202 protein-coding genes, 1 tRNA gene, 1 pseudogene and 1 riboswitch (2 of these 205 only partly in view) are annotated in these 230,686 nt (G+C 63.6%); of the genes and pseudogenes, 99 read left to right on the top strand and 105 right to left on the bottom strand.

The genetic code is table 11. The annotated features are described in order from the left end of the window. The 15 genes from lysS to hpt all read right to left on the bottom strand — a co-directional run. A protein-coding gene (gene lysS / locus H290_RS0106660; RefSeq protein WP_020106001.1) for a lysine--tRNA ligase crosses the window boundary here: on the bottom strand, nt 1-805 show its 5' portion. 731 nt of this gene lie to the left of the window's left edge; the window shows 805 of its 1,536 coding nt (coding positions 1-805); the start codon lies at nt 803-805; its stop codon lies off the left edge, out of view. A 97-nt stretch (nt 806-902) separates the two neighbouring features. Beyond that, nucleotides 903-1,343, bottom strand: coding sequence for a hypothetical protein (locus H290_RS0106665; RefSeq protein WP_020106002.1), 441 nt, complete (start codon nt 1,341-1,343; stop codon nt 903-905). Between the two features lie 177 nt (nt 1,344-1,520). After that, complete coding sequence (locus H290_RS0106670) at nt 1,521-2,336, bottom strand: type III pantothenate kinase (RefSeq protein WP_020106003.1); 816 nt, start codon at nt 2,334-2,336, stop codon at nt 1,521-1,523. Nucleotides 2,337-2,338: 2 nt separating this feature from the next. Then, nucleotides 2,339-2,782 carry an aspartate 1-decarboxylase gene (panD, locus tag H290_RS0106675; RefSeq protein ID WP_020106004.1) on the bottom strand — a complete coding sequence of 148 codons (444 nt, stop codon included), beginning with the start codon at nt 2,780-2,782 and terminating at the stop codon, nt 2,339-2,341. Beyond that, nucleotides 2,779-3,696 (bottom strand): pantoate--beta-alanine ligase, encoded by a 918-nt coding sequence (gene panC / locus H290_RS0106680; protein ID WP_020106005.1) that lies wholly within the window; start codon nt 3,694-3,696, stop codon nt 2,779-2,781. Before panC ends, panD begins: the two co-directional genes overlap by 4 nt. Continuing rightward, nucleotides 3,696-4,586 carry a Rossmann-like and DUF2520 domain-containing protein gene (locus H290_RS0106685; protein WP_028462882.1) on the bottom strand — a complete coding sequence of 297 codons (891 nt, stop codon included), beginning with the start codon at nt 4,584-4,586 and terminating at the stop codon, nt 3,696-3,698. The genes panC and H290_RS0106685 overlap by 1 nt, the downstream gene beginning before the upstream one ends. A gap of 192 nt (nt 4,587-4,778) precedes the next feature. After that, a complete protein-coding gene (locus H290_RS0106690) occupies nt 4,779-5,831 on the bottom strand; it encodes a DUF6779 domain-containing protein (protein ID WP_020106007.1) in 1,053 nt (350 codons plus the stop codon). Between the two features lie 88 nt (nt 5,832-5,919). Then, nucleotides 5,920-6,429, bottom strand: coding sequence for a DUF3180 domain-containing protein (locus H290_RS0106695; protein ID WP_020106008.1), 510 nt, complete (start codon nt 6,427-6,429; stop codon nt 5,920-5,922). Beyond that, on the bottom strand, nt 6,429-6,974 hold the full coding sequence (gene folK / locus H290_RS0106700; protein ID WP_028462883.1) for a 2-amino-4-hydroxy-6-hydroxymethyldihydropteridine diphosphokinase: 546 nt from the start codon (nt 6,972-6,974) through the stop codon (nt 6,429-6,431). The genes H290_RS0106695 and folK overlap by 1 nt, the downstream gene beginning before the upstream one ends. Nucleotides 6,975-6,987: 13 nt before the next feature. Further along, complete coding sequence (gene folB / locus H290_RS0106705) at nt 6,988-7,362, bottom strand: dihydroneopterin aldolase (protein ID WP_020106010.1); 375 nt, start codon at nt 7,360-7,362, stop codon at nt 6,988-6,990. Then, nucleotides 7,355-8,239: a dihydropteroate synthase gene (gene folP / locus H290_RS0106710; protein ID WP_020106011.1), complete on the bottom strand. Its 885-nt coding sequence runs from the start codon at nt 8,237-8,239 to the stop codon at nt 7,355-7,357. Before folP ends, folB begins: the two co-directional genes overlap by 8 nt. Before the next feature lie 20 nt (nt 8,240-8,259). Next, nucleotides 8,260-8,862 (bottom strand): GTP cyclohydrolase I FolE, encoded by a 603-nt coding sequence (folE, locus tag H290_RS0106715; RefSeq protein WP_020106012.1) that lies wholly within the window; start codon nt 8,860-8,862, stop codon nt 8,260-8,262. Next, nucleotides 8,859-11,174 carry an ATP-dependent zinc metalloprotease FtsH gene (ftsH, locus tag H290_RS0106720; RefSeq protein ID WP_020106013.1) on the bottom strand — a complete coding sequence of 772 codons (2,316 nt, stop codon included), beginning with the start codon at nt 11,172-11,174 and terminating at the stop codon, nt 8,859-8,861. The genes folE and ftsH overlap by 4 nt, the downstream gene beginning before the upstream one ends. A gap of 574 nt (nt 11,175-11,748) precedes the next feature. Further along, the gene (locus H290_RS0106730; RefSeq protein ID WP_020106015.1) at nt 11,749-13,110 is read right to left on the bottom strand and encodes an amidase; all 1,362 of its coding nucleotides are present in this window, start codon (nt 13,108-13,110) and stop codon (nt 11,749-11,751) included. Nucleotides 13,111-13,121: 11 nt separating this feature from the next. Continuing rightward, on the bottom strand, nt 13,122-13,697 hold the full coding sequence (hpt, locus tag H290_RS0106735) for a hypoxanthine phosphoribosyltransferase (RefSeq protein WP_110259489.1): 576 nt from the start codon (nt 13,695-13,697) through the stop codon (nt 13,122-13,124). Between the two features lie 292 nt (nt 13,698-13,989). Between hpt and H290_RS27985 the strand changes: the two genes are divergently transcribed. Further along, entirely contained in the window at nt 13,990-14,601 is a 612-nt protein-coding gene (locus H290_RS27985) for a hypothetical protein (protein ID WP_231373520.1), read from the top strand. Between the two features lie 11 nt (nt 14,602-14,612). Here the strand turns inward: H290_RS27985 and tilS are convergent, their stop codons facing one another. Genes tilS through dacB form a run of 3 tightly spaced genes read right to left on the bottom strand, consistent with a single transcriptional unit; the run spans nt 14,613 to nt 17,883 of the window. Then, a complete protein-coding gene (gene tilS, locus H290_RS0106745; RefSeq protein ID WP_020106018.1) occupies nt 14,613-15,563 on the bottom strand; it encodes a tRNA lysidine(34) synthetase TilS in 951 nt (316 codons plus the stop codon). Further along, nucleotides 15,560-16,588, bottom strand: a complete 1,029-nt coding sequence (locus H290_RS0106750) for a zinc-dependent metalloprotease (RefSeq protein ID WP_020106019.1) — start codon at nt 16,586-16,588, stop codon at nt 15,560-15,562. Before H290_RS0106750 ends, tilS begins: the two co-directional genes overlap by 4 nt. Beyond that, nucleotides 16,573-17,883, bottom strand: a complete 1,311-nt coding sequence (dacB, locus tag H290_RS0106755; protein ID WP_369758779.1) for a D-alanyl-D-alanine carboxypeptidase/D-alanyl-D-alanine-endopeptidase — start codon at nt 17,881-17,883, stop codon at nt 16,573-16,575. The genes H290_RS0106750 and dacB overlap by 16 nt, the downstream gene beginning before the upstream one ends. 189 nt (nt 17,884-18,072) lie before the next feature. Here dacB and H290_RS0106760 point away from each other — a divergent pair, with 189 nt between their 5' ends. Beyond that, complete coding sequence (locus tag H290_RS0106760) at nt 18,073-18,561, top strand: inorganic diphosphatase (RefSeq protein WP_020106021.1); 489 nt, start codon at nt 18,073-18,075, stop codon at nt 18,559-18,561. A gap of 99 nt (nt 18,562-18,660) precedes the next feature. Here the strand turns inward: H290_RS0106760 and H290_RS0106765 are convergent, their stop codons facing one another. Continuing rightward, the gene (locus tag H290_RS0106765; RefSeq protein WP_020106022.1) at nt 18,661-19,140 is read right to left on the bottom strand and encodes a MarR family winged helix-turn-helix transcriptional regulator; all 480 of its coding nucleotides are present in this window, start codon (nt 19,138-19,140) and stop codon (nt 18,661-18,663) included. Between the two features lie 149 nt (nt 19,141-19,289). On the opposite strand from H290_RS0106765, the gene alc reads away from it, so the two are divergent. After that, on the top strand, nt 19,290-20,315 hold the full coding sequence (alc, locus tag H290_RS0106770) for an allantoicase (protein ID WP_028462885.1): 1,026 nt from the start codon (nt 19,290-19,292) through the stop codon (nt 20,313-20,315). A gap of 45 nt (nt 20,316-20,360) precedes the next feature. Here the strand turns inward: alc and H290_RS0106775 are convergent, their stop codons facing one another. The 6 genes from H290_RS0106775 to H290_RS27990 all read right to left on the bottom strand — a co-directional run bounded on the left by H290_RS0106775 (nt 20,361) and on the right by H290_RS27990 (nt 24,725). Next, a complete protein-coding gene (locus tag H290_RS0106775) occupies nt 20,361-20,855 on the bottom strand; it encodes a hypothetical protein (RefSeq protein WP_020106024.1) in 495 nt (164 codons plus the stop codon). After that, on the bottom strand, nt 20,852-21,661 hold the full coding sequence (locus H290_RS0106780) for an aminotransferase class V-fold PLP-dependent enzyme (protein ID WP_020106025.1): 810 nt from the start codon (nt 21,659-21,661) through the stop codon (nt 20,852-20,854). The genes H290_RS0106775 and H290_RS0106780 overlap by 4 nt, the downstream gene beginning before the upstream one ends. 30 nt (nt 21,662-21,691) lie before the next feature. Then, nucleotides 21,692-21,807: riboswitch (SAM riboswitch) on the bottom strand. 67 nt (nt 21,808-21,874) lie between these two features. Beyond that, nucleotides 21,875-22,510, bottom strand: coding sequence for a DedA family protein (locus H290_RS0106785; RefSeq protein ID WP_020106026.1), 636 nt, complete (start codon nt 22,508-22,510; stop codon nt 21,875-21,877). 55 nt (nt 22,511-22,565) lie between these two features. After that, nucleotides 22,566-23,774 (bottom strand): O-succinylhomoserine sulfhydrylase, encoded by a 1,209-nt coding sequence (locus tag H290_RS0106790; protein WP_020106027.1) that lies wholly within the window; start codon nt 23,772-23,774, stop codon nt 22,566-22,568. A 37-nt stretch (nt 23,775-23,811) separates the two neighbouring features. Beyond that, complete coding sequence (locus H290_RS0106795) at nt 23,812-24,225, bottom strand: rhodanese-like domain-containing protein (RefSeq protein ID WP_020106028.1); 414 nt, start codon at nt 24,223-24,225, stop codon at nt 23,812-23,814. Beyond that, entirely contained in the window at nt 24,222-24,725 is a 504-nt protein-coding gene (locus H290_RS27990; RefSeq protein WP_155976725.1) for a DUF4878 domain-containing protein, read from the bottom strand. The genes H290_RS0106795 and H290_RS27990 overlap by 4 nt, the downstream gene beginning before the upstream one ends. 214 nt (nt 24,726-24,939) lie before the next feature. On the opposite strand from H290_RS27990, the gene H290_RS0106805 reads away from it, so the two are divergent. After that, nucleotides 24,940-26,328 (top strand): FAD-dependent oxidoreductase, encoded by a 1,389-nt coding sequence (locus H290_RS0106805; RefSeq protein ID WP_020106030.1) that lies wholly within the window; start codon nt 24,940-24,942, stop codon nt 26,326-26,328. Nucleotides 26,329-26,488: 160 nt separating this feature from the next. On the opposite strand, the gene H290_RS0106810 is transcribed toward H290_RS0106805, so the two are convergent. The 9 genes from H290_RS0106810 to H290_RS0106850 all read right to left on the bottom strand — a co-directional run bounded on the left by H290_RS0106810 (nt 26,489) and on the right by H290_RS0106850 (nt 36,453). After that, a complete protein-coding gene (locus H290_RS0106810; RefSeq protein ID WP_051121925.1) occupies nt 26,489-26,944 on the bottom strand; it encodes a hypothetical protein in 456 nt (151 codons plus the stop codon). A 140-nt stretch (nt 26,945-27,084) separates the two neighbouring features. Then, on the bottom strand, nt 27,085-27,564 hold the full coding sequence (locus H290_RS0106815; RefSeq protein ID WP_020106032.1) for a DUF456 domain-containing protein: 480 nt from the start codon (nt 27,562-27,564) through the stop codon (nt 27,085-27,087). A gap of 13 nt (nt 27,565-27,577) precedes the next feature. Further along, entirely contained in the window at nt 27,578-28,981 is a 1,404-nt protein-coding gene (purT, locus tag H290_RS0106820; protein ID WP_155976755.1) for a formate-dependent phosphoribosylglycinamide formyltransferase, read from the bottom strand. Between the two features lie 174 nt (nt 28,982-29,155). Continuing rightward, on the bottom strand, nt 29,156-29,506 hold the full coding sequence (locus H290_RS0106825; RefSeq protein ID WP_020106034.1) for a UBP-type zinc finger domain-containing protein: 351 nt from the start codon (nt 29,504-29,506) through the stop codon (nt 29,156-29,158). Then, nucleotides 29,503-31,107: an adenylate/guanylate cyclase domain-containing protein gene (locus H290_RS0106830; protein WP_020106035.1), complete on the bottom strand. Its 1,605-nt coding sequence runs from the start codon at nt 31,105-31,107 to the stop codon at nt 29,503-29,505. Before H290_RS0106830 ends, H290_RS0106825 begins: the two co-directional genes overlap by 4 nt. 69 nt (nt 31,108-31,176) lie before the next feature. Further along, a complete protein-coding gene (locus H290_RS0106835) occupies nt 31,177-31,866 on the bottom strand; it encodes a response regulator (protein WP_020106036.1) in 690 nt (229 codons plus the stop codon). Further along, a complete protein-coding gene (locus tag H290_RS0106840; RefSeq protein ID WP_020106037.1) occupies nt 31,863-33,494 on the bottom strand; it encodes a sensor histidine kinase in 1,632 nt (543 codons plus the stop codon). Before H290_RS0106840 ends, H290_RS0106835 begins: the two co-directional genes overlap by 4 nt. Before the next feature lie 23 nt (nt 33,495-33,517). Beyond that, the gene (locus H290_RS0106845; protein WP_028462886.1) at nt 33,518-34,933 is read right to left on the bottom strand and encodes an SLC13 family permease; all 1,416 of its coding nucleotides are present in this window, start codon (nt 34,931-34,933) and stop codon (nt 33,518-33,520) included. Nucleotides 34,934-35,166: 233 nt separating this feature from the next. Continuing rightward, a complete protein-coding gene (locus H290_RS0106850; protein ID WP_020106039.1) occupies nt 35,167-36,453 on the bottom strand; it encodes an adenylosuccinate synthase in 1,287 nt (428 codons plus the stop codon). A gap of 229 nt (nt 36,454-36,682) precedes the next feature. On the opposite strand from H290_RS0106850, the gene H290_RS0106855 reads away from it, so the two are divergent. Both H290_RS0106855 and H290_RS0106860 read left to right on the top strand, forming a co-directional pair. Continuing rightward, nucleotides 36,683-37,357 carry a hypothetical protein gene (locus H290_RS0106855; RefSeq protein ID WP_231373522.1) on the top strand — a complete coding sequence of 225 codons (675 nt, stop codon included), beginning with the start codon at nt 36,683-36,685 and terminating at the stop codon, nt 37,355-37,357. Next, nucleotides 37,354-38,142 carry a site-2 protease family protein gene (locus tag H290_RS0106860; RefSeq protein WP_020106041.1) on the top strand — a complete coding sequence of 263 codons (789 nt, stop codon included), beginning with the start codon at nt 37,354-37,356 and terminating at the stop codon, nt 38,140-38,142. The genes H290_RS0106855 and H290_RS0106860 overlap by 4 nt, the downstream gene beginning before the upstream one ends. 98 nt (nt 38,143-38,240) lie before the next feature. Here H290_RS0106860 and H290_RS0106865 read toward each other — a convergent pair whose 3' ends face one another. From H290_RS0106865 to H290_RS0106875, 3 genes are all read right to left on the bottom strand, one after another. Continuing rightward, nucleotides 38,241-39,161: a cation diffusion facilitator family transporter gene (locus tag H290_RS0106865; protein WP_231373523.1), complete on the bottom strand. Its 921-nt coding sequence runs from the start codon at nt 39,159-39,161 to the stop codon at nt 38,241-38,243. A gap of 85 nt (nt 39,162-39,246) precedes the next feature. Next, nucleotides 39,247-40,413, bottom strand: coding sequence for an aromatic acid exporter family protein (locus H290_RS0106870; protein WP_020106043.1), 1,167 nt, complete (start codon nt 40,411-40,413; stop codon nt 39,247-39,249). Next, nucleotides 40,376-40,792 carry a DUF3151 domain-containing protein gene (locus tag H290_RS0106875; RefSeq protein ID WP_020106044.1) on the bottom strand — a complete coding sequence of 139 codons (417 nt, stop codon included), beginning with the start codon at nt 40,790-40,792 and terminating at the stop codon, nt 40,376-40,378. The genes H290_RS0106870 and H290_RS0106875 overlap by 38 nt, the downstream gene beginning before the upstream one ends. Before the next feature lie 194 nt (nt 40,793-40,986). Between H290_RS0106875 and H290_RS0106880 the strand changes: the two genes are divergently transcribed. Continuing rightward, complete coding sequence (locus tag H290_RS0106880) at nt 40,987-42,357, top strand: DUF4878 domain-containing protein (RefSeq protein ID WP_196809510.1); 1,371 nt, start codon at nt 40,987-40,989, stop codon at nt 42,355-42,357. Nucleotides 42,358-42,409: 52 nt separating this feature from the next. Next, nucleotides 42,410-43,015: a hypothetical protein gene (locus H290_RS31055; protein ID WP_155976726.1), complete on the top strand. Its 606-nt coding sequence runs from the start codon at nt 42,410-42,412 to the stop codon at nt 43,013-43,015. Nucleotides 43,016-43,039: 24 nt separating this feature from the next. Here H290_RS31055 and fbaA read toward each other — a convergent pair whose 3' ends face one another. Further along, nucleotides 43,040-44,077, bottom strand: a complete 1,038-nt coding sequence (fbaA, locus tag H290_RS0106890) for a class II fructose-bisphosphate aldolase (protein ID WP_020106047.1) — start codon at nt 44,075-44,077, stop codon at nt 43,040-43,042. Between the two features lie 118 nt (nt 44,078-44,195). Between fbaA and H290_RS0106895 the strand changes: the two genes are divergently transcribed. Both H290_RS0106895 and H290_RS28000 read left to right on the top strand, forming a co-directional pair. Further along, nucleotides 44,196-44,915, top strand: coding sequence for a DedA family protein (locus tag H290_RS0106895; protein ID WP_020106048.1), 720 nt, complete (start codon nt 44,196-44,198; stop codon nt 44,913-44,915). Between the two features lie 444 nt (nt 44,916-45,359). Then, a complete protein-coding gene (locus tag H290_RS28000; RefSeq protein WP_020106050.1) occupies nt 45,360-45,944 on the top strand; it encodes a hypothetical protein in 585 nt (194 codons plus the stop codon). Between the two features lie 12 nt (nt 45,945-45,956). On the opposite strand, the gene H290_RS0106905 is transcribed toward H290_RS28000, so the two are convergent. From H290_RS0106905 to H290_RS0106930, 6 genes are all read right to left on the bottom strand, one after another. After that, entirely contained in the window at nt 45,957-47,828 is a 1,872-nt protein-coding gene (locus H290_RS0106905) for an alpha/beta hydrolase (protein WP_369758768.1), read from the bottom strand. 171 nt (nt 47,829-47,999) lie between these two features. Continuing rightward, nucleotides 48,000-48,659, bottom strand: a complete 660-nt coding sequence (locus H290_RS0106910) for an RNA methyltransferase (protein WP_020106052.1) — start codon at nt 48,657-48,659, stop codon at nt 48,000-48,002. Continuing rightward, on the bottom strand, nt 48,660-49,226 hold the full coding sequence (pyrE, locus tag H290_RS0106915) for an orotate phosphoribosyltransferase (RefSeq protein ID WP_020106053.1): 567 nt from the start codon (nt 49,224-49,226) through the stop codon (nt 48,660-48,662). Then, the gene (locus H290_RS28005) at nt 49,219-50,145 is read right to left on the bottom strand and encodes a hypothetical protein (RefSeq protein ID WP_020106054.1); all 927 of its coding nucleotides are present in this window, start codon (nt 50,143-50,145) and stop codon (nt 49,219-49,221) included. The genes pyrE and H290_RS28005 overlap by 8 nt, the downstream gene beginning before the upstream one ends. A 92-nt stretch (nt 50,146-50,237) precedes the next feature. Next, entirely contained in the window at nt 50,238-50,714 is a 477-nt protein-coding gene (locus H290_RS0106925) for a hypothetical protein (protein WP_020106055.1), read from the bottom strand. A gap of 65 nt (nt 50,715-50,779) precedes the next feature. After that, nucleotides 50,780-51,817, bottom strand: a complete 1,038-nt coding sequence (locus H290_RS0106930) for a D-2-hydroxyacid dehydrogenase (protein ID WP_081631523.1) — start codon at nt 51,815-51,817, stop codon at nt 50,780-50,782. An 86-nt stretch (nt 51,818-51,903) separates the two neighbouring features. On the opposite strand from H290_RS0106930, the gene H290_RS0106935 reads away from it, so the two are divergent. The 6 genes from H290_RS0106935 (at nt 51,904) to H290_RS0106960 (ending at nt 61,446) form a co-directional block, all read left to right on the top strand. Continuing rightward, a complete protein-coding gene (locus H290_RS0106935) occupies nt 51,904-53,166 on the top strand; it encodes an aspartate aminotransferase family protein (RefSeq protein ID WP_020106057.1) in 1,263 nt (420 codons plus the stop codon). A 7-nt stretch (nt 53,167-53,173) separates the two neighbouring features. Then, entirely contained in the window at nt 53,174-56,155 is a 2,982-nt protein-coding gene (locus H290_RS0106940; protein ID WP_020106058.1) for an FAD-binding and (Fe-S)-binding domain-containing protein, read from the top strand. Between the two features lie 86 nt (nt 56,156-56,241). Next, nucleotides 56,242-57,723 (top strand): NAD-dependent succinate-semialdehyde dehydrogenase, encoded by a 1,482-nt coding sequence (locus tag H290_RS0106945; protein ID WP_020106059.1) that lies wholly within the window; start codon nt 56,242-56,244, stop codon nt 57,721-57,723. Nucleotides 57,724-57,780: 57 nt separating this feature from the next. After that, complete coding sequence (locus H290_RS0106950; RefSeq protein WP_020106060.1) at nt 57,781-58,980, top strand: M24 family metallopeptidase; 1,200 nt, start codon at nt 57,781-57,783, stop codon at nt 58,978-58,980. A gap of 40 nt (nt 58,981-59,020) precedes the next feature. After that, the gene (locus H290_RS0106955; protein WP_020106061.1) at nt 59,021-60,277 is read left to right on the top strand and encodes a PLP-dependent aminotransferase family protein; all 1,257 of its coding nucleotides are present in this window, start codon (nt 59,021-59,023) and stop codon (nt 60,275-60,277) included. Then, a complete protein-coding gene (locus H290_RS0106960; protein WP_020106062.1) occupies nt 60,274-61,446 on the top strand; it encodes a M20 family metallopeptidase in 1,173 nt (390 codons plus the stop codon). The genes H290_RS0106955 and H290_RS0106960 overlap by 4 nt, the downstream gene beginning before the upstream one ends. Before the next feature lie 187 nt (nt 61,447-61,633). Here H290_RS0106960 and H290_RS0106965 read toward each other — a convergent pair whose 3' ends face one another. The 4 genes from H290_RS0106965 to H290_RS0106980 form a co-directional block, all read right to left on the bottom strand. Next, complete coding sequence (locus H290_RS0106965; protein WP_051121915.1) at nt 61,634-63,025, bottom strand: MFS transporter; 1,392 nt, start codon at nt 63,023-63,025, stop codon at nt 61,634-61,636. Nucleotides 63,026-63,178: 153 nt separating this feature from the next. After that, nucleotides 63,179-63,967 carry a GntR family transcriptional regulator gene (locus tag H290_RS0106970; RefSeq protein ID WP_020106064.1) on the bottom strand — a complete coding sequence of 263 codons (789 nt, stop codon included), beginning with the start codon at nt 63,965-63,967 and terminating at the stop codon, nt 63,179-63,181. After that, nucleotides 63,964-64,473, bottom strand: a complete 510-nt coding sequence (locus H290_RS0106975) for a DUF3830 family protein (protein ID WP_020106065.1) — start codon at nt 64,471-64,473, stop codon at nt 63,964-63,966. Before H290_RS0106975 ends, H290_RS0106970 begins: the two co-directional genes overlap by 4 nt. Further along, nucleotides 64,454-65,845 (bottom strand): amidase, encoded by a 1,392-nt coding sequence (locus H290_RS0106980; RefSeq protein WP_036518362.1) that lies wholly within the window; start codon nt 65,843-65,845, stop codon nt 64,454-64,456. The genes H290_RS0106975 and H290_RS0106980 overlap by 20 nt, the downstream gene beginning before the upstream one ends. A 151-nt stretch (nt 65,846-65,996) precedes the next feature. On the opposite strand from H290_RS0106980, the gene H290_RS0106985 reads away from it, so the two are divergent. Next, nucleotides 65,997-66,713: an aspartate/glutamate racemase family protein gene (locus H290_RS0106985; RefSeq protein ID WP_020106067.1), complete on the top strand. Its 717-nt coding sequence runs from the start codon at nt 65,997-65,999 to the stop codon at nt 66,711-66,713. 6 nt (nt 66,714-66,719) lie between these two features. Here the strand turns inward: H290_RS0106985 and H290_RS0106990 are convergent, their stop codons facing one another. Further along, the gene (locus H290_RS0106990; protein WP_020106068.1) at nt 66,720-67,106 is read right to left on the bottom strand and encodes a PPOX class F420-dependent oxidoreductase; all 387 of its coding nucleotides are present in this window, start codon (nt 67,104-67,106) and stop codon (nt 66,720-66,722) included. A 178-nt stretch (nt 67,107-67,284) separates the two neighbouring features. Between H290_RS0106990 and H290_RS0106995 the strand changes: the two genes are divergently transcribed. Beyond that, the gene (locus tag H290_RS0106995; protein WP_020106069.1) at nt 67,285-68,433 is read left to right on the top strand and encodes a multidrug effflux MFS transporter; all 1,149 of its coding nucleotides are present in this window, start codon (nt 67,285-67,287) and stop codon (nt 68,431-68,433) included. Between the two features lie 7 nt (nt 68,434-68,440). On the opposite strand, the gene H290_RS28010 is transcribed toward H290_RS0106995, so the two are convergent. Beyond that, nucleotides 68,441-69,211 carry a hypothetical protein gene (locus H290_RS28010; RefSeq protein ID WP_020106070.1) on the bottom strand — a complete coding sequence of 257 codons (771 nt, stop codon included), beginning with the start codon at nt 69,209-69,211 and terminating at the stop codon, nt 68,441-68,443. Nucleotides 69,212-69,320: 109 nt separating this feature from the next. Here H290_RS28010 and H290_RS0107005 point away from each other — a divergent pair, with 109 nt between their 5' ends. Then, nucleotides 69,321-70,526, top strand: coding sequence for a GNAT family N-acetyltransferase (locus H290_RS0107005; protein WP_020106071.1), 1,206 nt, complete (start codon nt 69,321-69,323; stop codon nt 70,524-70,526). Nucleotides 70,527-70,602: 76 nt separating this feature from the next. Here H290_RS0107005 and H290_RS0107010 read toward each other — a convergent pair whose 3' ends face one another. Continuing rightward, the gene (locus H290_RS0107010) at nt 70,603-71,250 is read right to left on the bottom strand and encodes a TetR/AcrR family transcriptional regulator (protein WP_231373526.1); all 648 of its coding nucleotides are present in this window, start codon (nt 71,248-71,250) and stop codon (nt 70,603-70,605) included. 156 nt (nt 71,251-71,406) lie between these two features. Between H290_RS0107010 and H290_RS0107015 the strand changes: the two genes are divergently transcribed. Both H290_RS0107015 and H290_RS0107020 read left to right on the top strand, forming a co-directional pair. After that, on the top strand, nt 71,407-72,966 hold the full coding sequence (locus H290_RS0107015) for an MFS transporter (RefSeq protein ID WP_231373527.1): 1,560 nt from the start codon (nt 71,407-71,409) through the stop codon (nt 72,964-72,966). 163 nt (nt 72,967-73,129) lie between these two features. Further along, complete coding sequence (locus H290_RS0107020; protein WP_028462895.1) at nt 73,130-73,945, top strand: MerR family transcriptional regulator; 816 nt, start codon at nt 73,130-73,132, stop codon at nt 73,943-73,945. A 47-nt stretch (nt 73,946-73,992) separates the two neighbouring features. Here H290_RS0107020 and H290_RS30125 read toward each other — a convergent pair whose 3' ends face one another. After that, on the bottom strand, nt 73,993-75,606 hold the full coding sequence (locus tag H290_RS30125) for an HNH endonuclease signature motif containing protein (protein ID WP_196809511.1): 1,614 nt from the start codon (nt 75,604-75,606) through the stop codon (nt 73,993-73,995). A gap of 283 nt (nt 75,607-75,889) precedes the next feature. Continuing rightward, nucleotides 75,890-78,442: an ATP-dependent chaperone ClpB gene (clpB, locus tag H290_RS0107030; protein ID WP_020106076.1), complete on the bottom strand. Its 2,553-nt coding sequence runs from the start codon at nt 78,440-78,442 to the stop codon at nt 75,890-75,892. Nucleotides 78,443-78,756: 314 nt separating this feature from the next. Between clpB and H290_RS0107035 the strand changes: the two genes are divergently transcribed. From H290_RS0107035 to H290_RS0107095, 13 genes and pseudogenes are all read left to right on the top strand, one after another. Then, nucleotides 78,757-80,727 (top strand): class I SAM-dependent DNA methyltransferase, encoded by a 1,971-nt coding sequence (locus tag H290_RS0107035; RefSeq protein WP_020106077.1) that lies wholly within the window; start codon nt 78,757-78,759, stop codon nt 80,725-80,727. Next, the gene (locus H290_RS0107040) at nt 80,724-82,076 is read left to right on the top strand and encodes a restriction endonuclease subunit S (RefSeq protein WP_020106078.1); all 1,353 of its coding nucleotides are present in this window, start codon (nt 80,724-80,726) and stop codon (nt 82,074-82,076) included. Before H290_RS0107035 ends, H290_RS0107040 begins: the two co-directional genes overlap by 4 nt. A 4-nt stretch (nt 82,077-82,080) precedes the next feature. After that, nucleotides 82,081-85,272: a type I restriction endonuclease subunit R gene (locus tag H290_RS0107045; protein WP_020106079.1), complete on the top strand. Its 3,192-nt coding sequence runs from the start codon at nt 82,081-82,083 to the stop codon at nt 85,270-85,272. A gap of 896 nt (nt 85,273-86,168) precedes the next feature. Continuing rightward, the gene (locus tag H290_RS0107050; protein ID WP_020106080.1) at nt 86,169-86,978 is read left to right on the top strand and encodes a hypothetical protein; all 810 of its coding nucleotides are present in this window, start codon (nt 86,169-86,171) and stop codon (nt 86,976-86,978) included. Between the two features lie 367 nt (nt 86,979-87,345). Next, nucleotides 87,346-88,995, top strand: a complete 1,650-nt coding sequence (locus H290_RS0107055) for a transposase (RefSeq protein ID WP_196809512.1) — start codon at nt 87,346-87,348, stop codon at nt 88,993-88,995. After that, nucleotides 88,995-90,083: an AAA family ATPase gene (locus tag H290_RS0107060; RefSeq protein WP_020106082.1), complete on the top strand. Its 1,089-nt coding sequence runs from the start codon at nt 88,995-88,997 to the stop codon at nt 90,081-90,083. The genes H290_RS0107055 and H290_RS0107060 overlap by 1 nt, the downstream gene beginning before the upstream one ends. Next, nucleotides 90,061-90,468, top strand: a pseudogene (locus H290_RS32005) (TniQ family protein); the annotation flags it as partial. The gene H290_RS0107060 and the pseudogene H290_RS32005, both read left to right, overlap by 23 nt. Before the next feature lie 75 nt (nt 90,469-90,543). Beyond that, complete coding sequence (locus tag H290_RS30575) at nt 90,544-92,220, top strand: hypothetical protein (RefSeq protein ID WP_231373528.1); 1,677 nt, start codon at nt 90,544-90,546, stop codon at nt 92,218-92,220. 216 nt (nt 92,221-92,436) lie between these two features. Continuing rightward, nucleotides 92,437-92,904 (top strand): hypothetical protein, encoded by a 468-nt coding sequence (locus tag H290_RS28020; RefSeq protein ID WP_020106085.1) that lies wholly within the window; start codon nt 92,437-92,439, stop codon nt 92,902-92,904. Between the two features lie 133 nt (nt 92,905-93,037). Then, nucleotides 93,038-93,508 carry an antitoxin Xre-like helix-turn-helix domain-containing protein gene (locus H290_RS31060; protein WP_369758770.1) on the top strand — a complete coding sequence of 157 codons (471 nt, stop codon included), beginning with the start codon at nt 93,038-93,040 and terminating at the stop codon, nt 93,506-93,508. A gap of 442 nt (nt 93,509-93,950) precedes the next feature. Then, nucleotides 93,951-96,449, top strand: coding sequence for a hypothetical protein (locus tag H290_RS0107085; protein ID WP_155976731.1), 2,499 nt, complete (start codon nt 93,951-93,953; stop codon nt 96,447-96,449). Nucleotides 96,450-96,462: 13 nt separating this feature from the next. After that, entirely contained in the window at nt 96,463-97,497 is a 1,035-nt protein-coding gene (locus H290_RS0107090) for a hypothetical protein (RefSeq protein ID WP_155976732.1), read from the top strand. Between the two features lie 440 nt (nt 97,498-97,937). Next, nucleotides 97,938-99,971: a pentapeptide repeat-containing protein gene (locus tag H290_RS0107095; RefSeq protein WP_020106089.1), complete on the top strand. Its 2,034-nt coding sequence runs from the start codon at nt 97,938-97,940 to the stop codon at nt 99,969-99,971. Between the two features lie 1,506 nt (nt 99,972-101,477). On the opposite strand, the gene H290_RS0107110 is transcribed toward H290_RS0107095, so the two are convergent. From H290_RS0107110 to H290_RS0107125, 3 genes are all read right to left on the bottom strand, one after another. Continuing rightward, nucleotides 101,478-103,730, bottom strand: coding sequence for a hypothetical protein (locus tag H290_RS0107110; protein ID WP_155976734.1), 2,253 nt, complete (start codon nt 103,728-103,730; stop codon nt 101,478-101,480). 491 nt (nt 103,731-104,221) lie between these two features. Continuing rightward, nucleotides 104,222-105,976: a hypothetical protein gene (locus tag H290_RS0107115; RefSeq protein WP_231373529.1), complete on the bottom strand. Its 1,755-nt coding sequence runs from the start codon at nt 105,974-105,976 to the stop codon at nt 104,222-104,224. Nucleotides 105,977-106,849: 873 nt separating this feature from the next. Beyond that, nucleotides 106,850-107,680, bottom strand: coding sequence for a hypothetical protein (locus H290_RS0107125; protein WP_081631511.1), 831 nt, complete (start codon nt 107,678-107,680; stop codon nt 106,850-106,852). 314 nt (nt 107,681-107,994) lie between these two features. Between H290_RS0107125 and H290_RS0107130 the strand changes: the two genes are divergently transcribed. The 5 genes from H290_RS0107130 to H290_RS0107150 all read left to right on the top strand — a co-directional run bounded on the left by H290_RS0107130 (nt 107,995) and on the right by H290_RS0107150 (nt 116,322). Beyond that, nucleotides 107,995-108,849 carry a hypothetical protein gene (locus H290_RS0107130; protein ID WP_155976735.1) on the top strand — a complete coding sequence of 285 codons (855 nt, stop codon included), beginning with the start codon at nt 107,995-107,997 and terminating at the stop codon, nt 108,847-108,849. Nucleotide 108,850: 1 nt separating this feature from the next. Further along, entirely contained in the window at nt 108,851-110,971 is a 2,121-nt protein-coding gene (locus tag H290_RS0107135) for a UvrD-helicase domain-containing protein (RefSeq protein ID WP_051121916.1), read from the top strand. A gap of 44 nt (nt 110,972-111,015) precedes the next feature. Beyond that, nucleotides 111,016-111,615, top strand: coding sequence for a hypothetical protein (locus H290_RS30130; RefSeq protein ID WP_020106098.1), 600 nt, complete (start codon nt 111,016-111,018; stop codon nt 111,613-111,615). A gap of 879 nt (nt 111,616-112,494) precedes the next feature. Beyond that, the gene (locus tag H290_RS0107145) at nt 112,495-113,115 is read left to right on the top strand and encodes a ribonuclease HI (protein ID WP_231373530.1); all 621 of its coding nucleotides are present in this window, start codon (nt 112,495-112,497) and stop codon (nt 113,113-113,115) included. Nucleotides 113,116-113,241: 126 nt separating this feature from the next. Continuing rightward, entirely contained in the window at nt 113,242-116,322 is a 3,081-nt protein-coding gene (locus H290_RS0107150) for an ATP-dependent DNA helicase (protein ID WP_231373531.1), read from the top strand. Nucleotides 116,323-116,741: 419 nt separating this feature from the next. On the opposite strand, the gene H290_RS0107165 is transcribed toward H290_RS0107150, so the two are convergent. Together H290_RS0107165 and H290_RS0107175 are read right to left on the bottom strand one after the other, a co-directional pair. After that, nucleotides 116,742-117,263, bottom strand: coding sequence for a hypothetical protein (locus H290_RS0107165; protein ID WP_028462897.1), 522 nt, complete (start codon nt 117,261-117,263; stop codon nt 116,742-116,744). A gap of 725 nt (nt 117,264-117,988) precedes the next feature. Next, nucleotides 117,989-118,456 (bottom strand): hypothetical protein, encoded by a 468-nt coding sequence (locus H290_RS0107175; RefSeq protein WP_020106105.1) that lies wholly within the window; start codon nt 118,454-118,456, stop codon nt 117,989-117,991. A 181-nt stretch (nt 118,457-118,637) separates the two neighbouring features. Here H290_RS0107175 and H290_RS0107180 point away from each other — a divergent pair, with 181 nt between their 5' ends. From H290_RS0107180 to H290_RS0107195, 4 genes are all read left to right on the top strand, one after another. Beyond that, the gene (locus H290_RS0107180) at nt 118,638-119,657 is read left to right on the top strand and encodes an LLM class flavin-dependent oxidoreductase (RefSeq protein ID WP_020106106.1); all 1,020 of its coding nucleotides are present in this window, start codon (nt 118,638-118,640) and stop codon (nt 119,655-119,657) included. Between the two features lie 55 nt (nt 119,658-119,712). Further along, nucleotides 119,713-120,213, top strand: a complete 501-nt coding sequence (locus H290_RS0107185; protein WP_020106107.1) for a hypothetical protein — start codon at nt 119,713-119,715, stop codon at nt 120,211-120,213. Nucleotides 120,214-120,292: 79 nt separating this feature from the next. Beyond that, nucleotides 120,293-120,952, top strand: a complete 660-nt coding sequence (locus H290_RS0107190) for a TetR/AcrR family transcriptional regulator (protein ID WP_020106108.1) — start codon at nt 120,293-120,295, stop codon at nt 120,950-120,952. 30 nt (nt 120,953-120,982) lie between these two features. Continuing rightward, nucleotides 120,983-122,215: a hemerythrin domain-containing protein gene (locus H290_RS0107195; protein ID WP_020106109.1), complete on the top strand. Its 1,233-nt coding sequence runs from the start codon at nt 120,983-120,985 to the stop codon at nt 122,213-122,215. Here H290_RS0107195 and H290_RS0107200 read toward each other — a convergent pair. Beyond that, nucleotides 122,157-122,768 (bottom strand): hypothetical protein, encoded by a 612-nt coding sequence (locus H290_RS0107200; protein ID WP_155976736.1) that lies wholly within the window; start codon nt 122,766-122,768, stop codon nt 122,157-122,159. The genes H290_RS0107195 and H290_RS0107200 overlap by 59 nt on opposite strands. Before the next feature lie 100 nt (nt 122,769-122,868). Here H290_RS0107200 and H290_RS0107210 point away from each other — a divergent pair, with 100 nt between their 5' ends. Continuing rightward, nucleotides 122,869-123,276, top strand: coding sequence for a YchJ family protein (locus H290_RS0107210; RefSeq protein ID WP_028462898.1), 408 nt, complete (start codon nt 122,869-122,871; stop codon nt 123,274-123,276). A gap of 99 nt (nt 123,277-123,375) precedes the next feature. On the opposite strand, the gene H290_RS0107215 is transcribed toward H290_RS0107210, so the two are convergent. Then, entirely contained in the window at nt 123,376-124,491 is a 1,116-nt protein-coding gene (locus H290_RS0107215) for an alpha/beta hydrolase (RefSeq protein ID WP_028462899.1), read from the bottom strand. Between the two features lie 101 nt (nt 124,492-124,592). On the opposite strand from H290_RS0107215, the gene H290_RS28030 reads away from it, so the two are divergent. Together H290_RS28030 and H290_RS31420 are read left to right on the top strand one after the other, a co-directional pair. Continuing rightward, nucleotides 124,593-126,005: an MFS transporter gene (locus H290_RS28030; RefSeq protein WP_020106114.1), complete on the top strand. Its 1,413-nt coding sequence runs from the start codon at nt 124,593-124,595 to the stop codon at nt 126,003-126,005. A gap of 52 nt (nt 126,006-126,057) precedes the next feature. Next, the gene (locus H290_RS31420) at nt 126,058-126,219 is read left to right on the top strand and encodes a hypothetical protein (RefSeq protein ID WP_020106115.1); all 162 of its coding nucleotides are present in this window, start codon (nt 126,058-126,060) and stop codon (nt 126,217-126,219) included. Between the two features lie 24 nt (nt 126,220-126,243). On the opposite strand, the gene H290_RS0107230 is transcribed toward H290_RS31420, so the two are convergent. After that, nucleotides 126,244-128,700: a transglycosylase domain-containing protein gene (locus tag H290_RS0107230; protein ID WP_036518312.1), complete on the bottom strand. Its 2,457-nt coding sequence runs from the start codon at nt 128,698-128,700 to the stop codon at nt 126,244-126,246. A gap of 83 nt (nt 128,701-128,783) precedes the next feature. Then, nucleotides 128,784-129,779 (bottom strand): hypothetical protein, encoded by a 996-nt coding sequence (locus H290_RS0107235; protein ID WP_020106117.1) that lies wholly within the window; start codon nt 129,777-129,779, stop codon nt 128,784-128,786. Nucleotides 129,780-129,933: 154 nt separating this feature from the next. Between H290_RS0107235 and H290_RS0107240 the strand changes: the two genes are divergently transcribed. The 14 genes from H290_RS0107240 to H290_RS0107305 all read left to right on the top strand — a co-directional run bounded on the left by H290_RS0107240 (nt 129,934) and on the right by H290_RS0107305 (nt 145,331). Further along, nucleotides 129,934-131,061: an NDMA-dependent alcohol dehydrogenase gene (locus H290_RS0107240; RefSeq protein WP_020106118.1), complete on the top strand. Its 1,128-nt coding sequence runs from the start codon at nt 129,934-129,936 to the stop codon at nt 131,059-131,061. A gap of 218 nt (nt 131,062-131,279) precedes the next feature. Then, nucleotides 131,280-132,872, top strand: a complete 1,593-nt coding sequence (locus tag H290_RS0107245; protein WP_028462901.1) for an SMP-30/gluconolactonase/LRE family protein — start codon at nt 131,280-131,282, stop codon at nt 132,870-132,872. 8 nt (nt 132,873-132,880) lie between these two features. Then, nucleotides 132,881-133,744, top strand: coding sequence for an SDR family NAD(P)-dependent oxidoreductase (locus H290_RS0107250; protein WP_028462902.1), 864 nt, complete (start codon nt 132,881-132,883; stop codon nt 133,742-133,744). Nucleotides 133,745-133,784: 40 nt separating this feature from the next. After that, entirely contained in the window at nt 133,785-135,167 is a 1,383-nt protein-coding gene (locus tag H290_RS0107255) for an aromatic ring-hydroxylating dioxygenase subunit alpha (RefSeq protein ID WP_020106121.1), read from the top strand. Between the two features lie 46 nt (nt 135,168-135,213). Continuing rightward, nucleotides 135,214-137,052 carry an NAD(P)/FAD-dependent oxidoreductase gene (locus tag H290_RS0107260; RefSeq protein ID WP_020106122.1) on the top strand — a complete coding sequence of 613 codons (1,839 nt, stop codon included), beginning with the start codon at nt 135,214-135,216 and terminating at the stop codon, nt 137,050-137,052. Beyond that, a complete protein-coding gene (locus H290_RS0107265) occupies nt 137,049-137,978 on the top strand; it encodes an SDR family NAD(P)-dependent oxidoreductase (protein WP_020106123.1) in 930 nt (309 codons plus the stop codon). The genes H290_RS0107260 and H290_RS0107265 overlap by 4 nt, the downstream gene beginning before the upstream one ends. Beyond that, the gene (locus H290_RS0107270; RefSeq protein WP_020106124.1) at nt 137,968-139,674 is read left to right on the top strand and encodes a thiamine pyrophosphate-binding protein; all 1,707 of its coding nucleotides are present in this window, start codon (nt 137,968-137,970) and stop codon (nt 139,672-139,674) included. The genes H290_RS0107265 and H290_RS0107270 overlap by 11 nt, the downstream gene beginning before the upstream one ends. Before the next feature lie 51 nt (nt 139,675-139,725). Continuing rightward, nucleotides 139,726-141,162, top strand: coding sequence for an aldehyde dehydrogenase family protein (locus H290_RS0107275; RefSeq protein WP_020106125.1), 1,437 nt, complete (start codon nt 139,726-139,728; stop codon nt 141,160-141,162). Between the two features lie 2 nt (nt 141,163-141,164). Beyond that, a complete protein-coding gene (locus H290_RS0107280) occupies nt 141,165-141,698 on the top strand; it encodes a nuclear transport factor 2 family protein (RefSeq protein ID WP_036518313.1) in 534 nt (177 codons plus the stop codon). After that, entirely contained in the window at nt 141,695-142,555 is an 861-nt protein-coding gene (locus H290_RS0107285) for an SDR family NAD(P)-dependent oxidoreductase (protein WP_020106127.1), read from the top strand. Before H290_RS0107280 ends, H290_RS0107285 begins: the two co-directional genes overlap by 4 nt. A 43-nt stretch (nt 142,556-142,598) precedes the next feature. Then, nucleotides 142,599-143,165, top strand: a complete 567-nt coding sequence (locus tag H290_RS0107290) for a nuclear transport factor 2 family protein (RefSeq protein ID WP_028462903.1) — start codon at nt 142,599-142,601, stop codon at nt 143,163-143,165. 11 nt (nt 143,166-143,176) lie between these two features. Then, the gene (locus H290_RS0107295; RefSeq protein WP_020106129.1) at nt 143,177-144,010 is read left to right on the top strand and encodes a TauD/TfdA family dioxygenase; all 834 of its coding nucleotides are present in this window, start codon (nt 143,177-143,179) and stop codon (nt 144,008-144,010) included. Next, a complete protein-coding gene (locus H290_RS0107300) occupies nt 144,007-144,750 on the top strand; it encodes an SDR family NAD(P)-dependent oxidoreductase (protein ID WP_020106130.1) in 744 nt (247 codons plus the stop codon). Before H290_RS0107295 ends, H290_RS0107300 begins: the two co-directional genes overlap by 4 nt. Next, nucleotides 144,750-145,331, top strand: a complete 582-nt coding sequence (locus H290_RS0107305) for a carboxymuconolactone decarboxylase family protein (protein WP_020106131.1) — start codon at nt 144,750-144,752, stop codon at nt 145,329-145,331. The genes H290_RS0107300 and H290_RS0107305 overlap by 1 nt, the downstream gene beginning before the upstream one ends. A gap of 356 nt (nt 145,332-145,687) precedes the next feature. Here H290_RS0107305 and H290_RS0107310 read toward each other — a convergent pair whose 3' ends face one another. Genes H290_RS0107310 through H290_RS0107320 form a run of 3 tightly spaced genes read right to left on the bottom strand, consistent with a single transcriptional unit; the run spans nt 145,688 to nt 148,871 of the window. Further along, complete coding sequence (locus H290_RS0107310; protein WP_020106132.1) at nt 145,688-146,452, bottom strand: enoyl-CoA hydratase/isomerase family protein; 765 nt, start codon at nt 146,450-146,452, stop codon at nt 145,688-145,690. Continuing rightward, a complete protein-coding gene (locus H290_RS0107315; RefSeq protein WP_036518376.1) occupies nt 146,452-147,714 on the bottom strand; it encodes an acetyl-CoA hydrolase/transferase family protein in 1,263 nt (420 codons plus the stop codon). The genes H290_RS0107310 and H290_RS0107315 overlap by 1 nt, the downstream gene beginning before the upstream one ends. After that, nucleotides 147,714-148,871 (bottom strand): CaiB/BaiF CoA-transferase family protein, encoded by a 1,158-nt coding sequence (locus H290_RS0107320; protein ID WP_081631513.1) that lies wholly within the window; start codon nt 148,869-148,871, stop codon nt 147,714-147,716. The genes H290_RS0107315 and H290_RS0107320 overlap by 1 nt, the downstream gene beginning before the upstream one ends. A gap of 75 nt (nt 148,872-148,946) precedes the next feature. On the opposite strand from H290_RS0107320, the gene H290_RS0107325 reads away from it, so the two are divergent. From H290_RS0107325 to H290_RS0107345, 5 genes are all read left to right on the top strand, one after another. Then, nucleotides 148,947-150,470 (top strand): class I adenylate-forming enzyme family protein, encoded by a 1,524-nt coding sequence (locus H290_RS0107325; RefSeq protein WP_020106135.1) that lies wholly within the window; start codon nt 148,947-148,949, stop codon nt 150,468-150,470. Between the two features lie 5 nt (nt 150,471-150,475). Beyond that, nucleotides 150,476-151,222, top strand: coding sequence for an SDR family NAD(P)-dependent oxidoreductase (locus H290_RS0107330; protein ID WP_051121927.1), 747 nt, complete (start codon nt 150,476-150,478; stop codon nt 151,220-151,222). Between the two features lie 111 nt (nt 151,223-151,333). Next, the gene (locus H290_RS0107335; protein WP_020106137.1) at nt 151,334-152,317 is read left to right on the top strand and encodes an MDR family oxidoreductase; all 984 of its coding nucleotides are present in this window, start codon (nt 151,334-151,336) and stop codon (nt 152,315-152,317) included. 15 nt (nt 152,318-152,332) lie between these two features. Continuing rightward, entirely contained in the window at nt 152,333-153,523 is a 1,191-nt protein-coding gene (locus H290_RS0107340) for a MaoC family dehydratase N-terminal domain-containing protein (protein WP_020106138.1), read from the top strand. A 55-nt stretch (nt 153,524-153,578) separates the two neighbouring features. Continuing rightward, complete coding sequence (locus H290_RS0107345) at nt 153,579-155,291, top strand: class I adenylate-forming enzyme family protein (protein ID WP_051121919.1); 1,713 nt, start codon at nt 153,579-153,581, stop codon at nt 155,289-155,291. A 68-nt stretch (nt 155,292-155,359) separates the two neighbouring features. Here the strand turns inward: H290_RS0107345 and H290_RS0107350 are convergent, their stop codons facing one another. The 5 genes from H290_RS0107350 to H290_RS0107370 are packed head-to-tail and all read right to left on the bottom strand — an operon-like array spanning nt 155,360 to nt 160,569. Next, the gene (locus tag H290_RS0107350) at nt 155,360-156,472 is read right to left on the bottom strand and encodes an acyl-CoA dehydrogenase family protein (RefSeq protein WP_020106140.1); all 1,113 of its coding nucleotides are present in this window, start codon (nt 156,470-156,472) and stop codon (nt 155,360-155,362) included. Continuing rightward, the gene (locus tag H290_RS0107355) at nt 156,472-157,656 is read right to left on the bottom strand and encodes an acyl-CoA dehydrogenase family protein (RefSeq protein ID WP_020106141.1); all 1,185 of its coding nucleotides are present in this window, start codon (nt 157,654-157,656) and stop codon (nt 156,472-156,474) included. Before H290_RS0107355 ends, H290_RS0107350 begins: the two co-directional genes overlap by 1 nt. Next, complete coding sequence (locus tag H290_RS0107360; protein ID WP_020106142.1) at nt 157,656-158,435, bottom strand: enoyl-CoA hydratase/isomerase family protein; 780 nt, start codon at nt 158,433-158,435, stop codon at nt 157,656-157,658. The genes H290_RS0107355 and H290_RS0107360 overlap by 1 nt, the downstream gene beginning before the upstream one ends. 17 nt (nt 158,436-158,452) lie before the next feature. Further along, complete coding sequence (locus H290_RS0107365; protein WP_020106143.1) at nt 158,453-159,424, bottom strand: acyl-CoA dehydrogenase family protein; 972 nt, start codon at nt 159,422-159,424, stop codon at nt 158,453-158,455. Beyond that, nucleotides 159,421-160,569: an acyl-CoA dehydrogenase family protein gene (locus H290_RS0107370; protein ID WP_020106144.1), complete on the bottom strand. Its 1,149-nt coding sequence runs from the start codon at nt 160,567-160,569 to the stop codon at nt 159,421-159,423. The genes H290_RS0107365 and H290_RS0107370 overlap by 4 nt, the downstream gene beginning before the upstream one ends. A 94-nt stretch (nt 160,570-160,663) precedes the next feature. Between H290_RS0107370 and H290_RS0107375 the strand changes: the two genes are divergently transcribed. After that, the gene (locus H290_RS0107375; RefSeq protein ID WP_028462906.1) at nt 160,664-161,467 is read left to right on the top strand and encodes a FadR/GntR family transcriptional regulator; all 804 of its coding nucleotides are present in this window, start codon (nt 160,664-160,666) and stop codon (nt 161,465-161,467) included. Between the two features lie 109 nt (nt 161,468-161,576). Here H290_RS0107375 and H290_RS0107380 read toward each other — a convergent pair whose 3' ends face one another. The 8 genes from H290_RS0107380 to H290_RS0107415 all read right to left on the bottom strand — a co-directional run bounded on the left by H290_RS0107380 (nt 161,577) and on the right by H290_RS0107415 (nt 168,214). Continuing rightward, a complete protein-coding gene (locus H290_RS0107380) occupies nt 161,577-162,527 on the bottom strand; it encodes an aldo/keto reductase (protein ID WP_020106146.1) in 951 nt (316 codons plus the stop codon). Next, the gene (locus H290_RS0107385; RefSeq protein WP_020106147.1) at nt 162,524-162,835 is read right to left on the bottom strand and encodes a GlsB/YeaQ/YmgE family stress response membrane protein; all 312 of its coding nucleotides are present in this window, start codon (nt 162,833-162,835) and stop codon (nt 162,524-162,526) included. Before H290_RS0107385 ends, H290_RS0107380 begins: the two co-directional genes overlap by 4 nt. A gap of 129 nt (nt 162,836-162,964) precedes the next feature. Continuing rightward, nucleotides 162,965-163,396 carry an SRPBCC family protein gene (locus H290_RS0107390; RefSeq protein ID WP_020106148.1) on the bottom strand — a complete coding sequence of 144 codons (432 nt, stop codon included), beginning with the start codon at nt 163,394-163,396 and terminating at the stop codon, nt 162,965-162,967. A 46-nt stretch (nt 163,397-163,442) separates the two neighbouring features. Next, the gene (locus tag H290_RS0107395; RefSeq protein ID WP_020106149.1) at nt 163,443-164,144 is read right to left on the bottom strand and encodes a CPBP family intramembrane glutamic endopeptidase; all 702 of its coding nucleotides are present in this window, start codon (nt 164,142-164,144) and stop codon (nt 163,443-163,445) included. Beyond that, nucleotides 164,141-165,232, bottom strand: coding sequence for an NAD(P)H-binding protein (locus H290_RS0107400; RefSeq protein WP_020106150.1), 1,092 nt, complete (start codon nt 165,230-165,232; stop codon nt 164,141-164,143). The genes H290_RS0107395 and H290_RS0107400 overlap by 4 nt, the downstream gene beginning before the upstream one ends. A gap of 220 nt (nt 165,233-165,452) precedes the next feature. Continuing rightward, nucleotides 165,453-165,839: an SHOCT domain-containing protein gene (locus H290_RS0107405; RefSeq protein WP_020106151.1), complete on the bottom strand. Its 387-nt coding sequence runs from the start codon at nt 165,837-165,839 to the stop codon at nt 165,453-165,455. A gap of 153 nt (nt 165,840-165,992) precedes the next feature. Then, on the bottom strand, nt 165,993-166,751 hold the full coding sequence (locus tag H290_RS0107410) for an SDR family oxidoreductase (protein ID WP_020106152.1): 759 nt from the start codon (nt 166,749-166,751) through the stop codon (nt 165,993-165,995). 41 nt (nt 166,752-166,792) lie between these two features. Further along, complete coding sequence (locus tag H290_RS0107415) at nt 166,793-168,214, bottom strand: LLM class flavin-dependent oxidoreductase (protein ID WP_020106153.1); 1,422 nt, start codon at nt 168,212-168,214, stop codon at nt 166,793-166,795. A 123-nt stretch (nt 168,215-168,337) separates the two neighbouring features. Here H290_RS0107415 and H290_RS0107420 point away from each other — a divergent pair, with 123 nt between their 5' ends. Beyond that, on the top strand, nt 168,338-170,074 hold the full coding sequence (locus H290_RS0107420) for an FAD-dependent oxidoreductase (RefSeq protein ID WP_020106154.1): 1,737 nt from the start codon (nt 168,338-168,340) through the stop codon (nt 170,072-170,074). A 1-nt stretch (nt 170,075) separates the two neighbouring features. Here H290_RS0107420 and H290_RS0107425 read toward each other — a convergent pair whose 3' ends face one another. After that, entirely contained in the window at nt 170,076-171,272 is a 1,197-nt protein-coding gene (locus H290_RS0107425) for an amidohydrolase (RefSeq protein WP_020106155.1), read from the bottom strand. A gap of 182 nt (nt 171,273-171,454) precedes the next feature. Here H290_RS0107425 and H290_RS0107430 point away from each other — a divergent pair, with 182 nt between their 5' ends. Then, the gene (locus H290_RS0107430; RefSeq protein ID WP_028462910.1) at nt 171,455-172,609 is read left to right on the top strand and encodes an FAD-binding oxidoreductase; all 1,155 of its coding nucleotides are present in this window, start codon (nt 171,455-171,457) and stop codon (nt 172,607-172,609) included. Nucleotide 172,610: 1 nt separating this feature from the next. Here H290_RS0107430 and H290_RS30135 read toward each other — a convergent pair whose 3' ends face one another. From H290_RS30135 to dnaK, 5 genes are all read right to left on the bottom strand, one after another. After that, a complete protein-coding gene (locus tag H290_RS30135; RefSeq protein WP_020106157.1) occupies nt 172,611-173,813 on the bottom strand; it encodes a hypothetical protein in 1,203 nt (400 codons plus the stop codon). A gap of 77 nt (nt 173,814-173,890) precedes the next feature. After that, nucleotides 173,891-174,307 (bottom strand): heat shock protein transcriptional repressor HspR, encoded by a 417-nt coding sequence (locus H290_RS0107440; RefSeq protein WP_020106158.1) that lies wholly within the window; start codon nt 174,305-174,307, stop codon nt 173,891-173,893. Beyond that, on the bottom strand, nt 174,304-175,494 hold the full coding sequence (dnaJ, locus tag H290_RS0107445; protein WP_020106159.1) for a molecular chaperone DnaJ: 1,191 nt from the start codon (nt 175,492-175,494) through the stop codon (nt 174,304-174,306). Before dnaJ ends, H290_RS0107440 begins: the two co-directional genes overlap by 4 nt. Nucleotides 175,495-175,614: 120 nt before the next feature. Further along, a complete protein-coding gene (gene grpE, locus H290_RS0107450) occupies nt 175,615-176,250 on the bottom strand; it encodes a nucleotide exchange factor GrpE (RefSeq protein WP_020106160.1) in 636 nt (211 codons plus the stop codon). Further along, entirely contained in the window at nt 176,247-178,079 is a 1,833-nt protein-coding gene (dnaK, locus tag H290_RS0107455) for a molecular chaperone DnaK (protein WP_020106161.1), read from the bottom strand. The genes grpE and dnaK overlap by 4 nt, the downstream gene beginning before the upstream one ends. 384 nt (nt 178,080-178,463) lie before the next feature. On the opposite strand from dnaK, the gene H290_RS0107460 reads away from it, so the two are divergent. Both H290_RS0107460 and H290_RS0107465 read left to right on the top strand, forming a co-directional pair. Beyond that, nucleotides 178,464-179,936 carry an MFS transporter gene (locus H290_RS0107460; protein WP_020106162.1) on the top strand — a complete coding sequence of 491 codons (1,473 nt, stop codon included), beginning with the start codon at nt 178,464-178,466 and terminating at the stop codon, nt 179,934-179,936. Between the two features lie 26 nt (nt 179,937-179,962). Beyond that, nucleotides 179,963-180,841, top strand: coding sequence for a universal stress protein (locus H290_RS0107465; protein WP_020106163.1), 879 nt, complete (start codon nt 179,963-179,965; stop codon nt 180,839-180,841). Nucleotides 180,842-180,854: 13 nt separating this feature from the next. Here the strand turns inward: H290_RS0107465 and map are convergent, their stop codons facing one another. Beyond that, the gene (gene map, locus H290_RS0107470; protein ID WP_020106164.1) at nt 180,855-181,640 is read right to left on the bottom strand and encodes a type I methionyl aminopeptidase; all 786 of its coding nucleotides are present in this window, start codon (nt 181,638-181,640) and stop codon (nt 180,855-180,857) included. A gap of 29 nt (nt 181,641-181,669) precedes the next feature. Between map and H290_RS31425 the strand changes: the two genes are divergently transcribed. Continuing rightward, entirely contained in the window at nt 181,670-181,810 is a 141-nt protein-coding gene (locus tag H290_RS31425; RefSeq protein ID WP_020106165.1) for a hypothetical protein, read from the top strand. Between the two features lie 92 nt (nt 181,811-181,902). Here H290_RS31425 and H290_RS0107480 read toward each other — a convergent pair whose 3' ends face one another. Both H290_RS0107480 and H290_RS0107485 read right to left on the bottom strand, forming a co-directional pair. Next, nucleotides 181,903-182,751: an SMP-30/gluconolactonase/LRE family protein gene (locus H290_RS0107480; protein WP_028462912.1), complete on the bottom strand. Its 849-nt coding sequence runs from the start codon at nt 182,749-182,751 to the stop codon at nt 181,903-181,905. A gap of 37 nt (nt 182,752-182,788) precedes the next feature. Beyond that, on the bottom strand, nt 182,789-183,562 hold the full coding sequence (locus H290_RS0107485; protein ID WP_020106167.1) for a TSUP family transporter: 774 nt from the start codon (nt 183,560-183,562) through the stop codon (nt 182,789-182,791). 102 nt (nt 183,563-183,664) lie between these two features. Here H290_RS0107485 and H290_RS0107490 point away from each other — a divergent pair, with 102 nt between their 5' ends. Then, a complete protein-coding gene (locus H290_RS0107490) occupies nt 183,665-184,873 on the top strand; it encodes an acyltransferase (RefSeq protein ID WP_196809515.1) in 1,209 nt (402 codons plus the stop codon). Here the strand turns inward: H290_RS0107490 and H290_RS0107495 are convergent. Further along, a complete protein-coding gene (locus tag H290_RS0107495) occupies nt 184,863-185,468 on the bottom strand; it encodes a vancomycin high temperature exclusion protein (protein ID WP_020106169.1) in 606 nt (201 codons plus the stop codon). The two genes, H290_RS0107490 and H290_RS0107495, sit on opposite strands and share 11 nt — an antisense overlap. 196 nt (nt 185,469-185,664) lie before the next feature. Here H290_RS0107495 and H290_RS0107500 point away from each other — a divergent pair, with 196 nt between their 5' ends. The 6 genes from H290_RS0107500 (at nt 185,665) to H290_RS0107525 (ending at nt 195,561) form a co-directional block, all read left to right on the top strand. After that, nucleotides 185,665-188,967: a (Fe-S)-binding protein gene (locus tag H290_RS0107500; RefSeq protein WP_028462915.1), complete on the top strand. Its 3,303-nt coding sequence runs from the start codon at nt 185,665-185,667 to the stop codon at nt 188,965-188,967. 114 nt (nt 188,968-189,081) lie between these two features. Beyond that, nucleotides 189,082-190,335: a pyridoxal phosphate-dependent aminotransferase gene (locus H290_RS0107505; protein ID WP_020106171.1), complete on the top strand. Its 1,254-nt coding sequence runs from the start codon at nt 189,082-189,084 to the stop codon at nt 190,333-190,335. 142 nt (nt 190,336-190,477) lie between these two features. Continuing rightward, nucleotides 190,478-192,046, top strand: a complete 1,569-nt coding sequence (locus tag H290_RS0107510; protein WP_196809516.1) for an SDR family oxidoreductase — start codon at nt 190,478-190,480, stop codon at nt 192,044-192,046. Further along, on the top strand, nt 192,043-192,921 hold the full coding sequence (locus tag H290_RS0107515; RefSeq protein ID WP_020106173.1) for a metal-dependent hydrolase: 879 nt from the start codon (nt 192,043-192,045) through the stop codon (nt 192,919-192,921). The genes H290_RS0107510 and H290_RS0107515 overlap by 4 nt, the downstream gene beginning before the upstream one ends. Beyond that, nucleotides 192,918-194,036: a PDR/VanB family oxidoreductase gene (locus H290_RS0107520; protein WP_020106174.1), complete on the top strand. Its 1,119-nt coding sequence runs from the start codon at nt 192,918-192,920 to the stop codon at nt 194,034-194,036. Before H290_RS0107515 ends, H290_RS0107520 begins: the two co-directional genes overlap by 4 nt. Before the next feature lie 31 nt (nt 194,037-194,067). Beyond that, complete coding sequence (locus H290_RS0107525; RefSeq protein WP_020106175.1) at nt 194,068-195,561, top strand: NAD(P)/FAD-dependent oxidoreductase; 1,494 nt, start codon at nt 194,068-194,070, stop codon at nt 195,559-195,561. On the opposite strand, the gene H290_RS0107530 is transcribed toward H290_RS0107525, so the two are convergent. Next, a complete protein-coding gene (locus H290_RS0107530) occupies nt 195,543-197,156 on the bottom strand; it encodes an MFS transporter (RefSeq protein WP_020106176.1) in 1,614 nt (537 codons plus the stop codon). The two genes, H290_RS0107525 and H290_RS0107530, sit on opposite strands and share 19 nt — an antisense overlap. 167 nt (nt 197,157-197,323) lie before the next feature. Here H290_RS0107530 and H290_RS0107535 point away from each other — a divergent pair, with 167 nt between their 5' ends. Beyond that, nucleotides 197,324-197,884: a WHG domain-containing protein gene (locus H290_RS0107535; RefSeq protein WP_020106177.1), complete on the top strand. Its 561-nt coding sequence runs from the start codon at nt 197,324-197,326 to the stop codon at nt 197,882-197,884. Between the two features lie 7 nt (nt 197,885-197,891). On the opposite strand, the gene H290_RS0107540 is transcribed toward H290_RS0107535, so the two are convergent. Next, nucleotides 197,892-199,127 (bottom strand): hypothetical protein, encoded by a 1,236-nt coding sequence (locus H290_RS0107540; RefSeq protein ID WP_020106178.1) that lies wholly within the window; start codon nt 199,125-199,127, stop codon nt 197,892-197,894. Between the two features lie 113 nt (nt 199,128-199,240). On the opposite strand from H290_RS0107540, the gene H290_RS0107545 reads away from it, so the two are divergent. Beyond that, nucleotides 199,241-199,963 (top strand): MerR family transcriptional regulator, encoded by a 723-nt coding sequence (locus tag H290_RS0107545; RefSeq protein WP_020106179.1) that lies wholly within the window; start codon nt 199,241-199,243, stop codon nt 199,961-199,963. On the opposite strand, the gene H290_RS0107550 is transcribed toward H290_RS0107545, so the two are convergent. From H290_RS0107550 to H290_RS0107560, 3 genes are all read right to left on the bottom strand, one after another. After that, nucleotides 199,960-201,321, bottom strand: a complete 1,362-nt coding sequence (locus H290_RS0107550) for a UDP-glucose/GDP-mannose dehydrogenase family protein (RefSeq protein WP_020106180.1) — start codon at nt 201,319-201,321, stop codon at nt 199,960-199,962. The genes H290_RS0107545 and H290_RS0107550 overlap by 4 nt on opposite strands. A gap of 66 nt (nt 201,322-201,387) precedes the next feature. Beyond that, nucleotides 201,388-201,966, bottom strand: coding sequence for a dCTP deaminase (dcd, locus tag H290_RS0107555; protein WP_020106181.1), 579 nt, complete (start codon nt 201,964-201,966; stop codon nt 201,388-201,390). Nucleotides 201,967-201,990: 24 nt separating this feature from the next. Beyond that, on the bottom strand, nt 201,991-202,452 hold the full coding sequence (locus tag H290_RS0107560) for a carboxymuconolactone decarboxylase family protein (RefSeq protein ID WP_028462917.1): 462 nt from the start codon (nt 202,450-202,452) through the stop codon (nt 201,991-201,993). Between the two features lie 95 nt (nt 202,453-202,547). Here H290_RS0107560 and H290_RS0107565 point away from each other — a divergent pair, with 95 nt between their 5' ends. Next, nucleotides 202,548-203,426, top strand: a complete 879-nt coding sequence (locus tag H290_RS0107565) for a sigma-70 family RNA polymerase sigma factor (RefSeq protein ID WP_020106183.1) — start codon at nt 202,548-202,550, stop codon at nt 203,424-203,426. Nucleotides 203,427-203,443: 17 nt separating this feature from the next. On the opposite strand, the gene H290_RS28040 is transcribed toward H290_RS0107565, so the two are convergent. Next, nucleotides 203,444-205,132 (bottom strand): HNH endonuclease signature motif containing protein, encoded by a 1,689-nt coding sequence (locus tag H290_RS28040; protein WP_020106184.1) that lies wholly within the window; start codon nt 205,130-205,132, stop codon nt 203,444-203,446. Between the two features lie 156 nt (nt 205,133-205,288). Between H290_RS28040 and H290_RS0107575 the strand changes: the two genes are divergently transcribed. Then, nucleotides 205,289-205,362, top strand: a tRNA-Gly gene (locus tag H290_RS0107575). Between the two features lie 35 nt (nt 205,363-205,397). Here the strand turns inward: H290_RS0107575 and H290_RS0107580 are convergent. Beyond that, the gene (locus tag H290_RS0107580) at nt 205,398-205,613 is read right to left on the bottom strand and encodes a hypothetical protein (RefSeq protein ID WP_020106185.1); all 216 of its coding nucleotides are present in this window, start codon (nt 205,611-205,613) and stop codon (nt 205,398-205,400) included. Nucleotides 205,614-205,726: 113 nt separating this feature from the next. Then, complete coding sequence (locus H290_RS28045; RefSeq protein ID WP_036518393.1) at nt 205,727-207,040, bottom strand: DUF2254 domain-containing protein; 1,314 nt, start codon at nt 207,038-207,040, stop codon at nt 205,727-205,729. Nucleotides 207,041-207,183: 143 nt separating this feature from the next. Here H290_RS28045 and H290_RS0107590 point away from each other — a divergent pair, with 143 nt between their 5' ends. After that, on the top strand, nt 207,184-208,401 hold the full coding sequence (locus tag H290_RS0107590; RefSeq protein WP_020106187.1) for a cation:proton antiporter: 1,218 nt from the start codon (nt 207,184-207,186) through the stop codon (nt 208,399-208,401). Here H290_RS0107590 and H290_RS31930 read toward each other — a convergent pair. Next, complete coding sequence (locus tag H290_RS31930; RefSeq protein ID WP_255327725.1) at nt 208,392-208,523, bottom strand: hypothetical protein; 132 nt, start codon at nt 208,521-208,523, stop codon at nt 208,392-208,394. The genes H290_RS0107590 and H290_RS31930 overlap by 10 nt on opposite strands. A 352-nt stretch (nt 208,524-208,875) precedes the next feature. On the opposite strand from H290_RS31930, the gene H290_RS0107600 reads away from it, so the two are divergent. The 5 genes from H290_RS0107600 (at nt 208,876) to H290_RS0107620 (ending at nt 214,073) form a co-directional block, all read left to right on the top strand. Beyond that, a complete protein-coding gene (locus H290_RS0107600) occupies nt 208,876-209,727 on the top strand; it encodes a metal-dependent hydrolase (RefSeq protein WP_051121928.1) in 852 nt (283 codons plus the stop codon). Continuing rightward, complete coding sequence (locus H290_RS0107605; protein ID WP_020106190.1) at nt 209,724-210,836, top strand: PDR/VanB family oxidoreductase; 1,113 nt, start codon at nt 209,724-209,726, stop codon at nt 210,834-210,836. Before H290_RS0107600 ends, H290_RS0107605 begins: the two co-directional genes overlap by 4 nt. Before the next feature lie 101 nt (nt 210,837-210,937). Next, entirely contained in the window at nt 210,938-212,956 is a 2,019-nt protein-coding gene (locus H290_RS0107610; RefSeq protein WP_028462918.1) for a molybdopterin-dependent oxidoreductase, read from the top strand. A gap of 30 nt (nt 212,957-212,986) precedes the next feature. Next, nucleotides 212,987-213,238, top strand: coding sequence for a hypothetical protein (locus tag H290_RS0107615; protein ID WP_020106192.1), 252 nt, complete (start codon nt 212,987-212,989; stop codon nt 213,236-213,238). 82 nt (nt 213,239-213,320) lie between these two features. Then, nucleotides 213,321-214,073: a DUF5995 family protein gene (locus tag H290_RS0107620; RefSeq protein WP_231373532.1), complete on the top strand. Its 753-nt coding sequence runs from the start codon at nt 213,321-213,323 to the stop codon at nt 214,071-214,073. 27 nt (nt 214,074-214,100) lie between these two features. On the opposite strand, the gene H290_RS0107625 is transcribed toward H290_RS0107620, so the two are convergent. Continuing rightward, nucleotides 214,101-215,756 carry a class I adenylate-forming enzyme family protein gene (locus tag H290_RS0107625; RefSeq protein ID WP_020106194.1) on the bottom strand — a complete coding sequence of 552 codons (1,656 nt, stop codon included), beginning with the start codon at nt 215,754-215,756 and terminating at the stop codon, nt 214,101-214,103. An 8-nt stretch (nt 215,757-215,764) separates the two neighbouring features. Further along, nucleotides 215,765-216,739 carry a cyclase family protein gene (locus H290_RS0107630; RefSeq protein WP_020106195.1) on the bottom strand — a complete coding sequence of 325 codons (975 nt, stop codon included), beginning with the start codon at nt 216,737-216,739 and terminating at the stop codon, nt 215,765-215,767. 152 nt (nt 216,740-216,891) lie between these two features. On the opposite strand from H290_RS0107630, the gene H290_RS0107635 reads away from it, so the two are divergent. The 3 genes from H290_RS0107635 to H290_RS0107645 all read left to right on the top strand — a co-directional run bounded on the left by H290_RS0107635 (nt 216,892) and on the right by H290_RS0107645 (nt 219,137). After that, entirely contained in the window at nt 216,892-217,809 is a 918-nt protein-coding gene (locus H290_RS0107635) for a TetR family transcriptional regulator (RefSeq protein ID WP_020106196.1), read from the top strand. Nucleotides 217,810-217,890: 81 nt separating this feature from the next. Then, nucleotides 217,891-218,355, top strand: coding sequence for a DIP1984 family protein (locus H290_RS0107640; protein WP_020106197.1), 465 nt, complete (start codon nt 217,891-217,893; stop codon nt 218,353-218,355). Nucleotides 218,356-218,630: 275 nt separating this feature from the next. Continuing rightward, nucleotides 218,631-219,137 carry a hypothetical protein gene (locus H290_RS0107645; RefSeq protein ID WP_020106198.1) on the top strand — a complete coding sequence of 169 codons (507 nt, stop codon included), beginning with the start codon at nt 218,631-218,633 and terminating at the stop codon, nt 219,135-219,137. Here the strand turns inward: H290_RS0107645 and H290_RS0107650 are convergent. Further along, nucleotides 219,134-219,781 (bottom strand): nucleoside/nucleotide kinase family protein, encoded by a 648-nt coding sequence (locus H290_RS0107650; protein WP_020106199.1) that lies wholly within the window; start codon nt 219,779-219,781, stop codon nt 219,134-219,136. The two genes, H290_RS0107645 and H290_RS0107650, sit on opposite strands and share 4 nt — an antisense overlap. 3 nt (nt 219,782-219,784) lie before the next feature. Further along, nucleotides 219,785-220,351 (bottom strand): DUF4334 domain-containing protein, encoded by a 567-nt coding sequence (locus H290_RS0107655; protein WP_020106200.1) that lies wholly within the window; start codon nt 220,349-220,351, stop codon nt 219,785-219,787. A 156-nt stretch (nt 220,352-220,507) separates the two neighbouring features. Here H290_RS0107655 and H290_RS0107660 point away from each other — a divergent pair, with 156 nt between their 5' ends. Then, on the top strand, nt 220,508-221,275 hold the full coding sequence (locus H290_RS0107660; protein ID WP_369758781.1) for a DUF1542 domain-containing protein: 768 nt from the start codon (nt 220,508-220,510) through the stop codon (nt 221,273-221,275). A gap of 7 nt (nt 221,276-221,282) precedes the next feature. Here the strand turns inward: H290_RS0107660 and H290_RS0107665 are convergent, their stop codons facing one another. Continuing rightward, nucleotides 221,283-222,203 carry a VWA domain-containing protein gene (locus H290_RS0107665; RefSeq protein WP_020106202.1) on the bottom strand — a complete coding sequence of 307 codons (921 nt, stop codon included), beginning with the start codon at nt 222,201-222,203 and terminating at the stop codon, nt 221,283-221,285. Between the two features lie 69 nt (nt 222,204-222,272). After that, entirely contained in the window at nt 222,273-223,220 is a 948-nt protein-coding gene (locus H290_RS0107670; protein WP_028462922.1) for a MoxR family ATPase, read from the bottom strand. Between the two features lie 396 nt (nt 223,221-223,616). On the opposite strand from H290_RS0107670, the gene H290_RS0107675 reads away from it, so the two are divergent. Further along, entirely contained in the window at nt 223,617-224,402 is a 786-nt protein-coding gene (locus H290_RS0107675) for a lytic transglycosylase domain-containing protein (protein ID WP_028462923.1), read from the top strand. Nucleotides 224,403-224,412: 10 nt separating this feature from the next. Here H290_RS0107675 and H290_RS0107680 read toward each other — a convergent pair whose 3' ends face one another. Beyond that, nucleotides 224,413-224,985, bottom strand: a complete 573-nt coding sequence (locus H290_RS0107680) for an HdeD family acid-resistance protein (protein ID WP_020106205.1) — start codon at nt 224,983-224,985, stop codon at nt 224,413-224,415. Nucleotides 224,986-225,152: 167 nt separating this feature from the next. On the opposite strand from H290_RS0107680, the gene H290_RS0107685 reads away from it, so the two are divergent. Both H290_RS0107685 and H290_RS0107690 read left to right on the top strand, forming a co-directional pair. Beyond that, a complete protein-coding gene (locus tag H290_RS0107685; RefSeq protein WP_020106206.1) occupies nt 225,153-226,148 on the top strand; it encodes an MBL fold metallo-hydrolase in 996 nt (331 codons plus the stop codon). Continuing rightward, a complete protein-coding gene (locus tag H290_RS0107690; protein ID WP_020106207.1) occupies nt 226,145-227,137 on the top strand; it encodes a fumarylacetoacetate hydrolase family protein in 993 nt (330 codons plus the stop codon). Before H290_RS0107685 ends, H290_RS0107690 begins: the two co-directional genes overlap by 4 nt. Before the next feature lie 17 nt (nt 227,138-227,154). Here H290_RS0107690 and H290_RS0107695 read toward each other — a convergent pair whose 3' ends face one another. Beyond that, complete coding sequence (locus H290_RS0107695) at nt 227,155-228,552, bottom strand: YibE/F family protein (protein WP_369758774.1); 1,398 nt, start codon at nt 228,550-228,552, stop codon at nt 227,155-227,157. Nucleotides 228,553-228,704: 152 nt separating this feature from the next. Between H290_RS0107695 and H290_RS0107700 the strand changes: the two genes are divergently transcribed. The 4 genes from H290_RS0107700 to H290_RS0107715 all read left to right on the top strand — a co-directional run. Continuing rightward, entirely contained in the window at nt 228,705-229,064 is a 360-nt protein-coding gene (locus H290_RS0107700) for an SH3 domain-containing protein (RefSeq protein WP_020106209.1), read from the top strand. A 72-nt stretch (nt 229,065-229,136) separates the two neighbouring features. Then, nucleotides 229,137-229,574 (top strand): hypothetical protein, encoded by a 438-nt coding sequence (locus H290_RS31075; RefSeq protein WP_020106210.1) that lies wholly within the window; start codon nt 229,137-229,139, stop codon nt 229,572-229,574. 303 nt (nt 229,575-229,877) lie between these two features. Then, complete coding sequence (locus tag H290_RS0107710; protein WP_020106211.1) at nt 229,878-230,537, top strand: GntR family transcriptional regulator; 660 nt, start codon at nt 229,878-229,880, stop codon at nt 230,535-230,537. Beyond that, nucleotides 230,534-230,686: the 5' end (the start) of an MFS transporter gene (locus H290_RS0107715; protein WP_020106212.1), read on the top strand. Its footprint extends 1,098 nt past the window's final position; 153 of the gene's 1,251 nt are visible here — the first part of the coding sequence; the start codon lies at nt 230,534-230,536; the stop codon falls past the right edge of the window. The genes H290_RS0107710 and H290_RS0107715 overlap by 4 nt, the downstream gene beginning before the upstream one ends.

Genomic DNA, 230,686 nt, shown 5'->3' on the forward strand with positions numbered 1-230,686 from the left:
TGCGGAAGTTCCGGTTGATCTCGAAGACCTTCTCGATCCCGCCGACCACCGCGCGCTTGAGGAACAGCTCCGGCGCGATGCGCAGGAATAGGTCCATGTCCAAGGCGTTGGAGTGCGTCACGAAAGGTCGGGCCGCCGCGCCACCATGCAGCGTCTGCAGCATCGGCGTCTCGACCTCGAGGAATCCGCGACGTTCGAGCGCGCCACGCAACTCACGCATGACCGCAACACGAGTCCGGGCCATCGCCCGGGCCTCCGGCCGGATGATGAGATCGAGGTAACGCTGCCGCACCCGGGCCTCTTCGCTCATGTCCTTGTGTGCCACCGGGAGCGGGCGCAGCGCCTTCGACGCCATCTGCCACGTGTCCGCGAGAACACTGAGCTCGCCGCGGCGGGAGCTGATGACCTCACCGTGAACAAAGACGAAGTCGCCGAGATCGACGTCGGCCTTCCACGCCGCGAGGGACTCCTCACCCACACCGTTCAGGCTGATCATGGCCTGCAACTGGGTGCCGTCACCCTCCTGCAACGTGGCAAAACACAGCTTGCCGGTGTTGCGGACGAAAATGACGCGGCCGGCGACACCGACCTGGTCGCCCGTCGCGGTGTCCGTCTCGAGGTCGGGATATTTTGCCCGGACCTCTGCCAGTGAATGGGTTCGCGCCACCGAAACCGGGTAGGGCTCGATCCCTGCGGAAAGCATTCGATCACGTTTTTCGCGACGAATACGCAACTGTTCCGGCGTCTGATCTTCGACGGAATCGGCATCTGTTCTGGTGCGGCCCTGGCCACGGACTTCGTTCACGCCAAGAACCCTATCGGCCGGAGCGCCGCGCGATCCATTCGCCAAGGCCAAGCGGCATCTGGCAGTCACAAACCGCCGGTCGCGCGAGTGCCCCGGATCAGTGCGCGATGTACGCGCTCACCTCGCGCCGGGTGTGCTCGCCGAGCAACCCTGGCGTGGCGTTGCGAGACAGTGCCCGCTGACCGCCCGCGACAAAACGTGTGCCGGTGATGCCCCGGGCCTGCAGATGCCAGGTCAGCATCTCGGCGTCATGACCGTCGGCCCCGACCAGGACCCAGCGCTGGGCAACCGAGGCGCTCGACAGGGACTGATCGGATCCCGGAGTCAACCGGTCGAGAACGTTCCTGGCCGGAATCGCCAACGCTCCCAAGAGGATTCCTTCGTCATCGCGGACGCGCTGGCTGCGGATGTCGACGGCGATGGCACCGGCTTGCAGAGCCGGACCGTACTGATCGGCCGAGATGGACAGGGGCGCCGCCGCCGGAGCGGACACGGGAGCAGCGGTCGAAAACAAGATGGGTGCTGTGAGCACAGACATGATGGTGGCTTTCGAGAATGATCGGCGACAGAGCGCCGGAATCGGGCGTAGGGGTCATCGAGAGGCGTTTAGCCCCGACAACACTCCTGACAGCTCCGGTTCATCACGGTCGCGATTCTGCCACATCAATCCGGCTTGCACCAGTGGCGATGATCACCGAACCGGGTCGCGGGCCGGTCAGTGATCTGTCCGCGACTTGCTCCGGCTGTCCCGCTGCCGCTCGAAGACCAGCCGCAAACCGTCCAGCGTCAGCGTCGGCTCATGGTGTTGCAACGTCTCGCATTCGTCGAACACCAGCGGAGCAAGATAGCCCGTGGCGACCACCGCGACATCGTCCTGCGGACCGAATCCCCGAATCTCCCGCCGCACCCGCGTCACCAGCCCGTCGACCTGGCCGGCGAATCCGTAGAGGATGCCCGACTGCAACGCCTCGATCGTGTTCTTGCCGACCACGCTGCGCGGTGGCAACAACTCCACCTTGCGCAACGTCACCGTCGCGGTGGCCAGGGCCTCCACGGCCAGATCGATACCGGGAGCGATGGCGCCACCGAGGAACTCGCCCTTCGCCGAGACCACATCAACCAACGTGGTGGTCCCGAAATCGACGATGATGCAGGCGCGCCCGTACGCCGTGTACGCCGCGAGCGCGTTGGCCACCCGGTCGGTGCCGACTTCCTTCGGGTTGTCCACCAATAGTGGGACACCGGTCCGCACACCGGGTTCGAGCAGAACATGCGGTCCGATGCCGTAATACTTCCCGACCATCACCCGCATCTCCCGCAGCAACGACGGCACCGTGGACAGCCCCACCACCGAGGTCACCTGATCGACGTCCGGGCCGAGGAGACCGCGGATGGTCAGTGCGAGTTCGTCCGCGGTCATCCGCGGCTCGGTCCGCATCCGCCAATCCCGGATCAGGCGGGCGTGGTCACCACGCCCCGAATAGACACCCAGGTGGATGTTGGTGTTGCCGACGTCCAGGGCGAGCAGCATGGTCAGGCCATGCTGGAAGTGAATTCAGGGCTGGAGGTCAATTCGCGCGGATCCAGGAGCCCGCTGCCTTCCGGGGCATGTGCCGGGTCGTCACCGAGCTCGAGGATCTTGTTGTCGCCGTCCACGAACACCACCCGCGGGCTGTACTCGAGCAGCTCGCGCTCATCGAGGCCACCGTAGGCGATCAGGATGACCAGATCTCCGGGATGTACGAGATGTGCTGCGGCACCGTTGATCCCGAGGACACCCGAACCTCGTTCCCCGGCAATCGTGTACGTCTCCAGACGTGCCCCGTTGGTGATGTCGACGATCGACACCTTCTCGCCTTCGAGCAAACCCGCGGCGTCGAGCAGATCCTGGTCGACGGTCACCGAACCGACGTAGTGCAGATCGGCCTGCGTCACGGTGGCGCGGTGGATCTTCGACGTCATCATCGTACGAATCATGGTGTGTTCTCTCCTCTTTCGACGAATCCCGTACCGATCGCGACACCCACGTTGTCGATCAGCCTGGTGCTGCCGATCCGGGCCGCGATCAAAAGCCTGCCGTCGCCCTTGTCCGGCGCCGGTTCCAGACCCGGACCACGCACTTCGAGGTAGTCGACCTCGATCTCCGGGTGCAGCGCCAGCACCTGCCGGGCGGTGTCGAGAATGATCTGCGCGCCGTCCGCCGCCGCGTAGGCGCCGGCCACCAGGGCCGCAGACAGTGTCGTGGCCAGCTCACGCTGTGCCGGATCCAGGTACCGGTTTCGCGAGGACATCGCCAGCCCATCGGATTCGCGCACGGTCGGCACCCCGACGATGCGGATGTCGAGGTCGAGGTCGCGCACCATCTGCCGGATCAATGTCAGCTGCTGGTAGTCCTTTTCACCGAAGTACGCCTCCATCGGTGCCGCGATGTTGAGCAGCTTGAGGACGACGGTCAGCATCCCGGCGAAGTGGGTCGGCCGCGATGCCCCTTCGAGCTCGGCGCCGAGCGGCCCCGGGTGCACCGTGGTCCGGGGCCCGTTCGGGTACATGTCAGAGACCCGCGGCGCGAAGACCAGCTCGACCCCGGCAGCGCGCAGCAGATCGCAGTCCGCATCGAATGTCCGCGGGTAGGCGTCGAGATCCTCGTCGGCCGAGAACTGCAGTGGATTCACGAAAATCGACGTGATGACGACGGCGTCACCTTTGCGCTTGGCGGCCCGGATCAGTTCCAGGTGACCGGCGTGCAGAGCACCCATCGTCGGCACCAGCACCACCCGTTTGCCGGTCGACCGCAACGCCCGGCTGATCTTGTTCAGCATCGCCGGATCGCGGTGGACGGTCAATTTCCCTGCCGTGTAGGGCTTTTCAGATGCAATGTCGACATTCGACATCAGCGGTCACCTCCGAGGAGCTCGATCAGTTCTTGAGGCGGATTGGTGTAGGCGGCAGCACGCCGGGCCATTGCGAGGTATCCGTCGGCGATCCCCGGATCAGCTTCGGTCAGCGCTGCGAGATGGCGGGCAACAGCAGCGGCGTCGCCGCGCTTGACCGGCCCCGTCAGCGCCGCCGGACCCGACTGCAGGGTGTTGTCGAGGGCGGCGGTCAACAGCGGGCCCAGAAGCCGCTGCGGCCGGACGTCTTGTCCCTCGAGCACGGTGGCGAGCGCAGCCGCGGCGTCGCACACCAGGGCGACGAGATGGTTGGCACCGTGCGCCAGAGCCGCGTGATAGAGCGTCCGGTGCTCTTCACGGATGTGGACGGGTTCCCCACCCATCTCCAGCACCAGGGATTGTCCGATCGCCAGACCGATCTCATCGGCGGCAGTGACCCCGAAGCAGCAGTTGTTCAGCCGGTCGGTGTCTTCTCGGGTACCGATGAACGTCATCGCCGGGTGAAGCGCCAGCGGAAGTGCGCCGGCGTCGGTGAGGGGGTCGAGAATGCGGACGCCCTGCGCGCCGGCGGTGTGCGCGACGATCGTGCCCGGCCGCACCGAGCCCGCCGCGGACAGCTCTGCGATGAGCAGCGGAAGTTTGTCGTCGGGAACGGCCAAGATCAGCAGTTCACACCGCGCGGCAACCTCGTGCGGGGTCAGGATCTCTGATTCCGGCAACCGTTCGGCGGCCCGGCGCCGGGACTGGGATGACGAAGCTGCGACCGCTCCGACCACGTGCTCTGCGCGTTCGAGCGCCTCACCGATGGTGGTGCCCACACGGCCCGCCGACACGATGCCCACTGTCAGGCGGGCAGGCGCGGGCCAGTTGGTAATCCCGGTCGAGGTCACCGATGTCCTCCATCATTCGTTCCAGTCCCACCAACCCTTCGACCGATGCAAGATCACAGTCGAATGAGTCGGATCCGGGTACCAGACGTCTCGCAGCGAGGATAGATCGCGCGGCGACAAAACCGCCAACCGCTGTGACCGGCCTCACTGAAATGAGAGGCGATTTGCGGAGTCCGAATCGCTGCGACCGGCTCAGCTGCGCCGGCGACGACGACCTGAGCTCGGGGCCGAAGACGCAAATCCCTGGAGTAGCTCCGACACCGAACGACCGGACGCATGTGCGCCGGGGTGATCGGGCGAACCCTCACCCTCGGCCAGCAGGGCATCGGGGATGCCGCCCTCGGGCGGTGCGATGACCTCCCACTCGTCGGTCGGCGTGTCATCCACGAATCCCTCGGCTGCCGGAGCATGCGCGGCGGGCTCGTCGGCGCGGCGACGGCCACCACCGATGTGCCGGCCGGCAGCGTGGGGCGCTTCACCGGCGGTCGGGGCAGTCTCCTCGCCCGGCTCATCGACCAGCTCGGCGACGAGCTCCTGGGCTTCGGCCGGTTCGGGTGTGGCCGGCTCGGGGTCGGCGGCCAGAGGCTCTTCGGCGGCGATCACGGGGATGACCTCGGTCATGCCCTCGGGCTCTGGCGAAGCGTCGCCGGTCGGCGGCGCGGTGGAAGCAAAATCTTGTTCGGCAACGGCACCGTCGTCGACGAGGCCGGCGGGATACTCCGCAAAACCGGAGGCGTACGCGGCGTCGGGCCGATTGAGCCAGGTCGAACGGTTCTCGAGCTCGGGCAGTTTCTCCCGAAACAGGGCGATCCGGTCTTCGGGCAGTTCTCCGAGGATCTGTTCCAGGCTCTCGCGAAGCGCCTGCAGCTCGGTTTTCAGAGCCGCGAGCTCGGATCCCGATTCGGCGCTGACCTCGCGGCGAACCTGGCTCTCCACGCCGAGTTCGTACTGGCGGCGGGCGGTGATCTCGCGCTCGAGCTGCAACTCGTAGACCAGCCGCAGATCGCGGGCCTTGGCGTCGGCGGAATCAGCTGCGCGACGGTATTTGGTGACCAGGATGGCGCCGATGACCGCGGCCCACAGCGCGGTGATGACCGCCAGCGAACCGGCGACACTCATCTCCGAGGTGAAGATCATGAACACGCTCGAACCGAGGGCGAGCAGCAACAGAACACCGAGCAGCCATTGGCCCGGACCACGGCGTGTCCTTCTGGCGTCAGCCGAGCGGCCAGTGGAGGTGGTCATTGGGCAAACATACCGGGCAGCGACGATCGATTTCGCCATCTGACCCGGCAAGTCCTGTTATAAGGGCCCAGGTGACCTTCACCACCGATCACGCGGTGAGGTCCTCGGACGGATCATCCGGCGTACGACAGCAGTATTCGAGCCACAACGCCGCGACCGCGAGCAGGATGGCACCGACCAGTCCGACAATCGCGCTCGGCAGATCGTCGCGGGCGGCCGCCAGCTCGCCTTGACGCGTCAGGAGATAGACGAGCGTCCCGGCCCACACCCCCGTTGCGAGCGCGCCCAGGATCGCCGACGCCTTCGCCAGTGCCAGGACCCGCGCGGCAGTGATCGGATGCAATTGTCCACGGTGCGCACCGATCTCGCGATCGTCGACCCTCGACCGGACCACAAATGCGATCACAACCTCAAGTGCGGCAAGGACATACAGGACCACGCCGGCGAGAAGCGGCAGCGGTGGCATCGACCCGTAGCTGACCCGGACCAACAGGAACACCACCACCGCGACCACACCCGCGATCGCGGACAGATCACGGATGCGGGTCGGCCCCATTCGGCCGTCGTCGGGCTTGTGTTGCGGAGTTCGCCGGTTCATCACCCGATATCCGTCCCGGTGCTGCGCCGCGCGACCACGAGTTGCCCGTCGGTGCGATACACCCCGGAGCGCTCGTCGTCGGGCAGTACCGCGATCAGATCGGCCACCCGGACCTGCTCACCGTCATGCCACAGTGTTGCCGCCGGATCGACGTCCAGCCAGGGAATCAGCACAAACGCGCGCTGCGACGTCCTCGGATGCGGCAACGTCAGGATCGGATCGTCGGACACGACGTCGCGGCCCGCACTGCGCACCGAGATCACGTCGACATCCAGAGTTCTTGGGCCCCAATGCTGTTCCCGAACCCGCTGCGCCTGCTGCTCGAGGTCCTGTCCGGCCGCCAGCCAATCGGCGGCCTCGCGGCTCGGATCATCCACCACGACAACGGCATTGAGGAAATCCTGCTGCTGCACGCCACCCCAGGGCGCAGTCGAGTAGACGGCCGAGATGGCCACCACCACATCCGCCAGGCCGTCACAGACCGATTGCAGATGGGCCATGCGGTCACCGATGTTGGAGCCGATCGAGAGCACCGCACGACTCACCGTGCTCCCCCATTCACTGCATCCCCTTACGGGATCGCCTGGCCACCACCGCAACATCGTCGAACGTCAGCGGGATCGGCGCAGACGGCTTGTGCAGCGTCACTTCACACGCCGCCACCTGCTCGGTTTCCAGCATCACAGTGTCGGCGATCTCGGCGGCCACCGTCTCGATGAGATTGCGCGGGGTTCCCGCGATGATGTCGTGGGCGGTTTGCGCCAACGCGCCGTAGTCGACGGTGTCGGCGAGATCGTCGGTGGCCGCGGCGATCCGCGAGTCGACCCACAGGATCACGTCGACGATGAAGTCCTGGCCATCGGCGCGCTCATGATCGAACACGCCATGATTTCCCCGAACCTTCAACCCGCGCAACTCGATTCGGTCAGCCATTGCGCCCTTTCATCTCGACTTCGTTCTTCACATCCGGAAATCCGCCGGCATGCCACGCCTTCGCGACGGCCACCGCATCGCGGCTCGATGCCACGTCGTGCACCCGGACGCCCCACGCGCCGTACGCCGCGGCCAGCGCACTGAGCGCGGCCGTGGCGACTTCCCGTCCGTCCGGCGGCCGCACCGTCCCGTCGGCGTCGGCCAGCAGGGTTCCGAGGAAGCGCTTCCGGGAGGCCCCGATGAGCACCGGGAATCCGAGCGCCACCAACTCGGGCAGCCGCTGCAGCAACGCCCAGTTGTGCTCGCCCGTCTTCGCGAAACCGAGACCGGGATCGAGGATCAGCGCGCCCGGATCAACACCTGCCTTGACGGCGGCGTCGACCTGTTCGAGGAGTTCGGTCCTGACCTCCGAGACCACATCGCCGTAACCGGCGGCCTCACCCGAATGCGCGTAGTCGGAGCCTGTCGGCCGCCAGTGCATCAGGATCCAGGGCGACCCCGACTCCGCGACCACCTTCGCCATGTCGGGGTCCGCACGGCCACCGGAGACGTCGTTGATGATGCCCACCCCGGCCGCCAGCGCGGCTTCGGCGACCTTGGCCCGCATCGTGTCGACCGACGTCACGATGCCCCGCGACGACAGCCCTTCGATGACCGGCCGGATGCGCGCGATCTCCAGATCCGAATCGATCCGCTGAGCTCCCGGCCGCGTGGATTCACCACCCACGTCGATGATGTCCGCACCGTCGGCCACCAGAGCAACACCGTGCTCGATGGCCGCGTCGACGTCGAGATAGCGACCGCCGTCGGAGAACGAATCAGCGGTCACGTTCACCACGCCCATGATGACCGTGTTCACGACTCCCGAACCCAACATGTCGGCAGCACCACGGCGCGCTAGCTCTTTCGGGAAATGAAATCCAGGGCTTCTCCGCGCGAGATCGCACTGGTCTTGAACTGCCCGCGAACCGCCGACGTGGTGGTGGTGGCGCCCGGCTTGCGGATGCCGCGCATCGCCATGCACAGGTGCTCGGCCTCGATCACGACGATGACGCCGCGGGGATCGAGCTTGCGGACGATCGCGTCGGCGATCTGCGTGGTGAGTCGTTCCTGGACCTGCGGCCGGCGGGCGTAGAGGTCGACGACGCGGGCAAGCTTCGACAGGCCGGTGACCTGTCCGCTGGCGCCCGGGATGTAGCCGACGTGCGCGACACCGTGGAACGAGACCAGGTGGTGCTCGCAGGTCGAGTACATCGGGATGTCCTTGACCAGGACCAGTTCGTCGTGACCGACGTCGAACGTGGTCGCGAGGACCTCGTCGGGATCGGTGTGCAGGCCACCGAACATCTCCTGATAGGCGCGGGCCACGCGGGCCGGCGTCTCCTTCAGCCCGTCACGATCCGGGTCCTCGCCGACGGCGAGCAGGAGTTCTCGAACAGCACGCTCGGCGCGCTCAGCATCAAATGGGGCAATCGCGGTGCGGTCTTCGCGGTACGTCATTGTCCATTCTGTCCGGTTGAGGGCGGCTGACCGTTCTGGCCTTCATCGCCCTGGCCGCCACTGTGGTGCCCGCCGCCATATCCGTCACCATTGCGATGTCCGTTGGCCGGCGGCTGTCCGTAGGGGTTCTGCGGTTGTCCATAAGGATTCCCTGGCGCCTGACCGTAGCCACCATTGGGGTACCCACCACCGGGTTGCCCGTTCGGCTGACCGCCGTTCGGGACACCGCCGCTCGGGGGCCATCCCGGTGCCGACCAGCCCGCCGGAGCACCGTAGTCGGGGCGGGTGCCTCCCGGAATCGCACCCTGATGCTGGGAGTGCTGGCCCGATGCCGACTGCGCATGGGCGCCGGCCTTGGTCAGGTCCGGCGACTGCGGAACCTCGGGCGGCCACGGCTCGCCACGCTCTTTGGCCAGCTCGCCGGGGGTCTTGACCGGGGGCTTGTCGCTCGGGGTGCGCGCACCGAAGTCGTTGAACGTGGTGATGCGAGGACGCTTGGCAACCTTGTCGAAGATCTTCTCGAGGTCCTTGCGGGTCAGCGTCTCGCGTTCGAGGAGCTGCGTCGCGAGCTCATCGAGGGTGTCGCGGTGTTCGGTGAGAATCGCCCAGGCCTCGGTGTGCGCGGCCTCGATCAGGCGGCGAACCTCGTCGTCGATCTCGCTCGCGACCTCGGGTGAGTAGTCCGAATGCGCGCCCATCGACCGGCCCAGGAACGGATCGCCCTGCTCCTGCCCATAACGAACAGCACCCAGACGAGCGCTCATGCCGTACTCGGTCACCATCGCGCGGGCGATCTTGGTCGCCTGATCGATGTCTGACGACGCTCCGGTGGTCGGCTCGTGGAACACGAGTTCCTCGGCAGCACGCCCACCCATCGCCATCACCAGACGAGCGATCATCTCCGACCTGGTCATCAGGTCTTTGTCCTGCTCCGGCACAGCCAGAGCGTGTCCGCCGGTGCGACCGCGGGCCAGGATCGTCACCTTGTAGATCGGGTCGAGGTCGGGCATCGCCCACGCGGCGAGTGTGTGGCCACCCTCGTGGTAGGCGACGATCTTCTTCTCGTGTTCGCTGATGATCCGGCTCTTGCGGCGCGGTCCACCGATAACCCGGTCCACCGACTCCTCGAGGAGTTCTGCGGTGATGGTGGTGCGGTTCTCGCGGGCCGCGAGCAGCGCGGCCTCGTTGATGACGTTCGCCAGGTCGGCGCCGGACATGCCGGGCGTGCGCTTGGCCAGACCGTCGAGGTCGGCGTCGGCGTCGATCGGCTTGCCCTGGGCGTGCACGTTCAGGATCGCCTTGCGACCGGCCATGTCGGGGTTGCCGACCGGGATCTGACGGTCGAAGCGGCCCGGACGCAGCAGCGCCGGGTCGAGGATGTCCGGGCGGTTGGTGGCGGCGATCAGGATGACCCCCGAACGCTCACCGAATCCGTCCATCTCGACCAGCAACTGGTTGAGGGTCTGCTCACGCTCGTCGTGGCCACCACCGAGGCCGGCGCCACGCTGGCGTCCGACCGCGTCGATCTCGTCGACGAAGATGATGCACGGACTGTTGTTCTTGGCCTGCTCGAACATGTCGCGCACACGAGAGGCACCGACACCGACGAACATCTCGACGAAGTCCGAACCGGAGATCGTGAAGAACGGCACGCCGGCCTCACCGGCGACTGCACGTGCGAGCAGCGTCTTACCGGTTCCGGGCGGGCCGTAGAGCAACACACCCCTGGGGATCTTGGCGCCGAGTGCCTGGTAGCGCGCCGGGTTCTGCAGGAAGTCTTTGATCTCGAAGAGCTCTTCGACGGCCTCGTCGGCGCCGGCGACATCCGCGAACGTGGTGGAGGGCATGTCCTTGTTGAGCTGCTTGGCCTTGGACTTGCCAAAGCCCATGACACCGCCCTTGCCACCACCCTGCATCCGGCTCATCACGAAGAAGAACAGACCGAACAGCAGGACCAGCGGAAGGATGAAGATCAGCATCTGCATCAGGAACGAGTCTTTGTTGACGTTCGTCTGATACGTCGCACCCGAGGCGTCGACCCGGTCGAATATCTCGTCCGTGCTCTGCGCCGGATACTTCGACGTGATCTTCTTTTCGCCGTCGACCGGGTCCTTCAACGTCATCCGCAGCGTCTGCTCGCGGTCGTCGATCTGCACCTCGGACGCGTTCTTGGTGTTGAGCTGCGTCATCGCCACCGAGGTGTCGACGGCCTTGTAGTCACGATTGTTGTCCCGTAGCAGGGTCCAACCCCAGATCGCGAGCACGATTACGGCCACGATCGCCAGGTTGCGAAAGACAGTCTTGCGGTTCATTGGGGTGTGTCAGCCGAGACCGAGAGCCACATCTGCGGCTTTCGCTGTGATTTCGGCGCGTCCTTCCAGTCGGGATATCTGAGTCCTCAGGCTACCCGTCAACGATTCACCATGATCAGGCGTTCCCTACGAGCGGAACCGCAGGCCGATTCCAACTGGTCGCAGGTCAACTGCCACGCTCGCGCGGTCGCCAGGCTGAGGGCGTGAGATCAGTGCTTCACCGCCGGAATCACGACAAGCGGCTCGATGCCGCTGCGAGTCGAATTGCCGATTGCGACGCCCCAGATCCCGGCTTCGACGCGAACATACAAGCCCACGCCGACCGCCCAGGCGACAGCAGACGTCGCCAACAACGCAATCGCCAACGTCCGTAGCAGGTGCTCTCCACATGCTGCACGTCCCGCCGCAATCCGCGCCCCAACGCGACGTTCTCCCCCATCGATCCCCGATCCCCAGTGTCCCGAAAGATTGGACGCGGCGGGTCCGCAGCCGGTTCCACGAGCTGCTCGCTTCCATTTCTCACGCTCGCCCGGTCTGCAGGCTGAGCGAGTGTGAGTTCAGTGAGCGGGAAGGATCAGTAGCCGGGTGCGACTCGCTGCCAGGGGCGGGCTGCCTCGATCTGTGCGGCCAAGGGCAGCAGGACTGCCTCGGATCCGGGACGACCGGCGATCTGCACCGCCAACGGGGTCCGGCTCACCGGGTGAACACCGAACGGGACCGACATCGCCGGCCAGCCGAGCACGTTGAACAGGCCACAGAACGGTGCGTAGTTGACGTTGACCCACATGTTCGCGGCCCAGCCCCGCGCACTCCACCGTTTCGCCGACGGGGGCGACGCCGCGAGTGCGGGGGTCAGGATCAGATCGGCTTTGTTGCGGTCGAGGTACGCGAGCACCTTGCGCTCGATCTTCTCGACCTGCTTGTCGTCGACCAGATCGAACCTGGTGACGGTCCGGCCGAGTGAGGTATGAACCTTGCTGCGGCGCTGTAGCTTGTCGAGATCTCCACCGGCCGCTGCGAGGTCATCGGCATCGGCGGCCGCGCCGGCCATCCATCGCGTCAGCAGCGGTGCGGGATTGGCGGGGTACGGCAGGTTCGCGTGGGGCACGCGGTGCCCGAGCCCCGCCAGCAGCGAACTGCAACTCCCCTGCGCCTGCGCCCAATGCTTGTCGGTCTTGCCGACGGCCAGCGGAAAGTTCTCTGCCACAACAATTCCCAGCGGTCCCGGATCTGACGAGAGACCCGCTAGCGCCAGATCAGGCGCGTCGGCCATGACCGACAGCAACAGCGCCGCGTCTGCGACCGTGGTGGCGAGTGGACCGTTCTCGCTCATACCGAACCAGCCGTTGCCACCCATCTCCGAGGGCACCACGCCGCGGCCCGGTTTGAAACCGAACAGTCCGCAGTCGGCCGCCGGGATCCGGATCGAACCCAGCCCGTCGTTGCCGTGGGCGACATCGATCTGTCCGCTCGCGACCGCAGCCGCCGCTCCGCCCGACGAACCGCCCGGGGTCCGCTTGGTATTCCACGGATTACGCGTGACGGTTTTTTGATTGTCGGTGGTTGCCCACATACCCAATTCCGGAACTGCTGTGGTCCCGACAATAATTGCCCCGGCCGCCCGCAAACGCCGAACGACGGTGTGATTACCCAATTGCGGCGCACGACTGGTGGCCTGCGATCCGATCGTCATGATTTCGCCGGCGATCGGAATATTGTCCTTGATCGCCACCGGAACACCGGCCAGCGCCAATTCCCCGAGTCGGGGGTGCGCGGTCAAAACCTCGGCTTCGGCAATCGCGCGATCAGCGCGGACCGCAACAAATGCACCCAGATCTTGGTCCCGCTGTGAGATCCGGGCCAGCGCCGCCCGGGTGACCTCGACCGGGTCGAGCCGTCCCGCGCGTACTCCGGCGGCGGTCTGGACTGCAGTCATCGATCAACCTTTTAGTCTGTGTAGACGGACGGATGCAGTCGGCCGACGTAAGGCAGGTCGCGGTACCGCTCGGCGTAGTCGAGTCCGTAGCCGACCACGAACTCGTTGGGGATGTCGAAACCGACATCGGCCACCGGCACATCAACCCGGACGGCGTCGGGTTTGCGCAGCAATGTGCAGACCTCCAACGACCGCGGATGACGGGTCCGGAGATTCTTGATCAGCCAGGACAGGGTCAGACCCGAATCGATGATGTCCTCGACGATCACCACGTCGCGATCGTTGATGTCGCGGTCCAGGTCTTTGAGGATGCGCACCACACCCGACGACGACGTCGACGAACCGTACGAACTCACCGCCATGAACTCGAGCTGCGAAGGGATCGGGAGCGCCCGGGCGAAGTCGGTCATGAACATGACCGCACCTTTGAGAACCCCGATGAGAACGAGGTCGTCGGGAGCGTCGCGGTATCGCGAGGCCACACTCTCGGCCAGTTCGATGATCCGCTTCTGGATCTGCTCCTCCGTGACCACTACCGCTTCGATGTCATTGCCGTATGGATCGCGCTGCGTCGTCACACAGAACATCATGCCTCAATCGCCGCGGCAGCCACTGCACGGGGCGACAAATCGCCAATTCAGTCCATGTCCATCAAACGAATGAACTTCAGGATCACAAGTTTTTCGGGATCACAATTTGATTTACTGATTGGGCGCGACACCGAAGCACATCAGATCCACGGGCGGATTCGAAATCACTGTAACGGGAGCGATCGGCGAGAGTCGTACACCTTTCGATTGAATCGAAATTGGGCACGTGGACGAATCATTCACCTTTCAGGGTGACTTCTGGCCACCCACCCAACCGGGGACGTACCTCATGAAACGCAGAAATGGAATCATCGCACTATTCGCAGCCGCCGTGACCACCGCTGGATTTATCACGGCAATTCCGGCAAATGCCGCGCCTGCGCCCACCGATATCAATTACCACGCCGAAATCGTGGGCGGTAACCAGGTCGTAGTGACCACCGACATCGGTTCATTGCGAACCAACAACGATCAGCTCGAGATCGTCGACGCTGCCGGCCACGTGGCCGCCACCGTTCCCCTCTTCTTCAACCTCGAAGGCCGGCAATACCCGATCGCGGCGAACGCGAACGGACGCACGGCCACACTCACGCCGGCCGTCGCGCCGGCCGCGACGCCGGTCGCCGCAGCGACCACCAGGGAAGACCGTGACCTCAAGGCTTTGGAGAAGCTCGGTACTTATGTGTCGGTGTCCGTGGCGATCGGTGGTCTGGTCGGCACCATCATCGGTGCCGTCCTGGGATGTGTGATCGGGCTGCCAGCCGCCGGAGTCGGTTGTCTCCCGGGCGCGGTCACCGGCGCCGGGATCGGCGGTGTCCTCGGCACCATCGCAGTAGGCGGACCCACCCTGATCGGCGCTGCGGTCGAGTACTTCAACACGATCAATTCACCGTTCCCGTGATCTGACGTAGCTCAACGGTTGCGGCGCTCGACCACAAGTCGGGCGCCGCGTCGCGTCACCTGGGTCCGGAACTGCGGCCTGCCGCCAATGGCCACGGCCCCCTGGCCCCGCCACCGCATGACCAGCGCATCCACCGCCTGAACAACGGGTTCGGTCGGTTCTGTGGCGCCCTTGGCGAGTAGCCAGCGACGCAGCAGCCGGAGCCGGATGGCACCGGGCAGCACCGCGAGGTCGTCACAATCCACCTGATCGGTATCGACCAGCGCGGCATGGTCGTCGACCATCCGTTCCACCACGTCCAAGTCGAGTTGCAGGTGCCGCGCGGTCCGTGCCAATGCCTCGGCGACGCCCCCGGAGAGCACCTCGTCGAGCAGCGGCATCACCTCACGTCGCAAGCGGACGCGGGTGAACCGCGGATCCCGGTTGTGCGGGTCCTCGTACGGGGTCACGTCCAGTTCGGCGCATGCCGAAACCGTCGTGGAACGTCGCACGTCCAGAAGGGGTCGCCCGAATGGCGGCGCCCACGGCCTCATCCCGGCCACCGACCTCGCGCCCGAGCCGCGCGCGAACCCCAGAAGGACGGTTTCGGCCTGGTCGTCGAGTGTGTGCCCGAGGAGGACGGGCCGATCAGCGCGGTGGCTGTCGAACGCGGCATAGCGGGCTCGCCGGGCCGCTGCTTCGGGACCACCGCCACCGGTCACGTCGACCCCGACAACCACCGGCCGCGCACCGAGTCCTTCGGCCACCGCCGCAGCCTTGCCGGCGACCTCGGCCGAACCTGGTTGCAATCGGTGGTCGACGATCAGTGCCCGCACGTCGAGCCCCGCCCGCACCGCGGCCGCGGTCAGCGCCGTCGAATCAGGACCGCCGGACAGCCCCACGCACACCTGCGGATCATCCAGATGCTCTCCGGCGAAAGCCTTTACGGCCCTGGTGATCTCGGAGATGGCGCTCGAGGTCACAACACGCGGTCGATCCACGCCCGCGGGGTCTCGATCTCGGCGGGCAGCGGCATCGTCTCCGGCCCGGTCCAGATCGCGTTGAAGCGCGTCATGCCAACCGTCCCGACCACCTCGTCGACAAACGCCTTGCCCCGGGTGTACTGGGCGATCTTCGCGTCCATGCCCATCAGCGTGCGCAGCAGTCGCTGAACGGGGTTGGTGGGCTTGGCCCGCCGCTTGTCGAATGCCGCGCGAATACGGTCGACGGTCGGCACTTTCGCCGGTCCCACCGCATCCATCACATGGTCGGCGTGCCCTTCGAGCAGCGTGCCGAGCATCATCATCCGGGTGAATGCCTCGTATTGCTCAGGGGACTGAAGGAGCTGCATCGCGCCCACGATGCCCTTCTCCCGCGGCAGGTCGCTGCGCAGCGCGGCGGTGATCCGACCGACCATCTCACCTGTGGACTCGGCGTCCTCAGACGTGAGCTCCTCGACATTCGACTGCATGTAGTCACGTAGCCACGGGTTCGCCGAGAACTGCACCCGGTGGGTCACCTCGTGCAGGCAGACCCAGAGCCGGAAGTCCGCCGGAACCACCCGCAACCCACGCTCGACCGCGATGATGTTGGGGGTGACGAGCATGAGCACTCCGTCATTGCCACTGATCGGGTCCGGTGTGAACGGGTCGTACTGACCCAGGATCGCGCCTGACAACAGTGCCAGCAGTCCACCGGCCTGCACACCCGCGATCCGGCCCATCAGCCCGTGGTCTTCGTCGGGTTCGTCGGAATCGAGCATCGCCGACAACGACAGCGCCGCGGCTTCGATCCATTCACCGCGGTCGAGGACCCGGGCCGCGGGCACCGGAAGTCCATCGGCCAGACCGGTGATCTCCCGTACCGGCGCCTCCGAGGCCATCGCCGACGCCGCGAGCTCATTGCGGGCGGCCTCTGCGGTGTACGCGGTGGTCAACGGACCCGGCCGGGCGATCTTCTTACCCACCGTCGCGGCCAGGCTCCAGTCGATGCTCATCGACAACCGCATTCCCGCAGGGCCACAGCAACGGCGTCAAGCGCGGGCCTGGCCTCCGTCGGACCTGTTCCGTTGGACATCAAGGCAAAACTCAGCACGCGACCTTCTCTCGTCTGCACAACACCGGCCAACGCGCTGGCGACCGTCAGTGTTCCGGTCTTGGCACGAATCCATCCGGCGCCGCTGGAGTTCTCGAGAACAAAACGCTCCGAGAGGGTTCCGGTGGCACCCGCCACGGGCAGCATGTCCAGGAGTGGCCGCAGTTTCGGCTGCGCCGTCCCGGCTCCTGCCACGAGCACCTTGTCGAGCAATCCGGCCGAGACCCGATTGCCCTCGGACAGACCGCTGACATCCTCGAACACCGCGCCATTCAGGTTGAACCCGTTGTCGCTCAGGGTCTTTCGGACCGCATCGATGCCTCCGGCCAGTGAGGGCCGGCCGCCGATGGCCTTGGCGATCTCGATGGACACGGTCTCGGCGAGCACGTTGTCGCTGGCGCGCATCATGTCTCCGAGTCTGGTCAGCAGCGGCGTCGATGTCACGGAGGCGATCACCGGGGCGCCGGCCGGTGCGGTTCCCGAGCTCACCGGGTTGTCGACGCCGAGTGCAGCGGCCAGGGCCGATCCGGCAGCCAACGCCGGTGTCGCGGTCCGTGGCGAATCGATCTCCAATGGCTCCACGCGCCCGGAATCGGCGATGAGTGCTTCGATCGGCGTGATGTTGCCTCCGGCGATGTCGACCGGGTCCCAGCTCGCCGCCATCGTCGGGCCGGTGAAGGCGCTGGTGTCGACTGCCACCGAGGTGACATCGATTCCCGCTTTCTTGATCTGATCGGCCAGCGCGGCGATCCGCGGAGCGTCGGTGAAGAACGTCTCCTCGCCTTCCGGCTGCACGGACAGCGTCGGGTCGCCGGCGCCCACCAGGATCACCTGCCCGCCGCTACCGGCGACCACGGTGGTGGTGATTCGCTGATCATGCGGCAGCGCAAGCAATGCGGCCGAAGCGGTGAGGATCTTGATCGTCGACGCCGGCACCATCTGCTGGTTCGGGGTCTGCGACCACAGCGTCTGCCCGGTGATCGCATCGGAGACCTCGCCCGACAGGTCTCCCAGCCCCGGGTTCGCCAGCGCCTCGGCCAGACCCACGCTGATCCCGGCCGTCGTCGGCATCGGCGCATCGGCGGCCACCGGGTTGACCCGCGGGACCAGCGAGACCGGAGACGGCTGCGCCGAGGCACCCGCGGGGACACTGTCGGCCCGCTCGTCGACACGAAATGCGATGACCAGCACGATCGCTGCCACGATGATCAGCACAACAACGGGAAGTAGCGTCCACAAAAGCCCTTTACGTCTTCGCGAACTGCCTGGCACCAAATACCTCCGGTCGAAGTTCTTGCCGCTCGCGGCGGGCCCAGGTCTCCACAGTATCGTTGAGTCGATTTGCTGACCGGCTAGCCAGCACACATTCAGTGGGCAAGAACATACGAGGAGTACAACGTGGACTTCGACGTCACGATTGAGATCCCCAAGGGACAACGCAACAAGTACGAAGTGGACCACGAGACGGGCAAGATCTATCTCGACCGGTACCTGTACACATCGATGGGTTACCCCGCCGACTACGGCTACATCGACAACACCCTCGGCGAGGACGGCGACCCCTTGGACGCCATGGTCCTGCTCCCCGAGTCGGTGTACCCCGGCGTGATCGTCCGGGCCCGCATCATCGGCATGTTCCGCATGACCGATGAGGCCGGTGGCGACGACAAGCTGCTCGCGGTGCCCGCCGGCGACGTCCGCTGGGATCACATCCAGGACATCGGCGACGTCTCCGACTTCGAACTCGGTGCGATTGCTCACTTCTTCGAGCATTACAAGGACCTCGAGCCCGGCAAAGAGGTCCAGGCCGGCGGCTGGACCGGCAAGGCCGACGCCGAGAAGGTCGCACAGGAGGCCATCGACCGCCTCGCTGCACAGCCGCACTGACGCGGACGGAATCGGGGCTGATCAGCCTCGCGAGAAAGGCCCGGCCCGCATCTGCGAGGCCGGGCCTTTTCGTTCCAGGGACTCAGCCGTTCGGAGAGCTCAGCCCTTGCCGCTGCCGGCGGGCATGGCGTTGTACTCGATCAGGCTGCGCTCCGCGGCATCGACGTATCGCCCGAGCAGCCTGGTCAACGTGTCCAAGTCGCCGTCGTCCCAGTCCGACAGCATCTTCTGCAACTCCTCCGAGCGGCGGATCTTGAGTTCGGCGACCCGCTTCGCACCGGATTCGGTCACCACGAGGATCGTCGCCCGGCCGTCATTCGGGTCGGCTTCGCGCCGGACATATCCGAGCTTGACCAGTTGCGCGACATGCCGGCTGATCGTCGAAGGGTCGCTGAACAATGCCTCGGCGAGCTCGCCGGAGCGCGCCGGAGCCTCATTCAGGCGGAACAAGCAGTGATACGCTGCCGTTTCGACGACTTTGTCGGCGGTACGCCACCGGGTGGTCGCCAACCGCTCACGGATCCGCAACTGCCTCGCAAGGACCTCCATGAAGTCCACAATCTGATCGTCTCGCGACATAATCCTTCTCAAATTCAACGAGTTTCTGTGTGCAACTAGTTGTCACGTGAAAGTATGGCCCGCGCCACAGTGCTTATGCAACATCGGTGCCGGGAAGATCGGTTCAGCCGAGTCGCACCCAGCCTGCCGGACCACTAGCCTAGGAAGTCGTGACTCCATCGCCGCCGAACTCGCGCCCCCATTTCACTTCGATGCCCGACCTTGCTCTACGCGCTCTCGGCGGAGCGGTCCTCTGGACCAACGACGACCTCTTCGCAGAGTCCCAGAACCTCATCAAGACGCCCGACGCCGAGTATCAACCGGCGACGTTCGGACACAAGGGCCAGATCTACGACGGTTGGGAAACCCGGCGTCGACGGGAAGCCGGTGTCGACCAGGCGATCATCCGCCTCGGGGTTCCCGGCGTCATCTACGGCGTGGTGGTCGACACCTCCTGGTTCGTCGGTAACTATCCGCCGTACATCTCGGTGGAAGCCGCTGCAGTCGAAGGCATTCCGACCACGGACGAGCTTCTCGAGGACACCAAGTGGCAGACGATCGTCGACCGCGTCGCGGTGAACGGTGATACCCGCAACCCGTTCCGGGTGGATTCCAAGGAACGTTTCACCCACGTACGGCTGTCGATCCATCCCGATGGTGGCGTGGCCCGGTTCCGGGTGCACGGTCGTGGCGTCCCCGATCCGAAGTTCTTGTCGTACGGCCACTTCGACCTCGCCGCGCTCGAGAACGGCGGCATGATCACCGCTTGCTCCAACATGTTCTACGGCTCGCCGAACAATCTGCTGATGCCCGGTCGGGCCCGCACGATGGGCGAAGGCTGGGAGACCTCCCGCCGCCGCGATGACGGAAATGACTGGGTCCAGGTGAAATTGGCCGGCGAGTCGACGATCGGCCTGGCCGAACTCGACACCAGCTACTTCCTCGGCAATGCGCCGGGGTCAGCGATGATTCGTGGCCGCGACGGCGACGACGGTGAATGGTTCGAGGTCTTGGGGCGCTCGCCACTGCAGCCCGACACCCGCCACCGGTTCCTGGTCGAGACCGATCGGCCGATGACCGAGGCGCGCCTCGACATCTTCCCGGACGGAGGCATGGCCCGGCTACGGCTCTACGGTTCATTGACCGAGAGCGCCCGGGCCGAGATCATCGATCGCTGGGAGAACGGCGAGAGCTGATGCGCCCACCCCTGCCACGCCCCGGATGCGGCGTGGCGGGGGGAATCAGGCTGCGGCGGCCCGTTCGAGCAGTCCGGGCAGCACCTTCTCGGCGATGAGCTGGGCCGAGCCTGCGCCCTGTCCCTGATCCAGGGGACGCAGGATGACCGCGTCTGCGACCTCTGCGGCGTAGATGTCGAGGATCAGCGTGAGCAGGCCATTGGCAGTGCCCACATAGCGAACGGTGTCACCGAACCGCGACTCCCCCAGACGCAGGAGCTCGGCGCGAGCGGTGGCCGCATCGTCGGCGATCACCACGTCGATCTCCAACGCCACCACCAGGTCGGCGGGATCGTCGCCCAGTTCCTGCCAGCCGGCACGCAGCGCAGCGCGTTCCTTGATGCCACCCCTCAGTTCCGGCTGGCGGATCCGGCGGACCACCGAACTCGGTGCCTCGGTCGGACGGGGCCCACTCCAGGCGAGCGGATGGTCGTCGCCGTCAATGGCAACCAGCAGCTCCGGACGCGTTCGGGGAGCTTGGGCGCGTCGGTTTTCGGTCATGACTTCTCCTGCTCAAAAACGTTCTCTGCGAGTGAGTTCAGTTGCCTGGCGAGCTCGTCGATGCCGGTTCCGGCATCCCAGCGGAGGACGACGGGCCGGCGATGGCCCGACACGGCCAGCGAGGCGATGCCCACTCGGTCGCGGGCATCTGTCCACAGGTGCAACCGGCGGATTCCGGGAAGCCGATCGATCTCGGCATCGAGCCAGTCGGAGCAGGCCTGCTCATGGAGCCCGACCCATTCGTAGCCGAGGTCGGAGACCAGCTGCCGGGGTGGAAGGACGATGTTGATCTCGGGCGCGGCGTCGTCACTTTCCGCGAGCCAGTCGGAACGACCGACGACAACGGCCGGTCCGGCCGCGGACGGTCCGGACAACACCAGGTAGTCGATGCCGTGGCTGGTGAGATTGACTGCGCGCCGGGAGACGATGTCACTGCCGTCGACCAGGAGGCGCGCACCGCGACGATGAGCGATCGCGGCCAACGCAGGCAGCGGCAATACCTCACCGGTGGCCGGTGCCACCGCAGGCACGATCACGAGGGCCGCCGGCCGGCGTGCGAGTTCGCTGTCCACGGCGGCCAGGGTGGTCGTCAGATCGATCTGCGCGGGCACCACGCGGCGAGAAGGGGCTGCAGTGGTGGCGAGGTCGGCAGTCAGATCGAGGGTCAGGATTTCGCCGGGCGCCGCGGCGGCGACCAGTGCGACGGCCTCGGGGTAATCGGCCGCGAAAAGAACCCGGTCGGTCGGGCGGGCCTTCACAAATCGCGCGATTTCTTCCCTGAAATCACTGGTGGAGGTGCTTGTCACCCGCCATCCCTTCGGAACAGGACTCTGGGGAGTCCGCGCTTGCCGCCGTCCGAACAGACCGCGGCCAGGTTGTCACCCGGAGCACCCCGCCGCGAAAGGAGGGTTGCCGGTCAGCAAGCCGGGGCTTGTCGCTGACACTCATCACCTACAACCACATTGCCGGGCCGCTGATTTCCATGTCAACTATCAAGCCTTTTAAACGCGGCATGAATGTTAATCCGTGCTGGCAGCGGTGTTTTGTGATCTGTTCCGGTTCCTCCACCACCGAAAGCCGAAGTAGCCGGCCAGCGAGACACCGGCGGCGAGCGCCAGATAGAACAGCAGATTCGCACCGACCGTCTCACCGAGTGCATAACCGGTCACACACACGACGATCACCCAGAAAACGCCGCCGACGACGTTTGCGAAGAGATATTGGCGGGTGGGCATCTGGCTCATCCCGGCCACGAACGGGGTGACCGTGCGGACGTATCCGATCCAGCGCGCTCCGACGACCGTGGCGACCCCACCGTCGCGGATGAGTGCCTCGGCGCGTGCCCAGCGTTCCTCCCCGACCCAGCCACCGAATCGGGACCCGGTGATGCGGCTACCGGATCGGCGCCCGAACCAGTAGCCCGTCGAGTCCCCCATGACCGCCGCAACGCAGGCACCGACGATCAGCCAGCCGATGTTGGTGTCGCCGATGGCCGCTGCCACCGAACCGGCCAGCATGACGGTCTCACCGGGCAACACCAGCCCGAGGAGCAGCGCGGCCTCCCCGTAGACCACCCCGAACACGACGAGATACACCGCCCAGGGCGGTGTCGACTGCACGATCGAGATGACCCAATCAGCGAGAGAGTGAAGCATGTGCGCTCCAATCTCTCCTGCCCGGCCAGCGTTCGGCGGGCATTTCTATGCCCGGTTAGAGGGCCTGATCCAAATCCTTCAACAGATCGTCGACACCTTCTAGTCCCACCGACAGACGCACCAGCGAATCGGACAAACCGATCGCCGCCCGGCCTTCGGGCCCCATCGCGCGATGGGTCGTCGTGGCCGGGTGGGTGATCAACGACTTCGAGTCCCCGAGATTGTTCGAGATGTCGACGATCTTCAGTCCGTCGAGCAATTCGAATGCGCGGGCCTTGCCGGATACCGGACCGTTGTCGGCGAGTTCGAACGTCACCACGGTGCCGGCGCCCGACATCTGCTTCTTTGCAAGTTCGTGCTGTGGATGTGATTCCAGGAACGAATACCTCACCGAGGCAACCCGAGAATCGGCTTCCAGGAACTCGGCGATGCGCAGAGCCGAGGCGGTCGAATGGTCCACCCGCAGCCGCATCGTCTCGAGGCCCTTGAGCAGCGTCCAGGCGTTGAACGGACTCAACGCCGGCCCGGTGTGCCGCATCAGCGTCTGCACCGGTCCGTCGATGTACTCCTTGGTACCGAGTACCGCTCCGCCCATCACACGGCCCTGTCCATCGATGTGCTTGGTGCCCGAGTACACGATCACATCGGCACCGAGTTCGAGTCCACTCTGGAGCAGCGGGGTGGCAAAGACGTTGTCCAGCACCACTTTCGCACCGGCCGCGTGTGCGAGTTCGCAGACGCGCTCCACGTCGACCAGGGTCTGCATCGGGTTGGACGGGGTCTCGAAGAACACCGCGTCGGTCGGCTTCGACAGTGCCTGTTCCCACTGCTCGAGGTCTTCGCCGTCGACGAAGACGGTCTCGACGCCCCAGCGCGGAAGGATCTCGTTGCACACCACAAAGCACGAACCGAACAGGCTGCGTGCGGCGACGAGCCGGTCACCGGCCTTGAGCAGGGCCCCGAGTGCCACGAATACCGCTGCCATACCGCTGGCCGTGGCAAAGCATGCCTCCGCGCCCTCGAGCTGACGGAGTCGCTCCTGGAACATGGCGACGGTCGGGTTGCCGTACCGGGAGTAGACGAATCGTTCATCTTCGCCGGTGAACGCGCGCTCCGCGGCGGCCGCGGACGAGTACACGTACCCCGAGGTCAGGTACATGGCTTCCGAGGTCTCCTCGAAGCCGGACCGCATGAGTCCCCCACGCACGGCGAGGGTGTCGGGCGAAAGCCCCTCGGGCAGGTTGGCGTTCAACTGATCCTCCATAGCGCGGTGTTGATCCTGATTGTGAATGTGATTGTGGTCACGATTGGCGCCATGGCAGGCCGGTTGCCTTCCATCCGACCGCACCGCGATGTCCGGCGGGGTCGATGGCACCCTCGAATCCGTCGAGAACGTTGTATGCCTTGGCGACCCCGTCTGCGGTCGCGGCCTCGGCGGCACCGATCGAGCGCTGGCCCGAGCGACACAGAAAAACCACCTGCTGATCGTCGGAGACCCCCGCTTCGCGCAGCTGCCCGACGAAGTCAGTATTGCGGGCACCGTCAGGGAAGCTGACCCACTCGATGAAGACCGTCTTCTTGGAGACTCCGGACAGGTCCGGCACGCCCACGTAGCTCCACTCGGCCTGGGTTCGACAGTCCACCAGCACCGACGTCGGATCCTCGGTCAGGATCTTCCAGGCCTCTTGCGGGGTCAGGTCGCCTGCGTAGCTCATGCGCACACCTTCCAATTGCCGTTCTCGTTGACCAGAACGATAGGGGTGATCTTGGTTTCGCTCTTGTGTTCCCGGTACCAGTGAACGTTGGCAGTGGCCCGATCGCCGTTGACGACGGTCTCCGAGATGTTGCTCACCTCGATCTTGCCGTCGGCATCACGCGCGTCGCGGTTCTCGGAGGTGAACTCCTCCTGGGTCGGGAAGTCGGCGGAATCGAGTTCGGCGGAACAGAAAACGGCGCGGTAGCTCGCGTAGTTGATCGCGTTCTGCGCCGTGTAATAGTCGTTGACGGCGTGGGTCACCCGCGCCTGGTCCGTCAGACGGTCCTCCGCCGGCCGCAATACCTGCATGAGAACGATCGCGACCAGGACAAGGACCATGATCGCGACCGCCACGAGAAACGGCCAGAGGGTGCGTCGCTCATCGTCGAAAACTTCTGCTTCTGCCTTCTTGCCCCCAGCCGACCGCTCGCGCCCGGCTCCGGAGTCACTACCTACCATGGCCGCGAGCTTATCGCCCGTATTTGCCCGACCTGCCACCAGCGTGAGACGGTGGACTCGATATTTGGGCAGGCAATCCTTACTTGACCGCCCACCAAACAGCCATTTTTGGTTCCGGCCAGGTCCAGCGCCTACCGTGGGGTGAAAGTAGCCACACCAGGTCGCGTCAGTGACGCCCGCCTGAACTATCCGCACGAGAAAGCAACTGCGACTCATGAGCGATCAGAACCGCCCGCTTCGCGTGGCCATCATCGGTGCCGGCCCCGCCGGCATCTATGCCGCCGACGCCTTGATGAAGTCGGACAAAGCCAAAGACCGTGGTGTCTCGATCGACCTGTTCGAGCGGATGCCTGCCCCATTCGGCCTGATCCGGTACGGCGTGGCCCCCGATCATCCGCGGATCAAGGGCATCATCACCGCTCTGCACAAGGTCCTCGACAAGCCCCAGATCCGGTTGATCGGCAACGTCAACTACGGCAGCGACATCGCTCTCGAGGATCTGCAGTCGATGTACGACGCCGTGATCTTCTCCACCGGCGCCACCGACGACCGGGCGATGAACCTGCCCGGCATCGAACTCGACGGCTCCTACGGTGCCGCACAGTTCGTCGCCTGGTACGACGGACATCCCGACTTCCCGCGCACCTGGCCGCTGGAAGCGGAGAAGGTCGCCGTCATCGGCGTCGGCAACGTCGCCCTCGACGTCGCACGCGTACTCGCCAAGACCGGCGACGAACTGCTGCCCACCGAGATCCCCGCCAACGTCTACGACGGCCTCAAAGCCAACAAGGCCGTCGAAGTCCACGTCTTCGGACGCCGCGGACCTGCCCAGGCCAAGTTCACCCCGCTCGAACTCAAGGAACTCGATCACTCCCCGACGATCGACGTGATCGTCAACCCCGAAGACATCGACTACGACGAGGGCTCCACCGTCGCGCGCCGGTCCTCGAAGATCACCGACCAGGTCGCCACGATCATCGAGCAGTACGCGATCCGCGACCCCAAGGGCCGCCCGCACAAGCTGTACCTGCACTTCTTCGAATCCCCCACCGAAATCCTCGGCGAAGACGGCAAGGTCGTCGGTCTGCGGACCGAGCGGACCGAACTCGACGGCACCGGCAACGTCAGGGGCACCGGCAACTTCACCGACTGGGACCTGGGCGCGGTCTACCGGGCCGTGGGTTACCTGTCCGACAACGTGCCGCAGGTCCCGTTCGACGATCAGGCCGGTGTCATCCCCAACGAGTCCGGTCGCATCTTCGACCAGGGCTCACACATGACCGGTATGTACACCACCGGCTGGATCAAGCGCGGCCCCGTCGGGCTCATCGGTCACACCAAGGGCGATGCCAACGAAACCGTCGACTGCCTGCTCGATGACATGCACGCCGGCAAACTCCTCGAACCCGCCCAGGCGGGCGAGGACGCCATCATCAAGTACCTCGACGCCAAGAACATCGCCTACACCACCTGGGACGGCTGGTACCGCCTCGACGAGCACGAACGCGCACTCGGTGCCGCCGAAGGCCGCGAGCGCGTCAAGGTCGTCGAACGCGACGAGATGCTCGCCGCCTCCGAACCCCACAAGGTAGAAAAGGGCTGAGGCCCCCACCAACCAAAATCCGCTCCACGTACTCGCGAACGCTCCTGGCGCAACAGGAGCACATGCGAGTACGTGGAGCGGATTTCGTTTTAGGGTTTGGCGATAGAACCAAAAAATCCGCTCCACCTGTGCAGGTGGAGCGGATCTTTGTGCTGACGGACTATTCAGCTGGTGCGGACGGAACGGTCAGCGGGTTGTCGCGACGCTCCACGTTGGCCCAGAAGCCGATGTTGTTCTGCAGCGGATCGATGTTGCTGGAGATGGCGTAGCCCGAGATCGAGCTCGGGAAGCAACCGAACCACTTGGACTCGATGCGAAGGGTCTTATCCTTCTTGAGAACGGGAGCGAACTGCTCAGGAGCTCCGTTGAACTCGTGCAGGGTCACGTTGGGGAAGTCAGCACCATGAGCCCTGACCTCCATCCAGCGGACCATGTACCAGGAGTTGACCCACGGGTCGCCCGGCTTGCCGAACGAGCAGTACACGCCGCCGGTCAGTTCGAGATCGACCGGTCCCGCGGGGGCAGCCTGCACCGGTGCGACGGCGACGGCACTGCCGGCGGCAATACCAACTGCCGCTGCTGCGGCGACGGCAGCGCGGATCAACTTCTGCTTCATCTTCACTCCTTTGGGTAGACCACGTACAGGTGGCTTTCGATGTTCATCGTTGGCAACCGCCTGAGCGTTAGCCAAGAACTTTCTGAGAACAACGTTATACGACTCTCGTTATCGTTTCGTTATCGGGCCACCTGAAGATGCTAGAACACGAACGCGGCACCGAGCCACAGCGACGCTGCGAGCAGAGCGCCGGCGAGTTCGATGATCATCGCCAATCCGGCCGCTTTGGTGGCCGCGACCGCGCCGTTCCAGCCGCCGCGGACATCCTTGAGTCGCCACCATTCGGCCAGGAATGCGCCCAGGACGAACCCGATGATGAGTCCGACAACCGGGATGACAAAGAAGCCGACGATGCCGAGGAGACCACCAGCGATCACCGCTGCGCCGGGCACACCGGAATCCTTCATCGACTTGTTGGCGACCAGGTACTTGACGATCGCGGCCGTACCGAGGAAGCCCGCGGCGATCGCGAACACCAGCCAGGCCCAGCCACCGACCACAAACGCCCACACCGCGATGGCACCGAGGATCAGGATCAGTCCGGGGAGTACCGGCAGCACCACACCGCAGAGCCCGATGAAGATGATCGCGGCAACGACGAGCTCACCAGCAAACGGCACCTGTGATTACCCGCTACCGGTTGTTGTCGGACGCGGATGACGGCTTGCTCAGGCCGACCTGCGCACGCTGTGGTGGAGCCGCGGGCGCTTGGGGCGGAGCCGGCTGCGCCTGGGGCGGCGGTGACTGCGGCCGGGCCGCAGCCGATGGACGCGGGGTCACACGCGTCTCGGCCGGATCATTCGGGGCCGAGGCCTCGGACGCCGGCGGCAGCTGCACCGGAGGTTTCGGTGCCGGAACCGCGGGCGCGGTACTGACCGTGCGCACCATGCGCGCAGCCGCCGTGGCCCGCTGCCGGGCGGTCGCGACATCGTCGGCGGTGGCGATCACCACGCCCATCCGGCGCCGCGCGAAACTCTCGGGCTTGCCGAACAATCGGATATCGGTTTCGGGAACGGCAAGTGCGGCAGCAACATTCTCGAAGGCGATGGCAGGTTCGTCGAGACCGCCGTAGATCACCGCGGACGCTCCGGGCGAGGCCAGCGTGACATCGACCGGCAGTCCCAGGATGGCCCGGGCATGCATCTCGAACTCCGAAAGCCGCTGTGTACCAATGGTTACCAGGCCGGTGTCGTGCGGACGCGGGCTGACCTCGGAGAAGTAGACGTCGTCGTCCTTGACGAACATCTCGACACCGAAGATGCCGCGGCCACCGAGGTGGCCGTCGCCCAGTGCCGCCGCGATCCGGGCGGCGACGGACGTGGCGCCGCCGAGCGCGGCCTCGCTCATCGGATGCGGCTGCCACGATTCGACGTAATCGCCCTGAAGCTGCCGGTGCCCGATCGGGGCGCAGAAGTAGGTGCCCAACTTGCCCGTGGCCGGATCGACGGAACGGACGGTGAGCAGGGTGATCTCGTAGTCGAAGTCGACAAAACCCTCGACGATGACCCGGCCGCCCTTCACCCGGCCGCCGGCGACGGCGTGGTCCCAGGCCCGATCGATCTCGTCGGGGCCACGAACCACGCTCTGGCCCTTGCCCGACGACGACATCACCGGCTTCACCACACACGGGAATCCGACGCGGGCGGTGGCGGCCCGGATCTCGTCGGCAGAGTCGGCGAACACATATGGCGAGGTGGGCAGGCCCAGTCGTTCGTCGGCGAGTCGGCGAATGCCTTCCCGGTTCATCGTCAGTGCGGTCGCCCGCGCTGTCGGGATGACCTCGGTGAAACCCTCTTCGTGGATCTCGACGAGGACCTCCGTCGCGATCGCCTCGATCTCGGGGACGACGAAGTCGGGGCGCTCTGCCTCGATCACCGCACGCAGGGCGACCGGGTCGGTCATGTCGATGACATGGGAGCGATGCGCGACCTGGTGACCGGGCGCATCGGGGTAACGATCGACCGCAATCACTTCGACACCGAGGCGCTGGAACGCGATGACAACTTCCTTGCCCAACTCGCCTGCGCCCAGGAGCATCACCTTGGTGGCGCCGGGCGTCAGCGGCGTGCCGATGCGCTGCGGCACGGAATTGATCACGACGCCGGATTCCGGATTGCTGCTAGTCACGCGTTCAAGGCTAACCCCTGCAAGTGCGCCGATCGCACACGAAACCCTGGTCCGGACCTATCTGGATCGTTGCCCAGGGTGGATTCATCCCATTCGCGCATGTAGATAACACCAGCGCCAGCTCTCACCGGGCTCCGCCGAACGCATCACAGGATGCCCTGACGCCTCGAAATGCCTGGTCGCGTGGCGGCGTGGGCTCGAGTCACAGCAGGCGACGTGCCCGCAGGTCAGGCACCTACGCAGCGCCGCCGGGTGGTGCACCCCCTCGTCGGCGCAGTCCTCGCAGCCGGCGACACCTTCGTCACGTGCGGCCTCGGACACCGGATCCTGCGCCGGATCGGTGGGTGCCTGGGTCAGTTCCGGGCACAGATCCGGTTCCATCACGTCCGCAGGTTTGATGAGCCGGTGCATCACCGACCTGCGGATGGGTTTCATCGCGCGCTCCCCTGGTTCACCTCGTCGCCGGTCTCCCGGGAGGTGAGGTGATCGGTGTCGGCCACCGCTGCATAGATTTCGGTTTCTTCCGAACGACCGCGCAGCAGAGCCGATTCGAAACGAACCCATTGCGCGGCCTCGTCGTCGGTGGCCGAAGCGATCGCCCGCCCGGAGGCCACCGGCCGGCTCGGATCCTGCTTGGCGTACTCGCTGAGGCGAGCCGCCTCGTTGACCGCGTCGCCGATCACCGTGTACTCGAATCGTTGTATGGCGCCGACATTTCCGGCGACCACCGATCCGTACGCCACGCCGATCCCGGCTGCTAGTTCGGGGATTTCGCCGGCCAGGCGTACCGAGATCTCCCGGGCCGTGGACAGGGCCGCGGTCGCCGGGTCGTCCAATTCGAGTGGGGCACCGAAGGCGGCGAGCACCGCATCACCCTGAAACTTGTTGACCAGACCGGAATGCGATTCGACCGCCGAGACGACCACCGCAAAGAACTTGTTCAGCAACGTCACAACCTCATTCGGTGGTCGCGATGCCGCGATCGCGGTAGATCCGATGACGTCGATGAACACGATGGCCACAAACCGCTCGGTGCCACCGAGTTCGGGATTCTGGGCCAACGCGGCTTCGGCCACGTCCCGACCGACATGCCTGCCGAACAGGTCTCGCATCCGTTCGCGTTCCCCGAGTCCGGTGACCATGAGGTTGAAACCCCGTTGCAGGTCGCCCAATTCGGTTCCGTCGTAGACCACCACCCGGACGTCGTTGTCGCCGCCGCTGACCTTGGTCATCGCCCGACGGACCGATCCGACGGGCGCCTTGATCGCACTGATGCTGAGGTAGTTGAGCAAGAGTCCGGTGAACAGGCCGATGACGCCGAGCACCATAACGGCCACGAACACATCGGTTTTGGTGGTGGTATCGCGCAGCACCGAGAAGAAGGCGACGAGCATCGTCCCGACAATCGGGATACCCGACCCGAGAACCCAACTCAGCGTTGCCCGGGTCCGTAATCGGCTGCGCCGCTTGGTGCCCGGATAGCCCGCTTCCAAGGCCTGCGCGGCGACCGGACGTAGTGCGAACTCGACCAGCAGGTACGAGATGGCGCAGACCACCGCTCCGGAAAGTCCGACCACAAGGGCGATTTTCGGGATGAGTCCGGGGTCCAGGATGCCGTAGCAGAGCGTGAAGAACACTCCGGCGATGAACCACAGCAGCATCTGCATCCGGGTCAGCACCCACGGCGCCCGCAGGGCCCACCGCGCCTGCTCCGGAGTGGGCTGCTCATCACGAAGCGCCCACTGCAGATGCCCGAGTACCCGAGACGTACCGAATGCCCAGCCGAAACCGAACGCGGCGGCCACATAGACCGGGACGGCTATGTAGTTGACCCACCACAGCTCTGGCCCGAGCACACTGGGTTCGGGTATCCCGACCACGACCAGCAGGATCGCGATGCCGGCACCGATCGCGTTGGCGGTCAGAACCGACACGGTGATCAGCAATTGGATCCGGATGCGTCGACGTCGGGGGGTGTCGGTAGCCGAGCCCAGCAACGCCGAACCGAAATCCGACTCCTGCCCGGGAAATTTCACCCGCCACCCCCTACCGATTCGTCGACACCCGCAATCTACCTGCGCGAGCGGCGCGCGACTCCCCCACCATCAACTCCGGCCCGCTCCTGGTCCGGGGGACCGGCGGTACTCCTGCTTCGGCCGCCCGGTGGCCCCATATCGCAGGCGCATCGCCAGTTTCCCGGAAGCGACGAGGTTGGCGAGGTGTCGTCGGGCAGTGGGTGGTGAGATGCCCACCGCGGCCGACACCTCGTCGGCGAACATCGACGTGTCCCGGTCTGCGAAGGTGCGCAGGATCAGTTCCTCTGTCCGAGAGCCGGTTTCGATGATCTCCCGGGACGCCCGACCGAACCGAAGCGCTCCCAGCGCAGCGTCGACGGCCTGTTGCTCGAGGGTCGGCTCGGCGAGAATCCGGCGGTACTGGAGATACGCGGACAGCCGGCGCGCCAGTTCGGTGTTCTCGAAGGGCTTGATCAGATAGGTGAGCGCACCCGACCGCAGCGCCCGGCGAACCGCGCCGCCGTCGGTTTCCGCGCTGAGAACAAAGGCATCGCAACCGATCCGGGCCAGCAGATCGAGGCCTGATCCGTCCGGGAGATGAACATCGATCAGGGCCAGGGAGATGTTCGGATGGTCCGAGATCGCGGTCAGAGCCTGCGCGATACCCCCGACCTGCGCCACCACGACGAATCCACCGACCGCATCGACAACACCGGCGTGCAGGGCCGCGACCCGGAAGTCGTCGTCGACGATCAGCACCTCGAGCGGCGAGGAGCTCACGGCGTCCGTCCTTCGAGCATGTGCGGGAGCCGGGCGAGGAAGACGGCACCGCCGAGACGGTTGTCGGTGGAGACACCGCCGCCCCGGTCGACCAGCGCGAGATCTCCACCTGACTGCCAGGCGAGCAGCCGGGACAACGCCAGGCCCATACCCCGGCCACCGGGAACTGTGCTGTCGACGTGGGTGGTCACCCCTTCGATGAACACCTGCTCCGGATCGTCGAACGCAATCCCACCGCCGGAATCGGCGACGGTCACCAGGAGCGTCTCGTCCTCGCTGATCAACTCCACGCACACCTCCGCGTCCGGGGTCCCGGCAACCGCTTCGATCGCGTTGTCGATGAGATTGCCGACGATGGTCGTGACCACCACCGGTTCGGCCAGGATGCCGTCGAGGTAGGTCTGCTCGCTCAATGTCAGCAGCACTCCACGTTCGCGCGCGACGGCGGCTTTGGCATCGACGAAAGCACGTAGGTGGGGTTCGTCGATGTTCTCGATTCCGGGGACCTCGGTGCCGTACGGCCCGGTGCCCATCACCTCGTCGAGGTAGTCGAGTGCGTTCGCGCTGTCGCCTTGGCGCAGCAGTCCCGCGATCAGATGCATCTGATTGGCCGACTCGTGCCGCGAAGCCCGGAGTGCATCGCTCATCGCCTTGATCGAGTCGACCTGGCGGGTCAGCGATTCGACGTCGGTGCGGTCGACCACCGACAGCACCATTCCGAGGTCCCGGTTCTCCCGGCGGACCGGATGCGAGCTCACCAACACGATGCGGTCGCCGACGGTGGCCGACCGCGGGTCGGCGACCGGTGTTCGAGCGACTTCCAAAACCCTTGCGGTCAAGCCGATTTCATCTACCCGACTGCCTACGTCAGCGGTGATGGCGAGCAGTTCACGGGCCCTGTCATTGATCACCCGGACCACCCCGTCGCCGTCGATCGCAACCACACCTTCGGAGATCGAATGCAGCACCGCGCCCTGCTCCCGAACCAGTTCGGCCAGCTGATCGGGTTCCAGACCCAACGTCAGGCGACGCCAGCGCCGGGCCAGCAACATCGAACCGATCGCGCCGACGAACAGGGCGCCGGTGGCAATACCCGCCAGCGCCAGCAGATCGCGTCTGACGTCCTTGCGAACCTGCTCGGTCGAGATCCCGACGCTGACGAGGCCGACCACCCGATCACCGTCGAGCGAATACACCGGCACCTTCGCGCGGACCGACTCGCCCAGGGTGCCACGGTCGGTGGCGAGGTCCTCGTCACCGCTCAGCGCCGACGAGGGGTCGGTGCTGAGCGGTTTGGCCAGTTCAGCCGGATCGGGATGGGCCAAACGCAGGCCCTTGTCGTTGGCTATGACAACAAACAGTGCACCGGTGCGTTCGGCGACCTCGGCTGCCTGTTGTTGCAGGGCTCCGGATTCCAGCTCGGACGGGACCAGCGCGCCTCCCTGGCTTTCGACCTCGGCCTGTACCTGATCGTCGGTGGCGACCGATCGGGCGATCGCGAGGGCGCGTTGGGCGTATTCGTCCCGAAGCCGGCTGGTGCTGCCGGAGATCACCAATCCGAATCCCAGGCCCAGGCTGACGGCGAGGACCACCATCTGCAGGAGGAGTACCTGGCTGCGTAGCCGCATCCCGCCAGCCTAGTGTCGCGGCGTCAGAATGGAATCGATCCCACGGCGACACCGACCACCAACATCGCCACCGACACCGCCACTGCGCGCCAGAGCACCTTTTTGTGGTGGTCTGCCAGCGACACCCCGGCCAGGGACACGAGCAGCAGGATTGCCGGCACCAGCGGACTCTGCATGTGCACCGTCTGCCCGGTGATCGAGGCCCGCGCCATCTCCGCCGAATCGATGCCGTAGGCCGAAGCGGTCTCCGAGAGAACCGGCAGGACACCGAAGTAGAACGCGTCGTTGCTCATCAGGAAGGTCAACGGCATCGACAACAGTCCGGCGATCACCGCGAGATGAGGCCCCATCGAATCCGGGAGTGCCGAGGTGAGCCACTGCGCGATCGCCTCGACCATTCCGGTGCCGGCGAACACCCCGGTCAGTACGGCCGCGGCGAGAACCATCGCGACCACCGAGACAATGCTGGAGGAATGTCGTGTGATGGCCTCCTGCTGCGCCTTGACGTGGGGGAAGTTGATGACCAGCGCGATCGCGGCGGCCACCATGAACAGCACCGGGATCGCGATGACGTCCATGCCCAGCACCGCGAGCAAGCCCACCGTCAGCGCGGCATTGACCCAGAAGAGTCGTGGCCGCAAGGTCGTCCGGTTCGGATCGAGTGCACCCCCGAATCCTGTTCCATCACTTGACTTGTCGGCGTCGAAACCATCGCCGCCGCCGGTACCACCGGTGCCTCCACTGCCACCGTTGCCGGCACCGCCACCGACGCGGACCGACCCCGGGCCACCACTGCCGACGAGGACCGATTCGCGAATGGTGATGGTCCCGATCCGGCGCCGCTCCAGAACTCCGAGGTGGTAGGAGAACAAGAGCACGATCACCAGGCCCGCCACGAGCGACGGGATCATCGGGACGAACACCTCTGACGGCGAAATCCCCAGGGCCGCAGCAGCGCGAGCGGTCGGGCCACCCCAGGGCAGGATGTTGAGGGTGCCGTTGGCCAGGCCCGCTGTCACCGTCAGGACCACCGGACTCACACCGAGTTTGAGGTAGAGGGGCAGCAGCGCAGACGTCACGATGATGAAGGTCGTCGACCCATCGCCATCCAGCGAGACCACCATCGCTAGCAGTGCGGTGCCGACAACAAGCCGGGCCGGATCGCCGCGCACCGCGCGCACCACGGCGCGCACCACGGGATCGAACAATCCGACGTCGATCATGATCCCGAAGTAGATGATCGCGAAGAACAGCATCGCGGCGGTCGGCGCGAGGTCCTCGATACCGTCGGTGATCATGTCGCTGATCCCGAGGCCGGCACCGGCGAACAACCCGAATGCCACTGGCACCAGGATCAACGCCACCACCGGGGTTGCCCGTTTGGTGATGATCAGGACCATGAACGTGGCCACCATCAGGAGGCCCAAGATTACTAACATGACGACACTGCTCTCGGTTGCGGACGGTGAACCCGGAGTGATCTCCGTTACATCGAGAGTCTTGGCCGGTTCGGCATCACAGTCACGCTTGAGTGCGTAAGACGCGTTTTGCGCATTTTTGTAAGTCGGACGACTACCGCGTTCATGGAAGGTCATGAGGCACAAAACCGCCGGTCAGCAGCGGTTGCTGACCGGCGGTCTGGAAGATCGGGGCCCGATATCCGGGCCTGATATCAGAGAATCTCGCGACGAACGATGGTCTGTTCGCGGCCGGGACCGACACCGATGCACGAGATGTGGGCACCGGAGAGTTCCTCGAGACGCAGGACGTAATCCTGGGCGGTCTTCGGCAGCTCCTCGAACTTCTTGCAGTTCGAGATGTCTTCCCACCAGCCGGGCATCTCCTCGTAGATCGGCTTGGCGTGGTGAAAACCGGTCTGGCTCATCGGCATCTCGTCGACCCGCTGTCCGTCGACCTCATAGGCGACACAGATCGGAATGGTGTCGAGGCTGGAAAGGACGTCGAGTTTGGTCAGGAAGAAGTCGGTGATGCCGTTGACACGGGTGGCGTACCGCGCGATCACCGCGTCGAACCAGCCACAACGACGTGCGCGTCCGGTGGTCACACCGACCTCGCCGCCGGTCTTGGCCAGGTATGCGCCCGACTCGTCGAACAGTTCGGTGGGGAACGGTCCCGATCCCACGCGGGTGGTGTACGCCTTGAGGATTCCGAGCACCGTGGTGATGCGGGTGGGGCCGATACCCGAACCGACCGATGCGCCACCAGATGTCGGGTTCGACGACGTCACGTACGGGTACGTGCCGTGGTCGACGTCGAGCAGGGTGCCCTGCGAGCCTTCCAACAGCACGGTCTCGCCGGACTCGAGCGCCTGGTTCAGCAGCAGCCGGGTGTCGGAGATGCGGTGCTTGAAGCCTTCGGCCTGGCCCAGCACCTCTTCGACCACCTTCGCCGGATCGAGCGCACGACGGTTGTAGATCTTGGTGAGGATCTGGTTCTTGATCTCGAGTGCGGCCTCGACCTTCTGGGTCAGGATGCTCTCGTCGAGCACGTCGGCGACACGCACACCGACCCGGGCGATCTTGTCCTGGTAGCAGGGCCCGATGCCACGCCCGGTGGTACCGATCTTCTTGTTGCCCAGGAACCGTTCGGTCACCTTGTCGATGGCCACGTGATACGGCATCAGCAGGTGAGCGTCGGCCGAGATCAGCAGACCGCTGGTGTCGACGTCCCGGTCTTCGAGTCCACTGAGTTCCGACAGCAGCACACCGGGGTCGACGACGACACCGTTGCCGATGACGTTTTTGACGCCGGGAGTCAGGATCCCGGACGGGATCAGGTGCAGGGCGAAGGTTTCACCGTTGGGTAGGACGACGGTGTGTCCGGCGTTGTTACCGCCCTGGTACCGCACCACCCACTGCAGACGACCACCCAAGAGGTCGGTGGCCTTGCCTTTACCTTCATCGCCCCACTGGGCGCCGATCAGCACGATCGCAGGCATTTACGCGCTCCTTCCGGCCGGCGCACGTCAGATGTGACACCGAACCGTGGGTCAACCCTACTTGGTCGTTGCCGGATATCTGGGACCGGTACTCCCGGCACGTCGATGGCTCACGAAATTCACCGCCTGCCTCCGATCAGTAGGATCGCGCAGAGGAACGCATGTGAGAGCCTGCGTGGGACAACGGACGTGGGACAGGGTTGGTCCACCGAGTGTGAGCGAGGACCGAGTGCGACCTGCAGAAGTACGGGTGATCGCAGAAACATCTGCGTCCGGCGAGCTGATCCCGGCGGGCCTGGAGATCATGCGCACGGTCCGCGAGCGCGGCCCGATCATCGCCGCCCTGAACTCGGCACTGTCCGATCCCGAAGTCACCCGCCTGATCGTGGTCGCGGGACCCGAATTGCCGGACGCGTTCTGCGCCGCGGTGATCAGCCGGTTGATGCTGCTCGAGCGGCTCGATGTCGAGGTCGCCCTCGTCCTGCCGTTCCCGACTCCGGCCTCCGGCGTCTACGGGCTGCCGACCGGATCCGCCGCCGTCGCTTTGGCAACCGACGGATCCGCCGTCGAGGTACCGCTGATCCGCGACGACATGGCCATCGTGTTGATCGGTACGGCCCGCCAGCGTGGCATCGACGGCGACCTGGACGGCGAGAGCTACGTGGACAGCACTCTGCTGCTCCGCGGCAAGGCGAAGGCCGTGGTCGTCGAACCGACCGCCGAGATGCCGGGCGTACGCGCACGTCTGGACAAACGCTTCCGCTCGCGCTGGCATGTCGGCCGGGCCGCCCAGACCGGCGCCCGGCAACTGATCGTCGAGCGCGATGGCATCACCTCGCCCCGGCCGACCAAGCGGTCGACGTTCTACCGCCATCAACAGAACTGGCATCTGGTGCGGCCGTGACCCCGGGAACAATCGGGGCCGTCGCCCGCGCAGTCCGGCCCGGACCGGTGTTTCTCGCCGTGGTCGCGGCCACGGCCATCGGCGGTGTGATCCTGTGGAACGCCGGCGGTGAACGGACGCCGACGGCGATCTTCGGCACGCTGCTCATGGTGATGGGCGGTTGGGTCATCTCGTTGTGCCTGCACGAGTTCGCCCATGCCGTAACCGCATTCAGGTTCGGTGACCACGGAGCCGAACTGCGTGGCTACCTGACGCTCAATCCCCTCAAGTACGCCCACCCGGGACTGTCACTTGTCCTGCCACTGTTGTTCATCATCTTGGGCGGCATCGGATTTCCCGGTGGCGCGGTGTACATCAACCAGTCGGGATTCACGAAAGCCCAGCGCAGCCTTGTCTCGGCTGCAGGACCACTGACGAATATCGTGCTGGGCGGGGTGCTGCTGGTGGTGATCGGCAACCAGGATCTGTTCGCGCTGCTGCCGGAACTCAACTTCTGGTCGGCGCTGTCGATGCTGGCGATCCTCCAGATCACCGCGGCACTGCTGAATCTGCTCCCGATCCCCGGCCTCGACGGCTACGGGATCATCGAGCCGTACCTCTCGGCGCAGACCCGGCGATCGATCGAACCGATTGCGCAGTACGGCTTTCTACTGATTTTTGTCCTGCTGTTCATCCCCGCCCTGAACCGGATCTTCTTCGACATCGTCTACGGACTCTTCGAATTGGGCGGAGCCGACCGGGCTTTGGCCTCCTGGGGCTGGCACCTCTTCGTCTTCTGGCGCTAGCCCCCGCCCCCCCACACCGATGATGTGGCCTTATGGCGAGCAAAACCCCAGGTGGGCACCGCCATAACACCACATCCTCGGGCGTCGGGGAGGAGTGGTTACCAGGTGATCTTCTTGTGGCAGTTCTCCTGCATCCCGGCGGGATCGACCTGGATGGTGGCGTGATCGAGTCCGTGGGCTTCGAGTATCTCCCGGGCCGCGAGCAGGACGGTCGCGTTGTCGGCGGTGGCGGTCACGTGCACTGTCGCCACATCCATGCCGGTCGTGAGGGTCCAGACGTGCAGGTCGTGGACGTCGGTGACACCGTCGATGTCGACGAGTTCTCCCCGGATCTTGTCCACGTCAACGTGTTGCGGGGCCTGCTGCGCGAGGATGCGCATGGCATCGAGGGCCAACCGGATGGCCCTGGGCGCCACCCACAGGGCGATCAGAACCGCGACCACGAGGTCGGCGTATGGCCAGTTGGTGGTCATGGTGACAATGCCGGCAATCAGGACGCCGACCGAACCCACCGCGTCTGCGAGGACTTCCGTGTACGCCCCACGCACTGCGATGCTCCCCTTGGAGTCGCTGCGCAGCAGCATCATCACGACGACGTTGGCGGCCAGTCCGATCAGGGCGACGATCACCAGCGTCAGCCCCGGGACGTCGGGGTCGGTGCCGATGCGCTCGATTGCCTCGTAGATGACGTAGACCGCGACACCCATCAGCAGGATCGCGTTGGCGACGGCGGTGAAGACCTCGGCGCGATGCCAGCCGAACGTCTTCACGTCGTCAGCTGTGCTGTGGCGGGCCAGCAGCAGCGCTCCGAGCCCCATCAGCATCGCCACGACGTCGGTGGCCATGTGCCCCGAGTCGGCGATCAGTGCCAGCGAGTTCACCATCACGCCGACGGTGATCTCGAGGACGAAGAAGACCGAGATGATGACGGCCCCGACGACCATGGGCCAGATTCTGCGATGCTCCCCCGTCACGCCGGGTACGTGGCCATGGCCGGAATGGCTGTGCGAATGGCCCACCGGCGTCCCCCTCAATCGACGAATACGGCTAGAGCAGCCGGATCCCAATATATGCACGCTTACGCATGTGTTGCAAGAGTGCGGATCATCGCAAGGTGGCCATCGCCGAAACCCTGGTCAGGCCACAGACCATCAACAGGTCAACCAGTGTCGACCGGACCTGCGCCAGGATCACGGTCTCGGTGAGTCCGCTGTCGGCGACCAGACTCTTACCCGACCGGCGGGCGATGCTCCGAAGTACCCGCGCCCCGTCAGCCTGATCCGGCGACTGTCCCGGGTCGGCGAGCATCATGTCGTTGAGCACATATGAGGCATGCCCGAGGTCGGCGACCAATTCGATGATCTCGGGCTGGATCGGTTCCCCGTTCTCGACGGCCCCGGCCGCACGACGGGCGAGCACCCGGACATTGCGAACGGCGTTGTCGAGCGGGTCCGCCACCGCCGCCAACCGGTCGAACCGTGAGTGATTCGCCCAGTGCAGCGGGGATATCTTGCTGATCTCCTTGCCGCCGGAGAGGTCCGTCCGCATCTCGTCGATGCCGGACTGGGTCCCGCGCGCATGTTCCAGTGCCGAACGCACCCGATCCTGGTCCATCTGTCGCAGGCCACCGGCCACGTCCGACAGAACGTCGGCGATCGTGGCGAGCACGTCCGCGGCGTCGCGTCGCGCTCGCAGCACTGGATGCGTCGGCATGAGCGCGATGACAACGATCGCCACCACACCGCCGGTGAATGCGTCGATCATCCGGTTGAAGCCTTCGACGCCGCCGGGCGGCAGCAGAGTGGCCACCAGCACCGCCGAACTCGCCGCCTGAATCGGAACCAGCTGCCCCTTGTCGACGAGGACTGCCGCGGACATCGCGATGGCGACCACGACCATGATCTGCCAGGTTCCGGATCCGATCACCGAGATGATCAGGTCACCGACGGCCACACCGACGGTGACACCGGCGGCCACCTCGAGCGCACGGCGCCATCGCCGGCCCGCCGACAGGCCGAGGGAGATCACCGCGGCGATCGGCGCGAAGAACGGGTGCGTGTGCCCGAAGATCTCGGTGGCGATCCACCACGCCAGACCCGCGCCCAGCGCACACTGCAGCACCGGCACGATGGACACCCGCAAGCGATGCAACGGCGCGCGCAGGCGTGCGGGGACCCGACTCCGGTCGATCCGGATCCGGCCGATCAGTCGACGCCCCCGCTTGGCGTCATGTTCAGGCGAGCCCGAGCTCGCCGGCGGCTGCGGGGTCACTTTCGTTGAGCAGGTCGAGACAACGGAGGTACTCGTCTTCCTCACCGATCGACTGCGCCGCCCGCGCCAGGACTCCGACGCACCGCAGGAATCCCTGGTTCGGCTCGTGGCGCCACGGCACCGGGCCGAATCCCTTCCACCCGTGGCGACGGAGCTGGTCGAGTCCGCGGTGGTAGCCGGTGCGCGCGTAGGCGTACGCGGTGATGGTTGCGCCCTCGTTGATGGATGCCTCGGCCAGATAGGCCCAGGCGATCGAAGCAGTGGGATGTGCTGCGGCGACGGCAGCCGGATCGGCCCCGTTCAGCAGGTCCGATTCTGCCTCGTCATCTCCGGTCAACAGGGTGGGTTGGGGGCCGAGAAGATCTCCGAACGACGTCATCGGTTCATTGTCGCAGCTCTGCCTCCGAACCGGTCGACCCGTCCACCTGCCCGCCGGTTCGATAGGGTGATCGCAGCGCTGCGCGGGGGAATTCGTGATCGAGTTGTCGACCGGTCCTGCGCGCTGAAATCAGTTGTCGGTCTAGGGACAGGGCTGGGTGGATGTCACATCCTGACGATGAAGGTAGTTCTTTCGTGAACCGGACGTTCTCGTCGTTCCGTAAGCGTCGCGAGGAAAAGTACGAACCGGCAGCTCCGGCGCCGACCGAGCCACCCAACCGCCTCGAGCGACGCCCGGAGGGCGCGGACGAGCGACCGGCCGCGCAGGCAGACGAGTCGACTGACGTGCCTTCGGACGACACCACCGCAGCCGCCGGGGTGACCAAGCCGATCACCACGGCAGAAGCCCCGGAGGTCGCAGTTGAGAATGCCGAGGCTGAAGACACCGAGCCTGGGGACGCGGCTCCCCACACGCAGGAACCCGACACCGAGACGCCGGCTGCCGAGGCTCAGGATGCCGAGGAGACCGACCCGGTGGCCACCGATGCCGACACCACCGACGATCCGGCTGATGCCGACGCGGCTGACGTCGAGGCGGAAGACGTCGAAGCCGCAGAGGTAGACGAAGCCGCCGAAGCTGCCGAAACTGAAGCTGCCGAAGTTGAAGCCCCAGAGGTTGAAGCTGCCGAAGTCGATGAGAGCGAAGTCGACGAGAGCGAAGTGCCCGAGGCCGAAGCTCCTGAGACCGAGAGCGCCGATACCGCGGACAACACCGACGACGCCGAACCGGTCGAAGAGGAGCCGGTCACAACCCCGGCGCCCACCGCGGACTTCGACGACGAAGTAACCACCCGCTTCGCTGCGGTGACCCCCACCCCGGCACCTGCGGTCCTCACGCCCGCCGGATCCCCGGCCGACGACAAGGCCACCGAGCGAATCGATACCGGATCGGAAGCGGCCACCGAGAAGATCGACATCAGCAAGGCCGCGCCGGTGGCGGTGGCGGCATCGCAGGCTCCGACAGCCGCCCGCGCCGGAAATTGGAAGGCCGAAGCTGCTGCGCCGCAATATATTCCAGCCGGCGGCGGGAACCCGCAAACTCGACCGCCGGAAAGCGCACCGAAGAAGTCCCGGAAAGGCCTGTGGATTTCACTTGCTGCACTGATCGCGATCATCGCGGCAGTTGTCGTGGTGGTGGTCCTGGTGGCCGGTGGCGACGAAGAAGCCGAGGTTCCACCTGCAGATGTCGCAGCCGACCGCGCACTCGAATACGTGACCGCGTTGCAGGACGGCAACATCGTTGTCCTCCGCGCGATCACCTGCGGTGAGGCCCAGCAGCGATTCACCACGATGTCCGACCAGGAGTTCGCCGCAGATCATCAGGTCCAGAAAGCCAACAACGAGCTCGTGGGTGTTGACGGGGTCAAGGCGTCCAAGATCATCGACGACGGCAACGGCGCAGTGGTCGAAGTCATCGCATACAAGACCGCAACGCCCAACGACAAACTCGATGTCGCGTTGACGCTCAGCAAGATCGACGGTGAATGGAAAGTCTGCAAGGCCTGATGTCCGGCGAACGCCCGTATACCTGCCACCCTTCGACGCTAGGCTTTCTCAGGTGCCCTCATCGCAAGATCGGCCATCGGTGCAGACGCCCGCCGAACACCGCTTGGTGAACACCCCGACCACGGCCATGCCGTCGACTCCTCCACAGCCGGGGCACCCGGAACGAACTGACGTGGACACTTCACGCGCTACCACTGCGCCGGTGCCCGCGGCCAGGCACGCCGCCCCACCGGTGCCGGAGCGTCGGCTCCATACGCCACCGGTGCCGGAGCGTCGACTCCAGGCGCCGCCGGCACCGAACCCAGCACAGACGGCCCAGTTCCACCGGCCACCGGCGGCGTCACCGCGGCCCGGCACCTACGCGCCACCTGCCGCCTACTCAGCGACGCCGTACCCCGCCCAGCCCAATCACGCCCAGCCCAATCACGCCCAGCCCAATCACGCCCAGCCATATCACCCGGGGTATCCCAACCAGCCGTATCCGGCGGTCCGACACAACCCGCAGCCTGCTTACCGGCCCGCGGACGTCGAGCCCAGTGCGGTTCGGATGACCACAACAACACAGCGGCCGCACAACCGGGTTGATACCTCGGTCGTCTGTGCAGCCGCTGCGTTGATCTTGCTGGCGCTCGCAGTCCTCGTCGGACTGATGCTCTGAATGTCGGACTGATGTGGGGCGTTATCAGCCCAGGATCGACTTGCCGGTCGACTTGAGGTCGTTGCAGGCCTCGACGACGCGCTCGCTCATCGACGCTTCGGCCTTCTTCAGGTAGTTGCGCGGGTCGTAGAACTTCTTGTTGCCGACCTCGCCGTCGATCTTCAGGACGCCGTCGTAGTTCTCCAGCATGTGGCCGGCGATCGGGCGGGTGAAGGCGTACTGGGTGTCGGTGTCGACGTTCATCTTGATGACGCCGTAGCCCAGCGACTCTTCGATCTCGCTCTTGAGCGAGCCCGATCCACCGTGGAAGACGAAGTCGAACGGCTTGGCGTCATCGGACAGACCCAGCTTCTTGACGGCGACTTCCTGACCGATCTTGAGAACCTCGGGGCGCAGCTTCACGTTGCCGGGCTTGTAGACGCCGTGGACGTTGCCGAACGTCGCGGCCAGCAGGTAGCGGTTGCCCGTGTCACCGGCACCGAGTGCCTCGATGGTGGCTTCGAAGTCTTCGGCCGTGGTGAACAGCTTGTCGTTGATCTCGTTCTCGACACCGTCCTCTTCACCACCGACAACGCCGATCTCGATCTCGAGGACGATCTTGGCGGCCGCGGCCTTGGCGAGCAGCTCCTTGGCGATTTCGAGGTTCTCCTCGAGCGGCACGGCGCTGCCGTCCCACATGTGCGACTGGAACAGCGGGTTCTTACCGGCGTCGACGCGTGCCTGCGAGATCTCGATCAGCGGGCGGACGTAGGTGTCGAGCTTGTCCTTGGGGCAGTGGTCGGTGTGCAGCGCGACCACAACGTTGTATTTCTCGGCGACAACGTGCGCGAACTCGGCGAGCGCGACGGCGCCGGTGACCATGTCCTTGATACCCAGGCCCGAACCGAACTCGGCACCACCGGTCGAGAACTGGATGATTCCGTCACTGCCGGCGTCGGCGAATCCCTTGATCGCGGCGTTGATGCTGTTCGACGAGGTGCAGTTGATCGCGGGGAACGCGAAACCGCCTTCCTTCGCCGCATTGAGCATCTGTGCATATTGTTCGGGGGTTGCGATGGGCATAGGTCCTCCAGCTGCAAGTGTCAGGGTCGTCTCGGATACAAGTATTGCAAGGACCTCATCACACTGCCGGAGGCCGGTTCCCGGATCGGGAATCGGACACCCGGTACCCTTGGGTCCTGTGATCGAGACTGCGTTGGCCCAGACCACGACAAATGTTGCTTTGATGCCCGGATTCCTGGACCCCGTCACCCTGTTGGGATGGTTCGGGGGCTGGGCTTTGGCGGGCCTTCTGGCGGTCATCCTAATCGAGTCGGGCGTCCTGTTCCCGGTGCTTCCCGGTGATTCCCTGCTGTTCACGGCGGGCATGGTCGTTGCCGCCGGCGGCAAGGAAGGCGTCGACGACTTCGCCACCCTGTGGCAGCTGATGATCCTCATCCCGCTCTTCGCGATCATCGGCGGACAGATCGGTTACTGGATCGGCCGCTACGCCGGCACCGCGATGTTCAAGCCCGACGCCCGGTTCCTCAAGAAGCGCTACATCGACGAGGCCCACGAGTTCTTCGAGAAGCACGGCCCGATCACGATCTTCCTGGCCCGGTTCGTTCCGATCGTCCGGACCCTGGCACCGATCGTCGCCGGAGCTGCCGCGATGAAGTTCCGCGTGTTCTTCATCTACAACGTGGTCGGAGCGATCGTCTGGGGCTGCGGCATCACCCTGCTCGGCTACTGGCTCGGCGGGTTCGAGATCGTCCAGAAGCTGATCGAACCGATCTTCATCGCCATCGTCCTGTTGTCGATCCTGCCGATGGTGTGGGAGGCCTACCGTCGCCGCAAGCGTGCCTCGGAAGCCCCGGCCGAGACCGAACCGGCACCCAAGGCCTCCGACACAGCCAGCTAGTCCCGCCCCTGCGCCCGCGCCGCCGCAGGCTTTCCAACCGGATACCGGTGTTGCAGTACCGGTGTCCGCTCGGTAAACCTGCACGGAACTGGCTTTGGCGATCTATCCACAGTCTCGTACCGATCCCACAGTTGCCCTGATTCCGCCACTCGCGAGGCGTTCGCCGGGCGCCAGGGCTCGAGTATCAGGGCATGGACCCCTTCGATGAACTCGAACTCATCCATCGTGCGCGGCTGGTGGAAACGAACACCGGCACGGACGCCGATCTTCGACGCGCGGTCCGTGGTGGTGACCTTGAACGTGTGGTCCGCGGTGTCTACATGCCGCCTGCCCACGACCTCACCCCCGAACAGCGCTATCTACGCCGAGTGATCGGGACGTGTCGGCGCACCAGGTCGCCGTGTCCTGAGCCATCAATCCGCAGCACTCCTCCACGGAATCGATATGCCGGGCCGGCAGTACCGGCACGTCCACTACATCGTCGACCGCGGTGCCGAGATGACCACCGGCGTCTACAAACATCACGGCAGACTCGAACGTGACGATATCGTCGAGTTCGGACCGATTCGGGTCACGTCGATGGCGCGAACCGTCGCCGATCTGGCCTGCGCCGGCGACTTCGCCGAAGCGCTTGTGGTGCTCGATTGCGGTCTACGTCTCGGCCTCAACCGCGGCGACCTGCTCGTGCAGGTCGATCGCCTCTCCGGCAGTCCGGGTGTCACCACGTTCCGCAATGCACTCGGATACGCGGACGGAAAATCAGAGAGCGTCGGCGAATCGATCAGCCGGGCCCGGATGATCGAGATGGGCGACATACCGCTGCCGCGTCTGCAGCATGAGTTCTGGTCGTCCGGCGGCGTGTTCCTGGCCCGCGCCGACTTCGACTGGAAGGGCAGGGTGATCGGCGAGTTCGACGGAAAAGGCAAATACACCGCGACGGCGGCATCATCTGATCCCGCCCGTGCAGGCTTTCCGTCCGAACACCGGCACTACAACCCCGGCATCCGGTCGAAAAGCCTGCAGCGGTAGCGGCTGCGGGAGTCAGCCCTCTCCGCCCTCTTCGAGGGCCACGTAGATCCGATCCGAGAGTGCCTGGTCGTTCAGATCGAGTATCTGATTCCACATGTACACCGCTTCGGGACCATAAGAATGCCCGTGCCCGTTCGGGACATTCGTAGAAAATACCTGGTCGAGGGTGACCTGCCAGAACGTGACGAACGGGATCCACGTCATGCCTTTGTCGACATCCTCGCCGCGTGGTTCGTCGAGCCAATCGGGTTTGTGCAGCAACAGATCCGGCGACCACCACACGATGGGGTCACTCGGGTGCTGCCAGTAGACGATCCGCGGCTCCTCCCACTCCCCCAACCCTTCGGCCGTGAGGTCTTCAGGCGATGAGGCGAACCGGACGTTCTCTCCGTCGTAGATGACGGGCAGGATCTCGGGGCTGCCGGGATCACGCGAATCGGTGATCTGCCGCCACTGCTCGGTGAAGTTGGGCGTTCCGACGAACAACGCCCCATCGGTGCGGGCGATCATGTCCTGGGCGCCGGAGAACGCATCCTGCGCACCGTAGGAACCCAGCGATTCTCCGAATACCAGGAGTTTGGGCCGATCATTCTCCGGAAAGCTACTCCAGCGCTTGTACACCGCTTCGAACAATGCTCGGCCCGCCAACCGGGGCGTTTCCCGGTCCGCGATGAACGCCAGCGGGCTGGGCAGGAAGGAATACTGCATGGCGGCGATCGCCGAGTTGCCACCGGCGAGGTATTCCAGAGATGACGCGACATCCTGGTTGACCCATCCCCGACCGGTGGTGGTGACCACAGCCAGGTAGTCGCGGCTGAATGCGCCGGTTCGATCGAGCTCGGCCACGACACCTTCAGCGAGCGCATCCACCGTCGCCTGACCCTCTTCGAATCCGCTGTCATCAACCGATGCACGACCGGCGTACACCCGGATCGGCTCCTGCGCGGGCTTCCCGGTCACTTCGGCGATCTGCTGCCGACGCGGCCCACCGTCAACGAAAGTTCGCCCCTCGCGGCCGAGCGAGTCCCAGCTCTCCAACGACGCCGCGGAACCCGAACGCTCCGTTTCGGTCGGCTGCACCACGCCTTCCGCTGTTCCTTCGTCATCCACCTTGGCCGTACCGTTGGCGACCTTGGCGACCCCCGTGGTGACCAGCCCATCGACCGTGAGCGCGAGCAACACCACGACCACCAGAGCGCTGATGCCGATCGAAACCGGGGGCGGAAGGAATCGGCTGATCAACTTGTAGAGAAGGTGCCCCAGCGCGCGAAGACCACGGCCGAGGTACAGGCACAGCAGAAAGACCACCAAACCGACTACGAACACTCCGAGGTAGTCCCAGTTGCTGCCCGGTTCGACCCCGACCAGCTCGCGGGTGATGTCCTGCCACCACGAGCCGAGGAAAAGGAACAGGGGCAACACGATCAACGCGGCCAGCGCAATCAAGTACCACCCGATGCGTTTCCAGGTATCCGACCACTCGCGGGTCAGCCCGCACTTGCGGAAGATCCAGACAAACAGGACGCCGATGCCGTAGCCGGTCGCAACACTGATGCCGGTCGCGACCGCCTGCAGATTCCACTGCCGCGGTAGCAACGACGGGGACATCGAAAACGCGTAGAAGAAGAGCCCGAACACCAGTCCGACGGGCTCGAACCTGCTGAGCCACCCCCGGATTCGATGGAACCTTTCCTTCTCTGGTTCCTCGCCGCCGGCCTTGTCCTCGACCGGTGTGTCATCCGAATGCTTTCCGGCGTGGTCTCGGTCAGCCGCCTCGGCGTCGGTCGAAGACTCCACGGGAGGCTTGACGTCGGCCGGATCGTCGCCGGACGGTTTGCCGTCGGACGGCGGTCGGGTTGACGACTGCTCGGGGAACTCGTTCATCTCCGTCTTTCTCAGGTACGCCCCTGATTTGAAAAAGTCCCTTGCCGAACTGCAGGTGCGGCGCACACCCACAACCGGGATCGACGTGGGCCCGGCATCGGGCCGCGACGATCCGAAGTCATTCAAACAGGATCAAAGGATCCGCGGGAGGTAAGTGTATGCATCACGCGATCACCAGGCCTGACCCAGATCGGCATGCCGGCTGATCCACGCGTGCATCGCGATGCCTGCCGCGACACCGGCGTTGATGGAGCGTGTCGACCCGAACTGTGCGATCGACACGGTCAGGTCGGCCTGCTCCTGGGCGTCGGCACTGACACCGGGGCCTTCTTGGCCGAACAGCAGTACACATTCACGAGGCAGGTCAGCGGTTTCGATCGGTACGGAGCCCGGAGTGTTGTCGACGGCCACCACCGACAACTGGTTCTCCCGAGCCCAGACCATCAGATCGTGCACCGACTCATGGTGCAGCACATGCTGATAGCGGTCGGTCACCATCGCACCGCGTCGATTCCAGCGGCGACGACCGACGATGTGGACGGACTGCGCCATGAACGCGTTGGCAGTACGGACGACGGTGCCGATGTTGCCGTCGTGACCGAAGTTCTCGATGGCCACATGAAACGGATGCCGGCGGGTGTCGAGATCGGCGATAATCGCCTCACGGGTCCAATAGCGGTACGCGTCAACCACATTGCGCCGATCACCGGCAGCGAGCAACTCCGGGTCGTACCGCGGATCGGTGGGTGGTTCGGTGCCGTGTTCGTCGGTCCAGGGACCGACTCCGACTGCCGGTTCGCCCCACTCTGTCGGGCCGGCTTCCTCGGCCACTCAGGCCAGGCCGATGTCGCTCAGACCCAGCAGCGACCGGTACTCCACGCCCTCGGCCGCGATGATCGCGTCGGCGCCGGTGTTGCGGTCGACCACTGTCGCCACGCCCACCACGATCGCGCCCGCATCACGCAGTGCGCGCACGGCGGTCAGCGGTGAGTTACCGGTTGTAGTCGTGTCCTCGACAACGAGCACCCGCTGACCGACGATGTCCGGGCCTTCGATCTGCCGTTGCATGCCATGCGCTTTGGCCGCTTTGCGGACCACAAATGAATTGATCGGGCGACCCGAGGCATGCATGATCGCGGTTGCCACCGGGTCTGCACCCAGGGTGAGTCCGCCGGCCGCAACATAATCCCAGTCTGCGGTCAGCTCCCGCAGGAGTGCCCCGATGAGCGCGGAGGCCTCGTGGTGCAGCGTGGCACGGCGCAGATCGACGTAGTAGTTGGCTTCGGCGCCGGATGACAAGGTGACCTTGCCGTGCACCACCGCAAGCTCTTTCACCAATTCGGCCAACCGCAGGCGCCCGCCGGCGGGAACGATCTCGGGGGCGGCAGGGTCAGTCAACGGGTCCTCCAGGTCGGCGGGGTGGTGCGCTTCCGGGTGGACCCGGCTGGCGAGGAATCTGGCCCGACGAGCGGACCGGTGGGACCGCGCTGCGCCCGGCGTGGTCGCTGCCGACCGGAGGTACCGGCGACCGGCGGACCGGGCCGGAGTCGCGGGCGTGAGATCCACCTTCTGGTCCGGCCGGCCGGACCGGTGCCCGCTGCGGAAGGTCTTCGCGACGGATGCTCTCGGTGCGGGGCTCGGCAAGTCCGCGGCGGGAGCGCCCGGTCGGGCTGGACGGATCGCGCGGGTCGGGTGCGCCCTGCGGATCGACGGCCGGCGGGAGGACCCGCAGCAGATCGGTGAAGCGGCGCACGGTTTCCAGGGCGATGTCGAGACGCTCGGGATCGTTGGTGATCGGCATCGATCCCAGCGACCAGGCGCCTTCGTTCCACAGGATCTGGATGTAGTCGGGTGCGTTGGTGGCCAGTGCCACCATGCGCCGATCGCAGACCCGACGGGCCACATCGAGGTGGCTCGAGAACATCACCCGGCTACCCATCGCGCCGAGCAACTCGACATCGGGTTCGGCCGGGGCGAGGGTCTTTTCGTGCCGCACATCGATGATCACGTTGGACGCCGTGGTCCGGCGGATCGCAACGATGGTGGCCGTCTCGGCGAGGTCGAAGACAAGGGTCTCCTCGCCGTAGTAGGTGCCGTACGCGACATCCTGGACCTCGATGTGGTCGGGGACATCCATTCCGGCCCGGACGAACTCGGTCTTGAGGTCGGGATCGGTTGCACGGTACGTGAACCCGTGCTGGTCGCCCCAGATCGCGCGTTCCTGACGGACACCGGTGGTGCGCTTACGATCGAGCCACAGCAGGGTTACGGCACCGGCCAGCGCCACGGCGGCGATCAAGAAGTAGACGGCAGTCATCACGGCTCAGCTTACCGTGGGGTCTGCGATTGACCTGCGAACGGATCATCCATCGACGTGGGTGTCCGACCGGCGGCATTGCGCCTGATCCGTCAGTTGTCGGGGATCGACGCCGATACGCGGCCGTCGACGATGAGGTCGACGGTGGAAGTGGTGTCGCTCTCGACCACTCTGACCACCACCAGGTCACCCTTCGCGAGGTCCGTGACCTCGCTCCCCTTGGCGGATTCGACATGGGTGTCCGGGCTCAGGGTCAGTTGGTGTTTGCGCCCGTCCGGGGTGTGAACGGACAGGACATCGGCGCCGATCTTGTCGATCGTGCACAGCATGATCTTCGACCGCACGGTGTTCAGCTGCTCGGGCACCTCGTCGGATGCCGGCGTGATGTCGTCGGCTGCCAGTCCCGCCTGATTCGGTGGAACAAAGGTGAACTCGGCTGCGGATTGCCCGGTGTCGTCGCGCTGCGCGCCCAAATGGACGCAATAGGCCAACGCCACGCCGGCGATGGCCAGCCCGGCGATACACAACAACGTCACGACGATCGTCGAACGTGGTCGGATTTCAGGCACGTGTCCGAAGATAGAAGCCCAGCCTGAGATACATCTGTGAATAGGCACAGGTTGGGCAAAACATCTCAGCCCACCCGGACATATCCCAGGGCCTTGTCGACCTGATTCGCCGGCGCCTCACCCACTGAGTACTTGCGCAGATTCTCCAGGAACAGGTCGGCCAGCTCATCGCGCCAGCCGACGACGTCCCCGCTCATGTGGGCCGAGACGTGCACGTTCTCCATCTCCCACAGGGGGTTCACCTCGGGTAGCGGCTCGGTGTCGAACACGTCCAGCGACGCCGCCGCGATGCTGCCGGCCCGCATGGCCGCGATGAGCGCGAGTTCGTCGACGAGTTGCCCCCGGCCGACGTTGATCAGGTGCGACGTCGGTTTCATCGCAGCCAGCACCTCGGCGCTGATGAGTCCGGTCGTCTTCTCGGTCAGGGGCGCAATCGTGATCACGTTGTCGAACCGGCTCACATATCCGGCCAGGTCATCGGTGGCCAGGACCGTCCCGAAGTCCGGATCACCGGTTCGTTCGGTTCGGCCGGCACCGGTCACCTGCAGGCCGGCGGCGCGGAGCAACCGGGCCACCGCCCGGCCGATCCCACCGGTACCGATCACCAGTGCGCTGCGGCCGGCGGTCCGGATGGTGTCGCGCCGTTCCCAGCGCTTCTCGTGCTGTAGACGCTTTGACCGGTGGAACTGCTTGTCCTGCGCGATGATCGACCCCAGGACGAATTCGGCGATCGGCCCGTCGAACACTCCATGGGCGTTGGTGACGGTGATCTCGGACGACCGGAGTTCGTCGAACAGCATCGCGTCGACGCCGGCGGCGCACACATGTACCCACCGCAAGGCCTTCGCCTGCGCCCAGTTGTCCCGCAGTGCGGCCGAAAAGTAGTCCCACAACATCAGGACATCGGCCCCCTGCCCGTCCGAGAGCGCAGCTCCCAGGCCGGCGGTGGTGCACAGACGCACCTCGGCGACCTCGCGGATCTTCGCCAGGTTCGCGGGTTCGTCCAGTCCCTCGCGGCCCAGGATCGCGACAACCGGCTGCCCGGAGACGAAGCCGGAGGCGGAGCTCGACCAGTTATCGGTGGTGTTCTGCCCAGTTCCCATGTGGCCACGGTAGGGCAGCGACGCGACAACCACGACCCAACTGTCTAATTGTTGACAATCCTTCAATCCAGCGTCACGGTGTACCCATGAGCCCCACCAAGCTGAGCCCCGCGCTGAAGCAAGCGACGCCGGTCGTCGTCGACCACGCCCAGGGATCGTGGATTCACGGCACCGACGGCATCGACTACCTCGACTTCACCACCGGAATCGGTGTCACCAGCACCGGTCACTGCCACCCCAAAGTGGTTGCGGCAGCGCAGGAACAATGCGGCAAGATCATCCACGCGCAGTACACGACCGTGATGCACAAGCCACTTCTCGAGCTCACCGAAAAACTCGGCGAGCACCTCCCCACCGGCCTGGATTCGGTGTTCTACGCGAACTCGGGGTCCGAGGCCGTCGAAGCCGCCGTGCGTCTGGCGCGGATGGCCACCGGTCGCCCCAACATCGTGGTCTTCCAGGGCGGTTTCCACGGACGCACCGTGGCCGCAGCCACGCTGACCACCGCCGGGACCCGGTTCTCCGCCGGTTTCTCGCCCCTGATGGGCGGAGTTCACATGGCTCCGTTCCCGTACGCCTACCGCTACGGCTGGGACGAGCAGACCGCCGTCGAATTCGCACTGCGTGAACTCGACTACCTGTTCGCCTCCCGGGTCGCCCCCAACGACACCGCCGCGTTCCTGATCGAGCCGGTCCTCGGCGACGGCGGATACCTGCCCACCCCGCCGGCATTTCTCGCCGGTTTGCGCGAGCGCGCCGACAAGCACGGCATCACCCTCATCCTCGACGAGGTGCAGGCCGGCGTCGGACGGACCGGGAAGTTCTGGGGCCACCAGCACACCAACGGTCTGACCCCCGACATCCTGATCACCGCCAAGGGACTCGCTTCGGGTTTCCCGATCTCGGCGATCGCCGCCCCGGAGTCGATGATGGCCAAAGCCTGGCCCGGATCGCAGGGCGGCACGTACGGGGGCAACGCGGTCGCCGCCGCGGCCGGTGTCGCGACCCTCGAGGTGATCGCCGAAGAAAACCTGGTCGACAACGCCCGGATCCGCGGCAATCAGATGCTGCAAGGGCTGACCGAGCTCGCCCCGAAGTTCCGCCAGATCGGCAACGTCCGCGGACTCGGCCTGATGGCGGGCATCGAATTCGTCGACGCTGCCGGTGCGCCGGACGCCGCTGCGGCCGCGGCCGTCCAGCAGGCGTGCATCCCAGAGCGCCTGCTCACCCTGACCTGCGGCCCGATGGGCAATGTCGTGCGACTGATCCCCGCACTCGTGGTCACCGAAGACGAGATCGCCACCGGATTGAACCGGTTCGAATACGCGCTCACCGCGGCCCTTGGATAGTAGGGTCATGGACCTGGCCCCATCGCCCGACCACATCTGCGATGAACTCACCGCCCTCGGCCTGAGCGCCGATGCCTCATCACGCCGCCGTACCGAGTACGCGTATGACGCGTCGAACTACCGCCTGCCCCCACTTGTCGTGGTCTTCCCGCGCAGTGACGACGAGGTCGCAGCGGTAGCCGCCTACTGTCACCGCAATCGCCTCACGCTGACCGCCCGTGGTGGCGGAACGGGCATGGGCGGCAACGCCATCGGCGCCGGCGTGATCCTCGACTTCTCCCGCTACATGAACCAGGTCCTGACGGTCGATGCCGAAGCGCACACGGCCGTCGCCCAGGCCGGCATCGTCCTGACCGCGTTGCAGGGCGAGGTCCGCGGCGCCACGGGCGGCTCGCTCACCTTCGCCCCCGACCCTTCGAGCCAGTCACGGGCCACCCTCGGCGGCGCCATCGCCAACGATGCCTGCGGCAATCACTCTGTCCGCCACGGCCGGACCACCGATCACGTCGAATCCCTGAACCTGGTCACGGCTGAAGGGCTGCTCCTGACAGCAACCCGCACCGGCCTGATCGCCACCGATCCGACCGACGTCGCCGCGGCCCGGCGAGCCGCCGAAATTTCCCGCGGCCTAAATGAACTGACGGCGGCGCATCTGGGTGCCATCCGCACCGAGATGGAACGCATCCCGCGCCAGGTCTCCGGCTACCACCTCGGTAAACTCTTGCCGGAGAACGGTTTCGACGTCGCCCGCGCCCTCGTCGGCACCGAGGGAACCTGCGCGATCGTGGTATCGGCAACCGTCCGGCTGGTCCCGTCGGCCACGCGCCCGCTGTTGCTCTGCCTGGGCTATCGCAATGTGGTCGACGCCGCTCGCGATGTCCCGACCCTCCTCGAGTTCGCCCCATCGGCGATCGAAGGGATCGACGAACGGATCGTCGCGACCATGCGGGCCCGCCGCGGCGACGACTCGATCGCCGGACTACCGGCCGGAAATGCCTGGCTCTACGTCGATCTCGACGAAGAAAGTGTAGGCACACCGGAGACAGCCGCGCTCGAACTGCTCGACAAACTCCGCGCCAACGGACGACTGGTCGACGGACGCACCGTTCCTGATCCGGAACAACGGGTCTCACTCTGGCGGATTCGTGAGGACGGCGCCGGTCTGTCGTCGCGGCTCGTCGACCCGGACGACGTCGCGCCTGAGGAAGGCGGACACGGCGGGTCGTACGAATCCTGGCCCGGTTGGGAGGATTCCGCCGTTGCACCGGAGAATCTGGCCGAATACCTCGAGAGCTTCGAGCAACTTCTCGACCAGCACGGATTGACCGGTGTGATGTACGGCCACTTCGGTGCCGGCTGCATGCACGTACGCATCACCTTTGATCTCCGCAGCGACGAAGGCCGGGCAACCATGCGGCGCTTCTGCACCGAAGCCGCAAAACTTGTTGTCGCGCATGGTGGCTCACTCTCGGGCGAGCACGGTGACGGCCGGTCGCGTTCGGAGTTTCTGCCGATCATGTATTCCCCCGAAATCATCGGGGCGTTTGGCGATTTCAAGAAGATCTGGGATCCGACCGGCATCCTCAATCCCGGCAGCATCGTCGACCCCGATCGGATCGACGACAACCTCGCCCTCGCCGATGTACCGGCCCGGCTCTGGAAGACCACCTTCGACCTCGGGACACCCGGACTCGCCGATGGCGGCAAACCCGGCCTCGACCCCTTTGTGCATGCGGTACAAGGATGTATCGGTGTCGGGAGGTGCCGGTCCGCGTCGGGCGGCGTGATGTGTCCGAGCTACCGGGCGACCGGAGACGAAAAGGATTCCACGCGCGGCCGGGCCAGGGTTCTGCAGGAAATGGTCCGCACCGCACCGGACATCAAGGCGGGCTGGCGCGACACCGATTCCCGCGAAGCCCTCGACCTGTGCCTGTCGTGCAAGGCCTGTTCCACCGACTGCCCGGTCGGCGTCGACATGGCCACGTACAAGTCCGAGTTCTTCTCCAACTACTACCAGGGGCGCCTTCGGCCGCTGTCGCACTACTCACTGGGATGGATGCCGGCCTGGCTCAAGGCCGCTGCGCCCCTGGCACCGCTGATCAACAGATCCCTGTCCGGACCACTGGCCCGGGTCGCCGCCAGGGCCGGCGGTCTCGACCCTCGACGCACGATGCCGGCGTTTTCCACCCGGAAGCAGGTGCGGGCGTCGATGTCCGGGCTCCGGACCGACCCGTCCGCCGACACCGTCCTGTTTGTCGATTCGTTCACCAAGGCATTCCGCCCGCAGGTCGCGGCTGCGACTGCAGGCGTGCTGGGCAGTGCCGGCCGGACGATCAGCTGCGAGTCGGACAACTGCTGCGGACTGACCTGGATTTCCACCGGTCAACTCGGTCGGGCGAAGAAGGTGCTGGAACGCACCGCAACCGCGCTCGACGACGGCACCGACCGACCTATTGTCGTTCCGGAGCCGAGTTGCGCTGCCGCCCTGCGTAAAGACCTACCCGAGCTCGTCCACACCGACGCCGCCAAGCGGGTCGCCGCCCGCGTCCGCAGCTTTGCCACCGAGGTCGGCCATCTCCTCGACAGTGGATGGCGGCCCCCGGTTCCGCTCCCCGCCGAGGTGACCGTCCAGACCCATTGCCATGAATACGCGACCTTCGGGCCGAACACACAAGCGGCGGTGCTGCGCAGGCTCGGCGCAACCACCGTCCACCAGGCCGACGGCTGTTGCGGCGTCGCAGGCAATTTCGGTTTCGAGAAGGGTCACTACGACGTCAGCATGGGTGTTTCCGAGCAGGCCCTGGCCCCGGCCCTGCGGTCCCACGCCGACCACACACCCGTGCTGACCGACGGATTCAGTTGCGCGATGGCGGTCCAGCATCTGGCCGCCACCGATGCGACCGTGCCCGATGTGCAATCGGTACATCTGGCCGAATTGCTCGACCCCGCATCGACCGCAGCCATCGAGTCAGTGACAGAGCACGATTGAAGACAGAGCACGACTGACGACACCGCACGATTGAAGGAGGTAGAGCAATGACAGCATCTCCGGTATTGAGCACGGACCGAAAGGCAATGGCGGCCGGGCTGATCGGATCGATTCCCACCGGTCTGTACATCGACGGCCAGTGGGTGCCGGCAGCGTCCGGTGCCACCTTCGATGTGGAGAACCCGGCCACCGGCCAGGTCATCGCCACGGTCGCCAAGGGTGGCGCCGCCGATGCCACGGCAGCGATCAACAGCGCGGCCCGTCATCAGAAGGCCTGGGCCGCCACATCGCCCCGCGAACGCAGCGAGATACTGCGCCGCGCATATGAACTCATCCTCGACCGCCAGGACGACCTCGCCCTGATCATGACCACCGAGATGGGCAAGCCGCTGGCCGAGGCCAAGGGTGAAGTCGTCTATGCCGCCGAGTTCTTCCGCTGGTTCTCCGAAGAGGCCGTGCGGATCAACGGCGACCACACCACCACCGGTGACGGCAAGAACCGGATCATCGTCACGAAAGAGCCGGTGGGCCCCTGCATCCTGATCACGCCGTGGAACTTTCCGCTGGCGATGGGTACCCGCAAGATCGGTCCGGCGATCGCCGCGGGTTGCACGATGGTGTTCAAACCCGCCGAGCTGACACCCTTGACCGCCCTGGCCCTGACCGAGATCCTCACCATCGCGGGCCTGCCCGCGGGGGTACTCAACATCGTGACCACCGACGAGCCCGGCTCTGTGGTCGAGACGTGGATGGACAGCGGACTGGCCCGCAAGATCAGCTTCACCGGGTCGACTCAGGTCGGAAAGCTCTTGCTGGCGCAGGCATCTCGCACCGTCATGCGCACCTCGATGGAACTCGGCGGCAACGCACCGTTCATCGTCTGCGAAGACGCCGATCTCGACAAGGCCGTGGACGGCGCGATGGTCGCGAAGATGCGCAACATGGGCGAGGCCTGCACCGCGGCCAACCGACTGTTCGTGCACCGCAGCATTGCCGGCGAGTTCGCGAACCGGCTGGCCGAGCGGATGGGTTCGCTGCGGGTCGGCGACGGCACCGAGGACAGGACCGATGTCGGACCGCTGGTGGAACGCAAAGCAGTCGACAAGGTCCGGGATCTCGTCGCCGATGCCGTCGATCGCGGCGCCACGGTCGTCTGTGGCCAAGGGCCGGGCACCGCCGATGGCAATGCCGATGCCAGGGACACCGCCGGGTACTTCTATCTGCCGACGGTGCTGTCGGATGTCGACGCCAAGTCCGACCTGATGGGCACCGAGATCTTCGGCCCGGTCGCACCGGTGATCCCCTACGACACCGAAGACGAGGTGCTCGACCTCGCCAACGACACCTCCTGGGGTCTGGTCGGATATCTGTTCACCCAGGACATCGACCGTGGTCTGCGGATGTCGGCGGCTCTGGAGGTCGGCATGGTCGGTCTCAACACCGGCCTGGTGTCCAATCCGGCGGCACCGTTCGGCGGTGTCAAGCAGTCGGGACTCGGCCGTGAGGGCGGACGGGTCGGTATCGATGAGTTCCTCGAGATCAAGTATCTGGCGATTCCACGAACCTGAGCATCGCAGTGCCGCAAGCAGTATCACGACGAGCAATGTCGAAGGAGGTGTGAGTGGATGTATCTCGGATCCCAGTTGTTCAGTGACACCGAGTATCAGACCCGGCTCGCCGGAGTCCGGACCCTGATGGACCGTCAGGGGCTGTCGGCGATCATCGTGACCGACCCCGCGAACATCTTCTACCTCATCGGGTACAACGCCTGGTCGTTCTACACACCCCAGATGCTGTTCGTGCCGATGGACGGCGACATGGTGTTCTTCGCGCGAGAGATGGACGCTCACGGCGCGCACCGCACCACCTGGTTGCCGCCCGAGCAGATCGTCGGATACCCGGAAAGCTACGTGCACCGGCCGCATGTCCACCCTTTCGACTGGGTGGCCTTTGCATTGCGCCAGCGTCATCTCATCGCGCCGGCGTCGCGGGGCGGATCGGTGGGCCTGGAGATGGATTCGCACTTCTTCTCCCCCAAGGCCTATCGTGCCCTGGTCAATGCGATACCGGAGTGGAAGCTCGTCGATTGCTTCGAACTCGTCAACTGGGTGCGGTCGGTCAAGTCCGTCGCGGAGATCCAGTTGATGCGGCAGGCGGGGATGGTTTGTTCGGAGGCGATGCGGGCGGCCATCGACACCATCGACATCGGGGTGCGCCAATGTGATGCGGCAGCGGCAATCTCGCAGGCACAGATCACCGGTACCGACCAGTTCGGTGGTGACTATCCGGCGATCGTCCCGATGATGCCCACCGGCGAAGCCGCCGACACCCCGCACCTGACCTGGAACCAGGGCACATTCGTCAGTGGGGAGGCGGTGGTCGTCGAACTGACCGGCGCCCACAACCGCTATCACTGCCCCTTGGCCCGCACGGTGGCGCTGGGCCCGGTCAACAAGGATGTCGACTACGTCGCAGGTGCCACCGCCGAGGGTCTGAACAACGTCCTCGAGGCCATCGCGCCGGGGGTGGCCACCCGAGAACTCGCCTCGACGTGGAACTGGACGCTGGCCAAGTACGGCCTCGAAAAGCATTCGCGGCTCGGCTATTCCATCGGCATCGGCTATCCGCCGGACTGGGGTGAGCGGACCATCAGCATCCGCACCGAGGACGAATCGGTTCTCGAGGAGAACATGACCTTCCACATCGTCTGTGGCATGTGGATGGACGGTTACGGATTCGAACTGTCCGAATCGGTACGCGTCAGCGCCACCGGTGTCGAAACATTCACCAGCTTCCCCCGAGAGCTCATCCGGAAGGCGAGCTGACCGGATAACGGAACCGATCGAACAAGTGAGAGGAAAACGCATGACCGCAACCGAACTCTCCCACGGACGAACTGAACTGCCGCTCGCGGGCGGACCGACGTTCCCCCTCGCCGGCCGGGCCAAGGACCTGGTCGGATCGATGATCGATTCGTCGACGTCACTGCTCGCTGCGCAGAAGCACGACATCGTCCGGTTTGCCATGGGTTCTCCCGCCGACGAGGCGGTTCCGGCCGACGAGTTCCGCGAGATCGCCGGCAGCATCCTCGATCAGTCGTCGTTCACCTACGGGGCCTCCGAAGGTGAACCGCGCCTGCTGGATCTGCTGGTGAAATACCTTGCCGGTACCCCGGATCCGGCCAGTGAGGATCGGCTGGTCATCACCACCGGTGGCATGCAGGGTCTAGATCTGGCCTCCAAGCTGTTCGTCGATCCGGGTGATCTGGTGATCACCGAATCCCCCACCTACACCAACGGCAGCGCCACCGCGTTGTCTTACGGTGCACAGCTTCTCGAAGTTCCGGTCGACGATGAGGGCATGCTGGTCGATCTGCTCCCCGACCTCGTCGCCCGAACCCATCGCACACCCAAGGCGATCTACACGATCCCCAACTTCCAGAATCCGTCCGGTGTCACGTTGTCCCTGGAACGCCGGAAGGCCTTGCTCGAACTGGCCCACAAGTGGGGTGCGGTGATCATCGACGACGATCCCTATGCGCTGCTCCGCTTTTCCGGCGAGGAGATCCCCTCCTTCCGGACCCTGAGCCCGGACGACCCGCTGATCTTCTCGGTCCGGACGTTCTCGAAGATCCTGGCGCCCGGGTGGCGGGTGGGCTGGGTCGACGCCGATCCGGCGCTGCGGCAGCTGCTGATCAACGGCAAGCAGGCGATGGACACCTGCACCAATGTCCCGAACCAGCACATCGTCGCCGAGTACATCTCACGTGGTGGCCTCGATGATCACCTCGTCTCCCTGCGTAGCCTCTACCGCATCCGGCGCGATGCCATGCTCACATCGTTGAAAAGGCATCTCGGCGAGAACTTCTCGACCACCCACCCCGATGGCGGCTTCTTCCTGTGGGTCACGTTGGACGGCAGGTACGCCGAACTCGACACCCGCGAACTCTTCGAGATCGCACTGGCACAGGGGGTGGCCTTCATCCCCGGCCCCGCACTATCCCCCGGTGGTCATTTCCGCAACGCATTGCGGCTGTGCTTCGCCTCGAGCACACCCGAACGGATCGACGAGGGCGTCCGCCGCCTGAAGAGCGCACTGGACCTGGCGGTGGCCGCCGCGTGACCGAGGCCGACGTACTGGCACTGATCGACGAGGCGGAACTTGTCGCGCTGACCCGGGCCCTGATCGATGCCGGTGGCGAAAACCCCGGCGGCACCGAAGCGTTGACGGTCGAGGTTCTCGAAAAGTATGCTCGCGCCTTCGGCTTTGCCGTCGAGACCTGGGATGTCGCGCCCGGTCGGCCGAACCTGACGGCCACCACCGCCGGGACCGGCGACGGACCCGGATTAATGATCCTCGGCCATTCGGATGTGGTCCCGGCGGGCGACGGGTGGACACGTTCACCGTTTCGATCGCAGGTCGACGACGGTCGCATCTACGGGCGGGGCTCCACCGACATGAAAGGTGGTCTGGCAGCGGCGCTGATCGCCATGGCGGCGCTGACCCGGTCGGGACATCGGCTGGGCGGGCCGGTGCAATTGGCCTGCACGGTCGACGAAGAAGATCTGGGGATCGGGATCCGCGATTTCGTCACCCGCGATCCACGGCACACCTTCGCCGGTTGTGTGGTCGCCGAACCGACCGACCTCGCAACCGTCATCGCCTGCCGCGGGGCGTCGTACATCGAGGTTCGGATCACCGGCCGCGCAGCGCACTCGGGCCGTCCGAGCGACGGCCGCAACGCCATCGACGCCGCCGCGGCGATCATCGACCTGGTCCGGGCCAACCAGCGGTATCTATCCCAGAACCCAGATCCGCTCCTGGGTGCGGGCAGCTGGAACACCGGGCTGATCACTGGCGGACAGGGTATTTCGGTGGTCGCACCGACCGCCACCGTCAGCTTCGATCGTCGGCTGATGCCAACCGAAGACGCACACCAGGTCGCCACCTGGCTACGCAAGGCGATCGACGAAGCCGGCATCGACCACGACGGCATCAGTGTGGACGTCGAGGTCACCATGGCCATGCCGGGCTTCGAGACAGACCCCGCCTCTGCCCTGGTGTCCCACGCATCCGCTGCCGTGGTCGATGCCGGTGGCAGCACCACCATCGCCGGATGGACTGCCGCCTGCGACGGCGGATTCATCAACCGCGACCTCGGCATCCCCGCCATCGTCTTGGGGCCCGGTGGCCTGGGCGATCAGGCCCACCGTCCCGACGAGTCGGTGTCGATCGCCGAACTGGTGACAGCCGCAAAAGCCTACGCACTCCTGGCATTTCGCATGCTCTGACCAAGCATCTTCGGCACGGTCAACGGCATTATCGGCACGCTCAACGGATCCCACCGCCGTCCGAGCGGGCAACTTCGGCACGGTCAACGGCACTTTCGGCACGGTCAACGGACCCCCCCGCCGAGCGTGCCGAAAACACCGCCAAGCGTGCCGAAAATGCCGCCGAGTGTGCCTTTGTTGCTGTGGCTCAGACCGTTTCGACGGCCCGATTTCGCTCGACTTCGGCTTCCTCACCGGGAACACCGGTTCCGCGGATCGAACAGCCGGCCGTCTCCTTCAGGAACGGCAACGCGATCATTCCGACGACACAGGCCAACATCATGTAGGCGGCAGGGAAGAGTTCCCAACCCTTGTTGGCCGTCACGGCATCGTTGATGAGCGGCGCGGTACCACCGAAGGCCGCGGTCGCCACGTTGTATGAGATCGCGAATCCGGCATAGCGAACCTGGGTCGGGAACATCGCCGGGAAGGTGGCCGAGATCGTCGACAGCTGTGGGATGTACAGCAGCCCCAGCACCAGGAAACCGATGATGGCCCAGGCGAATCCCTGACCCATCAGCCAGTACATCGGCAACGCAAACACGAACAGACCGATCAGGGAACCCCACCACATGGGCTTTCGCCCGATCTTGTCCGACCAGGCCCCGAAGAACGGAATGCAGACCATCATGGCCAGCTCACCGATCAGAATGACCATGGTGCCGGACGTCTCGGACAGACCGATCGTGGTCTTCAGGTAGGTCGGCTGGTACGCGAGCAAGGTGTAGTTGGCCACGTTGAGCGCGATCACCAGACCGAACATCACCAGGATCGGATGCCAATAGTTCGTCAGCAGGTCCTTGAATGCCTGCCAGGCCGAACCTTCGATCTCTTTCTTCTGTTCCATCTCGGTGAACACCGGGGTGTCGTTCAACTGATTTCGCAAATACAGACCGATCAGGCCCAGCGGCATGGCACACAGGAACGGGATGCGCCAGCCCCACGACTGCATCTGATCGTCGGTGAGGAACAGCTCCAGAACCAGCACAAACGCAGTACCCATGACGAAGCCGGCGAGCGTGCCGAACTCCAGGAAGCTGCCGTACTTACCACGCTTCTTGTCCGGCGCATACTCGGCCATAAAGGTTGCGGCACCGCCATATTCACCACCCGTCGAGAATCCCTGGACCACGCGCAGCGAGATCAGCATGATCGGAGCCCATACACCTACCGCGGCGTGCGACGGCAGCAGACCGATCATGGCCGTGGCGCCCGAGATGAGCAGAATGGTCATGGCCAGCACAGCTTTTCGGCCGATTCGATCACCGATCGGACCCCAGACCATGCCGCCCAGGGGACGCAGCACAAACGAGATGGCAAAACCGAGCATCGTGCCGATCGTGCCGAGGTCCCCAGGGAAGAACGTCTGGGTCAGATAGGTGGTGGTCGCGGCGTAGACGCCGTAGTCGTACCACTCGGTCGCATTGCCGATGGCCGATGCCCCGATTGCCTTGCGTAGGAGCTTCTTACCTTCAGGCGAATCCGGATCCGGAAAACCGGGCGGCACTTGGGAAGATGATTTCTTGATATCCTGGCTCATCGATACCTCCTCAAAACTGAAGACATTCAATCGATCTCGGTGTCTTCGAGGCCCACAAACATCCACTTCCAGTTACTTGAAAGCAGGTATGACGTTGGTTTCGTCGGTGATGGCCTCCTCAGGTGGTATCGCCAGCGCCAGTCGCTGGATCGATCAGGTTGGTGACCCGGGTAGCGGGTTGACGGGCACGTCCGGACTCGGGTCGATGTCCGTGCCCGGAAAATGCGACGCCACACCGGGTTCGGCGATGATCCGGCTCAGCCCGTCACGCATGTGGCTGATCATGACCTCATCGGCACGTTTCATGTCGCGGGCCTCGATCGCATCGACGATGCGCCGGTGTTCGTCGATCCGTTCTTCTGACGACACATAGGTTCCGCGCATCGCGCCGAGGCACATCCTGGTTTCGACCAGGATCGTTTCGTGGAGTCGAGACAGTCGCGGGCTGCCGGACAGCTCGACGAGTGTGTGGTGAAAGGCCATGTCCGCGTCGGCAATCTGTGGTCCGTTCGGATCGTCCGCAAATCGTTCCATGTCGGCCACACAATCGGAGAGGACTGCGGCCGCTTCATCCGGGGTTCGCAGGATCACCTGCTCGAGGGCGGCTCGTTCGACCGCTGTCCGGGCGACGTACATGTCACGGATGTCGTCATCGTCCATGGTGATCACGAACAGTCCACGGTTGCGGTGACTGACGAGCAGGCCTTCTTGTGTGAGCCGCTGCATGGCTTCGCGAAGTGGGCCGCGACTGACACCGAGTTCGGCTGCGAGTCCGGATTCGGTGAGCTGGCAACCCGGTGGAAAGTCCCCGCCGGCGATGGCGTTACGCAGCTGTCGCGCGATGATCGCCGGAGTCGATTCCTGGATCAGCGGCTCGAGGACCCTGGATCGCGCGGACCGTTTTCCGGACGACACCGCAGGTTTTGTGGGCTCCAGCATCATTCCACCCTCTGATAGGTCAGTGTTTCTCCGCGAGCGCCGCCCATCCAGACATCATTGCAGGCGGCGGCAAACTCCCCGAGGCCCTCCTCGATCGTCGCGAAGACATTGCCCGGCACCCATCCGACGTCGCCGTTGACCAGCAGGTTGTTGCGGCCGTAGAACACCGCGAGATCGATCAGCAATTTGTTCTCGCGGGCCGCGCTGTCGGATTCATATCCGTAGGCCGTATTTTCCAGCGTGCCGTCGAAGGTGAAGTAGCAGAGGTCGCCCGGTATGGGTGTGACAGTGGTGTTCTCGGGCCCCGGTTCGGTTGCGGCAAATGCCGGCACCAGTGTGTAGATCTCGTTGCGCGCGAACTTCCCGTGGTAGACGTGACCACCCTGCGGCAGAGCTTTCCAGACCGCGTCGGCGGTGCGGGGTGCCTCGTCGTCGAGCAACCGCGCGACAGCGCTGACACCGCGGCTTTCCAGGGTGATCCGCAGGTATCTACTCACGTTCGGACCCACCTCCCCAGTTCTTCTCAAATGCACTGGCAACCTGCAGGACTCGCTGATCACCATGCCGCGGTCCGACGATCTGCACACCGATGGGCAGGCCGTCGACGAAGCCGCAGGGCACGGTGATCGCGGGCTGTTGGGTCAGGTTGAACGGGTAGGTGTACGGCGTCCAACTCGTCCAATCCGGATCTCGACTACCCGGCGGCACATCCAACCCCGCCGCGAAGGCGACATCGGGCATGGCCGGGGTGATCAGGACGTCGTAGTCCTGATGCAGCAGTCCCATCTTGCGACCGAGATCCATCCGTACGGTGGTGGCGTCGATATAGTCGCCCGCCGAATAGTTCGAGTGTCGCGACAACGCCTGCACCAGTGAGGGATCCACCTTCGCCTCGGCCCCGTCGCCATATGCGGCGACCACCACGGCGGCGCCACTGAACCACAGGACGTGGTACGCCCAGACCGGATCCTCGAGCGACAGGTCGATCTCCTCGACCGTGGCACCGAGACCCGAGAACACGTCGAGGGTGCTGCGGACTCCTCGTTCGACGTCGGGATTGTTGGTCCCGAAGCCCAGGTTCGGACTGAACGCGATGCGCAGGCCGTCGAGCGATTCACTGCTGAGGTCGATGGGTTCGGTCGCGTCGAGCGCCGACCAGTCCCGGACATCGAAGCCGCTGATCACGTCGAGCATCGCCGCGACATCGGCAACACTGCGGCCCAGCGGGCCCACATGCGCGAGGGTTCCGAACGGGCTCGCCGGATAGATCGGCACCCGGCCATAGGTGGGTTTGAAACCGACGATGCCGCAGAACGCTGCCGGGATCCGGATGGAGCCGCCCCCGTCGGTCCCCACCGACAACACGCTCAGACCGGCTGCGACGGCGGCCGCGCTGCCGCCGCTCGATCCGCCGGATGTGCGTTCGAGGTTCCAGGGATTGCGGGTGATGCCACACGAGGGGCTGTCCGTGACGCCCTTCCATCCGAATTCGGGCGTCGTGACCTTGCCGAGGATGACCGCACCGGCCTCCCGCAGTCGGGCGACAGCGGGCGAATCCTCGGGCCAGGGTTGATCCGGGTTGATCAATTCCGATCCACGCAACGTGGGTCTCCCCGCGGTCAGGAGCAGATCCTTGATCGTGACCGGCACCCCGTCGAGCGGCCCCAGCGGCGTTCGGCGTCGGTGGCGCTGTGCGGAAAGCTCAGCGTCTCGCCCGGCCGAATCAGCCCAGACCTGCGTGAACGCGTTGATCGACGGGTTGAGACCTTCGATCGCGTCGAGCGTTTCCGCGGTCACGTCGATCGGCGACAGGTCACCGGAGGAATAGCGAACCTGCAGGTCAGTGGCGCCGAGCCCGCGAAGTGTCGAGTTCTGCCGCATGTCCACGATGTTCGGTTCACCTCCGTCAGCTACAGTCCGTTCATCTTGGTAGATTGTTGACAATTTACCGTAAGGTACCGGTCAGGCAAGGCCCACGCAATGGCATACCCCGATTTGCCCAGGTACAACCGGCGAGAGGAACTGCGCATCAATGGTCACCACCGTTGGCATGCTGTACCCCGGCCACGCCGCCGAGGACGACTACGCGCTGCTGCAGCGCATCCTTGGCGACGACATCGCGCTCCCCGTGGTGATCACCAGCGTTGGTGTCGACGCCCACGAGGTGGACGCCCTCCTCGACCTCGGCCGTAGCGAACGCCTCCTCGAAGGTGCCCGGCAGGTCGCGCAGTACCGGCCCGATTCAGTCATGTGGGCATGTACATCGGGCAGCTTTGTCTTCGGCTGGGATGGCGCTCACCAACAGGCCGGCGAGATCAGCGAAAACCTGAGTCTGCCAACGGGTTCAACGTCCATCGCATTTGCCGCCGCCTGCCGGGCGCTGCAACTCCATCGAGTTGCGGTCGCTGCCACCTATCCCGACGACGTCTCGCGGCACTTCTCGAAGTTCCTTGCCGCAGCGGGTGTCACCGTGACCGAGCTGGTCTCACACGACATCCCCACCGCCGCATTGGCCGGCGAACTCGGTCATGACGAGGTGCTGGAATTGGCGCACAGCAACGACTCCGACGACGCCGAGGCCATCCTGATCCCCGACACCGCGCTGCACACCGTCGCCTGGATCGAAGAACTGGAGCAGGCCCTGGGTAAACCTGTACTGACGGCCAACCAGGTGACCGCCTGGTACGGGCTGCGCCTGGCCGGCAAGCAGGTCACCAGCGATCGCCTCGGAACATTGTTTCGGCTGTAGGTGAGCTCAGGCGTCGGCCACGACTTTCAGGCCGATCGTCCCGTTCTTGCCGCGCCGCAGCAAGCTGCCTTTCACGGTCAGCCAGCCCATGATCCCGTACTTCTTGATGATCACCTCGCGTGCGTGATCGGTCCCCTCGGAGTCCAGCACGGTTGCGGTTCCTTTGACTGGTGGGCCGAACGTCTGCTTACCTCGCATGTCGCAGGCCTGCACGATCACGGCCGTGTTCCGGCGCAGCCGTTTGACCTTCCACGAATCGGAAACTGTCCACATCAGCAACGCCTCACCATCGAGGGCTGCCCAGATCGGCGTTGCCACCGGGGTGCCGTCCTTGCGAAAAGTCGTCAGCCGCACGTACTTTGCGGTACCTGCTTGTCCAAACGGCGCGGTCATCGAAAACCCTCTCATCGTGGACTCGTGGCCTCGATGCTACGCATTCAACAGGCGACATGACGCACGCCGATAGGATTTCCCAGTGGTCAGACCGATAGAGGGACAGCCGAACGCTCGAGAACCAGACGCTACGGCCCGCACGAACGCAGGAGCGTTCGGCGGCGGTATCGCCATTCCGATGTTCCTGGCCCTGGTCCTGTTGTCCGCAACCGCCCCGCTCGCGACCGATTTGTACCTGCCGGGTCTGCCCACCGTCGCCGATTCTCTCGGCACCACCAACGTGGCCACCCAGCTGACCTTGACCACGTTCATGTTCGGTATGGGAGTCGGCCAGCTGTTGACCGGCGCCCTCTCCGACGGTTGGGGCAGGCGGCGACTTCTGATCGGCGGGACGATCGCCTTCGTCGTCGCGAGCGTTCTGTGCGCGCTCGCTCCCTCGATCGCCGTACTGATTGCTGCCCGACTCTTGCAGGGATTCGCCGGCGGGATGGGAATCGTGTTGTCCCGGGCGGTCATCTCCGATCGTGCCCGCGGCGACAACGCGGCGCGACTGTTCAGCCTGATGATGCTCGTGGGCGCCACCGCACCTGTCGTCGCGCCCATCCTGGGTGGCGTCCTCCTGAGCCCGATCGGATGGCGAGGCATCTTCTGGGTGCTGGCCGGCATCGGCGCCGTCATGCTCCTCGGTGTTCTGACCGTGATTCCAGAGACACTGCCGAAAGAAAAACGACACGGCATCAGTCTCACAAAGCTCGCCGCCAATTTCGGAAAAGTCCTGCGCAACCGCAGATTTGTGGCCTACACGGCCACCCTGGCTCTCTCTTTCGGTGTGATGTTCTCGTACATTTCGGCATCACCCTTCGTGGTGCAGGAGATCTTCGGCTTCTCTGCCTCCCAATTCTCGATCGTGTTCGCGGTCAACTCTGTCGGACTGGTGCTGGCCAGCGCGATAAATGCGCGTCTGATCGGCCGGGTGCAAGTCCGCAGTCTCCTGAGATTCGGCCTGATCCTGATCAGCAGCTCGAGTGTCGTCCTACTCGTCCTGGCCGTGAGCACGCCGGATTCGACATGGCTGTTCTTGCCGTTCCTGTTCGTCACAGTGCTCGGAATGGGTTTCACCATGGGCAATTCGGTCGCGCTGGCAATCGACCAGGCTCACGAGGTCGCCGGCACCGGCTCGGCCTTGATCGGCGCGTCGCAGTTCACCCTCGCGGCCATCGTGTCACCCCTCGTCGGGATCGGCGGCGAGAGCACATCGGTACCGATGGCCCTCACGATGACGATCTGCGCGGTACTTGCCGCTGCCGCGTTCTTACGATCCAGGTAGGCGCGAGTCAGGCGACGCGACCGAACAGCGACTGCGCAGAGCAGGGTTCGGCCGTGTAGTCCGCCACTCCGGCGTCCTGCAAGGTCGCCCAGGCGGTCACCTGGTTTGCCGACAGAACCGGCTTGCCGAGTTCCTTCTCGAGAACCGAAAGAATGTCGTAGGTAGGCAGATTCGTGCACGACACGAAAATCGCGTCGGCATCGGGAGAGTCCGCTGCCCGGATCAGATCGGCGGTGGCGCTGTACGGAATGGTCCAGATGTCGTGGTCGTAACCCAATCCGGCCTGCGAGACCACGGCCCGGCCGGCCTCGGCCAGGAAATCGCAGAGCAAGTCGGTCAGTGATGCCACATACGGGGTGGCAACCGCGATCCGGCGCAGGTCCATCGCGTCCAGCGCCCGCAGTAGCGCTTCCGACGTGGTGATCGCGGCCGGGGCGCCGGCGCCTCGCATACAGTCCGACAACGCGGTGGCACCGGCGAGACCGTGAACAAAACTGCCGGAGGCGCAGGCGTATCCGACGGCTGCGGGCCGGACGCCCAGCACACTGCGCACGGCATCGGCGATCTGGCGGTGTTCACCCAGGGCACTGACCATCTCGACATCAACGGTGCACGCCCTGGGCATCGGAGTGCGGGTGAAGTACAGCGACACCGACCACGGCATCCACCGCCAGAGTTCACGATCCAACGCCATGTCGAACGGACAGACCATACCGATCCCGACATCGGTGCCCGGCGCATCCACCTCGGGCACCGGTTGCAGGAAATGACTGTCCATCAGCCGATGATCGCACCGAGCGATCGTCAGGACAATAGGGTCAGGACCGACACATCCGGTCACTGGCGCCAACGTCACTGGCGTGACAGCCCAACGCAAGGAGTCATCCATGAGCGCAGAGATCCGAGTGCTCGAGCACCCCATGGAATCCGGGCAGGCACTTCGCGTGTTCGGGCGGGCCATGATCGGCCTGGCCGGCATCAACCAGCTCGATCCGGAGCACGTCCTCGAACCGGGACGCTTCCTCGGCGCGGTGGAGTCCGGCACAGTGGTCGCCGGGGCCGACTCGTACACCAGCTGGCTCGCCGTACCTGGCGGCAACCGGGTTCCCCATGCCGCGGTGACCCACGTCGGAGTGTTGCCCACGCACAGACGCCGCGGCCTCGTGCGCGCCCTGATCACCGCACAGCTGAAGGACTTCGCCCGCCGCGGCGAGGTCGTCGCCTCCCTGCGCGCGTCCGAGGCGACGATCTACGGCCGCTTCGGCTACGCCGTGGCGAGCAGTGCAGCATCCATCGAAATCCTCAGTGCACGAGCGGCTTTGCTACCGACCGTCACCGATCCCGGCCCGGTCCGCCTGATCGACGATTCAGCCGGAGGCGGTTCGCTGACCCGGACGATCTATTCCGAAGCCCGCTGGGTCGGCGCGGTGGATCGACCGGACGGCTGGTGGAACCTGCGCGATATGCAACGTGAGAAGCAAACCACACCAAGCTATCTCGTCGTCTTCGACGAGGACGGTGCCGAAACCGGCTACGCACGTTATCAACCCGCCGACCCCGCGCACTGGTTCACCAGCGATCGCCGGGAAGTCGTGGTCGGCGACTTCGTGGCAAATACAGACAACGCGTACCTGGCGCTGGTTCGGCACCTGCTGTCGCTCGACCTCGTCGACGTCATCACGTTTGCGTCCCGCCCGCTCGACGACCCACTGCCCGCGCTGATGAGTGATCCACGCGGAGCCCGGGTGCGCATGGTCGGCGACGAAACCTGGCTCCGCATAGTCGATGTGCAAGCGGCACTGAGCGCGCGGACGTATCGATCCGCGGCACCGGTGGCGATCTCGGTGACCGATGCGTTACTCCCCGCGAACAATGCGACGTTCGAGGTGGGCCCCGAGACCGTGCGCCGCGTCGACACCTCGCCCGACCTCACTGTCGACGTCGCGGGCCTCGCCGCAATCTATCTGGGCGGAACCACCTGGCAGCACCTCACTTTGGCCGGCACTGCGATCCCACACACGAACGCCGCTGTCGAGCGGGCCGACAACCTGTTCGGTACCGCACGACTCCCACATTCCGGAACTGTTTTCTGATGGACGTCGTCACGACACCAACGCTGTCGTGATCACCACATTCTTCTCACCAGGAACAGCCCGTTGACCTTGGAGGTCAGTGGTTCTCGATGACCTCGCGGAAAATCTTGTAGGTGGCCTGGAGGGTCTCCGCGGCGACGGCGGAATCGGCGATCTGACCTGTTGAGCCACATCGCCACGTATCCATCGAGAGATGCATCAGCGAAATGTACACCGACACGATGACGCGCACCTTTGGATCGTCGGTGTCGACTTCCAACCGCTCGGCGACCTTTGCGGTGATGCTTTGGAACTTCTTCTCACCGAGTTCGATACTCCGAGCACTCACCGAGGGCGCGTTCTGAATGATCCGGTTCATCGTCTCGAACCGGGCGAGGTCGACTGCGCCGATCGGGCAGCGGCCACCGAGAATCTGCACCTGTGCGTTCACCAACGCCTCGATCTCGTTGCCGGTCCGAGGCTGGTCGTCCAGCGACGCGGCCATCGAGGTGATCATGTCCTCGATCGGCGCGAGGACAACGTCCTCTTTGGTCGCGAAGTAGCGGTTGAACGTCCGGGGCGAGATGTCCGCGATGTCGGCAATTTGATCGACGGTCGTGGATTCGAAGCCCTGCCGGTCACATAGATCAAGCGCCGCAGCGATCAGCCGATCACGCGTCTGCAGCTTCTTTCGTTCCCGAAGACCGGCCTTGACCTGGCCTGTTCCGGCTTCTGCGAGGGTCACGTCCACATGGTAACCCCAGATAGAGAATTTTGCGCCTGACGCCGCCAATTGGCGATGTCCGAATATTGTCTCTTGACGACTTCTGTCTGAACCTGCCATTATTGGTCACGCGCTTCAATTACACCGATCCACCCAACCTCCAGATTTGAGGATCTCGTGGCTTCTTCTGACACAGCCATCTCCCAAGATTTGCCTGACCACGCAACCACCGAGAAGGTCACCACATCCCAGCCGGCAGGCAACTCACGCCGCTGGTACGCACTGGTGATCATCGCTCTCGCACAGTTGATGGTGGTGCTCGACGCCAGCATCATCACCATCGCAGTGCCGTACGCCCAAGCCGATCTGGATATATCGGACGCAAACCGGCAGTGGGCACTGACGGCGTACACCCTGATGTTCGGCGGCCTGCTCCTCCTCGGCGGACGAATGGCCGACTACCTGGGCCGTCGCCGAATGTTCCTGATCGGACTCGCCGGATTCGCCGCATCGTCGGCTATGGCCGGATTCGCCTGGGATGAGATGTCCTTCTTCGCCGGACGTGCACTCCAAGGCGTCTTCGCGGCAATGCTCGCACCCGCCGCGCTCTCCCTGATCACCGTCACCTTCATCGAACAACGAGAGCGCGCACGTGCTTTCGCTGTCTACGCAGCGGTTTCCGGTGGTGGAGCAGCGATCGGTCTCATCGCAGGCGGCGCACTGACCGAGTACTTCTCGTGGCGCTGGACGCTGCTGATCAACACCCCGATCGCCATCATCGCCGCAATCGGTGGCGTGCTGCTGATCGTCCGCGACCGACCCTCCAAGCGAACGGGCGGATACGATTTACCCGGCGCCATCACCGTGACCCTCGGCCTGATCAGCGTGGTCTACGGATTCACCAAGGCTGCCGAGTCCGGATGGGGTGCGTCGAGCACCGTTATATTGTTCGCCATCGGCGCGATATTGCTGGCCGCGTTTGTGGTGATCGAGGTTCGCACCCCGAATCCACTGTTGCCACTACGCATACCCGGTGACATCAATCGCGGTGGAGCATTCCTGATCGCATTCATCACCCCGACCGCCATGTTCTCGATGTTCCTGTTCCTGAGTTACTACTTCCAGAACACCCTCGGCTACAGTCCACTGAAGGCCGGAATCCTCTTCCTACCGTTCCCGATCACCGTCATCATCTCCGCGGGTATCACCAGTTCGCTTCTGCCGCGATTCGGCCCCCGGCCCCTGCTGATGCTCGGCACCGGCCTCGGCACCCTGGGCTTTCTTTATCTCGCGCAGCTGGATTCGGATGCGACGTGGGTGTCGCACGTGCTGCCCAGTGAAATCCTGATCGCGTTGGGCATGGGATTTGTGTTCGTCTCGTCGCAATCCGTGGCGCTTCATCGCATCAAGGAATCCGACGCCGGTGTCGCCAGCGCACTGCTCAATACCTCCCAGCAGGTCGGCGGATCGGTCGGCATTGCGTTGCTGAGCACCATTGTGGCGCAGGCACTCTCCGGCCAGGGTGGGTCCGAGATGACGCTGAACCCGACCACCGGGGAGCCGGTGCCGGTCAATCCGGACTCGTTCATAGACGCCACCATCCACAGCTACGACGTGGCCTTCTACTGGGGCGCGGGATTCATGATCCTCGCGTTCCTGGTCTCGACGTTCATGATCCGGCTGAACCGCCACTCGCTGGGCGACGAGTCACAGAACGCGGCCGTGGTCGCCGCCTGACAGGCTTTCCAGCCGCATGCAGGTGTTGTGGCACCTGCATTGAACAGGAACCCCTGCACCGATCCCGGTGCAGGGGTTTCTTGGCCTGCAGAGGGTCTATCGGCCCACAGTAGGTTCAGCCCTTGACCCTCACACTGTGTCAGGCTGCAATGTGGAGACTGCCATGATCACCATCGGAGATTTCGCCAAGCTGGGCCGGGTATCGGTCCGGATGTTGCGGCACTACGACTCGATCGGGCTGCTCACACCGTCACGAACCGACCCGCACAGCGGCTACCGATTCTACGCGATGAGTCAGCTCGAACGTCTCAACCGCATTGTTGCGCTGAAAGATCTGGGTCTGCGCCTCGACGAGGTGCGCCAGATCGTCGACAACGAACTGACCGGCTCGGACCTACGCGCGATGTTGCGGCTTCGACGTGCGGAGATCGAGTCCCAGATCCGCTATGACCAATACCGGCTGGCCCGAGTGGAAGCACGGCTCCGACTAATCGAAAGCGAGGACGGCATGTCCACACCATCCATCACCACCAAAACCGTTGCACCGACGAAGAATGTGGGTCTACGCGCGCTGGCCGCCAGCACCACCAACGAGGACATAGGACCCGTCATCCGTCCGCTCTATCCGCGCGTCATCGAGGCGCTCGGCGCCGCGGGAGTGACGCCGGTGGGTCCGAGTGTCGCGTACTACTCCCCTGCTCCGGAAGACTCAGAGGATGCCGTGTGGGTGCACGCGACATTCCCGGTGTTGTCCGAATCCGTCGACGGGCTCGAGACCTTCGAGATCCCGGGAGGCGAGGTCGCGTCACTGATCCACCACGGCGCCATGGATTCGATCGACTCGTCCTACCAGACCCTCAACCGATGGGTCACCGATCAGGGATTCACCCTCACCGGCCAGGGGCGGGAAACCTACCTGGAAATGGCCGACGACGAATCCGACTGGGTCACCGAAGTCCAGGTAGATTTCGTTCGCTGATCGGCGCCTTCCGAATGCAGCGCTTGGCTTTTGAGCACCGGCCGGCCTCATTCCGGCCGGCCGGGTTCGGGATCTCTCCCTGAATCTTTCGGCGGAGGCTCTTTCGGCAGATCTGAAGGTGACACCCCGAACTCACGTTTTCGTTGTTCAAGTTGCTCCAGACGGCGGGACCGCATCAACTCGCGCGCCTCGGCGAGGGCCTCATCGGGATGATGGGCACGATTGACCATCGGTTTACGTTCCGGATCGATGAAGACCGGTGGAATCCACGCACACCGACCCGCATCCGGCCCTTCGGTCAGCATCACCGTCTGCCATTGATTGACCCCCGGCCCGATCAGTTTGTGGTGCTGCGGACATGCCGGTGCCTCATTCACAATGTCAGTGAAACCGCCGAGCAACCAGGCCAGCACGTGATGCGCTTCAGCCCACATCGCCGGATTTGAACATCCCGGCGTCGAACAGCCGCGATGAGCAGCAAACATCGCCAACCGCTGTGACTCGCTCGCCAACCGACGAGCCCGCCCGAAGTACAGGACTTCGTTCGAGTGATTCTCGAAGATCGCCAACGATTTATCGCTGCGCACAGCGAGTTTCACCGCATCCCCGATAGGCAGAATCGTTCCGGTTGCCGTATACGCCACTCCTGAGCCATACGGGCGCGGCTCTGATTTGGGTGTCACCTCCGGCTCCGCATCGACTGGCGCCTCGGCCTCGGCATCGTTGTGGTCGACGTTGTCAGCGACCACATCTCCACCGGCAGGTGATGACTGCACCGCATCGTCCAGCTGGTCTTTGGTCATCGAGATGATCACCTGGACCGGCAGACCACGATGCGACTTCCCCATTTGCCCGGACTCGATCAAATACAACAGCGCGGCCTTCAGCGCATCGTGATTGCGTTGCGCCTGACTACGAATGTCGTTGTCCGCAGCGGCCTGCAGGATGTCTTTGTCCAGGGCCGGATCATCGATCGCACCGGACGGGGACAGCGGGTCTCCAGGATTGTTCATCCCCTTCGCCGCCCAGACCGACAGCATCACGTCGAGCAATGCGCGCGTCACCGGGTCGAGATGCCCCGTGATCTTCGACATCAAGTTCGTGGACTGCTTACCCAGACTCAGGCCCCGATGGCGTGCACGGTCCGAGTCGTCGGTCAACGTTCCATCGGGATCGAGATACTCCACGATGCGGTCACCGATCCGCTCCACCTCTGGCGGGGTGTACCGCTGGCACAGCTGCGCCAACGCGGCCTCGGCGTTCTCCCGCTGTTCCGCATCGACTTTCGAGGGGATCTTGGCCATCACATCCATGACGATCGCCGCATGATCCAGATCGATCACACCGTCACGCAACGCCGCGGCCGTCTCCGGGAACCGCGGTTCGATGACCTCGCCGCTGGGTGTCATCGATGACGTCAGAGCGTCCATTGCTTCCAGTCGCTTACGAGCCACCCCGGGCCGCAGCCGCAGCAGGTTCTTGAGCATCGCGACCGGGGAGCCAAAACCGGCCTTCGAAAATGCCCGTCGCACAGTAACTTCGCGAAGGACCGGCAACCCAGCCGCCTGCAACCGCCGGCTGACGCCCTCGATCCCGTCCACCAACCGGACACAATCCTCATCGGACAACACCGTCAGATTCACCGCGGCCAAATCCGCCACGGCAGCATCCAACCTCGACAACACACCCTCGGGTGTTACATCGAAACCGGTTAGCTCTGACAATTGAGGACCCCTGGGCAGATACGGACGAATACGGGAAGGAGACTTCGGAATGATTCGTCATCAGGGGAATGCGCTGTCTTCGAGTCTATCCCACAGATCTCTCGCTGTCAAACGTATGTTCGATCCACGTCGACGAGCCAATGCCCAGAAAGACAAAACTCCCTGCACCAAATGTGGTGCAGGGAGTTTGTGCCGCGGGCCTGTGGTCAGGCCCGACCGATCAGCCGACCAACAGGGTCTCACCGTCGGCGCTCGTGTTCACCGGGACGACGTCGCCGTCGGTGATGTCACCGGCCAGCAATGCCCTCGCGAGCTGGTCGCCGATGGACTGCTGAACCAGCCGGCGCAGCGGACGAGCACCGTAGAGCGGGTCGAATCCGCGTGTGGCAAGCCACTTCTTGGCGTTCTCGGAGACCTCCAGATCGAGCCGGCGTTGCGCCAGGCGCTTGCCGAGCTGACCCAACTGGATGTCGACGATCGAGACCAGTTGGTCCGGGGTGAGTGCATCGAACACCACGACATCGTCGAGGCGGTTGATGAACTCGGGCTTGAACGCCGACCGCACCGCTGCCATCACCTGATCCTTGGTTCCACCCGAACCCAGGTTGGACGTCAGGATCAGGATGGTGTTGCGGAAGTCGACCGTACGTCCCTGACCATCGGTCAGACGACCCTCGTCAAGGACCTGCAGCAAGATGTCGAACACGTCCGGATGTGCCTTCTCGACCTCGTCGAACAGCACCACCGTGTAGGGGCGACGCCGCACCGCCTCGGTCAACTGGCCGCCGGCCTCGTAGCCGACGTAGCCCGGAGGTGCACCCACCAGCCTTGCCACGCTGTGCTTTTCGCCGTACTCGCTCATGTCGATGCGGACCATGGCATGTTCGTCGTCGAACAGGAACTCGGCAAGAGCCTTCGCCAGCTCGGTTTTACCGACGCCGGTCGGGCCGAGGAACAGGAACGAACCCAGCGGCCGGTTCGGGTCGGCAACTCCGGCCCGGGCCCTGCGCACTGCGTCGGACACCGCTTCGACTGCAAGCTTCTGGCCGATCACCCGGGATCCGAGTTCCTGCTCCATCCGCAGCAGTTTGGTGGTTTCACCTTCGAGCATGCGCCCGGCGGGGATACCGGTCCAGGCCGAAACCACCTGTGCCACATCGTCCGGTCCGACCTCCTCCTGCAACATCACGTCGCCGGTAGAGTCAGCACCCGACTTCGCCACGGCGGCGTCGAGCTCCTTTTCCAAAGTCGGGATCGTGCCGTACCGGAGTTCGGCTGCCCGGCCCAGATCGCCGTCACGTTCGGCCCGCTCGGATTCGCCGCGAAGGGTTTCGAGGCGTTCCTTGAGGTCGCGCACCGAGTCGATGGCGTTCTTCTCTCCCTGCCAGCGGGCCGAGAGCTCGTTGAGCTTCTCGCGCTGGTCGGCCAGCTCCTGGCGGAGCTTGTCCAGCCGTACCTTCGATGCTGCGTCGGTCTCCTTTTCGAGAGCGACCTCTTCGACCTCGAGCCGGCGGACGACCCGCTCGACCTCATCGATTTCGACTGGGCGCGAATCGATTTCCATTCGCAGCCGGGATGCGGCCTCGTCGACCAGGTCGATTGCCTTGTCCGGCAGGAAGCGCGCGGTGATGTACCGATCACTCAGCGTCGCGGCAGCGACCAACGCGGAGTCGGTGATGCGCACGCCGTGGTGCACCTCGTAGCGCTCCTTCAGTCCGCGCAGGATGCCGATGGCGTCTTCGACCGAAGGCTCCCCGACATACACCTGCTGGAAACGACGTTCGAGGGCCGCGTCCTTCTCGATGTACTGACGGTATTCACTGAGGGTGGTGGCACCCACCATCCGCAGTTCACCGCGGGCGAGCATCGGCTTGATCATGTTGCCGGCGTCCATCGCGGAGTCGCCGGTGGCACCGGCACCCACGATGGTGTGCAGCTCGTCGATGAACGTGATGACCTGTCCTGCAGAGCCTTTGATCTCTTCCAGGACTGCCTTCAGGCGCTCCTCGAACTCACCGCGGTACTTGGCACCGGCGACCATCGAACCCATGTCCAGGGAGACGACGGTCTTGCCACGCAGGCTCTCGGGAACGTCGCCGGCGATGATGCGCTGGGCGAGACCCTCAACGATCGCCGTCTTACCGACGCCGGGTTCGCCGATGAGGACCGGGTTGTTCTTTGTCCGACGGCTCAGCACCTGCACGACGCGACGGATCTCGGTGTCGCGGCCGATGACCGGGTCGAGCTTGCCCTCACGGGCAGCGGCAGTCAGGTCGGTGGAGTACTTCTCCAACGCCTGATACGTGCTTTCGGGGTCCGCGGTGGTCACGCGAGCGCTGCCGCGGACCGCAACAAATGCGTCCTGCAGGGCCTGGGCTGTCGCGCCGGCACCGGCGAGCAGCTTGGCTACGTCAGAGTCGCCCTTGGCGAGACCGACAACCAGATGCTCGGTCGATACGTACTCGTCATCGAGTTCACCGGCGAGCTGCTGGGCCGCTGAAATCGCTGCGATGCTCTCCCGGCTCAACTGCGGGGTCGAGCTGGCGCCGGAGGCCTTCGGCAACCCGGCGACGATCTGTTGCGCGGCGCCACGGATCTGAGCAGGGTCAACGCCAACCGCCTTGAGCAGCGGCGCAGCGATTCCGTCGGACTGATCCAGCAATGCGACGAGCACATGGGCAGGCCGGACATCCGGATTACCGGCTGCCGCTGCATCCTGGATCGCGGCCGACAACGCGGCCTGCGTCTTGGTGGTGGGGTTGAAGCTGTCCACGAGTCACCTTCCTTCTAGGTCTATACAAGCAGTTACGGGTCGCCATTGCGCCCGTTCAGAAGGTGTAACGCATCAAGAGTTGAGTCTGTTCCACTCAAGTCTGAATTCTTTGGGGTTTCTCGGCGCACCGAACCGTCTGCCGCGCTCACGCGAAGACTGGACTGGCGAGCGAAAATTCTGGACTACTGGACTGGATCGCCTCAGGAGTCACAAAGTCTGGACGGCGTGTGATCCACGCCACTCTAGGAAACCGCTGATCGTGCCTCCAGCGGTAGGGTCAGTTCGACCACCCGAACGAGGAGACCGCAACACCAATGGCCAAGACGAATGCAGCCCTGATCTGGTCGATCGCGAACCTGATGCGTGGACCGTTCCAACCGAATCAATACGGGGACGTGATCCTGCCGCTGACGATCCTGCGCCGTCTCGACTGCATTCTCGAACCCACCAAGACAGCCGTGCTGGATGAGTTCGAGAAGAAGAAGCGCTCGAACATCCCACTCAAACCGTTCCTGATCGCGAAGTCGGGTTACTCGTTTTACAACACCTCGAAGTGGGACTTCACCAAGCTGGCCGCCGACCCAGAAGGGTTAGCTGACAACCTCATTGACTACATCGCAGGCTTCTCATCGAACGTCGGAGACGTCTTCGACGGCTTCGGCATGGACTCGCTGATCGCGGACCTGGACAAGAAGAACCTTCTGTTCCTGATCGTCAAAGCGTTCGCCAACGTCGACCTGCACCCGAACGCTGTCTCCGCCCACGACATGGGCTACATCTTCGAGGAACTGATCCGACGGTTCGCCGAGTCCAACAACGCGCAGGCCGGTGACCACTTCACCCCACGCGAGGTGATCCGACTGATGGTCGAACTCCTCTTCCAGAACGACGACGAAGTGCTCACCAAGGCCGGCATCGTCCGCACGATCTATGACCCCGCCGCCGGCACCGGCGGCATGCTCTCCGTCGCCGACGAGCACCTCCGCGATATGAACCCCAAGGCCCGCCTCGTGATGTACGGACAGGAGGTCAACGCCCGCTCTTACGCGATGTGCAAGTCCGACCTGATCATCAAGGGCCAGGATGTCGACAACATCTACCTTGGCAACACCCTCACCGACGACGGCTACAGCGGCAGCACATTCGACTACCTACTCTCGAACCCGCCGTTCGGCGTCGAGTGGAAGTCGGCGCAGAAGGCCGTCACCGACGAGCACACCCAGCGCGGGCACGCTGGCCGTTTCGGGCCAGGTCTACCCCGGGTCTCCGACGGGTCACTGCTTTTCCTGATGCACCTGATCTCCAAGATGCGCGCCCCCCGCGACGGCGGCAGCCGCCTCGCAATGGTTCTCAACGGCTCCCCACTGTTCGCCGGCGGAGCTGGATCGGGCGAATCGAACATCCGTCGCTGGATCATCGAGAACGACCTGCTCGACACGATCGTCGCCCTGCCGGTCGACATGTTCTACAACACCGGCATCAGCACATACATTTGGGTGCTCGACAACCACAAGCCCGCAGACCGCAAGGGCAAGGTCCAGCTCATCGATGGGTCAGCCATGTTCGGGAAGATGCGTAAGTCCCTCGGCTCCAAGCGCAAAGAGCTCCGGCCCGAAGACATCGCGACCATTGCGCAACTGTACGTCGAACAGGTCAACGACCCGGGCAGCGTCGATGAGTCGTCGCTGTCGAAGGTGTTCAACGGCGAGGACTTCGGCTACTCGGCTATCACGGTCGAGCGACCCCTGCAGCTGCTGTTCGTGCCCACCGATGAGAAGGTCGACGCGGTCCTCGCACAGAAGTCGATCGAGAGGCTGAAGGCAGGCGAGCAGGCAGCGATCCGCAAAGCCCTGACCGGGCTGATCGGTTGGGAGTGGAACGACCGCGACGGCTTCGTCGGCGAGCTGAAGGATGCGCTGCGCAAGACCGGGATCACGAAACCCGGTGCGCCGCTGGTCAAGACAATATGGTCGACTATCGGTGAGCATGGCGACGATGCGGTGATCTGCACCGATTCGAAAGGCAACCCCGAGCCCGATCCGGCGCTACGGGACACCGAAAATGTGCCGCTGACAGAGGACGTCGAGGAGTACTTCGCCCGCGAGGTCCTCCCGCACGTGCCTGACGCGTGGATCGACCACGCGAAGACCAAGATCGGCTACGAAATCCCATTCACCCGGCACTTCTACCGTTACGTGCCGCCCCGGGACCTAACTGAGATCAAGGCCGACCTGCAGATCCTAGTCAAGGACATAACTGAAATGCTCGCCGAGGTCGGCGAATGAACTGGCCCGCATACCCGGAGTATAAGGAGACTGCGGTCGAGTGGCTTGGAAAGATTCCGATCGGTTGGACTTCCCTTACCCTTCGACACCTGCTAGCGCAGCCCGTAAGTGATGGTCCTCACGAGACGCCTGAGTTTGTCGACACCGGAATCCCGTTTCTGTCGGTCGACGGAATTCAGGACGGCGAGCTCGTTTTTGAGGGTTGCCGCTACATTTCCGAATCGGACCACGCCCGTTTCTCTAAGAAGGCAAGGCCTCAACGAGGCGATGTTCTCATGGGAAAGGCGGCCTCGACCGGGAAGATCGCCCAAGTCAAAACGAGCCAGGAGTTCAACGTCTGGTCTCCTCTCGCGATACTTAGACCGAGGGTGGGCTTGTGCACCTCCGCGTTCATGGAGTACTTCCTCAAGTCTCTTGGCTCGCAGTACGAGATCGATGGACTGTGCACCAACAACACTCAGAAGAACATCAGCATGGAGGACATTCCACGCCTGAACTTCGCTTTACCTCCAGTACGCGAGCAGGAAGTCATCGCAGACTTCCTCGACCGCGAGACAGACAGAATTGATTCGCTCATTGTCAAGCAAAACCAGCTGATCGCCACCCTGCACGAAGACCGCACCGCCACCATCACTCACGCCGTCACCAAGGGGTTGAATCCCGACGCCGACATGAAAGACTCCCGCCTTGATTCCCTGGGCGAGATTCCGGCTAATTGGAGGGCCGCGCCACTTAAGCACGTGTTACGTGCAGAAACTGGGGCAATCAAAGCAGGTCCCTTTGGCAGTGACTTGACGGCATCAGAAATGACAGGAAACTACGCGAAAGTATTCAATCAGCGGGCAGTCTTGGATCGCGACCCGCTTGCGGGACCTGAGTGGGTTAGCGAATCCAAGTATCAGGCCATGAGGGTGTTTGAGGTAGTGCCCGGCGACGTCTTGGTCACCACCAGGGGGTCGATTGGGCGTGCCTTCGAAGTGCCGGTTACTGCACCGCGGGGAGTGCTTCATCCGTGCGTGATACGTATCAGGGTCGATCAGAGTCTGCTAGTGAACGACTTCCTTCTCTTACTTCTGAATGAAAGTCCGAGTCTCCGTCAGCAATTCACGTTTCTGAGTAACGCGACGACGATTGAAGTGATCTATTCAGCCACGCTCGCGTCGTGCATCGTCCCCATCCCGCCGCTAGCAGAACAGAAGGAGATCGTTGACTACCTGCAATTGCGATGCGGCAAAATGGATCTGCTGATCGCGAAGGCAACGGAAATGGTAGCGGTGCTGCGCGAGTACCGGGCGGCCTTGATAACGGCCGCAGTGACCGGCAGAATCGACGTTCGAGAGGCTGAGTAGACCGATGGCCCAGCACAATGAGATTGAGTTCGAGCGGGAAATCTGCGAACACCTGGCCGCCCACGGCTGGGAGTATTCGCAGAACGACAACGGCTATGACCGGGAGCTCGCATTGTTCCCGGAGGACGTTTTTGGTTGGCTGGCCGACACACAACCCGAGCAGCTGGCGAAGCACCTCAAACCGGGACTGACCGGACCGGCGCTGGAATCCGCCAAACACGGTGTGCTGCAGGCCCTGTCGAAGACCCTCGATGCTGATCCGGCGAAAGACGGCGGCACCCTGTCGGTGCTGCGCCGTGGGTTCAAGCACATCAACGCCAAGTTCGCGATGTGCCAGTTCGCGCCGAACACCACGCTCAATACGACCACCGCCGAGAAGTACGCGAAAGTCCGGCTGCGGGTGACGCGGCAAGTCCACTACTCCACCCGCTGCAACAACAGCATCGACTTGGTGTTCTTCGTCAACGGATTACCCGTCGCCACAGCGGAACTCAAGACCGACTTCACCCAGAACATCACCGACGCAATCCTGCAGTACAAAACCGCCCGATTACCGAAGGGCGAGCCACTACTCGCGTTCGGATCGCGTGCGCTGGTGCACTTCGCAGTCTCGAACAGCGAGGTGGAGATGACCACCAAGCTCGCCGGGCCGAGCACCGTGTTCCTGCCCTTCAACCGAGGAAACCAGCACCACAAAGGCAATCCAGCCAACCCCGAGGGCTCGCCGGCCGCCTACCTGTGGGAGACGATTCTCGCGCGCGACACATGGCTGGACATTCTCGGCCGGTTCATGCACTTGGAGATCCGCGACAGCGTCGACCCGATCACCGGGACGAAGTCCCGGAAGAAGACAATGCTGTTCCCGCGCTACCACCAGTGGGAGGTTGTCACCCGCCTGGTCGCGGCCGCCCGAACAGAGGGGCCCGGACACAAATATCTTGTCCAGCATTCGGCGGGCTCCGGCAAGACCAACTCGATTTCCTGGCTGGCACACCGGCTTTCAGGTTTGCATAACGATGCTGACGAGAAGGTGTTCGACTCAGTCATCGTTGTCACCGACCGCACGGTCCTCGACTCCCAGCTGCAGGAGGCGATCAAGCAGATCGACAAGGTGCACGGCGTCGTCGCCCACATCGACGGACTCGGTGGCTCGAAGTCCCAGCTGCTCGCCGACGCCCTCGCCGCACGGACCCCGATCATCATCGTCACCATCCAGACATTCCCGCACGCCCTCGACGCGATCGCCGACCGTGCCGAACTGGCATCGCGCTCGTTCGCGATCATCGCCGACGAGGCCCACTCCTCCCAGGCGGGCGAGGCGTCGAAGCGGCTCAAGGACGTGCTCTCGCCGGGCGAGTTGGTGGAGCTGTCCGACGGCGGCAGCATCGACACCGAGGACATCCTGGCGGCACAGATGACCGCTCGGGCATCGACACCGAACATCTCGTTCTTCGCATTCACCGCCACCCCGAAGGGTAAGACCCTCGAACTGTTCGGCCGCCCCGGCTCGGACGGATTGCCCGCGCCGTTTCACTTGTACTCGATGCAGCAGGCCATCGAAGAGGGCTTCATCCTTGACGTCCTGACCAACTACACCCCCTATAAGACGGCGTTTCGCCTCACCCACAACGGCCGCGCCTACGAGAGTGATACCGACCGGACCGGCGGCACTATCGCCGTGAAAACCGACGGTCCGGCCGGCGAAGACCTGGTGGACAAGTCGGCGGCGATCACGTCAGTGATGAACTGGGTGAAGCTGCACCCGACGAACATCTCCCAGAAGGTGCAAATCATCGTCGAGCACTTTCGGCAGAACATCGCCTGGCGGCTCGATGGCAAGGCCAAGGCGATGGTCGTCACCTCCTCCCGCAAGGCGGCCGTGCGGTACAAGGTGGCGTTCGACAAGTACGTCGCCGAGCACGGTTACACCGACGTCGCGGCGTTGGTGGCGTTCTCCGGGGAGGTGATCGACACCGATACCGGGCCGGACAAGTTCACCGAAACCTCGTTGAACCCACGGCTCAACGGTCGGGACCTACGCGATGCGTTCAATACCGACGAGTACCAGGTGATGTTGGTGGCCAACAAGTTTCAGACCGGGTTCGACCAGCCGCTGCTTGTGGCGATGTATGTCGACAAGAAGCTCTCCGGTGTCGCCGCGGTGCAGACCCTTTCCCGGTTGAACCGGACGTTGCCGCCGAAGAAGGACCAGACCTTCGTCCTCGACTTCACCAACGACCCCAAGGACATCGTCGACGCGTTCGAACCGTACTACGAGGCCACCACCCTCTCGGGGGTCACCGACCCGAACATCATCCACACCCTGGCGTCGAAGTTGGACATGGCCGCGATCTACACCGACAGCGAGGTCGCCGGCTTCGCCGAGGCGTTCGTGGCGGGCAAGGGCAACAACGCACTGACCGGGTGGATCACTCCGGCCCGGCAACGGTTCCGCGACGGCGAACACCAAGCGATCGCCAACAACGACCAGACGGCTCGGGACGAGCTGGACATGTTCCGCAAGGACGTCTCCACCTACATCAAGCTGTACGACTTCCTGTCCCAGATCGTCGACTACGAAGACCCAATGCTCGAAGCCCGGTCACGGTTCCTCAAACACCTCGCGCCAACGATCACCAGCGAGCAGATCAACCACGAAATCGATCTATCAACCGTGCAATTCGACTACATCGACCAACACAAACAAGCCACCGCCAAGAACAAGCTGACCGGGGAAGCAACCGTCGATCCAATGCGCGAGGCCGGCAGCGGCGTCGTACGAGATCCAGAGCTGGTTCGGTTCGAGGAGATCATCGCCAAGATCAACGACCTGTTCTCCGGCGAGCACACCGAGGCCAGCACCCGAGCTGTTGTCACTCACATCCGCGACAAACTCACCGAGAGCGAGACGCTGCAGGAGCAGGCGAAAGCGAACTCACTGGCCCAATTCTCGGCCAGCCCCGACATCAAGACTGTGTTCACCAGCGCGGTCATCGAATCCATGAAGGCGTCCGAAGACCTGTCCGGCCAGATCCTCTCCAGCGAAGCCATCGCCCAGACCCTCCTGGACGCACTGCTGCCCGACATCCACCGAGCCCTCAACGACGCCGAGCGCGGAGATGTGCAATCTGAGATGGCAGCAGAGGTCAGGTACACGCCCGACGAGCAGACCATCGACCACGGGCAGTCGCAGTAGGCTTCACGCCGCTCGGATCGTGGTAAGCCTTGGCACTCCGGCATTTCGGCGGTTGCCACTCGACGGTGGGTGTTTGCGTCGGTGGAGTGGACTGGCATCTCGTCGACGCGCTATCGGTAGCCACCCGAGACACACGTTTTCGCCGACATCGGCCCGCTCATGCACCCGCTGGAGTGGACTTCGGATCTTTCACCGCACGGTCGCTGGCGTGAGGTCAAGATTTGTTCCATCCCAAAAGAAGAGCCATCTCCCTGCGCGCAGGGGTTAGCCAAACGACTACCAAGCGATGCTGGGGTTCGGTTGTGCTGGCGGTAGTCCCGTTGTATCCATTGCGATCGCTAACTCTGGATACCGACGCGAGAGAGCCACGCGAGCGCTAATATCCATGACATCGGAGCCTTGAGTGCCCTACGACCGGAAAGGTTCGCAAGTAGTGGTCAGGTCCCGATCCGTGCGTTGTCATCCCCGGTCGCTGGCTTGCGTTGCTTTCGCGTCCCCCGGTAGCGCAGTCGGTTGGCGCACGGGTCCTCCTCATCTTGCAGCGCCCCAACCAGCGCTGTTCCCCGAGCGACCCGCTAGTCTTCGCCACTGCGAACGCGCTCTGCACATGGCGCGTGGACCGCCCATATCTCTTGTCCCTGTGATGATCTCGCGGCATATAGCCATGTCACTTTCGGGGCCAGATACACAGAAAGCCGGGCTGCCACCCGGCTTACTGCTTCACCACGCAAGCGCGTGGACCAACCACTATTTCGAAGGATATACCCCATGCCTAGTTTTGTGCACCCTTTTCCACCCATGCCTCTCTCAGCCCCCACTCGTACTCACCGAGGGCTGGCATGACTACTCAGCGCCCCACAGCACCTCGCGTCCCCGCGCGCGGGGGAACTCGCCGGATGGAGACTGACCTGCGCACACTGTTCGGCAACCAGATGCGCCGCGACGATGCCGAACGGGTCCTAGAAGACGACGAGGCGGTCAGCGAGTTGGCCTCTTCCGCGACGGTGCTGCTCTGGGACGGCAAGCACGTCCTCGAGAACGCGTTCACCGGTCTCGGCGACGTCGAGCTTGCGCCTTTGCATCCTGTGCGAAGAATCGGCACGCACCACAAGGCACGATCCAAATTCGCCTATCATGCAACACAATTCGGCGGCCATTCGCACTTGGTGCTAGCCGAGTCGCTACTCGAAGCCGCCTGGCTTCGTCAGTTCGACCGACGTGCACAGCACTGGGGGTACATCGGGCAGCCCGCGGTCGTGCGATGGCAGTACGGCTCAAAAACACTGATCCACATACCCGATGTGCTAGGGCAGGACATCGACCACCATCACTGGTTCGCCGACATCCGATATTCGGATGGTATGGACACCTTCACCGGTCGTGTCATGGACCGTCTGATGCGCGAGACCTGCCGTCAGACCGGCACCGACTACGAGATCTTCACGGACATGAAGCCTGAGCGCAGAGCGAACCTGTCGGTATTGGCGATGCGTCGATGGCGAAACCCAGTCACGGTAGCGGACTGGTGGCCGGATGTGGACAAATCCCGACCCGCCACCATGATGTGGCTGACCGAGGCGGCCGGCGGAGGCCCTGTCGGACTAAGCCGCGCGATTCGTGTCGTCGCGCAGTGCCACGCCGACATCAAACTCTCTGAACCGATCTCAATGCGCAGCCGCCTGACCTGGAGGTCGTCCAATGTCTGAGACCTCCCGCCTCTTTCGGGCCAGTGCCAGCTGGGTTTACAACGGCACCTCACACACCATGGTCGCCGTCAACGCGGACAAGTTCCCTTCGATGGCCATACTCAGCAATGACAAGACCGGGGAGATGTGCGAAGTTCCGCTACTGCAGGCTATTTCGGGACACTCGCACTGGGTAACTCCAGCGCGGGAGCCGGATGCTGACATGGAGACATCACTCGAGCTACTATCGCCGAAGAATCGCGCGACAGCTTTCGAACGAGCCTCGCATATCCGCGAAGTGCTGTGTGGCAACAAAACTGGAGAGCCGTTCAACCCAAGAACCTGTGACCACCGGTTCGACCCCGCACGATACGACATCGACAAGCGGATGAACGCCAAGATCGCAGACCTCAAAGGCATCCGGGGTTACAGCCGATCAACCCTCTTCGAACTTCGGCAGACCTACCTGGCGACCAAAGGCAACGTTGCCGCATTGGCACCCGGCGGCATTCCGGTACCTAGCGACCCCCGGATCGGAATCAAAGACAACATTCTCGACCTCATCTCCGCCACAGTCGCCATTCTCAACAGTGAGAAAACGTCGAGCACCAACCTAGACGCCAAGATCGTCGCAGTCCGTGTCGCGCTCGACAACGCCGATGTCATAGACCCAGCATTGACCGCGCGGCGTCTGAAGAAGCTGATCAAGTTGTACCAGAGGGGAATCCCACAGGACAGCGCAGTCCAACGCCGAAACAAGGAGTCGCGCAACATCTCCGGTCATCGGCGACCAAGGCCTTCGCGACCGCTCGAGCGGGTCGAAGTCGATGGAACACCACTGAACATCGAGGTCTTCGACCACGATAGCGGCGAATCGTTTCGCCCTCACGTCCTCGTTGCGACCTGCTGCGCGACGAAACTCTTTCATACCCGCCTGTGCGCGGACCGTCCCACCACACGTGATGTCAAGCTTCTGTTGTTCGAGATGATGCGTCCCATCGTGCTACCCGATATTGAACGCGATCACCTGATAGCACTGGGCATTCCCGAACAGCTTGTCATCCACCAAAGCGACGAAATCGGTGCCGTTGTTGTGGACAACGGTGGCGAGATGGTGGGAGTGTCCATCATCGACCTCGCACTACGGTTCGGTATCGACATCGAAGGATGCCGATCCCGCACCGGCTCCGACAAGGGGCAAGTTGAATCGGCGAACGCCTCCCTTGACCTTATGCAGCAGTGGTTCGCCGGGTACGTGGGCAATAGCTCACATAAGCGGGGCAGCGAAGTCAAGGCAGCGATGAGCTTTCGCGCCGCCTCACGCATCGTGCAGGAGTTCGCCCATACGTTCCATCCTTATCTGCCGCACACCGGGTTGCCGGCCGACCCGCACGAGACCACCCTGCTAACTCCGGCGCAAGCGTACGCACGCGCGCTCGCCCGTGGAGGTTGGGTTGAGACGCGAATCCATGCTGACGATGTGTTCGGCCTCCTCGACTCTGCGGTTGCCGCGGTAGATTCGGGCGTGGTCCGGCACGACGGCCTCAAGTACGCCAGCGCGGAACTGAACTACATCACCCGCGAAACGAACCCGTCGGGCAAATACGAGAAGACCGTCCGTATCCACTTCGACCCCGCCGACAAGTCACGGACGTTTTTCTACTCCACCGAACGTGAACGATGGTGCGAGCTTCAGGCGATTCACGATGACGGCACCGCAGTCGAGCCGTTCAGTGACATCTTAATGTCGGACTACATGTTTGAACTCCGTCAGAAGAAGTTCTCACCCGACGAAAAGCTCAACGCGCAGTCAGCCTTCGTCCACTTCTGTAATCGCATCATCGAGACAGAACCGGGCAAGTGGGCGCACGACCGGGCCAAACTGCAGACCGCGCTGCCGTCTCCGGAGGGCACTCCCAACGCCAAAAGGCCAAACGTCTCCGAGGACAAGCGAACGAAAGCGTTCCCCGTGGACGTGTCCATCTACGAGATCGATGACTTCGAGATGGCCAAAGTCTATGTCTTGGAGGATGACTGATGACCACACAACGAATCACGCGCCCGCTCAACGTCTACGACCGCTTCGACCTCGTCAAGTTCGTTCGCCGCATCGACGAAATGCCGCCTCCTCCCTGCGCCCTTTCGGACAACCCCGCGCTCGTCGCGAATTGGATCAGGAAGATCGGGCCTATTGAGACCAGCGACGTGACTGACCTCCATCAGCTCATGGTGAACCTACTCATCGAAAATGGATCGTCGGTCAACGGTGCACGACAGTGGCTGGCGATCGATGGTCCGCCACTGGTAGGCAAGACTCTCGCGGTGACAGCAGCCGCGTTGCGGATTCACGACTGGCTCTGCGACAACCAGGCGGACGACGTCGCTGCTCCCTTCGAACACATTCCAGTCGTGATCATCTCTGGCAACCTGGGTGACGGAAAACTCGCACGGACACTGCTCGACAAGATCGCGCGGTTCATCGGAGTCCCGCTACCAAGTCGCGGCGGCTTCGCCGCAGCGCTCGATTGCCTCGAAGCAGCGATGCGCAACGTCGGCACGCTGCTCATCGTCGTCGACGACGCACATTTCATCAAACGCAGCAGCGGAACCCGCGCGCTCACCGACCACCTGAAGGACATCATGACGGCACTACCTGCAAGCTTCGTGTTCGTGGGCGCAGGCCTTCAACAAAGCGCACTGCTCCACGTTCCATCCGAAACCGTCGCGCCACGTTCAGGCCGAGAGCAATCCGGCTCAAAAGTACTCACCGAAGGTGCGTTTCAGCGGTCTCAGTACTCCGCAGTCGAGCAACTTCGACTGCGCATGCAGTACTTTCCGATGCGGCCACTACCCTCCGGGGATAGGAAGCAACCCGACGATCGCTTCATCGAGCGCATGCTCTCGATGATCGACCAGCTAGACAGGGTCGAAGGGTTCGACCCGAAGCATCTCCGAACGATCACCGCGCTAAAGCAGATCAACGCACGGGCAGGAGGCCGTACCGGGCGGGGACTCAAACTCATCGCCCGAATCGCCTCCCTCGCAGCCGACATGGGCGTCTCACCCACCCGCGCACACGTCTATGCCGTGACCGGCATGAGCGATGAGGAGATCGACCGTGGTTAGGTTCCCGCTCACTGACCAGCCACTCCCGGACGAATCGCTAGATTCCTGGCTCGAATATCTGGCGAGGCTTTTTCGATGCACGGTCCGCGACGTCCTACTAACCTGCGGAATCGAACCTGGTCAACGCTCCTGGGGATTCTCTACCGGTGTCACAGACGATTTCGCAAACAAGGTTGCCACCGCCACCGGCGCACCAGCTGAGTCGATTCGCAACGCAACGCTTCACCGCTATCGAGCCGCACTAGGAGAACCCGACACCGGCCGACTTCGTCGGGTCTTGACAACCGGACACGCCAGCAAGTACTGCCCGCTCTGCCTACAAGACTCCCGTGACAGGTGGAACCTCCGGTGGTACCTGCAAACAAGCGTCATCTGCTCAACTCACCTTTGCGTTCTTCTCCACACTTGCCCCAAGTGCGGCGAGAAACCACGAATGACGAAAGCGTGGTATCCAACGCCCTTGGAACCGAAGGGAACTCGCAACGCTATCTGCGGAGCAGCCGGATGCACCGACGAACTTCGTTCCGCCGCGGTACACACCGTCAATACACGCGGCCGCGTCTCACTGGCCCAAGCATGGATAGACCTGGCGACTAGAAGCCCGAGGGTTTCACTGCCCGCGCTCAGAGGAATCGAGGAAACGACCAAGGCATTATTCAAAGACATTGTGAACATCAGCCTTTCGGCCAGTCGCCAGACAGCAAAGGACGATTCGAAATCGACAATCACGCTCTATGGAATGCAGGATCCTCACACAACGGCGATTCTCAACGAGATCACAGTCAGTCCAAACACTAGCGTTGACGGCCTCCGCCAAGTAGTTGCTCAGACGCTTCTCGTCACCGCGTTCACAGACCCGGAAAGCCATCACGCAGTGAAGCATCTCTCCTGGGTTCCGCCAGCGACGGCGCAGCGCTACGGAACATCCCGGCCAGCCAGCGACAACAAAAGAGCGATCGCCACTACGAGCACCCGTTACCTGATGGCTCGACGCGCGATGACGACACTGACCGGGCCGCAATCAATACCGGTAGGGCATGCGGAGGTCATACAGACCGCACCTGTTCCGCCTCTGCCGACCAGTTACCTTCCAGCGCGGGCGTGGCCGGAGGTGGTCAACCACCATCCGGAAGTCGGGCGCCGAGCCCACGGTCTACTGCCACTCACCTCAACTATCACACTCGCCGCTCTCGGCCATCCAACTAAGCCCAAGTCGCAACGCCGGCACTTCGGAATTGTCGTGAAGGAGTATCTCCTCGAGATTGAATTGCAAGCGTTGTGGGCATCCGGAGATTCCGCAAGAACGCTGGGGTACTACTTGACGTTGCATGATCACCTGCGGGTGCATCCACCACCAATTGACTACCAACGCCGACGCGCCGTGTTTCCATCGCCTATCATTCTGTACGACAAAGGAACCCGCCACCCGCATCCAACACGGTTCGTTTGGCAACTACTCACTGGCTCAGATCCGTTCGGCAACAGCGGAGCTCGCTCGTTCTTCGGCCCTTTCGTGAAGTCATACATCAGCTTTGTTGCGAACCTCACCAGCCGGCAAGGTGACACACTCGTAAACGAAGCGAAGCGTCTGCTGGCGTTGAACGGCTTCGGAGGCGAACCCGTCGTCTACACACCAATCTTCGAAGCTGGCCAGTTTCGACGGCCTTCACCAACCGAGTTGGAACAACGCACACTGGATTCCGTCATCCTCCCCGGAAGCTACGTTCTAGAGCTACTCGACCCGAATCGCGGCATCACAGCGGAAACGCTAATACGCCAAGCTCTTGACGGTGACGTGGCCCTCGCACGAGCCATCTACCGATTCGCACGAACCGCGAACCAGCATCAGACGAGAACAGCTGAAGCGATTGGATTCGTCCAAAAACAAATTTCGTTAGACGAGGGCCTGCTGGAGGGCTTTCTCGGCAGGAACCTGCACGTTCGCGGGCGGCGCGGTAACCCCCGGTACCTGACTAGAACCGGTGTTGAGATGTATGAGGCCGCGTCTGCCCAGCTAGCGAGACTCGCCGCGATCGCTGAAATCGAGGAGCGGAACCCGCCAAGACCAGCGGCAGACATCGACAAGAACCTCGACGACCGCAGTCGGGCCCTCGGCAGCGAGCCACCCGACGACTAGCCGCCATCACCATTACGCGCCGTCGAGGGTGATATCTGCGTATGGCGTTCCGGCAACCCCCTTGCTGACCACTGGCGCAGGTCCGTGGCAACATGCTCGACGCCCCTTTGAACGAGGTCTCGATGTTGGGTCATCAGCACTGGCATCACGCCCATAACCTCATCAATAATAGGACCAGCGTCCAGGCCGCTGAGTAACCGACGGAGGGAGATCAGCATGAACCACTCCGGTAGTCCCGAAGACCGCCAGGTCGAGTTGAACCCTGCGTTCTGGGGTCCCACACCAACCGCGGCCGAGTCCGCCGATGCCGAAGTCGAGAACCAGCGATTGAAGTCAGCGGCATACGAAGCTGCCGCAGCCAACAGTCTGACCGAACCTCAGGCCGCATCGACCCTCGGGATATCGGAAGCCGAAGTTCGTCGCCGTGCCAGCGGTGGCGGCCTGATTGCGCTACCTAGCGGTCAATGGCTCTACCCCGCATGGCAGTTCGACCCAACGACTCCTGCTGCTCTCCCAGCGCTTCGTAAACTTCTCGCACTGTTCGGTAGCGCAGTCATCCTGACTGAGTGGGCGACTTCACCCAACGCCGATCTCGATAATCGCACTCCTGCAGACCGTTTGGTCGCCGGCGACGAATCGGAGGTTCTCCGCATCGCGGCGATCGCCACAGGGGCGGCGTGGTAGCGCTGGAACCCGCAAGCCGCCAATCGACACCCTGCCAATCATGTCTCCGAAAAGGGAGCCAATCGGCCATAGTGGGCTTCGGCGCGGCCTCCACCTGCACGTATACTAAACAGTATCTCGGGAGGTGGACGCCATGAGTACCCGGCGCAACCCTCGATGGAGCACAGAACTCGTTTCTGCCGTCGCACTGGAGCAGGTGGCGCAACGACGCGTGAACCGAGCAATTCTGCGCGCATTTACACAGCTAGGAATGAGCCAAAGCGCTATCGGCGCCATCCTCGGCATCTCCCAAGCACAAGTGAATCGACGGCTTCGGCAACTCCGGCGCACCCCTGAACTCCTGGATCAAACGCCGGCGGATGTCCTCAACGAACGAGCAGTCGACCTCATCACTACCGACGAGATGATGCAACAGCTCCGAACATGGCCGTTTACCTTCGGTTCTGTGCCCGCAGTCCACGGCGACGCAACGGACACGTACGTACGAGGACCCTGGGACGATGTCGAGGCCGCTTACCATCAGAAACTGCTGAGCGACAATGAGATGCAAGAGCTCCTCGCCGTCCATCGCCTAAAGATCGGAGTGCCTGCGGTCGGCAGATGACCTGCGTCAGCTGGTCGTAGGAGAACTCATCCCATTGCGTAATCGGATCCAGCATCAAACATCGTATTCACACCAAGGAGATTCAAACAGACCGAAGCGACGACTAGCGCGGCGACTTAAAGGCTCTGAAGGATGGGCGCCCCGTCGCAGCCAGTCGTCGACCCAATCGTCCTCGGGCTGGCAGATCACCGGTTTGTAGCCCGCCGACCCAACATTCGATCAAGGTATCGATACACCTTCGAATGCGAGACTGGGGAGCCCAATCTCCGAGCGGCACCACCGGTCAGACCTGCACCCTTGGAGGCCAACGGCTGACAAGAGTGCGTGTCACAGCTTCGGAATATTCTATCGATCGATATCAACCACAAGAAAGGCACAAATGTCAGGATGGGCGAATCAGGCTGGAGTCGCATACCAGCAGGTGCGCGCAATATTGACTTGCTTGGAGGTTGTCGACGGCAAGTACGGTCCTGTCGCTGCCGTCTGCGTAGAGAGTGCAACAGATGCCTTCGACTTAGAGCTGGTGGACGATTCAAAACAGGTACTCGCCGCGCAGCAGATCAAGACCCGCCAACTTTCAGACACATGGCCGCCTTCTGAGATCGTGGCGATGCTGAACGCCTTCGGCACTTCCGATTGCGGAAGTCAGACACACTTCGAAATCGTGCTGGGAGGCCGGCTCGGTCCTTCTGGAGAGGCGCTTCGCGACACGCTACAGAAGGCCCGCACACTTGACGATCCGGGAGCCTTCGCTACCAAAGCGAGTGACAAACTCACGGCATCGGCTGCAGCTATCGCACCTCGGACTCGACTCATCGTTGACCCAACTCCTACAAGCATGCTGCTTAGCTCGGCTAAGAAGCACGTCGTAGCGCATCTGGGAGTACCCGGGTTCGACGCTGTCAACGAAGCAGACAACATTGTTCAACGCCTCTACATGTTGATCACGGACCGTGCGGGCCAGCCACGTCCAGATGACAGACTCGTACACCTCGACGAGATCCGCGCTACTTTCCACGGCGCTTTTGTCATCGCGGCCGGAAGATGGGACATAGACACGAAGGCTTCGTACGTCGATGCGATCGTCGCACGCCCAGAATCGCAAGCTGTGCGCACAGACTTGAGGCCGCTGCGAACTCCGATTGAACATGCAGCTGGGGTCGAAGTCTCACAGGTGGAGTTATCCGCCCTATTTCCCCGCGAGAATCCTAGAATTTCTCTAGTGTCCGGCCAATCCGGCTCAGGAAAGTCAACTCTGACTGACAGCGTCCGCCGACACGGCGCGGCGGCAACTTCCACCGTAGTAGTCGTCGTCGACGCACAGCGTTTTGTACCAGGACGGTTTTGGGCTCTGATATCCGATGCCGTGGCAGCCACACTTGAGCGCCCAGCATCCATGCAGCTGATACTTGGCTTCTTGGGCGACGCTGACTCCCTTTTGGTTCTCGACTCGGTGTCCGAGATTCCAGAAGGTTCTCTTACCGAGCTCGCAGCGGAGATTCGCGCAGTCGTAAGCGCGCAAGCCCACTGTCAAATCGCGCTTTTTGGGCGCGACCCAGCGGTATTGAACTCCGTTGTTCCAGCCGGGGTCGATCGATCGGCTTACCACCTGGTCGGCGTTCTTCCAGATGGTCAACGCGAACTCGTCACACGCGTACTCGCTGATGCAGGCAGCACCAACGGCGAGGATCGAGTCTTCACGGTTATTCAGAGAATTCGGTACGCGCTCGGATCGGCATCATCCGTACCATACCTACTGACCATGGCTGCCGAACTCGTCGCTCGAGGCTTCGATATCAAAGGGCGAGCACAGATGTACACCATCTTCACCGAAGAGATGGCGCGGGTAACAGGTGTAGTAAATCTTCAGGTGAGCTTATTAGGCCTCGGAATCGTCTTTTCCGAACTATTGGGGAGGGGAGCTCGACAGTGCGACCAATTTGATTGGAACGTGCTGTTGAAAGCAGCCGCTGCCCAGCTCGGAGACAGCGGCATTCCGACTTCTGCAGAACAGCTGCGCCAAGTAGCACTCCGTGGCGGATTCGTCGCGTACGAAGACTACAATCAGACTGTGCGTCCTGCGCACGACTCACTTGCCGACTTCGTATCAGCCATGGCGATGGCGAAAGGAATTGTCAGTCCTCCTACGCGTATCGCTTCGAATGATTACCTACGACTGCGATTCCTCGCTGAGATATCCGGTGTAACCGACGAAATCGCAAGCCTGATCTGCAGAGACCTCCCACTTGTGGTTGCCGAGTTTGCTGAGCATGATCGGGGCACCCTCTCAGACAAATCTCCCGCAATCGCTACCGAATTTTGCGGAGCCCTAATGCCTGAGGTCATCGATGGCGACGTTGGCGTAAAAATAGCAACCGATTCTGCGCGATCGCTCGCCACCCTTGGACATTCACCTGCCGCTTACATCCCAATTGCAGAGCTCGTCGAAGCCTCCAACGGATCGGGTGTGCGTGAGTTTCGAGGCGGTGCGTTCGCCGCAGCTGAACGGCTATGGCAGTCATATTTGTCATCAAGCCTCGCCGCCACCGGCTACCCCAGCAAGATTCCGGACACCGCCGAAAAGGCGGCCGAAGCGCTCAGGGTGCATGACAATGAAACCCGTGCGCACGTCACCAGGATCGCGAATGATCTAGTCCGAATAGATTTACGACAATCTCTGATAGATAGCGCAATGCCTGAACCAGCCACTATCAAGATTCGCGCAACAATGAGTCAATCCTCCCCATACTGGCCGACCGTTTACTTGCGTTCCACCAGCACGTCGGTGGAGTTGTGCGAACACTTTGACGACGACATCGACGAAGATTTGAAAGTTGGATGGAGCAGTGTGGACGCGATTGTCAGCAAGACTCCCCTTGATACCGCACGTGGACTTATCCGCAACGCGTTAAACGAACTGGCCAACTACCCATGGCTTTAGGAAAGAGGCAAGGGTGACAAACACCGAGACCTGGTCCGCAACAAGCAAACTTGCGAAGCGTTGGCGCACATCGCGAGTCGTACAGATGTTTCGAGCAGAATTGCCGCAGAACATCCGCAATGGCGAGCCCTTGGAATGCATGAGCAATCTGACTCGGAATGGGTACGCAGATAGTCACCCCGTGCAGGTGTACAGGGCGATCCCCGAGATGGGGATCCCGATTGATGCGCGGATCCAGACATTCCTCGCCGCGAGCAACCGAGTGGATCGCGGGGTCTCGATGTTGACGGCGTGGGTCCGCTCACGCCTACCAGGCTATCCACACTTGAAAGCGCCACAACTCGCGTCCGGTACGTATTACACCATGCAGGACAACAGCTTCGATGTTCCGTGGTTTCCGGAGATGGTGGCCGCTGGACTAGAGAACGATCCCGCACCGCGACAGATTAATACAGAACTCGGGATCAGGGGACACGCACCAGCGCGTGAACTGGCAGCAGCTATCCGAACGACGATTTCGTGGCAGGCCTTCGCCGCGGCCGCAACCAAGCTCAATTCCGACTCCACGAGCGAACTGGTTGCGGCGCAGACGCGCCTGTCCGAACGACTGACGCAAGATCGCCTCGCGGATATCGAACATGACGACCCCCGACTACTGTTGAAGCGCCGAAAGGCGTTAACAGACAGCGTAATAGATGATCTTTCCGGGTCTGCTGCAGACTACGCCCGATCGTTCAATCAAGTGAATGAAGAGATTAATCTTGTAGTGACACATATCTTCTCTCAACTACTCGCCTTCGGGTTGCCACGGCGGATGGGCGGTACGGATAGACTTGAGCTCCTTCCTGGACGACCTGCACGCGTAACATTTCACACGAGCGACCTGCTTCGAGTTGGACGTCTCTACTGGTCGGACGATCCGCTCGTGACCGATGCCATCCACGTAGACACTGTGACCTTCGGGGACTCAGCAGTACACGGGATCACGTATTCATGCTCAGGGACCATCCTGCACGGAAGTGCGTCAGCGTGGCGTTCTACAATCTGACCGAGTTACTCACAACCCGTTTCGGACTTTGCCGTGGGTCATGGCTGTCCACTCTGGCTGATCGATCCCGCGAACTGTGTAACTACAACTTCCGACGGCGCAGCGAGGTCGACTGTGCAGAAACGAATCCGATGACCCTCAGGAGAGGCACGTGTGTTACACGAACTGATCGGCGTAGCTATCTCAACCGGTGACGTCTCGGACGTGGTTTGAACACTAGGGATGACAGCTGTCCGATGGCGAGGTCGCCAACTTGGACCCGGCGGGGTGTCACGCCCCACCCCGTAGACGGCTCGTGCCTGCGCCCTAAGCTCCAACTGGATGCCCCAGGCGTACTGGCATCTTTTCAGCGGGGCGCAGAACACCTCCGGTTGACGGTCCAGAGGTCGTCCTGACCGACCTCGGAAGAGCGGGACCGGGGTGAAAGACATACTTGACGGATGACAGCCCCGGCAGACCTCACACCCGCAGAACAGAGACTCTGGGATGCCGCCATTGCCGGCGAAACATGCGATCTGCGGGCGCCGAGCGCTGCGCAACTGGCCACATCCACGCCAGCCTCGCCGCAGCCCGCCCGCACCGATCTTGAGCGGACAGTCCGCGCGGCGGTCTTGCGCCACCTACTGGTCGACGCTCAGTTGAGTGTGACTCTTGCCGGGGCCGTAATCGTCAACGCGCTCGATCTATCCGCGACCCAGCTACGTACAGTCAACTTCTACGAATGTGAGTTCCCTCAACAGCTCCGCTGCGACAGAGCGACGTTCACAGGATCCGTACGATTCACTGACTCGACACTCGCCGAAAGCAACTTCGCAGACGCTCGCTTCCACCGGGTAGTCGCCTTCAGTGGGACGACGCTCAACCGCAACGACTTCAGCGGCGCGGCCTTCGACCACGATGCGTACTTCTCGCAGACGACGTTCCAGTCCGATGCCGAGTTCCATAGCGCCCACTTCGCTGAGGGGGCATGGTTTGCGGAGACCCAGTTCGATAGAGGCGGTTTCTTTGGGAACTGCACGTTCGCCGCCAACGCAGTCTTCGCCGGAGCCAACTTCACGCGGATCGCACATTTCGACGCGCTGTTCGCGGGCCACAGCAATTTTACTGACGCCAAGTTCAACAAGGACGCCATCTTCGGACGCTCGACCTTCCTACTGGAGCCGGATTATACGGGCGCAACGTTTTTCGCCGACGCCCACTTTGATCGATGTAGGTTCCCGGCAGGTTGCCTGTTTGCCGAGACGACCTTCAACACCCTGAACCTCAGCTTCGCCACCGCACAAACGCTCCGCATCATTCGCTGCACAATCGAGAAGTCGTTGCGCACCGATAGCATGATCTGCCACACCATCGACCTCAGCCGCTCCGCGATCTCATCGACAGGGATCTCAGTTCAATTAGCCGCCCGCCACGTCACAGCCCAGTACACAAGCTTCGTCGGCTCGAACATTATTGTGCTGACTTGTGAAGGAGTTGACTTCACCGGAACAGACTTCGGCGACCATTGCCTCGTGGAGCAAGGCGACCCACGGCAAACAATGGCAGCCGACACCGACCCCCTCACACAGCGCGACCCAAACCCACCCACCACGTCCAGCGAAGTGTCTCAGGACGACAGGGCAGGAAAGTTAGTTGCGTTGGAGCAAGAGCGTATGGCTAAGCAGATGGAACGGTTCGAAGCGACGCTCCAGTGGGCCCGACATACTTTGGCTGACAGCCACACTCATATCCAGTCCCTGCAACAGTCAGACGTATCCAACCTGTCTGTCGCGCGAGTATCACTCGCGAAGTGCCGGTTGACCTCCGCCCACGGACTGGACAGGCTGAGGGTCGATAACACCACTGCCTTTGAAACCAGCAGAGACCATCTCGCCCGAGACGCAAAGTCTCACGTGCCGGCGATCCTGTGGACGCGTCGGACAGTCATCTTTGAAGAAGGTGCCGTTCGCCGGCCCCGACGTGAGCACGACCCGGACGAGCAGGTCGATGAGCACCTCGTTGCCACGGCGTACCGCGAGCTACGCAAGAGTCTCGAAGACGCCAAAGACGAACCTGGCGCCGCCGACTTTTACTACGGGGAAATGGAAATGCGACGCCGGGGCAGCCGCCGGCTGTCTGTAGAACGTTGGCTGCTCACTGCCTATTGGCTCATCAGCGGGTACGGACTGCGCGCCTGGAGGACGATCGTCGCCCTCGTCATGATGTTTGGGTTGGCGGCCTGGGTGCTTACGGGTACTGATCGCGCAACCACCGCTGCCCGGCCGCCTAGGGCCACTGCGCTTCGGGAGCAATTGGACTATTGGGACGCGCTGACGTTCGTCATCCGTGATGCAACCGTGCTGCTGCGACCGGCTGGCACTGCGACCGTCACGACGACTGGCCTTGGCACCGCCATCGACCTCATCGTGCGAATCGCGACGCCAGTGCTCTTTGCGCTTGCCGCCCTTGCCGTTCGGGCGCGAGTGAAACGCTGACTGCCTGTCTTTAGCGACGACACGACTTGGGGCGGCAGCGGTGGGAGAGCTTCTGTGTTCGATCTCCTCTGGCATCGATTGAGGCACCACGGTCAACCAATTGTTGGGTCAGCTCGCCGGCTCCGAGGTCGTGGCGACCGTCGAGTTCGCGGTGAGCGCACCGACGGTTGTCGCGCGCCTGATCGGCGGCATTTGGTTCCTTAGACTCGCATCCCCGGCATGGTTCGTAGAGATAGAGTCTCTGCGTGGCGAAGCTGTTTTTCTGCGGCTATTGCGGTGGAGCTTTGGTATCGGACGGCCAAAGCCGGGTGCCGACTATGCGTACAGCCCGTCAAAGGTTTCAGCCACGAAAGTCGATTCAGGGACTCTGCCGCCGCCCGTCATCTTGACGATCGCGAGCTGGGGCTCGGACAGTGGTACTTGGCCAACAGGCTACGGATCGAGGTCTGGCACAACCAGAAAGATGATGCCCTAAAAGCGACCGCGTTCCGCCCGGTGCTGTTTCGGGCTCAGTCACAGTTGAACCTTCATGATCCCCTCCGACCCGCTGCTACGCAGCCTTCCTCGGCGCCTGCGAGCGCACGTCAGGACATACCAACACAGGGTTTCGCTCCAACATCTCCACCACGGACCAGCGGACGACCGCTCCGCACATGGCAAGACGCCGAAGACTTCGCGGAAGACTGGATGCGCAGGAACGGGTACCCCGATGCTCACAAGACGCCGTCAGGCGGAGATGGAGGAATCGACGTGATCTCCTCAGGTGCAATCGCCCAGGTGAAGCACCATGCAGCATAAGTCCGGCTTCAGGAAATCCAACGCTTAAGCGGTATAGCTCACGCGGAAGAGAAGAAGGCAATCTTCTTCTCTCTCAGTGGATATACCAAGAAGGCCAAAGAATGGGGTGACACGCACGGCGTCACATGCCTGACATACCGAGCACGTAACTAACACTCGAACTGCACCGCGGCACCTGTGTTCGCGGGCATGAAGAACTGCCGGTAGGCAGGCACGAAAGTCCCCACCGTCGGCCATGAATCTGCCCAGACTTGTCGAACCACCTCGATATCACCCGTCGGCCGCCGATTTGTGCTCATGGCGTGGGGTCCCGGACGCGAACCTCGACAACCCGTCACGAGCGTTTCCGTCGCCCGGTCGATATTCGTGACGATTCAGGGATTCGCCATACTGAAGCAACTCGGCGCCGTGAACCGGGCCGAGGAATCAGCGCCGGGATGATCGAACCGATACCGCGGCCGTGACCCTTCCCTTGGCCGCCAGGCATAGAAAAACTTCCTGCACACGTCCGTCACAATGGCTGAACTCGTTGCTGCAGTTAATAGTTGGATGACTTCTTCGACGATCGGGGTCGATATTCCCTGATCGGGATGCTCAGTCCCGTCGAGCACGAGAAGTTCGCTGGATGCGGCCCCTACTGACCGCGTAACCACTGTCCGGTTCTCGGGGGAATCTCAGACCACCTGACGGTGATTCTCGAATTTTCTCCTACGCGGACACCGCGCGGTGCCCCGTCGCCGTTTGGAGTTCCTCCAGCCGATTCAGCCATTCCGGCCACTTCGGATCGAAATCCTCGAGGTCCTGGTCGCGGCCATCCACATCCGTCAGGCCCTTACCCAACGCCCCGTCCCAGTACCCGACGTCGCTTGCGTTCCCGGCGAACCTGATCCGCCAGTAGTCCTTCGCTTCGCCTGCGAGATAGGTTGCAACCGCGAAGCGCTCCAGCGCGCCCCGAATGTCGTCATGGTCGAGGCGGTCTAGGGCACGCGTGACCACCAAGGTCTCGACGTCATAATCGTACTTCTCACCCGTTTCCCCATCGGTGCGGAGAACGACCCCATTTCCCCAATCCACATCGTGGTAAGTGGCTCTGAGCGGTTCGAGGACAGAATTCGCAATCTCGCGTCGGCTCAGCCACATAGCAAGTTCTTCGAGGTTGAGCAGGAGTCCGTTCGCCTGGTCGGGGTCGGGCTCCGTCTCCCTGATCAGCGCTGCGTCGAGAGCAAACGTCGGATCGACGATGAGCTGAGTGACAACCCCCCGGAACTCGGCCCGCAATTCGGGTGACATGTCATACGCAACGTCGTGTGAGAGGGCCTGCAGTGTCGTTATTCGGGTTCGGGTCTCCTCAAGCACGCGGACAGCCGCTTTGAGCTCTTCTCCCTCGAGCTGGTCCAGGAGTCCGGGCTCGCCGGCGCGCCCCCACAGAAGTTGCCACACGACGATCTGAGCGTTGAGCGCCTTCTCCGGATCAACTATGTCTCGGGCCAGCAGTTGCAGAAGCACGTGGTTGAAGATCGCGGCATTCTTCACAGCTACGACTGGACCAAGTTTCTCCATGAAGGACTTGTCAGCTGTGGCGTTGGTGTACCGGGTTACCAAGCGGTTGAACGCCATTCGGGTTTTTGTGCTGATAGGGCGTCGGCGTCGCAGCGACTCGTCATCGAAGTCGTCGTCGTCGGGATCTTCTTCGGCGGTGGCGGTGCTATCTCCTGGGTCTGCGAGAGTCTCCTCAGTGTCGGGCGGCGGTGTCACTGTTGTCGAAGAGAGGGACGGGCCGAGTTCACCCAGTTTTCCGGAGATCGCCGCGAGAATTACCTCGATGTCGGTCGGGGCTGACGAGTGCCCCCGGCCGCGGAATTGGTAGGCCCCGTACCGGGGATCTCGCCGGATTCGATCCCAGTCGAGTTCTTCCCACCCGAGCGAGGGCTCGTCCGTATTATTTGAATCGTCTCGAGCTTCCGGTTTGGCCACGCGCCACGCGGAAACCGGGTCAAAGATCAGGGTCGCCTCGAGTTGTTGAAGTAGCCCAAAGAGTTCCGCATCACCGTCGGGCAGAGTTCCGATCTGTGGCAGCAGATCCCGGTTCGTCGCGCGCTCGAGGCGTCCCAATAACAAATCCAAGTGGTATGGCCAGGTGACCGCGGAATCGGACTCCTCGCCGTCCAGGGACACCCGGATGGGGCCTCCCTCGGCGAGGACTACGGCGTCGTTGGCGTGCAGCGATGCCACGAGGGCAGTGCCTTTTGCCCTGATCCTGGTCACGGTGAGAGGGCCACCGTCAGTACCGGCCAGTGCCAGAGGGACCTTGGGGCTGACGGGCCGGTCAAACATCAAGGTGAGCGTGGTGCCATCGAGCTGGCTCCACAGGAGGATAGGACCTGTTGAGTCCTGCGCCCGCTCTGGCTCGGAATTGAACTCCACTCCAAATTCGTGAAGGTTATCGATCGCAGACAGGTCCAGCGGTGCGTAGAGATGGTCGTACACTCTTCGAACCCCGAGACTGATAACACACAACTCGACATTTCCAAGTGCAGCAGGGCTGAGCAGCGCCGAACGCGACAGGTTCGCAGAGCCGGTGAGGAGGGCTTCCTGCTTCGCCCCTTCCAGATGAACCCACTTGGCGTGCAGGTAAATTCCGGGATCGTCACGAACGTTGACCTGCAAACATTCCGATTTTTGCGTTTTCGATAAAGCTGCGATCAGGCGGTCGGCGTCGACCGAAGTGTCCCGGGCGATAAGAACGCGCAGCCGCCGCGGTTTGAACCGCTCGATCAGCCCGGACAACGCCGCACAATCGGGATCGTGAAACGGCGCGTATACGGTCATCCGGTTGACCTTCCAAGGGACCTTCGCGGCGAGCTGGTCGATGAGCGAAACATCCAGGTTGTGCCGGACAGACCCTTGCATCTCAGTGGATTTGGGCAGCCACGCGGCGCCGGACCAGACCGCCTTCAGCATCTGCGATGTCGGTGGGTCGAGTGCGCTGCGCTTCGCGAGGCCGTCGATCAAGCCTCGCAGGGTCACGAACTCGGGTAGATGTTGACGGCGTTGGTCGGTGTAGGCGAAGACGTGCCAAAGCTCGCCCGATGAAGCGTATCCGTCTTGACTGAGATTGCCGGATCCGACGACGAGCAGACCTCCTGTCGCGCTGCTCAGGAGTATTGCCTTCGCGTGTGCCGCCCGGGAGTGACGGACCGGTCCGGTGAGGTATGTGCGGTTGGCCTTGCGTAGCCGTTGGCCGGTGTCGGCCGCTTCCTGAAGGCGCGCCGCCAGACGATCGTGGTCCGCCAAGACCACCCGAAGGGGAATCTGCGTGAGCTGACCCAATAGTCGCGACTCGAAAAATGACAGGTTCGCGCCATAGGTCAACACGACTACCGAGGTCCACTCGCCCTGCAGGAGATCCGGGAGAGTGATCGATCGAGGCGAATGCACATCGGCCGCCATCGTCACAGCTCCAACTGTTGTGCGAAGGGCTCCGCCGCTGCCGCCAACGCGCCCGCGGGCAGATCACCCTTCCTGAGCAGCCGACGGCCCGCGACGGTCAACCGGCGTTGCGGATCTCGCAGGCTCGACACAAGACCCAGCTCGTGGGCGGTCGTGCTCAACGCGCCGTACCTGCTGTTGTTCAGCACTGCGCCGGCCTCTTGGTGGGGAAAGAACTGCACGCTGTCACCCACGCGACGGAGTCGGAAGGTGTCGTCGGGGAGTTTCGCAGTCGCTACTCGCTCATGCTGAACGATGACGAAATCGTGGATCAGCCACCGAGCAAGATCGGACAGTGTCGCCTTGGTCATCAGTCGTTTGGTGAGCTGCTCGAAGAACCGCAACATCCCGATCCGCAGGCCGCGGCCTTCGGCAAGCAGATGTGCGTCTTCACCCAGATCCTGGATCCGGCCCAGCGTGCCGATTCTGCGGTGGATCAGCAGTACCAGCGCAAGCATCGCGACGAGTGTCTCCGCGTCGTCGGTGTCATTTGAGCACCATTGGAAGAGTGCTAGCTCGTCGAGGGTTTGGTGTGGTGGCCACACGTCGTCCACACCCGGCTCCAGGTCCACTCGTGAGGCCAACAATTCGGCAAACCGTATGGCCGGTGTGGTTGAGCGCACTCGAACATTGCCCATCCGCCTCTGTTTCGCGAAGTCGTGGTTGTCCAGTGCGTCGTCCACCAATTCCCAGATCTTGGTCAATGGCAACACCATCATTCCGTCGTCGGATTCGTGTGCACCACGCCGCACGAGCCAGCCGAGTAGTCGGTTGAACGCAAACGCGAAGTACTCACGCGCCTGATACAGCCGCCATCGTCGTGCAACGCCCGCGATGTCTGCCTGAGCCTGGTAGCTCACTCCGTCGACCTGCCGAAAATAGATCAACTCCCGAAACGCGGGCTCGCTGATGCCGTCCTCCTGCCCGGTTTGGCTCAGATCGAGCAGCAGTCGGAGTGTCTGGCGTCGGGCCGCGGATTGCGCCGGAGTTCCCGCATGGGTGAACAGGTCCTGCAGCAACGGAAGATCGTAGTTCTTCGCTGCTCGGAGCCGGCACAGGCAACCACTGCGTGCGAAGTCGACCAGGACCCCTCGGGAGACGGACTCATCGAGAGTGCCGCTGAGATGGTTTCGCCACAGCTCCGTTGAGGAAATCGCATCGCGGTAGGCGGCGGCCAGCGCGCGGCCCGTTGGGGTGAGTGCATCGAATGCGAAACCGTTGGCGGGTGTGGCGATGACAAGGATCCCCGTGGTCTCCATGGCGGATCGGTACAGCGAGTACCCGCCCAATGGTTCTTTGATGTAGTCGAAGGCGGGATCGAAGGAGTTTCCCGCGGCAAGCGGTGACACTCGCCGTGAGCCGATGACATTGCCCCCCACGGTGGCGTGTTCCTTGGTGTCACACACGTGGCATGCCATCGAGAACAGCGCTTCCCGGGGGCGGTAGAAATCTCGGAATGCCGCCCGGGTGCGCGGTAGATGTCGTGACCAGAATTCATCGAGTACAAACGAATAGAACGACCAGTACCGCGGATGGACGGTCAACACATTAATGCCGGGGGACAACGTCGGGAGGATGCGGTCGGAGCTGACTGATCCCAGACCGAGGTGGTCTTGGCCGGACATGGGCGGGTAGGCCTTGGCGCCCCACACCGGACCCGTATGTTCCCACCCCCAGACCAACCGGGGTTCGGTCTTCTTGGAATGTGATGTGGTCACGCGGCCCTCCCCATTCGAATCAGACGTCCCGGTCGCAATCATTTCCATGATCGGCGCCACGTCGGGCGATATCGACCGGAACGCCTGAACTCGAGTCGGGTCGGGGGCCTCGGAGTCGCCCGTTCGTGGGTACAGCGTGTCAATCGTCGTGCAAAGTCTTTTCGTAAAGGGCAAGGATATCGCTGGCCAACCGGTTGTTCGGATTGTTCTCAGCCATATACAGGATGTCGAATAAGACCTTCCGAAGTCGGTGATTGTCTCGCTGATAGTAGTTGAGCCACTCGCTGGGGGTTCGGTCCGAGGGGTGGCTGCTCCGAGCTTCAGTATCGGCGGGGTGCTCGACACACCAGCTGAGCCCCGCCGGGGTGATGCGGGATAGCCGCCGTCGTCCCCCAGCGAGGGATACTCGCGAGGCGCAGGCGCCGTGACCGTTCCCATAGTCGAACTGATACCACTCGATGAGCGCTCGCTCGCGCAGTTCTGAGCACCGCTTCCACCAGCACGACTGCATGTTCACCCCGGCCCTCTGTGCAGCTTCCTCGTCTGTAAGGCCTTGATCCATCTGGCTCACCGCGAACGAGACGGACACGTAGGCTCGCAATAATTGGGCTCGCTGGCTGTTGGGGTGCATGGAGACGTTCGTCGGCGTCACCATCGAGCAGGCGCCAGATATGTACCGCAACGTCGCTCATCGAAGTTCCTATCGACAGGCTGAAGGGGCACTATCAGTTCGTCACTTCTCATCGTTTCTCCTCGAATCGTGAGAGCTGTTCTGCGCGATAATGTTCCCACTACACAGGTTCGATATTAGCGGTGTCCACGCGCCTCATTATTGGGTTCGTGAATCGAAATGGATCGCACTATCCATCCCGACTACGCTTCCGTGACAGTCAATCTGGCTGTAAGCGGTTCCAGCGACGAGAGGTAGACGCTGGACAGCAACGCTGATTCTGCGGTTGTCGCGCGCATGCTGTCCGCCTTATGCAGATCGGTATTGGCGCGCACCTCGTGCTCGAAGTCGTCGATGTCGCTGACCCGGTGAAGCCAGGCCTGCTTGTCCACCATCTTTTGGATGTCGGCGACAACTTTGCGATAGTCATCGAACGCAGTCAATCGGTCCATCAACGCGTCCGCCCGGCGGTCGAGTATTCGCGCTTTCTCGACGTAAACACCCACAATGTCCGGGTCATCACGCAGCGCACCCGTTGGTTGCGGCCCGAGGACCGCCCTTTGGTCGCGCAGTTCGACTGCAGTAGTGACGATCTGCTCAGTTTCGCCTACAAGATCGACCCTGACGGCATGCTCGTCGAAGAACGAGTTCTTCCACGCAGGAAAACGGTAGATGCGCGCCGCAACGAGGCCCGCGACGAAAGCGATCCGACCTACCGGATGTAGCCGCATCACTTCCAGCGCATCTTTTTCTTCGCCGTTCAGACGGTAGTTCCGCTCAAGGCGTGAGGCCTGGGCTTCGGGAGTCTCATCATGTTCGGGCTTACCGACGAAAGGAATCCACCCCCGCCCGACGGCTCGGTTCCGCATGGTGAAATCTACTCCGCGCCAAGTGTCCAAGGCCTGCACCACATGTCCGTAGAACAGCCCGTCGTCAATCCGGTCTTCGACGCCGACGCTGGCCTCGATAACCTTTTGAATCTGACCGGCAGAGTCCCTACGACGTCGGTTACCTGCCTCGCGTTCGGATGCCAAAACCTCCAGCGGCGGCTTTGGAACCTTGGGCGCACGACTTGCTGGTCCTTCGGGAAACGTGGCGCGAACCGCGCGTCGCGACCTGCGTTTCGCCTCTTCACGAGGACCAGAAGCAGACCCAAAACAATCAGCGTCATTATCACGCCCAGCACCAGTACGACGGCATTCACAGCAGGATTACAGCACAGCGGTGCGACAGAACTGCTTCTCTGGCGGATCCGGTGCGGGTATCGACCTGGTTCCACGCAAATTCGTTCGATGGAAATCCGCTCACTCGGCCGCCTGAGAGTGTCTCGGTCTGAGAACCTGACTACATGGTTCACGCCTATGCGTCTGATCCAGCTCAAACTGCACGACGGATTGTGGCCTATGACGAGTACATGGGCGCGAATGTGCTGTCGACCAGCGGCGATTTCATGTGCAGTTCGGGCCGTGACTGCTGGCGGGCAGCGCGGGCCGCCAACTCTGGCTGCGCCTTTTACGAAGGTCAACTCGGCTACATCGGCGAACACTACGACCTCGCCGTCGACGGAGTGCCATGGCGAATGCTGTTCGTCGGTATGGAGTTGAGCGGTACCAGCATGGTCGGAAACGAACCACCACGGCGCGTCAGCCGCGAAACCCGAAGTGCCCACCACAATCTGGCGATTCCGCGCGACTCACCGACACGGAACCCACACATGAAAGGAGTGCTACTTGCACTCCGATACGCAGCTGGACTCGGACTGGACACCACCAGCGAACAGGTACCAATTGCCGGAAGCGATCCCGTCCACCTGCTTCGGTGCTACGCACTGATCAATGCCCGATTGTGCTCGGCAACTAAACGGGCCGGCGGGCGTGAATCAGCCGGAGTCGCCCGGATGACAGCCAATTGTTCGACGCATCTGCGGGCGACGATCTCGATCCTCCAGCCGACACTCGTGGTCATCCAAGGGCGACCTCTCTGGCCAGAGATCAAGGCATCGCTTCCCACCACCACCCCAGTCGTCGATGGATTGCCGCTCGAATCGGCCAGGATCGACCACACGGGTGTCCTCTTCGCGCACTTCTCACATCCGCGAGCAACAAGCTATCAGTGGACCGAACCCTCCGATACCTACCTCAATCGGGTAGTACTGCCGACGCTCAGAGCGGCGGTCGGGGTGGCTCGTTCGGGAGGGCGGTAGCGTGCCGCCCTCGATCGACGTCGCAGGTGTGCCGACCCGTGAGCTCGCAGTGCACAAGGACTTCATCAAGGACTTCGCGCGTCTGGAGAAGCCTGTACAAGACAGGGTGAAGGACACGTTTCGCAAGTTTCGCGTCGCGGAACTCAGCGGATCTCACCTCGAGAAGATCAATGGCGCTGCCAACGATCGCCTCCGCTCGGTGCGCGTCACGAAGTCCGTGCGAGCGATCGTCATTGCACCGGAACATGGCCGGCGTTACACCTTGGTCAAAGTGCTTCCCCACGATGACGCGTACGAATGGGCACGACGAACACGCATCGACATCTCCGTTCTCACCGGCAGACTGGAAATCTGGGATCCGACGTCCCTTCGCGTACTAGTCGACGGCGTATCGCTGCAAAGCGCTCCGAATGCGGTTCCGCTGTTCGACGCGCTAACCCACGACGAATATCAACAACTTGGGATCGACGAGCAAGTCGCAGAGTCTGCCCGATCGATCGGAGACCTCGCCGGACTCGACGATGTGCGAGACGCGATACCGCCCGGACAGTGGGACGTGCTCGACAGTCTGGCCGCTGGGATGACACCGGCCGAGATTATCTCGGACGCAGAGTCCCATCGCGAAGGCACTGATGCGGGCGAAGACGAACTCGATGCAGCAATCGAGCGCAGCGACGACCAAGTCCGCGTGGTCAGCAGTGACGACGAACTCGAGCGAATCCTGGACGCGCCGTTCGACCTTTGGCGCACCTACCTGCATCCATCGCAGCGGAGTGCCGTCGATGCCGACTTCCGAGGCCCCGCCCGCATCACGGGTGGCCCAGGAACGGGTAAAACCGTTGTCTGCGTGCATCGCGCGCGCCGGATGGCCGAGCGCGGCGACGGATACGTGCTGCTAACGACGTATAACAAAGCGCTCGCCGATGCGATGGAGACCAGTGTTGATCTTCTCGTCGGGGATTCCAACGTCAGGCGTCGCATCAAGGTACGGACCGTAGACAGCTTCGCACGACGTGTCTTCGTAGCAACGCACGGCGAACTGGACGGAGATCCTCACCAGCTTCTGATCCAGCACAGCAACATCTGGCGGCGCATCATCCGCGATTTGGAGCTCACCTTCTCACCGGCGTTCCTCAATGACGAGTTCACCGATGTCGTTCTCGCCCAGCAGGTGTCAACCGAGGAGCAATACCTCGCAGCGCGCCGCCTCGGCCGAGGCCAACGGCTTGGGGCGAACCAGCGTAAGCAAGTGTGGTCCGCCGTCTGCCGCTTCGAGGCGTACCTCAAGGAAAATCATTCCTGGACGTTCGACACCCTGCGTCGTGAAGCTGTTCGGCTCCTTAATGCTGACGAAAAGAAGCACTACCGCTACGTCATCATCGACGAGGCCCAAGACCTCACCCCCGATCACTGGCGTCTCTTGAAGGCCGCGGTACCCGACGTCCCAGACAACATCTTCATCGCAGGCGACGCGCACCAGCGCATTTACAATCACCGCGCGAGCCTGCGTTCCCTCGGGATCAGCATTGCCGGTCGGTCACGCCACCTCACCCTCAACCACCGAACTTCAGCAGAGATTCTGCGCTGGGCCCTGACACTCCTGGGCCACGACCCCGTCGACGACCTCGACCTCGGACGCGACACCGTGCGTGGCTACCGGTCAGCGTTCCATGGTTACCAACCGACTGTGCGCGAGTTCGACAGCACAACAGCCGAATTCGACTACATGGCCGAAACCGTTGCGCTGTGGATCGAAAGTGACATTGAGCCACGTCAGCTCGCGATCGCTGTCCGCGAGCGGGCACAGATCGTGAAGGTCATCGAAGCGATGTCTGCCCGCGACATCAAGGCCCGCAAGTTGGCCGACCTGACGACGGCAGTTGCAGTCGCGACCATGCACAGTCTCAAAGGACTCGAGTTCCGCTGTCTTGCAGTGGTTGGTGTCGATGCGACCCGAATGCCTTTGCAGGCGTCAATCACTCCGGAATCCGAGGACAAGCAGACACATGCATTCGACATGCAGCGAGAACGTCAGCTACTTTTCGTTGCCTGCACGCGTGCTCGCGAAGACCTGGTAGTGACCTGGACGGGTGAACGCAGCCCGTTCATACCGACCGAATGACCCGCAGGCACTCCGCCAACCCGACTGCTTCAGGAGGCCGAATAATGACCACCCGCATACTCACCAAGGTCGAGTGGAATGCACTTTCACCCGCAGAACGATTCGACAAGCTTTCGGCAATGCCGGAATTCGACCCCGTGAACGACTTCCTGACCGACTACGGCCGCAATGCACTCACTGACGGCGCGCAAGATGTGACGCAACATTGGAGTATCAGCGTTGTTCCTCAAACCCGAATGACAGCAGATGGCAAAGAATTTCGACCATTCACCCTCAACGTCGGACCTATGGAGACGGCATACATGGTAGTACTGGATGCCGCGGACCTGAACCGACGGAAGCTGTTCGGATGCGTATACGTCGCACGAACACACTTCCTAGACGCAACCGGCCGAAGCGTCGAGGAGCTAATCGACGAAAACCCGCTACTCGACTACGACCCGGACGTCAAGTTCAATTCCGCCAAAGACGATGGACTTCGCATCTATTGGGATGCCACCAACCCAGCTTCTGTAGCGGCCCTCAACGCGATTCCTTGGAAGCAATCCGCTGTGGTGCTCGTCAATCGGCTCCGGACCCTAAAACTAGCCGGAGGCCGGGTGAGGGCGCACAGCACCGCACTCGCCGACCTTCTAATCGGATAGGCCGCAGTCGATTCGAGCGGATTCCAGCGCTCTCCCGAATTTCGCTCTGGCTCAATCGGCTTAGTCCCATACCGCAACTTGGCGGTGAACTGCAGACCGGCAGGCGACCTGGAACCAAGCACACACGATTGGGGCCCGATCAAACGCTTAGTTGTGGGGCCGGGCCCCACCAAACATTCAAAATCGATGCCGCCAAACGGTTGCTGGCCACCAACCGCCACGACCCCGAGGTCGTCTGCGCAGCTAGTCCACCCGACCACTGACCGGCCTCCCGGCAGTGCCGCATCGAGGACCGTCATGATGCAGGTCCCCGACAACGGTTCACACCGTTGTGGAGCACCGTGGTTGATTTTGTCGATCTCTCGGCAGCCCACGGGTCCTGAGCGGGCGTGGGGCGCATTGGGTCGCCATTAATACGTGTCGGCCCTCCTGCACGTCCCCGGCTGACCCGTTTGGGCACTAGCGGACTTTCTGCAAGCACGTCAGTTCGAGATTGTGTCGTAGTTGTTGCCTATCGTTGGCGTAAACCGCAGTGCCAATTTAAGGATGGAGATGACTCCAAAGCCGCAGGCGAGACCACGCCGAAACGACCTCCCGGCACCTCAAACTTGGTCGACCAAGACCATCGCACTCGCCGTCACACATGCCGGAGGCGCCACCTTCCGATATTTCGCGGCCGCCGCCACCGGCGAGACCTGGTCGGGAGCTGTGCAGGCCAGGAACAAGCCCGCTGCAATCTTTGATGCGATCGTCCGCATCCATTCAGATCGCGGAGGGGCTGAGCGCATCCGGTATGTGGTGAGGCTCGGGGCCAGCAGTCCGCTATGGCGTCACACGGTCGAGCTGTCAGCCCTTCTACCGGGCGCATCAGTCGAGCCAGTGACCACTGACGAGCTGTCGCTGATGAAAGAGGCCAACAGCGGCCTCGCACAAGACCTCGCGCCACCTCCGCCGCCGCCCGAGGGGCTGCCCGACGCGACCGTGGCCACAGACGGTTCAGTCCGCGACAAAGTAACCGGGTACGGGTGGGTGGCCTCGTGCGGCGACTACGCACTACGAGCGTTCCGCCATCACACCAGCCAAGTCGGCGCGAGCGTCGTGCTTATTGCCGAACTCAGAGCGATCAGCAAGGCCGTCAGCAAACTGCGCCATCGACAGCTCACGCTGCTTACCGACAGCAGGTTAGCTTTGCAGATGACAAAACGGTGGATGGATGGCGACACCGTCCTGCCCTCCGGTTACACCACGGAACGCGCCAATGGGTCTGCTGGTCTGGTCGTGGCCCAACGACAGATCTTCGACCAGCGCGACCGGCTCGAGATCCAGTGGGTGCCTGGACATCAGGGAAATGCACTAAACGAGGGCGCTGACGCCCTCGCCAGGTTGGCTTCGCGGTTTACCGCTGGCGGGAGCGGTCTGACGCACGATGAGTACAAGTCGCGTGCAGAAGGTATCGCTGCGGCATTTGCGGCTGAGTTCAACCGGTCGCAGCAGGCATAGCCAGGTGTCTCGCATTCGGCTGTCAAGCAGGGCTGAAACTTCCCGGGGGTGGAGACCGAGATAGCGAGAGGCCGCGATTGTGGAGCAGACAGGCCGAACAAACGTGTCCGTCTACTTGTGCTCAACATGCGATTCACCCGCACTCAAATGCGCTGCACCACAGTGCAAAAGCATGGCAACTCGAGGTTTTGGCTCCGTTCGGATTCTCGCTTCTGTGCCGAGCACCGACATGGAATACCTAGTTTCGCGCGGCCGCAGGCCCCGATAGACTGGCTCCGCCGGCAAAGACGAGGAGTGCCAGTGAAATCTAATTGGGTATCCCCTGCGCAGTCGGCGCCGCGACAGGTTCCGAAGCCGTTCGCCACAGCACCCGGATCACCGAAAACCACACCTGCCATCACTCCCTCGCCAGCCCCCATTTCACCCGGAACGCGCATTTCTCCCGTCGCGCACGGTCCAGCGGCAACGGCAGCAAACATTCCAAATCTTCAAGGCGACGCAGCTAAGGCGGTCGCACATCGCGGTAGCCACATCCAGATCATCGCTGCTGCCGGCTCGGGCAAGACCGAGGTCGTTTCGCAGAGAGTGGCATCGCTCCTCGCCGACGGCGAGACTCCGGAATCAATCGTCGCATTCACGTTCACCGAAAAGGCTGCCTCCGAACTGAAAGAGCGCATCCGCAAGCGTGTGACCGCCCGCATGGATGTCGAAGCCACTGACCAGCTCGGTCGGCTGTTTGTCGGAACAATCCACGCCTATTGCTTCCGCATGCTGCAGACCTACGTTCCGCTATACGAAACGTACACGCCGCTCGACGCAAACCAGCTGACGAACTTCCTGTACCAGCAGAGCTGGTTCATCGGCATCCCCGACCTCACACCAACTGACGGCACGTTCAAAAACATCGCAACATTTCAGCGCGGCATCGACGTGATCGAAAACGAGTTGATCGACGTCGAGACACTTCCGCTGGGAATCTTCTATACCGCAGTGCAGGCGTACTACGCGGCGCTCGATCGCTACCAGTTCATGTCGTTCGGCACGCAGATCGTGCGGGCCGTCGAAGCGCTCGCCGATCCGGTGGTCCACGCCGCGGTTACCGCTCCTTTGCGTCACCTCATTGTCGACGAGTACCAGGACGTCAACCCTGCACAAGAGAGACTTATCGGACTGCTCGCGAAGCCCCACGGCAACGCCGACATCGTGGTCGTGGGTGACGATGACCAGGCAATTTACCAGTGGCGTGGCTCGTCGGTCGAGAACATCGTGACGTTCGCCATGCGTTACCCCGGGGTCGAACAGTTCAAGCTACTCACCAACCGACGTTCGCGCCCTGACATCGTCGAGGTCGCGAACCAGTTCGCAAAGACGATTCCCGGCCGCATCCCCAAGCAGATGCTGCCTTTCCGCGAAGCCGACGGACCGAGCGTTGCACTCGCGCGCAACCCTCGCGACGAGCGCGCCGCAGCCGACGAGATCGCGCGGCAGATGCTCGAGTTCCACGCGAGGGGACTCCCCTACCGTGACATCGCAATCCTCGTGCGCGGTCGGGTTGCCTATCCCGCGATCATGGATGCGCTCGAGAGGGCCGGGGTTCCCGTCCAAGCTGGTGGCCGATCAGGTTTGTTCAAGCAGTCCGAGCCTCAAGTGTTCGGCGCGACATACGCGTGGATTGCCGGCATCGACTGGACAGCAGTGAAGTACGGTCAGCGCCAGCGGATCACGCTCAAGCGGCTGCTCGATGACTACACCACCACGTTCAACCTCCCGAGGGAGTTTCGCCAGACGCTGTCCGCGCACCTCAAGGCATGGAAAGCGAGAGCGCGCGCGAGCAAGTTCAATGAGAGCCTCGTGCGCGACTTCTACGAACTGATGGACCTTCTTGCGGTCCGCGACTGGGACCTTTCCGATGAGCTGACTCGAAACCGTCTTGGCACCATCGCGCGCTTCACCGCGGTCCTCGCCGACTATGAGAGCGTCAACTGGCGTGCCCGCAAGGATGAGGACAACCTTGGTGAGCAAGTAGGCGGCACCAGCGGTGGTCCGTGGTTCTACAAGAACCTCGCGATCCTGATGAGCAACTACGGGGTGGGGAACTATGACGATTTCGGCGGTGAGGAGGATCAGCTCGGCGACGGCGTCGCCCTTGGCACCGTTCACGGCTCGAAGGGCCTCGAGTGGCCCGTTGTGTTCCTGGCGTCCCTAGTGAGGCTACGCTTCCCCTCGAGCATGAGCGGCCGCTCACAGAACTTCCCACCCGACCTGCTCGGACGCTTCGACCGGCAACGCTACGAAGGCACCGATGCCGACGAACGCCGACTGTTCTATGTCGCGATAACCCGTGCCCGCGACGCGGCTCTGCTGTCAAGCTTCTCGCTGACAGACCGCGGCAAGAACCGCAACGCTTCCCCGTACTACACCGAGGTCATGAATGCGTATACAACGGCGGGTGGCCCGACGGCGGCAATAAGCACCGGATCGTCGTCTGATGCCGATCTCACCATCACCTACAGCGAACTCGCTGCTTACGAGTCATGCCCCCGCAATTACCTGCTCAAGAACAGGCTCGGCTTCATGCCGACAATCCAGCAAGAACTCGGTTACGGCAACGCGGTGCACCACACGCTACGCGTGCTCGCCGAACGCACTCAAGCAACGGGCACAGCGCCCACAGCGCAACAGGTCAATCAGCTTCTCGACTCGGAGTTCTTCTTGCCATACGCGAACAAGGCCAGCCACAAGACGATGCGGGAGAAGGCACGCAAGCTCGTTATGCGGTACGTGAAGAAGCATTCGTCGGATCTATTGCGCACGTGGGCGACCGAGCGACCGTTCGAGCTGTACCTAGGCGGAGCCGTGATCTCGGGGCGCGCTGACGTCATTTACGACAATCAGAATGGCCAGGTCGGGCGGCTCGCGATCGTCGACTACAAGACATCGACCGGCGGGAAAATCGACCCGCTCCAATTGCAGATTTACACCGAGGCCGGCCGCCGCGAAGGCCTCGACGTCGGGGCCGCTTACATTCACGATCTCGGCGCAGCGCAAAGGCACTACGTCGACATCGACACGGACTCCATTACGACGGCCCAGACGCACATCATCGCTACGGTCGACAGCCTCCGCCGGCGTGAGTTTGAGCCCAGGCCGGAACGCCGCAAGTGCCGCGAGTGTGACGTGCGCAAGATTTGCTCGGCTGCGCGCTAGCGCCCCAATGGGCCCGCAAGCGAAACCACCACCCTGAGCGGATCACTTGTCTTAATCAACCGCGAAGTCAGGCTTGTAGAAATCCTCCGCTGACTGGTCCTCATACAGAACATCTTCCCGCGCAGCAGGCTTCGTCAAGTCGAGCACCTTCATCGTGTTGCTAACCTGGGCCACAGCCTCGATCCGGTGGAACTCGCTCACCCGAATTGCTCCGCGAAGCCGCGAGGGCCTCAGCTTCACCACCGCGTCGTCTAGGTGAGTGCCGTGGGGATGACGATCTCCTTCACCTTGCCCCCAATCTCGTGAAAGAACACGAAGTCGGGGTGCATGGTGCGCCAGCTACCCTGGCCGTCGCGGTAGGTAACAACTCCGGCAAAACGAGACACAGGGCGGTTAAGCGGCGTTGCGGTGCAAACCCTTTAGATCAACTCATCGATGTCTGGTGGCCAACACCAGATCATCTTTCCTTGTTCGGTGATGGTGGTGAACTCGTTCACACGGATCAGAAGGTCATCGTCCTCCACGGTCCGCTCACGGTAGGCAAAACCTCCCGTTGAGCTCACTCCTGGCATCGGAGGTATGTTCGGGTCGAACTCGACAACAAGGTTCTCGTCGCGCAGTCGCTTCCACCACGACTTCAGTCGCTTCATCTTGTCCAAGCTCATGTCCTTACTTCCGGTACGCATGAACTCTCCGTGATCGCGAAGTCGCCTGAACGCCACAGCTTTTCCGTGAAAATCCTTGGTTTCCCACGGCCACGACTCGTTCACGATCTGACGGGTCGACAGTTGACCTCCATAGGTCTTAAGATGCCACGACACTGCCTGCCTAGTCACGCCGTACATATCCGCAATGGCGGTCTGGGTATAACCCTTGGCTTTGAGTGATTCGATCACCTCTTTTGACAGTTCGGGGACAGTCAAGTTCGGGTTACGGCTCATGATGTCCTCCATGAGAAGGCTCTCCTCCTTGGTCTCGATACAACACACAGTAAGTGGCCGTACAGACTCGTCGCAGTCCGAGTCGACATTCCTCCCGACGAGGACCTTAAGTCCCTAGTTATGTGCCGTGAACTCACACAATGAGGCACAAACGTTTCACGAACTGATCGGCTTAGCTATCGCGACCGGTGATGTCTCGGACTTGGGTCGAGCACTAGAGATTACCGCTCTCCACCTGCGGGTTCGCCGAAACGACATTCGTTGCGGCGCAGGTTGACTCGCACTCCGGCAATCGTGGTGTGTGCCGGCGAGGCACCAGGGTTGGAATCCAGACAAGGCCTTGCCCAGATGCCCAGATGCCCAGATCGAGTCACATCTGGCTGTGTGCGGCCCAAACTTGGGTCATACCGGTCGTGTGTCGGGCTACCTTGCGGGCCTCGGCAGCGCATCTCTCGAGCAGTATGCGCCACCGCGTGGATCCGAATACCACATCCCAGTCTTGATGGTCCCCGACAAGCGCGCGCAGCTGCCGGACCTCGACCGCGCTACGGAGACCGTCTGCACTCACGGAGGCGAAAGACTTGGCTTCTATTCGCGCAGGTCAAACCAATTTCGCGTGCGAGTCCAGACTTTGCAACCAAATCTCAATCCAGACTTTCACCGTTTTCCCAGGCCACCAGTCCAGACTTCGCGCGAGCGCGGCACCGTCGACCTGGCCGTCGGACTCACCGAATCGTGTAGACCAGACCCAACCCATCGCGGGCCAATTCGGTCATGAATGTCTGGGCCCGGCGCAGGAACTCGTTGACATACTTCGCGTCCGACCAGGGAAACGGTTCCTTGATCGCCGCGTCATCGACGGGCTCGAACAACACGATGTCCCGTGCCACCTCGTCCACCACATCCGGCGGCAACACATGCACGAAACCGACGTGTTCACCGTATGGGCTTACCGGCGTCACGTTGCCCTTCACCAGTTCCAGCGAGATGCGTGGACGCAGGAATCCGTCCTGTACCGCGAACACATGCTGGAGTTCACGCCATGCCTTGTCCAGATACAGCATTCGCGGCCGGTCGGCCTCTGATCCCCAGGCGTCCATCAGTGGATCGTCGGAGATGAATGGATACGGGTCGTGGCGCGCAGCGACGACGTCGTGGGGTTGCAGCGGATAGGCAAAGTATCGAATTCCCATGTGCCAGAGGTTGACACATCAGACGAGCGCAAGACCGGCACCAGTGACCACCTGTGCACAACCAAGACAGTTATCCACAGACACCAGACTCGGCGCAATATTCGCGGACCACGCGGCGTCCCGGAGCGCGGGCAACCGGGTGCATTGGAATTAAACGGACCGCGGTTTCATTTAGCATGGTATGAAGAACATCGGATTCCTCTCGTTCGGGCATTGGTCGGACTCGCCCGGCTCGCAGACGCGGTCGGCCGCCGACACGCTCCTGCAGTCCATCGATCTCGCTGTTGCGGCCGAGGACCTCGGGGCGGACGGCGCGTACTTCCGCGTCCACCACTTCGCCCGCCAACTCGGTTCGCCGTTTCCGCTGCTCGCAGCGGTGGGTGCAAAGACGAGTCGCATCGAGATCGGCACCGGCGTGATCGACATGCGATACGAGAACCCGATGTACATGGCAGAAGATGCCGGCGCCGCCGACCTCATCTCGGAAGGACGGCTGCAGCTGGGAATCAGCCGCGGATCCCCCGAACAGGTGATCAACGGCTACCACTACTTCGGGTACGTGCCCGGCGACGACTCAAACGACGCCGACATGGCGCGTCATCACACCGACGTCTTCCTCAAGGTCATCGATGGTGCGAAGTTCGCCCAGCCCAACCCGGCTCCGATGTTCCCCAACCCGCCCGGCGCGCTCGGCATCGAACCGCAGTCACCGGGTCTGCGCGACCGGATCTGGTGGGGTGCCGGCAGCCGCGCGACCGCCGAGTGGACCGCGCAGCAAGGCATGAACCTGATGAGTTCGACGTTGCTGACCGAGGACACCGGCGTCCCCTTCCACCAGCTGCAAGCCGAGCAGATCGAGCGATTCCGTGATGCCTGGAAAGTGGCCGGTCACGAGCGAGAGCCACGAGTATCTGTGAGCCGCAGCATCTTTGCACTCGTCGACGACCGGGACCGCGCCTACTTCGGTCGCGGTGGCGACAACACGGATCAAGTAGGTGTCATCGATGGAGGCGTCGCCAGATTCGGTCGCAGCTACGCCGATGAACCGGACCGACTGATCGAGCAACTCCGCGAGGACGAGGCGATCGCCGCGGCCGACACCCTGCTGCTCACCGTGCCGAATCAGCTTGGCGTCGAGTACAACACCCACGTCATCGAATCGATCCTGAAACACGTCGCACCCGAACTCGGCTGGCGCTGACACACCGCGTCGATAGACGCGCCTGCACACGTCCTGCCAGACGTACCATCGCCTTATGACCGAGCCGGGCCGACAACCGCCGCGCCCGCGCATCGCCGATGCCGCTGCGATCGTCTGGCTGATCGCGTTGGCGGCGTTGTTGACAACCGCCCTGTTGACAGCCTTCGACTACGTGGACGTGCGCGATGCAGTGACTGACTCATTCGCCGCCGACCACCCGGCGACCGACCGCAGTGACGTCGCCGCGACAGTGGACGCCATCATGATCGGCAACGCCGTCGTCGCACTGTTGATCTTGGCGGTCGCGGTCGTCGGGGTCATCCGGGTCCGCGACCGGCTCCACTCCGGACGGACGATGCTGGCCGTCGACGCCGCGCTCGCGGTGGTTGTCGGGGTCCAATTCTGTCTCGTGGCCGAGCCGGTAACTGAGGTTGTCGGTGAGGTGATCTCCTTTCTGCCACTCGCGATGGCCGGTTGTGCGGTGATCGGTAGCGCGCTGTTGTACGCACCCGCCGTGGGCACGTGGCTCGAGGCCGCACCACCTCACCACCGCTAGCCTCTGCCCGACTCAGCACCAACCTGATTTCTACTACAGGACCCTTGTATTGAATATATGGAGCTTGTAGGATCGAAGCATGTCGACGGTCGAAAATGACGCAGAGGCAGCGGGTACGTCACCCACGCGTACCTACAAATCCCCACGGCGCCGGATGCAGGCAGCACAGACCCGGGCGGCCATCGTGCAGGCGGCCCATGAATTGTTTGCCGCACGCGGTTGGGTCGGCACCAGCATGCCGCTCATCGCGCGGGCAGCGGGGGTGTCCGTCGAAACCGTCTATGCCACCATCGGATCCAAGGTTGCGGTATTGAAGGTCGCCGTGGATGTGGCGGTCGCCGGCGACGACGAACCGGTTGCGCTGGCCGACCGCCCCGAATACGCCGCACTCGGACTCGCGCCCACTCTGCGGGAACGAGCACGAGCTGCGGCACAGTTGATCGGCGTGATCAACCAACGCGCCCGCGCACTCGATGCCGCCCTGCGCCAGGGTGCGGCAGTCGATGACGAACTCGCCGAACTCCTTGCCACACTTGAGCAAAATCGTCGGCAGGAGATTGCCGCCGGCGGCGCACTGGTCGCGGGCCGCGACCTCCGCGACACCGAACCCGACGAAATCTGGATGCTCACGAGCATCGCGGTTTACGACCTGCTCGTCCGCGACTCCGATTGGGGCCGCGACCAATACGAGAACTGGCTCACCGACCGCATCGAAGAACTGCTCACCCGCCCGACGTGACGAGCCGGGCACCGCCGGAAGGCCTCAGCCATGAACACCGATTCGGCCGCGCCGGCCGACACCCGCATCAACAACATCGTGCACGACGCCTTGCGTCGCGACCTAAATCGTGCGAAAACGGCTCTACAAGAACCATATTCGCCGAATCAGCGAGTGGCGATCGCCGACCACCTCGTGTGGATGACCAAGTTCCTGCACATGCACCACCGCGCGGAGGACACCCTGTGGGCGCTGGTACTGCCACGCAGCCCCGAGGCCGGCCCGCTACTCGATCAGATGGCCGCCGATCATGCCCGTGTCTCGCCGGCCATAGACCGAGTGGCCGCGGCCGCCGAGGACTTTCGGGTGGACGGCTCAGCTCTGCAAGAGCTGGCCTCGTCAGTCGAGGCACTCGAGTCGGAGCTGCTCCCCCACCTGCGCCGCGAGGAAGACGAGGCGATGCCGATCGTCTCGCGCACGCTCACCCAAGCCGAGTTCGCGGAGTGGGACCGGACGACCAACATCGCGCCGAAATCCAAGCGGGAACTGGGAATCGAAGGGCACTGGCTCATCGACAGCGTCGACCAGGAGCGGTACGACCTGGTGGTCCACCTGGTGCCACCAGCGATGCGCTTCTTCGTGCTACATACCTTCGCCCGTCCGTATCGGCGGGCCTGCGCGCTGCGGTGGGGACCCGATGTCGATGTCACACCGAATCTGAATCCCGAGCAGGCAACTACCGAAACAACATTTCGCACAGGGGGATCCGTGAGCCTGCACATCGAGGCCCCGCCCCAGGTCCTGTACGACATCGTCGCCGATGTCACCCACACCGGCGAGCGCAGCCCCGAATGCCGAAGCTGCACATGGCTTCCCGGACCACCGCCGGGAACACTCGGCGCCCGGTTCCGCGGTCACAACCGGTCACGTCACTTCCGCTGGTCCCGCGTCTGCGAAGTCGTCGCGGCGAAGCCCGGCGCCGAGTTCGCGTTCCGCACGATTCCCGAACGCATCGACCGCACCCGACACGACTCCACGATCTGGTCATACACGTTCACACCGGACGAGCAGGGAACGCTGGTCACGCACTCCTACCGGATCACCGTCCTGCCCGCGCGTCCGCTCGTGTGGCTCTATTCGCGAGTCTTCCCTCAGCACACCGACATGCGCCCACAGATGTTGCAGAATCTGAAGGCACTTCGGCGGCAGGTCACCACGTCGGTGGTCACAACGGCCAGAACCGGAATCCCGCATCGCTCTGGTTCGTTTCCGCATCCAGAATGACCGTTCGTTCCGCCGGTCCGTCGAGGCTGTAGCCGGCCGGGGTCCGCGTCAGGGTCACCACCCAACAACCGACACTGACCGGGACGTCGATATACGCCTGCTCTGCCATGTCCACCGGGCCGATGTCTTCAGCGTCACCGCAAGATGAAACGTAGAACGCCGCGCCATTCAACGGATCGCCATTGGAGACCGTCCAGATTGCGATGTTGCCCAAGAGGTCATGTGGCCCGCCGTCGGCCGGGGTTGTGGTTGGCGGCGGTGCGATGGTGGGCGGGGGCGCGATGGTGGTGCCGGGTTGATCGACGTCGACCGGGCTCGGGGTGGGTGCCGCGGTGTCACCGACCACGGGTTCGGATCCTGGTGTGGGCGACGATGTTGCGGGAGAGGATGTTGCGGGGGCGCGACTGCTCGTCGGGCTCGAGTGCTTCGATGAACTGACCGTTGCCGAACTGGTCTCCTGACCGGTGGATGACGTGTCGTCACCGCAAGCGGTCAGAACTCCCATCGCCAGACCGATTCCGAGGATGCCGGCTCCGATGCCGCGTAGGTTCATGGATTCTCCTTGTGTGTGCCCGACTTATCCGGATTGTCTCCGCGAGCGAAAACTGCGTTAGCCGTTGTCGTTCAACGGGTCGACGCATCGCTAGTCTGATCTGGTGGCCATTTCACCTGACGGCACCCGTCGCTGCCCCTGCACGAGCGGACTCACCTGGGATGAGTGCTGTGGACCTGCACTGTCCGGAACTCGCCCGGCCCCGACAGCCGAGGCGCTTATGCGCTCACGATTCACCGCCTTCGCGGTCGGTGACAGCGACTACCTCCTACACAGCTGGCATCCCCGGACCCGGCCCGAGTCGCTTGATCTCGACGAGTCGATGCGCTGGTATCGCCTCGACATCGAATCCGCAAGCAAGGGTTCGCTTTTCGACTCCGATGGCGAAGTCACCTTCACGGCTTTCTATCGGGCCAAGGGCAGCGGCGCCGGAACCCTGCAGGAGCACAGCCGGTTCGAGCGGCTCGACGGGCGATGGGTCTATGTGGATGGCGTTGTCAAGGACTGAACGGCCCTGACTTCAGTCCCGTGAGCACCCCCAAAGGGCGTATTGCCCTCGGCGACCTCTGGCGGGGACGATCTCAGGGGCTGATTGGCCCTGAACCGTTCAGTGCGTAGGTTCGGCGTCCGGATCCGGTGCGACATGGCGCGTGGCGAGGTCGTGAAGTGCCCGGAACACCCGCTTGGAGGATTCGGCCCACGGCATGAGGATCGGGAACACGTGGAACATCCCGCGTTCTTCCATCGCCTGCACGCGCACCCCGGCGGCTTCGAGGTTGCCGACGAATTTCCGGATCCCGTCGCGGAACATCTCGTCGGCGCCCCAGCACACAAACGTGGGCGGGAACCACTCCGGATCGGCAGTCGCGTAGACCGCGGAGACCCGATCGTCGTTCGGCTGGATTCCTTGCAGGTACGGCGCGACCGGCACATTCCAGGGCAGGATGTCGAACTGCGCGTTCTCGGTGATCGACGGGTGGTTGAGGTCGAGGTCGATCTCGGGTGAGAACAACGCGACCGCGGCCGGCGCCGGCAGATCGTGCCGATGCAAGTACGTGATGAGCGATGTCGCCAGCCCGCCGCCACCGGAATCACCGGCGACCACCAGATGCTCCGGATCGACACCACGTTCGAGGAGTCCCTTGTAGACGTCCGCGGCATCGAGCACCCCGGCCGGGAACGGGAACTCCGGGGCCATCCGGTAGTCGGCGATGAAGACCTCATAGCCGGTCATCCGCACCAACGATGCTGCGAACGCCGAGTACATGATCGGTGACGTACCGATGTACCCGCCGCCGTGCAGGTAGAGCATCGTGGCGCCGATCGTCTGCTTGTCGTCGGCTTCCTCCACGTAGGCGTCGGAACTCGCCTTCGCCCGGCACCAGATGCCTTCGATGCCGCCGATCGAGTCCTCGGTGATCTCCACCCGGTCGACGACCTCGATGAACGGCGGCATCACCAGACAGCAGATGTCGTCGAGGATCTTCTCCATCGACCGGAACTCCTCAATGGGCAATCCCATCGAATAACCCATGAACGAACGGACGGCCTGCCGGGTGACGGACTGCCCGACGTTGTCCAGCAACCCTCCGGGACCCTTCCACGGCTGATGGAACGGCACCCGCGCCAGCCCGTTCAACATGCTCTCCGCCAGGCCCAATACGGCGAGTGCGGTGACCGGTGTCGACGCAGTCTTCACCTCGGGACGATCTGCCATCACCATGGCGCCCATCCTAAAGGCGAATGGGCGGCGCAGCCGAGTTCAGCAGCTCGCCCGAAGTAAGCTGGCTTGTGTTTTCCATAGTCAGACTCTACGCTTCGATGATGGTCATCAGTGAGCCGATGAAGGCACCCGTCCACACAGGCAACTCCCGCTGGTATTCGCTGGCTGCGGTCTGCGTCGGCGCGATGCTGACCTTCCTCAACATCACCGCCACGATCTCCTCGGTCCCTGCCATTCAGGAAGACCTGCACGCGGACAGCGCGACGATGGTCTGGATTCCCAGCATCTTCGCGCTTGTGGTCGCCAGCCTCGTACTGTCCGCGGGCACCCTCGGCGACGTCATCGGCCGCCGGACAGCATTCCTGATCGGGTCGGCCGTCATGTCCATCGGCAGCCTGTCGTCGTACCTCGCGCACACCAGCAGCTGGCTGCTGGTCGCTCAGGCCATCACCGGAGTGGGCGCAGCACTGGTACTTCCCAACAGCCTCGCCATCATCAGCAACAGTTTCACCAATCCAAAAGAACGTACCGAGGCAATCAGCATCTGGGCCGCGTGTTCCGGTCTCGGACTCGCCATCGGACCCCTGTCGGCGGGCGCAATTCTCGGTGAGTTCTCTTGGAACACAGTCTTTTTGGTGAACTCGATCGCCGCGCTCGGAGTCACGCTCATCGCACCGCTCGTGGTTCCACAGAGCAGGATTGCCGGCGCCCACCTCGATCTCCCGGGACTCGTGACCGCCACACTCGCGATCGGCTCACTGACGTTCTGGGTCATCGACGGATCTCACAATGGATTCTCCTCGACGCGAGCCGTCATCGCGATCATCGTATTCGCCTGCGCCATGGCCATGTTCATCGCTTACGAGCGGGCGGTCGACGCGCCGATGCTCGACTTGGAACTCTTTCGGTCACCATCGTTTTCCACCGTCATGGTGGTCAGCGCCACCGCACTCTTCGGCTTCACCGGCCTGTCCCTCATCTCGGTTCTGTTGCTCGAACGAGTCGGTCTGCTCAGCGCCTGGACCACCGGCCTCCATCTGCTGGCACTGATGGTCACGTACATGGTGGTCAGCGGGATCGCACCACGACTGTTGCCGCGCTTGGGTTTCAAGGTGATGCTGACCGGAGGCCTGCTGGTCACCTCTGCCGGCGCATTGCTGCTGCTGCGGGTACACCCCGATGAGGGCTGGACCGCTCTGACGGTTGCGATGGTCGTCCTCGGCATCGGATTCGGATCGCTCATCGCCCCGGCCACCGCCGCCGCGATGAACAGCGTGGCTCCCGCCCAGGCCGGAATGGCCAGCGGCACAGTCAACATGTTCCGCCAGCTCGGCAGTGTCCTGGGCACCAGCGTGCTCGGGTCGATCCTGACCGCGCAGCTGGCCGAAGGACTGCTGACACAGTCACCCGCCGAGGCCTTCGAATCCGCGTTCCACATCTGCGCGGTGGTCGCCGCGATCGTGTTCGCAGCGGTCGCACTACCGACTGCGGTGTTCGTCCGCGGCAAGTCCTAGCCACCGAAGAGATCTGTGCCCATCCGTTGACGCCAGTGGCTACAGTCGACTCATGGGCGATTGGTACTACAACATCTCGACCGGTGAGGTCAAAGAGTCGATGCCGCGCGGCTTCGATCGGATGGGGCCCTACCCCACCGAAGATGCCGCACGTCATGCTCTTGACTTGGCCAAGGAACGCAACAAGGCCGCCGACAAGTACGACGAGGACTGAATCTCGCCGAGATCGAACTGGAGATCACCGCGGCACCGGGATCTCGATCGGCCCGACCCCGGGCACCTGAATCGTTGTATTGGTCAGCGCCGGAGGACGATTCGTCGTGGCCACCGTGCCGTTGCTGACCGACAGGGTGATCACGCTGCCCGGTATCGCCGACTCGCTCGGAGTGGCCGAGACAACCGTGCCGGATCGCTGCCCACCGGAGACGTACTCGATCGTCACCTTGAAGCCCGCGCTCTCGAGCATGGACGTCGCCAGGTCAGAGGACATCCCGACCACCGACGGAACCTGTTTACCGCCGACTCCGGCCACATACCGGGGATCGCTCCTCGGCAACGTCGTCGGACCGAATTTGTCGGCAACGGGCTTCATCGCCGAGAACCAGGTTCGGGCCGGCTCGTTGCCGCCGAACAGGTTTCCGGAACCGCACTGCCGTAGCGGGCTCGAACACAGCTCTGTGATCACCGGTGAATCGTTGTAGACGTAGGCGGCGCCGGCCAGGTTGTTGGTGAATCCCACGAAGGCCGATGACCGGTTGGCCTCGGTGGTACCGGTCTTGCCGGACATCGGGAGATTCCAGCCCACCGACCCGGCGGCGTTCGCTGCGGTACCGGCTCCTCGGTGGTCCTCACTCAACGCGTTGGCCAGGGTGTCGGCCAGCCCTTCTTCGACCACCCGCTCACAGCCCGGACGCTCGAACGGCACCTCTTGCACCGCCGGACGCCCCTGGGCGTCGAGTACGTGGTTGCCGCTCGCGTCACGCTTCGGCTGGGTGATCGAAGCAATCGGATTGGGCGGACACCAGACGCCTCCCGAGGCCAGGGTGGCAGCCACATTCGACAGTTCCAGCGTGTTGATGGCGGTCGGGCCGAGGGTGAATGAACCGAGATTGTTCTCCTTCACATAGTCGGCAAGACTCTGCTCGCCGAAACCCGACGTGCCCGGGTTCGCGTACGAGCGCATACCCAGCCGGACGGCCATGTCGACGGTGGGCGCAACACCGACATCCTGGAGCAGTTTCACGAACGCGGTGTTCGGCGACTGCGCCAAGGCCTGGGTCACCGTCAGTCTGCCCGGATAGTTGCCGGCGTTGGCGACGCAGTAGGTGTCGGCAGGGCAGCCGTTGACGCCGTCACTGCTACCCATCCCCTTCGCCTGGAAGGTCTTCGGGACCTGCAACGACGAGCCCGTTCCCAGACCTCGTTCCATGGCGGCCGCGACGGTGAAGATCTTGAACACGGATCCGGCACCGTTGCCGACCATCGAATACGGCTGCGGCTGCACGGTCTGACCCGCCCTCGGATCGAGGCCGTAGTCGCGGCTCGATGCCATCGCCACTACATCGTGCGACTCTGTACCGGGCCTGATCACGTCCATCACGTTGGCAACGCCCTCGAGGTCCGGCGATGCGTAGGTCCGGACGGCGTCGTGCGTCGCCGCCTGGACGTCCGGATCGAGTGTGGTGCGGATGAGGTAACCGCCACGTGCGATCTCATCCCGGCTGAACCCGTGCTCGGCAAGAAACTGCAGGGCGTAGTCGCAGAAGAACCCGGCATCACCGGCCGCGATGCAGCCCTGGTCGAGCGTGCGCGGCGCCGGCAGCACCCCGAGCGGAAGGTCTTTGGCCGCCCTGTATTCGTCGGCACGGGCCGGGAAGTTCGCGATCATCGTGTCGAGCACGATATTTCGCCGTTCCAGAACACCTTCGGGGTTGGTGTACGGATCGAGCGCCGAACTCGACTGGACCATGCCGGCGAGCATCGCGGCCTCGGGGACGGTGAGGTCTGCAGCAGATTTCCCGAAGTAGGTGTCCGCGGCAGCCTGGATGCCGTAGGCGCCATTTCCGAAGGGGACCAGGTTGAGATAGCGGGTGACAATCGCCTTTTTGGCCTCTTGCTTTGCCGCGTCCCCGTCGAGATTTTTCTCCCGCATGGCCTGATCGGTCAGGCTCGATTCGAGCGACAGTGCCATCCGGATCTCACGCAGTTTGCGGGCCGCTGTTGTTTCGGTCGCGGCGCGGCGTTCGGCATCGGTGCGGGCCAGCACCAGCAGTTGATAGTTCTTGATGTACTGCTGATCGAGGGTAGATGCGCCCTGCTGCACCTGGCCCGATGCCTGGTTAGTGAGGAATGCGCGGATGGTTCCGCGCCAGTCGACACCGTCGTGGTCGAGGAATCGGCGATCCTCGACAGAGATGATGGCGCGGACCATCTCGGGTGAGATGTCGTTGTAGCCGACCTGGAATCGACGCTGATCGTAGAGATACGCGATCGGTTTACCGTTGACGTCGGTCATGGTGGTGACCTCGGGCACCTGCCCGCCGACCAGGTCAGATTCGACGTTCTCCAGAGTCCCGGCCGCACGTCCGGCGGTGAATCCCAGGCCACCGGCTATCGGGAACAGCAGTCCTGCGACCAGAACACCGGCAAGCACACAGCAGCCCAACAAGCTCCACAGCGACCTGGACTTCGACACGATTGAAACAATACGGACATTCCCGAGGTCAGATGGTTCGCGATGCAAAATTGCAATTCGCTCATCCGTAAGGAGGAAAGTGCCTATCGCAGGCCGGGTGTGGCGTCGTGGACGAGGGAGAGGGTGTCTTTGATCATGGACTGCGCCACTCCCGCGGGACTGCTGTCCCCGCCCGACACGGTGATCGAACCGAAGTCACCGCAATCGAAGATCGCGGCTTTGTCGGGCCACCGCAGCAGGCCCAACTTCGATTCGGCGGGAACCACCCGCAGCGACACGGTGACGAGATCCGGGATGTCGTGGTCGGCCACAGCCACCTGCCGCAGCCGCTGCCCGCGCCGGCCCGCACGGAACACGGACCGCTCGATCTCCGGGGTGATCGGCTCGAGGATCACCTCTGTCTCCGCGGGATCGCGCGCCCACAGCAGTCCGGTCAGAATGCGCAGCTGGGTCGCCACATCGTGACCGGACAGATCCGCGGTGGGATCGTTGTCCGAGACGCCCGTCTGCCGGGCGGTGGTGGTCGCCAGGTCGAGGGTCACCCCCTCGCTCATCTGGTCGAGAACGTAGGTCGCGGTGGCGTTCAGACACCCACTCACCGACGTCACCGAGATCCCCTGCCCGAGGGACCGTGCCAGGTCGGCGGCCGGCAGCATCGCTCCCACGGCCCCGGAAATCCTCACCGCGCAGCCGAAATCGATGGCCAGCTGCTCCAGTTCTCTCCATCCGTGGAGCAGTGTCGATGTGGTGGCGGTGACCAGGTGCGCGCCGCACCGGATCGCCATCAGCGCGTCCTCCACCGCCTGCGTCGCAACAACATCGGTCGACGGCACCGCCTGCACCACAACCTTGGCCTCGACCGTCCCCAGTAGGTCGGCGAGGTCGGTGAGTTCGGCCCAGTCCGACCGCGGCGGGACCTCGTCGCTGCCCACCACCTGCGATCGGTGCGTACGCACCGCGACAACACTCAGGTCGACGTCGTGGCGCGCCCGATACTCCTCGCGGTGGGCACCGATCTGGTTGATGAAGGCCCGCGCGACCGGCCCATACCCGAGAACAACTATCGGAAGTACGCGCATCGGCCTCTCCCTCAGTTCACCCACCGGCGCAGCCCCGACGTGCGCGAACGGTTCTGCTACACAACGTTCGCACATCGAACCCGAAACCCGCACGACGTTCACCTCTGCTCATTAGAGTGACTCAAATCACGTCATACGCGAGCAAAGGATCCCGATGAAGACTAAGGCCGCAATCCTGACCGAGATCAACACCGACTGGAAGATCGACGAGGTAGAGCTGGGCGATCCCGTGTTCGGTGAAGTCCAGGTGCGGCTGGCGGCGTCAGGCCTGTGCCACTCAGATGCCCACGTGGCCAACGGTTCCAGTCCCGTCGCGATGTTTCCAGTGGTCGGCGGGCACGAGGGCGCCGGTGTGGTCACCAAGGTCGGCCCCGGCGTGACCGACCTCGAAGAAGGTGACCATGTGGTCCTCGCCTTCATCCCGGCCTGCGGCACCTGCCCGTCGTGCGCTCGCGGCCTGCAGAACCTCTGCGACAAAGGTGCCGGCCTCCTCACCGGCCAAGCCATCTCCGACAACTCTTTCCGCGTGACCAAAGACGGCGCACCCGTGGTGCAGATGTGCCTGCTGGGCACCTTCTCGCCGTATGTCACCGTGCATCAGGCATCCGTGGTGAAAATCGAGAAAGACATCCCGCTGAAAGTCGCCGCCCTGCTGGGTTGCGGCGTCTCCACCGGTTGGGGTTCGGCCACCGAGATCGGCAACACCCGCCCCGGCGACACCGTTGTGATCGCCGGAGTCGGCGGCGTCGGCATCAACTCGGTCCAGGGCGCTGCCTACGCCGGGGCCCGCCATGTCGTGGCGATCGATCCCGTCGAGGGGAAACGGAAGATCGCACTCGACTTCGGCGCCACCCACACCTTCTCGTCGATGGAAGAGGCGCTGCCGGAACTCGCAGAGCTGACCTGGGGGACGATGGCGAACACGGTCATCCTCACCATGGGTGAGATCAAGGGCGAGTACATCCAGCAGGCCCTGTCACTCACCGGCAAGGGCGGCCAGGTGATCGTCACCGCAATGGGACCGTACGACCAGGTCGCCACCGACCTCAATCTCTTCGAGCTGACTTTGTTGCAGAAGCGGGTGCAGGGCGCAATCTTCGGCGGCATCGGACCCCGGACCCAGATCCCCAAGCTGCTCAACCTCTATCGATCGGGCGCCCTGAAACTCGAAGAGCTCGTCACCACCACCTACAAGCTGGAAGACATCAACCAGGGCTACCGGGACATGGCGGACGGAAAAAACCTTCGCGGCGTCGTCGTCTACGGGGACGACGACTACTGACCGCGCGGTAGACCCCGCAGCATTGAACACCCACTGCCACGTGCAGTGGGTGTTCGCTTTTGGCGCCTAGGGCTGCCCTGAGTGACCTAACTTACCTCTATCCTCATAAGGATAGCAATACTTGTAAACCTGACGCTTGCGCGCTTAGACTGCCTTCAGACTGTGGTCTGCGTCACGACCTTTCCCTGCGTTCAACACCTCACGACAGGAGGCCCACCTTGGTACAGGCGGCCCGCTACACCAGCCCAAACTCATTCGGTCTAGCCGAAGGGTGGAATCTGAGCCGAGTCACCGAGCCGAGCCGATTGTTCGGTGCCAACGGCATCCGTTCCGGGCCCGACGGACGCGTCTACATCGCGCAGGTCGCCGGCAGCACGATCAGTGCACTCGACATCGAGACCGGCGACGTCGAGACCATCAGCGCCCAGGGCAGCGACATCGTCGCGCCTGACGACATGGCGTTTGATTCGAGCGGCGACATGTACATCACCGAGTACTACGACGGCCGCGTCAGTGTCCGGAGTCCCGATGGGAAAACCCGACTCCTGCGCGACGACCTGCCGGGGGCCAACGGCATCACCATCCACCAGGGCAGATTGTTCGTCAACGAGTGCCGCATCGGCGGACGTCTGATGGAGATCAACCCCGCCGGCGGTGCGCCGAAGGTGCTCGCCGACAACCTCCCGATGCCCAACGCCATGGAGGTCGGCCCCGACGGGAAGCTCTACTACCCACTGGTGGCCACCAACGAGATCTACCGGATCGACCCCAATGGTGGAGAACCCGAACGCGTCGCCGCCGACCTCGGTGGACCGACTGCGGTCAAGTTCGATTCCGCAGGATTCATCATCTCCACGCAGGTCGGCTCCGGTCAGGTGCTGCGGATCGACCCCCGCACCGGCGACAAGACAGTGGCCGCCCAGCTCGGCCCCGGCCTCGACAACCTCACCTTTGTCGGTGAGCGGCTCTTCGTATCCGGCTTCACCGGCCAGATCACCGAGATCCTCGGCGGCGGCGAGACCCGCACCGCACTCCCCGACGGCCTGACCTGGCCGCTCGACCTGACCGTGGGCCCGGACGGCACCCTGTACATCGCCGATGGAACCTTCTTGCTCGCGCTCGAGGCCAACGGTGAACTGCGGACCCTGGGAATGCTTTTCAGCCCCGGATACCCCGGCTACATCCGCGGTATGACGGCGATCGGCAAGGACCAGTTCATCGTTGCGGGCAATGGCGACGTGTCGCGGTACGACGCGGCCACGGCCGAAAGCGAAGTCCTGGTCACCGGGCTCGATCAGGTCTACGGCGTGGCAGTTTCGGGTACCGGCGCCATCGCGGTCGCCGACCTGGGTGCCGGCGAGGTGCACTCCGTCGGATCCGGCAGCTCGGAAGTGCTGGCGAGCGGTCTCGACCGTCCGACCGGCGTTGCCTTCACCGACTCCGGAACCCTCCTGGTTTCCGAATCCGGTGCCGGACAGGTTGTTGCGGTGACCGGTTCGGGCACCGACACCGTCGTCGACGGACTCGAGCGTCCGCACGGCCTGCTGGTTCAGGGCCAGACGCTGTACATCGTCGATGTCGGGGCCAAGACACTCATCGCGTTTGATCTGGAAACCAAGAGCCGCCAGACCATCGCGACCGATCTGCCGGTCGGTGCTCCCCCCGGCGTCACTCCGAAGCCGTTGCTCGGGCTGGTGCCGTTCTCCGGACCGCAGGGTCCGTTCACCGGTATCGCAGCCGGCCACGACGGAACCATCTACATCTCCGGCGACGCCGAGGGCAGCGTCCTCGCACTGCGCAAGGAGGCGTGATCGCGGCCATGACCAACACCCCTACCGATCCCAACGGGTTCGTCGATCTGACCGGCCGGATCATCATCGTGTCGGGCGCCGCCGGTGGCGGCATCGGCACGTCCGTGACGGCCCTGATCGCCCGCGCCGGAGCGACGGTCATCGCGGTGAGCCGCTCGAAGGACAACCTCAAAACCCACATCGATCCGCTTGTGGGTGAGGGGCTCCGGGTTATCCCGGTCGCCGCCGATGCGTCGACCGACGAGGGTATCGCCACCGCCATGGAGGCCGCTCGCAATGCCGAGGGGACGCTCTACGGCCTGGTCAACGTCGCGGGCGGCGCCGCTCCGGCCACCTGGATGCCGGCCACCCGTGTGACCCGCTCGGACTGGCGGGATCTGTTCACCCAGAACCTCGAGACCATGTTCTTCATGAGCCAGGCGGTTGCCGCCGAACTCAAGGCACAGGGTCTGCCGGGTTCGATCGTGTCCATCTCCTCGATCAGTGGAATGAACACCGCGCCTTTCCATATCGGATACGGCACGGCCAAAGCCGCGCTGGTGGCGGCGACCCGGACGATGGCCGTCGAACTGGCCACCGACAACATCCGGGTCAACACGATCGCCCCCGGGGTCACGGCCACACCGGCTTCGGAGATGTACGTCGACAAGGACCCGGATCGGGACCAGCGAGCGATCGCGATGGGCCGCCGGGGCCGCCCGGAGGAACAGGCCGGCGCCATTCTGTTCCTCTTGTCCGACCTCTCGAGCTACGTCACCGGACAGACCCTCCTCGTCGATGGGGGCCTGAATCTCAAGTGGACACACCTGGGCGCCGACCACACCTCCTTGTTCCTCAAGGACGAGGGTTTCCGCGCAGCCATGACCCACTGAACAAATACCAACCGGGACAATACTTTTGAAGGAGAATGTCATGACCGACACAGTCGACAACATCCGGACAGCAGTTACGACCACCGACGATGAACCACCGACCACGCCACTGACCATCGGCGTGGAGGCCTACACGTCCAAGGAATATGCGCAGGCCGAAGGCGACAAACTGTGGTCCAAGGTGTGGCAACAGGTCGGCCGTGTGGAAGAGATTCCCAATGTGGGCGACTACCTCACCTACGACATCGGTGATGACTCGATCATCATCACCCGCACCGGACCCGACACGATCACCGCCTACCACAACGTCTGCTCACACCGGGGCCGCCGACTCGTCGATACGCCCGAGGGCGATCGCGAAGCGCGTGGGCACTGCCGGACGTTCGTATGCGGCTTTCACGGGTGGACCTACGACCTCGAAGGCAAGAACGTCTGGGCCGCCGAAAAAGAGGACTGGCCAACCGGATTGACCGAGGAGCGGACCAGGCTCACCCCTGTCAAGGTCGACACCTGGGGTGGCTGGGTCTGGATCAACATGGACCCCGACAGCGAGCCGCTGCGGGACTACCTGGAGCCGGCCGCTTCGCTGCTCGAACCCTTCGAGCTGCACAACATGCGCTACCGGTGGCGCAAATGGCTTGTCTTCGACTGCAACTGGAAGATCGCCCTCGAGGCGTTCATGGAGACCTATCACGTCCCGTACACCCATCCCGAGTTCCGCGCGTACGGCACGTTCCTGGGATGGTCACGCGCACAGGGCAAACACAGCAACATCGGCTACGACGCGCCGAAAGGCATGGAAGAGAATCAGAAGCTGCGCGTCGGTGAAGGCGCGGATGCCCGGATCTCGACCATCGACCTCCAGAACTTCACGTGGGAGAACGCCAACACCAATACAACTCGGACACTCGTCGATGCCGCCCAACGCCTGATCGACGAGCTGCCCGAAGGTACGCCACCCGGCGAGGTTTTGGCCCACTGGCTGACGTCGGCACGCAAAGATGACGCCGATCGTGGCGTGATCTGGCCGACCGTCCCGCCCGAGATAGTTGCCAAGAGTGGTACCGCCTGGCAGATCTTCCCGAACTTCCAGATCGGCCACGCCCTCAACAACATGCTCTGCTACAGCGCGCGTCCCTACGGCGACGATCCCGACAAGTGCATCTTCGAGGCCGCCGTCTACGAGCTGTTCCCCGAAGGTGAAGAGCCGGAAACGAAGTGGGAGTACGCACCGGTCGACGATCCGGGTTGGCGCACCGTGCTGCCACAGGATTTCGTCAACATGGCCGCCATGCAGAAGGGCATCAAGTCACGCGGCTTCTCCGGCCCGAAGCCCAACCCGTACCGCGAGCGCAGCATCGTCAACCTGCACCACAACCTCGCGAAATACATGGGCACCGGCGCTCCCACCGATCTGGCCTGACGGCCTCACACCACAACCACCAGTCAATACCGATCAAGGAATCAGAATGCAGCAGAACTGCGCCCCTACGCAGACCCCCGACGTCGACCAAGCGGCACTGCGGGAAAAGTACCTCGCCGAGCGCGACAAGCGCCTGCGTCCGGAAGGACAGCAGCAGTACCTGGAGGCCGAGGGCGAATTCTCGGACTTCTACGAGGGCGATCCGCACATGCCAGTGGTGCCACGTGAGCCGATCACCGACGAGATCGAGGTCGTGATTCTCGGTGGCGGCCTGTCCGGCCTCATCACCGCACACCGGCTCCAGGAGCAGGGTGTCAACGACTTCAAGATCATCGAGCTCGGCGGCGACTTCGGTGGTGTCTGGTACTGGAACCGTTACCCCGGAATCCAGATCGACTCGGACGCCTACTGCTACCTCCCGCTGCTCGAAGAGACCGGCTACATGCCGAAAGAGAAGTTCTCCAAGGGCGACGAGTGCTACGAGCACGCCCAGCGCATCGGTAAGCACTTCAACCTCTACGACCACGCGATCTTCCACACCCTGATCCAGTCGCTGCAGTGGGATGACGAGATCAACCGCTGGCAGATCAAGACCAACCGGGGCGATGAGATCCGCGCCCGCTTCGTGGTCATGTGCCAGGGCCCCTACAACCGCCCGAAGCTTCCGGGTATCCCCGGCATCAAGGATTTCAAGGGCCATACCTTCCACACCGCCCGCTGGGATTACGAGTACACCGGCGGCAACCTGCACGGCGGGCTCGACAAGATCGCGGACAAGAAGATCGCCGTCATCGGCACCGGATCCAGTGGTATCCAGGCGATTCCGCATCTGGCCAAGGGCGCGAAGCATCTGACCGTCTTCCAGCGGACTCCGTCGTACATCTTCGAGCGGGCCAACTACCCCACCGATCCGGAATGGGTCAAGAGCCTCGAACCCGGTTGGCGGGCAGCGCGTCAGCGCAACTTCCACAACGCGGCGTTCTCGTTCTACAGCCCCGGCGAGCCGGACCTCATCTGCGACGGCTGGACCGAGGTCGCCCGCAACCTGGCCGCAAAACTGAACGCCACCCCGAACTACGAGGGCTGGGCCGCCCTGGCCGATCCGGTGAAGTTCCTGGAACTCAAGGAGATCGAAGACTACCGGTCCATGGAGCGCCTGCGGCAGCGTGTCGAATCGATCGTCGAAGATCCGGAGACCGCGGAGATCCTCAAGCCGTATTACCGCAACATGTGCAAGCGTCCGGTCTTCAACGATGACTACCTGCCGACCTTCAACCGCGACAACGTCACCCTGGTCGACGTGTCCGAGACAAGGGGCGTCGAGCGCATCACCGAGAAGGGCATCATCATCGGTGGCGTCGAGCACGAGTTCGACTGCATCGTCTTCGCCAGCGGCTTCGAGATCACCACAGCCCTCGACCGGCAGTACGACATCACACCGTTCGCCGGCAAGGACGGAACGTCGCTGTATGACCACTGGGGCAAGGGTTTCCGCACCCTGCACGGCATCATGGCCAACGGATTCCCCAACCATTTCGCCACCGGGTTCATCCAGGGCGGCGTCACCGCTGCCACGACGCTGATGTACGAGCAGCAAGCCGACCACATCGCGTACATCATCAAGCAGGCGGAGGAGCGCGGCGCCACGTATGTGGAGCCGACGCCGGAAGCCGAAGAGGGCTGGGTGCAGACCGTTCGCCAGTTCTCGATCGACAACAGCACGTTCACCACCGAGTGCACGCCCGGCTACTACAACAGCGAGGGTGAGCCCAACGGGCGTTCCTTCCTCGGTGATCCCTTCTGGGGCGGCTTCTACGAGCTCACCGAACTGTTCGAGGCATGGCGCGGCACCGGTGAACTCGAAGGGCTGGTCCTCGACAAGTGAGCACCGAACTCAGGTTTGACAACCGTGTTGCCGTAATCACCGGTGCCGGTCGTGGATTGGGCCGCGAATACGCCCTTCTGCTGGCATCCAAGGGCGCGAAGGTGGTGGTGAACGATCCCGGTAGCAGTATCAGCGGAGAAGGCACCACCGCCGGCCCGGCCGAAGACGTTGTGGCAGAGATCCTGGCCGCCGGCGGCGAGGCGATCGCCAACATCGACACGGTGGCCACCGCCGAGGGTGGCCAGGCGATCATCGACACCGCCATCAACACCTACGGCAAGATCGACATCCTGATCCACAACGCCGGCAACAACCGCTACGCACCGCTCGCGGAGATGTCCTACGAAGACTTCGATGCCGTCCTCGACGTGCACCTGCGGGGCGCATTTCATGTTGTGCGCCCGGCATTTCCACTGATGTTGGAGGCGGGCTACGGACGTATCGTCCTGACCTCGTCCATCGGCGGGATCTACGGCAACTCGAATGTCGCCAACTACGGTTCGGCGAAGGCCGGTATCATCGGACTCTCGAATGTCGCGGCAATCGAGGGCAACGAGCACGGCGTGATTTCGAACGTCATCGTGCCCGCGGCGCTGACCCGACTCGCCGAGGGGTTGGACACGTCGGCATATCCGCCGATGGGTCCGGAATTGACCGCACCGGCCGTGGGTTGGCTGGCGCACGAATCCTGTTCCATCTCAGGCGAAATGCTCGTCGCTATCGCGGGTCGTGTCGCGCGGGCATTCATCGCCGAAACACCGGGTGTATACCAGCCGTCGTGGACGATCGAAGAGGTCGCCGACCAGATCGACACCATCCGCGACACCGACAACCCCTGGATTCTGCCGGTCGTCCCAGCCGGTCACGTCGAACACATCACAAAGAGCTTCACGATTGCCATGGAGGGCAGCACACGTGTCAGTTAAGGTTTACGAACGAATTCTCGATCTCTTCGAGGCCGAGGGCATCAATACGCTTTTCGGTATCCCTGATCCCAACTTCGTTCACCTGTTCCAGCTCGCCGAGGAACGCGGCTGGAATGTTGTTGCCCCGCACCATGAGGAATCAGCAGGCTTCATGGCCGAGGCCGTCTCCCGGATGACCGGCAAGGCCGCGGTCTGCATCGGCACGCTCGGCCCGGGCCTGGCCAACCTCGCCGGCGCCATCATGTGTGCCAAGGTCGAGAACTCCCCCGTCATCTTCCTCGGCGGCCAGCGGGCCCGCATCACCGAACAGCGCGTCCGTCGCGGACGTATCCAGTTCGTGAAGCAGACTGCTCTGGTCGAGAACTCGGTCAAATACAGCGCCAGCATCGAATATGCCGAGCAGACCGACGAGATCATTCGCGAAGGCCTCCGCAAGGCACTGTCGGGAACGCCAGGTCCGGTGTACATCGAGTACCCGCAGCACGTGATCCTCGAAGACATCGACGACAAGCCCGTCCTGCCCCCGTCTGCATACCGTCTCGTCGGCCAGACCGCCGGTCAGAACTGGATCGACGAGGCAGCACGTCTCGTGGCTGCCGCGAAGCAGCCCATTCTGCTTGTCGGACACGGTGTTCACACGTCCCGCGCCGGCGCATCGGTCAAGGAACTCGCCGATCTGATGGCCTGCCCCGTCATCCAGACCTCCGGTGGCACCTCGTTCATCGAAGGTCTCGAAGACCGCACGTTCCCCTACGGCTTCTCCAAGTCCGCGGTCGACGCCGTCGTCAAGTCCGACCTCTGCATTGCGATCGGCACCGAACTCGGTGAGCCGGTCCACTTCGGTCGCGGTCGGCACTGGGTGGCCAATGAGGAGAACCGCAAGTGGATCCTCATCGAACAGGACCCCACGTCGATCGGCGTGAACCGCTCGATCGACGTTCCGCTGGTGGGTGACCTCCGTGCCGTTGTTCCGCAACTCGTTGACGCCCTGAAGGATTCACCGCGGACTGCCACTCCTGAAGTGGCACAGTGGATCGCCGATGATGCCGCTCAACTGGCGGAACTCGCCGAAACCGCGCCCTCGGGCCGGTCCCCGGTGCACCCGGCCCGCCTGATCGTCGAGGCCACCAAGGACTTCCCGGCCGACGGCATCATGGTCCGCGACGGCGGTGCCACCACGATCTTCGGCTGGACCTATTCACAGGCCAAGCCCCACGACGTGATGTGGAACCAGAACTTCGGACACCTGGGAACCGGTCTGCCCTACGCCGTCGGCGCAGGTGTCGCCGCAGGCGGCAAGCGCCCGATGATGCTCATCACCGGCGACTCGTCGTTCCAGTTCCACATCGCCGAACTCGAAACGGCTGCCCGGCTGAATCTGCCGCTGGTCTGTGTTGTCGCCACCGACTACGCCTGGGGCCTGGAAGTCGGTGTCTACAAGCGCACCTTCGGGCACGGGTCGCGTGAGACCGGCGTCCATTGGGGCACCGACACCCGCTTCGACAAGATCGCCGAGGGCTTCGGCTGCTACGGCGAGTACGTCGAAAAGGACTCCGAGATCGCTCCCGCCATCAAGCGCGCGTACGAAAGCGGAAAGACCGCTGTCATCCACGTTGCCATCGACCCGGTCGCCAACTCCGAAGAGATGCCTAGTTATGACGAGTTCCGCACCTGGTACGCAGAGGGACAGCAGTGAGTCAGGCAGCAATGGACAACCACGTGGCACAACAAGGGAATTGGGGCAATCATGCGTGAGTACCTGAAGTTCTACATCGACGGCGAATGGGTCGATCCGGCTCAGCCCGGAACCTTCGACGTCATCAACCCCGCCACCGAAGAGGTCGCGGGCACCGTGGCCGCCGGCTCGGCCGCTGACGTCGATCGGGCGGTTGCCGCCGCTCGCAAGGCATTTGACACCTGGTCGGTCACCCCGGTTGCCGAGCGGATCGCGCTGCTCGAGAACATCGCCGTCGAATACGAGAAGCGGATGGCCGATCTCGGTGCCGCCCTCACCGAAGAGATGGGCGCACCCAAGGAACTCGCGGGTGGCTTCCAGGTGGGTCTGGGCGCAGGCCATCTCGGCACCGCGATCGAGGTCCTCAAGGGATTCACCTTCGAGGAGGAACAGGGTGGCTCGCTGGTCGCCAAGGAACCGATCGGCGTCTGTGGTCTGATCACGCCGTGGAACTGGCCGCTGAACCAGATCGCGGTCAAGGTGTTCCCCGCACTGGCAACCGGTTGCACCATGGTACTCAAGCCTTCTGAGCGGTCACCGTTCAACGCCCAGATCTTCGCCGAGATCCTCGAGGCCGCCGGTGTTCCTGCCGGTGTCTTCAACCTCGTACAGGGTGACGGACCGAATGTGGGCGTGCCACTGTCGAGCCATCCCGACGTCGACATGATCTCGTTCACCGGATCCACCCGGGCCGGTGTCGACATCGCGAAGAACGCTGCGGCAGGCGTCAAGCGGGTCACGCAGGAACTCGGTGGCAAGGGCCCCAACGTCATCCTCGATGATGATGCGTTCGCCGACAATGTCAGCGCCGGTGTCGTCACCATGATGCTGAACTCCGGACAGACCTGTAGCGCACCTTCGCGCATGCTGGTTCCGGCCGAGCGGATGGAAGAGGCCATCGGCATCGCCAAGGCCGCAGCCGCCACGGTCACCATCGGTGATCCGAATGGTGATTTTGCAATCGGCCCGGTGGTGGCGAAGTCGCAGTACGACAAGATCCAGGAGCTGATCCAGCAGGGCATCGACGACGGCGCCACCCTGGTCGCCGGCGGCCTCGGCCTTCCCGAGGGGTTGACCAAGGGCTTCTACGTCCAGCCGACCGTCTTCGCAGATGTGAAGAACGACATGAGGATTGCCCGCGAGGAGATCTTCGGTCCGGTGTTGGTGATCCTGGGTTATGACAGCGTCGACCACGCCGTCGAGATCGCCAACGACACCGAATACGGCCTGGCCGCGTTCGTTGCCGGCACCGACCTCGACGCCGCACGCGCCGTGGCCCGCCGGATCCGCGCCGGGTCCGTCGCGATCAACTCCGCCTTCGACTTCTGCGCTCCTTTCGGTGGCTACAAGAAGAGCGGTAACGGACGTGAATGGGGCGAGTTCGGCTTCAGCGACTACCTCGAGATCAAGGGCATCCTCGGCTACACGCCGGCGAGTGACAGCGAGTGACGATGAGCGACAACGATCTTGCGGTTCTGCTCGACCATCACCTGATCCGTACCTGCATCGCCCGGCTGGCCCGGGGCGAGGATCGGCGTGATGCCGAGCTGGTCACTGCAGCCTTCTGGCCCGACGCCACCACCGACTTCGGTATCTTCGCCGGCACGTTCGACGAGTACCTGGCGTGGGTGGTGCCGGGGTCGCCGGCCATCACGGTCACCCAGCACACCCTCGGACAGACTCTGACGGAGTTGGACGGTGTTGTCGCAGTGGCAGAAACTCATGTGACGGCGTACCACCGGGTGAACATGGGTACCGAAGAACGCGACTCCGTGATCGGTGGCCGCTATCTCGATCGATTCGAGAAACGTGGCGCCGAATGGCGTATCGCCCATCGCACGATGCTCTATGACTGGCTCCGGGACGACGGTGTGTCGACGGACTGGTCGCAGGGCTTGATGGGTGCGCCGTTCTCAGGCGATCACTTCACCGGCAAGTCGGTCGGCGATCACAGTGAAGCCTTCTTCTCCGGCACGGGCGGATGAGTTCTCTACAGGGCAAGGTTGCTGTCGTGACCGGCGCCAGCCGCGGTATCGGAAAAGGTATCGCGCTGGCGCTGGCCGAGCAGGGGGCCACGGTCTACGTCACCGGACGTACCGTGACCCCCGGCGTCGACCCGCTACCCGGGACCATCGGCGAGACCGCGTCGGAGTGTGATCGCCGGGGCGGCAAGGGTATTGCTGTCGCGGTGGATCATTCGAACGACGAGCAGGTTGCCGAATTGTTCACCCGGGTCCGCAATGAACAGGGCCGGCTCGATGTCCTGGTCAACAACGCCTTTGCGCTCCCCGATGACCTCACCGACCCTGAACCCTTCTGGGACAAGCCCCTGTCGAACTGGGAGATGATCGACGTGGGCGTCCGTTCGAACTTTGTGGCCGCCTGGCACGCCGCGAAGATCATGGCGCCACAGAAGTCCGGCCTGGTGGTCGCCATCTCCGGATACACCGGGGTGTCGTACACCTACGGCGTCCTGTTCGGTACGGCCAAGTCCGCCGCCGACCGGATGGCGCGGGACATGGCCGTCGAGCTGAAACCGGTTGGAGTCACTTCGATCTCGCTGTGGCAGGGCTTGACCTTCACCGAACGTGCGAAGCGGAATCTGGCCGCTGTCGACGGCCTGAGCGGCCAGGCGGCAACCATGCCTGAGAACGGCTGTTCCCCCGAGTACCCGGGGAGGGTGATCGCGGCTCTCGCCACTGATCCAGATCTCCTCAAGCGTACCGGCGGGACCTTCATCACTGCCGAACTCGGCGACGAGTACGGCATCAAAGATATTGACGGCCGATCGATTCCGTCGCTCCGCGCCACCCGCGGATCGCCGATCTGGTCGCCGGTCTGACATCAATCACCGCAATACATCTACCCACCGCACGGAGGACATCGTGAGCACGTCGACCACACCGAACAGGCAAGCACAGTTGGAAGCGCTCCTGGACCGCCAGGAGATTCTCGACACCCTGACCCGATTCTCCCGGGGCATGGACCGATTCGACCGCGAGCTGTTCCTGTCGGCGTTCTGGACCGACGCCACCATCGCCGCAGGAGACTTCGTCGGCGGGCCGGACGACCTGTACGACTGGGCTGTCCCGATGCACGAGCAGGGGCAGAACGCGACCCATCACAACCTGCTGAACCACACGTGCGACATCGATGGCGACACCGCCCACACCGAGACGTACTACCTGTTCGTCGGCCGAAATCGCGACGACAGCAACTGGATTGCCGGCGGCCGGTACATCGACCGTCTCGAGCGCCGCGACGGCCAGTGGAAGATCGCTCTGCGCACCAACGCGATCGAGTGGTCGGGCTTGGTGCCCACCATGGACATCCCGTTCAAAGATGTCCCGGACATCTTCCTCAACGGCACACCGTCGCGCAGCACGGATGACCCGTCGTACCAGCGACCGCTGACCAACGTCCGGTCGGCCAACGTTCCCACCAGCAGCTAGGAGAAGTACACATGAGCACACTTGCCGTTGAACGGCTTACGACCAATGTCGGGGCGAAGGTCTTGGACGTCGACCCGACCCGCCTGGCCAACGACCCCGACCTGGCAGACCAGGTTGCCGAGGCGTTGGAAACCCATTCGGTGCTGCTGTTCCCAGAACTCAACGCCGACGACGAGACGCTGGTCGAGTTCTGCCGGAAACTGGGCAAGCTGATCAACTTCTCCCATCTGCCCCCGGAGACCGCCGAGGTGATGGAGATCAGCTTCGATCCCAGCAACCCGAACGCGGAATACTTCGCCAGCAACTGCTTTTGGCATATCGACGGCCTACTCGACGAGATCGCGCCGAAAACGTCGATGCTGACCGCACGGGTGACGTCGGCCGAAGGCGGGGAAACCGAGTTCGCCAGCACCTACGCGGCCTACGATGCGTTGTCCGACGAGGAGAAGGAACGGTTTGCCGACCTGCGGGTGGTTCACACCTTCGAGGCCATCCAGCGCCTCACCTACCCGAATCCGACGCCGGAACAGTTGACCGAGTGGGCCTCTCGTTCCGTCCGGGAGCATCCGCTGGTGTGGGAACACGATTCCGGACGCCGCTCACTGGTGTTGGGCGCAACGGCTTCTCACATCGCCGGCATGGATATCGAAGAGGGCCGCGCGTTGCTGGCCGACCTCCAGGCACGCACCACCGCACCGGAGCAGGTCTGCCAGCACAGCTGGACGAATGGTGACACGGTGCTGTGGGACAACACCGGTCTGGTTCATCGCGTTCGCGACTTCGACCGCAACAAGCCACGCACGATGCACCGTTCCACCGTTGCCGGTCAGGAGAAGATCAAATGAGTGGTCGCACAGCGATTGTCACCGGAGGCGCCTCCGGGATCGGCTTCGCCATCGCCAAACGCTTTGCCGTAGACGGCAATCTGGTGGCGATCTTCGACATCAACGGTCCGGCGGCGCAGGCTGCGGCCATCGAGATCGAGAAGGCCGGCGGCAAGGCGATCGGACTCGCGGTCGATGTCACCGACCGCGCCCGCGTCGATGCGGCAGTCGCCGAGGTCAAGTCCACTCTGGGGCGTCCGACGGTGCTGGTCAACAGCGCCGGTGGCACCCTGGCCGGACCGTTCCTCGACATCACGCCGGACACCTGGAATCGCGCGCTGGCACTCAACCTGACCAGTACGTTCCACCTCTGCCAGGCAGTGATCCCGGAGATGCTGGAGGAGGGCTGGGGACGGATCGTCAACATCTCGTCGTCCAGCGTCCACAGCGGCTCGCCGGGGCTGGCCAGCTACGTGACGTCCAAATCGGGTGTCGTGGGCCTGACCAAGGTGCTGGCCCTCGAATTCGGCAGGCGCGGCATCACCGTCAACACCGTGCCACCGGGCTTCATCGACACTCCGATGCTTCGCCAGACAGTCGATTCCGGAATGGTCGATGTCGACGCGCAGGTCGCCAAGACCCCCGTCGGCCGGATCGGTCAACCCGAAGATGTCGCTGCCACATGCGCATTCCTCATCAGCGAGGAAGCCGGTTACATCACCGGACAGATCATCGGCGTCAACGGCGGACGGAACACGTAGTGGCACGGATCGATCCGGCCAAGCGAGCCGACTGGTCCACCGAGATGCAGGATTTCGTCGACGGATTCCGGTCCTCGGTGGCCAGTGCCGGACCGGAGGAGGGCCGGCAGGCCGGCGACAACCTGCTCGGGACGCTGGCCCGGTATCCCTCCCTCGCAATGGCGTTCCTGACGTTCAACAAGCACCTGTTGTCGGGGTCGGCTCTGACCATCCGCCAGCGCGAGCTCTTGGTCCTGCGGGTGGCCCACCTCCGCCGGTCCGACTACGAGTGGGCGCAGCACGTGATCCTCGCCGACCGTGCGGGTGTTACGTCCGATGAGATCCGCCGGGTGGCCATCGGCTCAGATGCACCCCAGTGGTCCCCGCTCGAGAGTGCGCTGTTGGCGTCCGTCGACGAGCTTCTGTCCGAAGGTGTGGTCCGCGACCGCACCTGGAAGGTGCTCGCCGCGGAGTTCGACGAGCAGAAGCTCATGGACGTGGTCTTCACCGTCGGCTGCTACTCGATGCTGGCAATGTCGTTGCGGTCCTTCGGGATCGAACCGGAAGAAGGACTACGCCCGTTCCTCCCGGCTCCCCGCTAGCTCTCCCCCACCCCGCCCCCGTCGACCGTGCCCAACCCACCGCCGAGCGTGCCTTAATCGCCATCGAGCGTGCCAATGATGCCCGCGCCCTGAGAATTTCGGCACGATCGACGGCTCGTTCGGCACGCTCAACGGCTGGTTCGGCACGGTCGACGGCTGGCAGGACGACCCGAACAACCAGTGCTACTCGATGACGGCACCGTCCCCGAGACCCACACCGCCGAGCGTGCCTTAATCACCGCCGAGCGTGCCAATAATTCTTGCGCGCTGGCAGTTTCGGCACGCTCGACGGTCGGTTGGGCACGGTCGACGGTGATTAAGGCACGGTCAACGGCTCGTTCGGCACGGTCGACGGGTCAGTTGCCGGTCCAGACCGGGGCCCGTTTCTGTGAAAACGCGGTGGGCCCTTCCTGTGCATCGGCGCTGTTGTAGCAATCTTCCGCGGCGGTCCTCGCTGCGGCCAACGCGTCGGACCGACCCATCTCGGTTGCGATCATCACCGTGTCCCGGGCCGCCTTCACCGACAGCGGCGCTCCGGCCAGAATGTCGGTCGCAAGCTTGATTGCGGCGTCCAGCAATGCTTCTGGTTCGGCGACCCGATTGACCAGTCCGATTTCGTAGGCCCGCTGCGCAGTGATCGGTTTTCCGGTGAGCAGGATCTCCATCATGATCCGCTGCGGGATCATGTGGATAAGTGGTGACGCCCAGGGCGAGCTCCGGCCGACTTTGACCTCGGTGACGGCGAACTTCGCGGTGGTACTTGCCACGCACAGGTCGCAGGCCTGGGCGATCATCCAGCCGCCGGCGAAGGCAAATCCGTTCACCGCGGCGATGGTCGGCTTCGACAGCTCGATGGTGTCGTAGGGCAGGGCGAACATATCGCGCGGTGGGACCGCCATACCCGTCGAGACCATCTCTTTGAGATCGCCTCCGGCGCAGAAAGTCTCGCCGGATCCGGTCAGGATCGCCACGCGCAGTGCCGAGTCGTTCTCGAAGCGTTCCCACGCCTCGCGCAGACCTTCGCGGACATCGACCGACAGGCAGTTGCGGGTGTCGGGACGATTGATGGTGATGATCGCGATGCCGTCATCACGGGCATCGAACAGGACGGCGTCGCTCACTAGTAGCCCCTCTGCTGGATGACGTGTGCCTCGCGGGATAGGTCTTCCTGAAAGTCCGGATGTGCAATCGCGATAAGGCGTTTGGTGCGCTCGGCCAGGCTCTGGCCGCGTAGCGCAGCCGCACCGAACTCGGTGACGATCACATCGACATCGCTACGCGGCGTGGTGACCGGACCCGACAGCGTCGCGGTGATCCGACTGATTGTTCCCTTTTTCGCGGTGGCCGGAAGCGCGATGATCGCGTGACCGCCCGGCGACCGGGCTCCTCCACGAACGAAATCGAGCTGACCGCCGGTGCCACCGAGGTAGGCGGCGCCACTCTGCTCGGCGTTGACCTGACCGGTCAGATCCACTTCCAGAGCTGAATTGATGGTCACCAGATCATCGAGCTGGGCCATCACCGCCGCCTCGTGGGTATACGCCGTGTTGCACATGCGCAGTTCCGGATTCTGATGGGCGAAGTCATACAGACGCCGGGTACCGATCAGTGCGCCCGCGATGCTCACACCGGGGTCAATTCGCTTGCGGGCGTTGGTGACCGCGCCGGCCTCGATGAGGTCGACCAGGCCGTCACCGACCATGCCGGAATGCACACCGAGGTCCTTGCGATCGCGCAGCAGCCGCAACATCACCTCGGGCACCGCGCCGATGCCCATCTGGATGACGGCACCGTCGCCGATGAACGCGGCCGCGTGCTGCGCCATCGCCATGTCGGTGTCGGTGATCGGCCCGGGCCTCACCTCCACCGGAGGCCGCGAGACGTGCACTGCATAGTCGATCGCGGAGGCCGGGATCGTTTCGCCGTAGCTGAACGGCACCTGATCGTTCACCTCGGCGATGACAACGCGGGCCTTGGCCACCGCGGACTGTACGTAGTCCGCGATGAGTCCGAGACTGTGGTTGCCGTCGGCGTCGGCGGGACTGACCTGGATCAGGGCGACGTCGCACGCAAAGTCGCCGCTCGCGATCATCGGGGCGATCTGGCCGACATGGCACGGAACCACGTCCAGCTCATGGGCTTTGCTCATCACCCGCAGCGAGCCCATCGCCCCCATACTCGACAGCCGGAAGCTCTTCGCCGTTTCCGGCGTGAAGAGTCCGGAGAAACTGGTCGAGATGAACGCCGACAGTCCCCCGACCTCATGGCCCTGCTCGATGAGGGCTTCGATGAGTGTCGTGGGTTCACCACATGCCTGACCGATGACGATCCGATCGCCCGGGAGCAGGTAACGCTGCAGATCGATCGCCACGGCGTCCGTCATCACGACCACGTCCCCTCGGCCGAACGCAACTGGGCCTTGACCTCTTCGGTGTTCTCACCGAGCCGGGGGGCCGCACTGTCGATCCGGCCGGGGGTCCGGGAGAACCACGTGGGCGGTCCCGGGAAACGTACTGTGCCATACGGTGACTCGACCTCTTCGAAGAAGTCGACCGCTTCCAGATGTGGATTGTCGAACAGCTCGTCGAGGGAACGGACCGGTGCGGCCGGAACGTCCAGGGAGCGCAGCAGGTCGAGCCACTCCTGGGTGGTGCGTTCGGCAAACGTCTGTCCCAGAAGCGAGTACACCTCGTTGATGCGTGCGGCCCGCTGCTCGAGGGTGGCGAAGTGCTCCCCTGCCCATTCAGGGGCAACAGCACCGACAAATGCGTTCCACTGTTTGTCGTTGTAGACCAGCGCCGAGATGTGTCCGTCCTTGGTGCGGTACGGCTTTCGATTCGGTGACACCGCCCGGTGGTAGGCGGCCGGGCCGAGCGGCGGCGTGAACATCGCACCGCCGGCATGCTCGACCAGCATGAAGGCAGCCATCGTCTCGAACATCGCCACCTCGACCTCTTGGCCTTCACCGGTGCGTTCCCGGTGGAACAGCGCCATCGTGGTGGCGTAGAGGGCCGTCATGCCCGCGACCTTGTCGGCGACGATGGTGCCGACATAGCTGGGTTCGCCGGTCAGCAGTTCCTGTGCGAACGGCAGACCGCATTCGGCCTGGATGGTGTCGTCGTAGGCGGTGAGATTCGCGTCCGGACCGCCCCGGCCGTATCCGTAGCAGTTCGTGTAGATGATCGACGGGTTGATCGCGGCGACCGCGTCGTAGTCGAAACCGAGTTTGGCGATCGCCGTCGCGCGCATCGAGTGGATGAAGACGTCGGCGGTCTTGATCAGATCACGCAGAACCTGCTTGTCGTCGTCGGTCCGCAGATCGAGAACCACGCTGCGTTTGCCGCGGTTCACGTTCACGAACACCCCACCCATGCCGGGTTCGGGCCCCACCGAGATGTATCGGGTGTTGTCCCCGGAAGGGATCTCGACCTTGATGACGTCTGCGCCCATGTCGGCCATCACCTGCGTGCAGTAAGGCCCCATGACCATTGCCGTCAAATCAACTACGCGTACTCCGGCCAACGGACCTGTGTGTTTCATCCCCAACCCAACCTCATCGACAACGAACCCAAGCTATCAGGTCAATGTTTACAAGGATAGTGGTATGACTAGCAGGTGGAGATTTCAAAGCCGATCGGGCAGGTCCTGGAACCCTCTCTCGCGGTCCGTCCAGATGCGCCCGCGATCGAAGCCGCCTCCGGGATCTGGACGTACACCGAACTCGATGACCAAGCCCGGCGGGCCGCCGGTGCGTTGTGGTCGTTGGGCGTGCGCCCGGGCGACCGCGTCGCCGCCTGCCTTCCCAACGACCTCGACATCGTTGCAGCCTTCCACGGCGCGCAACGGATCGGTGCGATCTGGACCGGCGTCGGCGAAGCCCTGGCTGCCGGAGAACAACAAGACATCGTCGACCTGTGTGAGCCGGCCGCGTTCCTGACCGGAGCGAACGGCAAGGTCTCCGGCCCGGAGTGTGTCGATCCGCAGCGCTGGTCCGAATTGATCCGCAGCGATCTGGACGCGCCACCGGTGGAGCCGGACATCGATGCACCGGCCGGGATCGCGTTCACCAGCGGGACCTCGGGTCGCCCCAAAGCAGTGGTCCACAGTCACCGGAACCTACTGTTGCCGGGCGCGGCACTTGTCAGCTCCCGCGGATGGGGCCCTGACCTGCGCAAGGGCGACAGTTTTCCGCTGACGATCCTCAACCTCATGGTGCTGTCGACGCTGCTCACCGCACAGGCAGGCGGATGCGCGGTGGTGATGAACCGCCGCGACGTCGAAGGCGTCATCGAGTGGATCAGCAGCCGGCGCGTGACCGTATGGAACGGCGCACCGGCCCAGCTCTACGACCTCGCACGCCGCCCCGACGCCGATCTGAGCTCACTCCGGGAAGTGTGGAGCGGTGGCGGCGACACCTCCGACGCCCTGCGCCAGGAGTTCGCCGACGCCCACGGACTGATCCCCCGCGTCACCTACGGACTGACCGAGGCGCCGACAGTGGTCTCGATCGATCCGGCGGACGGCCAGTGGCAGCAACGCGCCAGCGGCCAGGTTCTCCCACACTTCGACGTCGCCGCCTTCGACGACGACAACAATCGGCTGCCGGCCGGCGAAGTCGGCGAGCTGAAGCTGGCCGCGGCCACCGACGGCGAGTGGGCGGGTGTCTGGCGGTCGATGCTCGGCCACTGGGGCCCGGACGGACTCGACGTATCGCCCCCGGGCCCATTGGCCACCGGCGACATCGGGACCGTCGACGACAACGGCTGGCTGACCGTCGTCGACCGCAAGAAGCTGGTGATCATCAGGGGCGGGGCCAACATCTATCCACTCGAGGTGGAACGCGCCATCGGCACCCACCCGGACGTCGAGCGCGTGGCGGTGTACCCGATACCGGATGACCGCCTGGGTCAGCGGGTCGCGGCCGTTGTCGAGAGCCCGCTGCCCACACTGGATTTCGACGCCCTCGCCGCCCATTGCCGCCGCGAGGTGTCGTCGTACAAGGTCCCCGAGACGTGGGCGCAGGTCACCGCATTGCCGGTGAATGCCATGGGTAAGGTGCAGCGCGCCGGCCTCGCCGAGTTCGTCGAAGAACAACGTATTGCCGGCGGGCAGGCCACATCGAAGGGAACGACCGCGTGACGGAGATGTTCGACCTCAAAGGCAAGGTGGCCATCGTGACCGGCGCATCGTCGGGACTCGGGGTCGCGGTCGCGGAGACCTTGGCCGACGCCGGCGCACGGGTTGCGGTGGTGGCCCGCCGCAAGGAAAAGCTGAGCGAGGTCGCCGAGCGCATCGACGGCCTGGCCGTTGCGTGCGATCTCTCGGACCTCGAGCAGGTCGGCACCATCGTGCCCACAGTCGTCGACGAACTCGGTCCACCGGACATCATCATCAACGCCGCCGGAAGCATGTTCACCGAGGAGAAGGCCGAGGTCGAGCCACTCGAGGCCATCCGGCAGACCCTCGGTTTGAACCTGATGGCCCCTTTTCTGCTGGCCCAAAGCGCCTTTCCCCACATGGTCGCGGCCGGCGGTGGTTCGATCGTGAACATCTCGTCGATCAGTGGGCAGGTCGGGATCCCCGGGATCCCGCAGGCGTCCTACGCGGCGAGCAAGGCCGGCCTCTCCGGCCTGACGGTCGAGCTCGCGGTGCAATGGGCGAGGCACTCGATCCGGGTGAATACGGTGGCTCCGGGATTCTTCCGGAGCGAGATCACCACGCCGCTCTACACCAACGAGCGCTCGTCGGCGTACCTGCGCCGAAACACACCTCTACCGAAGGAAGGTTCCGCGCAAGACATAGTCGGCGCTGTGCTCTGGCTCGCCTCCGACGCCGGGAGCTACGTCACCGGTCAGACCATCAAGGTCGACGGCGGCTGGACGGCTCGCTGACGCATCCGCGGTCAGCAGTACCACTGCAAGCATTGCAATCCTTGTGAGGATTAACGTAATGTCGGCCACATTATTGCCCCGTTTTGGGGTGCAGAAAGGACTTCTTCACTCATGTTTTCGGCAGTTGTCATCGAAAAGGGCGAAGCAGGGCAATCGGTTGCCGTGCAGAACGTCGAGGAATCCGCACTTCCGGACGGAAACGTCCAGATCGACGTGGACTACTCCTCACTCAACTTCAAAGACGCCCTTGCCATCACCGGCAAGTCCCCGGTGGTCCGCAAGTTCCCGATGGTGCCCGGCATCGACCTCGCAGGCACCGTCACGGCCAGCTCGCACGGCGACTGGTCCGAAGGCGATCGGGTAGTCCTCAACGGCTGGGGCGTCGGTGAAACCCACTGGGGCGGCTTCGCCCAGCGCGCGAGCCTCAACGGCGACTGGCTGGTCCCGCTGCCCGCCGAGTTCACCGCGAAGCAGGCCATGGCGATCGGCACCGCCGGCTACACCGCCAGCCTCTGCGTCGAGGCCCTGGTCAACGCCGGCGTCCGCCCGGAGCAGGGCGAAATCCTCGTGACCGGAGCCACCGGCGGTGTCGGCAGCGTTGCGATCGCACTCCTGACCAAGGCCGGATTCACCGTGGCCGCATCCACCGGCAAGTCGTCCGAGGTCGAGTACCTCCAGAAGCTCGGTGCAACGACGGTCGTCGACCGCGCCGAACTGTCCGAAAAGGGCAAGCCGATGCAGAAAGAGCGCTGGGCGGGAGTTGTCGATTCCGTCGGTAGCTTCACCCTGGCCAACGCCTGCGCCCAGACCCGCTACGGCGGCACCGTCACCGCCTGCGGTCTCGCACAGGGCATGGACTTCCCCGCCTCGGTCGCGCCGTTCATCCTGCGTGGCGTGTCGCTCCTGGGCATCGACAGCGTGATGGCACCCAAGGAACGCCGGATCACCGCCTGGGCACGCCTGTCCCGCGACCTGGATCCGAGCGCCCTGGAATCGATCGCCACCGAGATCTCACTTGCAGAGTCGATCAATGCAGCCGATCAGCTGATGGACGGCACCGTCCGTGGCCGCATCGTCGTCGACGTCAATCGCTGAATTAGGAGCACACGCATGACCAGCAACGAAACAGAATCAGTCCAGATCGACCTCTCCGACGTCGACCACCGCGTGGGCAAGCCCATTGGCGGCGGGCAACTCTGGGATCCCTGCAGCACCTCCGACATCCGTCGGTGGGCCATGGCGATGGACAACCCGAATCCCCTGCACTGGGACGAAACGTTCGCAAAGAAAAGCCGATACGGCGGACTCATCGCACCGCAGTCGATCGCGGTGGGCCTGGACTACGGGCACGGCGCGGCACCGGCATGTGTGGGACACATCCCGAACAGTCACCTGATCTTCGGCGGTGAAGAATGGTGGTTCTACGGAACGCCTGTGCGCCCCGGCGACAAACTGTTCCAGGAACGTCGCTTTCACGATTACAAGATCACCGAGACAAAGTTCGCCGGCCCGACCATGTTCTCCCGTGGCGACACCACCCACAAGAATCAGCATGGTGCGCTCGTCGCCCGGGAACGGTCGACCGCCATTCGCTACCTCTCCGAGGAAGCCACCAAGCGCGGCATGTACGACAGCCAGATCGGCTCGCTCAAGAAGTGGACCAAAGAAGAACTGGACGAGGTCGACAAGCTGCGCGATGACTGGCTGATGTCCAATCGAGAGGGCATCTCGCCGCGTTTCGAGGAGGTCAAGGTAGGCGACAAACTCCATCGTCGCGTGATCGGACCGCACAGCATCGCGAGCTTCACCACCGAGTACCGCGCCTTCCTGTTCAACATCTGGGGAACATTCGAATGGGTTGCGCCCGAAGGTGTCGACGATCCATGGGTGTACCAGGATCCGGGCTGGATGGAAGGGTTCGGCTTCGACGAAGAGGGCGCCAAGATCGATCCGCGCAAGCGTGACGGTCTGTACGTCGGCCCTTCGCGCGGTCACATCGACAACGAGAAGGCGGGCGAGGTCGGCATGGCCCGCGCGTATGGCTACGGCGCCACGATGGGTGCCTGGTGCACCGACTTCCTGGCCAACTGGGCCGGCATCGACGGCATGGTCCGGCACACCAAGGCCGACTTCCGCGGTCCCGCCTTCGAGGGTGACGTCACCTACTTCGACGCCGAGGTCGTCGACAAGCAGGCCGAGTCCGAATGGGGCGTGCCGCTCGTTCAGATCAAGCTGAAGCTCACCGACCAGAACGGCGTCACGCTGGTCACCTGCACGGCCGAAGTCGAGTTGCCGCTCTAGCCACCCGGCAGATCCCGAGCGCCATCAGTTCCAGAGACCGCGAAAGGTCCGTTTCATGAGCACTCCCAAGGTTGACTCCCCTCCGACACCGCTGTCGGTCGTGTCGGGCCCGCCACTGGACGACGAACCCGGGCTCGGCACCCTCACGATGCCGGGGTTCCTGCGTGAGGTGACCACGCGGTTCAGCGACCGCGAGGCACTCGTCCTGCATACGCCGGAGGGGGTCATCCGCTGGAGTTACACAGAATTGTGGGAACGCGCGGTCGAGGTGGCCCGCGCATTGCGCGCGACCGGACTCGGTAAAGACGGCCGAGTCGGCGTGCTCATGACGAACCGGCCCGAGTGGATCGCAGCAGTCTTCGGCACGTCACTTGCCGGTGGTGTTGCGGTCACACTCAGCACCTTCTCGACCCCGTCGGAGTTGGACTACCTCCTCGACATCTCCGAGGTCTCGGTGCTGCTGTACGACCACAAGGTGTTGAACAAGGACTTGACCGCAGTCCTGACCGACCTCGATCCCGAGATCGGTACCGCAGCACCCGGCACGCTGCAGTCGGCAAAGTATCCGTTCCTGCGACACCTCGCCACCGTTGGCGGCGAGGGTGTCGGGGCGATCGAGTCCTGGGATGTGTTCCTCGAACGTGGGCAATCCGAGCCACGAGAGCTGGTGGAGGCGACAGCCGCCGCGGTGAAGCCCAGCGACACCGCGGTGCTGTTCTTCTCCTCGGGAACGACCAGCAAGCCCAAGGGCATCTTCAGCGCTCATCGTGGAGTTTCCATTCAGCTGTGGCGCTTCTGCCAGATCTACAACTTCGGCCCGGACGACAACATCCGGTGCTGGAGCGCCAACGGATTCTTCTGGTCCGGCAATTTCGCCATGGCACTGGGCAATACGCTGGCCAGCGGTGGATCGCTCGTACTGCAGACGACCTTCGACGCCACCGAAGCGCTGGAGCTCATCGAATCCGAAAAGGTGAACTTCCCGTTCGCCTGGCCGCATCAATGGGCACAATTCGAATCGGCGCCCAACTGGGCCACAGCGGATCTGAGCAGTCTCCGCTTTGTCGACTATCGCACCCCCGTGGCCCGCCATCCGTCCGTCACCGCGGAATGGATCGAACCCGGGTACGCCTACGGAAACACCGAAACCTTCACGATCTCAACGATTCTCCCGGCGAACACCACCGAGGAGCAGGCCGGCGGCAGCAGTGGCAAACCGCTGTCCGGCATGACGGTGAAGATCGTGGACACGTTGACCGGTGACACCGTCCCGCTGGGCGAACGCGGTGAGATCTGCGTCAAGGGACCGACGTTGATGCTCGGATATCTCGGCACACCGCTGAGCGAGACCGTCGACGACGAAGGCTTCTTCGTCACCGGGGACGGCGGTTATCTCGACGCCGAAGGCCGTTTGTTCTGGGAAGGCCGCCTCACTGACATCATCAAGACCGGTGGCGCCAACGTGTCACCCCTCGAGGTCGATGAGGTATTGGTCGGACATCCCGGCGTCAAGGTCACGCGCACCGTCGGCGTGCCGCACGAGACGCTCGGCGAAGTGGTTGTCGCGTGCATCGTTCCGCACGACAACGCACAGCTCGACCCCGAAGAGGTCCGCACGTTCGTCAAGGCCGAGCTGGCGAGTTACAAAGTGCCGCGCCATGTTTTGTTCTTCACCGACGACGAGGTCACTCTGACCGGCAGCGCGAAAATCAAGACCAGCGAGATCCGCGAACTCGCCACGAAGAGGCTCGCTCCCGCAACCCAGTAGCGAGATGTTCTGGGATGTGGTGTTTCTGGCGGCCGAGACCTTCGGGTCGAGGCCGCCAGAACAGCAGACTATCGGTATCGGGCGGCCAGTCCTGCGCGATGCTGCGCGGGTGAACCGAACAGTGACCGATTCAAAATGGCGCGCTTGAGGTAGACGTGGATATTGCTCTCCCACGTGTAGCCCATACCGCCGTGGAGTTGCATTGCCTTGCCCGCCACATCCACGGCCATCGCAGACGTGAACGACTTGGCCATCGAAACCGCCACCGCGGCATCGGGTTGGTCGGCGGCCAGCGCACCGACTGCAGCATCAACGAGCTTCTGTGCCACCGTCACCTGGACGAGCATGTCGGCGCAGGCGTGCTTCACGGCCTGAAATGATCCGATCTTGCGGCCGAATTGTTCTCGTACACCGACATATTCGACCGTCAACGCCATCACGGCCTCACTGAGCCCGAGACTGTCGCAAGCTACTCCGAGTGCCGCGCGATCGTGAAGGTGCCGCAGCGCATCCGCGCCGTCCGACGCGAACCGCCACACCGATTCCACCGGCACCACCACGTCGTCGGCGATCACGCGACCGAAGCTGCGGGTGAGGTCGACAACCGGCTGATCAACAACCGTCAGTCCACTGGTGGTCGAATCGACGGCCACGATGACGATCCCACCGCCGACGTCCTCTGCATCAAGCGCGGGAATGAGGAGGCGGTCGGCGCCGGGGGCACCCAGGACCAGGTCGGCGTCACCGCGCAGGTGCCATCCCGCCTCGTCGCGGGTGATGCGGAACGACGTCTGATCGATCTCGTCGAGGTTGCTCTCGCCTTGGACCACGACAATCGGGACGGAACCACCGGATACGGTGTCCCGCAACAGTTCATCGCGGGCCGGAGACGACGCCAGCGATTCCAGCAGTCCCAGGCTCAGTGTTGCCACGGCCGGGTAGGGGCCGGTTGTCAGCGCTCGTCCGGCTTCTCGCAGGACAACGGCCGTCTCGGCGAAAGTCGCAGCGGCGCCGTCGAATTCCTCTGCTGCTTCCAGTCCGAGCCATCCGGATCCGGCGACCTGCTGCCAATCGACCGGGGTACCGACGTCCACTTTGGCAAGCAGGTCACGTGCGACCGCGCGAAGTTCCCCATGCAACTCGGAGAGATCGTGCAGTTCGGAGAGGTTGTCAGTCGACATCAGGCTCCCGCCGGTTCTCGCGGCAGACCGAGGCCCCGCTCGCCGATGATGTTGCGTTGTATCTCGCTGGTGCCACCCGGGATGGTCCATTCCCACGATCCGATGAAATCCAGGACCCAGGAACCGGATTCCCATCCGCTCGACAGTGGTTTACGCAGGTCGGTCTGCGCGGACAGCCCGGCGACCTCGGCACCGAAGTCGGTCAGTTGTTGCAGCAATTCGCTGTAGAACAGCTTCACGATCGAGGCATCCGCCGGCCCGGAGTCGTCGTTGGTCGCAAAGTCGGAGCAGAGCAGTCGCAGGCCGTCGATCTGAATCTCCAACTCCGCGAGCCGATCTGCCACCCGCGAATCATCGAGCGGCACAGAACCGTTCCGGCGGGGTTTCGAGCATTCTTCGACCAGCCATCGAAAACCACCGTGTGCCAGGCGTTCCGACAGTTCCAGCATCGTCATCCCGCGTTCGGCGCCGAGTGTCTCCTGGGCCACCTGCCAGCCGGCGTTCTCCGGACCGACGAGATTCTCGGCCGGGATCACCACGTCGTTGAGGAAGATCTCGCAGAAGTGCGACTCGCCGGTCGCCTGCCGGATGGGCCGGACGTCGATACCGGGGGTGCGCATGTCGAGCAGGAAGTACGAGATCCCGCGCCGTTTGGGCGCCTCCGGATCCGTTCGCGCCAACAGCAGGCACCAGTCGGCGTGCAGAGCGCCACTGGCCCAGAGCTTCTGGCCGTTGACGATGTACGTGTCACCGTTCTTGCGCGCAGATGTCTTGAGAGCAGCCATGTCCGAACCCGCGCCGGGTTCGGAGAATCCCTGACACCAGATCTCACCGTCGAGGATCGCCGGGAGGTGGCGTTCGCGTTGCTTCTGCGTCCCGGCGGCCAGCAGCGTGGATGCCGCGTGGTGGATCGAGACGAATGGCAACACCAGTCGAGGTGCGTCGTGGGCGGCGAGTTCTTGGTAGAGCACCACTTGTTGCTCGACCGTCATGCCGCCACCCCACGCGGCCGGCCAGTGCGGAACGGCATATCCGGCTTGGCGGAGTTCGGCGAACCAGTTCTTCTGGAAGCGGACGAACTCCTCATCCGACACCCCGGTCTGCGCCGATCGCCAGTCCGCCGGAATGTTGTCCACACACCAATCCCGGACCGTCGCACGGAAGTCACTGAGCTCTTCTGACATCAGGAGCGAGCCCGTTCCACCAGCGCCAGAAGGCGTTTGCGGTGTTCCTCGGACTGCATCGTGACAACCTCAGCGGCGAATCCGGCCTGCAATGGGCCGGCGAGGGCCTGGCTCAGATGCATGTTGACGATGCGTTTGGTGCTCTGCAACGCCTCGCGGGGTTGCGCGGCGAGACGCTGCGCCAGTTGCTGCGCCTGGTCGCCCAGGTCATCGGGGGCACAGACACGTGTTGCCAGACCCAACTCGACAGCAGTTGCTGCCGGGATCCGGTCACCGGTGTACAGGTACTCCCGCGACCTCAGGATCGGCGTCAGCAACGGCCAGAACGCCGCTCCGCCATCACCGGCGGCCAAACCGACTGCCACGTGAGGATCGGCCAGATAGGCCTTCTCCGAGATCAGCACCATGTCGCAGAGCACCGCGATACTGCAGCCGAGACCGACCGCCGGGCCGTTCACGGCAGCGATGATCGGCAGCGGGAACCGCAGCATCTCGTCGATGATCTCGGCGCCTTCGCGAATGCTCTCGTCGCGGCCGACCGGGTCGTCGAGGAAGGAGGTGATCCAGTTCAGATCTCCGCCGGCACTGAATGCCCGACCCGACCCGGTGAGGATCACCACGGCGGCGTCGCGGTCGGCAGCGATCTGCCGCCAGACGTTGGCCAGAGCCCAGTGCAGGTTCTTGTTGACCGCACCGAGGTCGTCGGGCCGATTGATGGTCACCGTGCGGATGGGTCCGTCACTGGTCACCGTCAGTTCGTCGGGAAGATCGTATTTCACTGGTTCCCCACTGGTTGTCATTGAATGATCGCCGCCGGTTCGGGCATCGCGACAGATGTGTTGCCGAAGAGTCCGGTCAGGCCCTTGCGACTCACGCGCGAGCTCAGGGCCGCGCCGGTCGCCGAGAGTCCCAGCGGGAGTCGTCGCAACGGCAGGCTGTAGCGCGAGAGCCACGAGAGTGTGGTCTCGTCGCAGAAGCCGGTGGCCCCATGGAGTTGGTGGGCAACCCGGAACACGACGTCGGCCGCCTCCACGGCTGCCAACCGCAACGCCAATGCGTCGTCCACGGCCTCGTCCAGGCCTGCCTCGATGCTCCACAACGCGTACTTGGCGAGGATCTCCATGCCACTGCGCTCGACCTCGGCGTCGGTGAGCTGGAACTGGACACCCTGCAGCCGCGCCAGCGGGCGGCCGAACTGTTCGCGCATGAGTACGTGCGCGCGGGTGAGTTCGAGGGCACGGTCGAGCATTCCCAGCAATGTCCAACACGGCAGAACCAGCCCGAGTGCGAGATCGTTGGCGCCGTCGTGGTCGATCGATGTGAGCTCGAGGGGCGCGACAAACGCCGACGTACGCGGGGACGAAATCGCCGGCAGCACGGTGACCGAACTGCGAAGGCCGCTCAATGCGACCGCAGACCATCGCAAATCGAGGTCGGCGATGGCAGCTGCGGGGCCGTGGTCGGCGACGACCACCAATCCGTCGACGTCGAGGTCGACGGGCTTGGAGAGACGTTCTGCAACCGGGTACGGGATGCCCCAGTAACCGGCGCTCCGGCACAACGCAGCCGCTGCCTCGAGTTCATCATCGTCGCCACGGGGATTGAGGTCCCAGGCGCCGAGGCCGGCGAACACCGGTTCCAGCGCACGATCACGTCCGGCCGGATCGACTTCCGCCACTTCGAGGAGCCGGTCACCGCCGGCCGATTCGAATGCCCGCAGTGCCGTCGTTCCGTATTCGATGGCCTCTGGGCTCAGTTCGATGTTCATGACGCCGCCAGCAGGTTGCGAGCCAGTAGGATTTTCTGCATTTCGATGCTCCCCGATGAGACCGTTGCCGCCTGCGAGTAGCCCCAGTGCGCCTGGACGTCGAGCCGGAATCCTTCTGCCGCCTCACCCGTCATCGGGGCGTAGGTGGCGATCTCCGCAAGGACGCTGGCGCTGGCCTGGTCGAGTGTTGTCACCGCGATCCGGTAGAGCGCAGCGTCGGCCGGCTGCACCTGCCCCTGGCTCTGCATCGACACGACCCGATACGCGAGCAACCTTGCCCGACGGCAGTGCACCAGCATCCGGGCCCACCGTGCGAGGAGTTCGGCGGGCAGATTGTCCCACTCGTCGCCCAGGACCTCCGGCGCCTCTTGCAGAAGCTTCTCGCACCGGGCGTAGCGGGCGATCCCCACGCGCTCGAATGCGAGTACTTCTTGGACGACCTTCCATCCCTCGTCGACGGTTCCGAGGACATGCGCCTGCGTCACCTTGAGGTCGTTGAAAAAGACCTCGTTGAGGTGATGGGGACCAAGCATCGCGCGGATGGGCCTCACCTCGATGGCCGGATCGGACATCGGAACGAGGAAGACCGTGAGCCCGTGTTGCTTGCGCTCCCCCGATGAGGTGCGGGCGAGAAGGAAACACCACTGGGCCATCGTCGCGTACGAGGTCCAGATCTTCTGCCCGGAAATGCTCCAGCCGTCACCCTCACGCCGCGCTGCGGTGCGCAGAGACGCCAAGTCAGAGCCCGACCCGGGTTCACTGAAGCCCTGGCACCAGATCACCTCGCCGCGCGCTATCGGCGGGAGGTGCAACTGCTGCTGCGCTTCTGTCCCGTGCCGCATGATCGTCGGACCGACCCAGTTCACGCCCATGTACTGGGCGCCCCGCGGCTCGTGATGTGCCCACATCTCCTCGCGGACCACTGTCTGTTCCCAGACCGAGGCACCACGTCCGCCGAACTCTTCGGGCCAGGCCAGACAGAGCAGATCGCGCTCTGCGAGGAACCGACAGAATGCCTGGGCGGTTTCGAGGTCGCCCGGATCATCGGTGAACGCGCCCCGGAACTCTGCCGGGACATTGTCCTTGATCAGCCGGCGAAGGTCCTCGCGGAGCACATTCGCCGGCTCACCCAACGTGAAGTCCATACGTGCACGGTAACTCAATCCTCACAAGGATTGGAATACTTGAATGGTAAGTCTCGTCAGATTAAGATGGCCGAGTGAATATAAGGTGGCGAGCGTGACAACAGTCCCGAGTCGCCGGGTGCCTCAGCGCCGGATCGCCGAAACCGTGGCCGACGAGCTGCGGGACAACATCCTGGGCGACGACCACTACCGTCTCCCCACCCAGGAACAACTGGTCAAGGATTTCGGCGTCAGCTACCCCTCGATCCGCGAAGCCCTGCGCATCCTGGAGACCGAAGGCCTGGTCACGGTCCGTCGCGGCAACATCGGCGGCGCGGACGTCCACCGCCCCGACGAGACGTCGGCCGCCTACCACCTGGGCCTGTCCCTGCAGGCCGGCCGCGTCACCCTCAGGGACCTCGCAGCCGGACTCCAGATGCTCGAGCCCATGTGTGCCGCCGAGTGCGCCAAACGCGAAGACCGCCTCGAAGTTGTGGTCCCGGCCCTGCAGAAGACCATCGACGACTCCGTCGACCACATCGCCAACGGCGTCGACTTCACCCATTCCGCCCGCGACTTCCACGACCTGGTCGTGTCGTTCACACCCAACGCGACCATCCGTTACGCCGTGGGCAGCTACGTCGCACTGTGGTCGGCACAGGAAGAGGCCTGGGCAGAAGCCCGCACGCGGCACGGTGAGTACCCGTCGCAGCTCGAGGCCGAAGGTGCGGTCCATGCTCATCACCGGCTCGTCGAGGAAATCGCCGCCGGCCGGGCCGAAGAAGCCGAACGTCTGGCCCGCGCCCACCTGGCCGCGACGCAGGCACTCGTGCTCGAACGCTACGGCGACCGCGTAGTCAACGCTTCGGCAGCTATGTCGCGCCAGACAATCCAGTCCAGCCGACGAGCCCGCAGGTAGCCCGCGCCTGAACCGTCGAGCGTGCCGAACCGACCGTCGAGCGGGCCGAAAACGCCCCTGCACCTTTGGCACGGTCGGCGGTAACGAGGGCACGCTCGGCGGTCGCGGGTCAGTCCGTGACCACCGACGCCGACACCATGTCGAGTCGAACTAGTTCGGCATCTGACAATTCCAGGTCGATCGAGGCCATCAGAGCATCCAATTGCCCGGGTACGCGGGCGCTGGCGATGGGTGCGACCACCGTCGATTGTTGCCGCGTCCAGGCCAGTGCCACCGTGGCGATCTCCACGTCGTGCGCTGTCGCGATGACCGCCAGTTCGTCGACCACGGCCAGACCTTCGGGGGAAAAGTAGCCGTCGACGATCCGCTTGCGCGCGGCACCGTCGACGTCGGCCTGCGTTCGGTACTTACCGGTGAGGAAGCCACTGGCGAGTGCCCAGTACGGCATCACACCGAGATCGAATTTCTCGGCTTGCGGACGCAGGGTCGATTCGAAGGGTTCCCGGGCCACCAGACTGTAGTGCGGTTGCAGGGCAACCGGTTTGGCAAATCCGTTGGTTTCACAAATCGCCAACCACTCGGAGATGCGTTCGGGTGAATAGTTCGAGATCCCGAGGTATCGGACCTTGCCTGCGCGAACCAATGAGTCGAACGCACCCAGGGTGTCTTCCAACGGCACGTCCGGATCGTCGTAGTGCGCGTAGTAGAGGTCGATGTGATCGGTTTGCAGTCGTTGTAGGGACGCCTCGGCAGCCTTGGCGATGTTGTCGGGTGCAAGCCCCAGAAAGTCCGGATGTCGGCTCACCTTGGTCGCCAGGACGATGTCATCGCGCCCACCACGCGCGGTCAGCCATTGCCCGAGAATGGTTTCCGACTCGCCTCCCGAATTGCCCGGGATCGATGCCATGTAGCTGTCGGAGGTATCGATGAAGTTGCCGCCGACCGAGACGAACGCGTCGAGGACGGCAAACGACGTGTCCCGGTCGCTGGTCCAGCCAAAAGTGTTGCCGCCCAGGTTGAGCGGGAGTACATCGAGATCAGAGAGCCCAATCCGGGTCATTTGGTTCTTCTGACCTTCTTCACAATCCACAGCAGGATGACCGAGCCGAGCAAGGCCGTAAAGAAGGTGAACCACCATCCACCACTGGCGGTGTCGAAGGCGAAGCTCAGAATGAACCCACCCAGAAACGCCCCGATCACACCGACAACGATGTTGAGCAGGATGCCCATCTGCTTGTCCGTGCCCATGAACTTGCTTGCCAGCCAACCGGCGAGACCGCCGATGATGATGTACCCGATCACGCCCACCGATGTCGTGGTGGTCGACCGCTCGGCGAGAATCTCAACCGCTTGATACGTAGTACTCACTTCATGTTCCTAACGTCGGGTAGACCTTCGGCGTCTGCGACCGCCATTCTCAAGTGTCGTCGGCACTACATACCCGTGTCCACAACTCTACAAACCCTGGACTGGGGATGAGTACCAGTCAGTGCGGCGTCACCTACCCAAGGCCACCAGGTTGTCCACGGACCTGCGAACATCCGAATCGATGACCCTCGCAACAAGATTGCCGACGGGCCCGTTCAGCACGCCGCCGCTCAGGGTGGCGGTGAGGTCGAATACCGAACCGTCTCCGTCGGGAGTCACCTTCAGTTCGATGTCGATGTGCACACCGCCACGTCCGCGACCCGAGAGTTCGAGGAGCTGAGGCTTCTCGTACCGCGTCACAGTCCAATGGATCGTGTTGCGGAACCCTTTGACCTTGATCAGCGATGAGACCTCGGTACCCAACTCGACCTGAGCTGGGAGCGGGCTCTTCCAGCCCGCGAAGATCGTCATCCAATCGCCGAATCGGCTCAGGTCCGATGCCATCTCCCACGCGGCGTCGGGCCGAAGGTTGGACCGCACCGAAACATCCACACCTGCCATACAAACCCCTCCATCAGTGTTGTCGCCCCGCAGACGGGACATCCGGTCAAAAGAGTTGCGGTAGAACCAGAACCATGACAATGGTCCACGCGACATGTGTGAACGCCGGCGCCAGCACACCGGCCGTCGCGCGACGTTCGAGTGCACAGACCAGACCCAGCAGGATCGCGGCGAACCCCAGCATCGGATTGCCGCTGGCCAGTGTGGCGATCACATAGATGATCGTCGAGAAGATCACCGGCGCATGACCTCGAAGTGCGCTGTAGACCGCACCACGGAAGAACATCTCCTCCGCGACGCCGTTGACGATCGCGGTGGACAGCACCAGGAACAGACCGCCGGTGTCCGCGTGGTCGAGAACTTCGGCGATGAAGTCGCGTACGGGCGGGATCTCCCTGGCGACAAGGCCACCGAGCACGAAGATCACCCCGAGGAGCGCACCGACCACCACGCCGATCCACACGGCACGTACCGGACCACCTCGAGGAGGCGGGAACGAGCCGAGCGGCAACGGCCCCGACAACAACGCCCCGGCCGCCCACACCGCGGCGAGCGCAAACGTCATGGGGTAGAACGAGGAATCCCCAGGCTCGATCGACAGGGACATACCGAGCATCACGCTGCCCGCGATCAGCACGACAACGACGACGATGCGCCGTCGTATCATCGCCGGCCGCGACTCCGGGGGTTCGGAATCGTCTTGGACTGTGCCCAGCAGGAATTCGAGTCTCTCCGGCAGTGTGATCAAAATATGCCCCACAACTTGTACAGACCGGTCGTGGCAACAGCCGCGCCCACCACGGAACGCACCGGCTTCACCACACGGTTCCGGACGCCACGTTTCACACGCATCAGATCTCCCCCGGCCCAAGACGGATCGGTATCGGCGAGATGATGGATGTCGGCCAATTCGTCCACCGGCTTCGGCATCGGGCTGTCGACCGAGCGCCGCACCGCTTCTCGAATCGTCAAGAGGCCTCCAGGCGGATCAGGGACGTGGTCGCGGATCGTATTCTCCGAGGCCGTCATCGGATGGTCCAGCGACCGCACCAGATCAGAGGCGAGACCGCTGGGTATCGGCACCACCAGGCCGCTGAGAAAGCCGGCCAGCCGAACGTCGATGCCGGGCAACACCACACCGATCCGCGGCGACCGGCTCGCGCGGAGATATGCAAACAGCAAGGAGCTGTAGGACGAGGTCTCCGTGCCCGCGATGTCGTAATACCCCGGCGGCACCGTTTCAAACGCAGCCGCTGCGAGATAGTGGATGGCGTCGCGCACCGAGATGGGATCCATCGGATTGTCGATCCACGACGGCAGCGGAATCACCGCGAGCCGGTCGGACATGTACCGCACCATCTCGAACGACGTCGAACCCGCACCGATCACCACCGCGGCACGCAGCCAGACCAGTTCGGGGCCACCGTCGGTGTCCAATGCCCGGCCCACCTCCGAGCGGCTCTCGAGATGCTCCGAGAGTTCACCGTCGTGCGGAACGAATCCACCGAGGTAGACGATGCGCCCTACCTGGTGATCACGCGCCGCGCGTGCGACATTCTGCGCCGCGACCTCATCGTCCCTGCGGAAATTCTTCTGGCCGATGGCATGGACCAGGTAGTACACAACGTCGAGCTGTCCGGCCGCGCTCAGGCCGGCGCGCACCGAATCGATGTCCATCGCATCGAGTTTCACGGTCGAAACGTCGGCGAACCAACCGAACTGCCTCAGTCTGTTGGGATTCCGCGACGCAGCGACCACGTCGTGGCCGTCGGCCAGCAGTTTTGTGACCAGTCGGGCCCCGATGTAGCCGGTGGCTCCCAGTACAAGTATTCGCATGTCATCGCCGTCCGTTTGGATCTGTGCGTCACCATTTCGGTTAGCGCAGCCGACCCGCCCCGGTTCTGGAGCAGCTTTCGCCGTACGTCAGTCATGCATAGCACCGTCGCTCATCATGTGCAGTGACACGGCACACTGCCGGTCGGGGCCAGCCCTCACAAAAACACTCCAGGCACCGAACGCGATGGGCGTTCGGTGCCTGGAGTGAATTGCTTGCTGGTCAGTGCGCCAGCGCTTTTGCCTTCAACTGCTCGAACTCGCCCTGATTGATGGTGCCCGCGTCCAGCAACGCCTTTGCGGACGCGATCTGATCTGCAGGCGCCGCACTTCCGGCGGTTTCCTTGATGTAGGCGTCGGTCTGCTGCTTTGCCTGGACCTGGGCTTCGAGTGCCCGCTCAGACATTCCACGACCGCGTGCGATGAGATAGACGAAGAGGGTTATGTACGGCAACAGGACCAGGAAGAGAATCCATACCGCCTTGAACCAGCCCGACGTCTTGTGGTCACGAAACAGGTCTATCAATACGTAGAAGAGGATCATCAAATACGCGATGAAAGCGAAGATCACCAGCGTGTACCAGATGAAGTCCCAGAAAGAATCCCACATGTCCCGACTGCTCCTTGCTCGGCAAATCGCCGCCTATCGGCGACCACATTAATCATCGCATGCCGGGTCACAGAATCCCTACAATCCCGCTACCGGTTTCGCGCCCAGTTCGCGGTTTTGCATGAGAATTTGTGACCTAGATGCACAAATCGGTCATCTCGTGGTCGAAATACCACCGTCGACGGGGATCACCGCACCGGTCAGATAGCCGCCGGCCCTGCTGCTCAGATAGACAACGGCACCGACCATGTCGTCGGGCCGACCGATACGACCGAGCGGCGTACCCGCCTCAATGTCGTCGCGCCGTTCCTCCAGCATCGCCCGCATCATCCGCGACTCGAAAGGCCCTGGTGCGATGGCATTCACGGTGATGTTCCGCGAGGCGAGGTGACCGGCCAGGTGCCGGGTGAGCTGATGCACCGCGGCCTTGCTGGCCGTGTACGAATATGACGGGGTCTCCGGTACCCGAAGCCCGTCGATGCTGCCGATCATGATGATCCGCGAAGGGTCGTCCGGCGTGGCCGATTCACCCAGCGCCGGTAGCAACGCCTGCGTCAGGAGGAACGGCGCCCGCACATTGAGGTCGAGCACCTTGTCGAAGGCAGAGGCGGGGAAGTCATCGACCGGGGCGCCCCAGGTGGCTCCGGCGTTGTTCACCAGGATGTCCAGCGAGTCGACCTGTTCGAGCACGTCCTGCGCCAGCTTGGTGCAACCGTCCGGCGTCGACAGGTCTGCCCCGATCGCGGTGAGCCCGTCCGCCGACGCCTTCTCGAGTGCGTCGGCTTTGCGTCCGGCGATCACCACCTTGACCCCCCGCGCCTGGAGTCCGTGGGCAATCATCGCTCCGATCCCACTGGTACCCCCGGTGATCAGAGCAGTCTTTCCGCTGATGTCGAACAGATCGTGAGTCATGGTCTGTTGATATCAACTACCACCCGAGTCAGGTGCGGGAATCAGGAATGCGCAGCGACCCCGCCGCGTACCGAGTCATCGATGGTGGAGTTGACGCCGCCGACCCGGTAGGTGGCGCCGCGGTGGTAGTCGGGCAACAGATCGCCCTTGCCGAACAGCTTGTGCCGCAACGTACCCGGCACATATTCACGGTCGTAGGCACCCCGGGCCTCCAGCGCCGGGACCACATGGTCGACGACGTCGGTGAACGTACCCGGCGTCACGGCGTAGGCGAGGTTGAATCCGTCGACATCGGTGAACTCGGCCCATTCGAGCAACTGGTCGGCGATGCTCTCACCCGACCCGACCAGCACGGGACCCATGCCACCGATTCCGCCCCAGGCCGCGATGTCGCGGACAGTCCACTCTTTGCGATCACCGGACGCCTGACTGAAAGCGGCCACCGCAGACTGGATTGCGTTGCTGTGCACGTTGCCGATCGGTTCGTCGAGGTCGTACTCCGACAGGTCGATTCCCATCCAGCCCGACATGAACACCAGTGCGCCCTCGGCACTGGCGTAGCGCTGGTATTCCTCCGCCTTGGCCTGTGCGGCTTCCTCGGTCTCGTCGGTGATGATGGTGAGCAGCGTGTAGATGCGAGCGTCGTAGGCGTCGCGGCCGGCGGCGACCAGCTCTTGCCGGATGTTCGTAACCAGGTTGCGCAGAAGCTCTTTGGTGGGTGCGCCGACAAAAACCGCCTCGGCGTTCTCGGCGGCGAACCTCACTCCGCGTGGTGAGGCCCCGGCCTGGTAGATCACGGGCGATCCCTGCGGCGACGGTTCCGAGAGATGGATGCCCGGCACACTGAAATGCTCACCGCGATGGCCGATGTGGTGAACCTTGGCGGGATCGGCGAACACTCCGTGGTCCTTGTCGCGACGGACCGCGTCCCGCTCCCAGGAGCCTTCCCACAACTTGTAGAGAACTTCGAGGTACTCGTCGGCATGGTCGTAGCGGGCATCGTGCTCGAGCTGGTCGACCTCGCCCATGTTCCGGGCCGCCGAGGGCAGGTAACCGGTGACCACGTTCCAGCCGATCCGGCCGCGGGTCAGGTGATCGAGGGTCGAGAGCCGGCGCGCAAACGGGTACGGGTGCTCGAATCCCGTGCCCGCGGTGATGCCGAAACCGAGATGTTCGGTGGCGTGGGCCATCGCCGAGACCAGGAGCAGCGGATCGGCGACCGGGATCTGGGCACCCTGACGGATCGCGGCCTCGTCGGTCCCCGCGAACACGTCGTAGGTACCGAGGACATCAGCGATGAACAGTCCGTCAAAACCGCCCGTCTCCAGGACTTTTGCCAGGTCGACCCAGTAGTCGAGGGTGTTGTAGTCCCAGGACCGGTCCTGCGGATGACGCCACAGGCCGGGCGATTGATGGGCGACGCAGTTCATGTCGAACGCGTTGAACCGGATCTTGCGGGACATCAGGTAACGACCTCTCGACGAAGGCAAACAACCGAAGTCGGCTGGTTCGAGTTTCCAGCGCCGACGCGGCACCGAAAACACTTACACCCACACTGACGCCAACACCGCACTAGATTTGACGAGGTGACCTCAGGCTCGCTCGATCCCGCCGCTCTTGATCCCAATGACCGTCTGACGCCGGCGATAGTGCTGGCCACCACCGAAACCTCGCGGAACACCGTCATCGACGAGATCCGCAGTCGCTACGGCCGCGACTACACCGTCAAATACGCCGACACCGGCGAAGCCTGTCTCGATATCGTCAAAGCGCTTGTGGAACACAGTGTTCCGATCGCCCTGATCCTTGTCGAACTCGAGGAGCTCGGTCAGTGGCAGGGGTCAGACCTGCTTCAGAAGTTGCGGTTTGTCGTCCCCACCGCACGCCGGATCGCCCTCGTCCCGGCGCTTCGGTTCGGAACCTCGTACGACGAACTGCGAACCGGCATCGCCGAAGGTCGCTTCGACACCTATCTCGGCATACCTCGTGGCCAGCGCGACGAGGAGTTCCACACGGCAATCGTCGAATATCTGTCGGACTGGGGCTGGTCGGTCGCCACACCCGAGGTGGCGTTCATGCAGATCGTCGCCGACGGACCATCACCCGAACTCGCCGAGATCCGCGACTTCCTCGACCGGATGGGCATGCCCGTACAGATTCATCACCCGGAATCCCGGGAGGGCCGGGACATCCTCGAATCGGTGACCGGCGACTCCGACCTGCCGCTCCTCTACCACCCGGGCAAACCGCCACTATCGCGGCCGACCGTCAGCGAGGTCGCCGCCCGCATCTACGGAACCCCCGACGACATCCCCGAAGGCACCGTCGCCGACCTGTTGGTGATCGGCTCGGGCCCCGCCGGTCTGGCCGCTGCGGTATACGGCGCCTCGGAAGGTCTGTCCACCACCGTCATCGAGGAGGGAGCCGTGGGCGGGCAGGCCGGAACCAGCTCGATGATCCGCAACTATCTCGGATTCCCGCGCGGGATCTCGGGGATGCGCCTGGCGCAACGTGCCCGGATCCAGGCCAGCCGTTTCGGCGCGCAGTTCTACTGCGGTCGCGGTGTCACGCATATCGACATCGACTCGCAATTCGACCACCACCACGTCCACGTAGGTGAAGCCCGTATCTGTGCCCGCACGATTGTCATCGCCACCGGTGTCGCCTACCGCCGCTTCGGCATCCGGGGATGCGAAGACCTCGTCGGGTCGGGTGTCTACTACGGTGCCGCCACCAGCGCCGCCCGCGAGATGGCGGGCCGCGACGTCGTGGTGGTCGGTGGCGGCAACTCAGCCGGACAGGCGGCGATGCACCTGTCGCGGTTCGCCCGATCGGTCACCATCGCGATCCGCCGCGAGTCGCTCACGGAAACCATGTCGGATTACCTGATCCGGGAGATCGACGCGAGCCCATGCATCACGGTGGCCGGGCACACCGAAGTGGTCGACGGAGGCGGTAAAGGTCATCTGGAATGGCTGGAACTGTGCAACAACCGGACGGGATCGTCGCAGCGGATCGCCGCGTCGGGTTTGTTCCTGCTCCTGGGTGCGGCGCCCACCTGCGATTGGATTCCCCACCAGGTCAAGCGAGACGAACACGGCTTCCTGCTGACCGGGCGATCCATCCCGAAGGACAAGTGGCGCGACGGGTTACCGCCGGCATTCCTCGAGACGACGGTGCCGGGGATCTTCGCCGTCGGTGACGTCCGGAGCGGATCGATGAAGCGCGTGGCGGCGGCGAGTGGAGAAGGTGCTTCCGCCGTACCTCTGGTCCACGAACGCCTACAACAGGTCCGCCTGGAGAACCTGCCGCCCGCACACTAGATCATGCCAGGCGATAGACACGTCGGGCATTGTCGCGGAACACCTTTCGGAGCAGACTGCCGCCATAGGGCTCCAGGATCTCCAACTGACTTCCGACGATCATCGGCAGCGTCGCGTTCGGCTTGTCGGCCGGGAAGTTGGAGCCGAACATCAATCGATCAGGCCCGAAGGCCTTCACCGCATGCTCGATCAGTGGCCCGGTCATGTTGGTCAGAGTCTGTTGCGTTCCGATGTTCCCGGAACGCTGATGGCCGTAGCCCAACAACGGAAACGCGACGCCCGATAGCTTGGCGACCACATTGCGGCACTGCGCCAATGCCGAGATGTCCTCACGCCACGCCCGCATGAGTTCGTGCCGCTGCGCCGCAGTACTGCCGGTCGTCTGACCCATCGGACCGAACAATCCGACCGGGGTTCCCAGATGGTTGAGGACGATCGTGGTGTCCGGATACTCACGCGCCAACGCCCGCACCTCGCGAAGCTGGTGCGAATACACCCATGCCTCAAAAACCAGGTCCCGCTCCGCGATAGCGGAGAACCCGGACAGGAATTCCGGGTCCGCCAGCACGCCCGCGCGGTCGGCCCAGCTACGCACCTGGGGATCGGGATGCCACGCAGAGGCACAACGAATACCGCGAACCTTGTCGCTGACGTCGAGGTGCATGTCGATCAGCTGACCGAACTTCGGATTGCGCGGGTCACCTCGGGCCACGATCGCAGCCAGGTCGGGTGCGTCATTCTTTCCGAACGGAAGGTTTGTCACCCAACGGGTTTCAGCGGCAGAGCCGAGCGGATCATCGGCACTCCAGTCGGTCTCGACGTACACCACGGATTCGACCGGCACACCGCTGACCGCCACGGCACCGGCTGCGTCGGAGTAATAGTTCCTCGGCAGGTACGACCGAGCCACTATTCGCGGATCGAGGATGAGCTCTCGATCGCGCTGCGCCACCGCATACCGGAAGATGGCTTTACCGAGGACTGGGGCCGCTCGGTAGAGGCGGCCTCGCCGTGAGGCCTTCCACGGAGAATGCATCGGATCCCACTGGTGGATGTGCGTGTCGATGATCCCCGGAATGACTCGTGCCAGCAGGCCTGAATCAGCGGCGGCGGATTCGCGCGCGCGTGCCCCGGACCATTCACCCGGCCCGGCGAGCGAATCCTCGCGCGCATAATTACTGGCGCGCCCCTCTGCCATGAGTTGACTGTACCCAGCCGACTGCGCTCGCCTGATCGTAAGTGGCCGGAAAACACAATAAACTGTCGCAGGGGTGACGAGGCCGACAAGTTTCGCTCGATGGGTGCACATTGTGCGCAACCATCGGAACATGCCTCTCACCTGGCATTATCGGTAGATCAACGGAGAGGCCGGGCTATAGCGTGGGTACTCATACGCGGCACGTGCTGGTGCAGGTGCGCGATGTGCTGGCCCGGGATCCCGATCGATTCACCGCTGATTTCTACATCCGGTTATTCGCAACAAATCCGGCGCTCCGAGAACTCTTTCCCGCAAATATGGGACACCAGCGGGAAACCCTGTTCCGGGTCATCGACTATGTCTTCGAAGCGGTCCCCGACCGCGACAACCATGCATTGCTGTTGGAGTTTCTCGGTCAACTGGGCCGCGATCACCGGAAGTACGGTGTCACCGAGCAGAATTACAACGAGTTCTCCGTCGCGCTGATGCGTGAGATCGCCTCGGTCATGGGCGAGGCGTGGGACGAAGAGACCGCAGACGTCGTCTCTCAGGCGGTGATGCTGACCACCGGTGTGATGAGGGGCGCCGCACATTCGGCGAAAGGTCCCGCGACCTGGCCGGCGACCGTTGCCGAAAAATATCGGCTGTCAAGAGATCTCGCTGTCGTTCGACTCCGAACCGGCGAGCCGTTGCGATTTGCGGCCGGACAGTACCTCGAAGTGCAGATCCCGCAGTGGCCGCGCATCTGGCGGCACCTGTCGCCGTCGATCCCCCCGAACCCGGAGGGCGAACTCGAGTTCCATGTCCGGGCGGTGCCCGGCGGAACAGTCAGCAACTCGATCGTCACCGAAACCCAGGTCGGTGACGTGTGGAATCTGGCACAGAGCCACGGCACCCTGCACGTCGACCCCACCGGCAACGACGTACTCATGGTCGCCGGCGGAACCGGGCTCGCACCGCTGCGCGCGATCATCATCGACCTGACGAGACTCGTCGCCCCACCGGCGGTGCATCTGTTCTATGGTGCGCGCTACCCCGCCGACCTGTACGACCTCGCCCGGCTGGGGCAGATCGCGGCCATGAACCCCTGGCTCACGATCACCACCGTTGTCGAGGACACCGACGACCCGTGGTGGAGTACGGCCGGCGAACATTCCGACCGGATCACCTTCGAACGCGTTCAGGGGCAGCTGTCGGATGCGGTCCTCGAATCCGGCACGGACTGGACCACCCACCAGGTCCTGATGGCCGGCTCCCCGGACATGCTGCTGAACACCCGCCGACGATTCTTGATCGCCGGCATCCCGGCCAGCCGGATACAGACCGACCCGTACTGAGCTACTCCGCGCTCGGCTCCGTTGGTGCGCCCGCCCCCGGTGGTGGCGGGTTGGCCGCGTCGTCGGGCGGGCTGGGCTCGACCGAGCCCGAGCCCGAGGATGCGGTTGTGGTCGTCGTAGCGGTGGTGGTCGGGGGCGTTTCGCTGGTTGTGGTGGACGACGACGGTGGCGGAGGCGGAGGTGTCTGCGTAATCGTGGTCGGTGGCGGGACCACGGTGACCACGGGCGGCTCCTCTGTGGTCACCGGAGCCTGCGTGGTCTCGGGAGGCAGTGTCGGTGACGAGATCGACGGCCGCGGCGTCGACTTCTTCGTTGTCGTGGTCGTGGTGGTGGTCGACGTCGTGGACTGCGTGGTCGAGTGGTCGTCGACGGCGCTCTTGGGGATGCTCGAGTCGCCGGTCATCACCACTGCGGCAACCACACCGATCGCGACGAGCAGCGCGGCTGCGGCCGCTGCCGACAACAGCACCCACCGGCTGTTGTTCCCTCTGACCACGGTCGTCGAGGCGGCAACCAGCGCGGCACCATAGGCGGCGGCGTACTGCCCGTCCTCGGTGACCTGGACCGGTAGCTGCAACGCATATTCGAGAGACGGTGCGACACCCGGAATCGCTGCACCCGGTCCGAGGACCGCGATGCCCTGCAACGCACCGGTCGGGTTGCCGATCACGCCGACCGCATCGGCGAGGAGTTGCGCTCCGTCGGGTTCGGTGACCGGTGGACGGACACCGACGCCGGAGATCTCACTGGCACCGACGACCACTCGGGTATCGGTGTCGACCAGGGCCACGGACTGGCCGGGGAACAGCGCGCCGGACCTGTCGAGGTCGGCGACGAGCACCACACCGCGCGCACCGAACAGCACGGCGGCGATCTCCGCGTAGGCCACCGGGCTTCCGACCACGGTCGTCTGGGCAAACCAGTCCGGTGTCGTCGGGGCCACCCCGGGCTCGGCGGGAAGTTGACCGGAATTGATGATGTCGCCGATGGCAAGGGTGGTGGCGCTGTCGGCACACGCGATGGTGATCGCCGACGGCACGATCGGCGCGGACTGGACCAGCTGATAGATCGCGTCGAACACGTGGTCCGGGGACGAACTCGGCAGCTCCACAAAGTTGCGGGCCAGCACTTCGCCGGTATCAGAGTCGGCGACAACCGATGCGATCTCCAGGTCGGTGACCGATATACCGAGTACCTGGTTCATGCTGATTAATCGCCCTGTCATCTGTTTGTGTTACCCAACGGGGACGTAGCGTAGCGGAGTTGGACCCGATTCGGGAGTTACCGATTGCCTCGTTCTCGTCGGGGTTTCCAGACCACGAGAGCGTTGGTGCGGGGGATCGGGACGAGTTCGCTGCCCCGTGCCGCGCGGTGTTGCGCAAGCTCGGCCTCGAGTTCGCGGACCCGGCTCTGCAAGGCATCGACCTGGTTTGTCAGGTCGATGACGCGTTTGATCCCGGCGAGGTTCACGCCGTCGTCCTGCGAGAGGCGTTGCACCATGCGCAGGAGCTCCACATCGCGACTGGAATAGCGCCGACCACCGCCGGCCGCACGCTGCGGGGTGACCAGTCCGAGCCGGTCGTAAGTCCGCAGCGTCTGGGCGTGCATCCCGGCGAGCTCGGCCGCCACCGAGATCACGAACATCCGGGCGGACTCGGTGACGTCCCGTTCGCGATCATCCGGCGGCGGCGCGCTCATGACTTGCCCCAGTTTGCACGCGGGTCGAACCCGCTGGCCTTCTCTGCGGCGGCGTACTTGGTCAGTGCCTCGACCGCGGCGTCATCCAATGTCGGCGGGACGGCAACCTTGACGGTCACCAGCAGGTCACCGGCACCCCCGGCCCGCTTCGCCACACCGCGTCCCCGCACCCGCAGGGTCCGTCCGTCGACGGTGTTCGGCGGGACCTTCAGGCCCACGCTGCCCTCGAGGGTCGGCACCGACACCGTGGTGCCCAGTACCAGCTCCGAGAAGCTGACCGGCAACGTCACCTTGATGTCGTCGCCGCTGCGGGTGAACGTCCGGTCGGGTGCCACGTTGACGATGACGTAGAGGTCACCGGACGGGGCACCACGCAGACCCGCCTCGCCTTGTCCGGCGAGTCGGATCTTGCCGCCGTTCGAAACGCCGGGCGGGATCCGCACGGTGATCGGACGGGTCCGGATGGTTGCGCCGTTGCCTTCGCAGACGGGGCAGGGATCGTCGATCCGCGAGCCGGTGCCACGGCAATCCGTGCAGGGCTCGCTGAATCCGAAGGCACCCTGGTTGCGACTGACCACACCGGCACCGTTGCAGGTCGGGCACACCCGAGGACTGGTACCCGGCTTGGCGCCACTGCCATGGCAATTGGTGCATGGCGCAGAGCTCGTGACCGTGATGGTGGTCGAGGTGCCCAGTGCAGCTTCTTTGAAGCTGAGCGTGGTCTCGGTCTCCAGATCGTTGCCGCGTCGGCTCCGGGGCTGGGTGCCCCGCGATCCACCGCCACCACGGTTGAACAGCCCACCGAACAGGTCACCGAGGTTCGCCTCGGATCCGCCACCGGGTCCGTCGCCGAACAGGTCGTTGATGTTGAATTCCTGGCCGCCGGACGGGCCACCGAAGCCACCGGGGAAACCGCCCCCGCCGCCTCGGGCACCGCCGCGGGCACCGGCGAACATGCGCCGGGTGTCGTCGTACTCTTTGCGTTTTGCCGGATCAGACAGGACGCTGTGCGCCTCGGAGACAAGCTTGAACCGCTCCTCGGCTGCCGCGTCGTTCGGGTTGGCGTCGGGATGTAGTTCCCGGGCCAGCTTCCGATAGGCCTTCTTGATCTCGTCGGCGGACGCACCGGGCGCGACGCCCAGCGCTTTGTAGAAGTCCTGTTCCAGCCATTCACGTTGTGGGGCCACCAGGCGTCACCTCCTTCTGTAGATCTTCGTCTTTGTTCGCTCTGTAATTCTTCGCTCTGTATTTCATTGTGTGCCGAAGATGCCGGCCCAGGCACCTCGGGTGCCTGGGCCGGTCAGCTCCTAGTCCTGTGACGGTGTCGGGTCCGCGGGCTCAGGCCCGTCGACAACAACCACCATCGCGGTGCGCAGGACGCGATCCGCGAGGCGGAAGCCCTGCCGATACACGGTCCCGATGACCGGGCGAGAGCCGTCACCCTCGTTTTGCACGGCCTCGTGCAACGCCGGATCGAACTCGTCACCCTCGGCACCGAAGGCCGCGAGGCCGGCGGAACCGAGCGTTTCGGTGATCTTGTCGGCCACCGCACGCAACGGTCCGGCCTCGAGGTCACCGTGAGCCCGGGCCCGGTCGAGGTCGTCCAGCACCGGCAGCAGTGACTTGATCAAGTCACCCTTGCCGTACTGCTGAGCCGAAACCTTCTCCCGTTCCGCACGCTTGCGGTAGTTGGCGTACTCCGCGTGAACCCGCTGCAGATCGGCGAGCAGTTCGGCTTCTTTGTCCGAACCTGCCGCATCGGCAGCGACCTCGTCGAGCGCGGCGTCCACACTGTCGACAACGTCCACACTGTCCACCGAATCCGGTTGCTCCCCTTCTGACTCCGGAGCGTCCGTGTTCGCCTCGGGGCGCACCTCACCCGTTTCGGGATCGATACGCCGCTTGTCGGTCACGGTCACCGGTTCGGCTTCGGGACCGGTCACTTGTTGTCTCCGTCGACACCCTCGTCGACAACCTCTGCGTCGACGACGTCGTCGGCACCACCGGGTGCTGCTGCGCCGCCCTCTTCGGCAGCTGCCGCGTAGATGGCCTGGCCCAGCTCCTGCGAGTCGGTGGTCAGCTTCTCGACAGCCGACTTCACGGCGCCGAGGTCACTGCCCTTGAGCGATTCGCGAACACCTTCGATCGAGCCCTCGACCTTGGTCTTGAGATCGGCGGGAACCTTGTCGTCGGAGTCCTTGAGGAACTTCTCGGTCTGGTTCACCAGCGACTCGGCCTGGTTGCGGGTCTCTGCCTCTTCACGACGCGCACGATCCTCGTCCGCGTGAGCTTCGGCGTCCTTGATCATCCGGTCGATCTCGTCCTTGCTCAGGCCCGAGCCGTCCTGGATCCGGATCTTGTTCTCTTTGCCGGTGCCCTTGTCCTTCGCGGTGACGTGCACGATGCCGTTGGCGTCGATGTCGAAGGTCACCTCGATCTGCGGGACACCCTGCGGGGCGGGAGCGATACCGGCCAACTCGAACGATCCGAGCAGCTTGTTGTGCGAGGCGATCTCGCGCTCACCCTGATAGACCTGGATCTGCACCGACGGCTGGCTGTCCTCGGCCGTCGTGTAGGTCTCGGACCGCTTGGTCGGGATGGTGGTGTTGCGCTCGATGAGCTTGTGCATGACGCCACCCTTGGTCTCGATACCGAGGCTCAGCGGGGTCACGTCGAGCAGCAGCACGTCCTTGACCTCACCGCGCAGCACACCGGCCTGCAGTGCGGCACCGACGGCAACGACCTCATCAGGGTTCACGCCCTTGTTCGGCTCGCGTCCACCGGTGAGCTCCTTGACCAGTTCGGTCACGGCCGGCATACGGGTCGAACCACCAACGAGCACAACGTGATCGATGTCGCCGACCGAAACGCCGGCATCCTTGATCACGGCCTGGAACGGCGCACGGGTGCGCTCGAGCAGGTCGCCGGTGATCTTCTGGAACTCACTGCGCGAGAGCTGCTCGTCGAGGAACAGCGGGTTCTTGTCCGCGTCGACCGTGATGTAGGGCAGGTTGATCGACGTGCTCTGTCCCGAGGACAGTTCGATCTTCGCCTTCTCGGCAGCCTCACGCAGACGCTGCAGGGCCATCTTGTCCTTGGTCAGGTCGATGCCGCTGCTCGCCTTGAACTTGTCGACGAGCCAGTCGACAACACGCTGATCCCAGTCGTCGCCACCGAGGTGGTTGTCGCCGGAGGTCGCACGGACCTCGACAACGCCGTCGCCGATCTCCAGGAGGGACACGTCGAACGTGCCGCCGCCGAGGTCGAACACGAGGATGGTCTGCTCTTTTTCGCCCTTGTCCAGGCCGTACGCCAGAGCGGCCGCGGTGGGCTCGTTGACGATACGCAGGACGTTGAGGCCGGCGATCTGGCCGGCTTCCTTGGTTGCCTGACGCTGGGCGTCGTTGAAGTACGCGGGCACGGTGATCACGGCGTCGACAACGTCTTCACCGAGGTAGGCCTCTGCGTCACGCTTGAGCTTCATCAGCGTGCGGGCGCTGATCTCCTGCGGGGTGTACTTCTTGTCGTCGATAGCGGTGTTCCAGTCTTCGCCCATGTGGCGCTTGACGGAACGAATGGTGCGGTCGACGTTGGTTACTGCCTGGTTCTTGGCCGGCTGTCCGACCAGGACCTCGCCGTTACGGGCGAATGCAACAACCGACGGTGTGGTGCGCGAGCCTTCGGCATTCGCGACGACGGTGGCTTCTCCACCTTCGAGGACCGACACCACCGAGTTGGTGGTGCCCAGGTCGATTCCTACAGCACGAGCCATTTCTTGCCTCCTATAAGCAGTGCATCCGCAGCAGTGCGGCGCACGGATGTTCACGTTTGTGGTTCTGGGTCTGAAACCTCAGCGCGATCGACTCAACTTCTACCGAGTCTTGATCCTCCAGTCAAGTCAGGTTGAGTGTAGGCCGCTCAGGTCTCTCGAGTTGTACAACCGGCCGCATCCCGATTGTGTTCCCGACTTCGCGAAAAAGTTGATTCGAGTGGACTCAAGTCTGGCGGGAGTGCCGTTTGTCACCGGGCAGAATCCGGGAGAGGTGCGTCACGAATGGCTGATCAGGGTTTGCGGACAGCAAGTAGTTGTCTTAACCTAAGTATAAATCGACTGACTTAGATCTGAACTTTTCTCTATATCCGACGGGGAGCCACGATGACCAGTCCCACCACTTCGCCACCAACGACCCAGAGCCCACCGACCGGGCCGATCGTCGCGGTGCTGGCATTCGCCGGCATCGTGGCCTCCCTCATGCAGACCCTGGTCATCCCGATCATCCCGCAACTGCCCGAGTACCTCGGCGCGTCGCCATCTGACACGGCGTGGGCCGTGACCGCCACGCTGCTGGCCGCGGCGGTGGCCGTGCCGACGATGGGCCGCCTCGGAGACATGTTCGGCAAGCGACGCATGATGCTGATCAGCATCGCGCTGCTCGTGGCCGGTTCGGTCGTCTGTGCGCTCTCGTCGAGCATCATCCCGATGATCATCGGCCGAGGACTGCAAGGCCTGGCAGCGGGCCTCATCCCGCTGGGCATCAGCGTCATGCGCGACATCCTGCCTCCCCAGAAGCTCTCAGGTGCCGTTGCCGTCATGGGCGCTTCGCTGGGTGTGGGCGGCGCGCTCGGCCTTCCGATCGCCGCGGTCATCGCCGAATATTCCGACTGGCACATGCTCTTCTGGGCATCCGCTGTTCTCGGCCTCGTCGCAGCTGTCCTGGTGGTTCGCGTGGTCCCCGAGTCCCCGATACGGACCGGTGGCAAGTTCGACTTCGTCGGCGCGATCTCACTCGCGATCGCTCTGATCGCCCTGCTGCTGCCGATCTCGAAGGGATCGAACTGGGGCTGGACCGACACCAAGACGATCGGTCTGCTGGTCATTTCGCTGGTCGCATTCCTCGTGTGGGGCTGGTGGGAGCTCCGCACCGACAAACCGCTCGTCGACCTGCGGGTGTCCGCCCGCCGCCAGGTGCTCCTCACCAATGCGGCGTCAATTGTCTTCGGGTTTGCGATGTTTGCCCAGACGATGGTCTTCCCCCAGGTGATACAGCTCCCCGAGGCCACCGGTTACGGACTCGGCGGATCGATGCTCCTGTCCGGTCTGGTGATGGCACCCTCCGGCATCATCATGATGCTGATCTCCCCGTTCGGATCGAGGCTCACCAACGCACGCGGACCCAAGACCACCTTGATGCTCGGTGCCGTTGTGGTGGCCATCGGATATGGCGTCGGCGTCTTTGCAATGCACTCGATCTGGCAGATGGTCATGATCGCGCTCATCATCGGCGCCGGAACAGGATTGGCCTACGGCGCGATGCCGGCGCTCATCATGTCGGCGGTTCCGCCCACCGAAACCGGTGCCGCGAACAGCTTCAACACGCTGATGCGGTCACTGGGCACTTCGTTTGCCAGCGCCATCGCCGGTGTCATCCTTGCCAACATGACGATGACCCTCGGCTCCGCAACCGTGCCTTCCGAGAACGCATTCCGTGTCGTCATGGCATTGGCTGCCTGCTCGGCAATCACAGCATTGATCATCACCGTGTTCCTGCCCAAGTTCCGGGCACCGATCGCCGCCAAGGGATCATTGTCTGCAGACGACGTCGAGCCTGAACTCATCTCGTCGAAGTAGGCACCATCACTAGGAGAAAAACGCGCATGTCGAAGTCAGCTGTGATCGTCGGAGTCGACGGTTCTGAAAGTTCGGACCAGGCCGTTGTGTGGGCCGCGAACACCGCCCAGCTCATGGGACGCGAGCTGGTTGTGGTCGGCGTCTACGAACCCCAGATCGGTGGATACGCGGGATCGGCGATGGCGTACACCGGCGACCTGATCACAATGCTCCAGAAGGCAGTCGTGGATACGGTTGCCGCGTCCGTGCAACTGGCCCGCGAGACCGCGCCGGCGGTACAGGTATCGAGTCGGGTCGTCGCGGGAACTCCCACATCCGTGCTCAACGACGAATCTGCCAACGCTGCACTGGTTGTCGTCGGGAGCCGGGGTCGTGGTGCGGTCAAAGGCCTGATCGCCGGATCCGTCAGCACCGGCGTGGCCGCACACGCCGCCAGTCCCGTTGCCGTCATCGCTCATACCCCGGGCACCGGCCCGGTGGTGGTCGGCATCGACGGCTCGGAGATCAGCGATCACGCACTCACGGCGGCGTTCGAGCAGGCATCGCTACGGGGAACCGGACTCACCGTCGTCCACACCTGGACCGACCTGGCCACCAACACATTCGGCGGATTGGGCATCACCGACGACCTGGTCCAACTGTCCCAGGATGAGGCGCACAAGCTCGTCGCGGACCGAGTTACGGCCCACGCCACCGACTACCCCGACGTCGCCGTGTCGACGATTGTTGCCGCAGACGGGCCCGCCCACCAGTTGCTGACCGCGGCCGGCGAGGGTGCCCAGCTGCTCGTCCTGGGCAGTCGCGGACGAGGCGGTTTCACCGGTCTGCTGCTCGGCTCGGTGAGCCAGACCGTGCTGCACCACGCGCCGAGCCCGGTCCTGATCGTCAAGACCCCCGTCGGCTGACCTGGAGACCCGGTCAGAGCCGGGTGAGAATCTGCGGTCCGTCCGCTGTGATCGCGATCGTGTGTTCGCAGTGGGCGGCCCGGGCTCCGGATGCGCTCCGCAGTTCCCATCCGTCGGCGGCGTGAATGTACCGGTCGTCGCCACCGTGGATCAACATCGGTTCGATCGCAATCACCAGTCCGACACGGAGTTTCATACCGCGCCCCACCCGTCCCTGATTGGGGACGTGTGGGGCTTCGTGCATCGCCCGGCCGATGCCGTGTCCGCCATGGTTTTCGAGCAGCCCGTATCCGGCAGCGCGCGCGGGTCCGGCGATAGCATGCCCGATGTCGCCCATCCTCCCACCGGGCTGCGCGGCCTCGATACCTCGCAGCAGTGCGGCCTCGGTGGCGGCAATCAAATCGACATCAGCCGAATCTTCTTGACCCACAATGAAACTGACTGCGGCATCGCCACACCAACCGTCGAGGAATGCCCCACAGTCGATGCTCACCAGGTCGCCATCCCGAAGCTCCCGCCCATCCGGGACGCCGTGCACGATCCCGTTGTTGACACTGGCGCAGATGACTCCGGCAAACGGGGTCGGCGCCCATTTCGGGTGGTAGTTCAGAAAAGCCGGCTTCGCTCCGGCTCCCTTGATGACGGCTGCCGCGACGTCGTCGAGCTGTGTGAGCGTCGATCCGACAGCAGCTTCCGCTTCCACTGCGGACAACGCCCGCGCGACCACTCGTCCGGCCTCACGCATCATCTCGATCTCGCCGGGTGACTTGAGTTGCCCCTTTGACTTGAGTTGCACCATCTGCCGGTCCCCTTTCGCACTCACCCGCCATGATCCCCCACAACGTCAGCAACGAGTACCGCATCGACCTCGATGGCCTCCGTGGCATCGCGATCACCCTGGTGGCCGTCTTTCACATCTGGTTCGGCCGGGTCTCCGGCGGCCGTCGGAAACATTCTGGTGTGGCATGACTTTCACCATTTGAGCACCACGTTTGTGCGAAGCCTGATCCCCGCGCTGGGGACCGACATGCAGAAGGTGTTGTCCGGCTGGTGGTGACCGGTCAGGGCGATCCCACGCCCGGCACGTCGACCCGCGCCTGCATGATCCTCCCCGCGGACTCGCCTTTCACGAGGCCCTCTTCGGTGGTCTCGTTGACCACCATGTACAGCGTGCGCCCGTCGGGTCCACCGAGGGCGGATGCGACAGCCCATCCGCGGTCGATCGCAACGCGATGGGTGACGGTCCCGCCCGCGACGACCCGGAGGAACTCACCGGAGTCGTAGCAGCCGACCCACACCCCGCCTTCGACGTCGACGCAGAGGCCATCGGGATGCCGATGTTCGCCCAGGTCAGCGAACACGCTTGAGGCGCTGAGGCTTCCGTCGGCTTCAATTGGAAACGTCAGAATTCGCGACCCCTTCGTCTCGCTGACGACGAGGGTCGTCCCGTCGGGCAAGAGGGCGATGCCGTTCGGGACGGCGAGGCCTTGTGCCACGATCCGCACACCTCCGGAGGGGTCGACGAGGCCGATCGCGCCTTCCATCCCCGTCGCGGACGCCTGGTAGAGGTCGACGTAGCCACGGCCGTCACGGGCGACGAACAGGTCGTTGGTCATCCGGGCGAGGTCATTGAGCTCGAACGTCGCTGACACCTGCCCTTGGGCGTCGACGTGGTGGATCTTTGGCTCGAAGAGGGTGGACACGACGAGAGTCCCGTCGGGCAACCAGCCCAGCCCCGAGGCGTGCTCGATCTCGGCCTCCACGACAAGGTCACCCGATTCACCAACCGAGTACACCCGACCTGCCAGTCCGTCGGTGAACCATAGCCGGTCGCCTCGCCAACGAGGCCCTTCGCCGAAGACGATGCCATCGACAAATGGCACTGGCTCAATAGCTTCGACCGCTGTCATAACTCACAAGCTAGTCGCAAGCCCGATCGGGCGCGTATCAGGCCCACTGATCCCAGGCGAGTTTGATCGACATCAGTACGACCACGGTCAGGAGTGCGATCCGAATGACACCTGTCCCGCGATTCAACACAGTCCGAGACCCCAGGATCGATCCACCTATATTGGTGACTGCGAGCATCAAACCCAGTGCCCACCAGATGTTTCCGCCGATGGCGAAGACCATCAGCGCGCCGAGGTTGGTGGCCGTGTTGGCGATCTTCGCCAGCGCCGCACTCTCGATGAAGTTGCGCGACAACAACGCCGTGAGCGCGATGATGAGGAACATGCCGGTTCCGGGACCGAAAATGCCGTCGTAGTAACCGATCACGGCAAACGCGATACATCCACCGACCATTTGACGACCGGTCAGCGGTGGGCTCTCTCCGCTGTTGCTGCCGAAGGAGGGCCGCACCGCGACAAAGATTCCCACCGCCAGCATCAACACGATCACCAGTGGCCGGATGACATCGGCCGACACCGCAGTTGCCGACAACGCCCCGGCGGCCGAAAACGTGAACGCAATCGGTACCGACATCAGTGCCAGCTTCCGAGGTACCTTCACGGCCCTCGAATAGTTGAACGCGGCCACACTTGTGCCCGCGATGGCCGCCACCTTGTTGGTGCCCAGCACCGTCGCCGGCACCGCACCCGGAAAGGCGATCAGCATCGCCGGGATGAGGATCAGCCCGCCACCGCCGATGACCGCGTCGATCCAGCCGGCCACCCCCGCAGCGGCCAGCAACAACACCAGGACATCCCAGTCCGGAATCATCAACCCCACCTGTCATGCATCCCTGCACGGTAGTTCGCGGCTGACTGTGACCCGGACCTCCCATCGTGCAACTTCCCCGTCGGGTACGGCATGCTGGACGCGATGCTTTCCCCCACCAACCCAACCCTTTTGCTCTCCACGACCGAAACCACAACGGCCGGTTCGTCGACAAAACGCACATATCTCCACCACGTGGATCTGATCCGGGCGACCACGTTTTCGCTGGTCATCTTCGTGCACTGTCTCACCGCAACCACCGACGAGTTCCACAGCATGCCGGTGAACTCGACGGCCCTGCTGTTGCATTTCACCCGAAACATGTTCTTTGCCCTGACCGGGTACGTGCTGATGTATCAGAACTTCGACCGGGGCGATTTCCGGACGGTCCACTTCTGGCGCCGCCGGATCAAGCTGGTCATCATCCCGTATCTGATCTGGTCGTTCATCTACTGGGTGATCGAGGACATGTGGGACCGCGGCCGCCTCGGCGACGTCACCGGGAGCCTGGACGAGTTCTGGGACCTTCTCAAGTGGGGCCTGTCGGGCTTCCACATGTACTTCCTGTTCGTGATGCTGCAGGTGTACCTACTGTTTCCGCTGGTCCTGTGGCTGGTCCGGGCCACGAGAAACCACCACGTAGCGCTGCTCGCGGGCAGCTTTGCGGTCCAGGTCGCGGTCATCTCGATCATCACCTACTGGCAGCCACCACAGAGTTGGTCGAATGTCTGGTGGCACTACTACGCCACCTTCATCCCGTACCAGTTCTTCATCGTCCTCGGCTCGGTTGCCGCGGTTCATCGCGAGGAGACCCGCCACTGGTTGCGCGGCAAGGGCTGGTGGCTGTTCGCGTCGCTGGTGCTCACCGCCGCGTTCGCACTCGGGACCTTCTGGCGGCGGGTGTGGGGCCTGCACCAGATCCCCATCTACGCCGGCGCGGCGTTCCAGCCGACGCTGCTGCTGTTCCTGATCGTGGCCATCATCTGCCTGTACGCCTTCGGCCGGCACTGGGCCGACACATATCGGGAGCAGACCCCACGATTCGATCGGGTGGTCAAGTACGCGTCGAACAGGTCGTTCAGCGTGTTCCTCTGCCACGCGATCCTCATCTTCTTCATCCTGCATCCGCAGAAGGACGGTCAGCCGTGGATCAAAACCCTGGAATCGCCGTGGGCCACGATCTTGATGTACATCGGCACCATCGCGGGTTCATTGCTGCTGGTCGAGATCCTGCGACGCCTGCCCGGCTCTTCGTACCTGACCGGACGTCCACGGCTGCCACCGCTGCGATCTACCCGTAGACCTAGTTGGTGAGACTGGTCAGAAATGCCCTGGGCCGCGCCAGATATGTCTCACGAATGTGATTGCGCGCCACCGACCACATCGGGCAGTCACAGTCGGCGTACACCCCGTGCGCGTCGACACCGATGTCGCGACACAGCGCAATCGCGCGCCCGAGGTGGAAGCCCTGGGTCACGACGAGGACGTCGTCGAAGCCGTAGACCTCGCGGGAACGACGACAACTCGTCGACGTGTCGTAGCCTTCGGGGTCGTCGACGATCGCGGCGGCCGGGACGCCATGTTCTTCGAGGTAATGGCGCATCACGGCCGGTTCATCGCCGGCCTCCGGGCGACCGTTGCCGGAGTTCAGGATTCGCTCGACCCGGCCCGTTCGGTACAGCTCGAGTGCGGTGTCCAGGCGGCCCTGCACGTAGGAGCCGGGCCCACGCTCATCAACCTTCGACCCGAGCACCAACGCCACCGGCGCAGATGGTGCGTTTTCGACGGAGAATTCGCGACCGAACGCCAGCACGTATACCCATGTCGCAGCCGCCGCGACGACAAATTGGACACCGATCATGGCCGCGCCGATCAATGCAACAAATCTGACGCGATTTATGGCGGACATCACAATGGACCTTACCGATTAGTAACTTAGGTCAACCTGCGCAATAGTGCTGCAAAGACAAGCCTTAACGTACCTAGTGGAGAACACTGCGTGCGCTCTGCGCTGTGTACTGCCGTCCCGTTGAACGATCCACCTCCAGGTTTGAAGAATTCGCAACCGGAGTCAGGAAGTTCGGTAAGAGAAAGGCCACGACGCCGTGAATGCCACGACGATCACCCTAGGAACCATCGGGCTCCTTCTCAGCCTGGTGTGCTGGGCCTTATTCCTACGTGGAGTGGGCCGCATCTTCCGAACGATCATGAAGGGACAACCGGCGCCCGATCGGTGGCGTCCCTTCATCCCGCGCTTCAAGACGATGGTCGTCGAGTTCATCGCCCACACCCGGATGAACAAATTCCGGACGGTGGGCTGGGCCCACTGGCTGGTGATGATCGGCTTCCTGCTGGGTTCGCTGTTGTGGTTCGAGGCCTACGGCCAGACTTTCAACCCTGAATTCCACTGGCCGCTGTTCGGCGACACGTTCGTCTGGCACCTGCTCGACGAGATTCTCGGCCTGGGCACCGTGATCGGCATCTTGACGCTGATCATCATCCGGCAGCTCAACCATCCGCGAGTGCCCGAACGGCTGTCCCGATTCGGTGGCTCGCGGTTCGGTGCCGCGTACTTCGTCGAGATCGTGGTGCTGCTCGAGGGTCTGGGCATGATCTTCGTCAAAGCCGGCAAGATCGCCACCTACGGCCACTCGGATCCCGCATCCGATTTCTTCACGATGCAGGTCGCCAAGCTCCTCCCCGCGAGCGTCGTCATGGTGTCGATCTTCGCGTTCATCAAGCTGATGAGCGGCATGATCTGGCTGGCCGTTGTCGGCCTGAACATCACCTGGGGTGTCGCGTGGCACCGGTTCGCGGCGTTCTTCAACATCTACTTCAAGCGTGAGGACGACGGCGGCGTCGCACTCGGTGCTGCCAAGCCGATGATCTCCGGCGGCAAGGTCCTCGACATGGAGACCGCAGACCCCGACGTCGACGCGTTCGGCGCCGGCAAGATCGAGGACTTCTCCTGGAAGGGCTGGCTCGACTTCACCACGTGTACCGAGTGTGGTCGCTGCCAGAGCCAGTGCCCCGCGTGGAACACCGGAAAGCCGTTGTCACCCAAGCTGCTCATCATGTCGCTGCGTGACCATGGCTATGCCAAGGCTCCGTACCTGCTCGCCGGTGGCAAGAAGGACATGGGCGGCGACGAGGTCGGTCTCGTCGACGGTGACGGCAACGTCAAACAGGACAAGCTCGACGCGATCCCCGAAGCCGCCCGCCTCGAAGCCGAACGCAAGCTCGTCGGTGAGAGCGAAGGCGCGACCGGTGCCGTCATCGACACCGAAACACTGTGGAGCTGCACCACCTGTGGCGCCTGCGTGGAGCAGTGCCCCGTCGACATCGAACACGTCGACCACATCATCGACATGCGTCGCTACCAGGTCCTGATCGAGTCGGACTTCCCGACAGAGTTGGCCGGCCTGTTCAAGAACCTCGAGAACAAGGGCAACCCCTGGGGCCAGAACTCCAAGGACCGCACCAAGTGGATCGACGAGATGGACATCGAGATCCCGGTGTTCGGCAAGGACGTCGAGAGCTTCGAAGGATTCGAATACCTCTTCTGGGTCGGTTGTGCCGGCGCCTACGAGGACCGCGCCAAGAAGACCACCAAGGCCGTTGCCGAGCTGCTCGACATCGCCGCCGTCGACTTTCTGGTCCTCGGCGAGGGCGAGACCTGTACCGGTGACTCCGCTCGCCGCGCGGGCAACGAGTTCCTGTTCCAGATGCTGGCGCAGCAGAACATCGAGATGCTCGGCGAGGTCTTTGCCACCGCCCCGAATCAGAAGAAGAAGATCGTCGTCACCTGTGCGCACTGCTTCAACGCGCTGGGCAACGAGTACCCGCAGGTGGGTGGCACGTACGAGGTTGTGCACCACACCCAGCTGCTGAACCGGCTGGTCCGCGACAAGCGCCTGATCCCGGTCGCCGAGGTCAACGAGGACATCACCTACCACGACCCCTGCTACCTGGGACGCCACAACAAGGTCTATGACGCTCCCCGTGAGCTGATGGCCGCGTCGGGCGCCAACCTGAAGGAAATGCCTCGCCACGGCGAGCGGTCGATGTGCTGTGGCGCCGGTGGTGCCCGCATGTGGATGGAAGAGACCATCGGCAAGCGCATCAACGTCGACCGGGTCGACGAAGCCCTGGCGACCAACCCCAAGAAGGTTGCGACCGGTTGCCCGTTCTGCCGAGTGATGCTGACCGACGGTGTGACCGCTCAGATCGCGGGCACCGAAAAGGAAGGCCAGGTCGAGGTTGTCGACGTTGCGCAGCTGATCCTGGAGTCCGTCAAGCGTGGCGCCCCTGAGATCAAGCGTGGCGGACGGTTCCTCGGAGCTGCATCGCTCGGCCTGTCGGCTCCCACGATCGAGCCGGATGAGACGAAGGCACCGGAACCGGCCAAGGCCGCAGTAGCTACCGCTGCTGCTGCCACCGCGTCGACGGTCACGGTCGACAAGCCCAAGATCGGCGGCGGACTGGGTATCGGCGGCGGGGCCAAGAAACCAGGCGGAGCCCCCAAACCAGGTGGAGGCGCACCGAAGCCCGGTGGCGCAGCCAAGAAGCCGGGTGGACTCGGCATCGGCGGCGGCGCCAAGAAGCCCGGCGGCGGCGCTCCCAAACCAGGTGGAGCAAAGCCTGCTGCGGCGGCCGCACCGGCCGAAGCAGCCGCAACCGAGGCACCGGCAGCCGAGACCGCAGCACCCGCGGCCAAGGGTCTGGCGATCGGCGGCGGCGCCAAGCGTCCGGGAGCTCCCCGGCCCGGCGGCGCAGCCAAGAAGCCAGGCGCGGCCAAGCCCGCAGCGGCAGCACCCACCACTGAAGCAGCACCGGCAGCACCCGCAGCCGAGGCAGCACCGGAGGAGACCAAGCCGGCAGCCGCACCCGTGAAGGGTCTGGCCATCGGTGGCGGCGCCAAGCGTCCGGGAGCACCCCGGCCCGGCGGCGCAGCCAAGAAGCCAGGCGCAGCAAAGCCGGCTGAGGCAGCACCGGCAGCTGAGCCGGAGCAGCCCGCGGAGTCGGCTCCTGAAGAAGTTGTCACCGAGGCCGTCGCCGACACCGTGACCGAAGCTCCGAAAGAGCCGGCGGTTCCGGTGAAGGGTCTGGCAATGGGTGGGGCCGCGAAGCGTCCGGGCGCAAAACGTCCGGGAGCTCCGAAGCCGGCCGCAGCAGCCAAGCCGGCTGAGGCAGCGGTGGAGACAGCCGAAGAGCCGGAAACCCCGGCAGTCGAAGAGCCGGAGGCCCCGGCAGTCGTGGCAGAAGCACCCGCGGCTGTCGAGCCGGAAACAGCACCGGCAGCAACGGGTTCGACCAACTCCGATGGCCGCACGCTGGCCGAGTCCGGCCCGACCAAGGCCAAGGGCTTCGGAATCGCGGCCGGCAAGAAGCGTCCGGGCAAGAGCTGACGGTCTGGGGGCAACGAGTGTTCAGCGGCGATCGCAGGTCCGGAATGTCGGCATTTGCGAGTGATTGCAACGCACGCTGAAACTCGCTTGCCCCCTACTGGCACCATAAGGGGCGTGAGCAGACCACACGTTTCGCATGTTTATCGCGACCTGAAACCCCTCGAGCAATCGGCGAAGCTACGCAACGTCGCCTATGAGATCCGCGGACCCGTGACGGCCCACGCCGCCCGCCTCGAGGCCGAAGGCCACCGGATCCTCAAACTGAACATCGGCAATCCCGCCCAGTTCGGCTTCGAGGCCCCAGACGTGATCATGCGCGACATGATCCACGCTCTCCCCTATTCGCAGGGCTACAGCGAGTCGCTGGGCGTTCTGTCCGCCCGCCGTGCGGTCGTGACGCGGTATGAGCTGCTGCCCGACTTCCCGTACTTCGACGTCGACGACGTGATCCTGGGCAACGGTGTCTCCGAGCTGATCACGATGACCATGCAGGCTCTCCTCGATGACGGCGACGAGGTGCTGATCCCATCGCCGGACTATCCGCTGTGGACCGCCATGACGGCGCTGTCCGGGGGCAAGGCCGTCCACTACGCGTGCGACGAGTCCAACGACTGGAACCCCGACATCGAAGACATCGCGGCCAAGATCACCCCGCGCACCAAGGCGCTCCTGGTGATCAACCCGAACAACCCCACCGGCGCTGTCTATTCGCGCGAGGTCCTCACCCAGATCGTCGAGTTGGCGCGCAAGCATTCGCTGCTGATCCTCGCCGATGAGATCTACGACAAGATCCTGTACGACGAGGCCAAGCACATCAACATCGCCTCGCTCGCGCCCGATCTGCTGTGCCTGACATTCAACGGCCTGTCCAAGGCGTACCGGGTGTGCGGTTACCGGGCCGGCTGGGTCGCGATCACCGGCCCCCAAGATCATGCCAAGGGATTCGTCGACGGTATGAAGATGCTGGCTTCGACACGTTTGTGCTCAAATGTGCCGGGCCAGCATGCAATTCAGGTGGCACTGGGTGGCTATCAAAGCATCGATGCCCTCGTCCTCCCCGGCGGACGGCTGCTGGAACAGCGCAATGTCACCTGGGAGAAACTCAACGAGATCCCCGGCGTCAGCTGCGTGAAGCCGATGGGCGCGCTGTATGCGTTCCCCAAGATCGACCCCGAGGTGCACGAGATCCACGACGACGAGAAATTCGTCACCGATCTGCTCCTGCGCGAGAAGATCCTGGTTGTCCAGGGAACGGGCTTCAACTGGCCCAACTCCGACCACTTCCGCGTCGTCACCCTGCCCTGGGCCCGCGACCTCACCGACGCCATCGATCGCCTGGGCAACTTCCTGGCCAGCTACAAGCAGTAGCTGCTCCAACCCCCTGCCAGTTGAGCGAGTCTGCAGTTGTGAAGGCTGCAGACTCGCTCATTTGTGCTGGTCGGTCCCCTGGCGATTTATATGTGACTGCTGGTAACGTCTAATGCATCACAGCGAGCTCAAAGGGGAGTTGATGACCGCTATTGATCAGAAGATCGACTGGCAACGACGAACGGTCACTCGTGGGGGCATAGAGCTGGCCGTGTTCGAACTCGGGCACCGGGCGCAGGATCGACCGACCGTGGTGCTGGTGCACGGGTGGCCGGACACGCACCACCTGTGGACCCAGATGGCCTCCCAACTGGCCCGGCGTTACCACGTGGTCGCCTATGACACTCGCGGTTACGGGGCGAGCGACCGCCCGGACGGGGACGCCGCCTATCGCCTGCCCGAACTCGCCGCTGACCTGTACACGGTCATCGACACGTTCAGTCCGGACCTGCCGGTTCACGTGGTCGCCCACGACTGGGGTTCGGTTCAGACCTGGGAGGCCGTCAGCGTACCGGGCGCCGAGCGGCGGATCGCATCCTTCATGTCGGTGTCAGGCCCGAACATGGACCACTTGAGCGTATGGACCCGAGAGCGGCTACGGCGACCGACACCGAAGTCGTTGGCACAAGCGCTTTCTCAGGGATTGTCGTCTGCCTACACCGTGGTCTTCCAACTGCCGGTGATCCCGAAGATCCTGCTGAGCACCGCGATATGCCCGGCGCGCTGGCAGAGGTGGCTCAACAAGCTCGAAGGCACCGACCCCGACAATCTCGATCTTGCGCCGACATTTCGCGCCGACACGATATCCGGCCTGCGCTACTACCGCGCCAACATTCGCGAACGGATGCGCAAGCCCAACCCGCGGAGCACAAGAGTCCCTGTCTTCGAGATCGTCAACACCCGAGATGTCGCGTTGCGCAAGGCAATCTACGTCAACAGCCATCGGTACGTCGATCGTCTCTGGCGCAACGACACCCCGACCGGCCATTGGCTGCCCTATACGAACCCCGACTACCTGGCCGACATGGCAACCCAATTCATCGAAACGATCCGCGGAACCGCCTCGTCTCCCATCATCGATCGCGCCCGCCAGGACGGTCGCCATCGTCTGCTGTCCGGAAAACTCGCCGTGGTCACGGGAGCCGGCAGCGGAATCGGATGTCGCACAGCATCTCTGCTGGCCGAGAACGGTGCCGAAGTCATCGTCACCGACATCGACCTGGCCTCGGCCAGGCGGACCGCGGCGACCATCATGTCCACCGGAAACACGGCCCACGCCTACGAACTCGACGTCACCGACAGCAGAGCGTTCGCCGCATTCGCCGACGACGTGACACGACGGTACGGTGTTGCCGACCTGGTGGTGAACAACGCCGACGTCAGTGTTGCCGGTCAGGTACTCGACAACAACGTGCTCGCGGTGATCACCGGAAGCCGACTCTTCGGCCAGCGGATGGTCGATCGTGGTGTCGGTGGGCACATCGTGAACATCTCGTCGGCCGGGTACGCCGCCGGAAAAGCCGGCATCCTGATGTTCAGCGAAACGCTTCGCACCGAACTCGCCGAACACCACATCGGGGTGTCGGCGGTTTGCCCCGATCAGGTCGGGGAGCAACTGCAGGCCATGATGACCGACCTGCACCGGCGCAGCGGTTTCACCCCGAAGTGGCTCGAAAGATTGCCCGGGCGAACCCGTTCCGGGAGGGCATGATGTACAACTTCGATCCAGGACCAGTCGAACTCCACGCCCGCAACGTCGAGTTCGACTGGAAAGACACACCGCTGCACTGGATTCCGGATCATCCGGTTCCATCCAACGTGGCCAGCATGCTGAACCTGTTGCTCCCCGAAGGTGAGCGGTGGTTTGTGCAAACCTACAACGAAGCGCTGCCATTGGTGCAAGACGAAGAACTCGCCTCGGCCATGCGCGGATTCATCGGCCAAGAGGCGATGCACGCCGAAACCCACGACCGGGTGCTGTGGGAGTTCCTGGAAACACGCGGCCTCGACCCCGCGCCCTTTCAGAAACAGATGGAATGGGTGTTCCGCAAGGTCCTCGGACCGTCGCAGCACCCGAATGCCGATGTGCGGCATAAACATCTGGTCGAGCGACTTTGGTTCATCGCGGCCATCGAGCATTACACCGCCATCCTGGGTGACTTCGCTCTCAACAACACCTGGACCGAGTACAACGCCGACCCGGTGATGGCCGACCTGTTTCGGTGGCATGGCGCAGAGGAGGTCGAACACCGCGAGGTGGCCCACGATGTGGCCACCTACTTCGGTGACAGCTATCTCAAGCGCGGACGCGCGATGCTGGTGGTTCTGCCGGCGCTGTTGTTCGTGATCAACCGGGGCACCAAATTCCTTGCCCTGAACGATCCCGGCGGCAAAATCGGTTACACGAGACTGATGCTCGGATACTTCCGGGGAGCGCACAAGGGACTGCTGCCCACGGTTCGATCCATCATCCTGGCCACCTTCACCTATTTCAAACCCTCGTTCCGGCCGACACAGGTCGGATCCACCGCCCAGGCTGTCGCATATCTCGCGTCATCTCCGGCAGCAAGGGCCGCGAACAAGTGAATCAGCGTCACCTCGAGCACACCACCACCATGACCTCCGCGCCTCCACACCTGCGGGGGCGATACCAGCGCGATCCCGCGATGCGGGTTGCCGGTGTCATCGGCAAGGTCTGGTTTCCGTTGTGGGGCAGGTTCACCCATCTGGACATCCCCGGTCCGGCCGACAGGGTCACCACGCTGAAGGTTGTCGGACGTGAGGTGGTCGCGCACGACAACAACGTCGTTGCACTGACGATGGCCGCACCCGATGGCGGTGAGTTGACACCCTGGTACGCCGGGGCGCATCTCGATCTGCTGCTCCCGTCCGGCCGGATGCGGGAGTATTCCCTGTGCGGCGACCCGGCCGACCGTAACCGCTATCGCATCGCGGTCCGGCGGATCCCTGACGGAGGCGGCGGATCGATCGAGGTGCACGACACCCTCACCATCGGCAGCTCTGTCCGGATCAAAGGTCCTCGCAACGCATTTCCGCTGGCCGCGCCCGGCCACGGATCGCCGGCTAAGAAGCTGCGATTCATTGCCGGTGGTATCGGCATCACACCGATCCTGCCCATGCTGGGCGCCGCCCAGCGTCTCGGACTGGACTGGTCGATGCTCTACACCGGTCGCACATCTGCCACACTGCCATTCCTCGACGAGCTCACCGGCTACGGCGACAAAGTGACCATCCGAACCGATGACCGGTACGGGCTGCCCAGCGCCGCAGATCTTCTCGGTCCGATGAATGCCGGAACCGCGGTGTACTGCTGCGGTCCGCCACCGATGCTTCACGCAATCCGCACCGAGCTACTCGGACGCGGCGATGTCGAACTCCACTTCGAGCGCTTCAGCCCACCACCGGTGGAGAACGGCCGGCCGTTCACCGTCACCATCGGCTCGAGCGACCGGAGGATCCCGGTCGGTGCAACAGAATCCGCACTGGCAGCGATTCGGCGGGAGCTGCCGTCGGTCCCCTACTCCTGCCAACAGGGATTTTGCGGAACCTGCAAGGTCCGAGTTCTCGAGGGCGCCGTGGATCACCGCGACAACACCCTCACCGGACCCGAACGTGATGCCGGCGTGATGCTCACCTGTGTATCCCGCGCCGAAGGAAATCACCTTCGCCTCGATCTATAGACTTCCCACCCTCTGAGCCCAGGAGAACCCGATGGCAACAGCCAACATCCAGCAGCCTGACCACACCGTCGCGATAGTCGGTGCCGGGTTCGGCGGACTTGCTGCCGGAATCAAGCTGCAGGAACGCGGTATCGACGACTACGTCATCTTCGACCGCAACGACGATGTCGGTGGCACCTGGCTCGCGAACCGGTATCCCGGCGTCGAGGTCGACATCCCCTCGGTGACATATTCGTACAAGTTCGCGCTGAATCCCGAGTGGTCCCAGGTGTTCGCCCCCGGCGCGGAGTTGCTGCAGTACGCCCGAGACATCGCCGAGCGATATGGCATCCGCAAGCACATCCGGTTCGGAACTCGGGTCACCGCAGCCGACTTCGACGACTCCACCGATCTGTGGACCATCACCACCGCGGCCGGGGACAGGGTCACCGCACGATTCCTGATCTCATGCCATGGCGCACTGTCGACGCCGGCCACCCCGGACCTGCCCGGCCTAGAGAACTTCTCGGGCAAGGTGCTGCGATCGGCGTCGTGGGATCACGACTACGACCTGACCGGCAAGAAGGTCGCCGTCATCGGCACCGGCGCCACCGGCATCCAGATCATCCCGACCATCGCACCGCAGGTCCAGCACCTGACCGTGCTGCAACGCACGGCGATCTGGGTCCTGCCCAAGCCGAATGCGCCCATCCCCGGCTTCCTGCGCAACATCTACCGCGCAATCCCCAAACTTCAACTGCTGCCCCGTTTTCTCATCGACTCGACCTTCGAGATCGCCGAGACGATCGGGGTGGTCCACAACAAACAACTGCCGGCCATCACCCGCGGGATGGAAAAGCTGTGCCGCCGACATCTGCACAGCCAGGTCAAGGACAAGCGGATCCGCGAGCAGCTCACACCACACTATGGCTACGCCTGCAAACGCCCGTCGTTCTCCAACGACTACTTCCCGACGTTCAACCGCGACAACGTCGATCTGGAAACCGAATCGATCTCGCAGATCACCAGTACCGGAATCGAATTCGCCGATGGCAGCAATCTAGCGATCGATACCTTGATCCTGGCAACCGGATTCAAGATCTTCGACCTGCCGTACGAGATCAGCGGCATCGACGGCCAAGATCTGGCGAAGACATGGGATTCCGAACGGATGTACTCCTACGAGGGCATCACCGTTCCGGGTTTCCCCAACCTGTTCCTGGCACCGGGTCCGTACGGTGTCATCGGCTTCTCGTGGTTCGACACGATCGAGCTGTGTGTCACCCACGCCGTACAAGTGGTCGCCAAGGCCGTGAAGTCCGGTTCGCCTCAGGTCAGCGCCACCGACGAGCAGACCACCGAGTTCGTGGAGAAGATGCGCAAAAAGGTGCGCAGCACAGTCTTTGCAAGTCCGCGCTGCGCCGGGTCGAATACGTATTACATCAACGCCCAGGGCGATTCGCCCTACCTTCGGCCGACCACTCGGATCGAGTCGGCGCGCTCACTCCGCAAGGCACTCAAAGAAGGCTACGAGTACTCGGCCTGACGTTCGCGCTCGTCGAGTACAACATCGTCGGCGACAACTTCGGCGACCACAGCGTTGCCGAGTTTGTCGCCACGCAGGGTGAACCAGGCGATCGGTGCTGCCAGTCCGGCGGCCGCGATCGCCGCGATGACCGAGGTGTGGAGGCCGTCGACAAACGCGTCCTGGATGGTCACGAGTATCTGCTGGCCCGATGCCCCGCCGATGCCCGACGCCATCTCCACTCCGGCCATCACCGAGTCCTTGGCGGTGTCAACAGCTTCGGGCGGTAGTCCGACGTTGTCGAGTTGGGTTCCGATCTGGGCGGTGTAGACCGAGGTCAGGATGGAACCGAGAACTGCCACACCCAGGGTTCCACCGATTTCGCGGGTCACGTCGTTGACCGCCGAGCCGGCACCGGTCTGATCCGCGGACAACGAGTTGGTGATGATGTTGGTCGCGGGACCCTGCACAAGCGCCAGTCCCATCGCCATCAGGCTCATCGACCAGATGATCAGGCCCCAGTACGACGCATCCCGGCCCGCCACCAGGACCAACGCAAATCCGCCGGCCATCGTGGCCGAGCCCAGCGCTGCCACCCGGCCGGGACCGATCTTCCGGGCGAAAATCATTGCCAGCGGCGAAAATACGGCCATCACGACCGCGAATGGCAGCGTGTGCAGACCAGCGGAGAGCGGGCCGTAGCCTTTGACGGCCTGGAAGTACTGGGTGATCAGGAAGATGAACCCGAAGAGGCTGAAGAACGCCACCGCGATCAGACCCGATGCCACCGAGAAATGCCGGTTCGCGAATAGCCGAACATTGAGGATCGGGTGCGCCGATCGCAGCTCACGCAGTATAAAGAGCGTGAGAATGACTGCGGCTCCGACGAATCCGGCGATCGAGACCGCAGAATCCCAGCCGTGGTTCGGCCCTTCGATGAGGGTGTAGACCAGCAACGCGACACCTGCGATGGACGTGATCGCACCGATGGCATCAAACGGACCCGGCTGCGCCTTGCCACCACTCGGCACCACCAGCGCAACACCCACCAGCACCGCAGCGGCGATCGGTAGATTGACCCAGAACACCGAGGACCACGAGTAGTGCTCGAGCAGCCAGCCACCGAGGACCGGACCGATCGCCACGGCGATACCCGATGTACCAGCCCAGATGCCGACGGCGATCGCACGTTCCTTGAGGTCGGGGAACAATCCGATCAGCAGTGACAGCGTCGCCGGGAACACCATGGCGGCAAACAATCCGAGCCCGGCCCGGGTTGCGATGAGTTGCCCCAGTGTTTGCGATTCGGCAGCGACGACCGAGACCGCGGCAAACCCGAGGACACCGATCACCAACATCCTGCGGCGGCCGAAGCGATCCGCGAAGTGTCCGGCGGTCAGCAGCAGTCCCGCGAAGGTCAGCGTGTAGGCATCGACAACCCACTGCAGACCGGAATTGTCGGCGGAGAGGTCACGGCTGATGGTCGGCAGTGCCACGTTGACGATGGTGTTGTCGATCATCACCAGCAGCACCGCGCCGCAGAGGGCGGCCAGTGCCCACCAGCGCTTGTCGGTTGCCGGCGATGTCGCCGGCGCAACCAGGGTTCGGTCACTCATCGAAGGCTCCTAGTGTGGAAGGTTGATCTATTGTTGTAGTACGTTGCTCTACTTAAGTAGAACGCTGTGCCACAATGGTGTCAAGTGTTATCGAGGACGTTTATGAAAGGATCGAGGTCGTGGCAGCAAGATCGCCGGGAACGGCAACGCGAACTCCAGCCGGTGACGTGCGCGGACTGTTACTGGCCGCCGCTTTGCGGGTCCTCGATGAACACGGCGAAAAAGGTCTGACAGTTCGGGCGGTCGCGACCGAGGCCGGTGTGGCGCCGATGGGTGTCTACAACCACTTCGACGGCAAATCCGGCTTGATGACCGCGGTGGTCACCGAAGGGTTTACGCAACTGCGCGCGATGATCGGCGGTGTGGTCGATTCCGACACCGCGGCCCGACTCCGGGGTGCAGGTGTGGCCTACCGCGACTTCGCCCTCCGATCACCCACGCTGTACCGGCTGATGTTCTCCGGTCAGTGCAAGCCAGAGGGCGACCTCGGCGAAACCGCCCTCTACGCCCTGACCGAGATCATCCGGCACGGACAGGCGGCCGGAACCATCAGGGACGGCGACCCGATGACCCTGACGTTGCAGATCTGGGCCTGTGTCCACGGCGCAGTCAGCCTCGAGATCGATGCGCGCGAGTTCGACGGCGGTGGACCGGCCGGCACCAACTCGCACTGGCCCCACGTCTACGAGCAGACCCTCGACCTGATCAGCCGCGGTGTCGCACCCTAGCCGGCACTCAGGGCAAAACGATCGGGGGCTGCCCCGGTATCGGGTTCGGGATCGTGTTCTGTCGGGGCGGTAGCAGCGTGGTCCGTCGCGACGTCGGCGGTGGTGCAGGCGTCGGTGTCGGTGTCGGGGTCGTGTAAATGACGATCGGAGCGAGGGCCGCCTTCGTGTTGATCGGCGGGATCGTGGTTGTCGTCGGAATGAGGGCCGGCGTGGTCGTTGGGTTTGACGGACTCCCCGACGTCGGTGCCGTCAGATAGCGCTGCGACTCCGGGCCGGAGGTGTCCTCGCGCCATGGACTGACAGCCGCAATGATCCCACCCGCGACGATCACCGCAGCGATGACGGCGGCTGCGGTCATCACCAAACGGTTCTGCTTCCGTCGACGGTCTGCGGCCCGGGCATCGGACACCACCGGGATCGGGTCGACGATCGGCGCGGGAAATGGTTCCGGTAGCGGGTCCGGGAGTGGATCTGCGACCGCAGCTCTCCGCGTCGGCTGCACCGGCAACGGCATCGGCACCGGCACCGGAAAAGACATAACGCCACGTTCGGCCTGGTCAGCCGAGCGCGAATGCCGTCCCTGACGCGCTGGTGCCGGCGAGGCCCGGATCGGCAGGACCGGCAACTGGCCGTTGAACGCCCGCGACATCTCGTCGATGAGGCCCGGCCATTCGACGTGGTGCGACATCACGACCACTGCGAAGACGGGACTGGGCGAAGCCAGAGACACCGACCTGGCCACACTGATCGCCCGGACCGCAGACGGGTTCAGCGCCTCTTCCACATCTTCTCTGGTGACCCGGAGCAGACCGACGTCCTGCTTTCCCATCACGAAGGTCGCCTCGGATGTTCCGAGCAGAGTCCTGGCCTGCGACATCATCCCGATAAGTTCACGGGCCCATTCAGGGGTTGCCGGCATCCTGGCCCGGCCGGTGCGCACCAGGTGGTCGGCCATCGCCCGATCGAATGATGCGGAGTGCAAGGTGTTGTCGTTGAGTTCGATGAGACATTGCCCGGTCTCCGCATCGACAGCCGCGCCGCGTAGGCCACCGTCGTCGAGGTCTACCAGCGCAAATGCCGCTCCGATGCCACCGAGTTCGGTTGTCAGCAAGTTCCGGATATCGGCGAACAACGCTTCGTGGAGCCAGATCATGCGGCTCGGAGCCAGTGCTCGCTGCGGATCGTGGTCCAACACTGCCTCCCGCCGCAATCCCGTCACCTCTATGTACGGTGTTGTCGTCATTCTGCCCAATGCAACCCGAGCTGTCCCGGTCGGTACCGGTTTTGCTCCTCTAGAATCAGCCCTCAACCTCTGTGAACACTGGCCGATGACCCTGCGGGATCGAAAGCGGATTGATGACCGAGTACCGGATCGACGACCTGGCGCGGGCCGCGGGAACGACCACCCGAAACGTCCGCGGGTACCAGGATCGGGGACTGCTTCCCCGACCGACGCGACGTGGCCGCATCGCGATCTATACCGACAGCCACCTGGCCCGGCTGAAGGTGATCAACAACCTCCTGCTCCGCGGGTTCACCATCCGGCACATCGGCGACTTCCTGCACGGGATCTCACACGGCGCCGATCTCGCCGATGTTCTCGGCCTCCGCGAAGTGGTCACCGAACCGTGGTCCACCGCGCACACGGAGAACATCTCCGCCGAGGGCCTCAAAGCATTGCTCAACTCCGGCAACCCCTCTCACCACGAGAAGCTGATCGAGTTCGGCCTGATCGAGCGAAACGGCGACAGCTACACCCTGCTGGACCGAGAGACGGTGCGTGCCTTCGGAAGACTCACCAAACTCGGCATCTCCCTGTCGATGATCCTCGACGTCCACGGACGGGTCGAAAGGGACATGGCTCAGGTCGCCTCGACCATGATCTCGGCCGGGCGCACCGTCATGACCGAAGGACACGGCGATGGCTGGATCCCCGGCAACGACTCCGAATCCGAATGGGCCGCCGAGTTGATGCGCGAAATGCGCAAGGCCGGATCAATTTCCGCGCACAACGCACTCGACCGCGCGCTGGACCGCGATTTGGCCCATCAGCTCGACGACTACCTGGGCCGCGACTAGACCCGGGACGCGACGTAGCCCCGCAGATCACGGACGGGGCCGCCGAGGCTCGAATAGGACCATCCGGCCCGCCGCCACGCGCCCGCATCCAGGCATCGCCGGCCGTCGATCACATTCATGTTGCGGACGAGGGGTCGCAGCGCCGCCGGGTCCATGTGTACGAACTCGGTCCACTCGGTCAGGACCAGCACCGCATCGGCCTGCCGGCAGGCCTCGTGTACCGAATCTGCGTAGGTGAGCGTTGGAAATACCTTGCGGGAGTTGTCGATTGCCTTCGGGTCGAAAACACTGACCGCGGCTCCCTTGAGCTGTAGTTGTCCGGCCACGTTGAGCGCAGGCGAGTCACGCACATCGTCACTCTCCGGTTTGAACGCGGCCCCCAGCACGGCAATGTTCTTGCCCAGCAGGGTGTTACCGCACACCTCTGTCGTCAGCTCGACCATCGCGGTGCGGCGACGCATGTTGATGGAGTCGACCTCACGCAGGAACGTCAGGGCCTGATCGGCGCCGAGTTCACCGGCGCGGGCCATGAATGCACGGATGTCCTTGGGCAGGCATCCACCGCCGAAACCCAGACCCGCATTGAGGAATCGGCGTCCGATTCGATCGTCGAACCCGATGGCATCGGCCAGCATCGACACATCGGCGCCGCTGGCCTCGCATACTTCACTGATGGCGTTGATGAATGAGATCTTGGTTGCGAGAAAGGCATTCGCCGAGACCTTGACCAATTCGGCGGTGGCCAGATCGGTGACGAGGAACGGGGTCCCGGTCGCCAGAATCGCACTGTAGAGATCGCGCACCTGCGCTTCCGCGCTACCAGCTGAATCACTTGAGTCGATCCCCAGCACTATCCGGTCGGGACGCAGGGTGTCGTCGACGGCGTGTCCTTCGCGGAGGAACTCCGGATTCCACGCGATGTTGATCTCGGCGCCGTCACCGGACGCACTCCGCGCCCGCCGCTTGAGCTCTTCTGAGGTCCCGACAGGCACGGTTGATTTGCCGATGATCAGGTGGTCACCGCACAACCTGGGCGCCAACTCGTCGATCACCGCGTAGACGTGGCGGAGATCCGCTGCGTATTCACCCTTTTTCTGCGGGGTGCCGACGCCCAGGAAATGCACATCGGCGAAAGCCGCGGCCCGGTCGTAGTCTGTGGTGAACTGCAAGCGTCCGGCAGCGAGGTTGCGCCGAAGCACATCCGGCAGACCGGGTTCGTAGAACGGGAGGTCGCCGTTCTGCAGTCCGGCGACCTTCGCCTCATCGACATCGACCCCGAGAACCTCGTGCCCGAGTTCGGCCAGACATGCAGCGTGGGTGGCTCCGAGGTAGCCGCATCCGAAAACCGTGACCTTCATACCCCTGTGGGTACCGAACGCGGTTGGCCATCGGGCAACGATCAGGTGGCGCGTCGGCCACCGTATTCAGTCGGTCTGGTTCTGCGGGAAGTTCAGGTACGCCTTCGACGGGGTGGGGCCGCGTTGGCCCTGGTACTTCGATCCGGCGGCCGCGCTGCCGTAGGGCGCTTCTGCCGGGCTCGACAGCTTGATCACGCACAGCTGCCCGATCTTCATCCCCGGCCACAGCGTGATCGGTAGGTTGGCGACGTTCGAGAGCTCCAGCGTGATGTGGCCGGTGAAGCCCGGGTCGATGAAACCCGCGGTCGAGTGCGTAAGCAAGCCCAGCCGACCCAACGATGACTTGCCCTCGAGACGCCCCGCGAGGTCGTCGGGGAGGGTGCAGACTTCCAGCGTCGACCCGAGGACGAACTCGCCGGGATGCAGAACAAACGGCTCCCCCTCGGTCCGCTCGACCAGCGTGGTCAGCTCGTCCTGCCGCTGAGCAGGGTCGATATGGGTATAGCGGGTGTTGTTGAAAACCCGGAAAAGACCATCGAGCCGGACGTCGATGCTGGACGGCTGGACCAGCTCCGGATCGTACGGTTCGATGGCCAACCGGCCGTCAGCTATCTGGGCACGGATGTCGCGGTCTGAGAGCAGCACACGACGAGGTTAGCTGCCTGCTGCTCAGCTCCACGTTGTGCCTGCGGGTTCTTGGATGGTGACGTTGATCCGGTTGAAGAAGTTGATCAAGGCGATCTGCAGGACTACACCCGCCAGCGCCTTCTCGTCGAAGTGGTCGGCAGCGTCGTCCCAGATCTCGTCCGGAACTGCGGTCGCCCGCGAATCAGCGAGCCGCGTCGCTGCTTCCGCCAGGTTCAAGGCCGCTCGTTCGCTGTCGGTGAAGAATGGCGATTCGCGCCAGACCACCACCGTGTTGACGCGGTCCTCGGACTCTCCTTCTTTACGCAAGGTGTCGACGTGGCCGTAGACGCAGGCTGCGCAACCGTTGATCTGGCTGACCCGGAGGCTGATCAGTTCGCGCAGGACGAGCGGAAGTCCACTGTCCTCGAGCGCGCCGAGGAGGCTTCCCACACCTTTGAGGGACTGCGGCAGGATGGTGGCGGGATTGGTCATACGTGCGGACATGGTGTGCTCCTCAGGATTGGCCGGCGGTGTGTTGTCACATCGGCGGTGTCGGGCGGTTCATAGCTCTGACACCCCGGAGAAAGGAAATGTGACCGATGGACGGGAACGACTTTTTGCTCACCGAGTTCGAGGCCAATCGCGGACATCTGCGCGCGGTCGCCTATCGAATGTTGGGGTCGCTGCCGGAGGCCGAGGATGCAGTGCAAGAAACGTGGCTGAAGGTCGCGGCCGCCGACACCGATGACATCGCAAACATCGGCGGCTGGTTCACCACGATCACTTCGCGGGTATGTTTGAACATGTTGCGGTCGCGGCGGGCGCGCCACGAAGAATCCTTGGACATCGTCCACGTACCGGATCCGATTGTGGCTCCGCTGAATTCCGCAGATGACCCGGAAGACCAAGCGTTGCTGGCCGATTCGGTCAGTGTTGCCTTGCTGGTGGTGTTGGAGACGTTGACTCCGAGCGAACGATTGGCATTTGTTCTGCACGACCTGTTCGCGATGCCGTTCGACGAAGTCGCACCGATCGTGGACAAGACCCCCGCAGCAGCGCGAAAGCTGGCCAGCCGGGCGCGGACCCGGGTGCAGGGAGCGACAATTCAGTCCCCGCGGGTGTCCGAGCAACGCCGCGTGGTCGAGGCGTTTCTCGCCGCGGCACGTGGCGGCGACCTCGAGGCACTGATGACCGTGCTCGACCCCAACATCGTGCTGCGCAACGACCACGCGCCCGACAAGGCCCCGATGGAGCTGGTGGGCGCCGACCAGGTCGGCCGCGGAGCGATCATCTACCGGGCAGCGAACGCACGCAGTCAACTCGTGCGCGTGAATGGCGGCTACGGTGTGTTGTCGTTCAGCGGCGACGACGTCTCCGCGATCGCGTCATTCACAGTTGCCAACAATCGCGTGGTGGCGATGAACATCGTCTCCGATCCCGAGCGAATCGCGAAGCTCGACTTCACGGGCATCGTCTGACGCACAGACCAGTTTCATCAGAACGGCGGCGGATCTTTCCTTTCCTGTTCTTCGCGGATTCTGCGGTTCCGTAGTCGTTCTTGTTGGCGGCGTGCATGTTTCGCGGCGGTGCGTGATTGCTGTCGAGAGTCCGGTGCTGTGGGCGGTGGCCGGCCGGGTGAGCCGCGCTGGTCGTCGAAGACGATCAGCCGAAGTGTCGGGAACAGATCATCACCGGTCCACGCCGGTCCGTCGTAGCTGCGGCCTTCCGGAGTGGTGAAGATCAGCCGCGGGCGTCCAGTCCGCGGGTCCGGGTATTGGTCGTCGAGCCAGTCGCTGTAGGTCTTCAACAAATGGTGAAACCTGCAGAGTGTCTTCATCTCTGACGGATGTGTGCAGCCACCGGCATCCGGATTGTGGTGGTTGTATTCGTGAGTGTGATCGAGGTCAGCGCCCCACGCCTTCTTGTCACAGCCGGGCCACACGCAATAGCAATCCCGGATCCGGATGTAGCTGTCAAGGACCACCGACGGACGGTACATGTCACCTGGCTGGGCGGCAGGCAGTGGAACGATCTGCGCGAACGGCGCATCCACCGTGTCGCCCCTATCCGAAAACTCACCGAGAGTCGGGTTTTCCGGCAACCGCATGTACACGGTGGGCTTGCCAGGTTTCGTTTCCGGCTCTGTCGGTTCAGGTTCGGGCTGAACAGGTTCCGGCACCACAGGTTGTGCAGATTCAGTCTTGTTGCCCATCGGTCGCTGGACTGTTTCGGTGCGGTCGGCGATGTCGCGGACATGAGCGGCGGAAATGACCCCATGCCCATCGAGGAACCCTGGATTGTCCGCCGTCCCCTCGAGCGTCGCCTGATCGGTGATCACGTGCAGAACGATCTTCACATCCACACCCGAGATCACCTGATCCGCTGGGACCGTGACGATCTCGGCCGTGCACGGGTGTTTCGGGTCGTCCGGGCACTGGCAACCGAACTCGCGGCCCATCACCGTCGCAAACAACGCGTCGGCCATCCGATCAGCTTTGCGCCGCGGATCGGCCTTGCACGTCGACGTGGCCAGCTTTTCCAGCCGTGCCATGATCATCGTCATTTCTTCAGCGGTGGACTGTCCCTCCAGGACGGCCATGCCGTGATCGGCGTGCGAGCCCCACACCCCACGCCGGTTCTTCGCATCCTCGCGGGCCTGACGGACCAGATCGGGGTCGCGGCGAAAGATGATCGCGTCGACCATGTCCCGCATCCGGTTTTTCGACCACGACCCCCGCCGACCCAACGTTGCAGCGATTACCTGATCAATCTCTGCCTGATGCGGCGACCCGTCGATCAACTCGGTACGAGACACGACGTCCGGAATGTACTCCGCGGCCACCCGCCCCGCCTTCAGCAACGCATTCACCGCGGGCAGACGATCCCGCAACGCCAACGCGCGGTTGATCTGCAACTCAGCGGTGTGCTGCGTGATCTCCTGTGAGGCAGACAGTCTCGCCGCACACTGCGCGAACGGATCAATTGCCCGCATCTCCGCCTCGGTCCCCGCGGATGGTTCCACCAACAAGGCATGCAACTCCGCCGCCGCGGTATAGCGCTGCCATTCCAGCTGACCCTGCTGCGCCCGCGCGAGCTCGGTGTCGCGCAGCAGTTCATTCGCACGCAGCTCCTCAGGACTGATTTCTGCGTCCCCACCAGCGGATTCATCCCCCATGCCGAACATACATTCGAGACTAGATCAGGGGTCTGACAATCCGGATCGACGGCCAAACGTCAGCGCATAGCGAACTCGGTCGCTACCGGATTGTTCCAAACCGAGCGCGCCACGCGCATTCCTGGCGGTGCCTGTTAATATCGCTCTCGCGGCCTGAGGTCGCACGCCGATGTAGTTCAATGGCAGAACGTCAGCTTCCCAAGCTGAACACGCGGGTTCGATTCCCGTCATCGGCTCCACGATCCTGGCCTGATCGAAAATCTCGCCGCTCGTTCTACGGTTCCGCGACGACCGTTAGCAGCGGCCGGGTGGAGTCGATCGGACGGACGCCGTAATCGGGGCTGCTGTTGCGTTCGTGAAGGTATTCAAGGTGCAGCGTGAGTGGCGCGAGGTCCTCGGCCGTCAGCTGTTGTGCGTCGATCACTTCAAGGATGTCGGCGAACCTGAGGAGCCAATAGTTGGTGTCGTCGAACATGCCGTCGGTCGTCATTTCCGTATCCCCTTGTTGAAGCCGGGTTTCCGTCCCCGTGGGTCCAATCCGGTGACATGTTTGCATGGACCACCCCCGATGAGCAGCCCGTTTCCCGGTCAGCGGGTGGGAGGTCATCGCTCCAGGAGCTTCTTCAGTTTCTCTGCGTGACGAACCACCGGTTCCAGATCTGCGGGTTGAGCGATGTTCCGGTGGGCGTCGTCGAGAATCAGATCCAGCTGTGTGACCAGCGCAGCGCGGCGACTCGCCGATTCCGGTCCGAGACAGCTCGCCACCGAACTGAGCATCTCGATCAGTGCGAGCGCGACTGCCGGTTCCGTTGCGCCGTAGCGGCGGATTTGTCCGCAGGCCAAATCGAGGTAACCCTCGAAGTCGCGGGCTGGTGTCGTGACAGTGGCGGAGGGTGTCGGCCGGTGGACCGTGGGGCCCAGGCGGCGGGTCGCGAGAATGGCGAGAATCGTTGCGAGCTGGTCGATCACCTGCACACCGGTGTACGGGTCATTGACAGCGGGCGACAGAGCCTTGGCTGCGACGTCGACGAGTTGACGAATACCGAACGGGACGTCTTGTTCGAGGGTCCGTTCGAAGCCGACCCGAACACACTCCGCGATCAGTACCGCGCACCGGTCGGCATCGACCTCTGCTCCGGTGTCGGACCACACCCACGCCAGGGGTGATCCGCGGACGATGTGTGCGCCGACCGGCATGGCATACCGGATGTGTATGGAATGGCCGGCTGCGTAGTCGATCGCGGCATCGGGATGCAAGGTCTGCACATACCCGGAATGCACGGCCGCGATCGCTATGGCGTCAGCCGGCGGGATGGGCACAACCTCGGCGTCATCGTCTCCGTGAGTGAGCCGGTTATGGATCACCGCTGTGGTGTTGCGACCGATTCGGCGCATGATCTCGTCGATCTGCATCGAATGTGAGATGTGGTGGACCTCGTACACCAGAGCGCCGAGGCTGAGAAACAGCAGGCCGATGGCCCCCGAGACCGCCGCACGTGGAAACGATTCGGTGTCGCGGCCGGCCGAGACACCGACGGTGTACAGGCCGGCAGCCGAGTACGCGAAGGTCGCGACGAACACGCTGAGCACGATCTGATTTGGCCGGTCGCGTAGGAAGTTCCTGACGATTCGCGGCGAGTACTGCGTCGACGACAGTTGTAGGGCAACAACGGTGAGCCCGAGCATCAGGGCGATCACGGTGATGGTGGTGCCGGCGATTCCGATCAAGAGGCTGCGTGCGTCGTCGGGGCTGCCTTGAAAGACCAGCCAGTGGTACGACGAAGACTCGGGGATGTCCACCAGGGAGAGAGCGGCACCGAGCGCGATCGACAGCACCATCGCGGTGATGGGCAGCACCCACATTGCACCGAGCAAGTACTCCCACCATGCTTCGAGGCGTTGCTTTCGTCGAGTCATCGATTACCTCCTCCCGATGACTGTTGCACTTGATGGTGTCCGGTGTCGTATCGTCTACGAAATCCAGCCAAGAAGAAAGACAAACTGATGATCATGCGCCGGGGATCAGGCGAATTAACAGGTCTTTCAACGGGTGTCGGGCAATGACAGCCGAGGTCGCCGAGTCACTGTTCTGGATCGTGCTCGCGGCAGCCATCGCGCCGCTGCTGGCGGCAGCGGTGCCCGGGCGATTGATCCCCGAAGTGGTACTGCTCCTTGCGGCCGGAATCATCATCGGACCGTTCGGGATCGACATCGCCGCGATCTCACCTGAGATCGACATGCTCCAGGAACTCGGGCTCGGTCTGCTGTTCCTCCTCGCCGGATACGAATTGGACCAACGTGAACTGGTCGGTAGCGGCGGACGTCGAGCACTGGTGACCTGGTTGTGCTGTCTGGCACTGGCATTCGCGGTCGTATATTCACTCGCCCACGTAATTACGATCCGAGCTGAGGTCGCGACGGCGATCGCACTGACCTCGACGGCGCTCGGCACATTGTTGCCGATTCTCACAGAGCGCGGATTGGTCGAGACGCGTATGGGCCGAACCATTCTCAATCACGGAGCGATTGGTGAACTCTGCCCGGTCATCGCGATGGCGGTTCTTCTCGGTGTGCGCGGCGCGGCAGGTTCGGTGCTGGTGCTTGGCTTGTTCGCGGTCGCAGCGGTCGGCGTCGCCCTCGTGCCCCGGCGGTTCGGCGGTTCGCAATCCAGGTTGGCAGCAGTGATTGAAAAGGGTGCCGACACCACGTCGCAAACGCAGGTACGCCTGACGGTGTTGCTCCTCGTCGGGTTGATCGCCCTTGCTGCCGCATTCGACCTCGACATCATCATCGCGGCCTTCGCCGCCGGATTCATCTTGCGCCGGACGCTGCCGACGGGTCACGAGGGGCTCGAAACAAAGCTGGGCGGGCTGGCCTTCGGCCTACTGGTCCCGGTCTTTTTCGTGACGTCGGGAATGAACATCGACGTCGATGGTGTGGTGCAGCGGCCCGAAGTGCTCGTGCTGGCAATTGTGATGCTCTTGCTCGTGCGTGGACTGCCGGTGTTCATCGCCACCCGGCTCGAAAAGGCCGACGACGGTCGCCGCGCCTTCGATAAGCGTGAGCGCGCGCAGATCGCCCTGTACTCAACCACCGGGCTGCCACTCATCGTCGCGGTCACCACGGTTGCGGTCGACGCCGGTCCGATGACCCCGACCAACGCGTCGATCCTCGTCGCGGCCGGCGCGATCACGGTGTTGATCCTCCCCCTCACCGCCACCCTGCTCGGTCGCGGTGAGGTGGAGGAGATCATCCCGGCCGAAGAGGATCAGGACTGACCGGTGGCCGCGAACGCGGCGACGGCTGATTCCACGGACGAATAGATGTGCGTGTTGTCGAAGTCGGCCAGTGTGCCGTACTTCTCGAGAGTGGCCGGCAACGCGGGATCGGCTGCGGCCAAAGCGAACACACCGTCGGACAGATCCAGCCAGCCGAACGTAACAGTGTTCGCCGAGTCCGGCTCAGCGAAAGTCGGTTGCCGGTCATGGATTTGGTTCAGAAAACAGAGTCGTCGTTAACTTCCGAAAAAAACGTCGTTGCCGTCGAATGCAAGCACGACGTCGAAACGAATGAATTACGTTATCAAACCAACTATCTCCGAATTGAAATTCGCTGGGAATGCGATTTGGTAACTACCCAGAGCGTGTTACGGTCGGCGAACGAAAGCTTGCGACGGCAGTACCCGAGGGGTGTTCGGCCGAGCCCCAGAGGAGGTCAGTCACCCCGTGAGATCCGAATCCGACATCCGGTTGATGATCCAGCCCCGCAACGTCTCGTTCGACTGGGCCGATATGCACTTGCATTATATGGACGGAAGTCCCCTGGCCACGCACCTGATGAATGTGATGCACCTGGCGCTTCCCGCAGGTGAAGAGTGGTTCGTCGAGACATTCAAAGAAGCGTTGCCGTATATCGATGACGAGGACCTTCGTGAGGACGTCATCGGATTCATCGGTCAAGAGGCGATGCACGCGAGCGCCCACACCACTGTTCTGCAGTTCCTGAAGGACCAGGGACTCGATCCCACGCCGTTCACCGAACAGATGAACTACCTGTTCGGCGTCGCACTCACGAAACGACCATCGGAAGATGCGAATCCGCGTCACGGTTTGGTCGAACGACTGGCGTTGATCGCCGGCGTCGAGCACCTCACCGCATTCCTCGGCAACTGGGCGCTCAATGAAACCCGGATGGACGACGCCGACGTCGACCCCACGATGCTGGACCTGCTTCGATGGCATGGCGCCGAGGAAGTCGAACATCGCTCCGTCGCATTTGAGGTGTTGGAGTACTTCGACGCCCGGTACAGCCGCCGGGTCCGGGCCTACTTGCTGATCGCTCCCACCATGGTCTGGTGCTGGGCCAGGGGCGTGCGGTTTCTCATGCAGAACGACCCGACTCTGAGTACTCCGGACAGTCGTCGGGTGCGGTGGTCCGATTGGCGCGCCGTGACCAAACAGGGCCTGTTTCCCAACGGCCGATCGATGCTCCGCGCCAGTGCCCGGTACTTCCGGCGTTCGTATCACCCCAGTCAGGAAGGCTCGACTGCCCAGGCCGTGCGGTACCTCGCGGCGTCGCCCGCCGCGCGGGCCGCGAACAAATGAAGTTCAGCCCCCGGCGGGTCTCGCGGTTGGTCACATCGTTTCGGGAAGGCCGGGAGATCCCGCCGGACCTCTTCGACCGTGACGCGCCGGACCAGACGCTGGCATTGATCACCGACGGCCTGGACAAGATCTTCGCCAGCCTCAGTGGGTTCGAATATCGGGACGAGTATGCCGCAGGTAAAAGAAACCCGTTGATCACGTTGGTGGTTTCGGAGCGGAAGATGGTGTGCGACGACGTCGTTCAATTGACGTTCAAAGCTGCCGATGGCGAACAATTGCCGACGTGGGATGCGGGTTCACATCTGGACTTGCATCTGCCTTCCGGCCGGCGCAAGCATTACTCGCTGTGCGGTGACCGTCAGGATCGATCGAGTTATCAGATCGCGGTCCGCCGGATGCCCGCGGCGGGCGGGTCGTGGGAAATGCACGAGCTGTCGGTGGGCGCGCAGGTCACGACGCGAGCTCCTCGCAACGGTTTCCCGTTCGTCGCCGATGAGCGCGCGCTGTTCATCGCCGGGGGCATCGGTATCACCCCGATCATCGCGATGGTCCGCGAAGCGCGCGAGCTCGGCATCGACTGGTTCCTGGTCTACTCGGGCCGATCGCGAAGCTCGCTGCCATTCCTCGACGAGATCGAGGATTGGGAGCGCGACCGGGTGCTGATCCGGACCGACGAGGACCACGGCACCCCGGATGCAGCGGAGTTGTTGCAGCACGCTTCTGCCGGCGGAGCCGTCTACTGCTGCGGACCCGGCCCGATGATCGATGCAGTCCTCGGCGGTTTCGGCCAGACACCGGCGACGGAGCTGCACTTCGAACGGTTCAGCGCGCCACCCGTCGTGGACGGCGTCGAGTTCGAGATCGAGTTGGCGCGGTCGGGGCGGGTGCTCACGGTCCCAGCGGATCGCTCGATGCTCGAGACGGTCCGCGCCGAAGTCCCCGACGTGGCGTATTCATGTCGTCAGGGATTCTGCGGTACCTGCCGAACCAGGGTTTTGAGTGGCACGCCGGATCACCGGGACAGTCGGCTCAGCCCGCAGGAACAGGAGAACGAGATGCTGATCTGCGTCTCTCGCGCCAGTGGCGGACGCGTCGTCATCGACCTCTGAAACACTCCGTCGTACAGCAAGAACAGCATTCTTCAATTCCCAAACGTCATTTCGGTCAATCAGAGTATGGTTCCGGCATGCGGGGTGCCGAGAGGGTTGCGATGACTGTTCATGAGGTGGAGAACACGAGGACGGTCCGGAGTTTCTGCCGGGTCTGCGTCTCGGTGTGCGGAATTCTTGTCGATGTCGTCGGCGACGAGGTCACCCACGTGCGCGGCGATCGGGACCATCCGCGGTCGCAGGGTTACACCTGCACGAAGGGTCGCGCACTGCCGAAGATGCATCACCACCCGGACCGGATCGAACGCCCGGAGATGCGGGTCGACGGCAAGCTGCAACCCACCACCTGGGACGAGTGCCTGGACGATCTGGCCACCAAGGTGCGCGCCATCATCGACGAGTACGGCCCGGATTCGGTCGGCATATTCTTCGGTTCCGGACTCGGGATGGACGCCGCGGGCTATCGAATCGCGCAGGGGCTTCACGCGGCGATCGGCACCCCCGCCAAGTTCAGTCCGCTGACCATCGACGGTACGGCCAAGGTTCTGATCTCCGACCTGGTGGGAGGCTCGACCGCCTTGTCCGGCCGGCCCGACTACGTCAACACCGACTTCGTGATCCTGATCGGCTCCAATCCGGTTGTGTCCCATGGTCATACAATTGCCATGCCCAACCCAAAAGGCACGCTGAAGGAATTGGCGCAACGAGCCGAGATCTGGGTCCTCGATCCCCGCCGGACCGAGACCGCTCGCCTCGCGACCGGACATCTGGCGCCTCGGCCTGGCACCGACCATGCCGTACTCGCCTGCCTGGTGCGAGAGATGCTCGTCGACGGCGCCGACCGCGACTTCATCGACAACCACACCGCGGATGTCGAGATCCTCGCAGATGCGGTGGCGGACTTCACGATCGAGCACACCGCGAGGTTGGCAGACATCGCCGAAGCCGACCTCATCTCGCTCTGCGAGGCCGTCCGGCGAGCCGGGCCGATTGCCGTCGATACCGGAACCGGTGTCACGATGTCGTCGAGCGCCAATGTGACGCAATGGCTTTCGTGGGCGCTGATGGCGGTGAAGGGTTCGCTCAATCGCAAGGGCGGCTACTGGTTTCACCCGGGCTTCGGGTATCAGCTGGAATCGTTCGAGCTCCCCGTGTCGCCGGCGGAGGGATCGTTCGGGCCCGGTCCGCGCAGCCGGCCCGAGACGCATTCGTTCCTCGACGAATGGCCCTGCGCGGTATTGCCCGACGAGATCAACGCCGGCAACATCCGCGCGGTTCTCAACCTCGGCGGCAACCTCGTGACGGCCTTTCCCGATGCCGAGGCACTGGTCCCAGCGCTCGAGAAGCTGGAGGTGTTCGCCACGATCGAGATCATCGGAAACGAGACAACAGCCCTCTCGACCCACGTCCTGCCGACGAAAGATCAGCTCGAGCGCGCCGATGTGACGTTGTGGGACATCATGTTACCGCGCGTCACCTCGCAACACACGGAGGCCGTCGTCGAGCCCGTGGGTGACCGGAAGTCGGGTTGGTGGGTGCTCGCCGAGCTCGGCCGGCGGCTCGGATACGACTTGGCCGACACGAGCAACGACCAGGTGACCGACGACGCGATGCTCACCGGAATCATGATGGGCGCCCGTATGCCGATCGAAAAAGTTGCCGAAAAGGGCTGGGTCGAGGTCCCGAACGAGGTACCGGCGGCCTGGGTCGACGCGCATGTCGAACGGCTCGGTGGTTGGCGGCTCGCTCCTGCCCTGCTGGTGAATCAACTTGCCGCGCTGGAGGAGCCGGCCGATCTGGTATTGGTGCCGCGCCGGCAGCACGGCAAGCTGAACTCGCAGCTGGGCTATTTGGGCGAACCTCCCGAGGTGTTGTTGAATCCCGCCGACGCCGCGGCCGCCGGAGTTGTGCACGGGCAGCAGGTGACCGTCCGCACGGCGACCGGTGAACTGACGGGCCTCGCGAAGGTCGATGATTCGATCCGCCGCGGCGCGGTCTCGATACCGCACGGGCATCCGCTGGCCGCAAACGTCAACCGCCTCACCGACAAAGACCAGATCGACCTGGTGACCGGCATGGCTCGGTACGGTGGGTTCCCGGTCACGGTGGTGCCGGGCTGAGTTCTCCGCAAGCCGGCACGGGTTAGGCTCATGACCATGGCAGATGACCTCGTAGCGCAGCAGAACGGCTCGATCCTTGCGTGGTGGCAGCGCACTACCGTGCGCGCAGGCCGAACGGCCGATGCGGTGCGGGCCGAGAAGGCCGCGAAGCGGAAATTGAAGGCGCACCAGCCCGAGGGTGGCGTGTATGGCGCCGATTGCCTGGGACGCCATTCCTCGCCTACGCCGTGGCCGTGCGACATCGTCCGCGGCTTGGACGACCCCGGATTTCGCAGCCGATAGATCAGGTAGTCAACTACTCATGCGGGTCGGCACATCGGCGCCGATGATGGTCATACCTGACCGTCGTCCCGGGAGCGATCTCATGGCCTTGCATGCGAACGACATCGAAGACGTGCTCGACATCCTCGGCGGAATCGTCGCGGACACAACCCTGGTCCACGATCGCCGCGGCTACTTTGCGGCGTTGTACCGCCAGGTCACCCTCGAAGTCCAAAAGGGAATCGCTGTGGGCATCTTCGACGACGGCCCCCGGATGAGTGCCTTCGACGCCGCGTTCGCCAACCGCTACTTCACCGCCTACGAATCGAAGCCGGCACCAACGCGGTCCTGGCGGGTGACTTTCGACGCGATCGACAACACCCCGCTGATCGTCTTGCAGAACCTGCTACTCGGCATCAATGCCCACATCAATCTCGATCTGGCCGTCGTGACCGGAACCCTGTTCCACGGCGCAGATCTCACTGACTTCCATGCCGACTTCGATCGCCTCAACGACATTCTCGCGGACCTGATCCCGAAGGTCCGCGAGACCATCGAGGATTTCTCGCCGCTGCTGGACATTATGGGTCCGATCGGCGACGGGCTCGATCCGATCCTCGACTTCAGCGTCGAAAAGGCCCGCGACAGCGCATGGTCGGCGGCAACCCTCATCTCTCTGCAGAATCAGGAAACGCGACCGCTCCTGATCCGGCACATCGACTACGGCACGTCCCGCCTCGGACAGCTGATCGCACGGCCCACCGAGCCGGCCGCGACATGGATCAGGCTGATCCGCCGGACCGAGAGCAAGAACGTGCCCGCGATCATCACCGCCCTCGACGGGATCGTGCAATAGATACGGATCTGATCCGGGATACCCTGTCTACGAGTGTGTTTCGCGAAGCTGTCGTCGAAGGATCTTTCCGGTGGCCGTCTTGGGCACCTCGTCGAGGACAACGATCTCACGTGGCACCTTGTACGCGGCGAGCCGTTCCTTGGTGAAGCTGATCAGTTCATCGGTGGTGACCGATGCGCCGGCGCGCAGGCTGACGAATGCCTTCACCGTCTCTCCACGGTACGAATCCGGTACTCCCACAACAGCTGCCTCGCGGACCTCGGGATGTTCATAGAGCACATCCTCGACCTCTCGGGGCCACACCTTGAATCCGCTGGCGTTGATCTGGTCCTTCTTGCGATCGATGATGAAGAACCAGCCCTGCGCATCCATGTACCCGACATCACCGGTATGCAGCGCCCCGCCAGGGAAGGTCGAGGCGGTGGCCTCGGGCTTGTTCCAGTAGCCCGAAACAACCTGCGGCCCGGACGTCACCAGTTCACCGACCTCGCCGGGGGGCAGGTCGGCGCCGTTCTCGTCGACGATACGAACCACGGTGTCGTACACCGGAACGCCCACCGACGTGGCTCCAGTGAGTTCGTCGACCGGAGCGACCTTGCCAAACGGGACCCCGTGCGACGGTGACGTGGTCTCGGTCAATCCGTAGATGTTGTGGATGTAGTGACCGAATGCCTCTTTGAAGGCCGCGATGGTACTCGGTGGAATCGGCGCACCACCGGAGTAGATCTTGGTGAGCGATGACAGCGCTTCGCGAGAAGCATTGGGCGCATTCATCAATGCGATGAACACCGTGATCGAACCGACGGTGAACGTGGCCTTCTCAGACGCGATGAGATCGACCGTGTCGGCCGGATCGAGGCGGAACATCAACAACATCGGAGCACCGGTCAGCAGGGAGAGCGCGATGTGACCCACGATGCCGGTGATGTGGAACAGCGGCGCCACACCCAGGATCACATCGTTGTTGTCGATGCCGATCCAGTCCCGGTAAGTCTGCGCGTTGAACACCAGGTTCCGATGGGTGGTCATCGCGCCCTTGGGCGGTCCGGTGGTGCCCGAGGTGTAGGTCAGCAGCGCGACATCGTCGGGGGTGATCGTGTGGGCCGGAGGCCGCTTGCCGTCGAACTTCGCCAACAACTCGGCCATGTCCGCAGCACCCGGGCATTCGATCCGTGCCGAACCCTCCAGAACGCCGCCGCCGGCGCTCTGGTACTCCAGCTCCGACGTCGTGATCACCTGGCGCACAGCAGTTTCCGACACCACATCGGCCGCGACATCACGGTGGAGCGACTCGAGGGCCACCAGCACGGTGGCACCGGAGTCGTTCAGGATCTCCGCAAGCTCACGCGCCTTGTACATCGGGTTGGCCGACACGGCGATGCCGCCGGCCTTCCAGATACCCAATTGCGCGATCACGAACTGCGGGATGTTCTGCAGGTACACCACCGCACGATCACCGGCAACGAATCCGCCGTCGGCGAGTGCGGCCGCGAAGGCGTCGCTCAGCTCGTCGAGACGCCGGGCGGTGATCCGCCCGTCGAAGTAACGAATGATGTCCTGATCCGGGGTGCGCGCGACGGTTGCCGCAAACATCGCAAGTGCGCTGTCGAAGGCCGGTTCGTGGTTTCCCTCTGACCCGGCCGGGTATTGGCTGAGCCAGACCTTGTTGTCATACACACTCATCGGCCGACCTACCGGATCACGATCGGGTTGACCGGGGCACCGGTGCCGCCCACAACCTTCAGCGGTGCCGCTGTGTAGAGGAACGTCCAGCGGTTGTCTGCGGCACAGGCATCGGCGAGCGGTTCGAGCCAGGCGATCTCGGTGAGCGCGATGCCGAGGTTGCGCATGAGCGCGCAGTGAAGTGGCAGTGCCACACCACTTTCGGGATCGTAGGTGACCTCGTTGGCGATGGTATCGGTGACCAGGTTGGGAACTTCCCGCTGCTGGAACCATTCGACGAGTTCCCGCGAGTAGGTCAGACCGGGCTCGGTGAACCCTTCGTAGAACTTCTCCGGGTTGTTCAGCTCGTACCAGTACTTCATCCAGCCGGTCCGGATGACGAGGATGTCGTGCGGTTCGATGGTGACGCCCTGCGCCTTGGCGGCGGCTTCGAGGTCGTTGTGGTTGAACGTCTCGCCCTTGTCCAGGTACGGCTTCCCGCGGAACCGCGCGATGTCGATGAGGACGCCGCGTCCGGAGACACCCTTCTCGGCGATGGGCAGCACCGACGCCTTGTCCATGCCACCGACGGTGCTGCGCGCGTCGTAGCCGTTCCACAGCTTGCCGTCGTACCAGACATGTCCGAGCGCGTCGTACTGCGTGGAGCCCTGGAGGAAGACCAACGCGGTGTCGTCGGCATAGTGCAGGCCGCCGGGGAACGCAGGTGCGCCGTCGCCGTCCCACGAGGACTCGTCGAGCACGTTCTGACGTTTGATGCCCTCACGCCCCGGCCACAGCGGATCGCCCGGCGATTCTGAACGGCCCATGTGGATCTGCAGGGTGAACGATTCACCGGACTTGATCTCCGCGACTCCGCGCAATGTCTCGGCATTGTCGAGGTAGTTCAGGGCGCCCAATTCGTCGTCGGGTCCCCACTTGCCCCAGTTCGAAGGTGCGTCGTCTCCCAGGAGTTCGCGCATCTCGGGTGCTTGGTTCTCGGCCATGATTCCTCCTCATTCACCGAACAATCGTTCGCGATGGCTATGGTGCAGGTCACACTGGCCAGCTGTCAAGGACGGCATATCCCCAGTTGGATGCCAATCAACTCGATTCAGAAGAGATGCGAACTACAACGGTGTTCAGATAATCTGAACACATGTCAGAGTCATCGCAGGTGAGCGAAGTCGGTGGACCGGGCGCCTCGGCGTGGCGCGAGCCGGGCCGTCGTGTCCGCGCCGCCCGCGAGGCGAGCGGGCTGAGTTTGCGTGAGGTGGCCAGGCGCATCGGCGTCAGCGCGGCGACATTGAGCCATATCGAGAACGACAAGGCAGGCCTGTCGGTCGAACGTCTCGAAGCCATCGCAGACGCTCTGGGCATGGACGCGGCATTGATCCTCCATTCATCAGTCGCCCCGAGAAGGCGCCCGAAAACGCCCCGATCCAACCGGCCGAAAGGCAAGCCGGCCGAACACGGTTCGTGGCGCGACTACGCACCACTGAAGACCTCCCCCACGCTCGACGCCGCACTGATCGAGTTCCTGACGGTCGGATACCACGGCACCAGCATGCGGTCGATCGCCGCGCGGTCCGGCCTCCCGACGTCGAGCATCTACCGTCAGTTCACCGGCAAGCAGGACATCTTGATGCGGATCCTCGACGAGACCATGACCGACCTGGAGTGGAGATCCACTGCCGCTGAATCCGAGGGCGACACCGCGGTGGAACGATTTTGCCTTGCAGTGGAAAACCTCGCACTATTCCACGCCCACCGACGGCAATTGGGTTTCATCGGGGCGAGCGAGGTCCGCGCGCTCGACCCACGCAACCGCGCCGCCATCAGTTCCCGGCGAAATCGGCAGCAGTCCCTGGTCGACGAACATGTCTATGCCGCAATCCGTTTGGGAGAATTCGAGGTCACACATCCGGACGATGCGTCCCGAGCCGTCGTGACGATGTGCACGGCTCTACCCACGTGGTGGCAACCCGAAGGACGACTCTCGGCAGACGCCATCGCAGCCGAGTATGTCGACTACGCACTCGACATCATGCGCTACCGCGGCCGCCGGGTGCATTGACAAACAAATCAGTTGCGCTCAAGTGAATGGTCGCGTTGCATTGCTGAGGCGCACAACGATTTTCCGGAGAGGAGGACCCCGATGAAGTTGGCAGAAGCACTGGCCCGACGCACAGATACAAGCCGGCGTATCGAGCAACTACGTGCCCGCATCGCGGACAACGCGCGATACCAGGAGGGCGAGCCACCCTCGGAGAATGCCGCCGAGCTGCTGACCGAAGCCGAAGGCGCGCTCGACGAGCTGGAACTGCTGATCCGAAGGATCAATGCCACCAACTCGGCGACGCCCCTCGGCAACGGTACCATCACCGATGCACTGGCCCGACGTGATGTCCTGCGCCTGCGTCATGCGCTGGTCACCAATTCCGCGAACGCGGCGGCGGGCAAGAATCAGCAGACCTACCGGCAGCTCCGTTCAGAACTGATGTACGTGTCGGCACTGACGGTCCGCCCTCTGCGCGAGCGCGCCGACAACGTGGCCCGGGAACTTCGCGAGGTCGATCTGCAGATCCAGCAGGCCAACTGGACCACGGATCTGATCGCGTAGAACTGTTCGATCTGTACTGAATGCAGCAGGTACCCGATTGCAAGGCGAGCACACACCGCGCGGCGGCGGATCCGCCGCTCCTGGTGGTGCCGAGGGCGGCGCCGAGGGTTCGACTCCCTCACACACATCGCACGCCCAGCACACCGCACAGGTGAATGTGCAAAGCGCACAACGCATAACCACGTGCTGATTGTCATCGGGGAGGGTAGGGCAAGGGGATCTGCATTCAGACAAACGTCGGCGGGCTATCCTTCGACAAGACGAAGGGAAGCGAATTGAATCTCGAGGATTTCCGTCAGATCATCCAGGACTCTGGACCCGATGACTGGCGAGTGATCAAACACCAGGGGCCGAGCTACCACGACTGGTTCGACGGTTCGCTCACCCCGGACGGCTACCGCATCGAGATCAACAATCACTACGCAACCGCTTCGTACAAGCCCGACATCAATATCACCATCGCGTGGGGCATGGGCCTGGAGTTCGAGCACGCAGGTGACGCGAGCCACGCCCGCCGATTCGAGTGGTCAAAGATCTTCTCCGACAAAACGGTCAGGCTCTGTTTCGCCGACTTCTTCTGGTGCGGAGCACTCGTCGACCGGTTCAACTACGTTGTCGCCGACGGCGGTAAAGCCGTGCTGCCCTGGGCCCTTGAGATCCGCGGCCTCGCGACCACCCAACACGAATACGACACCGCAAAACTCATCCATCACCTCGGCGATCACGTCGAAGGTTTCGAAGAGTATTTCCGACGAGTCGGTTTCACGATCGCCGGTAGCTAGCCCAACGTTTCGGCAAAGCCCATCACGTCGATGATCAGGTCGGCATCGGCCCGCATCGCCCGCACGCGGTCGGCGTTGACCTGATCCGGACCCATCGCCCACGCCGTCGCCGCTCTCTCATCCATGCCGAATCTGATGTGCCGGCGGACAATCCGCTCGATCCGAACTTCGGGCGGCGCCTCGACGAACCACACCTCGTCGAGTATCGACCGGACCTCGCACCACGGCTTGTCCGCATCGAGCAGATAGTTGCCTTCCGTGATGACCACGGAGATCTCCGCAGCCACGGGGATCGAGCCGGCGACCGATTCCTCCATCCCGCGGACATAATCTGGCGCGTACACCACGGCTTCCTGTTGATTGCGTAGGCGTCTGAGGAGGTGCACGTAGCCGTCGGCGTCGAATGTGTCGATCGCACCTTTCCGGGCCGCCCGGCCCAGCCTCGACAGTTCCCGGTTGGCCAGATGGAATCCGTCCATCGGTACGACGACGGCCGCACCGCCCAGACGGTCAGCGAGGGCCGCGGACACCGTGCTCTTGCCACTCCCGGGCTCCCCCACGATGCCGATGAGAACGCGATCGCCGCCGCCTCGACGCCGATCGATCCGGCGAATCAATTCATCGACATCCTTGACCACACGCACGATTTATCGGCGTCGGGCCAGCACCGGCAGCGAATCGTCGCGCTGCAGTGAGAAGAAGTAGGGCGGCGCCCCGCGTTGATCCATCAGCCCGATCACGGTGTCGTCGCCGATCCTGCGGAACACGTCATTGATGGGGTGCGCGTCGTAGACCATCGTCGCCGAACCGACACCGCCGTACACGGTGGTCCGCAGCCGCGCCTTGGGCTTGGTGGTACCCATCAACGGACGCGACACCGTCGTCAGGCCGGCCAGTGATCGCCCCTCCAATGACGGCAGCGGCGCGCGCATCAGCAGATCGAACGGAAGCCGACGCGGGTCGAGCGCCCAGAGCGCTTTCCCGTCGCGGGTCGGGAACAGCAGAGGATGCACCGTTTCGGCATCGATGAACTGCTTGCCCCACCAACCACTCGCGCTCAGCATTCCGTCCATGCGATGACCGGTCCGCACCTCCGCACCCCGCCACGTTCCGATCATGAAGTCGGGATCCACCGGTGGGGCGCCGTCGAATACGGACTGCGCCTGCGCGGCGGTGGCCTGCTGCTCGGCAATGATCTTCTCTGCGATCGACATTCCGCCAATGTAGCCAGCAGTCGGGGTGCGGCCAACCCTTTGTCCCGGCGTTCGCGGCAGAACGCCAGGTAGGGTGGATGATGTCCGATTTCTGAACCCGAAGGGACGATCATGGAGCTAGTTCTGGTCATCGCCGTCATCGCTGTTGTCGCCGGGATGATCGCGCTGACGAAAAACCAGGGTTCCACGCGCCGCCGCCGCGAAGAGACCTCTCTCGCCGATGCGAAAGCCGATGCCCGCCAAGCCATCGAGAGACTCGGCGGTCAGGTCTACAGCCTCATCGGTTCCAACGGACCCGCCAAATCGGCCATGTCCGATGCCTCCGAACGGTTCAACGCAGCCGGTTCACAAATCGAGCAGGCCACCACGCCCAGACAAGCACTGCTCGCGAAACAAACAGCGCTGGAGGGTCTTTACTACGTCCGCGCCGCACGTCTGGCGATGGACATGGATCCCGGACCCGAGATCGCAGTCCTCGACGGCCAGAAGTCGTCGGGCGCTGTCACCGAAGACCGCGACATCGAGTTCGAGGGCCGGCATGTCTCGGCTTCGCCGAACCCCTCCGACAAAACACCCAATTACTACCCCGGCGGTCGCGTCGCCGACCGGCCCGTGCCCGCCGGCTGGTATTCCGAACCGTGGTGGAAGCCGGCGCTGGTCGCCGGCGCCTGGGGTATCGGGTCGGTCCTCCTGTTCAACGCCATGTTCACCGGCATGGCCGGCGTCGGCTATGACAGCACCGCCTTCGAGAACGGATACGGCGACGGCTACCAGGACGGCATCGACGCGGGCCAGGGAGGTGACTTCGGTGGCGATCAAGGCGGCGGGGACTTCGGTGGCGGAGATTACGGCGGCGGGGACTTCGGTGGCGGAGATTACGGCGGCGGGGACTTCGGTGGCGGTGGGGACTTCGGAGGGTTCTAGCGTCCGGTCAGCCGAAGATCGACGTCAACGCCGGTGCGACATCGTGATGGTCGCGGATCAGCCGGCATCGTCCCCGTCCGATTGTTGCCAGATCCCGGCCCAGGTCGACATCGTCTTCACCTGAGGTGTCGAGCAGGACATCTAGTCGTGGCAGACGCGCCGCGACTCCACGCGGGTCAGGGCCCGCATTGTGCACGCAGTCGCTCAGCAGCAGCACCCGCGCATCCGCCGGTGGTACCCCGGCCAATTCCCGCGCCGCCACCTCGAGAGCGAAGGCAACGTTGGTCAGTCCCTGAGTCGGCAACGTCAGCAACTGATCGAGTACCGTCTCGGCGCTGACCCGCTCCCCCAACCGCACCAGGATCGCGGCATCGGACCAAAACGCCACCACCGCAACGTCATCACGGGCGAGTTCACCCACCATCGCACCGACCGTGGCGGCTGCGGTACGCACCTGTTCGCCTTTGGTCGAACCCGAGATATCGACGACCAGAACGATCGAGCGCCGATTACGGACCCGTTCGCGGACCAGGATGTCGTCGTCGGTGGGCAACGGGTTACCCGCGATCGCCACCAGCGTCGCATCCAGATCGATCTCATCGGTACCACCGCGCCAGCGCATCGTCGTCAGCGTGCCGGAACTGGCCCGCCGCGCACGGCGCTGCCTCATCGGCTGCGCCAGCGCCAATCGGCGAGCGATCTGTTTCGCCCGTCGCCGGCCGATCTCGTCGACAACAGGAGCGGTGGACGAATCCACCAGATCACCCTCGTCGTCGGTGGCACCGGGCGCCGACGATCCGGGCAACTGCATCGGCTTGCCGCGTTCGGTTCCCTTGGGGATCAACGTGAATCCGCCGCCACCGGCCGACGGCTTCAGCAGCGACGGCTCCTCGTCCAGAACCTTCGGCTTGCGACGTAGTGGTCGCATGTGTGCCCGGTCCCGACCGTGATCACTCTTCGACCGCCGCGAGAGCGGACTGTCGGCCGCGACGGCTCTTCAACCCGGTTCGGCAGCCGCCGGAATCAGGATGAAGTGGTCCTGCCAGATTTCCCGCAATACTGCTTCCGGTGTCTCGAAAGCGGTGTCGTCGAGGTGAATTCGCCCCGACAACGCAACCAGCATGGCATCGAGCATCACGTTCGTGTAGTCCTCCGGCAGTCCCCGGGGCGGATCGATCGAATCGACCTCGGGCAGCGTGACGCCGCGCATCTGCGCCAATTCCGATGCCAGCAACGCAACGTCGATCGCACCACGGACGCTGCTTCCCTGCCGGATGTCGTCGCGCTCGCGAGTGACCCGGGTGACCGCAACGGCATCGGCGATCACGCGCGCCGAATTGATTCCGCTTCGGCGTTTCACGATTTCACGCTCGGCCTCGGCGTCCTGGTATGTCACCACCAGCCGGCACATCCGGTCGTGCACAGACGTCGACAACCGCGTGGTGCCGATGTTGTCGTACGGGTTCAGCGACGCGACCACCCGGAACGTGGGCAACGCGGTCACGCTGCCCACTCGGGGAATCGTGATGACTCTTTCTGCCATGGCCGTGAGCAAGGTGTTGAGTGTGTCCTCCGGGGCGCGGTTGAACTCCTCGATGTACAAGAACCCGCCCGTGCGCATCGCCTCGATGAGCGGGCCTTCGACAAAGTTGTCCGCCGAGTAGTCCTCCCGCAGTACGCGCGCTGGATTGTGATGTCCCACAAGTCGACTCGGGGTCAGATCCGCGTTGCCCTCGACGAACACCAGCGGGATGTCCCACTCCGCGGTGATGGTCCCCAGCAACGTCGACTTCGAGGTGCCGGGAGGGCCTTCCAGCATCAGATCGCGTCCGGCCGAGACCGCCGCCAGGAGCAGGTCGACCTCGCGCTCGCGCCCGACCACCCGTTCGGCGATCCTGGCCCGGATCTGAGCGGTTGCGGCCACGTCTTGGAGAGCTCTTGTCATGCCAACAATCTAGGGTCGTCAGCCACCAACGACAAGCGACGTTGCACGCAGCGAATGGGGCATCGCCTCAGATTGCCCTCAGCGTCGCCCGGGGAACTGCCGCCACCGTCATTGGCTCTGACAAATTCGCGGTTGAACATCCGAAAACAATGCTCGCACAATGCCTTCGGCGGACAACCCTTTCCCGGTTTCCGGCGGATCCGCCACCCGCGCGGATCGCCGAGTATGACCGATATCACAGTATTCGCAGTGCGAAAGTCTGACCTGCGGAGGGCGTCGACGCATCCATCGACGACCCACGGTTGATCACGGAAAGATAACGAATAGTCGAACATCCTCGGGTAGCGTCGGCGCGGACTCGACGGGCGAAGGCCCATCAAAGGAGGTTCGCCTGACTTGGGTAAGCACTCGGCACCGAAGAAAAGGTTGCGGTCACCGTACGCATTGGCCGCGCTCGTTCCCGTCGGACTGGTCAGCGCCGTGGCCGCTGCCCATGCAGGGCAGCAATTGACGACCGAACCACCCAAGCAGGTCGCAGAGAGCGCGCCCGACAATGCGCCGACCGCCGCTCCGACCATCCCTTCCCAGAATCCGGTCGCCCTGCCCATCACCACCGAACCTGCTCCGGTTGCCGCGCCTGAGCCTGCGCCTGAAGTGGTCCCGGAGAGCGTGACAACCGGTCAGATCCCGCTCATCAATTACGAGGCGTATCACGCCGCGGGGTCGAAGCTTGCCCAGGAACTACCGGGTTGCGGCATCTCGTGGCAGCTGATCGCCGGTATCGGCCGGGTCGAATCGACCCACGCGAACAACGGCAAGGCCGATCCGGACGGTGTCCTCGAGATACCCATCCTCGGTCCGGTCCTCGACGGCAGCCTGGCCGGCAACAACGTCATCCACGACACCGATGGTGGCGAACTCGACGGAGATCCCCACTTCGACCGTGCGGTGGGGCCGATGCAGTTCCTTCCAGAAACCTGGAAGCGCTATGCCGAAGACGGCAACTCAGACGGCGTCACCGACCCGCAAAACCTCTTCGATGCAGCCCTCACCACCGGCCGATACCTCTGCGACGGCAACCTTGATCTCCGGGATTCCTCCCAGGTGACCAAGGCCGTCCTGCGGTACAACAACTCGATGGACTACGTGTCCAAGGTCCGCGGGTGGGCCGACCGTTACTGAGCAGGCATGCCTATTGAGCAGCAGGCGTGGCCGCGGCGCGCGGCAGTGTCATCAGCGTGATGACGCTGACGATGATGAGCAGGATCGCGCCGACCACCAGGAACGTCTTGATCGCGACGGCCGGCAGGAACAGCACAACGATGCCGGCGATGAGTGAGATCACACCGGCCACGATGAGGAACGATTTGGGCGCGTAGTGGGCGCCCGTGACTCCCGCGACGATCTCCAGGATTCCCTGGATGATCCACGAGATACCGATGACGATGGCCAGCAGCACCAGTGATTCGGCCGGGTTGAACAGGCACAGGATGCCCGCGAACAAGATGATCGCGCCCATGATTCCGAGGAAGATCCGCAGCCCGGTGGGCAGCAGCTTCGCCGAGAAAGCCATGATCAGGCGGTAGATACCGGTGAAGATCAGGGTGATTCCGAACAGCACGGCCACCACGACCAGTGTTGGTTCGGGCCAGATGAGGGCCACTACACCGAGGACGATCCCGAGGACCGCAGTGGTGATGAGCCCGGCGCGGACTGCATTGCGCAGCTCATCGGGAAACGGCTGAGGGACAACATAGTTCGTCATGGATGAAACTTACCCTGTGAAACAACAGGTAGCGCGCCAATTCAAGGCAACTTTGCGCGACGGTTTCTTCGGTCATTGCCGCAGCGATTCCGGAGTCTCACCAGAGCCGACATAAGCGAGCAGTCGCTCGGTATAGTTGGCCGAAAGGACTCAACCAAGGATCGCCCATGCCCGTTCGGCACGATCAACTCACCCAAATCGACGCCAGAACATACGCTTTCATGCACTTGCCCGGCGGTTGGGGACAGACCAACACGGGCTTGGTGGTGGGCGACGACGCGTCGATGGTGATCGACACGGTCTGGGATCGAGTCCGGGCCCAGGCGAATATGGAAGCGTGGTCGTCGGTCAGCGACGCCCCGATCACCGAAGCGGTGAACACACATTCCGACGGTGACCACTGGTGGGGCAACAACACGCTTCCCCGGGCCGCGCGCATCACGACGTCGGCGGCCGCACTGACCGCGATGAAGGAAGACACCCCACCGGGAGTGGTCGGCGCGCTTGCCACGCTCGGCAGGCTGACCCGGCCGATTCCGGGTCCGGCCGGGCATCTCGGCGGCTACATGCATCAGGTGACGGGCGGCGCGGACCTGCCGAAACGATTGCCCCGCCTGCCCGACCACACCTTCTCCGACACCGAAGACATCGAGGTTGGTGGCCGCGGTGCCCATCTGCGCAACTTCGGGCCCGCGCACACACCCGGGGATCTCATCGTTCACATTCGCGACGCCGGAGTGGTCTTCACCGGAGATCTCTTGTTCATCGGTGCCACGCCGGTGATCTGGCATGGGCCGCTGGAGAATTGGATCGCTGCAATCGACCATCTCTTGCAACTCGACGCCGCGACCTACGTTCCCGGACACGGCCCGATCTGCGGCCGTGCCGAGATCGAGTTGTTGCGCGACTACTGGGTGTGGTTGGCGCAGGCGGCAGGCGACCAGCACGCCGCCGGCGTGGCGCCGCTGCCCGCCGCACGCGCGTTGGTTCGGTCACCGGAATTCGCGCCGTTCGCCCAGTGGGGTTCACCCGAACGAATAGTGCTGAATCTCAGCACCCTTTACCGATTGTTCGAAGGCGCGCCGCCGGCACCACCGACCATCGTCCGCCGCGCCAAGGCATTTGCCGCCGCCGGAAAACTCCAACGCGACATGACTTCATGAAGATTCGCCGACTTCCCGGGCCCGCCTCGTTGGCGATCCTGCACGAGCCGTCGGGCCGCTGGATCAGTCTGCGCGCCGCCCTCAACGGCCGGGCCGGACTCGAAGAGTTCAGCCACCTCCAGTCAAATCTGTTGGCACTGCTCGCCACCGGCGACCAGTCCAGGGCCAAGATCATCGATGCGGTCGATCGGGCCGCAGGCGAGGGAATCGGGATTGCCACCGATCCGCCGCCGGCCATTCCCTACTACCCCAGCTCCCTGCGCTGCTTTCTCGGATGGGAACAGCACTGGACCAACGCTGCACACGGTCTCGTCCAACGCAATCTCCCCGCCAGCCGGCCCTTCCTTCGTACCTATGAACGCCTGACGCACAAGGTGTTTCCGCTCCTGCGGCCAGGCTCCGCGTTTTACGATCACCCCGTCTACTACACCGGCAATCATCTGACGGTGATCGGTGACGGCGAACCGATGCCCTGGCCCAGCTACACCAACGAACTCGACTTCGAACTCGAATTCGGGATGATCATCGCCCACCCCGTTCGCGACGCCACCCCGGAAAAAGCGGCCGCGGCCATCGGAGGATTTGTGGTGTTCAACGATTTCAGCGCTCGCGATGTGCAGTGGGACGAGCAACGTCGCGGCGTGTTCGGGCCAGTGGTGAAGACCAAAACCTTTGGCAGTTCCATTGGTTCGGTGGTCGTGACCGCCGACGAAGTCCTGCCCAAGATCGATCAGCTCACCGCGTCGGTGCACATCAACGGCGAACTGTGGTCGTCAACCGGTACACACGGATTGCGTTACCACCCCGGCGAAGTCGTCGCCTACGCCAGTCAGTCGGAGAACCTGCACCCCGGCGAACTGATCACGTCCGGCACCCTGCCGTCAGGGTGCGGCCTCGAACTCGACCGCTGGATCCGTCCGGGCGACGAGGTGATGCTGTCGATCGACGGGATCGGTTCGGTGACCAACACGGTCGCCGATCCCGGCTGAGCACTGCGGCAACAGGACTACTCGGGCAGCCAGTGTCGTCCGCGCGCCTGGTCGGGTTCGTCGACCACCACGGGGTCGTCGGTGACTTTCGCATTGCCGTCCATTCCCGGCTTGGTGGACAACATCACCGCAACCGCGGTGGTCAGCGGTACCGAGAGCGCAATCGCGATACCGCCGACAAAGCTGCGGGCGAGCTCGATCGCGACCAGTTCGGTCGTCATCAAGGTCCCGAAGGTCTGACCGGACACCGAGAACAGCAACAGCAGTGGAAGTGTGCTGCCCGCGTACGCGAACACCAGTGTGTAGACGGTGCTGGCGATGTGGTCGCGGCCCACCCGCATTGCGGCGGTGAAGGTCTGCCGCCGATTGCCACCATCGGCCGCGGAGAGCTCGAAGACCGCCGACGCCTGGGTGATCGTCACGTCGTTGAGCACACCGAGCACGCCGATGATGAATCCCGCCAACAGGATTCCGTTCAGCGAGATCGTGTTGTTGTAGAGCTGCAGATTGGTCGTCTGCTCCTGGGAGAAGCCGGTGATGTGCATCGTCTCGATCGCCAGCCACGACAGGAAGCCTGCCAGCATCAGTGACGCCAGCGTTCCCAGCAGCGCCGCGCTGGTCCGCAGACTCACTCCGTGGGCGAGGTAGATGACCACGAACAAGATCGCCGCCGACGACACAATCGCGACCGCGACCGGAGACTGTCCGTCCAACATCGCGGGCAATGTGAAACCGAAGAGCATGGCAAACGCGAAGACCAGCCCGATCACCGACCGCAGACCGCGCCAGGCCGCCACCAGAACGATGGCGAAGACGAACACCAACGCCCAGATGATGATCGACGTCGAACGGCCGTAGTCGAAGAATGAATACGTGTCGGCACCATCGACACCCGCCGAGCGCGACAACTTGATGTTGTCGCCGACCTTCAGATCCGGTTGTCCCGGCAGCGGCTGGGCAAGCTGTTCCGGCGTCAGCTCGTCACTGCCCGAATCCTGCTCGATCCCGGCCTCCACCCGATGCGTGGCGACCTCGATCAAGGTGTTGGCACCCTCGTTGGGACCCGAGGTCAGTTGCACGGTGTTCTGGATGCACGGACCATCTTTCACCGACTCCACCGCCGGATCACCGGCGAACACCTGTCCGGCTTGCTTGTTGAGACAGGCTGCGGTGGCCTGCGCGACCACCTGCCCGCTTTCGAGCTGGATGGAACCACCACCGACCGACTGGAAGTTCACCGGGATGTCGTGGTCCCGGTCGCCGGGCCAGAGAAGCACCAGCCCAAGAACAACCGCAACCGCGGAAGCAACCAGCAGTCCGATCACCACCTTCGCGACGCTCGGATGGAGGTCCACCGGGCCCAGCTGGTGGTGGTGATGTTGATGCGGATCGTCAGGGCGTGGAGGTCGTCTCACTCCGGTGACATTAGTGGTCCGGGCCGCCCGTTCGCGCATCGTCTCGCGCTGGTCAGTCCGGATTCGCGACAAAAACGTGACCGGCGCGGGTGCCACCTCTGCCTACCGTGGAAATGGACATATCTCTACTCACAGAAAGGACAAATGTCACCATGAAACGCTCATTCGCCGCCGCCGCGGCTGCAATCCCCGTGGTGACGGCAGGGCTCTTCGGAGGAATCTCCGCACCGACTCAAGCCGCCCCCATCCCGGTCTCCTGCTCGCATCCCTTTGCTGACAAGGACGACAGTTCAGGGACCGTCGACGCGCCACGCGCGAACCTGCGGAGCGGGCCGGGAGGCAACTGCAGCGTGGTCCATTCGCTTCCCGACGGTACCGAGCTGGGCTATGACTGCTACGTGGTCAATGCCGACGGCACAAAGTGGACACATGCGCAGTACGGGGCCTACGACAAGCAGGGGTGGATCACAGAGAACAGTCTCGCCGACGGCGGGAGCGACGACCTCTGCTGACACCGATTCGACGTCCGGCGGATATCAGCGAAATCGCCACAGCCCGGCATCGGATGCGACAGAGTAGAAGCTGTGCTCGATGAAATGCAGCGCGAGGCCACCGAGCTCTTCGAAGCCGGCGAATACGAACATGCACTTGCGGAGTTCTCAGTTCTGAGAGAGATCCGATGCCGCCGCGAGGGTCCCTACTCACTGAAGTGCCTATCGAATCTGCACGACGTCATCCGGTGCCAGGTACGGCTGGGCCTATGGGCCGAATGTGAACCGCAATGCCGAGATCTGCTCGCGAAATACACGTTCACCCACGGTCCCATCGAGCCCGACACCCTTGATGTCACCGAACACATGGCACGAACCCTGGACGCCCTCGGACGTCCCGAAGAGGCCGCCGAACTGTGCGAACGCACGGCCGATCTACTGACAGCCGACGGTCAACACCGCAAGGCACTCTCCTTCCGCGACGCCGCGGTCCGCTACCAAGCCGAGACCCCCAAACCCGCTACCCACTGAGCAAGCCGGCCACGCCCCGCCCCCGTCGAGCGTGCCCTCATCACCGTCGAGCGTGCCCTCATCACCGTCGAGCGTGCCCTCATCACCGTCGAACGTGCCCTCATCACCGTCGAGCGTGCCGTCGTGACCGTCGAGCGTGCCGTCGTTGCCGTCGGGCATGCGTTATCAGCACGGTCAGCGTCTGCTTTGGCACGGTCAGCGGTTGCTTTGGCACGGTCAGCGGTTTCTTTGGCACGGTCGGCGGCTGCTTTGGCACGGTCGGCGGATTGGTGCAGGGGCCTGGTCGGTGCTTAGATACAAGTTGTGTCTAAGCAGTTGTCGGCTTCCGAGCGCGCATACAGCCAGGTGAAGGGTCAGATCCTGGCCGGAACACTGGCCGGGGGTGAGCTGATCAGTGAAGGTGAGATCGCCACGACTCTGGGAACCTCCCGCACTCCGGTGCGTGAAGCGTTCCTGCGCCTCGAGGCCGAGGGCTGGATGAAGCTCTATCCGAAACGCGGAGCCCTGATCGTGCCGGTCCCGGTCGATGAGGCCGAGCATGTGATCACCGCCCGCTTTGTGGTCGAGACCGCTGCCGTGCGGATCCTGGTCACCGTCGACCGCACCGCCCTGGTGGCCGATCTTCGCGCAGCGCTCGATCAGCAGCGCATCCACGCCGAGGCCGGTGAGGTCGACGAGTTCACCATCGCCGACGCCGCATTCCACCGCATGTTCGTCGCGGCGGCCGGGAACCCGTTGCTGGAAGGCTTCTACGACACGCTCCGCGATCGCCAACTCCGTATGACGAGTACCTCGGTCCAGCGTGACCGCGCACAAATGCAGCGGATCATCGCCCACCACACCGAACTCGCCGATCTGATCGATGCCGGTGACGCGCACGGATTCGCGACGTCGCTGGCCGCACATCTCAATGCGGTCCACAACCTCCGCACCCCCCTGCCCTTCGACGGGGCACTGTCATGAGGGACTGGCGCGGGGTCGCCGCTGCGATGTTCGCAATCGCCTGGGGTGGAAACGAATTCACGCCGCTGCTGGTCTTCTACAAACACGAGTACGAGATGGCCGGACCGACGGTCGACGTCCTGCTCTTCGCCTATGTCGTGGGCATGGTG

Source organism: Nocardia sp. 348MFTsu5.1 (assembly GCF_000383535.1).
Classification (GTDB): domain Bacteria; phylum Actinomycetota; class Actinomycetes; order Mycobacteriales; family Mycobacteriaceae; genus Williamsia; species Williamsia faeni.

What these genes read in the sequence shown, in the direction of transcription:
- H290_RS0106665 (WP_020106002.1), bottom strand. Translation starts at nt 1,343, where the DNA reads ATGTCTGTGCTCACAGCACCCATCTTGTTTTCGACCGCTGCTCCCGTG.
- H290_RS0106670 (WP_020106003.1), bottom strand. Translation starts at nt 2,336, where the DNA reads ATGCTGCTCGCCCTGGACGTCGGCAACACCAACATCCACCTGGGTGTC.
- panD (WP_020106004.1), bottom strand. Translation starts at nt 2,782, where the DNA reads ATGATTCGTACGATGATGACGTCGAAGATCCACCGCGCCACCGTGACG.
- panC (WP_020106005.1), bottom strand. Translation starts at nt 3,696, where the DNA reads ATGTCGAATGTCGACATTGCATCTGAAAAGCCCTACACGGCAGGGAAA.
- H290_RS0106690 (WP_020106007.1), bottom strand. Translation starts at nt 5,831, where the DNA reads ATGACCACCTCCACTGGCCGCTCGGCTGACGCCAGAAGGACACGCCGT.
- H290_RS0106695 (WP_020106008.1), bottom strand. Translation starts at nt 6,429, where the DNA reads ATGAACCGGCGAACTCCGCAACACAAGCCCGACGACGGCCGAATGGGG.
- folB (WP_020106010.1), bottom strand. Translation starts at nt 7,362, where the DNA reads ATGGCTGACCGAATCGAGTTGCGCGGGTTGAAGGTTCGGGGAAATCAT.
- folP (WP_020106011.1), bottom strand. Translation starts at nt 8,239, where the DNA reads ATGTTGGGTTCGGGAGTCGTGAACACGGTCATCATGGGCGTGGTGAAC.
- folE (WP_020106012.1), bottom strand. Translation starts at nt 8,862, where the DNA reads ATGACGTACCGCGAAGACCGCACCGCGATTGCCCCATTTGATGCTGAG.
- ftsH (WP_020106013.1), bottom strand. Translation starts at nt 11,174, where the DNA reads ATGAACCGCAAGACTGTCTTTCGCAACCTGGCGATCGTGGCCGTAATC.
- H290_RS0106730 (WP_020106015.1), bottom strand. Translation starts at nt 13,110, where the DNA reads ATGACTGCAGTCCAGACCGCCGCCGGAGTACGCGCGGGACGGCTCGAC.
- hpt (WP_110259489.1), bottom strand. Translation starts at nt 13,697, where the DNA reads ATGTTCTGTGTGACGACGCAGCGCGATCCATACGGCAATGACATCGAA.
- H290_RS27985 (WP_231373520.1), top strand. Translation starts at nt 13,990, where the DNA reads ATGAAACGCAGAAATGGAATCATCGCACTATTCGCAGCCGCCGTGACC.
- H290_RS0106750 (WP_020106019.1), bottom strand. Translation starts at nt 16,588, where the DNA reads ATGCGGTTGTCGATGAGCATCGACTGGAGCCTGGCCGCGACGGTGGGT.
- H290_RS0106765 (WP_020106022.1), bottom strand. Translation starts at nt 19,140, where the DNA reads ATGTCGCGAGACGATCAGATTGTGGACTTCATGGAGGTCCTTGCGAGG.
- H290_RS0106775 (WP_020106024.1), bottom strand. Translation starts at nt 20,855, where the DNA reads ATGACCGAAAACCGACGCGCCCAAGCTCCCCGAACGCGTCCGGAGCTG.
- H290_RS0106785 (WP_020106026.1), bottom strand. Translation starts at nt 22,510, where the DNA reads ATGCTTCACTCTCTCGCTGATTGGGTCATCTCGATCGTGCAGTCGACA.
- H290_RS0106790 (WP_020106027.1), bottom strand. Translation starts at nt 23,774, where the DNA reads ATGGAGGATCAGTTGAACGCCAACCTGCCCGAGGGGCTTTCGCCCGAC.
- H290_RS0106795 (WP_020106028.1), bottom strand. Translation starts at nt 24,225, where the DNA reads ATGAGCTACGCAGGCGACCTGACCCCGCAAGAGGCCTGGAAGATCCTG.
- H290_RS27990 (WP_155976725.1), bottom strand. Translation starts at nt 24,725, where the DNA reads ATGGTAGGTAGTGACTCCGGAGCCGGGCGCGAGCGGTCGGCTGGGGGC.
- H290_RS0106805 (WP_020106030.1), top strand. Translation starts at nt 24,940, where the DNA reads ATGAGCGATCAGAACCGCCCGCTTCGCGTGGCCATCATCGGTGCCGGC.
- H290_RS0106810 (WP_051121925.1), bottom strand. Translation starts at nt 26,944, where the DNA reads ATGAAGCAGAAGTTGATCCGCGCTGCCGTCGCCGCAGCAGCGGCAGTT.
- purT (WP_155976755.1), bottom strand. Translation starts at nt 28,981, where the DNA reads ATGCTCCTGGGCGCAGGCGAGTTGGGCAAGGAAGTTGTCATCGCGTTC.
- H290_RS0106825 (WP_020106034.1), bottom strand. Translation starts at nt 29,506, where the DNA reads ATGAAACCCATCCGCAGGTCGGTGATGCACCGGCTCATCAAACCTGCG.
- H290_RS0106840 (WP_020106037.1), bottom strand. Translation starts at nt 33,494, where the DNA reads ATGCGGCTACGCAGCCAGGTACTCCTCCTGCAGATGGTGGTCCTCGCC.
- H290_RS0106845 (WP_028462886.1), bottom strand. Translation starts at nt 34,933, where the DNA reads ATGTTAGTAATCTTGGGCCTCCTGATGGTGGCCACGTTCATGGTCCTG.
- H290_RS0106850 (WP_020106039.1), bottom strand. Translation starts at nt 36,453, where the DNA reads ATGCCTGCGATCGTGCTGATCGGCGCCCAGTGGGGCGATGAAGGTAAA.
- H290_RS0106875 (WP_020106044.1), bottom strand. Translation starts at nt 40,792, where the DNA reads ATGACGTCGTTCGGAGATCTTCTCGGCCCCCAACCCACCCTGTTGACC.
- fbaA (WP_020106047.1), bottom strand. Translation starts at nt 44,077, where the DNA reads ATGCCCATCGCAACCCCCGAACAATATGCACAGATGCTCAATGCGGCG.
- H290_RS28000 (WP_020106050.1), top strand. Translation starts at nt 45,360, where the DNA reads ATGCCGGGCCGGCAGTACCGGCACGTCCACTACATCGTCGACCGCGGT.
- H290_RS0106905 (WP_369758768.1), bottom strand. Translation starts at nt 47,828, where the DNA reads ATGAACGAGTTCCCCGAGCAGTCGTCAACCCGACCGCCGTCCGACGGC.
- H290_RS28005 (WP_020106054.1), bottom strand. Translation starts at nt 50,145, where the DNA reads ATGACTGCCGTCTACTTCTTGATCGCCGCCGTGGCGCTGGCCGGTGCC.
- H290_RS0106930 (WP_081631523.1), bottom strand. Translation starts at nt 51,817, where the DNA reads ATGGGAACTGGGCAGAACACCACCGATAACTGGTCGAGCTCCGCCTCC.
- H290_RS0106935 (WP_020106057.1), top strand. Translation starts at nt 51,904, where the DNA reads ATGAGCCCCACCAAGCTGAGCCCCGCGCTGAAGCAAGCGACGCCGGTC.
- H290_RS0106940 (WP_020106058.1), top strand. Translation starts at nt 53,174, where the DNA reads ATGGACCTGGCCCCATCGCCCGACCACATCTGCGATGAACTCACCGCC.
- H290_RS0106945 (WP_020106059.1), top strand. Translation starts at nt 56,242, where the DNA reads ATGGCGGCCGGGCTGATCGGATCGATTCCCACCGGTCTGTACATCGAC.
- H290_RS0106950 (WP_020106060.1), top strand. Translation starts at nt 57,781, where the DNA reads ATGTATCTCGGATCCCAGTTGTTCAGTGACACCGAGTATCAGACCCGG.
- H290_RS0106955 (WP_020106061.1), top strand. Translation starts at nt 59,021, where the DNA reads ATGACCGCAACCGAACTCTCCCACGGACGAACTGAACTGCCGCTCGCG.
- H290_RS0106965 (WP_051121915.1), bottom strand. Translation starts at nt 63,025, where the DNA reads ATGAGCCAGGATATCAAGAAATCATCTTCCCAAGTGCCGCCCGGTTTT.
- H290_RS0106970 (WP_020106064.1), bottom strand. Translation starts at nt 63,967, where the DNA reads ATGATGCTGGAGCCCACAAAACCTGCGGTGTCGTCCGGAAAACGGTCC.
- H290_RS0106980 (WP_036518362.1), bottom strand. Translation starts at nt 65,845, where the DNA reads ATGCGGCAGAACTCGACACTTCGCGGGCTCGGCGCCACTGACCTGCAG.
- H290_RS0106985 (WP_020106067.1), top strand. Translation starts at nt 65,997, where the DNA reads ATGGTCACCACCGTTGGCATGCTGTACCCCGGCCACGCCGCCGAGGAC.
- H290_RS0106990 (WP_020106068.1), bottom strand. Translation starts at nt 67,106, where the DNA reads ATGACCGCGCCGTTTGGACAAGCAGGTACCGCAAAGTACGTGCGGCTG.
- H290_RS0106995 (WP_020106069.1), top strand. Translation starts at nt 67,285, where the DNA reads ATGTTCCTGGCCCTGGTCCTGTTGTCCGCAACCGCCCCGCTCGCGACC.
- H290_RS28010 (WP_020106070.1), bottom strand. Translation starts at nt 69,211, where the DNA reads ATGGACAGTCATTTCCTGCAACCGGTGCCCGAGGTGGATGCGCCGGGC.
- H290_RS0107005 (WP_020106071.1), top strand. Translation starts at nt 69,321, where the DNA reads ATGAGCGCAGAGATCCGAGTGCTCGAGCACCCCATGGAATCCGGGCAG.
- H290_RS0107020 (WP_028462895.1), top strand. Translation starts at nt 73,130, where the DNA reads ATGATCACCATCGGAGATTTCGCCAAGCTGGGCCGGGTATCGGTCCGG.
- H290_RS0107035 (WP_020106077.1), top strand. Translation starts at nt 78,757, where the DNA reads ATGGCCAAGACGAATGCAGCCCTGATCTGGTCGATCGCGAACCTGATG.
- H290_RS0107040 (WP_020106078.1), top strand. Translation starts at nt 80,724, where the DNA reads ATGAACTGGCCCGCATACCCGGAGTATAAGGAGACTGCGGTCGAGTGG.
- H290_RS0107045 (WP_020106079.1), top strand. Translation starts at nt 82,081, where the DNA reads ATGGCCCAGCACAATGAGATTGAGTTCGAGCGGGAAATCTGCGAACAC.
- H290_RS0107050 (WP_020106080.1), top strand. Translation starts at nt 86,169, where the DNA reads ATGGAGACTGACCTGCGCACACTGTTCGGCAACCAGATGCGCCGCGAC.
- H290_RS0107055 (WP_196809512.1), top strand. Translation starts at nt 87,346, where the DNA reads ATGAACGCCAAGATCGCAGACCTCAAAGGCATCCGGGGTTACAGCCGA.
- H290_RS0107060 (WP_020106082.1), top strand. Translation starts at nt 88,995, where the DNA reads ATGACCACACAACGAATCACGCGCCCGCTCAACGTCTACGACCGCTTC.
- H290_RS28020 (WP_020106085.1), top strand. Translation starts at nt 92,437, where the DNA reads ATGAACCACTCCGGTAGTCCCGAAGACCGCCAGGTCGAGTTGAACCCT.
- H290_RS31060 (WP_369758770.1), top strand. Translation starts at nt 93,038, where the DNA reads ATGAGTACCCGGCGCAACCCTCGATGGAGCACAGAACTCGTTTCTGCC.
- H290_RS0107095 (WP_020106089.1), top strand. Translation starts at nt 97,938, where the DNA reads ATGACAGCCCCGGCAGACCTCACACCCGCAGAACAGAGACTCTGGGAT.
- H290_RS0107110 (WP_155976734.1), bottom strand. Translation starts at nt 103,730, where the DNA reads ATGCTGAAGGCGGTCTGGTCCGGCGCCGCGTGGCTGCCCAAATCCACT.
- H290_RS0107130 (WP_155976735.1), top strand. Translation starts at nt 107,995, where the DNA reads ATGGTTCACGCCTATGCGTCTGATCCAGCTCAAACTGCACGACGGATT.
- H290_RS30130 (WP_020106098.1), top strand. Translation starts at nt 111,016, where the DNA reads ATGACCACCCGCATACTCACCAAGGTCGAGTGGAATGCACTTTCACCC.
- H290_RS0107150 (WP_231373531.1), top strand. Translation starts at nt 113,242, where the DNA reads ATGCGATTCACCCGCACTCAAATGCGCTGCACCACAGTGCAAAAGCAT.
- H290_RS0107165 (WP_028462897.1), bottom strand. Translation starts at nt 117,263, where the DNA reads ATGAGCCGTAACCCGAACTTGACTGTCCCCGAACTGTCAAAAGAGGTG.
- H290_RS0107175 (WP_020106105.1), bottom strand. Translation starts at nt 118,456, where the DNA reads ATGGGAATTCGATACTTTGCCTATCCGCTGCAACCCCACGACGTCGTC.
- H290_RS0107180 (WP_020106106.1), top strand. Translation starts at nt 118,638, where the DNA reads ATGAAGAACATCGGATTCCTCTCGTTCGGGCATTGGTCGGACTCGCCC.
- H290_RS0107185 (WP_020106107.1), top strand. Translation starts at nt 119,713, where the DNA reads ATGACCGAGCCGGGCCGACAACCGCCGCGCCCGCGCATCGCCGATGCC.
- H290_RS0107190 (WP_020106108.1), top strand. Translation starts at nt 120,293, where the DNA reads ATGTCGACGGTCGAAAATGACGCAGAGGCAGCGGGTACGTCACCCACG.
- H290_RS0107195 (WP_020106109.1), top strand. Translation starts at nt 120,983, where the DNA reads ATGAACACCGATTCGGCCGCGCCGGCCGACACCCGCATCAACAACATC.
- H290_RS0107200 (WP_155976736.1), bottom strand. Translation starts at nt 122,768, where the DNA reads ATGAACCTACGCGGCATCGGAGCCGGCATCCTCGGAATCGGTCTGGCG.
- H290_RS0107215 (WP_028462899.1), bottom strand. Translation starts at nt 124,491, where the DNA reads ATGGTGATGGCAGATCGTCCCGAGGTGAAGACTGCGTCGACACCGGTC.
- H290_RS28030 (WP_020106114.1), top strand. Translation starts at nt 124,593, where the DNA reads ATGGTCATCAGTGAGCCGATGAAGGCACCCGTCCACACAGGCAACTCC.
- H290_RS31420 (WP_020106115.1), top strand. Translation starts at nt 126,058, where the DNA reads ATGGGCGATTGGTACTACAACATCTCGACCGGTGAGGTCAAAGAGTCG.
- H290_RS0107235 (WP_020106117.1), bottom strand. Translation starts at nt 129,779, where the DNA reads ATGCGCGTACTTCCGATAGTTGTTCTCGGGTATGGGCCGGTCGCGCGG.
- H290_RS0107240 (WP_020106118.1), top strand. Translation starts at nt 129,934, where the DNA reads ATGAAGACTAAGGCCGCAATCCTGACCGAGATCAACACCGACTGGAAG.
- H290_RS0107250 (WP_028462902.1), top strand. Translation starts at nt 132,881, where the DNA reads ATGACCAACACCCCTACCGATCCCAACGGGTTCGTCGATCTGACCGGC.
- H290_RS0107255 (WP_020106121.1), top strand. Translation starts at nt 133,785, where the DNA reads ATGACCGACACAGTCGACAACATCCGGACAGCAGTTACGACCACCGAC.
- H290_RS0107260 (WP_020106122.1), top strand. Translation starts at nt 135,214, where the DNA reads ATGCAGCAGAACTGCGCCCCTACGCAGACCCCCGACGTCGACCAAGCG.
- H290_RS0107275 (WP_020106125.1), top strand. Translation starts at nt 139,726, where the DNA reads ATGCGTGAGTACCTGAAGTTCTACATCGACGGCGAATGGGTCGATCCG.
- H290_RS0107280 (WP_036518313.1), top strand. Translation starts at nt 141,165, where the DNA reads ATGAGCGACAACGATCTTGCGGTTCTGCTCGACCATCACCTGATCCGT.
- H290_RS0107285 (WP_020106127.1), top strand. Translation starts at nt 141,695, where the DNA reads ATGAGTTCTCTACAGGGCAAGGTTGCTGTCGTGACCGGCGCCAGCCGC.
- H290_RS0107295 (WP_020106129.1), top strand. Translation starts at nt 143,177, where the DNA reads ATGAGCACACTTGCCGTTGAACGGCTTACGACCAATGTCGGGGCGAAG.
- H290_RS0107300 (WP_020106130.1), top strand. Translation starts at nt 144,007, where the DNA reads ATGAGTGGTCGCACAGCGATTGTCACCGGAGGCGCCTCCGGGATCGGC.
- H290_RS0107315 (WP_036518376.1), bottom strand. Translation starts at nt 147,714, where the DNA reads ATGACGGACGCCGTGGCGATCGATCTGCAGCGTTACCTGCTCCCGGGC.
- H290_RS0107320 (WP_081631513.1), bottom strand. Translation starts at nt 148,871, where the DNA reads ATGAAACACACAGGTCCGTTGGCCGGAGTACGCGTAGTTGATTTGACG.
- H290_RS0107330 (WP_051121927.1), top strand. Translation starts at nt 150,476, where the DNA reads ATGTTCGACCTCAAAGGCAAGGTGGCCATCGTGACCGGCGCATCGTCG.
- H290_RS0107335 (WP_020106137.1), top strand. Translation starts at nt 151,334, where the DNA reads ATGTTTTCGGCAGTTGTCATCGAAAAGGGCGAAGCAGGGCAATCGGTT.
- H290_RS0107340 (WP_020106138.1), top strand. Translation starts at nt 152,333, where the DNA reads ATGACCAGCAACGAAACAGAATCAGTCCAGATCGACCTCTCCGACGTC.
- H290_RS0107345 (WP_051121919.1), top strand. Translation starts at nt 153,579, where the DNA reads ATGAGCACTCCCAAGGTTGACTCCCCTCCGACACCGCTGTCGGTCGTG.
- H290_RS0107350 (WP_020106140.1), bottom strand. Translation starts at nt 156,472, where the DNA reads ATGTCGACTGACAACCTCTCCGAACTGCACGATCTCTCCGAGTTGCAT.
- H290_RS0107355 (WP_020106141.1), bottom strand. Translation starts at nt 157,656, where the DNA reads ATGTCAGAAGAGCTCAGTGACTTCCGTGCGACGGTCCGGGATTGGTGT.
- H290_RS0107365 (WP_020106143.1), bottom strand. Translation starts at nt 159,424, where the DNA reads ATGAACATCGAACTGAGCCCAGAGGCCATCGAATACGGAACGACGGCA.
- H290_RS0107370 (WP_020106144.1), bottom strand. Translation starts at nt 160,569, where the DNA reads ATGGACTTCACGTTGGGTGAGCCGGCGAATGTGCTCCGCGAGGACCTT.
- H290_RS0107380 (WP_020106146.1), bottom strand. Translation starts at nt 162,527, where the DNA reads ATGACCCGGATTGGGCTCTCTGATCTCGATGTACTCCCGCTCAACCTG.
- H290_RS0107390 (WP_020106148.1), bottom strand. Translation starts at nt 163,396, where the DNA reads ATGGCAGGTGTGGATGTTTCGGTGCGGTCCAACCTTCGGCCCGACGCC.
- H290_RS0107400 (WP_020106150.1), bottom strand. Translation starts at nt 165,232, where the DNA reads ATGCGAATACTTGTACTGGGAGCCACCGGCTACATCGGGGCCCGACTG.
- H290_RS0107405 (WP_020106151.1), bottom strand. Translation starts at nt 165,839, where the DNA reads ATGTGGGATTCTTTCTGGGACTTCATCTGGTACACGCTGGTGATCTTC.
- H290_RS0107410 (WP_020106152.1), bottom strand. Translation starts at nt 166,751, where the DNA reads ATGACTCACGATCTGTTCGACATCAGCGGAAAGACTGCTCTGATCACC.
- H290_RS0107415 (WP_020106153.1), bottom strand. Translation starts at nt 168,214, where the DNA reads ATGTCCCGCAAGATCCGGTTCAACGCGTTCGACATGAACTGCGTCGCC.
- H290_RS0107425 (WP_020106155.1), bottom strand. Translation starts at nt 171,272, where the DNA reads ATGGCAGAGGGGCGCGCCAGTAATTATGCGCGCGAGGATTCGCTCGCC.
- H290_RS30135 (WP_020106157.1), bottom strand. Translation starts at nt 173,813, where the DNA reads ATGAACCAGGTACTCGGTATATCGGTCACCGACCTGGAGATCGCATCG.
- H290_RS0107440 (WP_020106158.1), bottom strand. Translation starts at nt 174,307, where the DNA reads ATGAGCGCGCCGCCGCCGGATGATCGCGAACGGGACGTCACCGAGTCC.
- dnaK (WP_020106161.1), bottom strand. Translation starts at nt 178,079, where the DNA reads ATGGCTCGTGCTGTAGGAATCGACCTGGGCACCACCAACTCGGTGGTG.
- H290_RS0107460 (WP_020106162.1), top strand. Translation starts at nt 178,464, where the DNA reads ATGACCAGTCCCACCACTTCGCCACCAACGACCCAGAGCCCACCGACC.
- H290_RS0107465 (WP_020106163.1), top strand. Translation starts at nt 179,963, where the DNA reads ATGTCGAAGTCAGCTGTGATCGTCGGAGTCGACGGTTCTGAAAGTTCG.
- map (WP_020106164.1), bottom strand. Translation starts at nt 181,640, where the DNA reads ATGGTGCAACTCAAGTCAAAGGGGCAACTCAAGTCACCCGGCGAGATC.
- H290_RS31425 (WP_020106165.1), top strand. Translation starts at nt 181,670, where the DNA reads ATGATCCCCCACAACGTCAGCAACGAGTACCGCATCGACCTCGATGGC.
- H290_RS0107480 (WP_028462912.1), bottom strand. Translation starts at nt 182,751, where the DNA reads ATGACAGCGGTCGAAGCTATTGAGCCAGTGCCATTTGTCGATGGCATC.
- H290_RS0107485 (WP_020106167.1), bottom strand. Translation starts at nt 183,562, where the DNA reads ATGATTCCGGACTGGGATGTCCTGGTGTTGTTGCTGGCCGCTGCGGGG.
- H290_RS0107490 (WP_196809515.1), top strand. Translation starts at nt 183,665, where the DNA reads ATGCTTTCCCCCACCAACCCAACCCTTTTGCTCTCCACGACCGAAACC.
- H290_RS0107495 (WP_020106169.1), bottom strand. Translation starts at nt 185,468, where the DNA reads ATGTCCGCCATAAATCGCGTCAGATTTGTTGCATTGATCGGCGCGGCC.
- H290_RS0107510 (WP_196809516.1), top strand. Translation starts at nt 190,478, where the DNA reads ATGACCGCTATTGATCAGAAGATCGACTGGCAACGACGAACGGTCACT.
- H290_RS0107515 (WP_020106173.1), top strand. Translation starts at nt 192,043, where the DNA reads ATGATGTACAACTTCGATCCAGGACCAGTCGAACTCCACGCCCGCAAC.
- H290_RS0107525 (WP_020106175.1), top strand. Translation starts at nt 194,068, where the DNA reads ATGGCAACAGCCAACATCCAGCAGCCTGACCACACCGTCGCGATAGTC.
- H290_RS0107530 (WP_020106176.1), bottom strand. Translation starts at nt 197,156, where the DNA reads ATGAGTGACCGAACCCTGGTTGCGCCGGCGACATCGCCGGCAACCGAC.
- H290_RS0107540 (WP_020106178.1), bottom strand. Translation starts at nt 199,127, where the DNA reads ATGACGACAACACCGTACATAGAGGTGACGGGATTGCGGCGGGAGGCA.
- H290_RS0107545 (WP_020106179.1), top strand. Translation starts at nt 199,241, where the DNA reads ATGACCGAGTACCGGATCGACGACCTGGCGCGGGCCGCGGGAACGACC.
- H290_RS0107550 (WP_020106180.1), bottom strand. Translation starts at nt 201,321, where the DNA reads ATGAAGGTCACGGTTTTCGGATGCGGCTACCTCGGAGCCACCCACGCT.
- H290_RS0107560 (WP_028462917.1), bottom strand. Translation starts at nt 202,452, where the DNA reads ATGTCCGCACGTATGACCAATCCCGCCACCATCCTGCCGCAGTCCCTC.
- H290_RS0107565 (WP_020106183.1), top strand. Translation starts at nt 202,548, where the DNA reads ATGGACGGGAACGACTTTTTGCTCACCGAGTTCGAGGCCAATCGCGGA.
- H290_RS28040 (WP_020106184.1), bottom strand. Translation starts at nt 205,132, where the DNA reads ATGTTCGGCATGGGGGATGAATCCGCTGGTGGGGACGCAGAAATCAGT.
- H290_RS0107580 (WP_020106185.1), bottom strand. Translation starts at nt 205,613, where the DNA reads ATGACGACCGACGGCATGTTCGACGACACCAACTATTGGCTCCTCAGG.
- H290_RS28045 (WP_036518393.1), bottom strand. Translation starts at nt 207,040, where the DNA reads ATGACTCGACGAAAGCAACGCCTCGAAGCATGGTGGGAGTACTTGCTC.
- H290_RS0107590 (WP_020106187.1), top strand. Translation starts at nt 207,184, where the DNA reads ATGACAGCCGAGGTCGCCGAGTCACTGTTCTGGATCGTGCTCGCGGCA.
- H290_RS0107600 (WP_051121928.1), top strand. Translation starts at nt 208,876, where the DNA reads ATGATCCAGCCCCGCAACGTCTCGTTCGACTGGGCCGATATGCACTTG.
- H290_RS0107605 (WP_020106190.1), top strand. Translation starts at nt 209,724, where the DNA reads ATGAAGTTCAGCCCCCGGCGGGTCTCGCGGTTGGTCACATCGTTTCGG.
- H290_RS0107610 (WP_028462918.1), top strand. Translation starts at nt 210,938, where the DNA reads ATGACTGTTCATGAGGTGGAGAACACGAGGACGGTCCGGAGTTTCTGC.
- H290_RS0107615 (WP_020106192.1), top strand. Translation starts at nt 212,987, where the DNA reads ATGACCATGGCAGATGACCTCGTAGCGCAGCAGAACGGCTCGATCCTT.
- H290_RS0107620 (WP_231373532.1), top strand. Translation starts at nt 213,321, where the DNA reads ATGGCCTTGCATGCGAACGACATCGAAGACGTGCTCGACATCCTCGGC.
- H290_RS0107625 (WP_020106194.1), bottom strand. Translation starts at nt 215,756, where the DNA reads ATGAGTGTGTATGACAACAAGGTCTGGCTCAGCCAATACCCGGCCGGG.
- H290_RS0107630 (WP_020106195.1), bottom strand. Translation starts at nt 216,739, where the DNA reads ATGGCCGAGAACCAAGCACCCGAGATGCGCGAACTCCTGGGAGACGAC.
- H290_RS0107635 (WP_020106196.1), top strand. Translation starts at nt 216,892, where the DNA reads ATGTCAGAGTCATCGCAGGTGAGCGAAGTCGGTGGACCGGGCGCCTCG.
- H290_RS0107640 (WP_020106197.1), top strand. Translation starts at nt 217,891, where the DNA reads ATGAAGTTGGCAGAAGCACTGGCCCGACGCACAGATACAAGCCGGCGT.
- H290_RS0107655 (WP_020106200.1), bottom strand. Translation starts at nt 220,351, where the DNA reads ATGTCGATCGCAGAGAAGATCATTGCCGAGCAGCAGGCCACCGCCGCG.
- H290_RS0107660 (WP_369758781.1), top strand. Translation starts at nt 220,508, where the DNA reads ATGATCGCGCTGACGAAAAACCAGGGTTCCACGCGCCGCCGCCGCGAA.
- H290_RS0107665 (WP_020106202.1), bottom strand. Translation starts at nt 222,203, where the DNA reads ATGCGACCACTACGTCGCAAGCCGAAGGTTCTGGACGAGGAGCCGTCG.
- H290_RS0107670 (WP_028462922.1), bottom strand. Translation starts at nt 223,220, where the DNA reads ATGACAAGAGCTCTCCAAGACGTGGCCGCAACCGCTCAGATCCGGGCC.
- H290_RS0107680 (WP_020106205.1), bottom strand. Translation starts at nt 224,985, where the DNA reads ATGACGAACTATGTTGTCCCTCAGCCGTTTCCCGATGAGCTGCGCAAT.
- H290_RS0107685 (WP_020106206.1), top strand. Translation starts at nt 225,153, where the DNA reads ATGCCCGTTCGGCACGATCAACTCACCCAAATCGACGCCAGAACATAC.
- H290_RS0107690 (WP_020106207.1), top strand. Translation starts at nt 226,145, where the DNA reads ATGAAGATTCGCCGACTTCCCGGGCCCGCCTCGTTGGCGATCCTGCAC.
- H290_RS0107700 (WP_020106209.1), top strand. Translation starts at nt 228,705, where the DNA reads ATGAAACGCTCATTCGCCGCCGCCGCGGCTGCAATCCCCGTGGTGACG.